The 229,308-nt window shown below is 71.1% G+C and carries 192 protein-coding genes, 3 tRNA genes, 6 pseudogenes and 1 riboswitch (1 of these 202 only partly in view); of the genes and pseudogenes, 120 read left to right on the top strand and 81 right to left on the bottom strand.

All coding sequences use genetic code 11. The features are described from left to right. Both ACFY5B_RS09615 and ACFY5B_RS09610 read left to right on the top strand, forming a co-directional pair. Positions 1–277: the 3' portion of a GlxA family transcriptional regulator gene (locus tag ACFY5B_RS09615; protein ID WP_389967005.1), read on the top strand. Its footprint begins 683 nt before the window's first position; 277 of the gene's 960 nt are visible here — the last part of the coding sequence; the start codon falls outside the window, past its left edge; the stop codon is at positions 275–277. Between the two features lie 33 nt (positions 278–310). Beyond that, positions 311–946, top strand: coding sequence for a DJ-1/PfpI family protein (locus tag ACFY5B_RS09610; protein ID WP_389967002.1), 636 nt, complete (start codon positions 311–313; stop codon positions 944–946). Here ACFY5B_RS09610 and ACFY5B_RS09605 read toward each other — a convergent pair. Continuing rightward, complete coding sequence (locus ACFY5B_RS09605; protein WP_389966999.1) at positions 933–1,688, bottom strand: enoyl-CoA hydratase/isomerase family protein; 756 nt, start codon at positions 1,686–1,688, stop codon at positions 933–935. The genes ACFY5B_RS09610 and ACFY5B_RS09605 overlap by 14 nt on opposite strands. A 218-nt stretch (positions 1,689–1,906) precedes the next feature. Between ACFY5B_RS09605 and ACFY5B_RS09600 the strand changes: the two genes are divergently transcribed. Beyond that, entirely contained in the window at positions 1,907–2,413 is a 507-nt protein-coding gene (locus ACFY5B_RS09600; protein ID WP_107453994.1) for an ATP-binding protein, read from the top strand. Positions 2,414–2,497: 84 nt separating this feature from the next. Here the strand turns inward: ACFY5B_RS09600 and idi are convergent, their stop codons facing one another. The 3 genes from idi to galE form a co-directional block, all read right to left on the bottom strand. Then, positions 2,498–3,091 carry an isopentenyl-diphosphate Delta-isomerase gene (gene idi / locus ACFY5B_RS09595; protein WP_388315525.1) on the bottom strand — a complete coding sequence of 198 codons (594 nt, stop codon included), beginning with the start codon at positions 3,089–3,091 and terminating at the stop codon, positions 2,498–2,500. Positions 3,092–3,413: 322 nt separating this feature from the next. Next, a complete protein-coding gene (locus ACFY5B_RS09590) occupies positions 3,414–4,352 on the bottom strand; it encodes a cation diffusion facilitator family transporter (protein ID WP_389966995.1) in 939 nt (312 codons plus the stop codon). Positions 4,353–4,498: 146 nt separating this feature from the next. Then, positions 4,499–5,470 carry a UDP-glucose 4-epimerase GalE gene (gene galE, locus ACFY5B_RS09585; RefSeq protein WP_389966992.1) on the bottom strand — a complete coding sequence of 324 codons (972 nt, stop codon included), beginning with the start codon at positions 5,468–5,470 and terminating at the stop codon, positions 4,499–4,501. A gap of 278 nt (positions 5,471–5,748) precedes the next feature. Here galE and ACFY5B_RS09580 point away from each other — a divergent pair, with 278 nt between their 5' ends. The 20 genes from ACFY5B_RS09580 (at position 5,749) to ACFY5B_RS09485 (ending at position 26,903) form a co-directional block, all read left to right on the top strand. After that, the gene (locus ACFY5B_RS09580) at positions 5,749–7,563 is read left to right on the top strand and encodes a DUF5941 domain-containing protein (protein ID WP_389966989.1); all 1,815 of its coding nucleotides are present in this window, start codon (positions 5,749–5,751) and stop codon (positions 7,561–7,563) included. After that, a complete protein-coding gene (locus ACFY5B_RS09575; RefSeq protein WP_030840917.1) occupies positions 7,560–8,312 on the top strand; it encodes a sugar phosphate nucleotidyltransferase in 753 nt (250 codons plus the stop codon). Before ACFY5B_RS09580 ends, ACFY5B_RS09575 begins: the two co-directional genes overlap by 4 nt. Continuing rightward, on the top strand, positions 8,300–9,361 hold the full coding sequence (locus ACFY5B_RS09570) for an iron-containing alcohol dehydrogenase family protein (RefSeq protein WP_389966985.1): 1,062 nt from the start codon (positions 8,300–8,302) through the stop codon (positions 9,359–9,361). Before ACFY5B_RS09575 ends, ACFY5B_RS09570 begins: the two co-directional genes overlap by 13 nt. Next, a complete protein-coding gene (locus tag ACFY5B_RS09565) occupies positions 9,339–10,118 on the top strand; it encodes a CDP-alcohol phosphatidyltransferase family protein (protein WP_107454448.1) in 780 nt (259 codons plus the stop codon). The genes ACFY5B_RS09570 and ACFY5B_RS09565 overlap by 23 nt, the downstream gene beginning before the upstream one ends. 5 nt (positions 10,119–10,123) lie before the next feature. Then, positions 10,124–10,996: a glycosyltransferase family 2 protein gene (locus tag ACFY5B_RS09560; RefSeq protein ID WP_389967711.1), complete on the top strand. Its 873-nt coding sequence runs from the start codon at positions 10,124–10,126 to the stop codon at positions 10,994–10,996. A gap of 106 nt (positions 10,997–11,102) precedes the next feature. Further along, positions 11,103–12,032: an ABC transporter permease gene (locus ACFY5B_RS09555; protein WP_389966981.1), complete on the top strand. Its 930-nt coding sequence runs from the start codon at positions 11,103–11,105 to the stop codon at positions 12,030–12,032. Next, positions 12,025–12,804, top strand: coding sequence for an ABC transporter ATP-binding protein (locus tag ACFY5B_RS09550; protein WP_389966978.1), 780 nt, complete (start codon positions 12,025–12,027; stop codon positions 12,802–12,804). The genes ACFY5B_RS09555 and ACFY5B_RS09550 overlap by 8 nt, the downstream gene beginning before the upstream one ends. A 360-nt stretch (positions 12,805–13,164) precedes the next feature. Then, entirely contained in the window at positions 13,165–14,067 is a 903-nt protein-coding gene (hpnC, locus tag ACFY5B_RS09545; protein WP_389966975.1) for a squalene synthase HpnC, read from the top strand. Beyond that, positions 14,064–15,014: a presqualene diphosphate synthase HpnD gene (gene hpnD / locus ACFY5B_RS09540; RefSeq protein ID WP_389966972.1), complete on the top strand. Its 951-nt coding sequence runs from the start codon at positions 14,064–14,066 to the stop codon at positions 15,012–15,014. The genes hpnC and hpnD overlap by 4 nt, the downstream gene beginning before the upstream one ends. Next, on the top strand, positions 15,011–15,145 hold the full coding sequence (locus ACFY5B_RS09535) for a DUF6380 family protein (RefSeq protein WP_389966969.1): 135 nt from the start codon (positions 15,011–15,013) through the stop codon (positions 15,143–15,145). The genes hpnD and ACFY5B_RS09535 overlap by 4 nt, the downstream gene beginning before the upstream one ends. Then, a complete protein-coding gene (hpnE, locus tag ACFY5B_RS09530) occupies positions 15,142–16,554 on the top strand; it encodes a hydroxysqualene dehydroxylase HpnE (protein ID WP_389966966.1) in 1,413 nt (470 codons plus the stop codon). Before ACFY5B_RS09535 ends, hpnE begins: the two co-directional genes overlap by 4 nt. Further along, positions 16,554–17,687, top strand: a complete 1,134-nt coding sequence (locus ACFY5B_RS09525; protein ID WP_389966964.1) for a polyprenyl synthetase family protein — start codon at positions 16,554–16,556, stop codon at positions 17,685–17,687. The genes hpnE and ACFY5B_RS09525 overlap by 1 nt, the downstream gene beginning before the upstream one ends. Positions 17,688–17,808: 121 nt before the next feature. Beyond that, entirely contained in the window at positions 17,809–19,905 is a 2,097-nt protein-coding gene (gene shc, locus ACFY5B_RS09520) for a squalene--hopene cyclase (RefSeq protein WP_389966961.1), read from the top strand. Then, complete coding sequence (locus ACFY5B_RS09515) at positions 19,905–20,546, top strand: 1-hydroxy-2-methyl-2-butenyl 4-diphosphate reductase (RefSeq protein ID WP_389966959.1); 642 nt, start codon at positions 19,905–19,907, stop codon at positions 20,544–20,546. The genes shc and ACFY5B_RS09515 overlap by 1 nt, the downstream gene beginning before the upstream one ends. 5 nt (positions 20,547–20,551) lie before the next feature. Beyond that, complete coding sequence (gene hpnH, locus ACFY5B_RS09510; RefSeq protein WP_389966956.1) at positions 20,552–21,574, top strand: adenosyl-hopene transferase HpnH; 1,023 nt, start codon at positions 20,552–20,554, stop codon at positions 21,572–21,574. A 4-nt stretch (positions 21,575–21,578) separates the two neighbouring features. Beyond that, a complete protein-coding gene (gene ispG, locus ACFY5B_RS09505; protein WP_389966953.1) occupies positions 21,579–22,736 on the top strand; it encodes a flavodoxin-dependent (E)-4-hydroxy-3-methylbut-2-enyl-diphosphate synthase in 1,158 nt (385 codons plus the stop codon). Between the two features lie 29 nt (positions 22,737–22,765). Continuing rightward, the gene (dxs, locus tag ACFY5B_RS09500) at positions 22,766–24,661 is read left to right on the top strand and encodes a 1-deoxy-D-xylulose-5-phosphate synthase (RefSeq protein ID WP_389966950.1); all 1,896 of its coding nucleotides are present in this window, start codon (positions 22,766–22,768) and stop codon (positions 24,659–24,661) included. Continuing rightward, a complete protein-coding gene (locus ACFY5B_RS09495; RefSeq protein WP_389966947.1) occupies positions 24,658–26,073 on the top strand; it encodes an aspartate aminotransferase family protein in 1,416 nt (471 codons plus the stop codon). The genes dxs and ACFY5B_RS09495 overlap by 4 nt, the downstream gene beginning before the upstream one ends. 66 nt (positions 26,074–26,139) lie before the next feature. Next, entirely contained in the window at positions 26,140–26,787 is a 648-nt protein-coding gene (locus ACFY5B_RS09490) for a helix-turn-helix domain-containing protein (RefSeq protein ID WP_389966944.1), read from the top strand. After that, positions 26,784–26,903 carry a DUF6126 family protein gene (locus tag ACFY5B_RS09485; RefSeq protein ID WP_389966941.1) on the top strand — a complete coding sequence of 40 codons (120 nt, stop codon included), beginning with the start codon at positions 26,784–26,786 and terminating at the stop codon, positions 26,901–26,903. The genes ACFY5B_RS09490 and ACFY5B_RS09485 overlap by 4 nt, the downstream gene beginning before the upstream one ends. Positions 26,904–26,919: 16 nt before the next feature. Here the strand turns inward: ACFY5B_RS09485 and ACFY5B_RS09480 are convergent, their stop codons facing one another. Next, positions 26,920–27,717, bottom strand: coding sequence for a tyrosine-protein phosphatase (locus tag ACFY5B_RS09480; RefSeq protein WP_389966938.1), 798 nt, complete (start codon positions 27,715–27,717; stop codon positions 26,920–26,922). A gap of 179 nt (positions 27,718–27,896) precedes the next feature. On the opposite strand from ACFY5B_RS09480, the gene ACFY5B_RS09475 reads away from it, so the two are divergent. From ACFY5B_RS09475 to ACFY5B_RS09460, 4 genes are all read left to right on the top strand, one after another. Next, entirely contained in the window at positions 27,897–29,972 is a 2,076-nt protein-coding gene (locus tag ACFY5B_RS09475; protein ID WP_389966935.1) for an alpha-galactosidase, read from the top strand. Between the two features lie 314 nt (positions 29,973–30,286). Beyond that, positions 30,287–30,443, top strand: a riboswitch (cyclic di-AMP (ydaO/yuaA leader). Between the two features lie 4 nt (positions 30,444–30,447). Beyond that, complete coding sequence (locus ACFY5B_RS09470) at positions 30,448–31,362, top strand: peptidoglycan DD-metalloendopeptidase family protein (RefSeq protein ID WP_389966933.1); 915 nt, start codon at positions 30,448–30,450, stop codon at positions 31,360–31,362. Between the two features lie 218 nt (positions 31,363–31,580). Beyond that, complete coding sequence (locus tag ACFY5B_RS09465) at positions 31,581–32,297, top strand: DUF6250 domain-containing protein (RefSeq protein WP_389967710.1); 717 nt, start codon at positions 31,581–31,583, stop codon at positions 32,295–32,297. Between the two features lie 145 nt (positions 32,298–32,442). Then, on the top strand, positions 32,443–33,228 hold the full coding sequence (locus ACFY5B_RS09460; protein ID WP_389967708.1) for an SGNH/GDSL hydrolase family protein: 786 nt from the start codon (positions 32,443–32,445) through the stop codon (positions 33,226–33,228). A gap of 257 nt (positions 33,229–33,485) precedes the next feature. Here the strand turns inward: ACFY5B_RS09460 and ACFY5B_RS09455 are convergent, their stop codons facing one another. Together ACFY5B_RS09455 and ACFY5B_RS09450 are read right to left on the bottom strand one after the other, a co-directional pair. Beyond that, positions 33,486–34,097 (bottom strand): TetR/AcrR family transcriptional regulator, encoded by a 612-nt coding sequence (locus ACFY5B_RS09455; RefSeq protein WP_389966930.1) that lies wholly within the window; start codon positions 34,095–34,097, stop codon positions 33,486–33,488. Between the two features lie 98 nt (positions 34,098–34,195). Further along, on the bottom strand, positions 34,196–35,374 hold the full coding sequence (locus ACFY5B_RS09450; RefSeq protein WP_389966928.1) for a Glu/Leu/Phe/Val dehydrogenase dimerization domain-containing protein: 1,179 nt from the start codon (positions 35,372–35,374) through the stop codon (positions 34,196–34,198). A gap of 140 nt (positions 35,375–35,514) precedes the next feature. Between ACFY5B_RS09450 and ACFY5B_RS09445 the strand changes: the two genes are divergently transcribed. From ACFY5B_RS09445 to ACFY5B_RS09385, 13 genes are all read left to right on the top strand, one after another. Continuing rightward, positions 35,515–36,780: an MBL fold metallo-hydrolase gene (locus ACFY5B_RS09445; protein ID WP_389966925.1), complete on the top strand. Its 1,266-nt coding sequence runs from the start codon at positions 35,515–35,517 to the stop codon at positions 36,778–36,780. Between the two features lie 636 nt (positions 36,781–37,416). Further along, positions 37,417–39,711, top strand: a complete 2,295-nt coding sequence (locus tag ACFY5B_RS09440) for an ATP-binding protein (protein ID WP_389966923.1) — start codon at positions 37,417–37,419, stop codon at positions 39,709–39,711. A 68-nt stretch (positions 39,712–39,779) separates the two neighbouring features. After that, a complete protein-coding gene (locus ACFY5B_RS09435; protein ID WP_053671618.1) occupies positions 39,780–40,211 on the top strand; it encodes a roadblock/LC7 domain-containing protein in 432 nt (143 codons plus the stop codon). A 2-nt stretch (positions 40,212–40,213) separates the two neighbouring features. Then, the gene (locus tag ACFY5B_RS09430; protein WP_389966920.1) at positions 40,214–40,585 is read left to right on the top strand and encodes a DUF742 domain-containing protein; all 372 of its coding nucleotides are present in this window, start codon (positions 40,214–40,216) and stop codon (positions 40,583–40,585) included. Then, a complete protein-coding gene (locus ACFY5B_RS09425) occupies positions 40,563–41,192 on the top strand; it encodes an ATP/GTP-binding protein (RefSeq protein WP_389966917.1) in 630 nt (209 codons plus the stop codon). The genes ACFY5B_RS09430 and ACFY5B_RS09425 overlap by 23 nt, the downstream gene beginning before the upstream one ends. Positions 41,193–41,253: 61 nt before the next feature. Next, on the top strand, positions 41,254–41,826 hold the full coding sequence (locus tag ACFY5B_RS09420) for a GAF domain-containing protein (protein ID WP_389966914.1): 573 nt from the start codon (positions 41,254–41,256) through the stop codon (positions 41,824–41,826). Between the two features lie 173 nt (positions 41,827–41,999). Continuing rightward, on the top strand, positions 42,000–43,028 hold the full coding sequence (tdh, locus tag ACFY5B_RS09415) for an L-threonine 3-dehydrogenase (RefSeq protein ID WP_389966911.1): 1,029 nt from the start codon (positions 42,000–42,002) through the stop codon (positions 43,026–43,028). Between the two features lie 35 nt (positions 43,029–43,063). After that, complete coding sequence (locus ACFY5B_RS09410) at positions 43,064–44,266, top strand: glycine C-acetyltransferase (RefSeq protein WP_389966908.1); 1,203 nt, start codon at positions 43,064–43,066, stop codon at positions 44,264–44,266. A gap of 26 nt (positions 44,267–44,292) precedes the next feature. Then, positions 44,293–45,195 (top strand): LysR family transcriptional regulator, encoded by a 903-nt coding sequence (locus ACFY5B_RS09405; RefSeq protein ID WP_389966905.1) that lies wholly within the window; start codon positions 44,293–44,295, stop codon positions 45,193–45,195. 46 nt (positions 45,196–45,241) lie between these two features. Then, complete coding sequence (locus ACFY5B_RS09400; RefSeq protein ID WP_389966902.1) at positions 45,242–45,814, top strand: helix-turn-helix domain-containing protein; 573 nt, start codon at positions 45,242–45,244, stop codon at positions 45,812–45,814. Then, complete coding sequence (locus ACFY5B_RS09395; RefSeq protein ID WP_389966899.1) at positions 45,811–46,338, top strand: GNAT family N-acetyltransferase; 528 nt, start codon at positions 45,811–45,813, stop codon at positions 46,336–46,338. Before ACFY5B_RS09400 ends, ACFY5B_RS09395 begins: the two co-directional genes overlap by 4 nt. A gap of 30 nt (positions 46,339–46,368) precedes the next feature. Beyond that, on the top strand, positions 46,369–46,725 hold the full coding sequence (locus tag ACFY5B_RS09390; RefSeq protein WP_389966896.1) for an MmcQ/YjbR family DNA-binding protein: 357 nt from the start codon (positions 46,369–46,371) through the stop codon (positions 46,723–46,725). Between the two features lie 303 nt (positions 46,726–47,028). Continuing rightward, positions 47,029–47,102, top strand: a tRNA-Pro gene (locus ACFY5B_RS09385). Positions 47,103–47,204: 102 nt separating this feature from the next. Here the strand turns inward: ACFY5B_RS09385 and ACFY5B_RS09380 are convergent. From ACFY5B_RS09380 to ACFY5B_RS09355, 6 genes and pseudogenes are all read right to left on the bottom strand, one after another. Continuing rightward, positions 47,205–47,368, bottom strand: a pseudogene (locus tag ACFY5B_RS09380) (glycoside hydrolase); the annotation flags it as partial. Positions 47,369–47,481: 113 nt separating this feature from the next. Further along, positions 47,482–48,009, bottom strand: a complete 528-nt coding sequence (locus tag ACFY5B_RS09375; protein WP_389967706.1) for an NUDIX hydrolase family protein — start codon at positions 48,007–48,009, stop codon at positions 47,482–47,484. A gap of 85 nt (positions 48,010–48,094) precedes the next feature. After that, the gene (locus ACFY5B_RS09370) at positions 48,095–49,237 is read right to left on the bottom strand and encodes an amidohydrolase family protein (protein WP_389966893.1); all 1,143 of its coding nucleotides are present in this window, start codon (positions 49,235–49,237) and stop codon (positions 48,095–48,097) included. Position 49,238: 1 nt separating this feature from the next. Further along, entirely contained in the window at positions 49,239–50,642 is a 1,404-nt protein-coding gene (locus ACFY5B_RS09365) for a glutamine synthetase (protein WP_389966890.1), read from the bottom strand. Positions 50,643–50,688: 46 nt separating this feature from the next. Then, positions 50,689–51,501 (bottom strand): SAM-dependent methyltransferase, encoded by an 813-nt coding sequence (locus ACFY5B_RS09360; protein ID WP_389966887.1) that lies wholly within the window; start codon positions 51,499–51,501, stop codon positions 50,689–50,691. Positions 51,502–51,665: 164 nt separating this feature from the next. Next, entirely contained in the window at positions 51,666–52,481 is an 816-nt protein-coding gene (locus ACFY5B_RS09355; RefSeq protein WP_389966885.1) for a hypothetical protein, read from the bottom strand. Positions 52,482–52,678: 197 nt separating this feature from the next. Between ACFY5B_RS09355 and ACFY5B_RS09350 the strand changes: the two genes are divergently transcribed. Genes ACFY5B_RS09350 through ACFY5B_RS09320 form a run of 7 tightly spaced genes read left to right on the top strand, consistent with a single transcriptional unit; the run spans position 52,679 to position 59,804 of the window. Beyond that, positions 52,679–53,347 (top strand): helix-turn-helix domain-containing protein, encoded by a 669-nt coding sequence (locus ACFY5B_RS09350; RefSeq protein ID WP_389966882.1) that lies wholly within the window; start codon positions 52,679–52,681, stop codon positions 53,345–53,347. 52 nt (positions 53,348–53,399) lie between these two features. Beyond that, positions 53,400–54,893 carry a M24 family metallopeptidase gene (locus tag ACFY5B_RS09345; protein ID WP_389966880.1) on the top strand — a complete coding sequence of 498 codons (1,494 nt, stop codon included), beginning with the start codon at positions 53,400–53,402 and terminating at the stop codon, positions 54,891–54,893. Further along, positions 54,893–55,870: a thiamine pyrophosphate-dependent dehydrogenase E1 component subunit alpha gene (locus ACFY5B_RS09340; protein ID WP_389966878.1), complete on the top strand. Its 978-nt coding sequence runs from the start codon at positions 54,893–54,895 to the stop codon at positions 55,868–55,870. The genes ACFY5B_RS09345 and ACFY5B_RS09340 overlap by 1 nt, the downstream gene beginning before the upstream one ends. After that, positions 55,858–56,838, top strand: a complete 981-nt coding sequence (locus tag ACFY5B_RS09335; RefSeq protein ID WP_389966875.1) for an alpha-ketoacid dehydrogenase subunit beta — start codon at positions 55,858–55,860, stop codon at positions 56,836–56,838. The genes ACFY5B_RS09340 and ACFY5B_RS09335 overlap by 13 nt, the downstream gene beginning before the upstream one ends. A gap of 40 nt (positions 56,839–56,878) precedes the next feature. Beyond that, the gene (locus tag ACFY5B_RS09330) at positions 56,879–58,240 is read left to right on the top strand and encodes an amidohydrolase family protein (RefSeq protein WP_389966872.1); all 1,362 of its coding nucleotides are present in this window, start codon (positions 56,879–56,881) and stop codon (positions 58,238–58,240) included. Then, a complete protein-coding gene (locus tag ACFY5B_RS09325) occupies positions 58,237–59,118 on the top strand; it encodes a cupin domain-containing protein (protein ID WP_389966869.1) in 882 nt (293 codons plus the stop codon). Before ACFY5B_RS09330 ends, ACFY5B_RS09325 begins: the two co-directional genes overlap by 4 nt. After that, entirely contained in the window at positions 59,115–59,804 is a 690-nt protein-coding gene (locus tag ACFY5B_RS09320; protein WP_389966866.1) for an SDR family oxidoreductase, read from the top strand. The genes ACFY5B_RS09325 and ACFY5B_RS09320 overlap by 4 nt, the downstream gene beginning before the upstream one ends. Positions 59,805–59,887: 83 nt before the next feature. Here ACFY5B_RS09320 and ACFY5B_RS09315 read toward each other — a convergent pair whose 3' ends face one another. The 4 genes from ACFY5B_RS09315 to ACFY5B_RS09300 are packed head-to-tail and all read right to left on the bottom strand — an operon-like array spanning position 59,888 to position 61,666. After that, positions 59,888–60,538 carry an endonuclease gene (locus ACFY5B_RS09315; protein WP_389966863.1) on the bottom strand — a complete coding sequence of 217 codons (651 nt, stop codon included), beginning with the start codon at positions 60,536–60,538 and terminating at the stop codon, positions 59,888–59,890. Between the two features lie 3 nt (positions 60,539–60,541). Next, positions 60,542–60,886, bottom strand: a complete 345-nt coding sequence (locus ACFY5B_RS09310; protein ID WP_344465331.1) for a DUF3140 domain-containing protein — start codon at positions 60,884–60,886, stop codon at positions 60,542–60,544. 49 nt (positions 60,887–60,935) lie between these two features. Then, positions 60,936–61,412 (bottom strand): Dps family protein, encoded by a 477-nt coding sequence (locus ACFY5B_RS09305; protein WP_389966860.1) that lies wholly within the window; start codon positions 61,410–61,412, stop codon positions 60,936–60,938. Then, a complete protein-coding gene (locus ACFY5B_RS09300; protein ID WP_389966857.1) occupies positions 61,409–61,666 on the bottom strand; it encodes a WhiB family transcriptional regulator in 258 nt (85 codons plus the stop codon). The genes ACFY5B_RS09305 and ACFY5B_RS09300 overlap by 4 nt, the downstream gene beginning before the upstream one ends. Before the next feature lie 183 nt (positions 61,667–61,849). Between ACFY5B_RS09300 and ACFY5B_RS09295 the strand changes: the two genes are divergently transcribed. Both ACFY5B_RS09295 and ACFY5B_RS09290 read left to right on the top strand, forming a co-directional pair. Next, the gene (locus ACFY5B_RS09295) at positions 61,850–63,037 is read left to right on the top strand and encodes a thiolase family protein (protein WP_389966854.1); all 1,188 of its coding nucleotides are present in this window, start codon (positions 61,850–61,852) and stop codon (positions 63,035–63,037) included. A gap of 254 nt (positions 63,038–63,291) precedes the next feature. Continuing rightward, a complete protein-coding gene (locus ACFY5B_RS09290) occupies positions 63,292–64,065 on the top strand; it encodes a sulfite exporter TauE/SafE family protein (protein ID WP_389966851.1) in 774 nt (257 codons plus the stop codon). Here the strand turns inward: ACFY5B_RS09290 and ACFY5B_RS09285 are convergent. Then, positions 64,051–64,851: an HAD-IIA family hydrolase gene (locus ACFY5B_RS09285; protein ID WP_389966848.1), complete on the bottom strand. Its 801-nt coding sequence runs from the start codon at positions 64,849–64,851 to the stop codon at positions 64,051–64,053. The genes ACFY5B_RS09290 and ACFY5B_RS09285 overlap by 15 nt on opposite strands. Before the next feature lie 276 nt (positions 64,852–65,127). Here ACFY5B_RS09285 and ACFY5B_RS09280 point away from each other — a divergent pair, with 276 nt between their 5' ends. Continuing rightward, positions 65,128–65,868, top strand: coding sequence for a cobalt-precorrin-6A reductase (locus ACFY5B_RS09280; RefSeq protein WP_389966845.1), 741 nt, complete (start codon positions 65,128–65,130; stop codon positions 65,866–65,868). Positions 65,869–65,873: 5 nt separating this feature from the next. Here the strand turns inward: ACFY5B_RS09280 and ACFY5B_RS09275 are convergent, their stop codons facing one another. The 3 genes from ACFY5B_RS09275 to ACFY5B_RS09265 all read right to left on the bottom strand — a co-directional run bounded on the left by ACFY5B_RS09275 (position 65,874) and on the right by ACFY5B_RS09265 (position 69,472). After that, complete coding sequence (locus tag ACFY5B_RS09275; protein WP_389966842.1) at positions 65,874–67,949, bottom strand: MDR family MFS transporter; 2,076 nt, start codon at positions 67,947–67,949, stop codon at positions 65,874–65,876. A gap of 72 nt (positions 67,950–68,021) precedes the next feature. Continuing rightward, on the bottom strand, positions 68,022–68,810 hold the full coding sequence (gene cobF, locus ACFY5B_RS09270) for a precorrin-6A synthase (deacetylating) (RefSeq protein ID WP_389966839.1): 789 nt from the start codon (positions 68,808–68,810) through the stop codon (positions 68,022–68,024). Positions 68,811–68,932: 122 nt separating this feature from the next. Beyond that, positions 68,933–69,472: a DUF309 domain-containing protein gene (locus ACFY5B_RS09265; RefSeq protein ID WP_389966837.1), complete on the bottom strand. Its 540-nt coding sequence runs from the start codon at positions 69,470–69,472 to the stop codon at positions 68,933–68,935. Between the two features lie 98 nt (positions 69,473–69,570). Between ACFY5B_RS09265 and ACFY5B_RS09260 the strand changes: the two genes are divergently transcribed. The 3 genes from ACFY5B_RS09260 to ACFY5B_RS09250 all read left to right on the top strand — a co-directional run bounded on the left by ACFY5B_RS09260 (position 69,571) and on the right by ACFY5B_RS09250 (position 71,653). Next, positions 69,571–69,644 (top strand) — tRNA-Pro (locus ACFY5B_RS09260). Between the two features lie 146 nt (positions 69,645–69,790). Next, positions 69,791–70,774 (top strand): aldo/keto reductase, encoded by a 984-nt coding sequence (locus ACFY5B_RS09255; protein ID WP_389966834.1) that lies wholly within the window; start codon positions 69,791–69,793, stop codon positions 70,772–70,774. 54 nt (positions 70,775–70,828) lie between these two features. After that, positions 70,829–71,653: a DUF427 domain-containing protein gene (locus ACFY5B_RS09250; RefSeq protein ID WP_389966831.1), complete on the top strand. Its 825-nt coding sequence runs from the start codon at positions 70,829–70,831 to the stop codon at positions 71,651–71,653. A gap of 71 nt (positions 71,654–71,724) precedes the next feature. On the opposite strand, the gene ACFY5B_RS09245 is transcribed toward ACFY5B_RS09250, so the two are convergent. From ACFY5B_RS09245 to iolC, 6 genes are read right to left on the bottom strand one after another with little or no spacing between them, the layout of a single operon-like run. Further along, positions 71,725–72,510 carry a GntR family transcriptional regulator gene (locus tag ACFY5B_RS09245; protein WP_389966828.1) on the bottom strand — a complete coding sequence of 262 codons (786 nt, stop codon included), beginning with the start codon at positions 72,508–72,510 and terminating at the stop codon, positions 71,725–71,727. Between the two features lie 21 nt (positions 72,511–72,531). Next, on the bottom strand, positions 72,532–74,025 hold the full coding sequence (locus tag ACFY5B_RS09240) for a CoA-acylating methylmalonate-semialdehyde dehydrogenase (RefSeq protein WP_389967704.1): 1,494 nt from the start codon (positions 74,023–74,025) through the stop codon (positions 72,532–72,534). 42 nt (positions 74,026–74,067) lie between these two features. After that, a complete protein-coding gene (iolD, locus tag ACFY5B_RS09235; protein ID WP_389966825.1) occupies positions 74,068–75,939 on the bottom strand; it encodes a 3D-(3,5/4)-trihydroxycyclohexane-1,2-dione acylhydrolase (decyclizing) in 1,872 nt (623 codons plus the stop codon). After that, the gene (gene iolB, locus ACFY5B_RS09230; protein WP_389966823.1) at positions 75,936–76,829 is read right to left on the bottom strand and encodes a 5-deoxy-glucuronate isomerase; all 894 of its coding nucleotides are present in this window, start codon (positions 76,827–76,829) and stop codon (positions 75,936–75,938) included. Before iolB ends, iolD begins: the two co-directional genes overlap by 4 nt. A 42-nt stretch (positions 76,830–76,871) precedes the next feature. Then, the gene (locus tag ACFY5B_RS09225) at positions 76,872–77,750 is read right to left on the bottom strand and encodes a deoxyribose-phosphate aldolase (protein WP_389966821.1); all 879 of its coding nucleotides are present in this window, start codon (positions 77,748–77,750) and stop codon (positions 76,872–76,874) included. Between the two features lie 13 nt (positions 77,751–77,763). After that, a complete protein-coding gene (iolC, locus tag ACFY5B_RS09220; RefSeq protein WP_389966818.1) occupies positions 77,764–78,741 on the bottom strand; it encodes a 5-dehydro-2-deoxygluconokinase in 978 nt (325 codons plus the stop codon). Between the two features lie 321 nt (positions 78,742–79,062). Here iolC and ACFY5B_RS09215 point away from each other — a divergent pair, with 321 nt between their 5' ends. The 5 genes from ACFY5B_RS09215 to ACFY5B_RS09195 are packed head-to-tail and all read left to right on the top strand — an operon-like array spanning position 79,063 to position 84,017. Beyond that, positions 79,063–80,082: a sugar ABC transporter substrate-binding protein gene (locus ACFY5B_RS09215; protein ID WP_389966814.1), complete on the top strand. Its 1,020-nt coding sequence runs from the start codon at positions 79,063–79,065 to the stop codon at positions 80,080–80,082. Further along, on the top strand, positions 80,082–81,158 hold the full coding sequence (locus ACFY5B_RS09210; RefSeq protein WP_389966811.1) for an ABC transporter permease: 1,077 nt from the start codon (positions 80,082–80,084) through the stop codon (positions 81,156–81,158). The genes ACFY5B_RS09215 and ACFY5B_RS09210 overlap by 1 nt, the downstream gene beginning before the upstream one ends. Positions 81,159–81,163: 5 nt before the next feature. Beyond that, positions 81,164–82,075, top strand: coding sequence for an ATP-binding cassette domain-containing protein (locus tag ACFY5B_RS09205; protein WP_389966808.1), 912 nt, complete (start codon positions 81,164–81,166; stop codon positions 82,073–82,075). Between the two features lies 1 nt (position 82,076). After that, positions 82,077–82,979, top strand: coding sequence for a sugar phosphate isomerase/epimerase family protein (locus ACFY5B_RS09200; protein WP_389966806.1), 903 nt, complete (start codon positions 82,077–82,079; stop codon positions 82,977–82,979). A gap of 18 nt (positions 82,980–82,997) precedes the next feature. After that, positions 82,998–84,017 carry a Gfo/Idh/MocA family protein gene (locus ACFY5B_RS09195; protein ID WP_389966803.1) on the top strand — a complete coding sequence of 340 codons (1,020 nt, stop codon included), beginning with the start codon at positions 82,998–83,000 and terminating at the stop codon, positions 84,015–84,017. A gap of 42 nt (positions 84,018–84,059) precedes the next feature. Here ACFY5B_RS09195 and ACFY5B_RS09190 read toward each other — a convergent pair whose 3' ends face one another. The 4 genes from ACFY5B_RS09190 to ACFY5B_RS09175 all read right to left on the bottom strand — a co-directional run bounded on the left by ACFY5B_RS09190 (position 84,060) and on the right by ACFY5B_RS09175 (position 88,140). Further along, entirely contained in the window at positions 84,060–85,076 is a 1,017-nt protein-coding gene (locus tag ACFY5B_RS09190) for a Gfo/Idh/MocA family protein (RefSeq protein ID WP_389966800.1), read from the bottom strand. Continuing rightward, positions 85,073–86,077, bottom strand: coding sequence for a Gfo/Idh/MocA family oxidoreductase (locus tag ACFY5B_RS09185; RefSeq protein ID WP_389966797.1), 1,005 nt, complete (start codon positions 86,075–86,077; stop codon positions 85,073–85,075). The genes ACFY5B_RS09190 and ACFY5B_RS09185 overlap by 4 nt, the downstream gene beginning before the upstream one ends. Positions 86,078–86,197: 120 nt before the next feature. Then, positions 86,198–86,974 (bottom strand): SDR family oxidoreductase, encoded by a 777-nt coding sequence (locus tag ACFY5B_RS09180; protein WP_389966794.1) that lies wholly within the window; start codon positions 86,972–86,974, stop codon positions 86,198–86,200. 8 nt (positions 86,975–86,982) lie between these two features. Then, positions 86,983–88,140, bottom strand: coding sequence for a phytanoyl-CoA dioxygenase family protein (locus tag ACFY5B_RS09175; RefSeq protein WP_389966791.1), 1,158 nt, complete (start codon positions 88,138–88,140; stop codon positions 86,983–86,985). Positions 88,141–88,248: 108 nt separating this feature from the next. On the opposite strand from ACFY5B_RS09175, the gene ACFY5B_RS09170 reads away from it, so the two are divergent. Together ACFY5B_RS09170 and ACFY5B_RS09165 are read left to right on the top strand one after the other, a co-directional pair. Then, the gene (locus ACFY5B_RS09170; protein ID WP_389966788.1) at positions 88,249–89,280 is read left to right on the top strand and encodes a LacI family DNA-binding transcriptional regulator; all 1,032 of its coding nucleotides are present in this window, start codon (positions 88,249–88,251) and stop codon (positions 89,278–89,280) included. 64 nt (positions 89,281–89,344) lie between these two features. Then, positions 89,345–89,956, top strand: coding sequence for a TMEM175 family protein (locus tag ACFY5B_RS09165; RefSeq protein WP_389966785.1), 612 nt, complete (start codon positions 89,345–89,347; stop codon positions 89,954–89,956). A gap of 10 nt (positions 89,957–89,966) precedes the next feature. On the opposite strand, the gene ACFY5B_RS09160 is transcribed toward ACFY5B_RS09165, so the two are convergent. Continuing rightward, positions 89,967–91,130 carry a Gfo/Idh/MocA family protein gene (locus tag ACFY5B_RS09160; protein ID WP_389966782.1) on the bottom strand — a complete coding sequence of 388 codons (1,164 nt, stop codon included), beginning with the start codon at positions 91,128–91,130 and terminating at the stop codon, positions 89,967–89,969. A gap of 111 nt (positions 91,131–91,241) precedes the next feature. Between ACFY5B_RS09160 and ACFY5B_RS09155 the strand changes: the two genes are divergently transcribed. Next, positions 91,242–92,240, top strand: a complete 999-nt coding sequence (locus tag ACFY5B_RS09155) for a LacI family DNA-binding transcriptional regulator (RefSeq protein WP_389966779.1) — start codon at positions 91,242–91,244, stop codon at positions 92,238–92,240. A gap of 13 nt (positions 92,241–92,253) precedes the next feature. Here the strand turns inward: ACFY5B_RS09155 and ACFY5B_RS09150 are convergent, their stop codons facing one another. Continuing rightward, positions 92,254–92,598 carry a cupin domain-containing protein gene (locus tag ACFY5B_RS09150; RefSeq protein WP_389966776.1) on the bottom strand — a complete coding sequence of 115 codons (345 nt, stop codon included), beginning with the start codon at positions 92,596–92,598 and terminating at the stop codon, positions 92,254–92,256. A 267-nt stretch (positions 92,599–92,865) separates the two neighbouring features. On the opposite strand from ACFY5B_RS09150, the gene ACFY5B_RS09145 reads away from it, so the two are divergent. From ACFY5B_RS09145 to ACFY5B_RS09135, 3 genes are all read left to right on the top strand, one after another. Then, entirely contained in the window at positions 92,866–93,147 is a 282-nt protein-coding gene (locus ACFY5B_RS09145) for a hypothetical protein (protein WP_389966773.1), read from the top strand. A 44-nt stretch (positions 93,148–93,191) separates the two neighbouring features. Continuing rightward, a tRNA-Pro gene (locus ACFY5B_RS09140) sits at positions 93,192–93,265 on the top strand. Positions 93,266–93,495: 230 nt separating this feature from the next. Beyond that, a complete protein-coding gene (locus tag ACFY5B_RS09135; protein WP_370443954.1) occupies positions 93,496–93,573 on the top strand; it encodes a 50S ribosomal protein bL37 in 78 nt (25 codons plus the stop codon). A 97-nt stretch (positions 93,574–93,670) separates the two neighbouring features. Here the strand turns inward: ACFY5B_RS09135 and ACFY5B_RS09130 are convergent, their stop codons facing one another. Further along, positions 93,671–95,026, bottom strand: a complete 1,356-nt coding sequence (locus ACFY5B_RS09130) for an HEXXH motif domain-containing protein (protein WP_389966771.1) — start codon at positions 95,024–95,026, stop codon at positions 93,671–93,673. An 8-nt stretch (positions 95,027–95,034) separates the two neighbouring features. After that, positions 95,035–96,258: an FxsB family cyclophane-forming radical SAM/SPASM peptide maturase gene (locus ACFY5B_RS09125; RefSeq protein WP_389966768.1), complete on the bottom strand. Its 1,224-nt coding sequence runs from the start codon at positions 96,256–96,258 to the stop codon at positions 95,035–95,037. Between the two features lie 257 nt (positions 96,259–96,515). Here ACFY5B_RS09125 and fxsA point away from each other — a divergent pair, with 257 nt between their 5' ends. The 3 genes from fxsA (at position 96,516) to ACFY5B_RS09110 (ending at position 101,557) form a co-directional block, all read left to right on the top strand. Beyond that, a complete protein-coding gene (fxsA, locus tag ACFY5B_RS09120; RefSeq protein WP_104780466.1) occupies positions 96,516–96,710 on the top strand; it encodes an FxSxx-COOH cyclophane-containing RiPP peptide in 195 nt (64 codons plus the stop codon). A 125-nt stretch (positions 96,711–96,835) separates the two neighbouring features. Continuing rightward, the gene (gene fxsT, locus ACFY5B_RS09115; protein WP_389966765.1) at positions 96,836–100,462 is read left to right on the top strand and encodes an FxSxx-COOH system tetratricopeptide repeat protein; all 3,627 of its coding nucleotides are present in this window, start codon (positions 96,836–96,838) and stop codon (positions 100,460–100,462) included. Positions 100,463–100,684: 222 nt separating this feature from the next. Continuing rightward, positions 100,685–101,557, top strand: a complete 873-nt coding sequence (locus ACFY5B_RS09110) for a hypothetical protein (protein ID WP_389966762.1) — start codon at positions 100,685–100,687, stop codon at positions 101,555–101,557. Here the strand turns inward: ACFY5B_RS09110 and ACFY5B_RS09105 are convergent. From ACFY5B_RS09105 to ACFY5B_RS09085, 5 genes and pseudogenes are all read right to left on the bottom strand, one after another. Continuing rightward, entirely contained in the window at positions 101,535–103,811 is a 2,277-nt protein-coding gene (locus ACFY5B_RS09105; protein WP_389966759.1) for a hypothetical protein, read from the bottom strand. The two genes, ACFY5B_RS09110 and ACFY5B_RS09105, sit on opposite strands and share 23 nt — an antisense overlap. Positions 103,812–103,858: 47 nt before the next feature. Continuing rightward, positions 103,859–104,950, bottom strand: coding sequence for an ATP-binding protein (locus tag ACFY5B_RS09100; protein WP_389966756.1), 1,092 nt, complete (start codon positions 104,948–104,950; stop codon positions 103,859–103,861). Continuing rightward, entirely contained in the window at positions 104,947–106,038 is a 1,092-nt protein-coding gene (locus tag ACFY5B_RS09095; RefSeq protein ID WP_389966753.1) for a hypothetical protein, read from the bottom strand. The genes ACFY5B_RS09100 and ACFY5B_RS09095 overlap by 4 nt, the downstream gene beginning before the upstream one ends. A 56-nt stretch (positions 106,039–106,094) precedes the next feature. Further along, positions 106,095–107,348 (bottom strand): hypothetical protein, encoded by a 1,254-nt coding sequence (locus ACFY5B_RS09090; RefSeq protein WP_389966750.1) that lies wholly within the window; start codon positions 107,346–107,348, stop codon positions 106,095–106,097. Positions 107,349–107,836: 488 nt separating this feature from the next. Beyond that, positions 107,837–108,106: pseudogene (locus ACFY5B_RS09085) on the bottom strand (hypothetical protein); the annotation flags it as partial. Between the two features lie 152 nt (positions 108,107–108,258). Between ACFY5B_RS09085 and ACFY5B_RS09080 the strand changes: the two are divergent. After that, on the top strand, positions 108,259–109,995 hold the full coding sequence (locus ACFY5B_RS09080; RefSeq protein WP_389966747.1) for a LuxR C-terminal-related transcriptional regulator: 1,737 nt from the start codon (positions 108,259–108,261) through the stop codon (positions 109,993–109,995). A gap of 235 nt (positions 109,996–110,230) precedes the next feature. Here the strand turns inward: ACFY5B_RS09080 and ACFY5B_RS09075 are convergent, their stop codons facing one another. After that, positions 110,231–112,798, bottom strand: a complete 2,568-nt coding sequence (locus ACFY5B_RS09075) for a CHAT domain-containing protein (protein WP_389967702.1) — start codon at positions 112,796–112,798, stop codon at positions 110,231–110,233. 167 nt (positions 112,799–112,965) lie between these two features. Here ACFY5B_RS09075 and ACFY5B_RS09070 point away from each other — a divergent pair, with 167 nt between their 5' ends. From ACFY5B_RS09070 to ACFY5B_RS09060, 3 genes are all read left to right on the top strand, one after another. After that, the gene (locus ACFY5B_RS09070; RefSeq protein WP_389966744.1) at positions 112,966–114,396 is read left to right on the top strand and encodes a S8/S53 family peptidase; all 1,431 of its coding nucleotides are present in this window, start codon (positions 112,966–112,968) and stop codon (positions 114,394–114,396) included. A gap of 62 nt (positions 114,397–114,458) precedes the next feature. Further along, complete coding sequence (locus tag ACFY5B_RS09065; protein ID WP_389966741.1) at positions 114,459–115,034, top strand: RNA polymerase sigma factor; 576 nt, start codon at positions 114,459–114,461, stop codon at positions 115,032–115,034. Beyond that, complete coding sequence (locus ACFY5B_RS09060; protein WP_389966738.1) at positions 115,031–115,519, top strand: hypothetical protein; 489 nt, start codon at positions 115,031–115,033, stop codon at positions 115,517–115,519. The genes ACFY5B_RS09065 and ACFY5B_RS09060 overlap by 4 nt, the downstream gene beginning before the upstream one ends. 547 nt (positions 115,520–116,066) lie before the next feature. On the opposite strand, the gene ACFY5B_RS09055 is transcribed toward ACFY5B_RS09060, so the two are convergent. Then, on the bottom strand, positions 116,067–116,855 hold the full coding sequence (locus ACFY5B_RS09055) for an N-formylglutamate amidohydrolase (RefSeq protein ID WP_389966735.1): 789 nt from the start codon (positions 116,853–116,855) through the stop codon (positions 116,067–116,069). A 209-nt stretch (positions 116,856–117,064) separates the two neighbouring features. Between ACFY5B_RS09055 and ACFY5B_RS09050 the strand changes: the two genes are divergently transcribed. From ACFY5B_RS09050 to ACFY5B_RS09040, 3 genes are all read left to right on the top strand, one after another. After that, positions 117,065–117,274 (top strand): hypothetical protein, encoded by a 210-nt coding sequence (locus ACFY5B_RS09050; protein ID WP_389966732.1) that lies wholly within the window; start codon positions 117,065–117,067, stop codon positions 117,272–117,274. A 175-nt stretch (positions 117,275–117,449) separates the two neighbouring features. Further along, a complete protein-coding gene (locus ACFY5B_RS09045; RefSeq protein WP_389966729.1) occupies positions 117,450–119,615 on the top strand; it encodes a hypothetical protein in 2,166 nt (721 codons plus the stop codon). A gap of 41 nt (positions 119,616–119,656) precedes the next feature. Continuing rightward, positions 119,657–121,276, top strand: a complete 1,620-nt coding sequence (locus tag ACFY5B_RS09040) for an ABC transporter substrate-binding protein (protein ID WP_389966725.1) — start codon at positions 119,657–119,659, stop codon at positions 121,274–121,276. Between the two features lie 65 nt (positions 121,277–121,341). On the opposite strand, the gene ACFY5B_RS09035 is transcribed toward ACFY5B_RS09040, so the two are convergent. Continuing rightward, on the bottom strand, positions 121,342–121,476 hold the full coding sequence (locus tag ACFY5B_RS09035; protein WP_389966722.1) for a hypothetical protein: 135 nt from the start codon (positions 121,474–121,476) through the stop codon (positions 121,342–121,344). 48 nt (positions 121,477–121,524) lie between these two features. Here ACFY5B_RS09035 and ACFY5B_RS09030 point away from each other — a divergent pair. After that, positions 121,525–121,653: pseudogene (locus ACFY5B_RS09030) on the top strand (DUF5713 family protein); the annotation flags it as partial. Between the two features lie 87 nt (positions 121,654–121,740). Here ACFY5B_RS09030 and ACFY5B_RS09025 read toward each other — a convergent pair. Beyond that, positions 121,741–123,960: an NADP-dependent isocitrate dehydrogenase gene (locus ACFY5B_RS09025; protein ID WP_389966719.1), complete on the bottom strand. Its 2,220-nt coding sequence runs from the start codon at positions 123,958–123,960 to the stop codon at positions 121,741–121,743. A 187-nt stretch (positions 123,961–124,147) separates the two neighbouring features. On the opposite strand from ACFY5B_RS09025, the gene ACFY5B_RS09020 reads away from it, so the two are divergent. Further along, positions 124,148–125,692 (top strand): M1 family metallopeptidase, encoded by a 1,545-nt coding sequence (locus ACFY5B_RS09020; protein WP_389966716.1) that lies wholly within the window; start codon positions 124,148–124,150, stop codon positions 125,690–125,692. Positions 125,693–125,704: 12 nt separating this feature from the next. Here ACFY5B_RS09020 and ACFY5B_RS09015 read toward each other — a convergent pair whose 3' ends face one another. Both ACFY5B_RS09015 and ACFY5B_RS09010 read right to left on the bottom strand, forming a co-directional pair. Beyond that, complete coding sequence (locus ACFY5B_RS09015; protein ID WP_389966713.1) at positions 125,705–126,802, bottom strand: mechanosensitive ion channel family protein; 1,098 nt, start codon at positions 126,800–126,802, stop codon at positions 125,705–125,707. Between the two features lie 267 nt (positions 126,803–127,069). After that, positions 127,070–128,053, bottom strand: coding sequence for a YbhN family protein (locus ACFY5B_RS09010; RefSeq protein ID WP_389966710.1), 984 nt, complete (start codon positions 128,051–128,053; stop codon positions 127,070–127,072). A gap of 215 nt (positions 128,054–128,268) precedes the next feature. Here ACFY5B_RS09010 and ACFY5B_RS09005 point away from each other — a divergent pair, with 215 nt between their 5' ends. The 4 genes from ACFY5B_RS09005 (at position 128,269) to ACFY5B_RS08990 (ending at position 133,215) form a co-directional block, all read left to right on the top strand. Next, entirely contained in the window at positions 128,269–130,215 is a 1,947-nt protein-coding gene (locus tag ACFY5B_RS09005) for an ABC transporter ATP-binding protein (protein ID WP_389967700.1), read from the top strand. A gap of 54 nt (positions 130,216–130,269) precedes the next feature. Further along, positions 130,270–130,773: a hypothetical protein gene (locus ACFY5B_RS09000; protein WP_389966708.1), complete on the top strand. Its 504-nt coding sequence runs from the start codon at positions 130,270–130,272 to the stop codon at positions 130,771–130,773. Between the two features lie 115 nt (positions 130,774–130,888). After that, on the top strand, positions 130,889–132,517 hold the full coding sequence (locus ACFY5B_RS08995) for an ATP-binding protein (RefSeq protein ID WP_389966705.1): 1,629 nt from the start codon (positions 130,889–130,891) through the stop codon (positions 132,515–132,517). After that, the gene (locus ACFY5B_RS08990; protein WP_389966702.1) at positions 132,514–133,215 is read left to right on the top strand and encodes a response regulator; all 702 of its coding nucleotides are present in this window, start codon (positions 132,514–132,516) and stop codon (positions 133,213–133,215) included. The genes ACFY5B_RS08995 and ACFY5B_RS08990 overlap by 4 nt, the downstream gene beginning before the upstream one ends. Here the strand turns inward: ACFY5B_RS08990 and ACFY5B_RS08985 are convergent. Continuing rightward, complete coding sequence (locus ACFY5B_RS08985) at positions 133,197–133,676, bottom strand: MarR family winged helix-turn-helix transcriptional regulator (protein ID WP_389966700.1); 480 nt, start codon at positions 133,674–133,676, stop codon at positions 133,197–133,199. The genes ACFY5B_RS08990 and ACFY5B_RS08985 overlap by 19 nt on opposite strands. A 160-nt stretch (positions 133,677–133,836) precedes the next feature. Continuing rightward, on the bottom strand, positions 133,837–134,784 hold the full coding sequence (locus ACFY5B_RS08980) for a methionyl-tRNA formyltransferase (protein WP_389966697.1): 948 nt from the start codon (positions 134,782–134,784) through the stop codon (positions 133,837–133,839). Positions 134,785–135,034: 250 nt separating this feature from the next. Between ACFY5B_RS08980 and ACFY5B_RS08975 the strand changes: the two genes are divergently transcribed. From ACFY5B_RS08975 to ACFY5B_RS08940, 8 genes are all read left to right on the top strand, one after another. Continuing rightward, on the top strand, positions 135,035–136,393 hold the full coding sequence (locus ACFY5B_RS08975; protein ID WP_389966694.1) for a lysine N(6)-hydroxylase/L-ornithine N(5)-oxygenase family protein: 1,359 nt from the start codon (positions 135,035–135,037) through the stop codon (positions 136,391–136,393). Between the two features lie 51 nt (positions 136,394–136,444). Continuing rightward, positions 136,445–137,509, top strand: a complete 1,065-nt coding sequence (locus ACFY5B_RS08970) for a FecCD family ABC transporter permease (RefSeq protein ID WP_389966691.1) — start codon at positions 136,445–136,447, stop codon at positions 137,507–137,509. After that, positions 137,506–138,567 (top strand): FecCD family ABC transporter permease, encoded by a 1,062-nt coding sequence (locus ACFY5B_RS08965; RefSeq protein ID WP_389966688.1) that lies wholly within the window; start codon positions 137,506–137,508, stop codon positions 138,565–138,567. The genes ACFY5B_RS08970 and ACFY5B_RS08965 overlap by 4 nt, the downstream gene beginning before the upstream one ends. A gap of 39 nt (positions 138,568–138,606) precedes the next feature. Beyond that, positions 138,607–139,464, top strand: a complete 858-nt coding sequence (locus ACFY5B_RS08960; protein WP_389966686.1) for an ABC transporter ATP-binding protein — start codon at positions 138,607–138,609, stop codon at positions 139,462–139,464. Positions 139,465–139,553: 89 nt separating this feature from the next. Continuing rightward, positions 139,554–140,612, top strand: a complete 1,059-nt coding sequence (locus tag ACFY5B_RS08955) for an ABC transporter substrate-binding protein (protein ID WP_389966683.1) — start codon at positions 139,554–139,556, stop codon at positions 140,610–140,612. A 4-nt stretch (positions 140,613–140,616) separates the two neighbouring features. Continuing rightward, a complete protein-coding gene (locus ACFY5B_RS08950) occupies positions 140,617–142,407 on the top strand; it encodes an ABC transporter ATP-binding protein (RefSeq protein ID WP_389966680.1) in 1,791 nt (596 codons plus the stop codon). Between the two features lie 57 nt (positions 142,408–142,464). Then, a complete protein-coding gene (locus ACFY5B_RS08945; RefSeq protein WP_389966677.1) occupies positions 142,465–153,369 on the top strand; it encodes an amino acid adenylation domain-containing protein in 10,905 nt (3,634 codons plus the stop codon). After that, the gene (locus ACFY5B_RS08940) at positions 153,359–155,059 is read left to right on the top strand and encodes an ABC transporter ATP-binding protein (protein WP_389966674.1); all 1,701 of its coding nucleotides are present in this window, start codon (positions 153,359–153,361) and stop codon (positions 155,057–155,059) included. The genes ACFY5B_RS08945 and ACFY5B_RS08940 overlap by 11 nt, the downstream gene beginning before the upstream one ends. 430 nt (positions 155,060–155,489) lie before the next feature. Here ACFY5B_RS08940 and ACFY5B_RS08935 read toward each other — a convergent pair whose 3' ends face one another. Then, entirely contained in the window at positions 155,490–156,596 is a 1,107-nt protein-coding gene (locus ACFY5B_RS08935; protein ID WP_389966671.1) for an alpha/beta hydrolase-fold protein, read from the bottom strand. 93 nt (positions 156,597–156,689) lie between these two features. Between ACFY5B_RS08935 and ACFY5B_RS08930 the strand changes: the two genes are divergently transcribed. From ACFY5B_RS08930 to ACFY5B_RS08920, 3 genes are read left to right on the top strand one after another with little or no spacing between them, the layout of a single operon-like run. Next, positions 156,690–156,902 (top strand): MbtH family protein, encoded by a 213-nt coding sequence (locus ACFY5B_RS08930; protein WP_389966668.1) that lies wholly within the window; start codon positions 156,690–156,692, stop codon positions 156,900–156,902. 8 nt (positions 156,903–156,910) lie between these two features. Next, positions 156,911–158,485 (top strand): amidohydrolase, encoded by a 1,575-nt coding sequence (locus tag ACFY5B_RS08925; RefSeq protein WP_389966665.1) that lies wholly within the window; start codon positions 156,911–156,913, stop codon positions 158,483–158,485. Positions 158,486–158,517: 32 nt separating this feature from the next. Then, positions 158,518–159,120 carry a GNAT family N-acetyltransferase gene (locus ACFY5B_RS08920; protein ID WP_389966662.1) on the top strand — a complete coding sequence of 201 codons (603 nt, stop codon included), beginning with the start codon at positions 158,518–158,520 and terminating at the stop codon, positions 159,118–159,120. On the opposite strand, the gene argB is transcribed toward ACFY5B_RS08920, so the two are convergent. Next, on the bottom strand, positions 159,107–159,988 hold the full coding sequence (gene argB, locus ACFY5B_RS08915) for an acetylglutamate kinase (RefSeq protein WP_389967698.1): 882 nt from the start codon (positions 159,986–159,988) through the stop codon (positions 159,107–159,109). The genes ACFY5B_RS08920 and argB overlap by 14 nt on opposite strands. 271 nt (positions 159,989–160,259) lie before the next feature. Between argB and ACFY5B_RS08910 the strand changes: the two are divergent. Further along, positions 160,260–160,451 (top strand): annotated as a pseudogene (locus ACFY5B_RS08910) (enolase C-terminal domain-like protein); the annotation flags it as partial. Positions 160,452–160,638: 187 nt separating this feature from the next. Here the strand turns inward: ACFY5B_RS08910 and ACFY5B_RS08905 are convergent. Continuing rightward, on the bottom strand, positions 160,639–161,517 hold the full coding sequence (locus ACFY5B_RS08905; RefSeq protein WP_389966659.1) for an alpha/beta fold hydrolase: 879 nt from the start codon (positions 161,515–161,517) through the stop codon (positions 160,639–160,641). A 23-nt stretch (positions 161,518–161,540) separates the two neighbouring features. Beyond that, the gene (locus ACFY5B_RS08900; protein ID WP_389966656.1) at positions 161,541–162,242 is read right to left on the bottom strand and encodes an SDR family oxidoreductase; all 702 of its coding nucleotides are present in this window, start codon (positions 162,240–162,242) and stop codon (positions 161,541–161,543) included. A gap of 520 nt (positions 162,243–162,762) precedes the next feature. Here ACFY5B_RS08900 and ACFY5B_RS08895 point away from each other — a divergent pair. Continuing rightward, positions 162,763–163,026 (top strand): annotated as a pseudogene (locus tag ACFY5B_RS08895) (DUF3533 domain-containing protein); the annotation flags it as partial. Between the two features lie 162 nt (positions 163,027–163,188). Continuing rightward, entirely contained in the window at positions 163,189–163,758 is a 570-nt protein-coding gene (locus ACFY5B_RS08890) for a TetR/AcrR family transcriptional regulator (protein ID WP_389966653.1), read from the top strand. A 118-nt stretch (positions 163,759–163,876) separates the two neighbouring features. Here the strand turns inward: ACFY5B_RS08890 and ACFY5B_RS08885 are convergent. Continuing rightward, a pseudogene (locus ACFY5B_RS08885) lies at positions 163,877–163,993 on the bottom strand (helix-turn-helix domain-containing protein); the annotation flags it as partial. Between ACFY5B_RS08885 and ACFY5B_RS08880 the strand changes: the two are divergent. Next, a complete protein-coding gene (locus tag ACFY5B_RS08880) occupies positions 163,962–164,144 on the top strand; it encodes a hypothetical protein (protein WP_389966650.1) in 183 nt (60 codons plus the stop codon). The pseudogene ACFY5B_RS08885 and the gene ACFY5B_RS08880 sit on opposite strands and share 32 nt — an antisense overlap. A 243-nt stretch (positions 164,145–164,387) precedes the next feature. On the opposite strand, the gene ACFY5B_RS08875 is transcribed toward ACFY5B_RS08880, so the two are convergent. Both ACFY5B_RS08875 and ACFY5B_RS08870 read right to left on the bottom strand, forming a co-directional pair. Next, positions 164,388–165,587, bottom strand: a complete 1,200-nt coding sequence (locus ACFY5B_RS08875; RefSeq protein WP_389967696.1) for a threonine aldolase family protein — start codon at positions 165,585–165,587, stop codon at positions 164,388–164,390. A 675-nt stretch (positions 165,588–166,262) separates the two neighbouring features. Further along, positions 166,263–167,066 (bottom strand): BTAD domain-containing putative transcriptional regulator, encoded by an 804-nt coding sequence (locus tag ACFY5B_RS08870; RefSeq protein ID WP_389966648.1) that lies wholly within the window; start codon positions 167,064–167,066, stop codon positions 166,263–166,265. A 364-nt stretch (positions 167,067–167,430) separates the two neighbouring features. On the opposite strand from ACFY5B_RS08870, the gene ACFY5B_RS08865 reads away from it, so the two are divergent. The 4 genes from ACFY5B_RS08865 (at position 167,431) to ACFY5B_RS08850 (ending at position 172,050) form a co-directional block, all read left to right on the top strand. After that, positions 167,431–169,707, top strand: coding sequence for a glycoside hydrolase domain-containing protein (locus tag ACFY5B_RS08865; RefSeq protein ID WP_389966645.1), 2,277 nt, complete (start codon positions 167,431–167,433; stop codon positions 169,705–169,707). A 17-nt stretch (positions 169,708–169,724) separates the two neighbouring features. Further along, the gene (locus tag ACFY5B_RS08860) at positions 169,725–170,759 is read left to right on the top strand and encodes a hypothetical protein (protein ID WP_389966642.1); all 1,035 of its coding nucleotides are present in this window, start codon (positions 169,725–169,727) and stop codon (positions 170,757–170,759) included. After that, positions 170,750–171,085 (top strand): hypothetical protein, encoded by a 336-nt coding sequence (locus tag ACFY5B_RS08855; protein WP_389966639.1) that lies wholly within the window; start codon positions 170,750–170,752, stop codon positions 171,083–171,085. The genes ACFY5B_RS08860 and ACFY5B_RS08855 overlap by 10 nt, the downstream gene beginning before the upstream one ends. A gap of 338 nt (positions 171,086–171,423) precedes the next feature. Continuing rightward, positions 171,424–172,050, top strand: a complete 627-nt coding sequence (locus ACFY5B_RS08850; protein ID WP_389966636.1) for a TetR/AcrR family transcriptional regulator — start codon at positions 171,424–171,426, stop codon at positions 172,048–172,050. Positions 172,051–172,063: 13 nt separating this feature from the next. Here the strand turns inward: ACFY5B_RS08850 and ACFY5B_RS08845 are convergent, their stop codons facing one another. The 3 genes from ACFY5B_RS08845 to ACFY5B_RS08835 form a co-directional block, all read right to left on the bottom strand. Beyond that, the gene (locus ACFY5B_RS08845) at positions 172,064–172,984 is read right to left on the bottom strand and encodes a LysR substrate-binding domain-containing protein (protein ID WP_389966633.1); all 921 of its coding nucleotides are present in this window, start codon (positions 172,982–172,984) and stop codon (positions 172,064–172,066) included. Between the two features lie 89 nt (positions 172,985–173,073). After that, positions 173,074–174,009, bottom strand: coding sequence for a dihydrodipicolinate synthase family protein (locus ACFY5B_RS08840; RefSeq protein WP_389966630.1), 936 nt, complete (start codon positions 174,007–174,009; stop codon positions 173,074–173,076). Positions 174,010–174,039: 30 nt separating this feature from the next. After that, the gene (locus tag ACFY5B_RS08835; protein ID WP_389966628.1) at positions 174,040–174,825 is read right to left on the bottom strand and encodes an SDR family oxidoreductase; all 786 of its coding nucleotides are present in this window, start codon (positions 174,823–174,825) and stop codon (positions 174,040–174,042) included. Positions 174,826–175,072: 247 nt separating this feature from the next. On the opposite strand from ACFY5B_RS08835, the gene ACFY5B_RS08830 reads away from it, so the two are divergent. Together ACFY5B_RS08830 and ACFY5B_RS08825 are read left to right on the top strand one after the other, a co-directional pair. After that, the gene (locus tag ACFY5B_RS08830) at positions 175,073–176,176 is read left to right on the top strand and encodes a zinc-binding dehydrogenase (RefSeq protein WP_389966625.1); all 1,104 of its coding nucleotides are present in this window, start codon (positions 175,073–175,075) and stop codon (positions 176,174–176,176) included. Then, positions 176,166–177,344, top strand: a complete 1,179-nt coding sequence (locus ACFY5B_RS08825) for a DUF3500 domain-containing protein (RefSeq protein WP_389966622.1) — start codon at positions 176,166–176,168, stop codon at positions 177,342–177,344. Before ACFY5B_RS08830 ends, ACFY5B_RS08825 begins: the two co-directional genes overlap by 11 nt. A gap of 306 nt (positions 177,345–177,650) precedes the next feature. Here ACFY5B_RS08825 and ACFY5B_RS08820 read toward each other — a convergent pair whose 3' ends face one another. The 3 genes from ACFY5B_RS08820 to ACFY5B_RS08810 form a co-directional block, all read right to left on the bottom strand. Next, positions 177,651–178,673, bottom strand: a complete 1,023-nt coding sequence (locus ACFY5B_RS08820) for a LacI family DNA-binding transcriptional regulator (RefSeq protein ID WP_389966619.1) — start codon at positions 178,671–178,673, stop codon at positions 177,651–177,653. A gap of 283 nt (positions 178,674–178,956) precedes the next feature. Continuing rightward, positions 178,957–180,096, bottom strand: coding sequence for a cellulose binding domain-containing protein (locus ACFY5B_RS08815; RefSeq protein WP_389966616.1), 1,140 nt, complete (start codon positions 180,094–180,096; stop codon positions 178,957–178,959). A gap of 449 nt (positions 180,097–180,545) precedes the next feature. Next, positions 180,546–183,461 (bottom strand): glycoside hydrolase family 48 protein, encoded by a 2,916-nt coding sequence (locus tag ACFY5B_RS08810; RefSeq protein ID WP_389966613.1) that lies wholly within the window; start codon positions 183,459–183,461, stop codon positions 180,546–180,548. Between the two features lie 1,251 nt (positions 183,462–184,712). Between ACFY5B_RS08810 and ACFY5B_RS08805 the strand changes: the two genes are divergently transcribed. Next, the gene (locus ACFY5B_RS08805; RefSeq protein ID WP_389966610.1) at positions 184,713–186,455 is read left to right on the top strand and encodes a glycoside hydrolase family 6 protein; all 1,743 of its coding nucleotides are present in this window, start codon (positions 184,713–184,715) and stop codon (positions 186,453–186,455) included. 328 nt (positions 186,456–186,783) lie between these two features. On the opposite strand, the gene ACFY5B_RS08800 is transcribed toward ACFY5B_RS08805, so the two are convergent. From ACFY5B_RS08800 to ACFY5B_RS08770, 7 genes are all read right to left on the bottom strand, one after another. Then, complete coding sequence (locus tag ACFY5B_RS08800; protein ID WP_389966607.1) at positions 186,784–188,112, bottom strand: amidohydrolase family protein; 1,329 nt, start codon at positions 188,110–188,112, stop codon at positions 186,784–186,786. A gap of 59 nt (positions 188,113–188,171) precedes the next feature. After that, positions 188,172–189,701, bottom strand: a complete 1,530-nt coding sequence (locus ACFY5B_RS08795; RefSeq protein ID WP_389966604.1) for an FAD-dependent oxidoreductase — start codon at positions 189,699–189,701, stop codon at positions 188,172–188,174. Continuing rightward, positions 189,698–190,603: an alpha/beta fold hydrolase gene (locus tag ACFY5B_RS08790; RefSeq protein ID WP_389966601.1), complete on the bottom strand. Its 906-nt coding sequence runs from the start codon at positions 190,601–190,603 to the stop codon at positions 189,698–189,700. The genes ACFY5B_RS08795 and ACFY5B_RS08790 overlap by 4 nt, the downstream gene beginning before the upstream one ends. A 19-nt stretch (positions 190,604–190,622) precedes the next feature. Continuing rightward, a complete protein-coding gene (locus ACFY5B_RS08785) occupies positions 190,623–191,456 on the bottom strand; it encodes an alpha/beta fold hydrolase (RefSeq protein WP_389966599.1) in 834 nt (277 codons plus the stop codon). A gap of 59 nt (positions 191,457–191,515) precedes the next feature. Then, complete coding sequence (locus tag ACFY5B_RS08780) at positions 191,516–192,310, bottom strand: cytochrome P450 (RefSeq protein ID WP_389966596.1); 795 nt, start codon at positions 192,308–192,310, stop codon at positions 191,516–191,518. Positions 192,311–192,450: 140 nt separating this feature from the next. Further along, entirely contained in the window at positions 192,451–192,579 is a 129-nt protein-coding gene (locus ACFY5B_RS08775; RefSeq protein ID WP_389966593.1) for a hypothetical protein, read from the bottom strand. A gap of 78 nt (positions 192,580–192,657) precedes the next feature. Continuing rightward, the gene (locus ACFY5B_RS08770; RefSeq protein ID WP_389966590.1) at positions 192,658–193,338 is read right to left on the bottom strand and encodes a TetR/AcrR family transcriptional regulator; all 681 of its coding nucleotides are present in this window, start codon (positions 193,336–193,338) and stop codon (positions 192,658–192,660) included. A gap of 135 nt (positions 193,339–193,473) precedes the next feature. Between ACFY5B_RS08770 and ACFY5B_RS08765 the strand changes: the two genes are divergently transcribed. From ACFY5B_RS08765 to ACFY5B_RS08710, 12 genes are all read left to right on the top strand, one after another. Continuing rightward, positions 193,474–194,619, top strand: coding sequence for a VOC family protein (locus ACFY5B_RS08765; RefSeq protein WP_389966587.1), 1,146 nt, complete (start codon positions 193,474–193,476; stop codon positions 194,617–194,619). A gap of 31 nt (positions 194,620–194,650) precedes the next feature. After that, positions 194,651–195,589, top strand: coding sequence for a fumarylacetoacetate hydrolase family protein (locus ACFY5B_RS08760; RefSeq protein ID WP_389966584.1), 939 nt, complete (start codon positions 194,651–194,653; stop codon positions 195,587–195,589). Positions 195,590–195,608: 19 nt separating this feature from the next. After that, positions 195,609–197,195, top strand: coding sequence for a bifunctional 3-(3-hydroxy-phenyl)propionate/3-hydroxycinnamic acid hydroxylase (locus ACFY5B_RS08755; RefSeq protein ID WP_389966581.1), 1,587 nt, complete (start codon positions 195,609–195,611; stop codon positions 197,193–197,195). Further along, positions 197,192–199,159 (top strand): acetoacetate--CoA ligase, encoded by a 1,968-nt coding sequence (locus ACFY5B_RS08750; RefSeq protein WP_389966579.1) that lies wholly within the window; start codon positions 197,192–197,194, stop codon positions 199,157–199,159. The genes ACFY5B_RS08755 and ACFY5B_RS08750 overlap by 4 nt, the downstream gene beginning before the upstream one ends. Continuing rightward, positions 199,156–199,497: a DoxX family protein gene (locus tag ACFY5B_RS08745; RefSeq protein WP_389966576.1), complete on the top strand. Its 342-nt coding sequence runs from the start codon at positions 199,156–199,158 to the stop codon at positions 199,495–199,497. The genes ACFY5B_RS08750 and ACFY5B_RS08745 overlap by 4 nt, the downstream gene beginning before the upstream one ends. 83 nt (positions 199,498–199,580) lie before the next feature. After that, entirely contained in the window at positions 199,581–201,740 is a 2,160-nt protein-coding gene (locus tag ACFY5B_RS08740) for a SpoIIE family protein phosphatase (protein ID WP_389966573.1), read from the top strand. Positions 201,741–201,784: 44 nt separating this feature from the next. Next, positions 201,785–201,925, top strand: a complete 141-nt coding sequence (locus ACFY5B_RS08735) for a hypothetical protein (RefSeq protein ID WP_389966570.1) — start codon at positions 201,785–201,787, stop codon at positions 201,923–201,925. 164 nt (positions 201,926–202,089) lie between these two features. Continuing rightward, positions 202,090–203,274: a cytochrome P450 gene (locus ACFY5B_RS08730; protein WP_389966567.1), complete on the top strand. Its 1,185-nt coding sequence runs from the start codon at positions 202,090–202,092 to the stop codon at positions 203,272–203,274. Between the two features lie 42 nt (positions 203,275–203,316). Beyond that, positions 203,317–203,514 carry a ferredoxin gene (locus ACFY5B_RS08725; RefSeq protein ID WP_389966564.1) on the top strand — a complete coding sequence of 66 codons (198 nt, stop codon included), beginning with the start codon at positions 203,317–203,319 and terminating at the stop codon, positions 203,512–203,514. Beyond that, positions 203,511–204,668 carry an NAD(P)/FAD-dependent oxidoreductase gene (locus ACFY5B_RS08720; RefSeq protein WP_389966561.1) on the top strand — a complete coding sequence of 386 codons (1,158 nt, stop codon included), beginning with the start codon at positions 203,511–203,513 and terminating at the stop codon, positions 204,666–204,668. The genes ACFY5B_RS08725 and ACFY5B_RS08720 overlap by 4 nt, the downstream gene beginning before the upstream one ends. Positions 204,669–205,653: 985 nt before the next feature. Next, positions 205,654–205,956 carry a hypothetical protein gene (locus tag ACFY5B_RS08715; RefSeq protein WP_389966558.1) on the top strand — a complete coding sequence of 101 codons (303 nt, stop codon included), beginning with the start codon at positions 205,654–205,656 and terminating at the stop codon, positions 205,954–205,956. A gap of 892 nt (positions 205,957–206,848) precedes the next feature. After that, positions 206,849–207,418 carry a hypothetical protein gene (locus tag ACFY5B_RS08710; protein ID WP_389966555.1) on the top strand — a complete coding sequence of 190 codons (570 nt, stop codon included), beginning with the start codon at positions 206,849–206,851 and terminating at the stop codon, positions 207,416–207,418. Positions 207,419–207,505: 87 nt separating this feature from the next. On the opposite strand, the gene ACFY5B_RS08705 is transcribed toward ACFY5B_RS08710, so the two are convergent. From ACFY5B_RS08705 to ACFY5B_RS08650, 12 genes are all read right to left on the bottom strand, one after another. Further along, positions 207,506–208,453, bottom strand: coding sequence for an aldo/keto reductase (locus ACFY5B_RS08705; RefSeq protein ID WP_389966553.1), 948 nt, complete (start codon positions 208,451–208,453; stop codon positions 207,506–207,508). A 132-nt stretch (positions 208,454–208,585) separates the two neighbouring features. Continuing rightward, positions 208,586–209,797, bottom strand: a complete 1,212-nt coding sequence (locus ACFY5B_RS08700; RefSeq protein ID WP_389966550.1) for a dTDP-4-dehydro-6-deoxyglucose aminotransferase — start codon at positions 209,795–209,797, stop codon at positions 208,586–208,588. A gap of 138 nt (positions 209,798–209,935) precedes the next feature. Then, positions 209,936–210,724 carry a TylF/MycF family methyltransferase gene (locus ACFY5B_RS08695; protein WP_389967694.1) on the bottom strand — a complete coding sequence of 263 codons (789 nt, stop codon included), beginning with the start codon at positions 210,722–210,724 and terminating at the stop codon, positions 209,936–209,938. 315 nt (positions 210,725–211,039) lie between these two features. Then, on the bottom strand, positions 211,040–212,497 hold the full coding sequence (gene desII, locus ACFY5B_RS08690; protein ID WP_389966548.1) for a dTDP-4-amino-4,6-dideoxy-D-glucose ammonia-lyase: 1,458 nt from the start codon (positions 212,495–212,497) through the stop codon (positions 211,040–211,042). Between the two features lie 171 nt (positions 212,498–212,668). Further along, positions 212,669–215,140, bottom strand: coding sequence for a beta-glucosidase (locus ACFY5B_RS08685; protein ID WP_389966545.1), 2,472 nt, complete (start codon positions 215,138–215,140; stop codon positions 212,669–212,671). A 164-nt stretch (positions 215,141–215,304) separates the two neighbouring features. Next, a complete protein-coding gene (locus ACFY5B_RS08680; protein ID WP_389966542.1) occupies positions 215,305–216,498 on the bottom strand; it encodes a cytochrome P450 in 1,194 nt (397 codons plus the stop codon). 78 nt (positions 216,499–216,576) lie between these two features. Further along, positions 216,577–217,800, bottom strand: a complete 1,224-nt coding sequence (locus ACFY5B_RS08675) for a cytochrome P450 (RefSeq protein ID WP_389966539.1) — start codon at positions 217,798–217,800, stop codon at positions 216,577–216,579. Then, complete coding sequence (locus ACFY5B_RS08670; protein WP_389966536.1) at positions 217,797–218,615, bottom strand: thioesterase II family protein; 819 nt, start codon at positions 218,613–218,615, stop codon at positions 217,797–217,799. Before ACFY5B_RS08670 ends, ACFY5B_RS08675 begins: the two co-directional genes overlap by 4 nt. A 44-nt stretch (positions 218,616–218,659) precedes the next feature. Next, positions 218,660–218,902 carry a hypothetical protein gene (locus tag ACFY5B_RS08665; RefSeq protein WP_389966533.1) on the bottom strand — a complete coding sequence of 81 codons (243 nt, stop codon included), beginning with the start codon at positions 218,900–218,902 and terminating at the stop codon, positions 218,660–218,662. A gap of 40 nt (positions 218,903–218,942) precedes the next feature. Further along, positions 218,943–219,830, bottom strand: a complete 888-nt coding sequence (gene rfbA / locus ACFY5B_RS08660) for a glucose-1-phosphate thymidylyltransferase RfbA (protein WP_389967692.1) — start codon at positions 219,828–219,830, stop codon at positions 218,943–218,945. Between the two features lie 266 nt (positions 219,831–220,096). After that, a complete protein-coding gene (locus tag ACFY5B_RS08655; RefSeq protein WP_389966530.1) occupies positions 220,097–220,687 on the bottom strand; it encodes a dTDP-4-dehydrorhamnose 3,5-epimerase family protein in 591 nt (196 codons plus the stop codon). Positions 220,688–220,741: 54 nt separating this feature from the next. Continuing rightward, complete coding sequence (locus tag ACFY5B_RS08650; protein WP_389966527.1) at positions 220,742–221,509, bottom strand: TylF/MycF family methyltransferase; 768 nt, start codon at positions 221,507–221,509, stop codon at positions 220,742–220,744. 485 nt (positions 221,510–221,994) lie between these two features. Between ACFY5B_RS08650 and ACFY5B_RS08645 the strand changes: the two genes are divergently transcribed. From ACFY5B_RS08645 to ACFY5B_RS08625, 5 genes are read left to right on the top strand one after another with little or no spacing between them, the layout of a single operon-like run. Next, positions 221,995–223,026, top strand: a complete 1,032-nt coding sequence (locus tag ACFY5B_RS08645; protein WP_389966524.1) for a cytochrome P450 — start codon at positions 221,995–221,997, stop codon at positions 223,024–223,026. 23 nt (positions 223,027–223,049) lie between these two features. Then, on the top strand, positions 223,050–223,265 hold the full coding sequence (locus ACFY5B_RS08640) for a ferredoxin (protein WP_389966521.1): 216 nt from the start codon (positions 223,050–223,052) through the stop codon (positions 223,263–223,265). Further along, positions 223,262–224,242 (top strand): NAD-dependent epimerase/dehydratase family protein, encoded by a 981-nt coding sequence (locus ACFY5B_RS08635; protein WP_389966519.1) that lies wholly within the window; start codon positions 223,262–223,264, stop codon positions 224,240–224,242. The genes ACFY5B_RS08640 and ACFY5B_RS08635 overlap by 4 nt, the downstream gene beginning before the upstream one ends. A gap of 29 nt (positions 224,243–224,271) precedes the next feature. Then, positions 224,272–225,483 (top strand): hypothetical protein, encoded by a 1,212-nt coding sequence (locus ACFY5B_RS08630; protein ID WP_389966517.1) that lies wholly within the window; start codon positions 224,272–224,274, stop codon positions 225,481–225,483. Positions 225,484–225,538: 55 nt separating this feature from the next. Further along, positions 225,539–226,795 (top strand): glycosyltransferase, encoded by a 1,257-nt coding sequence (locus ACFY5B_RS08625; protein WP_389966514.1) that lies wholly within the window; start codon positions 225,539–225,541, stop codon positions 226,793–226,795. 70 nt (positions 226,796–226,865) lie between these two features. Here the strand turns inward: ACFY5B_RS08625 and ACFY5B_RS08620 are convergent, their stop codons facing one another. Beyond that, positions 226,866–227,708, bottom strand: coding sequence for a putative RNA methyltransferase (locus tag ACFY5B_RS08620; RefSeq protein ID WP_389966511.1), 843 nt, complete (start codon positions 227,706–227,708; stop codon positions 226,866–226,868). A gap of 269 nt (positions 227,709–227,977) precedes the next feature. Here ACFY5B_RS08620 and ACFY5B_RS08615 point away from each other — a divergent pair. Continuing rightward, on the top strand, positions 227,978–229,308 hold a 1,331-nt coding region (locus ACFY5B_RS08615; RefSeq protein ID WP_389966508.1), incomplete at its 3' end, for a polyketide synthase.

Below are 229,308 nucleotides of genomic sequence, written 5' to 3'. Positions count from 1 at the left end.
CTGCGTCGACGCCCTCGCCGCCCGCGCCCGCCTCTCACCCCGCCACTTCGCCCGCGCCTTCCGTGCCGAGACCGGCATGACACCGGGCCGCTACGTGGACCGCGTCCGCCTCGAACACGCCCGGCGCCTCCTGGAGGACACCGCCGACGGCATCGAGGGGATCGCCCGCACCAGCGGCTACGGCACGCCCGAGGCCATGCGCCGGGCCTTCGTCAGGACGCTCGGAACGCCCCCGGCCGAATACCGCCGCCGCTTCCGCCCCGCGACCACGCCCTGAACGCCCACCCCATCTGCCGACGGAAGGACCTCCATGCAGATCGCCATCGTCCTCTACGACCGCTTCACCGCCCTCGACGCCGTCGGCCCCTACGAGACCCTCGGCCGGCTCCCGGACGCGGAGACCGTCTTCGTCGCCGAGGAGGCCGGCCCCGTGCGGAACGACTCGGGGAACCTCGCGATCACCGCAGACCGCGCCCTGGCCGACGTACCCCACCCCGACATCATCGTGGTCCCCGGCGGCCCGGGCCCGCTCCCCCTCGCGGCGGACGGCCCCCTGCTCACCTGGCTGCGCACCGCCGACGCCACCAGCACCTGGACGACGTCCGTGTGCACCGGTTCCCTGCTGCTCGCCGCCGCCGGACTCCTGCGGGGCCGCCGCGCCACGTCCCACTGGCTGGCCCTGGAGGAGCTGAAGCGCCACGGCGCCGAACCCACGGGGGAGCGGGTCGTCACCGACGGCAAGTACGTCACCGCGGCCGGCGTCTCCTCCGGCATCGACATGGGTCTGACCCTGCTCGGCCGGATCGCCGGCGACGACCACGCGCAGCTCGTCCAGCTCGCGGCCGAGTACGACCCGCAGCCGCCCTACGACGCCGGATCACCCGAGAAGGCCCCCGCGCACCTCGTCGAACTGTTCCGCACGCACTCCGGCGTCATCCTGACGTAGGCACGCTCCAGCCGAACCGCGGCTGCCGGCGCTCCAGGAAGGCGGCGACACCCTCCGCGGTGTCGCCACTCGCCCGCGCCTGACCGGCCCAGTGCGCGTCCCGGTCCGTACGCCCGTCCGCGAACTCCTTGGCCGCCGCCTGCGTCAGCTGTGAACGGGACACCAGGATCCGGGTGAACTCGGCGATCCGCTTGCCGAGTTCGCCCCCGGGCAGCACCTCGTCCACCAGCCCGGTGCGCAGCGCCCGCCGCGCGTCGATCAACTCACCGGAGAACAGCAGGTACTTGGCGGTGGCCGGACCGACCAGGGACACCAGCCGCCGGGTCGAGGACGCCGGGTACACGATGCCGAGCTTCGCGGGTGTCACACCGAACAGGGCCCCCTCCTCGGCGAACCGCAGATCACAGGCCGCCGCCAGTTGCGACCCGCCTCCCACGCAGTGCCCCCGGATCGCGGCCAGCGTCGGCTTCGGGAACGCGGCCAGCGCCTCCTCGGCCCGCACGGCCAGCCCCTGAGCCTCCTCGGGCGAGCCTCGCAGCGTCGAGATGTCGGCCCCGGCGCAGAACGTGCCGCCCTCACCGGTCAGCACCAGCGCCCGTACGGCGGGGTCCTCCCCGAGCTCCTCCAGCAGGGCGGGAAGGGAGCGCCACATCGCGGCCGTCATGGCGTTGCGCTTCTCGGGATGACGTATGACGACCGTCGCGACCGAGTCGGTCACGCGGTGCTGCAGCTGCGGCTCCATGCGCCGGATGCTATCCGGAGGCCAAACCCGTACAACCCGAATAGTTCGCCAAGACGGCACAACAGGGACAGGACCAGTCCCACAACTGACCGTGTCATACGCCAACGGTCAGAAGCGCTCGATACTTGCTGACTTCTGTTCAGTCCCGGGGTATGAGGCGCATCGTTACCAACACTCGGTGTGTGGCGACAATCGAGCGCGAGGGTGGCGACCGGACTATGGACGACGACGGGCGTGGGTTCGGTCCGCGCCCAGAGGGCGGCGCGGCGCCTCTCGGTCCGGGGCCCGCGGATCCGCTGCCTTACGAAGGGGTCTGGAGGTTCACCGCACCGGCGGTCGACGCCTCGGTCCCCCAGGCACGGCACGCCGTGCGGGACCTGCTGCTGCGTCAGGGAGTGCCGGTCTCGGACGACCTGGCGCAGGGGCTGCTGCTGATCGTCTCGGAGCTGGTGACGAACGCCGTGAAGCACGCGGCCGTGCTGTCCCCGACGATCGCCGTCGAGCTGGCCGTCGGTGCCGAGTGGCTCCGGGTGTCCGTGGAGGACAACCATCCGTACCGGCCCACGGCCCTGGAGACGGACCACGGCCGCACCGGGGGGCGGGGACTGCTCCTGGTGCGCGAGGTCACCCGCGAGGCGGGCGGCGTGTGCGAGGTCGAGTACACCGCGAGCGGCGGCAAGGTGATCTGGGCCGCCCTGCCGCTCAAACCCGCGCGCTTCGCGTGAGGGGTCCTTTCGCTGCGGTGCCGGGCCGCGCCACCCGGGCGGGCATGGGGAGAAGGCGCCTGTCGCCCCGTCGCCGGGCCCCGGTCACCAGCCGGCCGACGGGCCCGTCAGCTCCCTGATCGCCGGCCGGGCCGCGTCCAGGACGGTCATGAACCAGGCCGAGAAGGTGTCCTTGGCGTGCCGCTCCGCCAGCTCCGGCGGGGTCACGAACACCGTCGACGCCACCTCCTGCGGGTCCGGCCGCACCACGGCCTGCACCATGCCGACGAAGAGGTGGTTGTACTCCTGCTCCACCAGACCGGACTCCGGGTCCGGGTGGTTGTAGCGGACCGTGCCCGCCTCGGCCAGCAGGGACGGGGAGGCGCCGAGCTCCTCGAACGTGCGCCGCGCCGCCGCCGCGAAGGGCGCCTCACCCGGGTAGGGGTGGCCGCAGCAGGTGTTGGACCACACACCGGGGGAGTGGTACTTGCCCAGCGCGCGCTGCTGGAGGAGCAGCCGGCCGTACTCGTCGAAGAGGAACACGGAGAACGCGCGGTGCAGTTGTCCGGGCGGCTGGTGGGCGGCGAGCTTCTCCGCGGTGCCGATCGTCACGCCGTCCTCGTCGACCAGTTCCAGCAAAATCGCGTCTGCGGTGCCGTTCGACGGGTTGTGCGTCGCGGTGGCAGGTGTGATCGGCATACCCATCCTTCACATCGGTCTTCGCGCCCCAAGTCTGCCGTACGAATCCGGCACTCCCGGCACTTCGCGGCACGCCCGCATGTCCCGCGCGGCGGCGCGGACCGCGGCCGGCACCGGTCGGACGCCGGGAAAAGGGACCCGGTAGATGATCGTGCCCGGCCGGGCAGGCGGAAATTCGTCCCTGCCGTGGCTATGGGGCTCAGCGCGCGTGCTTGTGGCGGAGGGTTGCGTTCTGCGGCGCACGCGCAGCGAAGTGCGCCCCACCTGCTTCCGTCTGCTCCCACTCCGCCCCGCCTGACTCACAGGCCCCTGGGCCACCGTGTCAGTGGCAGAGCCGCGCCTCGTGCTCCGCGTGCCCGCTCGGTTCCAGCTGGAAGGTGCAGTGCTCCACGTCGAAGTGGTCACCGAGGCACCCCTGGAGCTCGTGGAGCATCTTCTCGTGGCCTATCGCGTTCAGTGCCTCCGAGCTGACGACGACGTGCGCCGACAGCACCGGCATACCGGAGGTGATCGTCCATGCGTGCAGGTCGTGGACGTCCTCCACACCGTCCGTGGCGAGGATGTGCGACCGCACCTCCGCCATGTCGACGCCCTTGGGAGCGGCCTCCAGCAGCACGGAGAGCGTCTCGCTGAGCAGTTTCCACGTCCGCGGGGCGATCATCAGCGCGATGACGAGCGAGGCGATCGGGTCGGCGGGCTGCCAGCCCGTGAGCATGATCACCACGGACGAGACGATCACCGTGACCGAGCCCAGGGCGTCGGCCGCCACCTCCAGGAACGCGCCGCGCACGTTCAGGCTCTCCTTCTGCCCGCGCATCAGCAGCGACAGCGAGACGAGGTTCGCCACCAGGCCGATCGCACCGAACAGCAGCGCGAGCCGGCCCTCGGTCTCCGCCGGCGTGATGAAGCGCTGGACCGACTCGTACACGACGTAGCCGCCGGCCCCGAGCAGCAGCAGACAGTTGGCCAGGGCGGCGAGGATCTCGGCCCGGGCGTAGCCGAAGGTGGCCCGCTCGCTGGGCGGCCGGTTCGCGAAGTGGATCGCGAGCAGCGCCATGCCGAGGCCCAGGGCGTCCGTCGCCATGTGCGCGGAGTCCGCGACGAGCGCCAGGGAGTCGGCCAGGGCACCGCCGACGATCTGCACGACCACGATGCCGAGCGTGATCGCCAGCGCGACGCGCAGCCTGCCGCGGTACGCAGAGGTCGCCGTACCGCCGGCCCCCGCCCCGTGCGCATGACCGTGATCGTGCCCAGCCCCCATGAGAAGTCAGCTCCCTGTGTTCGCCTGATCGTGCTCGGGGGCCCAGTGAACTACGGGGAGGGGGTATGTGCAACGCGGCACTGAACACCGTTGTCATGTGCCCTGACCTGCGGAAACGATATGCAGGTCAGGGCACCCTCAGCGGATCAGGAGCCGTGGTGCAGCTGCCAGCCCCGCCAGGCCGACTCGGTCATCTCGCGCACCCCGCGCCGGGCGGTCCAGCCGAGCTCCGCGGCAGCCCGGGCGGCCGAGGCCACCGCTCGGGGGGCGTCTCCGGGGCGGCGCTCCTCGACGAGCGGAGGCCGGCGGTCGCCGGTGACCTCGCCGATGACCGAGACGAGTTCGCGGACCGAGACGCCCTCACCGCGGCCGATGTTGACCGTCAGGTCGCCCTTGCCGCCGCCCCCGGCCAGCCGCCGGGCCGCCGCCAGATGGGCCTCGGCCAGATCGGCCACGTGGATGTAGTCACGGACGCAGGTGCCGTCCGGGGTCGGGTAGTCGTCGCCGAAGATCCGGGGCGCCTCGTCGCGCGTCAGCCGGTCGAAGACCATCGGGACGATGTTGAAGACACCGGTGTCCGCCAGCTCCGGCGCGGCGGCGCCCGCCACGTTGAAGTAGCGCAGACATACCGTGGAGATCCCGTGCGCCTTTCCCGCCGCCCGCACCAGCCACTCCCCGGCCAGCTTGGTCTCGCCGTACGGGTTCACCGGCGCGCAGGGGGTGTCCTCCGTGATGAGGTCCACACCCGGGTCGCCGTACACGGCGGCCGACGAGGAGAACACGAAGCGCTCGATCCCGGCCTCGGCGACCGCGTCCAGCAGGGTCACCAGGCCGCCGACGTTCTCCCGGTAGTAGCGCGTCGGCTGCGCGACGGACTCGGCGACCTGCTTGCGCGCCGCGAGATGCACCACGCCCGTCACGCCGTGCTCGGCGAAGACCCGCTTCAGCAGCTCACCGTCCAGCGAGGAGCCCCGCACGAGCGGGACCTCGGCAGGGAGCCGCGCGGGCACCCCGGCCGACAGATCGTCCAGGGCGAGAACGCGTTCCCCGGCCTCGCTCATGGCCCTGGCCACATGTGCTCCGATATAGCCGGCACCGCCGGTGATCAGCCACGTCATGGTCGCCCACCCTATGCGGCCGGGGACACCGCCCGCGCAATGTCCTCGATGTCCGTTTAAAGGGGCACGGTTTGTGGGGCGGGCCCCGGATCCCCGATGATGATCGCGGCAAAGGCTCGTGCGAACCGCGTCGATCCAGCCGCCGAACAGGCGGTGAACGTGGCACTCCCGGCATCCGATAGCCTCTGCCGACACGCCGCCGGGAGCCACCGGAGAAGGCGCCCCCATCATGTACGTCACCGGCGCGGACGCGTTCGGTACCCAGGGAGTGAATTCGGTTGTCGACCGCCATCCTCACCGGCCAGCCGGTCCCCGGATCGTCGATCGAGGCCGACCTGCGATCCCTCGGGTTCGACCTCCGGACCGCGACCGACGCCGCCGAGGCCGAGACCCTCCTCGCCGAGGTACCCGGCGACCAGAGGGTCGCCCTGGTCGACGCCCGCTTCGTGGGCCACGTGCACGCGCTGCGCCTCGGCCTCACCGACCCCCGCTTCCCGCTCGCCGCGATCCCCGGCGCCGTCACCGCCCAGCCCGCCGGCCGCCAGGCGCTGACCCGGGCGATGGCCCGCGAGAACTCCGCCGGCGGCGGCACCACCCTCGTCGACAGCCTCGCCGACCGCATCCTCACCGCGCTCGACGCCGACGGCACCGCCGTGCACCGCCCCGAGCTGGGCAGCCTGGTCGCCGCCGTCCCCGCGGACCCGCAGGCCCGCAACGAGGCCCGGCAGGCGGTAACGGACGTCGACGACGAGGCCGTACGCCTGAAGTCCGCCGTGAAGGCCCGCGACGGCTTCTTCACCACCTACTGCATCAGCCCCTACTCCCGCTACATCGCCCGCTGGTGCGCCCGCCGCGGCCTGACCCCTAACCAGGTCACCACCGCCTCGCTGATCACCGCCCTCATAGCGGCGGCCTGCGCGGCCACCGGCACCCGCGGCGGCTTCGTCGCGGCCGGCGTCCTGCTGATCGCGTCCTTCGTGCTGGACTGCACCGACGGCCAGCTCGCCCGCTACTCCCTGCAGTACTCCACGCTCGGCGCCTGGCTCGACGCCACCTTCGACCGGGCCAAGGAGTACGCCTACTACGCCGGCCTCGCGCTCGGGGCCGCCCGCGGCGGCGACGACGTATGGGCCCTGGCCCTCGGTGCCATGGTCCTGCAGACCTGCCGGCACGTCGTGGACTTCTCCTTCAACGAGGCCAACCACGACGCCACCGCCAACACCAGCCCCACCGCCGCCCTCTCCGACAAGCTCGACAGCGTCGGCTGGACGGTCTGGGTCCGCCGGATGATCGTCCTGCCCATCGGCGAGCGCTGGGCGATGATCGCCGTGCTCACGGCGGTCACCACCCCCCGCATCACCTTCTACGCGCTGCTCATCGGCTGCGCCTTCGCGGCGACGTACACCACGGCGGGGCGGGTGCTGCGGTCGCTGACGCGGAAGGCCCGGCGGACCGATCGGGCGGCCGCGGCCCTGGCCGACCTCGCGGACAGCGGTCCGCTCGCCCAGGGCTTCGCCGAGGCGCTCAAGAAGCCCGCCCGCAGGCTGCCGGGCTTCACCGCACCCGCCGTCGCCCTCCTGGGCGGACTCGGCGTCGTCCTCACCGCCGCACTGACCGGCTTCGGCGGCCCCTGGCCGATCGTCGCGGCCGTCGCCTACGCCCTCACCTCCGGTCTCGCCGTCGCCCGCCCCCTCAAGGGCGCCCTCGACTGGCTGGTCCCCCCGTTCCTGCGCGCCGCCGAGTACGGCACCGTCCTCGTCCTGGCCGTCAAGGCCGACGTGGAGGGAGCCCTTCCGGCGGCCTTCGGGCTGGTGGCCGCGGTCGCCTACCATCACTACGACACGGTCTACCGCATCCGCGGCGACGCCGGAGCGCCCCCGGCCTGGCTGGTGCGCTCCATCGGGGGGCACGAAGGGCGGACGCTGCTCGTAGCCGTCCTCGCCGCGCTGCTCACCGCCTCGCAGTTCAAGGTCGCGCTCACGGCACTGGCCGTGGCCGTGGCCCTGGTGGTGCTCGTCGAGAGCATCCGCTTCTGGGTCGGCGCCCACCAGGGCGGCGCACCCGCCGTACACGATGAAGGAGAAACCGCATGATCGGCCTCGTGCTCGCGGCCGGCGCCGGACGGCGTCTGCGCCCCTACACCGACAGCCTCCCCAAGGCACTGGTGCCGGTGGGCCCCGCGGGCATAGAAGGCGAACCCACGGTCCTCGACCTGACCCTCGGCAACTTCGCCGAGATCGGTCTCACCGAGGTCGCGATCATCGTCGGCTACCGCAAGGAGGCCGTGTACGCGCGCAAGGAAGCCCTTGAGCAGAAGTACGGCCTCAAGCTCACCCTCATCGACAACGACAAGGCCGAGGAGTGGAACAACGCCTACTCCCTGTGGTGCGGGCGTGACGCCCTCAAGGACGGGGTGATCCTCGCCAACGGCGACACCGTCCACCCGGTCTCCGTCGAGAAGACGCTGCTCGCCGCCCGCGGCGACGGCAAGAAGATCATCCTCGCCCTCGACACGGTCAAGGACCTCGCGGACGAGGAGATGAAGGTCGTCGTCGACCCCGAGAAGGGCATGACGAAGATCACCAAGCTGATGGACCCCGCCGAGGCCACCGGCGAGTACATCGGTGTCACCCTCATCGAGGGCGACGCCGCCCCCGAGCTGGCCGACGCCCTCAAGGCCGTCTGGGAGACCGACCCGCAGCAGTTCTACGAGCACGGCTACCAGGAGCTCGTCAACCGCGGCTTCCGCATCGACGTGGCGCCGATCGGCGACGTCAAGTGGGTGGAGATCGACAACCACGACGATCTCGCCCGCGGACGGGAGATCGCGTGCCAGTACTGACCCGGCTCATCCCCTCCCCGCTCGTCGTCGACATCCGCCCGGGTGCTCTCGACGACCTGGCGTGCGTCCTCGCCGACGAGCGCATCTCGCATTCCGGCCGCCTCGCCGTCGCCGTCAGCGGCGGCTCCGGCGCCAAGCTGCGCGAGCGCATCTCGCCGAGCATGCCCGGCGCCACCTGGTACGAGGTCGGCGGCGGTACGCTCGACGACGCTGTCCGGCTGGCGAGCGACATAAAGGCCGGCCACTTCGACGCGGTCGTCGGCCTCGGCGGCGGCAAGATCATCGACTGCGCCAAGTTCGCCGCGGCACGCGTCGGCCTGCCCCTGGTCGCCGTGCCCACGAACCTCGCGCACGACGGCCTGTGCTCGCCGGTCGCCACCCTCGACAACGACGCGGGCCGCGGCTCCTACGGTGTGCCGAACCCGATCGCCGTCGTCATCGACCTGGACGTCATCCGTGAGGCCCCGGTGCGTTTCGTGCGCGCGGGCATCGGCGACGCGATCTCCAACATCAACTCGATCGCCGACTGGGAACTGGCCAACCGGGTCAAGGGCGAGAAGATCGACGGACTCGCCGCCGCCATGGCCCGCCAGGCGGGCGAAGCGGTGCTCCGGCACCCGGCCGGGGTCGGCGACAACGGCTTCCTCCAGGTACTCGCCGAGGCGCTCGTCCTCACCGGCGTCGCGATGTCGATCTCCGGCGACTCGCGGCCAGCCTCGGGATCGTGCCACGAGATCAACCACGCCTTCGACCTGCTGTACCCCAAGCGCGCCGCTTCCCACGGCGAGCAGTGCGGCCTCGGCGCGGCCTTCGCGATGTGGCTGCGCGGGGCGCAGGAGGAGTCGGCGTACATGGCCGAGGTCCTGCGCCGCCACGGCCTGCCCGTGCTGCCGGACGAGATCGGCTTCACGACGGACGAGTTCGTCAAGGCCGTCGAGTTCGCCCCGGAGACCCGGCCCGGCCGCTACACCATCCTCGAACACCTCGACCTGAACACCGAACAGATCAAGGACATCTACGCCGACTATGTCAAGGCCATCGGTAGCTGAACTACGCCCCGTCGTTCACCCCGCAGGGGTGAAGGACCGGCGCAGCGGTGAGCACTGGATGGGACGCCTCTACATGCGTGAGGTGTCCCTGCGGGTCGACCGCTACCTGGTGAACACCAGGGTCACACCCAACCAGCTCACGTACCTGATGACCGTCTTCGGTGTGCTCGCGGCCCCGGCACTGCTCGTGCCGGGGATCGCGGGCGCCGTGCTCGGTGTGGTGTGCGTCCAGATGTATCTGCTGCTGGACTGCGTCGACGGCGAGATCGCGCGCTGGAAGAAGCAGTACTCGCTCAACGGGGTCTACCTGGACCGCGTTGGCGCCTACCTGACCGACGCCGCCGTGCTCACCGGCTTCGGCCTGCGCGCCGCCGACCTGTGGGGCAGCGGCCGCATCGACTGGCTGTGGGCCTTCCTCGGCACGCTGGCCGCCCTCGGCGCCATCCTGATCAAGGCGGAGACCGACCTCGTCGGCGTCGCCCGGCACCAGGCCGGCAAGCCCCCCGTCAAGGAGGCCGCATCCGAGATGCGCTCCTCCGGCATGGCGCTGGCCCGCAAGGCCGCCGCCGCCCTGAACTTCCACCGCCTCATCCTCGGCATCGAGGCGTCCCTGGTGATCCTGGTGCTGGCGATCGTCGACCAGGCCCGCGGGGACCTCTTCTTCTCGCGGCTCGGCGTGGCGGTCATGGCCGGCATCGCCCTGGTGCAGACCCTGCTGCACCTGGTGTCCATCCTCGCCTCCAGCAGGCTGAAGTGAGCGGCATGAAGGTCGGCGCCGTCATCATCACCATGGGCAACCGGCCCGAGGAGCTGCGCGCCCTGCTCGACTCCGTCGCCAAGCAGGACGGCGACCCGGTCGAGGTGGTCGTCGTCGGCAACGGCTCGCCCGTCCCGGACGTCCCCGAAGGCGTCCGCACCATCGAGCTGCCCGAGAACCTCGGCATCCCCGGCGGCCGCAACGTCGGCATCGAGGCCTTCGGCCCCTCCGGCCGGGACGTCGACATCCTGCTCTTCCTCGACGACGACGGACTGCTCGCGAGCCACGACACCGCCGAGCTGTGCCGCAAGGCGTTCGAAGCCGACCCGGGGCTCGGCATCGTGAGCTTCCGCATAGCCGACCCGGAGACCGGTGTCACCCAGCGCCGCCACGTCCCCCGGCTGCGCGCCGCCGACCCGATGCGCTCCTCGCGTGTGACCACCTTCCTCGGCGGCGCCAACGCCGTGCGCACCCGCGTCTTCGCCGACGTCGGCGGACTCCCGGACGAGTTCTTCTACGCCCACGAGGAAACCGACCTGGCCTGGCGGGCCCTGGACGCGGGCTGGATGATCGACTACCGGTCCGACATGGTGCTGTACCACCCGACGACCGCCCCCTCGCGGCACGCGGTCTACCACCGCATGGTCGCCCGCAACCGCGTCTGGCTGGCCCGCCGCAACCTCCCCGCGCCGCTCGTCCCGGTCTACCTCGGCGTGTGGCTGCTGCTCACCCTGCTGCGCCGCCCCTCCCGCAGCGCGCTGCGAGCCTGGTTCGGCGGATTCCGCGAAGGCTGGACCACCTCGTGCGGTCCCCGCCGGCCCATGAAGTGGCGTACGGTGTGGCGGCTGACCCGGCTGGGCCGGCCCCCCGTCATCTGACAAGCTCGTATCCGGGAGACACCCGGGAGCCCCCGGGCCGTACCCTGGCCCCGGCTCGTGCCGGACCGGCACAGGCCGAGCATCTCGAAGACGAAAGTTTCCACTAGTGAGTGAGACAACGCACGACGCCACGGTCGCGGTGACCCCGCCCGCGGCGCCCGACGAGGGCCTCACGGCGAGGGAACTCGCCGCCAAGCACGGGCTGACCGTGAGCGGCGCCCGTCCGTCCCTCATCGAGTACGTCCGTCAGCTCTGGGACCGGCGGCACTTCATCCTCGCCTTCTCCCGGGCGAAGCTGACCGCCCAGTACAGCCAGGCCAAACTGGGCCAGCTGTGGCAGGTGGCCACGCCGCTGCTGAACGCGGCCGTGTACTTCTTCATCTTCGGCCTGCTCCTGGAGGCCGACCGGGGCATGTCCCGTGAGGTGTACATCCCGTTCCTGGTCACGGGCGTGTTCGTGTTCACCTTCACGCAGAGCTCGGTCATGGCGGGGGTGCGCGCGATCTCCGGCAACCTCGGCCTGGTCCGCGCCCTGCACTTCCCGCGCGCCTCGCTGCCGATCTCCTTCGCGCTGCAGCAGCTCCAGCAACTGCTGTTCTCGATGATCGTGCTGTTCGCCGTCACGATCGGCTTCGGCCACTACCCGGACCTGTCCTGGCTGCTGATCGTGCCGGTGCTCGTGCTGCAGTTCTGCTTCAACACCGGCCTCGCGCTGATCATGGCCCGGGCGGGCGCCAAGACCCCCGACCTCGCGCAGCTGATGCCGTTCGTGATGCGGACGTGGATGTACGCCTCCGGTGTGATGTTCTCCATCCCGATCTTCCTGGCGGACAAGCCGGCCTGGATCGCGAACATCCTGCAGTGGAACCCGGCCGCGATCTACATGGACCTGATGCGTTTCGCCCTCATCGACGACTACAGCGGCAAGTTCCTCCCCGACCACGTCTGGGCGGCCGCGGGCGCCTGGGCCGTGCTCTTCGCCCTGGGTGGCTTCGTGTACTTCTGGAAGGCGGAGGAGAGGTACGGCCGTGGCTGAGCAGCAGCAGGACGCGCGCATCCCCACCGTCGTCGCGGACGACCTGCACATCGTCTACCGCGTCAACGGCGCCAAGACCGGCAAGGGCAGCGCCACCGCCGCCCTCAGCCGCATCGTCAAGCGCGGCGAGGAGCGGGGCGTGCGCAAGGTGCACGCCGTGCGCGGCGTCTCCTTCGTGGCGTACCGCGGCGAGGCCATCGGCCTGATCGGCTCCAACGGCTCCGGCAAGTCGACCCTGCTGCGCGCCATCGCCGGTCTGCTCCCGGCCGAGCAGGGCAAGGTCTACACCGACGGCCAGCCCTCGCTGCTGGGCGTCAACGCGGCCCTGATGAACGACCTCACCGGCGAGCGGAACGTCATCCTGGGCGGTCTCGCCATGGGCATGTCCCGTGAGGAGATCAAGGAGCGCTACCAGGACATCGTCGACTTCTCCGGCATCAACGAGAAGGGCGACTTCATCACCCTGCCCATGCGCACCTACTCATCGGGCATGGCGGCCCGGCTCCGCTTCTCCATCGCGGCGGCCAAGGACCACGACGTCCTGATGATCGACGAGGCCCTGGCGACCGGCGACCGGAAGTTCCAGAAGCGTTCCGAGGACCGCATCCGGGAGCTGCGCAAGGAAGCCGGCACGGTGTTTCTGGTCAGCCACAACAACAAGTCCATCCGCGACACGTGCAACCGCGTCCTGTGGCTGGAGCGCGGCGAGCTGCGCATGGACGGCCCCACGGACGAGGTGCTCAAGGAGTACGAGAAGTTCACGGGCAAGTAGTCCGCTTTCGGACAGGGCCCCGACGGAACTGTTCCGGCGGGGCCCCGCGTCTGCAAAGGAAACGTCAACTCCGGCCCATCTCAGGAATCTTGGGGCCAATCGGTGTGTTCTCGTGATGTGCGGGACACCCTGACGAACCGTGTCGCGTTGTACAACGTAAGCTGTACCGGTCCCGAAACACGGCAATCAGGGCGATAATGCGCGACACCGCCCGTCGGACCACCGTGCGGACGGCGGGGCGGCGTGTCCGAAATAGTGTGTATTGGGTCGGCAGTGTAGAACGGGAGATGTGACGGCGATGGCTACGGAAACTCCCCAGCTCCACGCAGCACGTGCCGTCCCCGCGCCGGGCAGCCGGCGGTGACGGGAACCGGCACGACGCGCTCCCTCGATCCGGAGCGCGGCACGCTCGACAAGGCCGCCGGCGAGAACTTCCCGGTGGCCCCCTTCTTCCTGCCCCGGGCCTGGCGCACCGACCTCATGGCCGTCTACGGCTTCGCCCGCCTGGTCGACGACATCGGCGACGGCGACCTCGCGCCCGGCGGCGCCGACGCCCGGCTGCTGGGCGTCTCCCCGCAGGAGGCAGAGGACCGGCTGGTGCTGCTCGACGCCTTCGAGGCCGACCTGCGCAGGGTCTTCGACGCGACGCCGCGTCACCCTCTGCTGCGCCGCCTCCAGCCGACCGTGCGCCGCTGCTCCATGACCCCCGGGCCGTTCCTCGGCCTGATCGCCGCCAACCGCCAGGACCAGCTGGTCAGCCGCTACGAGACCTACGACGACCTGCTCGCCTACTGCGAGCTGTCCGCCAACCCCATCGGCCGTCTCGTCCTCGCCGTCACCGGCACCTCGACTCCCGAGCGGATCCGCCGCTCCGACATGATCTGCACGGCTCTCCAGATCGTCGAGCACCTCCAGGACGTCGCCGAGGACCTCGCCCGCGACCGGGTCTACCTGCCCGCGGACGACATGAAACGCCTCCACGTCCAGGAAGCGGATCTCGCCACGAAATCCGCCGGTGCGTCGGTCCGTGCGTTGATTGCGTACGAAGCGCAAAGGGCACGGGACCTCCTGAATGAAGGCGCCCCCCTGGTGGGTAGCGTCCACGGCAGGCTGAAGCTGCTGCTCGCAGGGTTCGTGGCGGGGGGAAGGGCGGCCCTCCACGCGATCGCCGCCGCCGAATACGACGTACTTCCCGGCCCGCCCAAGCCCGGCAAGGTCCGGTTGCTGCGTGAGGTGGGCGTGACTCTGCGAGGAGAGGGGTGATCCGGACCGTGGAGTCGGAACCACACGCGTCCCCGCCGGTACTCGCCGCCTACAGCTACTGCGAGGCAGTCACCGGGCGGCAGGCCCGCAACTTCGCCTACGGCATCCGGCTGCTGCCGACACCTCAGCGCCGGGCGATGTCGGCGCTGTACGCGTTCTCGCGGCGGGTCGACGACATCGGCGACGGCGCGCTCGACGAGGACGTCAAGGTGGCCAGGCTGGAGGAGACCCGGGCGCTGCTCACCCGGATCCGCGAGGACCGGGTCGGCGAGGACGACATCGACCCGGTCGCGGTCGCCCTCTCGCACGCCGCCGGGGCCTTCCCGATCCCGCTCGGCGGCCTGGACGAGCTCATCGACGGCGTCCTGATGGACGTCCGCGGCGAGACCTACGAGACCTGGGACGACCTGAAGGTCTACTGCCGCTGTGTGGCGGGCGCCATCGGGCGGCTCTCGCTCGGCGTGTTCGGCACGGAACCGGGGGCGCGCGGAGTGGACCGCGCGCCGGAGTATGCCGATACGCTCGGGCTCGCGCTCCAGCTCACCAACATCCTCAGAGACGTCCGCGAGGACGCCGTGGGCGGGCGGACCTACCTGCCCGCCGACGATCTCGCCAAGTTCGGCTGTTCGGCCGGCTTCGGCGGGCCGCGGCCACCGGAGGGCTCCGACTTCGCGGGCCTCGTGCACTTCGAAGTGCGACGGGCCCGCGCTCTGTTCGCCGAGGGCTACCGGCTGCTCCCCATGCTCGACCGGCGCAGCGGCGCCTGCGTCGCCGCCATGGCCGGCATCTACCGCCGCCTCCTCGACCGCATCGAGCGCGACCCGCAGGCCGTGCTGCGCGGCCGGGTCTCCCTGCCCGGCCGGGAGAAGGCGTACGTCGCCGTGCGCGGACTGTCCGGTCTCGACGCCCGGCACGTGACCCGGCGGACCGTCAGGAGGCGTGCGTGACGGACACAGACGCCGCCGTCGGCGAGATGCGGCGGGCAACCCTCCGGCCCGGGGCCGCGTCCCTGACGGAGACGGCCGGTCGTGCACCGCTCGAGCAGCACGCCCGGGCCGCGGGGGAGGGTGTGCGATGACCCAGGGCACACGGTCCGGGGGACCGGCCGCACAAGGGCGGCACGCCGTCGTGGTGGGCGGCGGGCTCGCCGGTGTCACCTCGGCGCTCGCACTCGCCGACGCCGGGGTGCGCGTCACGCTGCTGGAGGGCAGGCCGCGGCTCGGCGGGCTCGCCTTCTCCTTCCGGCGCGGCGATCTCACCGTCGACAACGGCCAGCACGTCTACCTGCGTTGCTGCACCGCCTACCGCTGGTTCCTCGACCGCATCGAGGGTGCGGCGCTGGCCCCGCTGCAGGAGCGGCTCGACGTTCCCGTCCTGGACCTCGCCCGGCCCGAGGGGCGACGGCTCGGCCGGCTGCGGCGGGACGCCCTGCCCGTGCCGCTGCACCTGGGGCGCAGCCTCGCCGCCTATCCGCACCTGTCGCTCGCCGACCGCGCCAAGGTGGGCAGGGCCGCGCTCGCGCTCAAGGGACTCGACCTCACCGACCCGGCGCTGGACACGCAGGACTTCGGCAGCTGGCTCGCGGCGCACGGCCAGTCGGAGCGCTCCGTGGCGGCCCTGTGGGACCTGGTCGGGGTCGCCACCCTCAACGCGGTCGCTTCCGACGCCTCGCTGGCGCTGGCCGCGATGGTGTTCAAGACCGGTCTGCTGTCCGACCCGGGCGCCGCCGACATCGGCTGGGCGCGGGTCCCGCTGGGCGACCTGCACGACCGGCTGGCCCGCAAGGCGCTCGACTCCGCGGGCGTGCGCACCGAGGTCCGCACCCGCGTCACCTCCCTCTCCTCCGACGGGGACGGGCAGTGGAGCGTCGAGGTCCCGGGCGAGACGCTGGAGGCCGACGCCGTGGTCCTCGCCGTACCACAGCGCGAGGCGCACGACCTGCTGCCCACGGGCGCCCTGGACGCGCCCGAACGGCTCCTGGAGATCGGCACCGCGCCCATCCTCAACGTCCATGTGGTCTACGACCGCAAGGTCCTCGGCCGGCCCTTCTTCACCGCCCTCGGCAGCCCCGTGCAGTGGGTCTTCGACCGGACCGAGGCGTCCGGGCTGCGCCAGGGCCAGTACCTGGCCCTGTCCCAGTCGGCCGCCCAGGACGAGATCGACGAGCCCGTGGCCGTGCTGCGGGAGCGGTACCTGCCCGAGCTGGAGCGGCTGCTGCCGCTGACCCGCGGCGCCCACGTGAAGGACTTCTTCGTCACCCGGGAGCGCACCGCGACGTTCGCTCCCACCCCCGGCGTCGGGCGTCTCAGGCCCGGCGCCCGCACCAAGGCATCCGGCCTCTACCTGGCCGGAGCGTGGACCGCCACCGGGTGGCCCGCGACCATGGAGAGTGCGGTCCGCAGTGGTGTGAGCGCGGCGGACGCCGTGCTGGGCGCCCTGGGCCGGCCCCGCCCTCGCCACCTCTTCGACTTCGAGGAGGCGGCGTGATGCCGGCCCAGGCCGGCGCGGCGGGCGGCCCCCGCACCCCCGGTACCGCAACAAGAGGAGAGACTGTGCCCACTGTGCCCCCGGCTTCGAAGACTGCCGAGGCGGTGGACGTGACCGCGCTGCTGGAGCGCGGCCGGACCCTGGCCACACCGGTACTGCGGGCGGCCGTCGACCGCCTGGCACCTCCCATGGACACTGTTGCCGCCTACCACTTCGGCTGGATCGACGCCCAGGGCAGGCCCGCGGAGGGGGACGGCGGCAAGGCCGTGCGCCCCGCCCTCGCGGTGCTGTCCGCCGAGGTCATGTCGGCCGCCCCCGAGACCGGCATCCCCGGCGCCGTCGCCGTGGAACTGGTCCACAACTTCTCCCTCCTCCACGACGACCTCATGGACGGCGACGAGCAGCGCCGTCACCGCGACACGGTGTGGAAGGTGCACGGGCCCGCCCAGGCCATCCTGGTCGGCGACGCCCTGTTCGCCCTCGCCAACGAGGTGCTCCTCGAACTCGGCACCGTCGAGGCCGGCCGCGCCACCCGCCGCCTGACCACCGCCAGCCGCGCCCTGATCGACGGTCAGGCCCAGGACATCTCCTACGAGCACCGCGACCGCGTCAGCGTCGAGGAGTGCCTGGAGATGGAGGGCAACAAGACCGGCGCCCTGCTCGCCTGCGCCAGCTCCATCGGCGCGGTCCTCGGCGGCGCGGACGACCACACCGCCGACACCCTCGAGAAGTACGGCTACCACCTGGGCCTCGCCTTCCAGGCCGTCGACGACCTGCTCGGCATCTGGGGTGACCCGGTCTCCACCGGCAAGCAGACCTGGAGCGACCTGCGCCAGCGCAAGAAGTCCCTGCCGGTCGTGGCCGCCCTCGCCGCGGGCGGCTCCGCCTCCGAGCGGCTCGGCGAGATCCTCGCCGCCGACGCCAAGAGCAACGACGTCGAGAACTTCTCCGAGGAGGAGTTCGCGGCCCGCGCCGCCCTCATCGAGGAGGCAGGCGGCCGCGAGTGGACCGCCGACGAGGCACGCCGTCAGCACACCATCGCCATCGAAGCCCTCGACGCCGTCGACATGCCCGAGCGGGTGCGGGCACAGTTCACGGCCCTCGCGGACTTCGTCGTCGTACGAAAGAGATGATCACTATCGGCCGAATAGCCCTCGCGTAGTCGCCGGCCGGTGCCGTGAGTGATCACGGACACCGGCCGACGGCGGACCCACAGCAGCTGCACACCTTGCACCACTGCACGAAGGGGAAGCCATGACAGCGACGACCGACGGAAGCACCGGGGCCCTGCCACCCCGCGCCGCCGCGGCCAGCGACACCGACACGAACACCCCCGGGGCGGCCGGGGTACCGGAAGCCGCCGCACGCGCCGCCCGGCGTGCCACCGACTTCCTGCTCTCCCGTCAGGACCCGGAGGGCTGGTGGAAGGGCGACCTCGAGACCAACGTCACGATGGACGCCGAGGACCTGCTGCTCCGTCAGTTCCTGGGCATCCGCGACGAGAAGACCACACGGGCCGCCGCCCTCTTCATCCGCGGCGAGCAGGGCGAGGACGGCACCTGGGCCACCTTCTACGGCGGGCCGGCCGAACTGTCCGCCACCATCGAGGCGTACGTCGCCCTCCGCCTGGCCGGTGACGCGCCCGACGCCCCGCACATGGCGAAGGCCTCCGCGTGGATCCGCGCGCAGGGCGGCATCGCCGCCGCCCGGGTCTTCACCCGGATCTGGCTGGCCCTGTTCGGCTGGTGGAAGTGGGAGGACCTGCCCGAACTCCCGCCGGAGCTCGTCTTCTTCCCGAAGTGGGTGCCGCTCAACATCTACGACTTCGGCTGCTGGGCGCGGCAGACCATCGTCCCGCTGACGATCGTCTCAGCGAAGCGGCCGGTACGCCCCGCACCCTTCGCGCTCGACGAGCTGCACACCGAACCGGACCGGCCCAACCCGTCCAAGCCCCTGGCGTCGCCGTTCAGTTGGGACGGGGCGTTCCAGCGGATGGACAAGGGCCTGCACGCCCTGCGGAAGGTCGCCCCGCGCAGACTGCGCCGAGCCGCCATGAACAGCGCCGCCCGCTGGATCATCGAGCGGCAGGAGAACGACGGCTGCTGGGGCGGCATCCAGCCCCCGGCCGTGTACTCGATCATCGCCCTGCACCTGCTCGGCTACGACCTCGAACACCCCGTGATGCGCGAGGGCCTGGCGTCCCTGGACCGGTTCGCCGTGTGGCGCGAGGACGGTGCCCGGATGATCGAGGCCTGCCAGTCACCGGTGTGGGACACCTGCCTGGCCGCCATCGCCCTCGTCGACGCCGGACTGCCCGCCGACCACCCGCAGTTGGTGAAGGCGGCCGACTGGATGCTGGGCGAGGAGATCGTCCGGCCCGGCGACTGGTCCGTGAAGCGGCCCGGACTGCGGCCCGGGGGCTGGGCGTTCGAGTTCCACAACGACAACTACCCCGACATCGACGACACCGCCGAGGTGATCCTCGCGCTGCGCCGGATCGCCCACCACGACCCGGAGCGCCTCGACAGGGCCATCGTCCGCGGCACGCGCTGGACGCTCGGCATGCAGTCGAAGAACGGCGCGTGGGCCGCGTTCGACGTCGACAACACCAGCCCTTTCCCCAACCGGCTGCCGTTCTGCGACTTCGGCGAGGTCATCGACCCGCCCTCCGCTGACGTCACCGCGCACGTCGTCGAGATGCTCGCGGTGGAGGGCCTCGCCCACGACCCGCGCACCCGGCGCGGCATCGAGTGGCTGCTGGCGGAGCAGGAACCGGACGGCTCGTGGTTCGGGCGCTGGGGCGTCAACTACGTCTACGGCACCGGATCCGTCGTCCCCGCTCTGATCGCCGCCGGTTTCCCCGCCGCGCACCCGGCGATCCGGCGGGCCGTGACCTGGCTGGAGTCCGTCCAGAACGACGACGGCGGCTGGGGCGAGGACCTGCGCTCCTACAAGTACGTCAGGGAGTGGAGCGGCAGGGGCGCCTCGACCGCCTCGCAGACGGCGTGGGCGCTGATGGCCCTGCTCGCGGCGGGGGAGCGCGACTCCAAGGCCGTCGAACGCGGCGTCGAGTGGCTCGCCGCCACGCAACGGGAGGACGGCTCCTGGGACGAGCCGTACTTCACGGGGACGGGCTTCCCGTGGGACTTCTCCATCAACTACCACCTCTATCGGCAGGTCTTCCCGCTCACCGCGCTCGGTCGTTATCTGCACGGGGAGCCCTTCGCCCAAAGGCTCCGGGGGAGCGGTCAGGTCGGGGAGCGCCGCGGGTTCGGCGCGCCGCTCGCCGAGGCCGGGGAGCACCGCAGAAACGGCGCCGGCACGCCGCTCGCCGAGGCCGAGGGGAGTTGATGAGCGCACAGCCCGCCCCCATGCCGCTGCTGATCGCCTGCGCGCTCGGCATCGAGCAGTTCGCCCTGCGCGCGGGCGGCAGGGGCGGGGCAGGCGGGCCGGTCACCGTGCTGCGGACGGGCATGGGGCCGGCGGCCGCCGAGCGGGCCGTCACCCGCGTGCTGGCCGACCCGGCCCTGCGCGACGCCGCCGTCCTGGCCACCGGCTTCTGCGCGGGTCTGGCGCCGGGCATGCACCCCGGTGATCTGGTCGTCGCCGAGGAGACCCGCGACCCGCGCGGCACGACGCCCTGCGTCGCGACCGAGCTGCTCGTGAAGGAACTGGCGCGCGCGCTGCCCGGCCGGAGGGTGCACACCGGGCCGCTGACCGGCTCCGACCACGTCGTACGAGGCCCCGAACGGTCCGCGCTGCGGGCGACCGGCGCGATCGCGGTCGACATGGAGAGCGCCGTCACGCTTCTGAGCGCCGTGCGCGCGGGCGAGCGCCCGGTTGCGGCCGTCCGGGTGGTCGTGGACGCTCCTGAACATGAACTCGTCCGGATCGGCACGGTACGCGGTGGAATATCAGCTTTCCGTGTTCTTCGTTCCGTCCTTCCCGCTTTCTTCGAATGGCACCGTTCCTTGCTGCTCCCCAGGAGGTGAGCCAGATGGCCATGCCGCTCCGACAGTCCATCAAGGTCGCTACGTACTTGGCTGAACAGAAGATCCGCCGACGGGACAAGTTTCCGCTGATCGTCGAGCTGGAGCCGCTGTTCGCCTGCAATCTCAAGTGCGAGGGATGCGGCAAGATCCAGCACCCGGCCGGGGTGCTCAAGCAGCGGATGCCGGTCGCCCAGGCCGTGGGGGCGGTCATCGAGTCCGGTGCCCCGATGGTGTCCATCGCCGGCGGCGAGCCGCTGATGCACCCGCAGATCGATGAGATCGTGCGGCAGCTGGTGGCCAAGCGGAAGTACGTCTTCCTCTGCACCAACGCGATGCTGCTGCGCAAGAAGATGGACGCGTTCACGCCGTCGCCCTACTTCGCCTTCGCGGTGCACATCGACGGCCTGCGCGAGCGGCACGACGAGTCGGTCGCCAAGGAGGGCGTGTTCGACGAGGCCGTGGAGGCGATCAAGGAGGCCAAGCGTCGCGGCTTCCGGGTCACCACCAACTCCACCTTCTTCAACACCGACACCCCGCAGACCATCATCGAGGTGCTGAACTTCCTCAACGACGACCTCCAGGTCGACGAGATGATGATCTCGCCCGCCTATGCCTACGAGAAGGCCCCCGATCAGGAGCACTTCCTCGGCGTGGAGCAGACCCGCGAGCTGTTCAAGAAGGCCTTCTCCGGCGGCAACCGGCGGCGCTGGCGGCTCAACCACTCACCGCTCTTCCTGGACTTCCTGGAGGGCAAGGTCGACTTCCCGTGCACCGCGTGGGCCATCCCGAACTACTCGCTCTTCGGCTGGCAGCGCCCCTGCTACCTGATGAGCGACGGCTACGTGCCGACGTACCGGGAGCTCGTCGAGGACACCGACTGGGACAAGTACGGCCGCGGCAAGGACCCGCGCTGCGCCAACTGCATGGCGCACTGCGGCTACGAGCCCACCGCCGTCCTCGCCACCATGGGATCGCTGAAGGAGTCGCTGCGCGCCATGCGCGAGACGGTCTCCGGGAACCGGGAGTGACGTCATGACCGCTGTCCCGCTGGGTGTCCCCGAGGTGCCGGTCCGGCCGGTCGCGCAGCGGCGCGTCTCGCGCCGCATCCAGGTCGGTGCCGTGGCGGTCGGGGGCGGGGCCCCGGTGTCGGTGCAGTCGATGACGACGACCCGCACGTCGGACGTCGGTGCCACGTTGCAGCAGATCGCGGAGCTGACCGCGTCCGGCTGCCAGATCGTCCGGGTGGCCTGCCCCACGCAGGACGACGCGGACGCCCTGGCGACCATCGCCCGCAAGTCGCAGATCCCCGTGATCGCGGACATCCACTTCCAGCCGAAGTACGTGTTCGCCGCGATCGAGGCGGGTTGCGCGGCCGTCCGCGTCAACCCCGGCAACATCAAGCAGTTCGACGACCGGGTCAAGGAGATCGCCCAGGCGGCGAAGGACCACGGCACGCCGATCCGGATCGGCGTCAACGCCGGGTCGCTGGACCGGCGGCTGCTCCAGAAGTACGGCAGGGCGACCCCGGAGGCGCTCGTGGAGAGCGCGCTGTGGGAGGCGTCCCTGTTCGAGGAGCACGGCTTCCGGGACATCAAGATCTCCGTCAAGCACAACGACCCGGTCGTGATGATCGAGGCGTACCGGCAGCTGGCCGAGCAGTGCGACTATCCGCTGCACCTGGGCGTGACGGAGGCGGGCCCGGCCTTCCAGGGCACGATCAAGTCGGCGGTGGCGTTCGGCGCGCTGCTGTCGCGGGGCATCGGCGACACGATCCGGGTGTCGCTGTCCGCGCCGCCGGCCGAGGAGGTCAAGGTCGGTATCCAGATTCTCCAGTCCCTCGGGCTCAAGGAGCGGCGGCTGGAGATCGTGTCGTGCCCGTCCTGCGGGCGCGCCCAGGTCGACGTCTACAAGCTCGCCGAGGAGGTCACGGCCGGGCTGGACGGCATGGAGGTGCCGCTGCGCGTCGCCGTCATGGGGTGTGTGGTCAACGGCCCCGGCGAGGCGCGGGAGGCCGATCTCGGAGTGGCCTCAGGCAACGGCAAGGGGCAGATCTTCGTCAAGGGCGAGGTTATCAAGACCGTCCCCGAGTCCAAGATCGTCGAGACGCTGATCGAAGAGGCGATGAAGATCGCCGAGCAGATGGAGCAGGACGGCGTGGGTTCGGGGGAGCCGGCCGTCACCGTGAGCTGAGCAGCACGGAATTCGAAGGGGGCCCGAGCGTGACGATTCTGGAGAGCATCCGGGGACCACGCGACCTGAAGGCGCTGTCCGAGGCGGAACTGGGGGAACTGGCCGAAGAGATCCGGGAGTTCCTGGTGCACGCGGTCGCCAGGACCGGTGGCCATCTGGGACCGAACCTGGGCGTGGTCGAGCTGACCATCGCCCTGCACCGGGTCTTCGAGTCGCCGGTCGACCGCATCCTGTGGGACACCGGCCACCAGAGCTACGTCCACAAACTGCTGACCGGCCGCCAGGACTTCTCCAAGCTGCGCGGCAAGGGCGGCCTGTCCGGCTACCCCTCGCGCGAGGAGTCCGAGCACGACGTCATCGAGAACAGTCACGCCTCCACCGCCCTCGGCTGGGCCGACGGGCTCGCCAAGGCCCGCCAGGTGCAGGGCGAGACGGGCCATGTCGTCGCGGTCATCGGCGACGGGGCCCTCACCGGCGGCATGGCCTGGGAGGCCCTGAACAACATCGCGGCCGCCAAGAACCGCCCGCTGATCATCGTCGTCAACGACAACGAGCGCTCCTACGCGCCCACCATCGGCGGCCTCGCCAACCACCTCGCGACCCTGCGCACGACCGACAGCTATGAGCGGGTCCTCGCCTGGGGCAAGGACGTCCTCCAGGGCACGCCCCTGGTCGGCACCACCCTCTACGAGGCCCTGCACGGCGCGAAGAAGGGCTTCAAGGACGCGTTCGCCCCGCAGGGCCTCTTCGAGGACCTGGGGCTGAAGTACCTCGGCCCGATCGACGGGCACGACACCGGGGCCGTGGAGTCCGCGCTGCGGCGCGCGAAACGCTTCCACGGGCCCGTGCTGGTCCACTGCCTCACGGAGAAGGGCCGCGGCTACGAGCCCGCCCTCGCCCACGAGGAGGACCACTTCCACACCGTCGGCGTCATGGACCCGCTGACCTGCGCACCGCTCTCCCCATCGGGCGGCCCCTCCTGGACCTCGGTGTTCGGCGAGGAGATCGTCCGGATCGGGGAGGAGCGCGAGGACGTGGTGGCGATCACCGCCGCCATGCTGCACCCCGTGGGCCTGGGCGCCTTCGCCGAGCGGTTCCCGGACCGGGTGTGGGACGTCGGCATCGCCGAGCAGCACGCGGCCGTGTCCGCGGCGGGCCTGGCGACGGGCGGACTGCATCCGGTCGTCGCCGTCTACGCCACCTTCCTCAACCGCGCCTTCGACCAGCTCCTGATGGATGTGGCCCTGCACCGCTGCGGGGTGACCTTCGTCCTGGACCGGGCCGGGGTCACCGGCGTCGACGGTGCCTCCCACAACGGCATGTGGGACATGTCCGTCCTCCAGGTCGTCCCCGGCCTGCGCATCGCCGCGCCGCGCGACGCCGACCAGCTGCGTGCGCAGTTGCGCGAGGCCGTCGCAGTGGACGACGCGCCGACCCTCGTGCGCTTCCCGAAGGAGTCCGTCGGCCCGTCGATCCCGGCCGTGGACCGGGTGGGCGGATTGGACGTACTGCACCGTTCCGCCGAGCCGCAGGCCCTCCTGGTGGCCGTCGGCGTGATGGCACCGGTCTGCCTCCGGGCCGCCGAGCTGCTCGAAGCGCGCGGCATCGGCTGCACCGTCGTCGACCCCCGCTGGGTCAAGCCCGTCGACCCGGCCCTCCCGGGCCTCGCCGCCGAGCACCGCCTGGTCGCCGTCGTCGAGGACAACAGCCGCGCCGCCGGGGTCGGTTCGGCCGTGGCGCTGGCCCTGGGCGACGCCGGCGTCGACGTGCCGGTACGGCGGTTCGGCATCCCCGAGCAGTTCCTCGCGCACGCCAAGCGCGGCGAGGTGCTCGCCGACATCGGCCTGACACCCGTCGAGGTCGCCGGACGGATCAGCGCGAGCCTGGCCGTCAAGGAAGAGCAGTCCAAGGAGCCACAGGAATGACAACCGCCGAGTCCGCGTCGGAGTCGTCGCAGGCCGGGGAGTTCGACCTCGGCAAGCTGCTGGCCGAGCGCGGGGCCGAGCGCTACGAGCTGCACACCCGCCATCTCAACCACCAGCTCCCGCGCATGCTGCACACCATCGGCTTCGACAAGGTCTACGAGCGCGCCGAGGGCGCCTACTTCTGGGACGCGGACGGCAACGACTACCTGGACATGCTCGCCGGGTTCGGGGTGATGGGGCTGGGCCGCCACCACCCCGTGGTGCGCAAGGCGCTGCACGACGTCCTGGACGCCGGCCTGGCCGACCTCACCCGGTTCGACTGCCAGCCGCTGCCAGGCCTGCTGGCCGAGAAGCTGCTCGCGCACAGCCCCCACCTGGACCGGGTGTTCTTCGGCAACAGCGGCACCGAGGCCGTCGAGGGCGCCCTGAAGTTCGCCCGGTTCGTCACCGGCAGGCCCAGGATCCTCTACTGCGCGCACGCCTTCCACGGCTTGACCACCGGCTCCCTCTCCGTGAACGGCGAGTCCGGCTTCCGTGACGGCTTCGCCCCGCTGCTGCCCGACACGGCCGTCCCGCTCGGCGACCTCGACGCGCTGGAGAGGGAGCTGAAGAAGGGGGACGTCGCCGCCCTGATCGTCGAGCCGATCCAGGGCAAGGGCGTGCTCCAGGGCCCGCCCGGCTGGCTGCGGGCCGCCCAGGAGCTGCTGCACCGCCACAAGGCGCTGCTCATCGCCGACGAGGTGCAGACCGGCCTCGGCCGCACCGGCGACTTCTACGCCTACCAGCACGAGGACGGAGTGGAGCCCGACCTGGTCTGCGTGGCCAAGGCACTCTCCGGTGGCTATGTGCCCGTCGGCGCCACGATCGGCAAGGACTGGATCTTCAAGAAGGTCTACTCCTCGATGGACCGGGTGCTCGTCCACTCGGCGAGCTTCGGGTCCAACGCCCAGGCCATGGCGGCCGGCCTCGCGGTGCTGTCGGTGATGGAGAACGAGCAGATCGTCGCGAACGTCCGGGCCACCGGTGAGCAGCTCAGGTCCCGGCTCGCGGCGCTGACGGACCGGTACGAGATGCTCGCCGAGGTGCGCGGCCGGGGGCTGATGATCGGCATCGAGTTCGGCCGGCCGCAGTCGCTGAAGCTGCGCAGCCGCTGGACCATGCTCCAGGCGGCGCGCAAGGGGCTCTTCGCACAGATGGTCGTCGTGCCGCTGCTGCGGAAGCACCGGATCCTCACCCAGGTGTCCGGCGACCACATGGAGGTGATCAAGCTGATCCCACCCCTGATCATCGGCGAGCGCGAGGTGGACCGGTTCGTCGACGCCTTCACGGCCGTGATGGACGACGCGCACAACGGCGGGCTGGTCTGGGACTTCGGCAAGACACTCGTCAAGCAGGCGGTGGCCAACCGCTGAAGTGAGCTCTTTTGCCTGTGAGGCAAGAAATTTGCCGCTGAGGCAAGCCTCCGGCTCAATGGAGGCATGAGCTCCTCCGACACCGAGCGGCCCCCCGGGGCCGACTCGCCGGCCGACCAGGCGGCCGGTGCGCTGCCCGCCGTGGTGGCGCCCCAGCTGCGGGCACTGCGGCGCCAGGCCTCCCTGACACTGGAGGCCGCGGCCCGCGCCGCCGGGCTGTCCCCCGCCCACCTCTCCCGTCTGGAGACCGGGCAGCGCCAGCCTTCGCTGCCGATGCTGCTCGCACTGGCCCGTATCTACGGTACGACCGTCTCCGAGCTGCTCGGTGAGACGGTCGCCGACCGGGACGCCGTCATCCGCGCGGCCGACATGGAACCCACCGCCGCGGGCGGCTGGACCTACCGGCAGGCCGGCGCACCCGGCCGCGGGATGCAGGCCCTTCGCGTCCACGTCCCCCACGGCTCCCAGGGGGACATCGTGCGCGTCCACCCCGGCGAGGAGTGGCTCCACGTGCTGCGCGGCCGGCTGCGACTGCGCCTCGGGGACACCACGCACCGCCTGGCGGCCGGTGACAGTGCCCACTTCGACTCGCTCACCCCGCACCGCATCGCCGCCGAGGACCACGACGGAGTCGACCTGCTCTTCGTCCACACCCTGTTGCAGAGCCCCACGGCCGCCCTGTGCCTGGGCCCCACTCCCCAAGACGTGTCATGAGCGACATGGAGGAGAAGTTCCCCCGTGCCCTGTGGGTGAGGTTGTTCGTCTACCTCATCGCCGGCCACGTCTTCGCCGCCTTCGTGTACCTGCTGTTCGAGGTCGGGGCGAAGTAGCCTCCGCCCGCGCACCTCAGTCGAGGAGCCGCTCGCGCAGCCGCTCCCGGGTCTCCGCGGACAGCCCCAGCCCCTTCTCCAGGTAGGTGTCGACGCCGCCCCACGTCTCCTCGATGGTGTCGAAGGCCGCCGACAGGTATTCGGCGCGCGCGTCGAAGAGGGGGCTGAGCAGCTCCATGACCTCGGGGGAATAGGCCGAGGCGGCGGAGCTGGAGCGGTGCACCTTGTAGCGGCGGTGCTTGGCGTTCGACTTCAGGTAGTCCTCGACGATCGCCTCGCGCTCGACGCCCACCGCCAGCAGCGTCACCGCGACGGACAGACCCGCGCGGTCCTTGCCCGCCGCGCAGTGCATCAACGCGGGGACGCTGTCCTCGGCGAGCGCGTGCAGCACCCGGGAGTGCTCGTCCGTGCGGTGCTTGATGATCGTGCGGTACGAGGCGATCATGCGGCCCGCGCCCTTGCCGTCCGAAAGGATCTCGCGCAGCTGGTCCAGGTCGCCGTCGCGGACCATCTTCCAGAACTCGGCGCCGTCGGCCGGGTCGCTCAGCGGCAGGTTCACATTGCGCACGCCGGGCAGCTCGACGTCCGGCCCCTCGAGCTTCTGGTCCGCCGCGTTGCGGAAGTCGAAGATGGTGTGCAGGCCCAGACCGGTCAGGAAGGCGGCGTCCTCCCCGGTCGCGTGGGCCAGGTGGCCACTGCGGAACAGCACGCCCTGGCGCACCCGGCGCCCGTCCACCGTCGGAAGTCCGCCCACATCACGGAAGTTGCGCACTCCGGCCAGCTCGGGCTCGGTCGACGGGACCTGCTGCGTCACGAGGGCTCCTCCCCTTCGGCGCCGCCGACGCGGCTCGTCGACGGGCGTCTCTCGACGATACGACATGCCTGCCTGGGGCAATGAGTTGTCCACAGGCGTTGCCCGGAAGCCCCACGGCCCCCGATGATGTTGCCGCCTGGTCGCACCTGGTCGGGCTTGTTCGAATATGTGAGGGCAAGATGCTGGACATCTCCGAAGACGGTCGTACATGGGTGCTCTCCGGGCCGGCCAGCAGCTACGCCGTCCACGTCACCGACCGGGACGAGCTGCTGCACCTGCACTGGGGCCCCCGTATCGGCCTGGCCGACGCCGAGGCCCTCGCCGTCCGGCCGCTGCCGGACTACTGGCCCTTCGAGTCCCCGCTCGACGGACGCGAGGAGTACCCGGTCGAAGGCGGCCCCCGCTTCGTCCGCCCCGCCCTGTCCGTCCGCACGGCCGAGCGACGCGGCACCGAGTGGGCCTTCGAGGGGCACGACGCCGAGGACGGCGAGCTGCGTCTCCGGTTCCGCGACGGCGACCTGGCCGTCACGCTGCATTACCGGATGCGCCCCGCCGCGGAGGTCGTCGAGCGCTGGGTGACCCTGGACAACCGGGGGCCGGCCATCGAGCTGCTGCGTGCCGACTCCGCCACCTGGACCCTGCCCGACCGCGACACCTGGCGTCTGTCCCAACTGCACGGCCGCTGGGGCGCCGAGTCCCGGCTGACTCGCTCCGGGCTCACCCACGGCGAGAAGGTCATCGGCAGCCGTCGCGGCCACACCTCCCACCAGCACCTGCCCTGGGTAGCCCTCGACACCGACGCCACCGAGGAGCGCGGCGAGGTCTACAGCTGCGCTCTGGGCTGGTCCGGGTCCTGGCGCATCGCCGTGGCCCAGCTCCCTGACGCGCGCGTCCAGATCACCGGCGGCGCCGGCCACGACGACTCCGGCCTGCTGATGCTCGGCACCGGGGAGTCGTACACGACCCCCGTCTTCGCCGGGCTCTGGTGCGACGGCGGGTTCGGCGGGGCGAGCCGTGCCTGGCACGCCTACCAGCGGGCGTATGTGATCCCGGACGCCGACCGGGACCGGCCGGTGCTGTTCAACTCGTGGGAGGCGACCGAGTTCGACATCTCCGAGGAGCAGCAGCGGGAGCTCGCCGGGCGGGCCGCCGCGATGGGTGTCGAGCTGTTCGTGGTCGACGACGGCTGGTTCGGGGCGCGTACCAGCGACCGGGCCGGGCTCGGCGACTGGACCCCGAACCTCGACCGCTTCCCGGGCGGGCTGAAGCCGCTCGCCGACCATGTGCACGGCCTCGGGATGCAGTTCGGCATCTGGGTAGAGCCCGAGATGGTCAACCCGGACAGCGACCTGTACCGCGCGCACCCGGACTGGGTGCAGTACCAATCGGGACGAAAGCGGACGGAGTTCCGTAACCAGCTGGTACTCAACCTCGCCCGCGAGGACGTCCGGGAGTACCTGTGGGAGCAGCTCGACGGTCTCCTCTCCAGTGCGCCGATCGACTACGTGAAGTGGGACTTCAACCGCTGCTTCACCGACGCCGGCTGGCCGGACGACGCCTACCCGCAGCGGTTGTGGGTCGACCACGTGCACGGCCTGTACGCCCTGCTGGACCGGCTGCGGGCCGCCCACCCGGGGGTGGCCTTCGAGTCCTGCTCGGGTGGCGGCGGGCGGATCGACCTCGGTGTGCTGAGCCGCACGGACCAGGTGTGGACCTCCGACAACACCGACCCCCTCGACCGGCTCGCCATCCAGCACGGCTTCAGTCAGATCCATCCGGCCCGGGTCATGGCCGCCTGGGTCACCGACAGTCCGAACGCCATGCTCAACCACCGGGCCAGCTCGCTGCGGTTCCGGTTCGTCAGCGCCATGGCCGGGGTGCTCGGGGTCGGTGGCGACCTCGCGAAGTGGACGCCGGAGGAGCTGGCCGAGGCGGCGGAGTGGGTGGGGCTCTACAAGGAGATCCGGCCCGTGGTGCAGCGCGGCGACCAGTACCGGCTGCGGCCTCCGGAGGGCGGGCTGAGCGCCGTGCAGTACGTCCTCGGCGACGAGACCGTCGTCTTCGCATGGCTCCAGGCCCAGCGCTACGGCGAGCCCGTTCCGACGCTCCGGCTGCGCGGCCTCGACTCGACAGAGTCGTATGAATGCCTCGAAACGGGCGAAGTTCACCGAGGGGCCGTACTGCTTCACCACGGACTGCGGGTCAGTGTGCGCGGGGATCTGGACGCCGCTATCGTCCGGCTTAAGCGGAAGTAGTCATTCTGTCCGAATAGGGAATTTTAGCCGCTTAGGGATAACGTGCCCCGATCGTAAAGGAGATGAGGTCGGGGTGCGTGACCATCGTCATATTCGTGACGATGTGCTGTCGCCATGTTCACGTAATCCCCGCAATATTCAGGGTCATTGAGCAAAGCGAGAGATCGGTAATCCACGCTCGGTGACGGCACATGTGGCGACGCGTCAAGAAAAACACCCCGTCGCGCAACCGCAAGCTTGTCCTATTGCGTCGTGGTCGCTTACGTTCCACACCAATCCGGACGGACGCCTAATCCTGCCGCCGCCCGGAGCCCGCACACACTGACCCGAACCACGGCAGGAGCGGGGGACCCACAGGTAAGACGCCTGTTCCGGTTCCCGGAACGGCTTGGGGTTCAGCCGCGCCCCGGCGCGGCCGGGCATCTCCAGCCCGCACCCGACAGCTCACCTCGCAGGCGACGGAGAGGAATTCGCCATGCCCGCGAAGGGTAAGCACCGCCGCCCCAAGACCCAGCGTTTCACCCGCTCCATCGCCGTCGCCGGAACCGGCGGGGCCGCTCTCGCCCTGCCGCTCATGGGAGCCGCCGGCGCCCACGCCGCCACCCCGCAGTCGGCTCCGGAAAAGGCCGTCCAGTCCGCTCCGGCCGCCGGGAAAAAGGCCGCCGAAAAGGCCAACGGCGTCCGCACGTACACCGTGAAGGCCGGCGACTACCTCGCCAAGATCGCCGACGAGCAGCACGTCAGCGGGGGCTGGAAAAAGCTCTACGCCGACAACCGTGACGCCGTCGGCTCCGACCCGTCGCTGATCCACCCGGGCCTGAAGCTGTCGATCGGCAAGAAGGCGGCGAGCGCCCCGAAGGCCTCGGCCCCGTCCGCGCCGAAGGCCTCGGCCCCGAAGCCCTCCGCCGCCGATTCGGCCCCGAAGGCCGAGACCGCAGCGAAGCCGGCCGCCGCCGAGCCCGCCGCCGAGAGCAACTCCAGCGGCTTCACCCTCCCGGTGGCCGGTGCCACCGTCGGCACCCCGTACCACATGTCCGGCAGCATGTGGTCCAGCGGTTACCACACCGGTGTCGACTTCGTCGTCCCGACCGGCACCTCCCTCAAGGCCGTCGGCGCGGGTACGGTCGTCTCCGCCGGCTGGGGCGGCGCGTACGGCAACCAGGTCGTCATCAAGCTCGACGACGGCTACTACGCCCAGTACGCCCACCTGTCCCAGCTCTCCGTCTCGGCCGGCCAGACCGTTACCGCGGGGCAGCAGGTCGGCCTGTCGGGCGCCACCGGCAACGTGACCGGACCGCACCTGCACTTCGAGATCCGCACCACGCCGGACTACGGCTCGGACGTGGACCCGGTCGCCTTCCTGCGCTCGCACGGCGTCTCCGTCGGCTGACCCACCGCACGACCACCTGCCTGACACGCGACCGAAGGCCGGGCCCCGATCCCCGGGTCCGGCCTTCGGTGTGCGGGCGTGCCGCCGCTCGCCCAAGGGATCGACAGACGGCGGCAGTTGGGACAGAGTGATCACGGCCGGAGTGCAAGCGCTTTCCAGAGCCTTCCCGGCGGATCCCGAGGAGTGGTGTCACCGTGCCGACCACCCGCAGAGCGTTCGTGCCGACCACCCGCAGAGGCTTCGGAGCCCTGGCCGCCGGAGCCGCCCTGGCGGCCCTCGCCCCAACGGCCACCGCGCACGCCGCGTCCCCGCAGCGCCGTCTCCTCGCGCACGACGACTTCTGCCACGGTCTCGGCCAGTGGGCGACCGAACTTCAGGACGGCGGCACCGTGACCGCCTCGCGCGGCGCGCTGGAGATCGACGTGCCGAGCGGCGCGACCGTGTGGTTCAGGCAGCGGCTCGAAGGGCCGTACCTGCTCGAATACACCGCGATCCCCGTCTCCGAGGGCGGCGTCAACGACCGGGTCTCGGACCTCAACAACTTCTGGAACGCGACCGACGTCCGCTCCCCGGACGACCTCTTCGCCACACCGCGTGGCGGAGCCCTCGACGAGTACGACCACCTCACGACGTACTACGCGGGCTACGGCGCCAACTACAACACCACGACCCGGCTGCGTCGCTACGTCGGCGAACCGGGCGTCCGCCCCCTGGTCTTCGACTACACGGAGCCGCTGCTGGTGCCGAACGAGCCCAACCGGGTGCGGATCGTGTCCGACGGCTCCAGGGTCCGCTGGTGGAACAACGGACGCCTCGTCTTCGACTACACCGATCCCCAGCCCTACACCGGCGGCCATTTCGCCTTCCGGACCGTCTGGAGCCATTTCCGGATCAGTGGGTTCCGGATCTGGCGGTTCACCCCGAAACATCCCTGACCAGTGGGGTATTCCGGAGTTGGCGAACACTTTAGGAGTGGCTTATCTCACCGCCCGTCAACCCTTTCCTACGGTCGCGTAGGTCACATTGGAAGGTGAATCATGGGCTGCTGTGGCAGACGATTCGAAGAGTGACAGCAAAGCAGTGATCGGGTCGTACGTGGCGGTGGGGGACAGCTTCACCGAGGGCGTCGGCGACCCCGGCCCCGACGGGGCGTTCGTCGGCTGGGCCGACCGGTTCGCCGTCCTGCTCGCCGACCGCAGGCCCGAGGGCGACTTCCGATACACCAATCTCGCCGTACGCGGAAAGCTCCTCGACCAGATCGTGGCGGACCAGGTTCCGCGGGCCGTCGGCATGGCCCCGGACCTCGTCTCGTTCTGCGCCGGGGGCAACGACATCATCCGGCCCGGCACCGACCCGGACGAGGTGGCCGAGCGCTTCGAGCGGGCCTTGGCCCAACTCACCGCCGTATCCGGCACGGTGATGGTGACGACCGGTTTCGACACCCGCGGCGTGCCCGTGCTCAAGCATCTGCGCGGCAAGATCGCCACGTACAACGGGCACGTCCGGGCCATCGCCGACCGGTACGGCTGTCCGGTGCTCGACCTGTGGTCCCTGCGCAGCGTGCAGGACCGCCGGGCCTGGGACGCCGACCGGTTGCACCTGTCGCCCGAGGGGCACACACGCGTGGCGCTCCGCGCGGGCCAGGTGCTTGGCCTCGACGTGCCGGCCGACCCCGAGCAGGCGTGGCCTCCGGTGCCCCCGCGCGGCGCTCTCGACATGCGGCGTGACAACGTCGCCTGGGCACGCGAGTTCCTCGTGCCGTGGATCGGGCGCCGGCTGCGCGGGGAGTCCTCGGGCGACCACGTGACGGCCAAAGGGGCGCTGTCGCCGGACGACATCAGGATGCGGATCGCCGCGGTGGCGTGAGCGGCTCCTGGGCGTGGGGGGCGGGGCGGGGGGGGGGGCGGGGGGGGCCCCCCCCCCCCGCGGGGGGGGGGGGGGGGGGGGGGGGGGGCGGCCGCGCGGGGGGGGGGGGGCGGGGGGGGGGGGCCCCCGGGCCCCCCCCCCCCCACGCCCAGGAGTCCTGGCTTCCGGGGGTCTTCGGGCTCGGCCCGGCTCGGAGTGGCGGTGCCGGACCGGTGCCGGTGAGCCCCGTGGCCCCGGCATGATCCGAAAGGCACCGTCTAAGGCGTCAGCCGCTCCGCCGTCAGGCCCAACTCGCGGGTCAGGGCCTCCTCCACCCACTCCTGGGCTCGTGCGCGCGGCACCGCACCGGCGTAGGACGTCAGCTGGACGGCGAGACCGTCGAGGAGGGCGGTCAGACGCAGCGCCGTGCCGGCCGGGTCGGGGCAGCGGAACTCACCGGCGGCCACGCCCTCCGCGATGACCTCGACGAGGGCCGCCTTCCACTGCCGGTCGAGATCCTGGGCCACCTCGCGCAGCGCCGGGTCGCGCAGCGCCGCCGCCCAGCCCTCGATCCACAGCCGCCAGCCCTTGGCCTGCCCGGTCGGGGCGTACCACCGTACGGCCGACCGCAGCCGGCGCAGCGCCGGGGAACGTCGTCCGAGCAGCTTGCGCAGATGCGCCAGGTCGCCCTCCGCCGCGTGCCGGAACGCGGCGGCGACCAGCTGCTCCTTCGAAGAGAAGTGGTAGAGGACCAGCGCGTTGCTCACGCCGAGCGCCGAGGCCACGTCGGCGATCCTGACCGCCGCCACACCCCTCGCCTCGATCTGCTCGATGGCGGCCCGCAACAGATCTCCGCGCCGCTGGGCCACACTCAACCGGACTCTCGTCACGCCGTCACCCTACCCACGGCCGCGCGGCCCCTCGACGGGGCGTTTCGGCCTGCCCTGCAGGGCTCGCGGCGGTAGCCGTGGGGGAGACGTCGGGCACCTCACCGGAACCAGCCGAACCGCTCCGCGATCAGCGGCAGCCGGTCCGCCGCGATCGCGTGGGCGGCGGCCCTCGGCGTCGTCCCGTCGGCCTGCGCGCGGGCCAGCATCCGTTCCACCAGCGCCCGCATCGAGCGACGTGTGCAGGCGAACGCCTCCTCGGCGTCGGCGCCGATGTCCCCGAACAACGTCCACCACCACCAGGCGTTCGTGCCCGAGTTGACCACGACATCCGGCAGCACGGCCACCCCGCGCGCGGTCAGCAGCAGCTCCGCCTCCGGGCGTACGGGCATGTTGGCCGCCTCCACGACCCAGCGGGCGGTGATCCGCTCCTGATTCGCTGTGTCGATCGCGTACGAGACGGCGGCCGGAACCAGTACGTCCGCGTCGGCCGACAGCCAGGCGTCGCCCGGCAGTTCGCGGTCGCCGGGGCGCAGTGCGGAACGGTCCACCGTGCCGTGGGCGTCCCGGGCCGCGAGCAGCACCTCGACGTCGAGGCCCGCCGGGTTGGCGATCGTGCCCTTGAGGTCGGCGACGGCCACGACCGTGAGCCCCGCGCGCGTGAGGAAGCGCGCGGTGGCCCCGCCCATGGTGCCGAAGCCCTGGAGGGCGACCCGGGTGCCGGTGGACGGCACACCGGCACGGTCCAGGGCGGCCAGGGTCGCCTCGGCCACACCGCAGCCCCCGACCAGCTCGTCCAGACCGATGCCGTCGACCTCGACCGTGAACGCGTCCCGGAGCCGCCGCCGGGCCTCGGCCTCGTCGTCGAGCAGGGGATACACGGCCTGGATCGAGGAGACCAGCCCCGCCTCGGCGGCCGCCCGGTCGACCAGGTCCTGGGAGAGTCCCAGGTCCTCACCCGTCGTCCAGCAGCTCTCTATGTACGGCCGCATCGCACGCAGGTACCGCACCAGCAGCGGGTACGCCCCGGGATCGCGGGGGTCGCAGTCGATGCCGCCCTTGGCGCCGCCGAGCGGGACGTAGCGGCTCGCCGGGTCGTAGTGCAGGGCCTCTTTGACGGTCATGCCGCGGGCGAGGCCGGTGACCTCGTCCAGGGTGCAGCCGGCGCGCATCCGCAGACCGCCGCTGGCGACCCCGCGGACCAGCCGGTCGACGACCAGGAAGCCCTGCCGTCCCGTGAGGTGATCGGTCCAGGTCAGGGACAACAGGGGGGTGGCCATCCGGGCTCCTTCGCGAGGCGGGTTACTGAATCATCGGTCAGTATCGCCCCGGGATCGCTTCGGGTGGGGCCCCTGTGATCCGGTGGTGTCGGAGGGGCCGACCATAATGGAAAGCCTGACCGACTCCACCTGGAGGTACCGTGGCCGGTTTCCGTACCCTGAGCTCCGGGCTCCGCGCGCTGCAGCCCGGGGCGTTCGGCGCCGACCCGAGCGGTGAGCGCATGGCGCGTATCCGCAGATCGCCCCACTTCGAGGACGGCGTCTTCCAGAACCCCGGCGGACCCGCGCGGACCCGGCCCTCGGGCTCGACCCTGGACTTCGCGAAGGTCTTCTTCGACAAGGACACCCGGCCCCGCCGCGCCCCGAAGGGCACCGTCCCGGTGCACTCGACCACCCTCGCCGATATCGCGCGGCCCCCGGCCACCGGGCTCCGGCTGACCTGGATGGGACACTCCAGCGTGCTCGCGGAGGTGGACGGCCGGCGCGTCCTGTTCGACCCGGTGTGGGGCGAGCGCTGCTCCCCCTTCGCCTTCGCGGGCCCCAAGCGGCTGCACCCCGTGCCCCTGCCGCTCGCCGCCCTCGGCCCGGTCGACGTCGTGGTCATCTCGCACGACCACTACGACCACCTGGACATGCCCACCATCAAGGCACTCGCGGGCACGGACACGCTGTTCGCCGTGCCCCTCGGCGTCGGCGCGCACCTGGAGCACTGGGGCGTGTCCGCCGACCGGCTGCGCGAGCTGGACTGGCACGAGTCCACCGAGATCGGTGGCCTCACCCTGACCGCCACCCCGGCCCGGCACTTCTGCGGACGCGGGCTGCGCAACACCCAGCACACCCTGTGGGCCTCGTGGGTCGTCACCGGCCAGGAGCACCGGATCTACCACAGCGGCGACACCGGCTACTTCGACGGCTTCAAGGAGATCGGCGCCGAGCACGGGCCGTTCGACGCCACGATGATCCAGATCGGCGCGTACTCCGACTTCTGGCCCGACATCCACATGACCCCCGAGGAAGGCATGCGCGCCCATCTGGACCTGCAGGGCGGCCCGCAGCACGGCCCGATGCTGCCGATCCACTGGGCCACCTTCAACCTGGCGACGCACCCGTGGGCGGATCCCGGAGAGGGGACGCTCGCGGCCGCCCGTGCGGTGGGCGCCGGGATCGCCCTGCCCCGCCCCGGCGAGCCCTTCGAGCCCGCCGCCGAGAACGTCCCGTCCGAGCCGTGGTGGCGTGGGGTGGCGCTCGCCCCGGCGGGTGGCTTCCCGGCCGGGGAGGCCCTCGCCGACGCCACGATCAAGACCGTGTCGGACACGGCAGCCATGGCCCAGGCCGACACGGTGAGTGACGGTGCCCGTGGGGCGGGCAAGGGCACCGAGGACCCCGAGACGCTCCCGGCGGGCTGACCCGGGACGTACGGCAGACCGACGGCGAGGGCCGGGGAGCGAGAGGCTCCCCGGCCCTCGCCGTCTCCGTGTGACTGCTTCTGACCAGGTCGGATCGATTTCTTGCCGCTCATGCTCGGATGCGGCGGGGCGCTATCGGTCTGTCGTACGAAACCTCATACCAGAGCGGGACGCTCACCGTATGAGTTTGTCAACTGCCCACCGCACATGATGCGCTGGCGACTACTGTCAGTGGCCGTCGGGAAACAGGGCGGATCAGGAAGCGGGGGCCGGCACGTGCAGGCGCAGGGTGGACGAGGGAGTCGACGCGACGGGGATCCCCGCTGCCCGCGCGCCACCGACGCCGGCCCGGGCACGGTCGATGACCCGGGTGCCCGAACCGGTGACGCACCTGCCGCCGGTGGCGCGGGCTCGGCCGAGGTCGGCGCTCGTGGCGCCGTGGCCAATGGTCCGGGCCGTGGCGCCGCGGCCCACGGTCCGGGCCGGCACGCGGGCCCCGGTGGCCCCGGGGCCGGGCGGAAGCGAGGGGAGTCCGGGCGAGCGGCCCGGGGCGTGCGCAAGCGGCCGCGCGAACCGGGTCGCAACCCGGCGAGCCCCCCTGGCACCCAGGCCCGACGTACCAGTACGAGGACACCGATGTCTCACCTCCGCGCACCGGCCGCGCGCGCAGACCGCCGTGAGGGCGGGCGGCACGGGCGGCCCGCCGTCCGCACCGCAACCGCGCTGCCCGAGACCCACATACGGCCGCAGCTGCTGCGGCTCGCGGTCCTGCCGCCCGTCGCCGTCGCACTCAGCGGCTGCGCCGCTGTTCTCTTCACCGTCCGGTCCACCGGAACACGGCCGGGTCCCACCCTGTGGGCGGTGCTCGGCGGCGCGGTCTTCGTGGCCCTCGTCGGCATCGCCGTCGCCGCGGTCGCAGCGAACCGGGCCGCCCGCTCTGTGCACGAGCGCATCGGCCTGCTGCGTCGCGGCACCGCTCGGCGCGAGGCCGATCTGCGCACGCTGGTCGAGACGTTGCGCCGCGGCGACGGCCCGCCGCAGCTCGCACCGCAGGGCCGGACCGGCGCTCCCGCGGAGGACGCCGACGACTTCGACCTCCTCGCCGCCGACCTGTCCCGCGCGCACGACGGCGCCGTCACCGCCGTCGTGCAGGCCTCCCAGCTCTCCAGCCAGACCGGAAGCGAACAGAAGCTCGAGGTGTTCGTCAATCTCGCCCGGCGCCTGCAGTCCCTGGTGCACCGCGAGATCTCCATCCTCGACGAGCTGGAGAACGAGATGGAGGACCCCGACCTGCTCAAGGGGCTCTTCCACGTCGACCACCTCGCCACCCGCATCCGCCGCCACGCCGAGAACCTCGCCGTGCTCGGCGGGGCCGTCTCACGCCGCCAGTGGAGCAACCCGGTCTCCATGACCGAGGTGCTGCGCTCGGCCATCGCAGAGGTCGAGCAGTACTCGCGGGTCAAGCTCGTGCCGCCGATCGACGGGCAGTTGCGTGGCCACGCCGTCGCCGACGTCATCCACCTGCTGGCCGAACTCGTCGAGAACGCCACGGTGTTCTCCGCCCCGCACACCCACGTCCTGCTGCGCGCCAACCTCGTCACCTCCGGGCTCGCCGTCGAGGTCGAGGACCGCGGCCTCGGCATGCCCCTGGAGGAGCAGGCGCGGATGAACGCGCTGCTCGCCGACCCCGACCAGGTGAACGTCGCCCGGCTGCTGGCGGACGGCCGCATCGGCCTGTTCGTCGTCTCCCAGCTCGCCCGTCGGCACGGCATCACCGTCCGGCTCCAGACCAACATCTACGGCGGAGTGCAGGCGGTGCTCGTGGTACCGCAGGCGCTGCTCGGAGCGGAGACGGGAGCGGAGGCCGGTGCAGGGGCGGCCGGGGGAGCGGGGCCGCTCGAGGGCGAAACCGCCGGTGCGGAGCGTCCGGCCGTGGCGGGCCCACCAGCCGGGCAAGCCGGGCAGGGAGGCCAGACCGGGCAGCGTGGGCAGGCCGTGCAGGGAGGCCAGACCGGGCAGCGCGGGCAGGCCGTGCGGCAGGGCCGGACCGGGCAGGCCGCGGCCGGTGCCGGAACCGAGCCGAGTGCCGTTGCCGGTGCCACGGCTTTGGGGCCGTCCTCGGTCGAGGGGACCGGATTCGGGACCTCCTCCCTCCAGCCGCCCGCGTCCGGACCCGGAGCGCCGATGCCGCTCGCGGCACCCGGGACCGCGCGCGGGCCGGAACGGGAAGCCGAACCGGCTCCGGGCGGGAACGCCCCGGACGGCAGGCCCGCGCCCCTGCCGATGCGCGGTGCCCGTCGGGAGCGTCCGACCCCGGCCGAGGCACGGCCCGGCATCAGTCCCGACGACCGGCGCGTGCTTGCCGAGAACGTCACCGAGCTGCCCACCCCCCGCAACGGCACCGTGCGCGGCACCATGGGCAAACCCCGACTGCCCCGGCGACGCGCCCAGGAGCACATCGCACCCCAGCTGCGCGACGGCCCGACGCCACGCCAGGACCCCGACCACCTCGTGGGCCACGACCCCGGTCTGATGGCGGCCTTCCAGCGCGGCATCAGCCTCGCCGAAGCCCAGCAGAACATGGAGGCCGGGCACACGGACTGGGACGACAAGGAGCCCTCCCACACGGGCCCGGCGCACACCGGCCCCTCCCACAGGGGTCCGGCCCACACGGATCCCCCGCACATGAGTTCGGCCCCCACGGACCCCTCCCGCACGGGCTCCGCACACATGGACTCCGCCTACACAGGCCAGGCCCAGGAGGACCCCGCACCCAGCGGGCCCGCCTCCAGGGAGCCGATGCCCGTCCGGCCGGTTCACCTCGAGGCGCTCCCCTCGGAGCTGTCCCCCTCGAGCAGGCCGACGCCCGGATCCCGTACCGACCACCGCACGACCACCACCCGGCAGGACGGCAGCGCACCCGCCGGATGACCACCCCCCTTCCCACCCCCACCCCCAGCGCTCCCCCAGACCTTCGTACCCCAAGGAGTCGATCCACCATGGCGAGCGATGCGCCGACCGCCCATGTTTCCGATCTCGACTGGCTGATGAGCGGCCTCGTGCAGCGCGTACCGCACACGACCGCCGCGGTGCTCCTGTCCTGCGACGGGCTCGTGAAGTCCGTGCACGGCCTCGACCCGGACAGCGCCGACCACATGGCAGCCCTGGCCTCCGGCCTGTACTCCCTCGGCCGTAGCGCCGGTGTCCGTTTCGGCGACGGCGGCGACGTGCGGCAGGTCGTCGTCGAACTCGCCTCGACCCTGCTGTTCGTCACCACCGCGGGCTCCGGCACCTGCCTGGCCGTGCTCGCCGGCCGCGAGGCCGACGCTGCCGTGCTGGGCTACGAGATGGCGATGCTGGTCAAGAGCGTCCGCCCCTACCTGGTGACCGCTCCCCGGCAGTCCGTCGATTCCCCGGCGATGAGGCCTTGAGCGTGACGGCGGCCGGTGACGGGCCCTGGCTCGACGATGCGGCCGGGCGGCTGGTGCGGCCGTTCACGGTCAGCAACGGCCGCACCCGTCCGACCGTCGCGCTCGACCTCGTGTCGCAGGTGATGGCCACCGGGGCGACCCCCCTCGGCTATCTCGGCCCGGAGCACGAGCAGGCGATCGAGCGGTGCCGGGTGCCCGTCGCCGTCGCCGAGGTCGCCGCCCATCTCAAACTGCCGGTGGCCGTCACCAAGGTGCTGCTGGCGGACCTCGTCGACTGCGGGGCGCTGACGACCAAACCCCCCGCGTTCCACCACAACCCGACGGACCGGGCCCTTCTGGAGGCAGTGCTCGATGGACTACGACGACAGCTCTGACGACACCTACGGACCGGGCCACGGCGCCGACCCGTTCCCCACCGCGCTGAAGATCCTGGTGGCGGGCGGGTTCGGCGTGGGCAAGACGACCTTCGTCGGCGCGGTCAGCGAGATCGCGCCGCTCAGCACGGAGGAACTGCTCACCACCGTCAGCGCCGCGACCGACAACCTCGACGGCATCGAGAACAAGCTCGAGACGACCGTGGCCATGGACTTCGGCCGCATCACGCTCGACCCGCGGCACGTGCTCTACCTGTTCGGCACGCCCGGGCAGGAGCGGTTCTGGTTCATGTGGGACGAGTTGTGCGAGGGCGCGCTCGGCGCGGTCATCCTCGCCGACACCCGCCGGCTCCAGGAGTGCTTCGCGGCCGTCGACTTCTTCGAGCAGCGCGGCCTCGGCTTCATCGTCGCCGTCAACGAGTTCGACGGCGCCTACCGCTACGACCCCGAGGAGGTGCGCGGAGCCCTGGATCTGTCCGCGGACGTCCCCGTCGTGTGCTGCGACGCGCGGATCTCCAGCTCCGGGGTCCAGACCCTGCTGACCCTGGTACGCCACCTCATCGCCCATACGCCGGCCCCCGCCACGGAGTATGGCGCCCACACGTGACCCCCTCACACCCGCCAGGGAGCCCCTGTATGACGCAAGCCCACAGCCCAGGAGCATGCCCATGACCTACGACCCGCCGCGCCCGGCCGGTCGTCTGCTGCTCACACCCGAGGACAAGGAGGCCCCCGCCCGCACCGGCCGACTGCGCCGACTGGGCCTGGGGGAGCGCCCCGAACCCGCACTCGACGCCTTCGCGCACCGCCTCGCCGAGCTCACCGGGGCGCCGTACGCCATGGTCAACTTCCCCGGCGAACAGGGGCAGTTCTACGCGGGCCTGTACGTGCCGGCCGTCGCCCCGGTCGTGCGCAGCGACGGCACCAGCCCGCGCCTCGGCCGTGCCCTGCCCCGCGACCACGGCTTCTGCCCCCATGTGGTGGCGCGCCGCAAGGCCCTGGCCCTGGAGGACGTCGGCGACTATCCGCGGTTCGCGGGCAACCCGGTGGTCGACGAGTTCGGCATCCGCTCCTATCTGGGGGCACCGCTCATCGACGGCACAGGCCTGGTGCTGGGCACGGTCAGCGTCGCGGACGTCGCGCCGCGCCCGTGGGGGAAGCCCGGCCTGACGGTGATCAAGGAGCATGCCGCGCTGCTCGTCGTGGAGTTGGAGAGCCGGGACGGCCTGCCGCCCTACTGAGGCCCGGCGCGGGACCCCGAGGGCGTGAAGGAAAGCTGAGGCGGCGCTTAAGAAAACCTCGATGGACCGGCAGGCCGCCTTACGGCAGATTGCAGTGCGATCCCACTCCTCTCCCGGTCCAGGGGTTGTTTCGGCATGCCCGGAGCCGGGACTCACCCACAGGAGCCGTAGCGGTGAAGGCGCTGGTCAAGCAGAAGGCGGAACCCGGGCTGTGGCTCGCGGACGTCCCCGAGCCCACCGTCGGGCCCGGCGACGTCCTCATCAAGGTGCTGCGCACCGGAATCTGCGGCACGGACCTGCACATCCGCGCCTGGGACGGCTGGGCCCAGCAGGCGATCAGCACCCCGCTCGTGCTCGGGCACGAGTTCGTCGGGGAGGTCGTCGAGACCGGGCGGGACGTCACCGACATCGGCATCGGCGACCGGGTCAGCGGCGAGGGCCACCTGGTGTGCGGCAAGTGCCGCAACTGCCTGGCCGGGCGCCGGCACCTGTGCCGGGCCACCGTGGGGCTGGGCGTGGGCCGGGACGGGGCGTTCGCCGAGTACGTCGCCCTGCCCGCCGCCAACGTCTGGGTGCACCGGGTGCCCGTCGACCTCGACGTGGCCGCGATCTTCGACCCGTTCGGCAACGCCGTGCACACCGCCCTGTCGTTCCCGCTCGTCGGCGAGGACGTCCTGATCACCGGCGCCGGCCCCATCGGCCTGATGGCGGCCGCCGTGGCCAAGCACGCCGGCGCCCGCAACGTCGTGATCACCGACGTCAGCGAGGAGCGGCTGGAGCTGGCCCGCAAGATCGGGGTGAGCCTCGCGCTCGACGTCTCCGGCTCCACCATCGCCGACGGGCAGCGCACCCTCGGACTGCGCGAGGGCTTCGACATCGGCCTGGAGATGTCCGGCCGCCCCGAGGCCCTGCGCGACATGATCGCCAACATGACGCACGGCGGCCGCATCGCCATGCTCGGCCTGCCCGCGCAGGAGTTCCCCGTCGACTGGGCCCGCATCGTCACCTCGATGATCACCATCAAGGGCATCTACGGCCGAGAGATGTTCGAGACCTGGTACGCCATGTCGGTCCTGCTCGAAGCCGGCCTCGACCTCGCACCCGTGATCACCGGCCGCTACGGCCACCGCGACTTCGAGGCGGCGTTCGAGGACGCGGCGAGCGGCCGCGGCGGCAAGGTCATCCTCGACTGGACCGCGTGACTCCCCCTTACCGCAAGCACGTTAGGAGCTCCCTCATGTTCGACTCCGTGCGCGACGACCTGCGCGCCACCCTCGACGAGATCCGCGCCGCCGGACTGCACAAGCCCGAGCGCGTGATCGGCACCCCGCAGTCCGCCACCGTGAACGTCACCGCGGGCGGCCGCCCCGGCGAGGTCCTCAACTTCTGCGCCAACAACTACCTCGGCCTCGCCGACCACCCCGAGGTCGTCGCCGCCGCCCACGAGGCCCTGGACCGCTGGGGCTACGGCATGGCCTCCGTCCGCTTCATCTGCGGCACCCAGGAGGTGCACAAGGAACTCGAGGCCAGGCTCTCGGCGTTCCTCGGCCAGGAGGACACCATCCTCTACTCCTCCTGCTTCGACGCGAACGGCGGCGTGTTCGAGACGCTGCTCGGCGCGGAGGACGCGGTCATCTCCGACGCCCTCAACCACGCCTCCATCATCGACGGCATCCGCCTGTCCAAGGCCCGCCGCCTGCGTTACGCCAACCGCGACCTCGCCGAGCTGGAAGCCCGTCTCAAGGAGGCGTCCGACGCACGCCGCCGCCTGATCGTCACCGACGGCGTCTTCTCCATGGACGGCTACGTGGCCCCGCTGCGCGAGATCTGCGACCTCGCCGACCGCTACGACGCGATGGTCATGGTCGACGACTCGCACGCGGTCGGTTTCGTCGGCCCCGGCGGCCGGGGCACGCCCGAGCTGCACGGCGTCATGGACCGCGTCGACATCATCACCGGCACCCTCGGCAAGGCCCTCGGCGGCGCCTCCGGTGGCTACGTCGCGGCCCGCGCCGAGATCGTCGCCCTGCTGCGCCAGCGCTCCCGGCCGTACCTGTTCTCCAACACGCTCGCCCCGGTCATCGCGGCGGCATCCCTCAAGGTCCTCGACCTGCTGGAGTCGGCGGACGACCTGCGCGTCCGGCTGGCCGAGAACACGGCTCTGTTCCGCGGCCGCATGACCGAGGAGGGCTTCGACGTGCTCCCCGGCGACCACGCCATCGCCCCGGTGATGATCGGGGACGCGGCGGTCGCCGGACGCATGGCGGAGCTCCTGCTGGAGCGCGGCGTCTACGTCATCGGCTTCTCGTACCCGGTGGTGCCGCAGGGCCAGGCCAGGATCCGCGTCCAGCTGTCGGCCGCGCACTCCACGGACGACGTCGACCGCGCCGTCGACGCCTTCGTGGCGGCCCGGGCCCAGCTGGACTCCGAGCAGGCCTGAGGGACGCGTTTGAGACAATCGATCGCATGATCGAAGCGCGGCGGCTCCACATCCTCCGGGCGGTGGCCGACCACCGTACGGTGACGGCGGCTGCCGCCGCGCTGTATCTCACCCCCTCGGCCGTCTCCCAGCAGCTCGCCGCCCTGGAGCAGGAGACCGGTCACCGGCTCGTCGAGCGCGGCGCCAAGGGCGTACGCCTCACCCCCGCCGGGGAGATCCTGCTCAACCACACCAACGCGGTCCTCGCCCAGCTGGAGCGGGCCGAGGCCGAGCTCGCCGCGTACAGCTCGGGCGCGGCCGGCACCGTCACGGTCGCCTCCTTCGCCACCGGCATCGCCCTGGTCGTCGCGCCCGCCGTGGCCGGTCTCGCCCGGTCGGCACCCGGGATCCGCATCCGCGTCCAGGACGCCGAGGGCGACGCCAGCCTGCCGATGGTGCTGGACCGGCAGGTCGATGTCGCGGTCGCCGTCGAATACCGCGGGGCCCCCGCCGCCGACGACCCGCGACTGGCTCACGTACCGCTGTACGCCGAGCCCTTCGACGCGGTCCTGCCGGTCGACCACCGCCTGGCCGACGCGGCCGAGGTGCCGCTCGCCGAACTGGCCAAGGACGCGTGGATCGGCCCCTACCCGGGCAACCCCTGTCATGACGTGGTGGTCCTGGCCTGCGAGAACGCCGGGTTCCAGCCCCGCATGGAGCACCTTTCGGACGACTTCCGCGCGGTCGTCGCCATTGCCTCGGCCGACGCGGGCGTCGCCCTGGTGCCGCGCTCTGCACTGCGCGGCATGGACCTCACCGGAGTGGTCGTCCGCCCCGTCGACGGGACGCCCCCCACCCGCCGGGTCTTCGCCGCCGTACGCAGGGGAGCCGAGGAGCACCCCCTCATCCGCCCCGTGCTGGAAGCGCTCGGCGCGGCAGCCCAGGTGTGAGGGTCCCGTAACATCGTCGTCTCGCATCCGGGATAACGTCCCGCATATGAGAAGTGACGGAGTGGACCCGGTCGACGCCCGGCTGGGCGCACGCCTGGCCGAGCTGAGGGCCGAACACCGCTGGTCCCTGGGTGAGCTGGCGGAGCGCAGCGGGGTGAGCCGGTCCACCCTGTCCCGGGCCGAGCGGGCGGAGATCAGCCCGACGGCCGCACTGCTGAACCGCCTCTGCGCCGTCTACGGGCGCACGATGTCCCAGCTGCTCAGCGAGGTCGAGGCGGAACCGGAGACCGTGGTCCGCTCCGCAGGGCAGCCCGTGTGGCAGGACCGGGGCTCCGGCTTCGTGCGGCGGTCCGTGTCGCCCCCGCACACCGCCCTGCGCGGCGAACTGATCGAGGCCCGCCTCTCGCCCGGCGCCGACATCGCCTACGACCGACCGCCCCTGGCCGGGTTGGAGCAGCACATCTGGATCCTGGAGGGGGCCCTGGAGGTGATAGCGCAGGACGCCGAACACCACCTCGCCACCGGCGACTGCCTGAGGATGCGCGTGTGGGGCCCGACCCGGTTCCGGTGCGCCGCTCCCGAAGGCGTGCGGTACCTGCTGGCGGTGGTGCGGCCGTGATCCGGCTGGACGGGACCCGGCTCCTGGAACACGCGGGGACGTTGGCGGAGCTGCTGACCGACACCGTGAACGGTGGCGCGTCGGTCGGATTCCTCGCCCCACTCACCCGGGCGGAGGCCCTGGCCTGGTGGGAGCAGCGGGCCGCGGACGTCTCCGCGGGCCGGCTCGCCGTCTGGGCCACGTGCGAGGGGGAGCGGGCGCTCGGCACCGTGAGCCTGGCCTTCCCCGGCAAGACCAACAGCCGGCACCGCGCCGAACTCGTGAAGCTGATGGTGCACCGGGAAGCCCGTGGCCGCGGTCTCGGCCGCCGGCTGCTGGCCACGGCGGAGGCCGCGGCAGCGGCGGCCGGTGTCAGCCTCCTGCACCTGGACACCGAGACCGGCAGCCCCGCCGAGCGCCTGTACCGGTCTGCCGGGTGGACCCCGATCGGCGCGATCCCCGACTACGCGGCCGATCCCGGCGGCGTGCTGCGGCCGACGACGATCTACTACAAGCGTCTCCCGGCGGCCGCTCTCACCAGGTGATTGTCAGTGGGAGCCGATACGGTGCCTGCCATGCCGGATGCCGAAGACGTACGACGGATCGCCCTGTCCCTGCCGGACACGACGGAGAAGATCGCCTGGAGCATGCCCACGTTCCGGGTCGCGGGGAAGATGTTCGCCACGCTGCCGGAGGACGAGACCTCCATCGCCGTGCGCTGCCCGAAGGAGGAGCGGAACGAGCTGGTGCTCGCCGAGCCGGGGAAGTTCTGGATCGCCGACCACGAGTCCCAGTTCGCCTGGGTGCGGGCCAGGCTCGACGCCATCGAGGACGAGGCCGAACTGCGGGACATCCTGGCCGACTCCTGGCGTCAGGCGGCCCCGACCCGGCTCCTGGAGGCCCACCCCCGGCTCGGCCTCCCGGCGCAGTGAGGTCCGCCCCGTCTCACACCCCGACGCCCGCCCCGCCGTAGCCCCCGATGCGCTCCGCAGCGACCGGGCGTCGAGACCATGGGCGGCGACATGCTCCTCCACCGGCGGACGGTGGTCGCGTACAGGACGGTGACGTCCAGCCCTCGGTGGCGGCGAGAGCGGCGTCCAGCATCGGCCCGACGGCGACCACTCAACCTTGAGGTCAAGCGGTGTCCCCCGGAAACGGATGCGCGATCAGCGGTGCGAGTGCGGTATTGTTTCCCTGCGCGTTCGGCCGGGGGAACCCCCAGGTCAGACGGGCAACGGGACGTGGCGCAGCTTGGTAGCGCACTTGACTGGGGGTCAAGGGGTCGCAGGTTCAAATCCTGTCGTCCCGACAGAATCGATGAGCGGGTCCGCCGGAATCGGCGGACCCGCTCATCGCGTAGGGGGCCCGGCCGGCGTCAGCCGCCACCGTCCAGGTCTTCGCGCCGGCGCACGTGCGCGTACACCATCCAGGGCTGCCCGGACGGGTCGACGTACAGCGTGCCGTCCAGGGTCATGAGGTGTGCTCGGGCGGGACCGGACGCGACGGGTCGAGCACCGTGAAGGGGCCGAGCAGGGAGTCGGAGACCGCCGTGATCGTGCCGCGCATGTGGGTCGGGTTCCCGACCTGCCGCCGCACGACCCGTTCGTCGTCGCCGACGACGCGACACGCACCTACCACCTGTACACGAGCCGCATCGGCGGAGGTCCTTTCCTGACCGCCCGGGACGGTCAGCTCACGCAGCCCGCATGCGCCAGCGCCTGCTTCAGCAGCACCCCGTGCCCGCCCGGCATCTCGCTCTGCACCGCCTCCGAGACGGCCTCCTGCGGGCTGAACCACACCAGGTCGAGGGCGTCCTGCCGAGGCCGGCAGTCGCCCGTCACCGGCACGATGTAGGCGAGGGACACCGCGTGCTGGCGCGGGTCGTGGTACGGCGTGATGCCCTGCGTCGGGAAGTACTCCGCGACCGTGAACGGCTGGAGCGACGCCGGGACGCGGGGCAGCGCGACCGGGCCGAGGTCCTTCTCCAGGTGGCGCAGGAGGGCGTCACGGACGCGCTCGTGGTGCAGCACGCGGCCGGAGACCAGCGTCCGGCTGACCGTACCGTCGGGCCCGATGCGAAGCAGCAGGCCGACACTGGTCACTTCGCCGCTGTCGTCGACCCGTACCGGGACGGCCTCGACGTACAGGATCGGCATACGGGCACGTGTCATCTCCAGTTCGTCGGAGGACAGCCAGCCGGGCGTGGTTTCGGTCATGTCAGACATTGCTTGATCATACTTTCAGCCGTTCGGACTTCCTGGATAGCCGCTTCAGGGGAACTGTGACCGGCCCCACGCCTGTTCAATCGTCCTCAGGCCGCTCGTCCTGCAGCCGGTAGACCCGCAGGGCGTTGTCCCGACCTGCCCAGCGGGCGATCCGCAGTGCGTCCGGCAGGGCCAACTCGTCGGCGTCCACCCGTTCCTGGAGCAGCTCCGCGAGCCCCTGCCGGAAGGCGAGCGCCCCGAGGTGGTGGAACTCGGGCACACCGTAGGCGTCGGAGCTGTACAGCAGCTTGCGGAACGGTGTGATCTCCAGGGCCTCCGCGAGGACCGCACCGGCCCGGGCGGGGCCGACGTGGTGGAGGGTGAGACCGACGTCGAGGTACACCTGCTCGAAGACCGCAGCCAGATAGGCGGCCTGCCGCTGGTAGGGCCAGCAGTGCAGCAGCAGGACGGGGATCCTCCCGGCGGTGAGGTGCAGCCAGTCCGTGAGGTGCGTGGGGTCGACGCGGTGCAGCCGGATGTCGTTGTCGCCGAAACCGGTGTGCAGCTGGAGCGGCAGGCCGAGGTCGACGGCGGTCCACAGCAGGTGCCGCACGAGGACCGGGTGGTCGAGACGCCGCCCGCCTCTGCCGAGCCAGGACCGGGCAGCCTCCGTGACCTCCGCGTCCGACGGGCGGGCCGGGTCCAGGTCGAAGCCGGTGCGGTAGGCCGCCACCGACTTCACGGCCACCACGCCGGGCCGCCGCACGGCGTCCAGCGCGGCCGTGCGGAAGGCGTCCGCGTACGCCCCGGGCTCGACCCCCGCCGTCCCCACCGACTCCGCGACGCCCTCCAGCCGTACCACCTCGTACGACGTCCCGCCCGCCGCGTCGGCGATGTCCCGGGGCGTGGTGATGCGGTCGGGGACGTAGCCGGTGTCGACGCAGAAGACGTCCGTGCCGGTCGCGCGCAGGAAACGGCGCTGCACCTCGCGCCAGCCCAGTTCCGAGCGGCGGGCGAGGTAGTCCCCCGGGGGAGCGTGCCGGGGCAGGTCGAGCAAGGGAGCGCAGTGCCGGCGCACGGCCAGACCCACGGGGCTGTCGAAGGGCGAGACGCCCGGCCAGGCCTCGCCCTCCGTGAGGAGGGACTCGAAGGCGTCCCGTCCGAGGTCGGCCGTGACGGTGCCGTGGCAGTGGTGGTCGACCAGCCGTACGGAGTCGAGCGCCTCGCGGACCGGGGTCATGTCAGTACGTCCAGCGGTACGCCGCCGCCACCCGGTCGTCGTCCAGACCGGCGACGGACGCCACTTCCCCGAGGCGCACGGCGATCACCGCGTCGGCAAGGACCGGCCCGAGGGCCGCGCGCAGGGCTTCGTCCGCGCGGAACTCCCCGACGGCTTGCTCCAGCGACACCGGCAGCCGCCGCACGCCCCGGCGCGCCGCCTCTGTCTCGCCCAGGCGGACCGGGTCGCCGGTGGTCTCGTCGGGGAGGGCGGCGGACGAGGCCAGGCCGTCCAGCCCGGCGACGATCAGGGAGCCGATCGCGAGGTAGGGGTTGGCGGCCAGGTCGACGGGCTTGATCTCCAGGTTGGCGGCCCGGTCGCGCAGTCCCGCGGTGCCGGTGACGACACGAAGCGCCGTCTCCCGGGTCTCACGGCCCCAGGCGGTGAACACCCCGGCCCACTGGGAGGGCCTGAGCCGCAGGTAGCTGGCGGGGCTCGGGGCGGTGACGGCCGTGAGGGCGGGCAGGTGGGCGAGGATGCCCGCCGTGAACGACTCCGCCTCGGCCGTCATGCCGTACCGGCCCGCGCCGCCGGAGTGCAGGTTGACCGTGTCGCGCCAGGCGGACAGGTGGACGTGCCCGCCGTTCCCGACGCCCTGGCCCACGACGGCCGGGGCGAACGACACCCTCAGCCCGTGTCGCCCTGCCACCGCCCGGACGGTCTGCCGGACCAGCACGCTGCTGTCGGCCGCCGCCACCGGATCGAGGGCACCCACCGAGATCTCGAACTGCCCGGCCGCGTACTCGGGATGGACCTGTTCGACCTCGATCCCCTGGGCCGCGCACGCCGCCAGCACGTCGGCGATGTAGTCCCCGAGTTCGACCTGCCGGGTCGCCCCGTACGCCGGTCCGGTCGTCGCGGGCACGAACGCGTCGCCGGGGGCGTCACCCCGGGCCACCGTCCACTCGACCTCGATGGCCGCCTTGAAGGTGAGGCCGTGCCCCTCGGCCGCCTCGGTGACGATCCGGCGCAGGAGCGTACGGGTGCAGCCGGGATGCCGATCGCCGTCCTGGGTGATCCGGTCGACCGGCGCCCAGGCCCAGCCGGACTGCCCGGCCAGGACGACGAGCCGCTCCAGATCCGGGTACAGGCGCAGATCGCCGTCGGGGGAGCCCAGGACGTCGGTGGTGACGATCGAGTCGTTCGCCAGAAACGTGTCGAACACCGGCGACATGCCGACGCCCCAGGCCGCGGCGGAGGAGAGCCGGGCCGTCGGGACGGTCTTCACCCGGCCGATGCCCGCGGTGTCGACGTAGGCCAGCACCACGCCGTGCACACCCCGGCCGGCGAGCTCGCCGCTCAGCGCGGTGGCCCGCTCGACGTCACCGGGACGGCCGCCGGGCACGGGATCGGCCAGGGTGGTCATGCGTCCTCCCGCGGTTCTCCGGACCACTGCGACGAGGGCGGCACGGTCAGGGCTTCACGGCCACCGCGCCGTACTGCGGTACCAGAACGGCCGATCCGGGCTCGGCGCGCCACTGCCCGCACGACACCATGCCGGGTTCGAGCAGCTCCAGACCCTCGAAGAACGCGGCGATGTCGGCGCCGCCGCGAGCCGTGATCGGGGGAGTGGCGTTCTCGTTCCAGAACTTCATGGCCGGGATCTGGCCCGCGCCGCCCAGCTCGTCGTCGAAGGTCGGGTGGGTGAGGACCAGGAAGCTGCCGGAGGGCACCGCGGCCATCACCCGCCGCACGATGTCCCGGGCCTTGTCGGCGTCCAGGACGAAGTTGAGGATGCCCAGCATCATCACGGCGACGGGCTCGGTGAGGTCGAGGGTGTGCCCGGCCCGTTCGACGATGGCGTCCGGGTCGTGCACATCGGCGTCGATGTACGCGGTGACGCCGTCGGGGGTGCCGGTCAGCAGCGTGCGGGCGTGCACCAGCACGATCGGGTCGTTGTCGACGTAGACGACGCGCGAGTCGGGCGCGAGCCGCTGGGCGATCTCGTGGGTGTTGTCCGCCGTCGGAAGTCCGGTGCCGATGTCCAGGAACTGCCGCACTCCGCGCTCCCCGGCGAGGAACGACACGGCCCGGCCGAGGAAGTCCCGGTCCGCCCGGGCGATGTCCCGGATGATCGGGAACATGCCGGCGACGTGCTCGCCGACCCGCTGGTCGACCTCGTAGTTGTCCTTGCCGCCGATCCAGTAGTTCCACACGCGCGCGTTGTGCGCCACACCGGTGTTCAGCCTCGCCGACCCTCCCGAAGGGGTGTGGACATCACTCACGACTCGTCCTCTCCTCGCACACACGACCCAAGCCGGTCATCGCCGTCATTGTGCCGCTCCGATGATCAGCTGTCCCGGGAAACGGCGGAGCGGCTGTCCCGGGAATCGGCGGAGCGGGAACGGCGGTCGGCGCTGGAAAGGAACTTCCCGGCCTGCCGAACGGCCTAGGTGGGGCTCGCGGCGGGCGACTTCCCGGCCAGGACGTCCTCCAGCCGCCGGGTGCCCTGCTGCACGGCCTGCTGGGCGGAGTCGTTCTCGTCCCCGTCGAGCCCGCCCGCGGTGACGGTGATCGCGTCGTCGCCGACCCGTACGGCGGCGACGTCCAGGGTCAGTGTGGCGTCGTCGCCGCCGGTCGAGCCCTGCACCGTCACGCGCAGGCCCTGCCGGGCGTCGCCCACCTCGGGCAGCGAGATCTCGATGACCTGGACCGTGCGCTTCTCCTTGCCGTCGGTCACGGTGAACTGGTCGCACTTCTCCGGCAGGGTCGCCATCCAGTTCAGTGAGTCCTGCGGATCGGTCCGGTCGTAGGAGGCGACCTGGTACAGCAGGCGGGAGTCGCCCTGTGCGAAGCCGCGCAACACGGACGCGCCCGACGGCCTGCCCAGCAGATCGTCGTCGAACAGGGAGTCCATGAGCCGCCGGCAGTCGGAGGCCTGCGCCTTGGCGGTGAGGAAATCGGAGACGTCGACGGTGCCGATGAGGAGGCTGTCGTGCCAGTTCTCCGCCTCCGTGTCCTTGACCTGCGTCCAGTCGTCCTCGATGTCCGCCTCGGTGATCAGCGCGGTGCGCGCGGCGTCGGTGGAGAGGGTGGCGGTGGGGGAGGGGGTCTGCCGCACCTCGGCGACCTGGGACGCGGTGACGCCGGAGACGCGCGAGCCGTCGGTGCCGCCGTCGTCCGAGCAGGCGGCGGTGGAGAGCAGCGTGCCCGCCGCCAGGGAAGAGGAGAGAACACGGACGAGCCTGGACGGACGACGGGTCATCGGGAGTGCCTCCTGAGAACGTGACGCGTGCCCCCAGCGCACCACCGCGGCCGGGGGCCCACCACCGGCGTCGGACCGATCGGGTGAGCATCGGCCGACGCTCGGGCCCGCCCGCGGGGCCCTGGCGTCAGGGCTCGGGCGCGCTGTTCAATGAAGCTGCACAGCGTGCACCGTCTTCCCGAGCGAAGGAGCCACCCGTGTCTCCCGCCGTCGTGCCACCCGTCGGCGCGCGCATCCGGCAGGCGCGCCTGGAGCGCGGGACGAGCCTGCGCGCGCTGGCCCGGGAGATCGGGGTGTCGGCGAGTCTCGTGTCGCAGATCGAGACCGGCAAGAGCCAGCCGTCCGTCAGCACGCTGTATGCGATCACCACGGCGCTGGGGATCTCCGTGGAGTCGCTCTTCGACGCCCGGGAGGAGGCCGCGTCGATCCCGCCCGCCGCGATCCCGCCCGCGGTCCCGCACGCCACGTCCCCCGCCACCGTGCCGCTCGCCCTCGCGGCTCTCGCCGCCGAGCCGGGGCGGCGGATCGGACCGCTGGTCGCCGCGGGCGGGCGCGAGACGCTGGAACTGGACTCGGGGGTGGTGTGGGAGCGGCTCGGGCGGGTCCCGGGCGCGGAGACCGACTTCCTGCTGGTGACGTACCGGCCCGGGGGTTCGTCCTCCGGCTCGGGAGCGCTGATGCGGCACCCCGGCACCGAGTACGGCTATCTGACCTCCGGCGAGCTGATCCTCACCCTCGCCTTCGAGGAGTACACGCTGCGGCCGGGGGATTCCGTCTGCTTCGAGTCGACGACCCCCCACCGTTACCGCAACGATGGAGAGGTACCGGCGGTGGGCGTCTGGTTCGTGTCCGGCGATGTTCAGTGACACTTGACACCCATCGCACACGGGCGTTCACTCCGAAGTGGGGGTGGTCGCCATGGCGATCCGCACATACGGCCCCAACGCCGTCGACTGGGAAGAGCGCATCGACCTGGACCGGCTGCGTGGACAGCGGCTGGCCCGGCTGCACGAGTCGCTGAACCGTTCCGAACTCGGCGCGGTGCTCAGCTTCGACTTCGCCAACATCCGCTACATGACGGCCACCCACATCGGCACCTGGGCGATGGACAAGCTGATCCGCTTCGCCCTGCTGGTGCGCGACGGCGAACCGGTCGTCTGGGACTTCGGCTCCGCCGCCCGCCACCACCAGCTGTACAACCCCTGGCTCGACTACGGCGACGGCGAGGGCGGACCGCCCACCGGAGCCCGGGCCGGCATCTCCACCCTGCGCGGCGCCTTCCACCCGGACGCCGGGATCGCCGAGGACGTGGCCGCCAAGATCGCCACCGAACTGCGCGACCACGGGCTCGCGGGCGAACCGCTCGGCATCGACGTCGCCGAGATGCCGGTCCTCGCCGCGCTGCGCGCCGAGGGCATCGACGTCGTCGACGGGCAGCAGGTCTTCCTCGAGGCCCGCCGCATCAAGACCGGCGACGAGATCGCCCTGCTCACGCAGGCCTGCGCCATGGTCGACGCGGCCTACGAGGAGCTGTACGGGTACCTGCGCCCGGGGGTGCGCGAGAACGAGTGCGTCGGCGTGGTCAGCAAGGTGCTGTACGACCTCGGCAGCGAGTACGTCGAGGGCGTCAACGCCATCTCGGGCGAGCGCTGTTCGCCGCATCCGCACGTCTACAGCGACCGGTTGATCCGTCCCGGCGACCCGGCCTTCTTCGACATCCTGCACAGCCATCTCGGCTACCGCACCTGCTACTACCGCACGTTCGCCGTGGGCAGCGCCTCGCGGGCGCAGCGGGACGCGTACGTGCGCTGCCGGGCGTACATGGACGAGGCGATCGCCCTGGTCCGGCCGGGCGCCACCACCGCCGGCATCGTGCGGGTCTGGCCGCGTGCCGAGGAGTTCGGCTTCGCCGACGAGACCGCCGCCTTCGCCCTCCAGTACGGCCACGGCGTCGGCCTGTCGATCTGGGAGAAGCCGATCTTCAGCCGTCTGGTCTCCCTCGACCACCCCGAAGTCCTCGAAGAGGGCATGGTGTTCGCCCTGGAGACGTACTGGCCGGCCGCCGACGGCTGGTCCGCCGCCCGGATCGAGGAGGAACTGGTCGTCACCGCCGACGGCTGTGAGGTCATCACCAAGTTCCCCGCCGAGGAACTGCTGGTGGCCGGGCGCAAGTACTGGACGGTGGGCGGCGAGCTGAACACCCGCCGCGAGGCGCAGTCCCACCTCAACACGGGGGACCGCGCCCGGGCGGACGCCGGGGACCGTTCACACGCGGACACCGAAGAGCGTTCATACGCGGACGCCGGGGACCGCTCGCACGCCGACACCGGGGACCGCTCACGCGCGGTGACAGGGGAGCGCTCACACGCGCACACCGAGGACCGTCGGCGGACGAGCCACCGGGACCGCTGATGGACGCCACCGCGCTCCTCGACCGGTACGAGCGGATGAACATCATCCGCCGGACGGAGAAGGCCGCGCACGACCTGTTCCTCCAGGGCCTGGTGAAGGGCACCACGCACCTGGCCGCCGGACAGGAGGCGATCGCCGTGGGCGCGAGCGCCGCCCTGCGCCCGGACGACTATGTGTTCGCCACCTACAGGGGCCACCACCACGCCCTCGCCCGGGGCGCCACCCCCGAGGAGTGCCTCGCCGAGCTCATGAGCCGGGCGACCGGGCTGTGCCGGGCCAAGGGCGGCTCCATGCACCTGACCAAGGCGGCCACCGGCATGCTCGGTTCGTACGCCATCGTCGGCGCCCATCTCCCGATGGCGGTGGGCGCTGCCTGGTCGGCCCGGCTGCGCGGCACCGAGCAGCTCGCGGTCGCCTTCTTCGGCGACGGCGCGACGAACATCGGCGCCTTCCACGAGTCCCTCAACCTGGCCGCCGTGTGGAAGCTGCCGGTGCTGTTCGTGTGCGAGAACAACCTGTACATGGAGTACACGCCGATCGCCGATGTCACGGCCGTGCCCCGCCCCGCCGCCGACCGGGCCCCCGCCCACGGCATCCCGGGCGAGGTCGTCGACGGCAACGACGTCGTGGCGGTCGAGGAGGCCGTGGGGCGGCTCGCGCGGCGGGCCCGGGCCGGAGACGGTCCTGCCGTGCTGGAGGCCGAGACCTACCGCCACTTCGGGCACAGTCGTACCGACCCGGCGGCCTACCGCCCGGCGGAAGAGGTCGAACGCTGGCTGAAGCACGACCCGCTGGACCTCGCGCGGGGGCGCCTGGCCGAGCTCGGAGTGCACGAGGAGACGGTCGCCGGGGCCGACGAGCGGGCCCGGGCCGTCGTGGAGCGGGCCGTGGCGGCGGCGAAGGCCGCGCCGCCGCCCGATCCGCGTGAGGCACTGACCGACGTGTGGGCGGACGGAGGTGCCGCATGGCGGACGTGATCACCTACCGGGACGCGGTCGCCGAGGGCATCGCCCGTGAGATGCGGCGGGACGCGTCGGTGGTGTGCCTCGGGGAGGACATCGCCGCGGCCGGAGGCGTGTTCAAGACGACCACGGGGCTGCTGGAGGAGTTCGGACCCGAGCGCGTGTGGGACACGCCCATCTCCGAACAGGCCATCGTGGGCGCGGCGATGGGCGCCGCCATGACGGGGATGCGGCCCGTCGCGGAGATCATGTTCTCCGACTTCCTGGCCTGCTGCTGGGACTACCTCGCCAACGAGATCCCCAAGGTCCGCTACATGACCGGCGGCCAGGTGACCGTGCCCCTCGTCGTGCGCACCGCCAACGGCGGCGGGCTCGGCTTCGGCGCGCAGCACTCCCAGGCCACCGAGAACTGGGCCCTGGCCGTCCCCGGGCTCAAGGTCGCGGCGCCGGCGACACCCGCCGACGTCGTCGGCATGCTGGCGGCCGCGATCCGCAGCGACGACCCGGTGGTCTTCTTCGAGCACAAGGGACTGCTCGCGACAAAGGGCCCGCCGCCCCCGCCCGATCACGTCGTCGAGCTGGGCCGGGCCGCGGTCGTCCGCGAGGGCGTCGACATCACGCTCGTCGCGCTCGCCTCCATGGTCCCCCTGGCACTGAAGGCCGCCGAAATCCTGGCAGGGGAGGGCATCGAGGCCGAAGTGGTCGACCTGCGCTGCCTCGTCCCGCTCGACGCCGCGACCGTCCTCGCCTCGCTGCGCAAGACCTCCCGGCTCGTCACCGTCGAGGAGAACCCGTACCAGGGCGGCTGGGGCGCCACCGTCGTCTCGGTCGTCGCCGACGAGGGATTCGGCCTGCTGGACGCGCCGGTGCGGCGGGTGGCGGGGGAGTGCGTCCCGTTGCCGTTCGCGGACGCGCTGGAGGAACAGGTCATTCCCACCGTCGACAAGATCGTCACTGAGGTGCGCCGGCTCGCCGCGTACTGAGCCGCGCACCCGCACCGAGCACCCCAAGGGAGGAAGCGCGATGACCACCAGGACACTGCTGCGCTCCGGTCACGTGATCTCGATGGACCCGGGCATCGGGGACCTGCCCCAGGGGGACGTCCTCGTCGAGGACGGCAGGATCACGGCCGTCGAGCCCGAGATCAGCGCCGACGCCGAAGTCCTCGACATGAGCGGCCACATCGTGATCCCCGGCTTCGTCGACACCCACCGCCACACCTGGGAGGCTCCCATCCGGGGCGTCGCCCCGGACGCCACCCTCGACGACTACTTCGTCGACATCCTCGACACCTTCGCCCCCCTGTACACCCCGGAGGACGTGTACGCCGGCAACCTCGCGGGCGCGCTGGAGTGCCTCAACGCCGGCATCACCACCCTCGTCGACTGGTCGCACATCAACAACACCCCCGAGCACCCGGACGCGGCGATCCAGGGCCTGGTGGAGTCCGGCATCCGGGCGCAGTACGCGTACGGCAGTGCCAACACCTCCCTCGCCGAGTACTGGTTCGAGAGCAGGATCGCGATCCCCGCGGACGACGTACGGCGGATCCGGTCGACGCACTTCGCGTCCGACGACGGCCTGCTGACCATGGGCCTCGCCACCCGCGGCCCCGGATTCTGCCTCGACGAGGTCGTCACCGCCGAGTGGGCCATGGCGCGCGAGCTGGGCCTCCCGATCACCGTGCACGTGGCCATGGGGCGGCTGGCCGGCCGCTTCGGCATGGTGAAGCAGCTCCACGGCCTGGGGCTGCTCGGCCCGGACACCACCTACGTCCACAGCTGTCACCTCAGCGGGGAGGAGTGGCAGATGGTCGCCGACAGCGGCGGCACCGTGTCGGTCGCGCCGCAGGTGGAGCTCCAGATGGGGCACGGCTGGCCGCCCGTCATGCAGGCCATCGAGTACGGCCTGCGGCCCGCGCTCAGCATCGACGTCGTCACCACCGTGCCCGGCGACATGTTCACCCAGATCCGCGCGGCCTTCGCCGCCGAACGCGCCCGCGTCAACGCCGACTGCTGGCAGGCCAACATGCCTGTCCCCAGCAACATGCTGACAGCACGTCAGATGCTGGAGACCGCCACCGTGAACGGCGCCCATGTCGCCGGTCTCGAGGACCGTACCGGCTCCCTGACGCCCGGCAAGCGCGCCGACATCGTCGCGATCGACGCCACCGCTCCCAACGTCGCGCCGGTGCACGACGCGGTGGCCGCGGTGACGCTGTGCGCCGACGTCTCCAACGTGGACACGGTCCTCGTCGACGGCGTGATCCGCAAGCGCGACGGCCGACTCGTGGGTGACACCGCCCGCGCCCTGCGGCTCGTCGGCGAGTCCCGCGACCGGCTCCTCGCGGCGAAGGAGACCAAGGGGGCGAAGGCGCCGGCATGACGAATCACCTGGTGCGCCACGCCGCCGACCTGCCCGACCCGCCCTTCGACGGCCACGGGCACCGGCGCCGCGCACTGGTCGGCGAGGACGACGGCAGCGTCCACACCGGCTTCGGGCTGTGCGAACTGCGCCCCGACGGCCGGGTGCCCGCTCATGTGCACTCGTACGAGGAGAGCTTCCACCTCCTCGACGGGGCCGTGATCCTCGACCTGCCCGAGGGGTCGTACCTGCTGGAGAGGGGCGACTACGGCCTGCTGCCGACCGGCGTCCCGCACGCCTGGCGCGGGGCCGGGGGCACCGGCGGCCGCTGGGCGGACATGCTGGCCCCCGTGCCGCGCGCCCGCTACGGGCACGACACCCTGGCCGTGCCGGACCTGCCCGCGCGCGAGCCGGTCCGGGTGGACGTGCGCGACCCGCGCATCCGCGGCTTCGGCCGGTTCGAGTCCGGCCAGATGGATCCCGGCAGGCAGTCCCAGGAGCTGCTGGCCGTCACGGCGAGCATGCGAACAGCGCTGCTCGTCTACAGCGGGATCACGGTGAAGATGATGATCGACGGCGATCTGGGCGCGGTCGCCTCGACCATGTTCATGGTGCAGTACGCGTCCGACGGGGTCATCGGCACCCACGACCACCCCTTCGAGGAGACGTATCTGATCCTGGAGGGCGTCGCGGAGACCACCCTCGACGGCGAGCGGTACCGGCTGGAGCCGGGCGATGTGGCCTGGGCGGGCGCCGGGTGCGTGCACGGGTTCGTCAACGCCGGGCACGGCCCGCTGCGCTGGCTGGAGACACAGGCGCCGCAACCGCCGTCGCGGCACTCGTACCGGTTCACGCGGGACTGGGAGTACCTGCGCGCGGCACTGGAGGAGAAGTCATGAGCAGTGTGCTGGTCGTCGGCGGCACGTCCGGGATCGGGCTCGAGTTCGCCCGGTCACGCGCCGAGAACGGAGACGACGTGGTTCTCACCGGCCGCGACACCCAGCGGGCCGAAGCGGTCGCGAAGGAGGTCGGCGCCCGCGGACTCGCCCTCGACCTGGCACGGCCGCTGGAGATCGCGGCGGCCCTGGCCGGTATGGGGCGCGTCGACCATCTGGTGATCGCGGGCGTCTCCCGCGACGACAACAAGGTGACCGACTACGACATCGACGCCGCCCTGAGCCTGGTCACCCTCAAACTCGTCGGGTACACGGAGGTCGTGCACACCCTGCGCGGCCGCCTGCACGACGACAGCGCCATCGTGCTGTTCGGCGGCCAGGCCAAGGAACGCCCCTACCCGGGCGCGACGACGGTGGCGACGGTCAACGCGGGGGTGCGGGGCCTGATGAACTCCCTCGCCGTCGAGCTCGCTCCCGTCCGGGTCAACGCCGTGCATCCCGGTGTCGTGGGCGACAGCCCGTACTGGCAGGCCAAACCGGAGAAGGTGCTGGCGACGCTGCGCACCGAGACACCCACCGGGCGGCTCACCGCGATGGCGGACGTGGTCGACGCGGTGGACTTCCTGCTGCGTAACCGGTCCGTCAACGCCGTCGAGCTGACGGTGGACGGGGGTTGGTTGCTGGGGTGAGCCAGTGGCCAGCCGCCGGGGGGGCGAGCGAGGGCCGGCGAGCGGCCGGTCGGAAGGAGGGTGGCTGCTCCGGAGGTGGCCGGTCAGCCGGCTCGGCGCAGGGTGTCCTGCGCCACCTCCTTGTCCACCGCCGCCCGCACCAGTGCGGCGGCGAGGACGGCCGGGTCGGTGTCCCCGGCCAGTTCGGTGAGGCGTTCCGGATCCCCGGGCAGGTTCAGCCGCTCGGCGCCCTGGAGAGCCTTGGCGTCCAGGTAGGGCGCCGCCTCCGGCCAGACGCCCTGCGCCTCGCGCAGAAAGATGTCGGCACCGGCAGGGCCGATTCCCGGAAACTCCTGGAGGAGCCGACGCAGTTCGGGGACCTTGCCGTCCGCCTCCCGGCGCAGCCGCCGCAGGTCACCGCCCCACCGCTCGGTCAACAGCTCGGCGGCGTCACCGAGTTGGGTGGCCGTGCGTTCGTCGTAACGCCGGTAACCGCCCCGGCCCAGCGCGTCGACCCGTTCCTGCCAGGAGGCCCGCGCCATACGCCGTGGATCGCGCAGCCCCGCCTCGTGCAGCGCACGGGCGGCGGCCAGCGCGATCGAACCGCGAATGCGGGCACTGAGCAGATGGGACAGCACCAGCAGCCGGTACAGCGGCTGGGGTGTGTCCCTCAGCCCGATGCCCGCCTCCTCGGCGTACGTCCGGCCGTGCGCGCCGACGAGTTCCCGCACGACGCGCCGCTCCGGGCGGTCCACGGACTAGCCCTTCAGCGGGTCGTGCCCGACGGTCATCAGCCGTCGCCGGCGACGGGTGTCCTCGGCCGTCACCTCGGGCTCGGGCTCGTTCTCGAGGTCCACCTCGTCGGTGACCTTGTCCACGACCTTCCGCATCACGCGCAGGTCGTCCTCGGTCAGGTCGGTGCGCCGCTTCTGGAGGATGGCCAGGACGTGCTGCCCGGTGGCCGAACCCGCCTGGTCCGGCAGCGGCTCGGTGGCCTCGTCGGCGTCGCGGACCCGCAGCCACGCCGCGAGTTCCTGCGAGGTCATGTTCACCACGCGGTGGAAGTCCTCCCACAGCGCGTCGAGTTCGAGGGCGTCGGTCATCGCCTGTCCCTTTCCGTACGTGGGTGTTTCGCGCCGGTCCGCCCGCGTGTCAGCGGGGGAAGTTCTCGGCGTCGAACATCCACCGCTGCTTCTCCAGCTCCGCGGTGATGCTGATCAGCAGGTCCTGGGTGACCGGGTCCGCCTTCTCGGTCGCGTCGATGCGCTCGCGCAGCCGGGCGACCGCGTCCTGCAGCGCGTCCACCATCACCTGCACGGCGTCCGAGTCGCGCACCCAGCCCTCCTGCGGGGCGGGCAGCGTGAACGCCTTGGCGACGGTCTCCGGCCGGCCGTCCGGCGGGACGCCCAGCGCCGCGGACCGCTCAGCGACCGTGTCGGCGAAGTCCCGGGCCGCCGTGACCACCTCGTCGAGCTGGAGGTGGATGGACCGGAAACGCGGCCCGACGATGTTCCAGTGCGCCTGCTTCCCGACCAGCGAGAGCCCGAGCAGATCCACCAAGGTGTCCTGGAGTGCCTCGCAGGCGACCTTTCGGGCGTCGTCGGGCAGGGTGCTCCGCACAGTCGTCATAGGGCGCTTCTCCTCTTCGCGTCGTTCCTGGTCGTCCGGAGCAGTGCGTCGCGCTCCTCCTCAACGGTGCCGCCCCATACGCCCGCGGCCTGGCCGCTGCTCAGCGCGAAGTGCAGGCACTGGTTCGTCACCGGGCAGCGTGCGCAGACCCGCTTCGCGGCGCTCACGTCGCGCAGGGCGGGACCGGCGGTGCCGACGGGAAAGAACAGCTCGGGGTCCTCGTCCACGCAGGCGGCGCTCCGCAACCACTCCATGAACGCGCGGGTGCCCCGGGCGCTCTGGTGCAAACGCGACGCATGGGCATCGCCTGACCTGCGATACGACTGCGGGTAGCCCGGGGATGTGCAGAACCTTCACAGGTGGTGGGGCCAAGGTCTATAGTTCGAAACTAGCAGTGCTAATTAATGCGCGTTGATGCGCGGTGTGAGGAGCCTTACGTGCGTCCCGTCCATTTCGCGGCCGCCCGCCGCACCCCCATCGGCAAGCTGCGAGGATCCCTCTCCTCGGTCCGCCCCGACGACCTCGCCGCGACCGTGGTCCGCGCCCTGGCCACCGGCGTGCCCGCGCTGGATCCGGCCCGGATCGACGACGTCTACTGGGGCGCCGCCAACCAGGCGGGCGAGGACAACCGCAACGTCGCCCGCATGGCCGCGCTGCTGGCGGGCCTCCCCGACTCCGTGCCCGGCGCCACCGTCAACCGCCTCTGCGCGTCGGGTCTGGAGGCCGTGACCACGGCCGCCCGCACCATCGCCGCCGGTGAGGCCGACATCGTGATCGCGGGCGGCTCCGAGTCGATGAGCCGCGCCCCCTTCGTCCTGCCCCGCCCCGACGAGGCCCTGCCGCACCGCATGGAGACCGCCGACACCCGTCTCGGCTGGCGCCTGGTCAACCCGGCGATGCGCGAGCTGCACGGCCTGCTGGCCATGGGCGAGACCGCCGAGGAGGTCGCCGCGCGCTACGGCATCCCGCGCGAACGCCAGGACGACTTCGCCCTGCGCAGCCACCAGCGCGCCGCCCTGGCCCGCAAGAACGGCCACTTCGACGACGAACTCCTCCCCGTGGAACGCCCCGACGGCGTGGTCGTCGACACCGACGAGTGCGTCCGCGAGGACACCTCCCACGAGAAGCTGGCCCGGCTGAAGCCGGTCTTCCGCGGCGGGGGCACGGTCACCGCGGGCAACGCCTCGCCGATGAACGACGGGGCCGCCGGTCTGCTCCTGGTCAGCGAGGACGCCCTGAACGAGCTGGGCCTCGAGTCCCTGGGCCGCTACGTCGCCGGCGCCTCCGCCGGGGTCCACCCCGACGTCATGGGCATCGGCCCGGTCCCCGCCACCCGCAAGGTGCTGGCCCGCACCGGGTGGAGCGTCGGTGACCTGGACGAGGCCGAGTTCAACGAGGCCTTCGCCGCACAGGCACTCGCCTGCGTCGACCAGCTCGGCATCGACCCGGAGCTGGTCAACCCGAGCGGCGGCGCCATCGCGCTGGGCCACCCCCTGGGCTGCTCCGGAGCCCGCATCCTGACGACGTTGCTGCACCGGATGCGGCGTACGGGGGCCGGGCGGGGGCTGGCCACGATGTGCGTAGGGGTGGGCCAGGGGAGCGCGGTCCTCGTCGAGCGGCCCTAGCGGCAGACGGACGCTCCCTGCGGCGATCGCACCTTCCTCGCGGCAGACGGACGCTCCCTGCGGCGATCGCACCTTCCTCGCGGCAGACGGACGCTCCCCGCGGCGGTCGCACCTTCCTCGCGGCAGACGAACGCTCCCTGCGGCGGTGGCATCTTCCTTACGGCGGTCGAACGTCCTTGGCGGCAGCGACGGCGCCCACCAGGCGAGACAGCGCTTACGGGCACCGGTTCGTTGCACATAGCATCAGTGTTCGCATGAACACCATGACGCTCTGGCACATCACCGGCTGGGAGTTCGCCGCCCTCGCCTTCGCGGCTCTGCTCGTCGGCTTCTCGAAGACCGCCGTGAGCGGAGCCAACACGGTCAGCCTGGCCGTCTTCGCGGCGGTGCTGCCCGCCCGCGCCTCCACCGGCGTGCTGCTGCCCATCCTGATCGCCGGCGATCTCCTGGCCGTCGCCACCTACCGGCGGCACGCCCACTGGCCCACGCTGTGGCGGCTGTTCCCCGCGGTCGCCGCGGGCGTGGTCGTCGGCACGGTGTTCCTCCTCTGGGCCGACGACGCGATCGTACGGACCTCGATCGGCGCGATCCTGCTGCTGATGGCGGCGGTGACGGTCTGGCGCCGGCGCACGGCCGACAGGGACGAGGTACCGGAGGCGGTCACCACCCGGTCGGGCCGGCTCAAGGCCCGCTCCTACGGTGTCCTCGGCGGCTTCACCACCATGGTGGCCAACGCGGGCGGGCCCGTGATGTCGATGTACCTGCTCTCCGCGGGCTTCCGCAAGCTCGGCTTCCTCGGCACCTCGGCCTTCTTCTTCCTGATCGTCAACGTCTCCAAGCTGCCCTTCAGCGCGGGCCTCGGCCTGATCGACGGCAACTCGCTCCTTCTGGACGCGGCGCTCGTGGCGTTCGTCGTGCCCGGCGCGCTGTTCGGCAAGTGGGCCGTGCACCGGATCAATCAGCGACTGTTCGAGCAGCTCGTCATCGCGGCGACGATCGTGGGCGGTCTGCAGCTACTGCTGCGCTGACTCCCGCAGCAGCGCCGGAAGGTCCGCGAAGGAGTCGATCACGTGGTCGGGCGTGCCGTCGGCGGCCCGCAGCGTCTCCTCCTGGAACTTCCCGGTCCGCACGAGCACCCCGGTGACCCCGGCCCGCTGCGCCGCGATCACGTCGGACTCGACGTCGTCGCCGACCATCAGCGTCTCGTCCGCGCCCGCGCCCAGCCGGGCGAGCGCCGAAGCGAAGAACGCCCGCGCCGGTTTACCGGTGATCTCGGCCTCCACCCGCGCGGCCCGCTCCAGCCCGGCCAGGAACGCCCCGGAGTCCAGCCGCAGTCCCTCGGCCGTACGCCAGTACAGGTTGCGGTGCATCGCCACCAGCCGGGCCCCGCGCTGCAGATGCCCGAAGGCCCGGTCGAGCGCCGTGTAGCCGAACTCGGGACCGGCACCGCCGACCAGCACGACATCCGGCACGCTGCCGGTGTCGTCGGCCTCCACGACGGTGACACCTTCCAGGTCCTCCGCGATGTCGCCGCTGTTCAGCAGCGCGCAGCGGGCGCCGGGGCAGTGCTCGGCGAGGTACCCGGCGGTGGCGGCGGGCGCCGTCAGGATGTCCTCGGCGGACACCGGGAACCCCGCGTCCGCCAGCGTCCCGGCGATCGACGCCCTGGTACGGGAGGTGGTGTTGGTGACCAACAGGACGCCGAGCCCGGCCTCCCGGATCTCCCGCAACGCCCCGACGGCCCCGGGCAGCGGCCGCCACGAGACGGTGAGCACCCCGTCGATGTCCACGAGCACGGCACGCACGGACTCCATGCCAGGACGATAACGACGGGGAGCCGCGCGCGCCGCTCGAACGGCCGCGCCGCCGGTGGCGAGAGCCGCGCGGGCCGGCCGATCGACGATCCCCTGCCGGTGACGGGAACGGTACCTGCCGGCCCATCCCGGTCCACTGCCGCCGGTAGCCGGGCGCGTCCGCAGGTCGACATCTGCCCGCTCCCGGGCGCCTGGAGCTGTGCTCGCCGCTCGGCCGCCGTCCCCCGCCGGTACCCGTCCCGCGCCCGCCGCGCCGTACCTCGTACGCTCGACGCCGTGTCTCCCCACGTCCTGATCCTCGGCGGCACGACCGAGGCCCGCGCCCTGGCCGCGGCGCTGTCCACCCGCCCCGGCGTCCGCGTCACGACCTCACTCGCGGGGCGCGTCGCCACGCCGGGGGCGCTCGACGGAGAGGTGCGCGTCGGGGGCTTCGGCGGGGCCGGGGGACTGGCCCGGTGGCTGCGGGAGCAGGGCGTGGACGCGCTCGTCGACGCCACGCACCCCTTCGCGGAGTCGATCACGGCCAACGCCGCCCGCGCCGCCACCGAGACCGGCGTTGCCGCCGTGGTGCTCCGCCGCCCCGGATGGCGGCCCGGCCCCGGGGACCACTGGCACCCGGTCCCCTCACTCGACGCAGCCGCGGACCTGCTCCCGGCCCTCGGCCGCCAGGTGTTCCTCACCACCGGGCGCCTCGGCCTGGCCTCCTTCGCCCACCTGACGCGACTCCACTTCGTCGTGCGATCGGTGGATCCCCCCGAGCCGCCGCTGCCGCCCGACACCCACGTGCTGCTCGCCCGCGGCCCGTTCACCGTCCCCGGGGAGACGGCGCTGCTGCGCGAGCACCGCATCGACGTCCTGGTGACCAAGGACAGCGGGGGAGCGGCCACAGCGGCCAAACTGACGGCGGCCCGGGACCTCGGGCTGCCGGTCGTGGTCGTAGGGCGGCCGCCGCTGCCGGACGGCGTGACGGCCGTACCCGATGTGGAGGGCGTGCTGGAACGGCTGGGGCTCGGGTAGGGCCCTCACACCGAGCCGGCCGTGAGGGACTTCTCCGCACCGCGCGGCAGCCCATGGCTCAGATCCTCCACCAGCAGCCGTTTCGCGATCGCGTCGACCGCCACGCGCAGGTCGCTGTCCGAGGGGCGGCCGATGTCCCGCCCCAGCCGGTCCTCCAGCCAGTCGGCCCAGGCCCGCGTGAGGACCGCCGCCTCGCGAGCGCCCGCCTCCGTGTGGGACAGCAGAGAGCCGGCGCGGGTCAGGAACCCCTCCTCGACCATCCGCTCGAAGACCGGCAGCAGCACCTCAGGGGGCAGTCGGCGCCGTGCGGCGATCAGCCCGAGGCTCGCGTGGCCGACCATGCGGGTGAACAGCTCGACCTGCATCACCGCCCATGCCCCGGCCACGTCGAGCCGGGTGTCGGACTCCAGGACGATCCGCCGCGCGGTGTCCAGATCCGTACCACCGATGATCTTGCCGACGGCGGCCTCCAGCACCCGCCGGGAGTCCGGGCCGCTCGGTGAGCCGAAACCCTCGCCCATGTCGGTCGAGCCCGTCCGCGCGGTGTCGCGCAGCCGGACCTGCTTGAGGAACAGGGCGACCAGGAAACCCAGTGCGGCGACCGGCACGGTCCACAGGAACACGGTCTGGAGCGTGTCGGCGTAGGCGTCGACGACGGGAGCGGCCGCGGCGGTCGGCAGCTCGTGGACGCCCTCCGGGCTGGTCGCCGCCCGGCTGAGGGTGGCCGGGTCCAGCTCACCGGTCCGCGCCGCCTGCGCCACCCCGTCGCGGAGGTTGGGCGCCAGCGCGTTGGTGTAGATCGTGCCGAACACGGCCGTGCCGAACGAGCTGCCCAGCGTACGGAAGAAGGTCACGCCGGAGGTCGCGGTGCCCAGGTCGGCGTAGTCGACGGTGTTCTGCACCGCGATCGTCAGCACCTGCATGCACAGGCCGATGCCGCTGCCCAGCACGAACATGTACAGGGACTCCAGCCACGAGCCGGTGTCCGGCCCCATGCGCGACATCAGGAACAGGCCGACGCCCATCACCAGCGCGCCGACGATCGGGAAGATCTTGTACCGCCCGGTCCTGCTGACCACGGTGCCGCTGAAGACCGACGCGATGAGCAGCCCCGCCACCATCGGCAGCGTCCGCACACCGGAGATCGTGGCAGAGTCGCCGTCGACGTACTGGAGGTACGTCGGCAGGTACGTCAGCGCGCCGAGCATCGCGAAGCCGACGATGAAGCTCAGCACCGAGCAGACGGTGAACACCGGGTTGGCGAACAGCCGCATGGGCAGCATCGGTTCGCGCGCCCGGGTCTCCACCCGGCAGAACAGCGCGAGGGCGAGGATGCCGCCCACGAACAGCCCGATGATCACCCCGGAGCCCCAGGCGTACTCGTTGCCGCCCCAACTCGTCGCCAGGATCAGGGCGCTGGCCCCGACCGCGACGAGCGCGATGCCCAGGTAGTCGATGACCGGCCGGGAGACCGACTTCACCACCGGGATGGTCCTGGCCGCCGCCACGACGACCACGATCGCGATGGGCACGTTGACGTAGAACGCCCAACGCCACGTCAGATGGTCGGTGAACAGCCCGCCCAGCAGCGGCCCGATGACGGTGGCCACCCCGAACACCGCGCCGATCGCGCCCTGGTACTTGCCGCGCTCGCGCAGCGGGATCACGTCGGCGATCAGCGCCATCGAGGTGACCATCAGGCCGCCCGCGCCGATGCCCTGCATGGCCCGCCAGGCGATCAGCAGCGACATGTTCGTCGCAAGACCGCACAGGAACGAGCCCGTGATGAACACGACCGCCGAGACCTGGAAGACCGCCTTGCGGCCGAACAGGTCGCCGAACTTGCCGACCAGCACGGTCGCGACGGTCTCCGCGAGGAGGTACGAGGTGACCACCCACGACATGTGGTCCGCCCCGCCCAGGTCCGACACGATGGTCGGCAGGGCGGTGCCGACGATGGTCTGGTCGAGGGCCGCGAGCAGCATCCCCAGCATGATCGTCACGAAGACGACGTTGCGGCGACGGGCGTCCAGCACCGGTGGCTGGGAGGCGGGCAGGGCGGTTTCCTCCACGACGGTCACGTCGTCACCTTCACACCTGTGGGCTACGTGCGCATGCCAGAACGTCCGCACGGGTGCCCGGTGATGGGCTCGTCAGTCCCGTCGGTCCCGTCGGTCGCGGGGGTGCCGGCGGAGCAGATACGTGTCCATGATCCATCCCTTGCGCTCACGGGCCTCGGCCCGCAACCGCTCGATGCGGGGCGCCGCCTCGGCGATCGGGCCGGAGACGAGGATCTCGTCCGGGGTGCCGATGTAGGCGCCCCAGTAGATGTCGACGTCCTCCTGCGCGTACTGCCGGAAGGTCTGGTGGGCGTCGAGCATGACCACCACGTCGTCCACGTCCTCCGGGAAACCTTCCGCCAGCCGCCGGCCGGTGGTGATCTGCACGGGCCGTGCGACGCGGTTGAGGCCCGTGCGGTGCCGGGCGACGAGCGCCGAGACGCTGCTGATGCCGGGCACGACGTCGTACTCGAACGCCACGGCGCCCCGCTCCAGCACCTCCTCCAGGATCCCCAGCGTGCTGTCGTACAGCGACGGGTCGCCCCACACCAGGAACGCCCCGGTCTGCTCCTCGCCGAGCTCCTCGGCGATCAGCCGCTGGTAGATGTCGGCACGGGCGCTGCGCCAGTCCCCGACGGCGGGGGAGTAGGCGGCGCCGCCGGCGCTCCGGTCCCGCTCCGGGTCGCGCGCCTCGACGACGCGGTACGTCCCCTCGGGCACGTGCGCGTCGAGCATGTCCCGGCGGAGCCCGGTGAGGTCCGCCTTCACCTCGCCCTTCTCCAGGATGAAGAACACGTCCGTGCTCCGCAGCGCCCTGACCGCCTGGAGGGTGAGCTGGTCGGGGTCGCCCGCGCCGATACCGATGACATGAATCTTTCGCACGCCCCGAGTCTGCCGCACGGGGTCGACGGCCCTTTCACCGCGGTCGCCCCGCCGGGTGCCCCCGGGCCGGGGGCACCCGGCACGTGCCCGTCGCCTCAGTCCCGGACCAGCCCGCGTGCGGGTCAGCTCCCGGCCGCCCCACCCCGCAGTCGGGGCGCCCGCGCCCCCGCGTCCACCGCCCTGCCGTCCCGCTCCACCTCCCCGGCCAGCTCCCGCGCCCACACCGCCACGCTCGCCACGTCGATCCCGTGCGGCAGGGCCTGCCCGGCCTCGGACGCCCAGGATTCGGCCGCTCCCGCCCCGCGCCTCAGCAGCCGGGCCCCGCCCGTCAGATTGCCCCGGGCTGCGTGCGTGAGCCCCACGGCGAGCTGGGCGAGCCCGCGCCACAGCTCGCGCTCCTGGTCGGGCCCCGACTTCCACGCGTCCTCGAAGACCTCGTGCGCGTGGAACGGCTTGCCCTCGTCCAGCAGCCGCTGCGCCTCGGCGACGGTTTCCCCGGGGGTGCGGACGACGCCCTCGGGCTGCCGGGGCACACCGTCCGTGCCGTACGGCAGAGGCCGTCCGAGTCCGTCCCGGGGCCGGGCGTTGCGCGCCCGCCCCTCACCGTCGCGGTCTCGTGTGTCGCCCGGCCGGCCCGAGCCGGTCTCTCCTGTGCTGCCCATAGGCCGATTGTCCCGCCCGGCCCGTTTTCGGCGCGGCCAGGGGTGTGGGGTAAGGTGCTGTTCGCGCGATCACGCGGCTCACCGCGGGTGGCGCGCACCGGGACGTGGCGCAGCTTGGTAGCGCACTTGACTGGGGGTCAAGGGGTCGCAGGTTCAAATCCTGTCGTCCCGACGGTGCGAAGGGTCCCGCAGGCCGATGCCTGCGGGACCCTTTGTCGTGTGCCTGTGCGGTGCGCAAGCCCTTGACCTCGAGAGCACTCCAAGCTGAAGACTCCCCCGCGTGCCCGAAACCCGGAGCACCCGGAGGGAGCGACACCCATGAGGTACCGCACGATCGGCACGGATCCCACGACCCGCCGCGAGGTGAGCGTCCTCGCGCTCGGCGCGATGCTGTTCGGCTCGGTGACGGACGAGGCGACGTCCTTCGCCCTGCTCGACCGCTACGTCGAAGCCGGCGGCAACTTCATCGACACGTCCGACAACTACGCCTTCTGGGCCGACGGCGGTCAGGGCGGCCAGAGCGAGGAACTCCTCGGCCGCTGGCGGCGCAGCCGCGGCACAGGCGACGAGATCGTCATCGCGACCAAGCTCGGCGCCCGCCCCCTGGCCCCCGGCACCGGCTACGTCGACAACCCCGAGGGCCTGTCCGCGAAGGTGATCCGCGAGTCCGCCGAACGCAGCCGAGAGCGGCTCGGCGTCGCCGAGATCGATCTGCTGTACGCGCACATCGAGGACCACACCGTCGAGCCGCAGGAGACCGTCGAGGGCTTCGGCGCCCTGGTCGCCGAGGGCACCGTCGGACTGCTCGGCGTGAGCAACCACGCCGTGTGGCGCGTGGAGCGGGCCCGGGCCCTCGCCGCCGCGGCCGGACTCCCCGGCTACGAGGTCCTCCAGTACGCCCACACCCACCTGCGCCCCCGCGCCGACGTCCCCAACGGCCTCTTCCCGGACGGCAGCCTCGGCTACGCCGGCCCCGACCTGCTCGGCTACCTGAGGGCCGAGCCCGCCCTGACCCTGGTCGCGTACTCGCCGCTGCTCAGGGGCGCCTACACCCGCCCCGAACGCATGCCCGCCGAGTTCGACCACCCCGGCACCCCGGCCCGGCTCGCGGTGCTGCGGGACGTGGCCCGGGAGACGGGCGCGACCGTCAACCAGGTCGTGCTGGCCTGGCAGATCGGCGGCGAACTGCCCGTCGTGCCGCTGGCCGGGGTCTCCTCGGTCGCCCAGCTCGACGAGAATCTGGCCGCGGTGGACCTGGAGCTGACCCCGGAACAGCGCGCCCGGCTGGACGCGGCGCACTGAGACCGTGGACCGTGGAGGGGAACGGCATCCGGAGTCCAAGAAGGAGCACCGGCCATGACCACCCACCCGGCCCACCCCGCCGCCCGCTCGATCAGGACCACCCCGGAAGGCCTCATGTGGGAGCCCAGCGAGCGCTGGGTGCGCGGCCGCAAGGGCGACGTCACCGTCGTCGACAGCCGGCACCCGGTGCTCGTCTGGGAGCCCCACCTGCCCGTGCCGCAGTACGCCTTCCCGAAGGAGGACGTCCGCACCGACCTGCTCCGCCCGGCCGGGAGCCCGCCCACGGGCGCCCACACCGGCTCCCGGGTCTTCTACGACCTCGACGCCGACGGCGAGGTGCGCGAGAACGCGGCCTGGACCTTCCCCGCCGACGACCTGGCCGACCACATCGCCTTCGAATGGTTCCTGCGCAAGGACACGGGCCTCGACCACTGGTACGAGGAGGACGAGGAGATCTTCATCCACCCTCGTGACCCGCACAAACGCGTCGACGCGCTGCCGAGCAGCCGGCACGTGCGGGTCGAGATCGAGGGGGAGGTCGTCGCCGACAGCCACGCCCCCGTCCTGCTCTTCGAGACGTCCCTGCCCACCCGGTACTACCTCCCCCGCGAGGACGTCCGCCTCGACCTGTTCGACGCCACCGACCACCACACCGGATGTCCCTACAAGGGCACCGCCTCCTACTGGTCCTGGCGCGGCGGGGCCGACGTGCCGCCCAACCTCGTGTGGACCTATCCCGAGCCGTTGCCCGCCGTGGCGGCGATCCAGGGGCGCGTCGCCTTCTTCAACGAGGTCGTCGACATCACGCTGGACGGCGAGCGCCTGGAGCGGCCGGACACGCCGTTCAGCCGGATGCTGCGGAGGGGGCGCCGCTCATGAAGCCGCCGAGCGGGGCCACCGGCCGGCCTTGAGGCCCCGCGGGCCGCACCGCACCCGGCTCCGGGGCGTGGTCAGGGCCGTACCAGCAGCTGGAAGTCGAACGAATAGTGCGAGGCCCGGTAGATGTGGGTGCCGTACTCGACCGGGCGCCCGGTGTCGTCGTACGCCGTGCGCTGCATCGTGAGCAGCGCCGCCCCCTCCCCCTCGTCCAGGCGGGACGCCTCGTCCGCCGAGGCCGCGCGGGCCCCGACGGTCTGGCGGGCGCTGTGCAGGGTGATGCCCGCCGAGCGCATCACGCGGTACAGGCCGGTCGACTCCAGGCGGGCGCTGTCGAGGTCCAGCAGGGACGCCGGAAGGTAGTTGCGCAACAGCGCCACCGGCCGGCCGTGGGTGCGGCGCAGCCGGTCCAGGACGGTCACCTCGCCGCCCTCCGGCACACCGAGGGCGGCGGCCACGTCACACGTGGCCGGGACGGTCTCGTTGCGCACGACCTCGGTGGTCGGCCCCTGCCCGGCTGCCTCCAGGTCGTCGTAGAGGCTGCTCAGTTCCAGCGGGCGCTTCACCTGGCTGTGCACCACCTGCGTGCCCACGCCGCGCCGCCGGACCAGCAACCCCTTGTCGACGAGGGACTGGATGGCCTGGCGGACGGTGGGGCGGGAGAGGCCGAGACGGGCCGACAGGTCCACTTCGTTGCCCAGGAGGTTCCCGGGGGCGAGGACCCCGCGCGCGATCGCCGCCTCCAGCTGCTGCGCGAGCTGGTGGTAGAGCGGTACGGGGCTGCTCCGGTCCAGGGCGAAGTCCAGCGCGCCGAGCGCCGGAGCGGCCGTGGTGCGGGACCGGTCACCGGACTTCGCCATGCATGAACCCCCTTACGGGTGTCAGGAGTTGCTCGGGAAGCCGAGGTTGATGCCGCCGTCGGACGGGTCGGGCCAGCGGGTGGTGATGACCTTGCCCTGGGTGTAGAAGGCGATGCCGTCGTTGCCGTAGATGTGCAGGTCGCCGAAGAGGGAGTCCTTCCAGCCGCCGAAGGAGTGGTAGCCGACGGGGACCGGGATCGGCACGTTGACGCCGACCATGCCCGCCTTGACCTCCAGCTGGAAGCGGCGGGCCGCGCCGCCGTCCCGGGTGAAGATCGCGGTGCCGTTGCCCCAGCGGGAGGAGTTGATCAGCTGGATGGCCTCCTCGTACGTCTCCGCACGGACGACCGCCAGCACCGGGCCGAAGATCTCGTCCCGGTAGGCGTCCGCCGTCAGCGGCACCCGGTCCAGCAGGGAGACGCCGAGGAAGAAGCCGTTCTCGTGGCCGTCGACCGAGAAGCCCGTGCCGTCGACCACGACCTCGGCACCCTGCTCGGCGGCCGACGCCACGTACGACGCCACCTTGTCGCGGTGCTCGCGCGTGATCAGCGGGCCCATCTCCGAGGTCGGGTCGTTGCCGGGGCCGATCTTCAGGGCCTTCGCCCGCTCGGCGATCTTGCCGACCAGCTCGTCGCCGATGTCACCGACGGCCACGACCACCGACACGGCCATGCAGCGCTCGCCCGCCGAGCCGTACGCGGCGTTGATCGCCTGGTCCGCGGCGAGTTCCAGGTCGGCGTCGGGCAGCACCAGCATGTGGTTCTTGGCGCCGCCCAGGGCCTGCACCCGCTTGCCGTGCTCGACAGCCTTGAGCTGGATGTACTTGGCGATCGGCGTCGAGCCGACGAAGGACACCGCCTCGATGTCCGGGTGCTCCAGGAGGCGGTCCACAGCCGTCTTGTCGCCCTGCACGATGTTCAGGACGCCCTCCGGCAGCCCCGCCTCGGTGGCCAGTTCGGCGAGCCTGAGGGACGCCGACGGGTCCTTCTCCGACGGCTTCAGTACGAACGTGTTGCCGCAGGCGATCGCCAGCGGGAACATCCACATCGGCACCATCGCCGGGAAGTTGAACGGCGTGATGCCCGCGACCACGCCCAGCGGCTGGCGGATCGAGGCCACGTCGACCCGGGTCGAGACCTGGGTGGACAGCTCGCCCTTGAGCTGGACGGAGATCCCGCAGGCCAGCTCCACGATCTCCATGCCGCGGGCGACCTCGCCGAGCGCGTCCGAGTGCACCTTGCCGTGCTCGGCGGTGATCAGCTCGGCGATCTCGTCGCGGTGGGCGTCGAGCAGCTCGCGGTACTTGAACAGGATCGCCGTGCGCTTGGCCAGGGAGGACTCGCCCCAGCTCTCGAAGGCGGCCCGGGCGGAGGCGACCGCGGCGTCGACCTCGTCGACGGACGCGAACGCGACCTGCTTCTCCTGGGCGCCGGTCGCCGGGTTGTAGACGGGGCCGAACCGGCCGGAGGTGCCCTCGACGGGCTTGCCGTCGATCCAGTGGGTGATGGTCTTCATGGTGCGCAAGGGCCTTTCGTGGAGCCTGGGTTCAGGGGGAGTTCAGAGGTGGCGGCGGCGGTCCGCGACCTGGCGGTCGTAGCGCTCACGGGCCTCGACGGCCGCCGCGCGGGAGGCCGTCTCGGCCACCGGCACGTCCCACCAGGCCTCGGCCGGGGGAGCGGTGGGCGCCGGGTCCGTCTCGACGTACACGCAGGTCGCCCGGTCGGAGGCGCGGGCCGCGGCGAGCGCCTCGCGCAGCTCGCGCACGGTCTTGGCGCGCAGTACGTCCATACCGAGGCTGGCGGCGTTGGCCGCGAGGTCGACGGGGAGCGGGGCGCCGGTGAAGGTGCCGTCGGCGGCCCGGAAGCGGTACGCGGTGCCGAACCGCTCGCCGCCGGTCTCCTCCGACAGACCGCCGATGGAGGCATAGCCGTGGTTCTGGATCAGGACGATGTTGACCGGCAGGCCCTCCTGGACGGCGGTGACGATCTCCGTCGGCATCATCAGGTAGGTGCCGTCGCCGACCAGCGCCCAGACCGGGGTGCCCGGGGCGGCCTGCTGGACGCCGATGCCGGCCGGGATCTCGTAGCCCATGCAGGAGTAGCCGTACTCCAGGTGGTACTGGCGCGGACTGCGGGAGCGCCACAGCTTGTGCAGGTCGCCGGGGAGCGAACCGGCCGCGTTGATCACCACGTCGTCGTCGCCGACGGCCGCGTCCAGGGCGCCGAGCACCTGCGTCTGGGTCGGGACCGCGTTCTCGTCGGCGGCGCGGTAGGCGGCCTCGACGACCTCGTCCCAACGCTCCTTGCCCGCGCGGTACTCGGCCTCGTAGGCCTCCGGCACCCGGTGCCCGGCCAGCCCCTCGGCCAGCCTCTCCAGGCCGGACCGCGCGTCGCACACCAGCGTCCGCGCGGCCAGCTTGTGCGCGTCGAAGCCGGTGATGTTGAGGTTGAGGAACCGCACGTCCGGGTTCTGGAACAGGGTGCCCGAGGCGGTGGTGAAGTCGGTGTAGCGGGTGCCGACACCGATCACGAGGTCGGCGGTGCGGGCGAGCGCGTCGCTGACGGCGGTGCCGGTGTGGCCGATGCCGCCCAGGTCGGCGGGGTGGTCGTGGCGGAGCGAGCCCTTGCCGGCCTGGGTGGAGGCGACGGGGATGCCGGTGGCCTCCACGAACGCCTTCAGGGCCGCCTCGGCCTCGCTGTGGTGGACGCCGCCGCCCGCCACGATCAGCGGCCGCCCGGCCGACCGGATCGCCTCGACCGCGGCGCCCAGCTCGACCGGGTCCGGCGCGGGGCGCCGTACGTACCAGACGCGCTCGGCGAAGAACTCCTCCGGCCAGTCGTACGCCTCGGCCTGCACGTCCTGGGGCAGGGCGAGGGTGACGGCGCCGGTCTCGGCCGGGTCGGCGAGCACCCGCATCGCCTGGAGCGCCGAGGGGATCAGCGCCTCGGGGCGGGTGATCCGGTCGAAGTACCTCGACACCGGGCGCAGCGTGTCGTTGACGGACACGTCGGCCTCGACGGGGTGCTCCAGCTGCTGCAGCAGCGGGTCGGGGGCGTGCGAGGCGAAGTAGTCGCCGGGCAGGAGCAGCACCGGCAGCCGGTTGATCGTCGCCAGGGCGGCGCCGGTGACCAGGTTGGTGGCGCCCGGGCCGATCGAGGTCGTCACCGCCTGCGCGGACAGGCGGTTCAGCTGCCGGGCGTAGCCGACCGCCGCGTGCACCATGGACTGCTCGTTGCGGCCCTGGTGGTAGGGCATCACATCGGCGTACTCGACCAGCGCCTGGCCGACCCCGGCAACGTTGCCATGGCCGAAGATGCCCCAGGTCCCGGCGATCAGCCGGCGGCGCACGCCGTCCCGCTCGGTGTACTGGGCGGAAAGGAACCGCACCAGCGCCTGGGCGGTCGTCAGTCGGCGGGTGGGGGCGCTCATACGGAGGTCTCCGGGGCGGTGTAGAGGGGGAGCCGGGGGTCGACCGGCTGGTCCGGCCAGGTGTCGCGGACCCAGGCGTGGTCGGGGTGGTCGCAGATCAGCCAGGCGCGCTCGGCCTCCGGACCCGCCATGACGTTGAGGTAGTACATGTGGTGGCCGGGAGTGGCCATGGAGGGTCCGTGCCAGCCGTCCGGGATGAGGACCACGTCGCCGTCGCGCACCTCCGCCAGCACGTCGGTGTCCCGGCCGGGTCCGGACGGGGAGACGCGCTGGTAGCCGAGGCCGGGGATGCCGTCGTGACCGGCGAACTCGAAGTAGTAGATCTCCTCCAGCACGGACTCCTCGCCGGGCCGGTGCTCGTCGTGCTTGTGCGGCGGGAACGACGACCAGTTGCCGCCCGGGGTGATCACCTCGACCGCGATGAGCTTGTCGCACTCGAAGACCCCGGCCGCGCCGAAGTTGTTCACCTGCCGGGAGCAGTTCCCGGTGCCCCGCAGCTCCACGGGCACCTCGGACGCCGGGCCGTAGCGGGCGGGCAGCCGGCGGGTGCAGCGCGCGCCGGTCAGCGCGAAGCGGCCACCGTCGGCGGACGTCACGGTCGCGCGGGCGTCGCGCGGCACGTACGCGAAGTCACTGACGCCGCTGAACACATCGGCGCGGCCCCGGAGTTCGAAGGTCTCCTGGCCGAAGTCGTCCGCCGCGGCGACCGTGCAGCCGCCGCTCAGCGGGACGACGATCCACTCGCTGTCGCCGGTTTCGAAGGAGTGCGCGCCGCCCGGCGGCAGCTCCAGGACGCGCAGGCTGGAGTGGCCCCAGCCGGCCTTCTCGGGAGTGATGTCGACGGTGTAGGGGCCGCCGAGGGCCTTACCCGCGGGGAGGTGATGCGTCATCGTGCGCCTTTCGGATCACAGCGGAGCGACTCACGGACCGGTTCACAACAGGCCGACGGCGGTGTCCACCGCCTCTTGAACGCTGCCCCCGGCCGGGTAGAGCAGCGACCGTCCGACCACCATGCCCTGGACGGTGGGCAGCCGCAGGGCCTTGCGCCAGCGTTCGTAGGCGCCCTCCTGGTCGTCGCCGACCTCGCCGCCGAGCAGGACGACGGGCAGGGTGGAGGTCTGAAGGACCTCGGCCATGTCGTCCGGGTCGTCGGTGACGGGCAGCTTCAGCCAGGTGTAGGCGGAGGTGCCGCCCAGGCCCGAGGCGATGGCCATCGACCTGGTGACGGCTTCGGCGGACAGGTCGTTGCGCACCCTGCCGTCGACCCGCCGGGAGATGAACGGCTCGACGAACAGGGGCAGTTGCCGCTCGGCCATGGCGTCGATCGCCCGCGCGGTGGACTCCAGAGTGGTCAGCGAGCCCGGGTCGTCGTAGTCGATGCGGACCAGGAGCTTGCCCGCGTCGAAGCGGAGCCGGGCGATGTCCTCGGCGCGGTGGCCGGTGAAGCGGTCGTCCATCTCGAAGGCGGCGCCGGCCAGGCCCCCGCGGTTCATCGAGCCCATGACGATCTTGTTCTCCAGCACCCCGAGCAGGAGCAGGTCCTCCAGGATGTCGGCGGTGGCGAGCACCCCGTCGACGCCGGGCCGCGACAGCGCGGTGCACAGCCGCTCCAGCAGGTCGGCGCGGTTGGCCATGGCCAGGCGCCGGTCGCCGACCCCGAGGGCGCCGCGCGCCGGGTGGTCGGCGGCCACGATCATCAGGCGACCGCTGTCGCCGAGCAGTGGGCGCCGCGTCCGCCGGGCCGCCGCCTCGGCGACGGCCTCGGGATTGCGGGCCCGGACCGTGGTGAGGTCGGGGATGCCGATGTTCAAGGAAGGCTCCGTTTCAGTGGCTCGTGCTCGGCGACGGCACCCCGGCGAGGACATCCGCGACCTCGGACTCGGTGGGCATCGCGGAGGAGCAGGCGAGGCGGGAGGCGACGATGGCGCCGGCGGCGTTGGCGTGGCGCATGGTCCGCTCCAGGTCCCAGCCGGCCAGCAGACCGTGGCAGAGCGAGCCGCCGAAGGCGTCGCCCGCGCCGAGGCCGTTGACCACCTCGACGGGCACCGGCGGCACCTCGGCCCGGGTGCCGTCACGGTGTACGGCGAGCACGCCCTTGGGGCCCTGCTTGACGACGGCCAGCTCCACGCCCGCCTCCAGCAGCGCGTCCGCGCAGGCCTGCGGCTCGCGCACGCCGGTGGCGATCTCGCACTCGTCCAGGTTGCCGACGGCGACCGTGGCGTGCCGCAGGGCCTCGCGGTAGTACGGGCGGGCCTCCTCGGGGTCGCGCCAGAACATCGGGCGCCAGTCGAGGTCGAAGACGGTGATGCCCGCCTTGTCGCGGGCCTTGAGGGCGGCGAGCGTGGCGGAGCGGCTCGGCTCCTCGCTCAGGCCGGTGCCGGTGATCCAGAAGATCCGGGCGTCGCGGACGGCGAAGAAGTCCAGCTCGTCGGTGTGGATCTCCAGATCCGGCGCCTTGGGGCGGCGGTAGAAGTACAGCGGGAAGTCGTCCGGCGGGAAGATCTCGCAGAACGTGACCGGCGTCGGGTACGCCCCGACCGGGGTGACCCAGCGGTCGTCGACGCCGAAGCCCTTCAGCGCCTCGTGCAGATACGTGCCGAACGGGTCGTCGCCGGTGCGCGTGATCACCGCCGTACGGCGTCCGAGGCGTGCGGCGGCGACCGCCACATTGGCCGCGGAACCTCCCAGGAACTTCCCGAACGTCTCCACTTTCTCCAGGGGGACGCCGGTCTGCAGGGGATAGAGGTCGACCCCGATGCGGCCCATCGTGATCACATCGAAATACTGGGCTGGCTCGGCCATGCGCGACCTCCTCGGGAAGCTGGGGATGCGGGTCCTGGGGCGCCCTGACACGGTGGGGCGTGGATCCACGGGACCTGCCGCCCCCCAGGTGTAGGTCCCGGAGGGCGGCGCTGTCAATACTTTGTACTTACATTCGGACCTGCTCGTGAAATGATGTCTTAACAAAGTATTGACAGCGGGCGCGGCAGGGACTTGTATCCCGTGGCATCACGCCAGTCCGTTTGCGGCATCATGATCCGGACTCCGTAAGGCTCCGGGACCACGGATCCCTTCGTGATCCCTTCCTTTCCCCCGCAGTAGCACAGTGAGGTGCCAGGAAAGATGGACCGCTCTTCCCACTCCCGCTCTCGCAGGTTCGCGCCCGTCGTCGCCGTGGCCGCGGCAGCGGCCCTGACCCTCGCCGGCTGCTCCAGCAGTTCCGGAGGCAAGAAGTCCGAGGAAGGCGCCGCGAACGCCTCGGCCGGCAAGGCGACCACGCCGCGCATGACCGTCGCCCTCGTCACCCACCAGGCGCCCGGCGACACCTTCTGGGACACCGTCCGCAAGGGCGCCGAGGCGGCCGCGGCCAAGGACAACATCAAGCTCATCTACTCCGCCGACCCGAACGCCGGCAACCAGGCCAACCTCGTCCAGAACGCGATCGACCAGAAGGTCGACGGCATCGCCGTCACCCTCGCCAAGCCGGACGCCCTCAAGGGCGTCATAGGCAAGGCCGAGAAGTCCGGCATACCCGTGGTCGGACTCAACTCCGGCCTGAGCGACTGGAAAAACCTCAACCTGCTGGAGTTCTTCGGTCAGGACGAGTCCGTCGCGGGCGAGGCCTTCGGCAAGAAGCTCAACGAGGTCGGCGCCAAGAAGGTCCTCTGCGTCATGCAGGAGCAGGGCAACGTCGGTCTCACCCAGCGCTGCGACGGCGTCGCGAAGACCTTCGAGGGCAAGGTCGACCCGCAGAACGTCAACGGCACCGACATGCCGTCCGTGAAGTCGACGATCACGGCCAAGCTGAAGCAGGACCCGTCCATCGACTACGTCGTCACGCTCGGCGCCCCCTTCGCGCTGACCGCGGTGCAGTCGGTCTCGGACGCCGGCAGCAAGGCGAAGGTCGCCACCTTCGACCTCAACAAGGACCTCATCAAGGCCATCAAGGGCGGCGACATCCAGTTCGCCGTCGACCAGCAGCCCTACCTGCAGGGCTACCTGGCCGTCGACGGCCTGTGGCTCTACAAGAACAACGGCAACTACAGCGGTGGCGGTGAGCAGCCCGTGCTGACCGGCCCGGCCTTCGTCGACAAGTCCAACGTCGACAAGATCGGGGAGTTCGCCGCGAAGGGCACCCGGTGATGAGCATGACCCAGCAGGCTGAGCCGGCGGTGGACACACCGCCGGCCCCCGGCCCGAAGCAGACGGACGGCCGGACCCGGCGGCGCCCGCCGGCGCTGCGGCTGCTCGCCCGTCCCGAGGTCGGTGTGTTCCTCGGCGCCGTGGCCGTGCTCGTGTTCTTCCTGTTCGCGGCACCGCCGGTGCGCGACGGCAGTTCGATGGCCAACATCCTGTACCAGTCGTCGACCATCGGGATCATGGCGCTGCCCGTGGCCCTGCTGATGATCGGCGGCGAGTTCGACCTGTCGGCCGGTGTCGCCGTGGTCACCTCGGCACTGACCGCGTCGATGCTCAGCTACCAGCTGACGCTGAACGTCTGGGTCGGCGTGATCGTCGCCCTGCTCGTGTCCCTCGCGATCGGCGCCTTCAACGGCTGGCTGCTGGTCAAGACGGGCCTGCCGAGCTTCCTGGTCACCCTCGGCACGTTCCTGATCCTCCAGGGCGTGAACCTCGCGGTCACCAAGCTGGTCACGGGCAACGTCGCCACCGACGACATCAGCGACATGGACGGCTTCGCCCAGGCGCAGAAGCTGTTCGCCTCGACGTTCGAGGTCGGCGGGGTCAACGTCAAGATCACCGTGGTGTGGTGGCTGGTCTTCGCGGCCCTGGCCACCTGGGTGCTGCTGCGCACCAAGTACGGCAACTGGATCTTCGCCGTCGGCGGCAACAAGCACTCCGCCCGGGCCGTCGGCGTCCCCGTGACCTTCACCAAGATCTCACTGTTCATGCTGGTCGGCTTCGGCGCCTGGTTCGTCGGCATGCACCAGCTGTTCTCCTTCAACACCGTGCAGTCCGGCGAGGGTGTGGGCCAGGAGCTCATCTACATCGCCGCGGCCGTCATCGGCGGCTGTCTGCTCACCGGTGGCTACGGCTCCGCGATCGGCCCGGTCTTCGGCGCCTTCATGTTCGGCATGGTGCAGCAGGGCATCGTCTACGCCGGCTGGAACCCCGACTGGTTCAAGGCATTCCTCGGCGTGATGCTCCTCGGCGCCGTCCTCATCAATCTGTGGGTCCAGCGCACGGCGACCCGGAGGTGACCGCGATGACCAGCGAAGAAACGGGCACCCACGGTGCCGTCCTCAAGGACACCCCGCCCTCCGGCGAGCGCCCTCTCGTCGAACTCCGTGGCGCGGGCAAGTCGTACGGCAACATCCGGGCCCTGCACGGCGTGAGCCTGGAGGTCCACCCGGGCAACGTGACCTGCGTCCTCGGCGACAACGGCGCCGGCAAGTCCACCCTCATCAAGATCATCTCGGGGCTGCACCAGCACACCGAGGGCGAGTTCCTCGTCGACGGCGAACCGGTGCGCTTCTCCACCCCGCGTGAGGCCCTCGACAAGGGCATCGCCACGGTCTACCAGGACCTGGCCGTCGTCCCGCTGATGCCGGTGTGGCGCAACTTCTTCCTCGGCTCCGAGATGACCAAGGGCCCCTGGCCCGTCCGCCGTCTCGACATCGACAAGATGAAGAAGACCGCGGACGAGGAACTGCGCGCCATGGGCATCGTCCTGGACGACATGGAGCAGCCCATCGGCACGCTCTCCGGCGGCCAGCGCCAGTGCGTCGCCATCGCCCGCGCCGTCTACTTCGGCGCCCGCGTCCTCATCCTGGACGAGCCGACAGCCGCCCTCGGCGTCAAGCAGTCCGGTGTGGTGCTGAAGTACATCGCCGCCGCCCGCGAGAAGGGCCTCGGCGTCATCTTCATCACCCACAACCCGCACCACGCCTACATGGTGGGCGACCACTTCAGTGTGCTGCGCCTCGGGACCATGGAACTGTCCGCCTCCCGTAGCGACGTCTCCCTCGAGGAACTGACCAACCACATGGCCGGCGGCGCCGAACTGGCGTCCCTCAAGCATGAGTTGTCGCAGGTCCGCGGCGTCGACGTCGAAGAGCTCCCCGAAGAGGGAGACCTCACCGCACCCGTAGCCACCTCTTCGGAAGGAAAGTCCTGACATGGCCCTCGCGCTCGACCGCATCCGGGTCGGTTCCGCCCCAGACTCCTGGGGAGTCTGGTTTCCCGACGACCCCCAGCAGGTGCCCTGGGAACGCTTCCTCGACGAGGTCGCCGAGGCCGGCTACTCCTGGATCGAACTCGGTCCGTACGGCTACCTGCCCACCGACCCGGCCCGGCTCACCGACGAGGTGACCAAGCGGAACCTCAAGGTCTCCGCCGGAACCATCTTCTGCGGCCTGCACCGCGGCCCTTCCGAGTGGGACTCCACCTGGGAGCAGGTCAGCCGGGTCGCCGCCCTCACCCAGGCCATGGACGCCAAGCATCTGGTCGTCATCCCGTCGTTCTGGCGCGACGACAAGACCGCCGAGATCCTGGAAGCGCCGGAACTCACCGTCGAGCAGTGGCGCCACCTCACCACGGGCATGGAGCGCCTCGGCCGCGAGGTCAAGGACACCTACGGCCTGGACATCGTCGTCCACCCGCACGCGGACACCCACATCGACACCGAGGAGCACGTCGAGCGATTCCTCGACTCGACCGACTCCGACCACGTCAACCTGTGCCTGGACACCGGGCACTACGCCTACTGCGGCGGTGACAGCGTCAAGCTGATCGAGACGTACGGCGAGCGCATCGGCTACCTGCACCTCAAGCAGGTCGACCCGGAGATCCTGGCCGACGTGGTGAAGAACGAGGTGCCGTTCGGCCCCGCGGTGGCGCGCGGTGTGATGTGCGAACCGCCCGCGGGCGTCCCCGAGTTGGGACCGGTCCTCACGGCCGCCCAGAAGCTGGGCGTGGACCTGTTCGCCATCGTCGAGCAGGACATGTACCCCTGCGAGCCGGACAAGCCGCTGCCGATCGCGGTGCGCACCCGCAAGTTCCTGCGGTCCTGCGGCGCCTGACGACCCGAAAGGACGGCCATGACGGAGCGTGCCCCGCTGGGAATCGCAGTCATCGGTACCGGAAGGATGGGCGCCGACCACGTGCGCCGCATCCGCGACGTCACCAGCGGAGCACGGGTGACCGCCGTCGTGGACGTCGACGCGGAGCGTGCGAAGGCCGTCGCCGCCCGTGTCGACGGCTGCACCGCCCACACCGACCCGGCGGCCGCGATGACGTCGGCCGACGTGGACGCCGTCCTGATCGCCTCCCCGGGCCCGGCCCACGAGGCCACCCTCCTCGCCGCCTTCGAGCACGATCTGCCCGTCCTGTGCGAGAAGCCGCTCACCCCCGACGCGGCATCCGCCCTGCGCGTCCTCGAAGCCGAACTGCGCCTCGGCCACCGCCGGGTCCAGGTCGGTTTCATGCGCCGCTACGACCCCGAGTACGCGAAACTGAAAGCCCTGCTGGCGACCGGTCAGCTCGGCCGCCCCCTCATGCTGCACAACCGGCACCGCAACGCGGCCAGCCCACCCTTCTTCACCAGCTCCATGCTCATCAGCGACTCCGTCGCCCACGAGGCCGACGCGACCCGCTGGCTGCTGGGCCACGAGATCACCGCCGTCACGGTGCTGCGCCCCACCCCCTCGGCCAACGCCCCGGACGCCCTGCAGGACCCCCAGTTCGTCGTCTTCGAGACCGACGGCGGCGCCCTCAGCGACGTCGAGATCTTCGTCAACTGCGGCTTCGGCTACCAGGTCCAGGCCGAGATCGTCTGCGAACGCGGCACCGCCCGCATCGGCGACGGCCACGCCCTGGTCACCAACATGGCCGGCCGCTGGGGCGGCACCATCGCCCAGGATTTCACCGAACGCTTCGAGACGGCCTACGACCAGGAGATCCAGGCCTGGGTCGACGCCACCCGGCGGGGCGAGGTGACCGGCCCGAGCGTGTGGGACGGCTATGCCGCGGCGGCGGTGTGCGAGGCCGGGGTACGGGCGCTGGAAGACGGCGGCCGGGTCGAGATCGAACTCACGGAGAAACCCGCGTTGTACACCTGAGAAGGGCCCGGGGTCACGCCCCGGGCCCTTCTTCGTGTTGGGTCAGATACTGGTCCGCGGCCGGGGCTCGAACCCGGCCTTCCGGTAGCAGGCGTCGATGAGCTCCATCGTCGTCACCGCGTCGTCCGCGTCCAGCGGAAGCGGCGTGCCCTCCCGCACCCGGGCCGCGAACGCCTCCAGCTGGTACGTGTACGACGAGCGCGTGCCGAGGTGCTCCGTGCGCTCGCCCTCGGGTGTGCGGATCACGACCCGGTCGTCCATCTGGGGCAGGACGAAGTTCGGGGCCGTCGCCTCGCCCCGGGAGCCGACGATCCGGATGCTCATGTCCAGACCGTCGTACGCCATGTGACAGCGGGCCGAGCCGGTGGCGCCGCCGGGGAACTCCAGCTCCGCGTCCAGCCACTCGTCGACCCCGGGCGCGCCCGCGCGCTCCCCGGCCCGGGCCGCGGCCAGGCGCGGGACGCCGCCCGCCCACGGGGCGAGCATCCGCAGCGCGTGCAGGCTGTAGCAGCCGAGGTCCATCAGGGCGCCGCCGGCCAGCGGCAGAGACCAGCGCGGGTCGGTGTCCGGCGGTGCGGCGATGGCGACCATGGCCTCGACGCGCCGCAGCTCGCCGAGCTCCCCCGAGGCCAGCAACTCGTGGAGGCGCCGGGTGACGGGGTGGAAGAGGTAGTGGAAGGCCTCCATGAAGACCGTCCCGGCTCTCCCGGCGGCCTGCCGCACCTCCCTCGCCTCCTCGGCGTTGCTCGCCGACGGCTTCTCCGACAGCACATGCTTGCCGGCCGCGAGGGCCGCCAGGTTCCACGGCCCGTGCAGGCCGTTGGCGAGCGGGTTGTAGACGACGTCGATCCCGGGGTCGGCGATCAGCTCGGCGTACGAGGTGGCGACCCGCTCCACGCCGTGCCCGGCGGCGAACGCCTCGGCTCGGGCGCGGTCGCGGGCGGCCACCGCGACGAGGCGGTGGCCGCTCGCCCGGGCCGGGTCGATCAGGGAGCGTTCGGTGATCCGCGCGGCCCCCAGCACACCTATGCGCAGGGGTTCCCGGCCCTTCTCGCTCATGCCCGGCGTACCTCCTCGATGGTCACCGGACGGTGCTCGTGCAGCGACAGCGTGCACGCGTCCGCGATCCAGCCCGCCTCCAGGGCGTCCTCGATCGTGCAGGGCGACGGGCGCGTGCCGGCCACGACCTCGGTGAACGCGGTCAGTTCGGCGCGGTAGGCCTCGGTGAAGCGGTCCATGAAGAAGTCGTGCGGGGTGCCCGCCGGGAAGGTCACCCCGGGCTCGACCGAGCGCAGCGGCAGCTTGTCCTCCAGGCCGACCGCGATGGAGTCCTGGAAGCCGTGGATCTCCATGCGGACGTCGTAACCCCGGGCGTTGTGACGGGAGTTGGACACGACCGCGATGGTGCCGTCGTCGAGGGTGAGGATCGCGCCGGTGGTGTCGGCGTCACCGGCCTCCTCGATGTACTCGGCGCCCCGGTTGCCGCCGACGGCGTACACCTCCCGCACCTCGCGGCCCGTCACCCAGCGGATGATGTCGAAGTCGTGCACCGAGCAGTCGCGGAAGATGCCACCGGACGCGGCGATGTAGGCGGCCGGCGGGGGCGCCGGGTCCAGCGTCGTCGAGCGGACCGTGTGCAGCTTGCCCAGCTCACCGCTCTGCACGGCCGCGCGGGCGTTGACGAACCCGGCGTCGAAACGGCGGTTGTAGCCGATCTGGATCGGCACGTCCCGGCCGGCCACGGCCTTGAGCACCTCGACCCCCTCGGCCATGGTCCTGGCGACGGGCTTCTCGCAGAAGACGGGGACACCCGCCTCGACCCCGGCCAGGATCAGCGCCGGGTGGGCGTCCGTCGCGGCGGCGACGACGATGCCGTCCACACCGGCGGCCAGCAGCGCCTCCGGCGAGTCCACGACATCGGCCCCGAACCGCTCGGCGGCGGCCTTGGCTGCGTCCGCGAACGGGTCGGTCACGACGAGGGAGTCGACGGCGTCGAGTCCGGAGAGGGTCTCGGCGTGGAAGGCGCCGATACGGCCGAGGCCGAGGATTCCGATACGCATGGGTGTTGCTCCTAGATATCCTTGGGAGTGGTGCTACGCCCCTTCTCCTGGGGGCGGGGGGAACTGCGCGATGAGCCACTACGGCGCCGCACACGACCGACGACGATCCGCGGCAAATCCCTAGTCGAGTCCCCCCAACACGTTCTGATCCCAGTCGATGACCGACCCGGTGACCACCCCGGACCGCTCCGACAGCAGGAACACGACGAAGTCGGCGATCTCGTCCGGCTGCCCCAACTTGCCCATCGGCAGCCTCGCGGCGGCCTCCTCGCGCCAGTCGTCCCCCGCCCCGTGGAAGGCCTTCTGCGTGGCGTCCTCCCCTTCCGTCGCCGTCCAGCCGATGTTCAGGCCGTTGATCCGGACCCGGTCCCAGCGGTGGGCGTGTGCGGCGTTGCGGGTCAGTCCGATCAGCCCGGCCTTGGCGGCGACGTACGGTGCGAGGAACGGCTGCCCGCCGTGCGCCGACGACGTGATGATGTTGACGATCGTGCCGGGTGCCTCACGCCCCACCATGTCCGCCACCGCCGCCTGCATCGCGAAGAACGGGCCCTTGAGGTTGATCCCGATGTGCTGGTCGAACAGCTCGGGCGTGGTGTCCAGCAACGTCCCCCGGGATGTCAGACCGGCGGAGTTGACGAGACAGTCGACCCGGCCGTACGTCTGAACGACCCGGGCCACGGATGCCTTCGCCTGCTCGGCGTCCGACAGGTCGGCCCGGACGTACAGGGCCTTGCCGCCCGCGGCGGTCAGTTCCGCCACCAGGGCCTCGCCCGGTTCGGGGCGCCGGCCGGTGACGGCCACGACCGCCCCCTCGCGGACCGCGGCCCGGGCGATGGCCGCCCCGACCCCCTGGCTTCCGCCGTTGACCAGGACGACCTTGTCGTCGAGAAGTCCCATCGAGTTCCTCAGCTCTCTCGCCGTTCGGCACCGGCCCGCAGCTCCGCCCGGAGCGCCTCCGGCGTCCATGTCTCGCGCAGCGCCCGCCGCACCAGGTCCGCCTGCGAGGGCGGGGCCAGGCCGTCGACCGGCGGGTCGCTGTCGAGGTTGGTGGGGAAGGGGTAGCCCTCGGCGCTCGCCGCGATCACCTGGTCCAGCCACGCCTGGTCGGCGCCCTCGGCCTTGCGCGCGAGAAGCACCGGGTACACCGCGTTGGCCACCGCCTCCCGGTCCACCGTCTCCATCGCACGCCCGAACGCGGACGACACCTGCAGCAGGTTGGCCATGCGCCGGATGTCGGCCGAGAGGTTGGTGCCGGCCGCGTGGAAGAGGGCCGGGTTGAAGAACACGGCGTCGCCCTTGGCGAGCGGCAGCTGCACCTGGTGCGCCTCGAAGTACGCCCGGAACTCCGGAAGCCGCCAGGCGAGATAGCCCGGCTCGTACTTCTGCGAATGCGGCAGGTACATCGTCGGCCCCGACTCCACCGGCATGTCGCAGTGCGCGACCGCGCCCTGCAGCGTCAGCGCGGGGGCGAGTCGGTGCACGTGCGCCGGATAGGCGGCGGCGACGTCGTTCGACAGGAAGCCCAGGTGGTAGTCGCGGTGCGCCGTCTGCGCCGTACCGCCCGGGTTGACCACGTTGAGCTGGGAGGTGACCTGGTAGCCGGGGCCCAGCCAGGCGCCGGCCACCAGGGCCAGGGTGTCGTTCGCGTAGTAGTCGGCGAACGCCTCCGGGTCGTACAGGGCCGCCTTCTCCAGCGCGTTCCACACCCGGTCGTTGGCGCCCGGCGCGGCGAAGTGGTCACCGGCCACCGCGCCCGACGCGCGCTGCTCGGCGATCAGCGCCTCGAAGACGTCGGTGGCCCGGTCCACGATCCGCGGGTCGGGAAAGGCGCCGCGGAAGACCACGATGCCGGGCCCGTCGGCGAGCGCCCGCACCAGCTCGGCCTGGACCACCCGGTCACCTTCCAGCAGCCCGCAGTCGTAGACGGGCACGTTGCTCTCCATTGCGGAGGCGTGCGGATAGTCGGCGGGGTCGGTGGCCTGCTCGACCAGCGCGCGGAACGCGTCGAGATCGCACTCCTGCTCGGACAGCCAGGCACGGTGGTGGAGGGAAGTGAAGGACATCGTCGTCCCTTCGGGGTCACGGAGCGACGCAGCCCTGTCATTCTTGTCAGTACAAACCCCTCGAACAACCAGCAGTGAGCCATCAAAAACCCCTCAAGGAGCCGACGCATGGGGCATCCGTTCCCGATCAGGGAGATCGCCCGTCAGGCAGGCCTGAGCGAGGCGACCGTCGACCGGGTGCTGAACGGCAGGGGCGGGGTGCGCGAGAGCACCGCACGGGAGGTCCGCCAGGCCATCGCCGATCTCGACCGGCAGCGCACCCAGGTGCGGCTCGTCGGACGGACGTTCATGGTCGACATCGTGATGCAGGCGCCCGAGCGCTTCACCACGGCGATCCGCGCCGCCCTGGAGGCCGAGCTGCCGTCCCTGCGTCCGGCGGTGCTGCGCTCCCGCTTCCACTTCCGCGAGACCGGTCCGGCCGCGGAGCTGGTGCGGACCCTGGACCGGATCGCCCGGCGCGGCTCGCAGGGAGTGATCCTCAAGGCCCCGGACGTCCCCGAGGTCACCGCCGCGGTCGGCCGGCTCGAAGCCGTCGGCGTCCCGGTCGTGACCCTGGTGACCGACCTGCCCGCAAGCGCCCGCCTCGCCTACGTCGGCATAGACGACCGGGCTGCGGGAGCTACGGCCGCGTACCTGATGGGCCAGTGGCTGGGGGAGCGCCCGGGCAACATCCTCACCAGCCTCAGCAGCGGCTTCTTCCGCAACGAGGAAGAGCGCGAGATGGGCTTCCGCAGCGCGATGCGCGCCCGGCACCCCGAGCGCACACTGGTCGAGATCGCCGAGGGCCAGGGCCTGGACACCACCCAGTACGACCTCGTCCGGGCCGCACTGGAGCGCGACCCGGACATCCGCGCGGTGTACTCGATCGGCGGCGGCAACATCGCCACGCTGCGGGCCTTCGACGACCTCGGCCGCGACTGCGCGGTGTTCGTCGCGCACGATCTCGACCACGACAACACGCGCCTGCTGCGCGAGCACCGCCTGTCCGCCGTGCTCCACCACGACCTCCGCCAGGACGTACGCGAGGCGTGCCACACCGTCATGCGCGCCCACGACGCGCTGCCCCCGGCGGGGCCGACCCTGCCGTCGGCGATCCAGGTGGTGACGCCGTACAACATGCCACCGCAGGCGGCCGTGTGATCCGGACGGCGCGGCCGGGCGTGGATCCGGAAGCGGGGCCCGCGCCGCGCCTACCGTCGGGCCCATGTGGACATCACGCCCGGACGGCGGGCCGGACCGGTTGCTGACGCTCGCCGACGGCGTGTTCGCCATCGCCATCACCCTGCTCGTCCTGGATCTCTCCGTGCCCCGGGAGCTGGAGCCCGACGAGTACCGGGAGGCCCTGCGCCAGGTACTGCCCGACCTCGGGGCCTACGCGATCAGCGTCGCGGTGCTCGGCAGCTACTGGCGCGACCACCGCAGGATCTTCCGCGGGGTGCGGGAGGTCGACGGACAGGTGATCAGCCTGTCCGTCGTCGGCTTCGGCGTCGCGGCCCTCGTGCCCTTCCCCACCCGGCTGCTCGCCGAGTACGGCGACCAGTCCGTGTCGGTCGCCGTCTACGCCGGGGCCGTCGCCGCGCTGGGCGCCTGCCACCTGGCGGTGGCCGCCGTCCTTGCCAGGCGCCCCTGGCTGCGCCACAGCACGCCCACCGAGGCGGCGGCCCCGCTCAACCTGCTCGACAGCGCCACGATCGTGGTGGTCTTCCTCGTCACCGTGCCGCTCGTCTTCGTGACAGGCCCCGCCGTCATGTGGCTGTGGCTCGTCCTCGTCCCGGTGAAGGTCTACCTGGGCCGACGGGGCCAGACCCGGGGGTGACGGGACCGCTTCAGGCCCGCCCGGCGACCTCCGCCCACGCACCGCTGCGCGCCGATTTCGCCATGGCGTCCAGCGCGGCCGCACTGTGCACGGCATCCGTGAGCGTCGCCCCGAACGGGATGCCCTCGGCGACCGACCGCAGGAAGCGGTACGCCTCGATGACCTTCAGGTCGTCGTACCCCATCGCGTTCGCAGCGCCCGGCTGGAACGCGGCGAACTCCCCGTGGCCCGGGCCGACGTGGACCGTGGTCACGGACTGGTCCTGGTACGTCGTGCCGCGGCTGACGCCCAGCTCGTTCATGCGGCGGAAGTCCCAGAACACCGCCCCCTTGGTGCCGTGCACCTCGAAGCCGTAGTTGTTCTGCTCGCCGACCGACACCCGGCAGGCCTCCAGGACACCGCGCGCCCCGGAGGCGAAGCGCAGCAGGCAGCTGACGTAGTCCTCGTTCTCGACCGGGCCGACTTCACCGCCCGAGGCGCGGCTGTGGCCGGCCGTGGCGCCGGACGGGCGGGCCCGCTCCGGGAGGAAGATCGCCGTGTCGGCCGTCAGTGACGTGATGTCGCCGAGCAGATGACGGGCCAGGTCCACGCCGTGCGAGGCCAGGTCGCCCAGCACCCCGCTGCCGCCCCGCTCCCGCTCGTAGCGCCACGTCAGCGCGCCCTCGGGGTGTGCCGCGTAGTCGCTGAACAGCCGGATGCGCACGTGCGTGACCGCGCCGATCTCCCCAGCGGCGATCAGCTCGCGGGCCGTTTCGACGGCGGGCGCGTTGCGGTAGTTGAAGCCCACCGTGCCCTGCACACCGGCCTCGGCGACCGCGTCCGCCACCGCGCCGGCGTCCTCGGCGGTCAGACCCACCGGCTTCTCGATCCAGATGTGCTTGCCCGCCTCGGCCATGGCGATGCCGATCTCACGGTGCAGGAAGTTCGGCGCGGTGATGCTGACCGCCTTCACCCGCGGGTCGGCGGCCACCTCGCGCCAGTCGCGGGTCGTGGAGGCGAACCCGAACTGCGCGGCGGCCTCCTCCGCCCGGCCCGGCACCTCCTCCGCCACCGTGACCAGCTGCGGGACGAGGGGCAACTGCGGATAGTGGTGCCGCACGCGCGCGTACGCCTGGGTGTGAACCCGGCCCATCCAGCCGAATCCGACGACGGCGACGCCGAGCGTGTCCACCATGAGAGCCCCTCTTTGGACCGTTCCATAACCTGTCCAGGCCACCCTGGGCGGGGTTCGCCGACGTTGTCAACCCTTTGACAAGCCGTGGCGCCTCATGGAACGGTCCATCTCATGAGACCGCCGACGATCCGGGACGTGGCCGAGCGGGCCGGTGTCTCCAAGTCGCTGGTCTCCCTCGTGCTGCGCGGCTCCGACCAGGTACGCCCCGAGAAGCGGGACGCCGTGCTCCGGGCCGCCCGGGAGCTCGGCTACCGGCCCAACGCCGCCGCCCGCAGCCTCAGCGAACAGCGCACCCGCACCGTCGGCGTCCTCCTCAACGACCTGCGCAACCCCTGGTTCGTCGACCTCCTTGACGGCCTGAACTCCCTGCTGCACGCCAACGGCCTGCACATGCTGCTGGCCGACGCCCGTCTCAACCGCCGCACCGGCCAGGACCCCGCCGATCCGCTGCTGGACCTGCGCGTCGACGGCCTGGTCGTGGTCGGCACGCTGCCCGACCCGGCGGCCCTCGGTGCGGTGGCCGAGCGGATCCCGGTCGTACTGGCCGGCTCCCGCGAACCGGCCCCGCCGGGCGTGGACGTGGTGGCGGGCGACGACGAGCGGGGCGCCCGGCTGGTCGCCGAGCACCTGATCGGCCTCGGGCACCGCCGCATCGCGCACATCGCGGGCTACGGCGCGGTGGGCGAGCTGCGGCGGGGCAGCTTCGAGGCGACCATGCGCCGGCACGGCCTCGCGGAGCGGGCGGTGGTCGAACCGAGCGACATGACCGAGGAGGGCGGCTACCGCACGACCGTCCGGCTGCTCAGCGGCCCCGAACGGCCCACGGCCGTCTTCGCCGTCAACGACATGGCCGCCATCGGCGTGCTCTCGGCGGCCGAGGAGCTGGGGCTGCGGGTCCCGCGCGACCTGTCCGTCGTCGGCTACGACAACACGAGCATCGCCCGGCTGCGGCACGTGTGGCTCACGACGGTCGACAACACGAGCCACGAGGTCGGCCGCCGCGCGGCCCGCTGTCTCCTGGAGCGCTTCGAGGGCCGCGGCGGAGCGGGCCGGGTCCAACTGGCCACGCCGACCCTGGAGATCCGGGGTTCGACGGCGCCGGCGCCCTGACCACTCACTTCGCTCAGAGGTTGATCGCGTAGGCCTTGCGCAGCGTCTCGTGCACCGTCCATGTCGTACGGTCGCCCTCGCGCAGGACGGCCAGATCGCCGGGTCCGACCGTGAGGGTCGGCCCGCCCTCCACCTCGATCGTCGCCGAGCCGCTGATCACGACGAACAGTTCGTCGGCCTCGGTGTCGGTGACCACGCCGGGCGTGATCTGCCAGACACCCCGGACCTGACGGCCGTCCTCCGACTCCCACACGACCTTGCCGGAGACCTCGGGCGTTCCGGAGACGATCTGCTCCGGCGCGAGGGGCTCGGGTTCGAGCTCGGCGTCGGGGATGTGCAGTACGAAGCTGTGCGTCATGCGGCGACCCTAGCCCTGATCGGCGGGGGAACGGCCTCGACAGAGTGTGGGGTCCCGGCCGGGTCGGGCGGACACTTCGTCGCTCGGGTTCGCGCAGGGGCGTGCCGCTGACACCGGGCGCTACCGCACCGGCCCCGTCCCCGTTGTCCGTCTCAACCCCTATGCCCTGGTCGGGAGTTCCCGCCGACTCGCGTATTGTTTGCGGCATATGCCCTGCGGCTGCGATGGCCGGGGCGTGCGAGCGTGCGGGCGAAGGGGGAGCAGGACGTGGACGAGACGCGGGGACAATCCGCCCGGCGAGCCGAACTGACCGGAGGTGTGGTCACGGCCCTCCTGGCCTTCGCGGCCTTCGCGGGCTTCGCCACCACGGCGGGACTCCCCTGGTGGGCCGTTCTCGCCGTGGCCGTCTCGACGGTGGGGCTCTCGGGGTGGACCCGGCGACCGGACCGGCCGGCGGCGCGGGGCGGAGAACGAATCGGTGAGCGAGACGGTGAGCGAGCCGGGGGACGAGCCGGGGAGCGGGTCGGGGAACGGGTCCCCATGCGGTAGGGTTGACCTGCGTGATCACGCGGATCCACCCGCGCGAGACGCATCGGGACGTGGCGCAGCTTGGTAGCGCACTTGACTGGGGGTCAAGGGGTCGCAGGTTCAAATCCTGTCGTCCCGACTCGTATGAGTCGCAAGGCAGGGCTGTTTTCGGAGGTACCCGAAAACAGCCCTTGCGTATGTCCGTGTTCAGGGGTGGAGAGCGCTGCTGCTCCGACCGCCGTGACATAGGCCACCCGCGTACATCCGCATCGTGTGTGTTTGCGTTCGCGTCGGCTGGAAAGTGGCTCTGTAATCACCGGACGCGGCAGTCCGGTGGATGGTGACCGAAAGCCGGAAAGAGGAGGTTCGATGTCCTCGAAGCGACGTCGCAAGAAGAAGGCCCGCCGCAAGAACGGCGCGAACCACGGCAGCCGTCCGCAGTCCTGAAAGGTCCTGCGGGTGCGTCGACGCAAACGGGTGGGTGGCGGATGCCACCCACCCGTTTGCGTTCGCAGGCGCCTCAAGAGGACGGGTCCCGAGCAGGTCAGATCAGCTGCGCCTCCGGCACCCCGTTCCTGCGGACCCACGCCGCGCGGTGCTCGGCGGCCAGAGCCATGCCGCGGCGGCGGGCCTCGGCCGGGACCGGGAGCCGGCACAGGGCGTCGAGCGCGCCCAGCATCGTCCGCGCGAAGTGCTGCCCGAGGGCGGTGAGGCGGCCGGAGGCCAGCAGGACCTCCGTGGCCTCCCGGGCGCCCGTCCGCCAGCGGGCGAACTGGGCCTCCGCCAGGGTGACTTCCGCGGTGTCCTGCTCCACGTCCCGGCGCCGGTTCCAGAACTCCGCCACGCCCAGGTGTGCGTACGCTCCGTGGAAGAGGCCGAGCAGGGGGCGCGGATCGGGGCGCCAGGGCGCGTAGTAGAGCTCCTGGCCGTCCGGCTCGAAGAGGTCGAACAGGTGCAAGACCGCGGCGAACTTGCCGTGCTGCATCTCATGGGCCATGGACAGCGCCAGACCCCGCGCGGAGCGCGGCCGGGACAGCGCCATGGCGCCGAACGCCTCAGCGCTGCTGCCGCTGAAGCTGCCCGGGCGGTCGACCGGGACCAACGTGCGCGGACCGGCGACGAGTTCGGCGTACGTCCGCGGGTGGTGGTCCCGCAGCAGACGGCCGGCCTCCCGCGCCGTGGCCTCCCACCAGCGCAGGTCGCCCGGGGTCAGCCCCAGCGGCCGTTCCGGGACACCGGGGAAGCGCAGCGGATCGGCGTCGTCCAGGAGCAGCGGCGCGCCGGTGTCCGGCACCACGAGCCGGTGCGCCGCCCGCCACCGGCCGGACGGCCCGGACGGGACCTGCGGAACCTCGACCGGACCGGACGGGGAACCGAGCCCCGCCACTCCGATCCGGGCCGCGCCCCCGGCGTCCACCACCACCTCGGCGAGGTCACCGGGCCGGGCGCCCGGGAAGCGTGCCCCGCCGAGCGAGGGCAGGAACACCTGGTCCGTCGTCATCGGCCACCGCACCCGTCCCGGCACACCCGCGCGAACCGCGGCGGCCGCGGCCAGGGCACTGAACCAGTGGACCGGGGGCGCGCACGCCACGCCGCTCCCGCCCTCGGCGAACCGGTCCAGCCGGGCCAGCAGGCCTGTCAGCGCGGTGCCCGCCGAGGGATGGGACAGGGCCGCGGCCACGGCCTCGGGATCGGTCCGCTGGGCGGCCGTGAGCAGTTCCCATGCCCGCGCGGCCGCGTCGGCCATTTCCCCGCCGGCCTCACCGGCGGCCCGCGTCACCGCCAGTGCGCAGGCCAGTCGGCGGCTGTACTCGGCGCGGGCCAGCAGACGCAGGGCGTCGGCCCCGCCGCCGCCCGTCGCGAGCGCGGTGAAGAGCCTGCCGGGCACACGGAGCGGCACGGGCCCCCTCATGCCGCTTCCGTCGCGGCGGTGCGCAGCCGGTCCAGGTCCGCGGCCAGCCGTCCCCTGACCCGCGTGATCAGGGCGGCCAGGTCCGCACAGTAGACACTGGGGTTGGCGAACCCGGTGGCCGCACGGTAGCGGTGGGCGTAGTGACCGCCTCCGCACACCCGCCGCAGCCGGCAGTCACGGCACTGCGTGGACAAGCCGTCGAGGCCCCACTGCCGGGCCGCGACGCCCGGATGCCGCAGCAGCGCGTCGAGGGAGTCGCGCCGTACGTGCAGGCCCGTCCGGGCGGCGCCGTGGTAGGCGGTGCGCAGCGTGTCGTCCTGGGCGAGCGAACCGTCCGTCTCCACGACCGCGTACCGCACCGGGGCCACGCCCAGCGCCTCCGTCTCCGGGGATCCGCCGAGCAGCAGCGCCATCATGTCCTCGAGCAGCCGCACCCGGGTCTCCCGCCGCCCGGCCCCGTACCACCGCTCGAACACCCGCCACAGCCAGTCCGCGTACGGCGTGCCCGGGCGCAGCCCGGGTGGGGGAGTGTGCCAATTGCCCTGCGGCAGCAGGAAGTCCACGGCGGGCGGGCGGTACGTCAGCAGGTGCTCGTAGCAGCGCACCGGATCGTTGCGGAGGTCGATGGTGCACAACAGGCCCGCGAACAGCCCGCGATGGGGCCCGTCGGCCAGTCGGCGCACCGCGTCGGCGACCCGGGCGTGGCTGCCGCGCCCGTCGGCGCCACGGCGGTGCCGGTCGTGCGCCGCCCGGTCCCCGTCGAGGCTGACCGAGACGCGGATGCCGTGCTCGGCACACAGGTCGAGCCAGCGCTCGGTCAGCCGCACACCGTTGGTCTGCAGCGCGAGGTGCAGTCGTACGCCGGGACCGGCCGCGGCACGCAGGACCGAGGCGGCGCGCCCGAGAGCGGCCTCACCCGCCAGCAGCGGCTCACCCCCGTGCAGCACCACACCGGCCTCGCGCAACCCGTGCGCCGCGAGATGCTCGGCGATGCGCCCGGCCGTACGGTCCACCGTGTCCGGCGTCATGGTGCGTGGCTGCTCGCGCCAACTACGGTCCCTCGCGCGGTACATGTAGCAGTACTGGCAGGCCAGGTCGCAGCGGCTGTGCACCTTCAGGACGAAGGAGTGGAACGGCGCGGGCACCCAGCCGGCCGCTTCCCTGGCCACGACGTCGGCCGCGACCGGCCACGGCGGCTCCGCATGGCGCAGCCGATTCATACGCACCCCCCGGTTCGCATGCCGACCGGCCCGTGCCCGCCCGGCCGGCCCACGCCATTGGGCCCAGTATTCGGGGCCGGTGACAGACCGTCAACATCGAGAATTGTCGCCCGGGGCCGCCACCGCCCGAAAGTCGCCGTTTTCCCGCGTCGCCCCGTGGGGACGTCAACACTGGACACCGAGTCCCGGGACACGCATGCGCCGGGCGTGGAGAGCCGCCACGACGGCGGTCCGTCGGGCACCGCGGAGGATGGGCCATGGCAGAGCTCGAGGAAGCGGGTGCCGAGCGCGACGAGGGCGCACTGGAGTCCGTCGTGCTGGACCTCACCGGCGTGCCGCTCGACGACCTCGCCGCGCTGCCGCCCTCCGCGCTGGGCGAGACTTTGCGCCGGCTGCGCACCGGCGGCGACCCGGACGAGCCCTTCGTCACCGGCCACAACGAGAGCCAATGACCGGCCCCCCACGCCGACGCGGCCCGCACGCGAAACCGTCTGATCAGGGGCAACCCGTCCTATACTGACCGTCCCTGACTGTCGTGCCCCACCGTCCAGCACCTGCCGTCCGAAGCGGAGTGGCCATGCCCGACATCCACGCAGCCGACCGCTCGGGACGGTTCGCCCTCTTCTGCTCCACCGCTGAGAACCTCGGCGTCAGCACGACGGTGCGCAACGTCGCGGACCTGCTGGCCGCCGGCAACCGCAGCGTCCTGATCGTGGACGGCCGGGCGACCGGCACACCGGGCGGTGCCCCGCTGCCCGACCCCGAACCCGGGCGCATCCACTCCGCCGCCCGCCCGGACGCCGCGTCCCTCCTCGCCCTCACCTCGGACCCCCGGGCCCTCGCCTACGACCACGTCCTCGTCGAAGCCCCGCTGCCCGACGCGATCGGCGCACCGGCCGAGGGCAGACTCGGCCTCCTGGCCGACTCCCTCGTGCTCTGCTTCGCCATGACCGCCTGGTCCATCGACGGCGCCGCCGCCCTGGCCGAGCAGATGAGCGGCGGCCGGTCCGACCGGCCCGTGCGGCTGCTCGCCCTGGGCCTGAAGAGCAACGTCGAGTCGCACGACCGGCTGCGCGGCGCGCGTGAACGGGTACGCCGCAAGTTCGGCCCCCTCTCGCGGGCCTCCCGCACCTCCGAGGTCGCCTTCCTGGAGATCCCGTACCACCCGCTCTACCTCGACACCCGGCAACTGGCCGTCGAGAGCGAGCCGGAGGGCTCCGTGACCGGGCTGCGCCCCTACTACGAGCGGCTCGCCGACTGGCTCCGCAACCGGCGCCCGCTGCCGCTGAGCCGGGTCACCCTCGTCCACTCCCAGCGCCACGCGCCCTGGGCGGCCTGGCTGGAGGACCAGTTCCGGCGCGGCGGCATCCGCACCGAACTGCGCGCCCTGGACGCCTACGCCGGTGACCGGCCGGCCCCCGGCACCGCACTGCTCTTCCTCTCCCCGGCGGACATGGACCACGCCGCCCTCGCCCAGCTCGCCGCCCTGTCCCACCCCGACGTCCGGATCGTCCTGGCCGACGAGCCCTTCCCCGACCCGGGCGCCGCCCACCACGAGCGCATCGACCTGCGCGGCACCGACGAGGACGAGGCCGTGCGGCGGCTGTACGCCGGGCTGGGCCTCGGCGCGCCGCCCCCGACCGACGGCACGCCCGGCGCCCGCTTCCCCCGGCTGCCCGCCGTCACCAACGTCGCCCCCCGCTACAGCGGCTTCGTCGGCCGGGACGACGTCCTCGGCGGCCTGCTGGAGGAACTGCACGCGGCGGGCCGGGACCACACCCCGCTGGTCGTGCACGCCGCGAGCGGCTGGGGCAAGAGCGAGATCGTCCGGGAACTGTGCCACCGCTTCGGCTCCGCCTACGACGTCGTGTGGTGGGTGCGCTCCTGGGAGATCCCACGCGCCCGCCGCGGCCTGACCCGGCTCGCCGGCCGGCTCGACCTGGTCACGACCGGCGACGGCGCCTCCCCGGCCCTGTTCGAGCACCTCTCCCGCACCGACACACAGAGCTGGCTGCTCGTCTACGACGGGGCCGACTCACCCGACGGACTGCAGGAGTTGCTCCCCACCCCGCACTCCCGCGGGCACGTGCTGATCACCAGCCGCAGCGCCCCGGCCTCGCCCGGCATGGCGGCCTTCTCCCTGCCGCCCATGTCACCGGCCGAATGCCGGGCCGTCCTCGGCGAACGGCTCGCCGAGATCGACGAGGACCAGGCCCAGCGGGTCGGCCAGGTCCTGGGCTTCGTCCCGCTCGCCCTGCGCATCGCCGCCCTCTGCCTCGCCGAACGCGCCGCGGCCCACCGGCGCGACGACAGCATGGGCGACCAGGCCGCGGCCAGGGCAGCCGTCGCGTACCTCCTCGCCGAGTACCGCACCGCCCAGCAGGCACTGCTCGAACAGGAGGGCACCGCCCCGCCGGTGCCGGTCATGGTGCGGGTCGCGCGGCAGACCGTGCTGCACACCCCGGGCGCCGCCGCCTGGCGCGCCGAGAGCCGCACGAGCGACGCCCTGGGCTGGCTGCTGAACGCCGCCTCCCTGCTCACCGGCCGGGGCATGGGCCTGGAGCTGCTGCGCTCGCGGCGCATCCTCTCCGAACTCGCCCGCGACGACAGCGCGGACGGTGCGCCGGTCCGCCGCATCCCCGCGGACGCGCGGATGCCCGACGAACACATGGTCAGCGTCGCCCTGTGGGCCCTGTCCCGGGTCGGGCTCCTGGAGGTCGACTTCGACCGGCCCGACCAGCCCCTCGGCCAGCACCACGCCGTACGGGACGCCCTGCGCGCCGGCATGGAACCGGCCGAGCGCGCCCACATCGAGCAGGTGCTGCGCGGCACCCTCGCCGAGTACACCCCGGACGAGAACCGCGGCCTGAGCGCCGACTGGGCCCGCGAGGTGTACTCCCTGCGCCTGTGGGAGGACCACCGCCCCCGTGTCCGGCGCTCCCTGCTGCGCCACCTCAACGCCCTCAGCCAACGCGGCGAGACCGCCGACCTCGCCCGCCTGCTCGACATCTCCGAGCGCGCGCAGGCCTCCTGGGCCCCGGCGGACGACGACGACCCGTCACCGGAGTACCTGCGCCTGCTCAACCTCACCGCCCGCGCCCACCGCCTCACCGGCGCCTACGAACCGGCCCGCCGGCTGTCCGAGCAGGCCCTGCGCGGCCACCGCCGGCTGCTCGGCCCGCTGCACCCGAGAACGCTCCTGTCCGCCGACTCCTACGGCGCCAACCTGCGCTCCCTCGGCAGGTTCTCCGACGCGCTGTTCCAGGCCCGGCCGGTCCTGGAAGGCCTGACGCTGCTGCTCGGGCCGCAGCACGCCGCGACCGTGCAGGCCGAGCACAACCTGGCCTTCACGGAGGCCCTGAGCGGACGGGCCCCCGACGCCCTGGCCCGGCTCCTCGCACGGTTCCGCTACCGCCAGTCCGTCGGCGGCGAGGACGACCCGGCCGTCTGGCGGTCCGCCGACCTGCTCGCCTGGGTCTACCGGACCCTGGGCCGCGACGCCGAGTCCCAGGACCTCCTGCGGCAGTGGCTGCACCGGCACGGCGACATCGGCACCGGCACCCGGCTGAACATCGAACTCGGCCTGGCCGTCAGCGAACGGCGCATCACCTACAACTCCGCCCGACCCCACGAGCGGGTCTACGGCTACGAGAAGGCCCTCGAACGGGACCGGCGGGTGCTCGCCGAGTCCACCGGCCGGTTCGGCGCCGGCCATCTGGACACCCTGCGCTGCCGCTTCAGCCTAGCCGCCGACCTGCACGCACTCGGCAAGCACGACGAGGCCGAACACGAGGCCCGCCTGTGCGGCCGGGCCCTGGAGAGCACTCTCGGCGCCTGGCACCCTTACGCCGCCCTTGCCGGGGTCCGGCACGCGGTGTACCTGCGGGCCTCCGGTGCCGTCGACGACGCGGAGACCATCGGCCGGGCCGCGCTGAACCTCCTGGCCGACCGGCTCGGCGACAGCCACGCCTGGGTGTCCGCCGCGGAGAACTCCCTCGCGGCCACCCTCGCGGCGGCCGGGCGGCCCGGGGAGGCGACCCGGCTCGTCGAGAGCGCCCTGCGCCGTTTGCGGGACCTGGACATGGGGCATCGCCCCGACGGGCGGCGCGTGGGGGCGCACCACGCCTGGCTCACCTCCCGGGCCACCGGTTCCACCGCACCGGCCCGGGACTTCGACATCGATCTGGAACTGCCCGGCATCTAGGAGGCTTCTGATGGATCTCCGCGGCGTCACGACGCCCGGCAGGAGCCCCAAGACCCGGCGCCCTCGCCCGGGCGGTTCCCCGACGGAAGGTGAGCGCAGGTGGCGTCAGCTCCGCACCCGGAGACCGAGCTCTTCACGGAGTCCCACTGGTCCCCGGAGGGCCACGGCCGAATAACAGCGCTGTGCCAAGGGGCCTTCGCGGGTGTCCCCGCCCTCAGGTCGGTGTCCCACTACAGCAACGGAATCATCGACTTCGTGGTCCGCCGGGGTGACTGCCCGCCGCTGAGCAGCCTGGTCACCGTGGGCGGCGAGGACATCGCCAACGAGGCGCTGCCCGGCAGCCGGCTGCTGCTGTGCACCCAGGACCTGGGCGCGCTGATGCGGCCGCTGGGCACGGGTGAGCTGATGCGCGTCGTGGTGGCCAACGCGCACGGCGGACTGTGGGGCGGCCGCGTCAAGGCGGGGGAATACGTGTCCGCGCACACCGACACGCCCGGCGGGATGCCCGCCGTCGACGAGGCCATGAACACCCTCGTCTCCGCCATCCGCACTCAGGTGCACCACCTGCCCGACGAGCTGCCCGGCGGCCTCACGGACACTATGGAACCCCTGCCGGAGGACAAGGGACGGCTGCGGATCGACTTCGGAACGGCGGCGGCCGAGCACGACGGCCCCTCCGAGATGCGGCTGCGCGCCCTGTGGGGCGCCCACGTCAACACCCTGGACCTGCAGTACGCCGCCTACTACCGGGACTGGAAACTCGTCTGCGCGGGCGACGTCTTCGAGAGCCCCGAGCTCGGCCCGCGCTTCCTGGAGACCAGCGTGCGCTCCCGCCGCACCTCCTACCGCGACCTCGCCCAGAGCCTGCGCGGCCATCTCGCCCGGCTGACCGACGCGTTGCGGCTGGTGGTGCCGCCCCCCGCCGACCGCCTCGTCCTGGACGTCCAGGAAGGCGCCGTGTACGTGATCTGGCTGTCGCCGCGGGACTACGTCCTCGGGGTGACGCTGGACCAGCGGCAGGTCACCCACGCCGAGAGCCGGCTGCGCCGACTCGCGGACGCCGTGGGCGGGGTCATGCGGACCGCACGGCACTGACCAGGGCGCCCCACACCTCGTCGGCGAGGGCCTCCACCGCCCGCGCGACGGTCGGCCGGTGCACCGGGCCCGCCCCGCCGAGGGCCTGCACGGGCAGCACCTCCACCGCCGTCTCGTACTCCCGGCAGACCTCGCGCAGCCGCGCCCACTGCTCCTCACTCGGCTCGCCGGCCGACACGGCACGGAACCAGGTGTCGGCCCCCGTACGGAACGTCTCCGTCAACTGCCGCACCAACGTGGCGCAGCCCAGCGCCGCCAGATCGGACGGCCCCGCCCGCAGGGCCGGACCACCGGCCGCGGCACCGCCCGACGGGCGCCCGGCCAGCCGCTCCACGGACGCGTCCAGCAGCGCGAACACCTCCTCGAACCGCCCCTCGACGGGCTCCGGCAGCGCCGAACGCGCCGGACCGGGCGCCGCCGCGACCAGATCGCGCCGGGCCAGATCGCCCACCGTCCGCCGCAGCTGCCCCAGTTGGGCACCGTGCTCGCCGAGGGCACTGCGCAACTCTGTGGTCAGCTCGGCGAGATCGGCCTCCCGGCGCAACTGAGTGAGACGGGCACGCAGCCGGTCCAGGGCCTGGTTCACGGCCTGCGCGAAGTCGCCCGGACGGTACACCAGGGGCTGTGAGCCCAGCGAGCGCGCCAGCCGGTCCCGCATGGTCCGCGACACCAGGCCGTTCACCACGAGCAGCACCTCGGCCTGCGCCGGGTGCAGGGCGCCGCGCAGGGCCCGGACCCGCGTGGTGATGCGTTCCTCGTCGTCGGCGACGAGCACCGACGGGGTGACCACGATCGCGATGTAGGCGTTCGGGACCGGCTCCAGCCAGTACGCCACCGCCAACGGCCCGTCGGCGTCGGAGCCCCGCGCCGGGACCGGGTCGTGCGACGCGATGCGCCACTGGCCCTGTGCCAGCGCGTCGTGGACCGTGGACACCACCTGGTCCTCGGAGACGTTGCCGTGCAGCTCACGCACGGCCCGCAGCACGGTCGCGGCACTCACCTCCCGGACCGCGCCACCGCCGTCCTCGCTCAACTGCCAGGCGTGGTGGCAGGTCTTGAGGATCTCCCGGGGCACCCCGCCGGTGAGCTCCTGGAGGATCCCGACCGACTCGGAGCCGAACGGCGCGGGCCACCGCGAGATCGGGTCCGATCCCTCGGCCACCTCCGGCCGGGCACCCGAACCGACGTACTCGGCGACCAGCCGCCCGGTGAGCTCCGCGCCGAACCGCGTCGGCCACAGCTGCACCACCCGCTCGTGCAGACTCGGCCGGAACGCGTTGAGCCCGCGCGGCGAGGTGCAGAACACCAGCAGACCGCCCCGGCTCACATACACGTTGACCAGCCGCTCGAAGGCGTCCACGAACGTGCGCCGGGAATCCTCCGGCCAGTCCAGGACCTTCTCCAGCGAGTCGATCAGCAGGACGTACGGTTTGCCCACCCGGCCGTGCAGGAAGCCCTGGACGGCCAGCGCGTCGAAGACCGGGTCGATGCCCGAGACCGCGTCCTTGATGCCGCGTTCCCGCAACTGCTGCGCGGGCTCGTCGCCGCTCAGCCACGCCCACACCATCGACGTGAACCGGGGGTCCTGGAGCAGGGCGAGCGCGGTGGCGAACCGCCGGTGCTCCGTCACTTCGCCGAGGGTGACGCGCAGATCGGCGTGCATCACCTCGGGGTCGTAGCGCAGCGCGGAGACCACCTTGTCCGGGTCGAGGACCCGGTCGCGCAGCCCGGTGGCGATGTCGTCGAGGGCGATGTCGCCCAGCGGGATGTCGTCCGGCCGGCCCGGGCGCCGGTCGGAGCTCTGCTCGCCGACCCGCACCGCCGTCACATAGGCGTAGTAGTCACGGACGAGTTCCTCGAACGCGGCACGCCCCTCCGGGCTGTCCGCGGGGCCCCGCAGCCGGTCGCGGTACATCCGGCCGAAGTCCTGCGCCGGCTCGTCGACGATCCACAGGGCCGGGCCGTCCGGGCGGGCCAGCGCGTTGCAGACCTCCCGGGCCGCATGGGACTTGCCGAGACCGAACTCGCCCACCACGGCGATCGCCCGGCCGCGCCGCCCGCCCCGGGGCCGGTCCCGGAGGTAGTCGCGCACCAGGCCCTGCAGCTCTTCGAGGATCTGCGTCGGGACATGGGCGTTGCCCGAGTCCGCGGCCTCGACCGGGGCCTCGCCGAGGTCCGCCGACGGGCCGAGCCGCACGACCGGCACCAGGGGAAAGGGGTTGCTGTACCAGGTGTCTGCACTGCTTGCGGCCACGATGGCACTCCTTGCGGGTCCTGTGAGGGCGCGGTCGGGGGTGGGCGTCAGCCGCCGGGGCGGGGCGGGATCGGGTCACGGAGCAGGGAGGCACGGCTGGCCCGGCGCCGCTCCCAGTGGGGTCTGAGCGCGTCGGCGTCGAGCGGCCAGGGGTGTGGCGCGCTGCGCAGCGCGTCCGCCGCCGAGTGGAACACCGCCCGCAGTTCGCGTACGTCGGACGGTCTCCATTCGGAGTGTGCCGCCATCAGGGAGCTCCTGTCCGGCTCGACCAGGCCGTTCGGGCCGCCGTCCGACGCCCGGGCGCTGCGGCTGAACCGCCAGATGTCCTCGGAGTCGAGCTCGCGCAGCGCGAGATGGGTGACCGCTGCCGATCCACTGAGGGCGGCGGCCACTTCCCTCCCCGTCTCCGCCGAACCGTGACTCACTTCGACGAACAGTACGATTCTGGGCGGCGCGGCGCTCAGGCAGGTCTGCAGGAACTTGGTCCGTAGTTCGGCGTCGTTCCACCGTATGTGCGGGATCACGGCGAAGAGCAGCGCGTTGTGCTGAGTCAGCAGGTCCTTCATGTCCTCGTAGGCCTGGAACGGATCCTGCTCCGCGACGATCGACCGGACGCGGGCTTCGGGGAAGTCGTGGCGCAACAGCCCCTTCGCGATCTCCCTGCGTATGCGGATGTTGATCAGTTCGATCGGCGCGAACGACCCGTCCGGTCCGACGCTGATGCGGCGGCCGTCGTTCACCAGGCCCGCGGTCGGCACGAACACGGTGCGCAGGTCGCTCACCCCGGCCGCCGCCTCCGCCACCCGTTGTTGCGCCTCGTGGATGCACCGGTGGATGAGGCTGGTCTTGCCCATGCCGGGGGGCCCGCTGACGAGCACCACACGGCCGTCCCCCGAGTCCACGTGGTCGAGGAGGTCGTGGAGGTCGTGCCAGCCCGCGACGAAGCGCTTCAGCTCCTCGCCCGAGTGATCCACATTCACCCACTGGTGAAGGTGGTCCGGCTCCTTCCACGGCACGAGGGGATGGTCGGCGCTGAGCGCCGCGCGGTCCTTGCCCCCGTGGCCACCGTAGTGGGTGCCGTTCGATCCGTACGGTTTGCGCACTCCGTAGGGGTTGGCCCAGTCGGAGCCGGTAATCATGCGTGAGGTCCTCCGGCGCTGGTGGGACGGTCGCTGCCGCGTGCTCCGGGCAGCCACCACAGGGGCGCCGGGCGCCGCAGATCCGTCAGCTCGCCCAACTTCCGGTCCAGCTCGGTGCGCACGGCGTCCGCCTCGCTCTTTCTCTGGCGCGGCAGCAGGAGTTGACCCTCCCGGCTGCTCGGCAGTCTGTCCGTCAGGGGAAGGGAATCGGCCAGCCGCCGGGCCGCCTCGCGGCGCGGGGCCGGGCCGGGCACCTGGGAGAGGAGACCGGAGAGCTCCTCCCGGGCCCGTAAGGCCTCGGCGTGGTCCGTCTCGGGATCCTGCTCGTACGCCGTGAGATACAGCCATGCGATCCTCCGGAATTCCCGCACGGCCGCCGCCAGTTGCCGGTCGCGCGTGCGCCGCTCGGCCGAGATCCGTTCCGTCATCTGTCCGACCAGCGTCAGGGCCGCGCCGGCCGCCAGCAGGTACACCCCGTCGAGGAAACCGCCCAGGCCGCCGGAGCCGCCCTTGTCCGCGGACGCCCCCGGCGGATCACCCGCCGCGGCCAGGACCGCGTCGCAGACCCGCTCGAAGTCGCCCTGGTGCTTGTCGGCCCAGTCGTCGAGCGACATCATGCCGCCCTCGGGGCCGGGCACCCGGACGCCGTCCACGCCACCGGCCGGTCCTGAGGGCCGCCGCACCACATCCAGTTGTAGCGCGGCGTCCCGCAGCTCGTCCCGGTGCTCGTCGGCCAGGCAGTACACCAGACGGACATCGCTCCTGCCGGTGTCGGCCGCGGCCTGCCCGGCGGTGGCGGACAGGAGCAGCACGGCGCAGAGAAGGAGGGGCGTCCAGCGTGGAGCGGCCTTCCGGCGCGGGGCGGGGGAGGGGTGCGGGCGGCCCTGGGGGGTGTGGCCGCGGAGCGGGCGCAGAACGCCGTGGCGCCTCAGGAAGCCGTAGAGTTCCGGGAAGCCGTAGCGGATCGGGAAGCCGGAGCGGCCAGGGAAGGGGCGGAGGGGGCGCAGGACGCCGTAGCGGCTCGGGACGCCGCGGAGGCGTCCGCCGCGGCGGGGACGTCCCCTGCCGCTCACTGCCCGCTCACTCATCCGGCCTCCCCCGTTCCCCCGGCCGCGACCCGTTCGGGACGCCGCACACCCTTCGGCTATGCGGAGGACCGCAGTCCGTCGGCCGTGGCCGGTGCCCCGCCCGGCGTGCCGTCGCCGGGCGCCGGATGCCGGGGGAGACGCTTCTGCCCGGCCGCGGGTTGCCGGCTCTTCCCGGCCCGATGACGCGACCAGCAACCGAACGCGATCTGCGCCCCGTAGTGCAGCAGATTCACCGTCACCACGGCCGGGGCGACGATGCCCACCGTCTTGGGGAAGTCGCGTTCCAGGGTGAGGGCGAGCAGCACGGCCGTCAGCCCGTTCTGCTGGCCGATTCCCAGCAGGACCCGGTCCCTTCCGGACAGACCGCGGACGAAGAGCGGCATCAGCAGCGCGGCCACCACCGCCTGCGCCAGGAATGCCGAACCCCCCAGCAGCAGCCCCGGCTTGATCGACACCCCTTGGGCGACGAACAGGCCCAGCAGGACGGTGGCGAGCAGGAAGGCACTGGTCACCGCCCGCGCGAGAGGGCGGGCGAACGCCGGCGTCCGCAGAAACAGCCCGGCCACCGCCACGGCCAGCATGAGCATGTTCGCGGCGGCGAGCACCAGCATGACCACGACGAGGAGGACGGCGGGCGGAGTCGCCGGGCGCCGGGGGCGCGCGAGCTGCTGCTCGGCCTCCCGGGCCGGCCATACCCTGCCGCCCGCCCACCACGCCAGCAGGGCACCGCCCAGCAACAGCGCGTTCAGCGTCAGCCCGAGGGCGTAACCCTGGGCCCCGCCGCCCACCACCGAGGGGGCGCCCGTGTGCCCGGCGGCCGTGTAGGCGTACCCGGCGACGTACAGCGTCAGCAGCACCGTCATCGGGTCGTCGAAGGAGGCCCACGCCGTGAGCAGGGAGCGGGCGCGCTGCGACATGTGCCCGTCCTTGCTGAGCGCGGTCACCGACAGCGGGTCGATCTGCGCGACGACGATGCCCAGGACCAGGTACTCGGGGCGGTCGAAGGCCCAGACCATCACGCCCGAGATCATCGCCGCCTTGAGGACGACCCCCAGCGTGACGGCCGCCACCACACCCCGCAGATCACGACGCAGATCCCCGAGATCGATGCCGTACGTGCTGCCGTACAGTCCCACGGCCAGCAGCAGCCCGGTGGCGACGACGTACCCGGTGGTGCCGACGAGGCGTGTCGGGTCCGCCGCCAGACCGATGGACGTCCCCAGGATCAGCGCGCCCAGCGCTCCGAGCAGAACGGCCGGAACCGCCGGCAGCTTCCGCCGCCGGCCACGCTCGCGTCGGGACCTCTCCACGTGCTCCCCCCATCCCCCGGTGTCACGCCGCGAGCGTAGTCGGGCCGTAGGCACCTCGTGCGCATATCGATACGGACGTGCAACCGCGAGAGCAATCAAGCGTAGATGTGAGCACTCGGACGGCGTAACACCATTGCCGGCCGTTCCTCTGCACGATGCCCGGTGACGACCGCCGCTGAACGCTCTTCACCCCTGGGGTGGATCCACGGCGCTTCGGCCGGTGCGCCCCGCGTCCGCCCCGCCGCCCTCGACGGGACCCGGAACGGCGTCACTTACATGGAATGTGCGCCCCTGGCTCCGGCCGGACATCGGCGTGAACGAGCGGATGGCGGCGCACGCGCTGGTCGTCCGCACCCGGCACGCACGAGCCGGTGGCCCCGCGGCACATGGCGTGGTCGAGGACGTCACCCACCCCCATGGGCGACGTCCTCGACCGCTCCCCCGGTGCCGGACTGTGGCTCAGCTGTCCGCGCGGCGGATCCGTGCCGTCACCAGCACATCACCGCCGTCCCGCCGCGACCCCGGGCGGAGTGGAGGCGTACGCGGACGACATGGCGGCGGCCCTTGACGAGCCGGGCGCCGAGCGTGGCGTTGTGCGGCGTTCCCCCGTCGGCCTGTCCGGCGAGGTAGCGGGGTTCCCCGTCGCGCCCTTCGAAGACCACGACGACGGCGTCGCAGTCGCCGAAGGTGCCCAGCGTGCAGGTGAGGGTCTCCGGCGGGTCGATCACGAAGTCCGCCTGCTCGCCTGGGCCGGCCCCGGTACGAAGACGGGTGACGGCGCCTGAGCCGGCGAGCAGTAGCGTGCGGTCATGGGCCACAGCCTGCCCCGCGGCCCCTCCCCGGCGCCTGAGTCGGGGGCTACTCAAGTCGCCCTGTATCAAAGGTGAGTAGCCGCGCTCATGTCTGTGTGATGACTTACGAGAGGGACGCGACGACGCTGGAGCTGCCCTGGCCTTTCACCGGGCGTGAGGACGAACTGGAGCTGGTCCGCCGGTCCCTGACCGGCGCCCGACGCGGCATGGTGGTGAGCGGCCCGGCGGGCGTCGGCAAGACCCGCCTTGCCCATGAGGCGATCCGCGGCACCGACTGCGCCCGGGCGGCCGGTACGCCCGAGGGCCGGACCATCCCCTTCGCGGCGTTCGCCCACCTGCTGCCCGACTCGGTCACGCTGCACCGCGCGGTCAAGGTGCTCTCCGGTGTCCGCACACTGCTCGTGGACGACGCACACCTTCTCGACGACGCCTCCGCCGCCCTGGTCCATCAGCTCGCCGTGCACGGGCGCACCCGGCTGCTGGTCGTCGCCACGGACGGCTCCCCGGTACCCGGCGCGATCTCCCGGCTGTGGACCGGGGAACTCCTGCCGCGCCTCGTGCTGGAGCCGCTGCCGGAGGAGGAGACCGCCGCCCTGGTCACGGCCGGTGCCGGTCCTCTCGACGCGCTCACCGCGAACCGGCTGCGCCGCCTGTGCCGGGGTGACCTGCGGCTGCTGCGTGACCTGCTGGGGTCGGTGCGCGGGCTGCTGACGCCCCTCCCGGACACCGGCGAACGGGCGTGGCGGGGTCCGGTTCCGCTGATCCCGGCCGTCCGCGAACGCACCGCCCCCGTCCTCGGCCGGACCAGCCTTCTCGAACGCGAGACCCTGGACCGTCTCGCCTTCGCCGAGCCCTTGCCGTCCGGCGTGGACGAGCTGGAGGAGCTGGACCTCGGGGCCCTCGAAGTGCTGGAGTCCGACGGCCTGATCGAGGTCGACGACCGAGGTGCCGTCCGTCTCGCCCACCCCCTGTACGGGCCGGTGCTCCGGGCCGCGGCGGGCCGGCTGCGGGCACGCCGGCTGGCCCCGGCACCGGACGCGTATGCCGCCGCCCTAGACGCCGAGTCGGCCGCCCTGGCCCACCGGATCGAGCAGGCCGACGTACGGGCGACGGCCACCCCGGTGGGGGAGTGGCTGGTCGCCGAGGGCGGCCGGCTGCCGGGCGGGTACGCCGCGGTGCGTGCCCGGTTCGCACGCCTGCGCGGGGAGGTGAGGGAGGCGGCGGCCTGGGCCCGGGAAGGCCTGCGAGGTCATCCGGGAGACGCGTCCTGCCGGACGGAACTCGACCGAGCCGAGGCGACGATGGACAGCTCCGTCGGCCCGGACCTGGACCCACAGGCCCTCACCGACCCCTACGACGCCGTCCGCCTCGGCGCCCCGGGGGAGGTCATCGACCGGCTCGGCGGCGTTTTCGCCCGGCACGCCGACGCGCTCACCCGCGCCGACGGCCCGGACCTGGACGAGGTGGCCGCGGAACTGGAGCGGCGAGGCTTCCTGCTGTTCGCCGCCGAGGCGTACGCCCAGGCCGTACGCGCCCACCGCGATCCGGGCGCCGCCCGCCACTCCCGCACCCGGGCCGTCGCGCTGGCCCGGCGCTGCCAGGGCGCCCGCACCCCCGCACTGTCCGGGCTGGTCCTCGGCGAACTCACCGCCCGGCAGCGGCAGATCGTCGCCCTCGCCGCGGCCGGTCTGACCAACCGGCAGATCGCCGAACGCCTCACCCTGTCCGTCCGCACCGTCGGCAACCACCTGTACAGCGCCTACGCCCGGCTCGGCGCGAGCGACCGCGGCGACCTGCCGTGTCCGGCCCGGACGCCGGAGGCCCAACCGGCTTAGGGCCGCAGCAGGCACCAAGACCGGCGGCCTGACCCGAACAGGGGACGGGCCAGGCCGCCTCGGAGAGCGGGACCGGGTCAGGCCGCCCGGGCGGTGGACCGTGCCAGGCCGCCCGGGCGGTGGACCGTGCCAGGCTGCCCGGGCGGTGGACCGGGTCGGCCCGCCCGGAACGGTGGACCGGGTCAGGCTGCCCGGGCGGTGGACCGGGTCGGCCCGCCCGGAACGGTGGACCGGGTCAGGCCGCCCCGAACGCCGAGAACGCCCACCCCGTGGCCTGGTGCAGCGCGTCACCCGGCAGGGCGGCCCGGGCGTCGCGCAGCGCCTCCGCCAGGGACAGGCCGTCGTCGAGGCCCTTGTGCAGCGCGAGCATCAGCGGCACCACCGCGGCGTCGTTCACGGGCGCGCTGCACGCCACCACCCCGGCCGTGCCGAGCGGCAGCAATGCCGTGACCAGGCCCAGCAGTTCGTCTGCGCCGACCGAGGCGAGGCGCGCGGTGTCGCAGCAGGACAGGATGATCCGGTAGGGGCTGCGGTCCAGCCGCTCGAAGTCGTGCACGACGATCGGCCCGTCGGCCATCCGCAGGGACGAGAACAGCGGACTGTCCGCACGGAACGTGCCGTGCGCCGCGATGTGCGCCAGCGCCGCCCCGTCCAGCTCCTCCAGCACCCGCGGCACCCGCGCCCGGTCCTCCTCCAGGACCGTCGCGCAGCCGTACCGGCCGGCCAGCTCGGGCACCTCCGCACCGCCCGTGGCCAGGCCCGGGCCGCGCACCAGCACATGACGGCCGTCCGGCGGCGGCGCGGTCCCCCGGGCCCGCAGCCAACTGCCCGCCGACGGCGACACACTGAGCACCCGCTCCCGCAGCGACGGCAGCAGCGCCCACGGCACCCGGTGCAGCCGCCCCGGCGGCACGATCACCACCGGGCCGCCGCCCAGCTGTGCCACGGCCGGACCCAGCAGCAGTTCCTCCAGCCGTCGGCCCGCCGCCTCCACCACGGGGAGCCGGGCCTCCGCCCCGGGGTGGGCCAGCCGCCGCAGCCCGGCCTGCACATGCTCGGCCTCGGTCTCCGCCTCGGTGAGCAGACCGGCCCCGAACCGGCGCACCCGCCCGCGTCCGCACAGCAGCACCTGCACCCGCCCGTCGAGCACGGCGAGTTCCACCATCAGGGCCTCGTCACCCAGCTCCTCCAGCAGCCGGCCGACGTCGAACCGGTCCCCGCCGCCGGGGGCCTCGCCCCGCATGTGCAGGGTCCGGGAGCGGATCCGCCGCTCCAGGCGACGTTGTTCGCGCTCCAGCGCCACGACGGGCCGGCCCTCCATCCGGGCGGCCTCCGCACGCGAGGCGATCTCGCGGAAGGCGGTCATGCCGCTGAGCAGCTCCGGGTCCGCGGGCGGCCTGGTCGGCGGGGTGGACAGCACGGTGGCCCGCCAGCGCTCGCTCCACAGCAGCAGCCGCCTTGGCCCGCCGGAGACCAGACTCGCCCGCTGCGCCAACGCCGCCAGTTCCGCGCCCTGTTCGGTGGCCCGGGCCCGCAGCTCCGAGGCGCCCAGCGTCATCCGGTGGTCGTCGAGCACGTCCAGGCCCCGACGGCAGGCCTGCAGCACGCCCCGGGCCGACCCGGCGGCCTGCGCCCGCAGCGCCTGCGCCGCCCAGCCCGTCATCCGCGCCAGCGGCGGACCGCCGCGGCGGCTGCGCGCGGCCACGGCCAAGTGCCGCTCCGCGTCCCCGGTCCAGCCCAGGTCCAGCGCGATCCGGCCTGCGAGCAGCGAGGCCTCCGGCGCGGCCGGGGCGCCGAAGGACGCCAGCGTCCCGGCCACCGCGGCGGCGTCGGCGACCAGCCGCCCGGAGCCGCGCCCGGCCGCGTACCTGGCCTCGATCAGCACCAGCCGGGCGTGCGCCTCCCACCAGGAGCGCCGCTGCCCGGCGAACAGCCGCACCGCGAGGGCGGCACGGGCGATCGCCGTGTGCTGATCGCCCGCCGACCGGGCGGCTCGCGCGGCGGCCAGCAGCAGCTCCGCCTTGCGGGTGGACTGCCCGCCGATCCCGTCCAGCCTCCCGGTCGCCGCGTCCGCCTCGGCCAGTGCCTCCGGTGCGAGACCTGCCGCCATCAGCACCTCGCAGCGCCGGATGTTCAGCATGAACGTCGGCGTGCCCAGCCGCGCGTAGCGCTCCTCAGCCTCGTCCAGCAGCCGCAGCGCCGCCGGCACGTCCCCCGACCGGAACGCGGCCAGGCCCCGGCTCTCCACCGCGTCCGCCTTGTCGTGCTCCTGGCCGGTGGTGTCCCACAGCGCCTCGGCCGCGGTGAAGTCCGCCTCGGCCCGCTCCACCGACCCCAGCGCCAGATGCACGGTGGCCCGCAGGGTCAGCGCCCGTGCCGTCCAGATCACGTCGTCCGCCTGCCGCAGCACGGGCACCGCCCGGCGCACGTCCTCCAGCGCCTCACGATGGTGACCGAGCACCCACCACACGTACGCCCGCCGGTACAGCACCCGCGCCCTGGTGTGCCCGCCGCCCCGCGCCACACCCCGCTCGAACGCCGCCAGGCCGTCCCGGGTGCGGCCCGCGTGCACCAGCGCCACGCCCAGCGTGGCCAGCACGTCCGCCTCCCGGTCGGCCGAGTCGGCGCGCGCCGCGCACGCCCGGGCCCGCCGCAGATGGTGCAGCGCGAGCCGCAGGTCGCCGAAGTCCCGCTGCCAGATGCCGATCACCTGATGGGCCACGGAGGCGTCCAGCGGGGAGGTGTCTGCGTCGAGCAGGGCCCGGGCCCTCGCGAGAGCCTCGCCCGGGTCGGCGAACACCATCGGCAGCAGATCGGTCACCGCGTCGCTTCCCGCTGTCACTCCTCGGATGGTAGTGCTCCCGTACCGCCCCCCACAGGTGTGGTGCTGTATCAAGGAGCGGTCCGTCGGCTCCTGTTGACGACCGCTCAGCGGCACCGGCCGACGCCGCACCAACGGGAGGACCCGCCATGGCACCTCAGCGATTCCACGAGCAGTTCGACCATATCCAGCGCTCGATGCCGGACGTCCCCCTGGCGATGGGCCCGGACGACTCGGCGGAATTCATGTACGAGAAGGGCGTGGTCCTCGTCCGCGACGGCGAGGAGGCCCGGATCGTCGAGGACACGGTGCGGGCGCATTTCACGGCGGCACCCGACCTCGACCAGGAGCAGGTCCGCCGCGCGGGCCCGCGGACCAACCGCAGCGGCATCACCCGTATCCGCGTCGGCGACCCCGGCGAGGGCGGCCGGGACGCCGACCGCACCGTCGCCCACGCCCTGCGCTCGGTCCGGGAGCACGAGTCCCGCGCCGGGCACCGGATGGTCGCCCGCAACCACGTCGTGCACATCGCGGTCAACGCCTGCCCCGGCGACGAACCGGTCCCCGTGCCGCTCAGCGAGCCGCCCAACCCGGCCGCCGCCGGCACGCCCCACGACCCGGACACCGCCATCGGCGTCCTCGTCGTCGACACCGGCCTCATGCACGACTACCGTTCCTGCGGCCTGCTCGCCCACACCGGCGGCGACGCGCAGGTCCAGGAGTGCGACGACCAGGGCGTCCTCCAGCAGTACGTCGGCCACGGCACGTTCATCGCAGGGCTCGTCGCCGCCGTCGCGCCCAACACCGACATCACCGTGCGCGGCAGCCTCAACGACGCGGGCGCCGTCCTGGAGTCCGAGTTCGGCGAAAAGCTCTTCGAGGCCGTCGACGCGGGCGGCTGGCCCGACGTGCTCAGCCTCTCCGCCGGCACCTCCAACGGCCGCACCGACGGCCTGCTCGGCGTCGAGAACTTCATGCGCGAACTGCGCGAGCAGCGCACCCTGCTGGTCGCCGCCGCCGGCAACAACGGCAGCGCCGCGCCCTTCTGGCCCGCCGCCTACGCCGATCTGCCCGGCTGGGAGGACTCCGTGCTGTCGGTCGGCGCCCTGCGCAGCGACGGCGAGTCCGGTGCCTGCTTCACCAACCACGGGCCCTGGGTGAAGGTGTACGCCCCCGGAGAGCGCCTCACCAGCGCCCTCACCGGCTTCGACGCGCCCGTCCCGTACGTGTACCAGCACTCCACGTACGACGCCTGCCGCTACGGCTTCTCCTACGGCTGCACGTGCAGCCACCCCCGCCACAGCGGTGTGCTGAGCGAAGAGGGCGACGCCGCCAAGCCGGACCAGGTGATGTTCGAGGGGTACGCGCAGTGGAGCGGCACCTCCTTCGCCACCCCCGTGACCGCGGGTCTGGTGGCCGCGCACATGACGGCGCACAAGGAGACCGACCCACGCGCGGCCCGGCGGCAACTCCTGTCTGTGAACGTGGAGTTCGCTGAAGTGCGGGGCGCTCACGTCCCTGCGCTCCGTCCCCCCACCTGGCGTCCGGTCCCGGTCGTGCGCCTCGGCCCCGGGCTGTGACGGCCGGAGCCGCCCCCTCCACGGCGTACGATGACCTGCCGTACTCGAGGGGTGGGGCTGCCGTGGACCGTACTGATGTCGGCGCGCTCGTCCAGGCGGCCGCCGACGGCGACTCGGCGGCCTGGAAGGCGCTCGTGGAGGGGCTGAGCCCCCTGGTGTGGTCCGTCGTCCGGGCCCACCGGCTCTCCGACGCCGACGCCCACGAGGTGTACCAGACGGCCTGGTTCCGCTTCGCCCAGCATCTGGGGCGGATCCGTGAGCCCGGCAAGGCGGGCGCCTGGCTGGCGAGCACCGCGCGCCACGAGTGCCTCAAGGTCATTCGCAGTGCGCAGCGACTGACCTTGACGGACGATCCGCGGCTGCTGGACCGGGCCAGCGAGGACGGCACGCCGGAACAATCGCTGCTCGACTCCGAGGAGGCCGCCGCGCAGAGCGAACGCGTGCGGCGGCTGTGGCAGGAGTTCGAGGAACTGGGCGAGCGGTGCAGGCAGTTGCTGCGCGTGCTGATGGCCACGCCGCCGCCCAGCTACCACGACGTGTCCGCCGCGCTGGGGATCGCGGTGGGCAGCATCGGGCCGCTGCGCCAGCGCTGTCTGCGGCGTCTGCGGGCCCGGCTCGAGGCACGGGGGGCCATGTGAGCGACCTGAACGACGACGACCTCTTCGGCGAAGCCGACTTCGACGACCGGGAGTTCGACGACGAACTCCTGGAGGAGGAGCTGCGGCAGGCCGCCTCGGTCCTCGACCCGGTACCGGCGGAGCTCCAGCAGATCGCCCTCGACGCCTACGCGCTGCACGACCTGGAGGCGCGCGTGGCCGAGCTGACCTTCGACTCGCTCGTCGACGCCCTGCCGGTCCGGGGTATCGCCGACGTGCCCCGGATGCTGACCTTCCGGGCGGGTGAGGTGACCGTCGACGTCGAGGTGAGCGCACAGGGAATCATGGGGCAGGTGCTGCCGCCGCAGCCGGCCCGGATCGAGGTCCTCGGCGGGCCACGGCCCGGCTCCCCACTCACCTCCGACGACCTGGGCCGCTTCACCGCCGACGTGCCGCTGTCCGGCCCGTTCGCCCTGCGGCTGCGGACCGGCGGGGACGTGGTGGTGACGGAGTGGCTGCGGGCGTAGGGGGGCGTCCGCACGCCTTCGGCGGAGCCGCCACGCCGTGGGGACTATCCGGTCGGGTCACGCCCGGCTCGACCTGGGCTGGAGGTGGAGACCCGGAAGCCTTCGGGTGACCTGCCGTCCGTCAAGCACCCGACCGTAGGGTTGATCGACATGGGCAACCACATCACCCAGCGGCAGACCGGCCTGACCTCGATGGCGCGGAGCGATTCACAGTGGACATAGTGCCCGGTTACGTGTTCATCCTGCCTGCGGTGATCGTCGCGGGATGGATCCTGTCGTGGTGGGGAGCCCGGCGGGTCCGGTGGGGCCTGCTGTCCGCCGCGGCCGTCGTCTCCGTGTTCTGCGTCGTCATCGGCTGGCACGCGATGGGGCCGCCGGCGGACCCGCGGACCGTCGACTGCTCGTCCAGCTGGGCGTGCACGGACCCGGGTTCGCTCTACGTGGTCGGGGCCGGGCTGCTCGGTTTCGCATGCTGCCTCGTGCTGTTGCTCCTCACGCTCGTGGGGGAGGCGCTTCTGATCCGCAGGGGACGCCGCTCCGGACCCGTTCAGCCGGACACGGCGTCGACGAGGCCGGCCAGCGCGGCGGCGAGTCGCCGCACACCGGGTCCGGGGCGACCGCCCGGCTCGGTCATGTAGGTGTCCCGGCGAATCTCCACCATGAGCGCGCTCACCTCGGACCGCTTCCCGTAGAACTCCAACGGGACGTAGGTCCCACCGAACGGCGTGTCGACTTCCGTCTCCCCGAACGCCTCCCGGGCCGCGGCGAGCAGCGCTGGAGGCGTGTGGAAGGGGTCGGTACCGAGGCAGACCGGCGGGCGCGGCCCCTCCCCGTGCAGTTCGTACGGCAGCCTCCGGCTCGGGTAGGAGTGCACGTCGATGATCACGGCCCGTCCGGTGGCCTCCAGCCGGTCCGCCACGGCCCGTGTCATCGCCCGCGCGTACGGCTCGAAGTACTGCTCGACGAGGGGCGTGGTATCGACGCCGTCGGGCCGTAGCACCCCGCCGTGCGTGGTCCGCGTGTAGACCGCTCCCATCCCGACGGCCAGCATCTCCTCCCGCTCGTCCGGAAACCGCTCCGGATCGACGACCAGCCGCGACAGCCGGTTGACGAACCGCCACGGTGTGACGCCGGCCGGACCGGCCGCCGCCTCGGCGATCTCCGCCGTGTGCGCGTCCGTGATGTGGTCCAGCTCCCGCGCCAGCTCCTCGTCGTCCAGCACGATGCCCGCCCGTACGCCGTCCGGTATCTCCCGCGCGGAGTGCGGAACATGGAGGATCACAGGCGACCGCCGGTCGCCGGGCAGCAGCTCGAAGGAGGGCGGGACGTCGGTCACGAAGGCTCCGGGGTGTTGTGGGTTGGTGGATGACGTGCAGGTTCCTTGAGGGCCCTGGAGAGCGTTGAAGGTGCTCGTAAGCAGGTCAGCGGTGTGCGTGGCCCCCCGTTTCGTGATCTCGGGAAATGTGCGGGTAACTCGGAGAAGCCAGCTGAGACTGCAGTATCTCTTCGCTTGTGTCGGATTCCGAAGGTCGCACCCTCACTCTCGTGCTGCTGCCCGTGCCGCGGAGGAAGGCTCAGGTCCGATCGAGACCGGTTTGGCGGATGTCGTCACCCTCCAACGGCGCCGCCAGGCCCGCATGGGGTGTGATCGCCGGAACGATCGGCAGCCTCAGCGCGGGTATCAGCAAACCCATGCGGCGCAAGCTGCACGAGATGCCGCGCCTCGTGACCGATCCGCAGTCCCACCGGCGCTGACGTCCGAGCCCAACCGGAACCACTCCTTCGGGCAGTCCCTGCGCCTGGGCGCGCTTCATCACCAACGTCCCTTCACAGCAAGGACGTTGTCCCAGCGGGGGTTTCGTGTTCCACTGATCTCCCTCCGTAACATCGATCACCCGCTCCGGGGCGGGAGAGTCTCCATGGGGGATTCGTGGGTGAGGATCTGGGGTTCGAGAGACTTCTCGAGGAGGAAGGTTTCTTCGCGCGCCTGCTCGGGCGGTCGCCGTCGGGCGGTGGCAGCAAGCTGTTGTACGGCCCCGACCTTCCCGTTGTGCTGCTCACCGGCGGCCCGGGGATGGGCAAGGGGCGGCTGCTGCGGTTGGTGCGCGACCGCTTCGCCTCCAAAGTGCCGGTGATCTATCTGGACTGCGCGTCACGGACGTACGAGGACGACGCGGGGCCGGAACCGGGCGCCCGCTCGGACCTCACCGAGGCCCTGGTCGACGTCGCCGGGCGGCTGCGCGCGTGGCAGGGAACGGGCGGCCCGTTCGTCTTCCCACGGTTCTTCGCAGGCCTCACGATGATCGCGACCGGCGCCGCGGATCGCAGCCCCGAAGCGGTCAGGACGGAAGTCGAACGCTACGAGAACCTGCCCCAGCAGCAGGGCCTGCGCGGACTGGGAACCGGTGGATTCTGGCGGAACGTGCTCACCGGAGTCATCCGCAACCTGCTCAACACCCTCGCCGGACAGTTGCTCGGCGCATACGGCGCCTCGGTGGCCGGCGCCCTGCTGGAGGCCCTCTTCGCGAACGCGGCACCCAAGGGCAGGAGGGAGCTGACGCGGATCTACGGCGCCTATCCCACCGCGGGCCACCAGCCGGAGCACGGGCTGCTCGATCTCGCCACGGACTTCAAGGCCGGCGGCGAGGCACGGGAGGTGGCGGAGCGCTTCCTCTTCCGGGCGCTGCGTGAGGACATCGAGGCGGCCTACGAGGGCACGGTCGGCTGGCTGAGCCGCGTCGGCCGCCCGGCGCTGCTCCTGGACCACGCCGACTCACCGCTGGGACAGCGGCTGTTGCGGGCCGTGCTCACCGACCGGCGCGACGGACAGCGCGACCGCGTGGTGATCGTGGGCACGGCACGCCAGGAGGACGGCGGCGCCTTCCTTTACGGAGGGCTGTCGCCCGAGGACGCGGGGTATCCGGCGGAGTACCGGCCCGCCGACGGAATACCGGCCACATGGTCCCGGAACACGGGCCCGCAGCCGGACGGGGCGCCGTTGTCCGACGGGGTGCTCCTGCTGCGGATGCCCTTTCTCACCGGTGACCAGCTCCGCGACGAGACCCTGCGAAGACAGCGGCGCACGGAGCCGGAGAGCGGTGCGAACCGCCGCCGTGTCGTCGCCGCCGTGGCACGGCTGAGCGGCGGGCGTCCGCACACGGTGATCCGGCTGGCCGCAGCGGCCGCCACCTTCCGGATGCCGGCGGACGCCAACGACCGGGACCTCCTCGACGCCCCACTGCGCCACCCGGACGGCGCCGCCGAACGGCCGGTGACAGACGTACTGCTGGAGGAGCTGATCCTGGACCAGCTGCCGGTAGGGCTGCCGGACGAGCACCGCGACCAGTGGCTCGATCTTCTCACCCATCTGTCGGTGGCCCACGACACGGAATGCGCAGACGTCCTACTGGTCCACCATCAGGCACACCGTGTCTCCGTCCTGACCGCACATCAGATTGCCAAGCTGCTCACCGAAACCGGGTGGCCCGGCTGTGAAAGGCACTTCATCGGGGACTTCGGGCTGCGTCAGCTGCTCGTGCACCGGCTCTACGGGCTGTGCCCCGACGGCGCCGCCTGGCACGCCGACCACCATCTGCTGCGCGACCACTACGCCCTGCGCGCGGCGGACGACGGGGCGCCGGGCGGCGAGGCGTTCCGCTCCCTCACAGCGCACCGGATGAACCACCACTTGGTCTCGGGCGGCGCGGACGACGTGGTCCGCCACCTCGCCGCCACGCTGCCCGGCCGCCCCCGGGAGTGGTGCGCGGAGCTGCTGGAGATCGCGCAGGCTCCGTATCCGGGCGGCGCGGACGCCCGCCGTGTGCGCGCCCAGGGTCTGGTGTCCATGGAGGGACCCGCGCTGCGCCGCACCGTCGACCAGCTGCTGCACGCGGTGTGGCTGTGCGAGGAGCGGACCAGGCCCACCGGGAGCGAGATGGCCCGCACGCTGGCCGGCCTGCTGGAGCGCCTGTCGATCATGGAGTTCGACGGCGCCGGGGATCTCGGCCCGACGGCCGGCGAGTGGAGCGGCCTGGCGGCGAACCAGCGGCCGCTGCTTCGCTGTTCCTGCACCGATCAGCTCGGGCGACGGAGGTAACGGGGATGCCCAGTCGGCTGTCGAGACCCAGATGGACGGGGATGCCCAGGTGGCGGCAGATCCTCTACGCGCTGCTCGGCCTGACGGTGCTCGTGGCCGCCGTCGTGTACGGCAGATCCGCCGCGCAGAGACCCGACACCTGCGCCGACGGTGTCGAGTGGATCGACGACGAGTGCATCGGTGTCAGCGGCGAGGGGTACGACTTCGGCACACGCGAGATCAGGGCCGTGGCCCAGGCCATCAAGAAGGAGAACGATCGGATCGCCCAGCAGCCTCATGTCACCGTGGCGATGATGCTGCCGCTCCAGTCGGACCAGCCGACACTGCGCCGGCAGATGCGCAGCGACCTCCAGGGCGCGTACCTGGGGCAGCGGCAGGCCAATGCGGGTGAGGGCGAACTGCCCAGGATCCGGTTGGTTCTGGCCAATCCAGGACGGAACTACGGGCGGCAGAACGAGGTCGTGGACACCCTGATCGGCATGGCCGGCTCGTCGAAGGACCGGCTGCGCGCCGTCACGGGCTTCAACCTCAGCCTCGACGCCACGGAGAAGGCCGTCGAACGCCTGACGAAGCACGGGATCCCGGTGCTCGCCTCCCGGATCAGCGGCGACCGGATCGCGAACGAGGACGGCACGGACGGCGCGGCGAAGCAGCGATTCCCCGGTCTGGCCCGGATCATCCCCACCAACAACGGCGCGGCCAAGGCTTTGGCCGACTTCAACGGTGAACGCGGGCGGCAGGACGCCCGAACGGTCATGGTCTTCGACACCCGCCAGGACGCCTACGACGAGTCGCTGGCGGACGCGTTCCGGGGCATCGAGGAGGCCGGCCCGGCCGGGCCCGCCGCGATGCCCTTCGAGTCCCCGGGGATCTACGAGGCGGGGTCGACCGGCAATCAGTTCACCCAGATCGCCAACAACATCTGTGACTCGCCGGCCGACACCGTCTACTTCGCGGGCCGCACACTGCACTTGCGGATATTCGCGCTCAAACTCGCCCGACAACCCTGCGGGGACCGGCACTACACGATCATCAGCGGATCCGACGCCGCCTCGCTGCGGCAGGGCATGTCGGCGAAGGACTGGGCGCAGCTGCGCGGCACGGGCGGCGAACCGAAGGTGACGGTGCAGTACGCCGCCCCGGCGCACCCGGCCGCCTGGAGCACCGAGTTGAAGGCATGGAGGAAGAGATGGGACGCGAGCCGCGACCGCGAGCCCACCGCCGACGAGCTCCCTCAGTACCTCACCGAACCCAAAGCGGCCCTGGACAGCCTGAACAAGCTGATCGAGGCCACCCTCCACGAGGGGACCGATCTCGGCTCCGTCCCTAACCTCGAGGACTCCCGGACGATGCTCGTCTACGACGGTCTCCTCACCATCGGCACCGCCCTGCACGAGGTACAGGGCGACGATGCCGAGCAGGTACCCGGCCTGAAGGACGTCGGCACGGAGTGGTCCAAGCTCCAGTCCCGGCACCGGGTGAAGGGAACGAGCGGTCTGATCTGCCTCACCAGCGGCGGAAATCCGTACGACAAGCCGGTCGCCGTGGTCGAACTGGACCCAGGGCAGGAGGGCCGCGGCACGCTGAAGTTCGTCGGCATCGGCTGGCCCACCGGCCGGGAACAGCCGAAGAACTGCGTGATTCCGAGCAGGACACCCTGAAGGCCGAGGACCGTCAGATCGCCGGGCACTGAGAGGGCGACCTCATCGTCGGCCAGGGCGACCGATCAGTCGCCCCGGTCCACGACGTCGTCCGGGCAGTAGCCGTCTACGTGGAGCGCCCGCAGAAACGGATGGGTGCTCACCTGCTGGTTGCTGATCGGCTTGGCGCCCTCGGCATCGTCGGTCGGGTGATGTGGCACCTTGATCGTGCCGCAGGCCAAGGCGCGCGGATTTCTGGATTCCCGATCGAGGCGGCGGGCAGTGAGATCGAGACGGTGGCCCGGGAGGAGATGGCCGAGGACTTCGACTTCGTCGCGCGTGCGTACGGCTTCCCCGACGCGTACGTGGAGGAGCTGATCGCCACGAGGGAGTGGTGAGGGCCGGGGGAGGGCCGCACATGGCTCCGCCCCGGCCGGGCGCCGTGCCGGCCGGGGCGGAGGGGGTGGGCCGTGGGGCCCGGGGCGTCAGCTCAGGGACGCCAGGGCCTCGTTCCACGTGGCGGACGGGCGCATGGCCTCCGCGGCCTTCGCCGGGTCGGGCTGGTAGTAGCCGCCGATGTCGACCGGCTTGCCCTGGGCGCCGATCAGCTCGTCGACGATCTTCTGCTCGTTCGCGGCGAGCGTCTCGGCGAGCGGGGCGAAGGCCTTCGCCAGGTCCGCGTCGTCGCTCTGCCGGGCCAGCTCCTGCGCCCAGTACAGGGACAGGTAGAAGTGGCTGCCGCGGTTGTCGATGCCGCCGACGCGGCGGGTCGGGGACTTGTCCTCCTCGAGGAAGGTCGCCGTGGCGCGGTCCAGGGTGTCGGCCAGGATCTGGGCGCGGGCGTTGCCCGCCACCTTCGCGAGCTGCTCGAAGGACGGCACCAGGGCGAAGAACTCACCCAGCGAGTCCCAGCGCAGGTAGTTCTCCTTGACCAGCTGCTGCACGTGCTTCGGCGCCGAGCCGCCCGCACCCGTCTCGAACAGGCCGCCGCCCGCCATCAGCGGGACGACCGACAGCATCTTGGCGCTGGTGCCCAGCTCCAGGATCGGGAACAGGTCGGTCAGGTAGTCACGCAGGACGTTGCCGGTGACCGAGATGGTGTTCTCGCCGCGGCGGATGCGCTCCACCGACAGCTTCGTCGCCTCGACCGGGTTCAGGATCCGGATGTCCAGGCCCTCGGTGTCGTGCTCGGCGAGGTAGGTGTTGACCTTCGCGATGAGGTTGGCGTCGTGCGCGCGGGTCTCGTCCAGCCAGAACACCGCCGGGTCGCCGGTGGCGCGGGCGCGGGTGACGGCCAGCTTCACCCAGTCCTTGATCGGCGCGTCCTTGGTCTGGCAGGCACGGAAGATGTCACCGGCCGAGACGGCCTGCTCGATGAGCGCGGTGCCGTTGCCGTCGACCAGGCGGACCGTGCCCGTGGTGGCGATCTCGAAGGTCTTGTCGTGGCTGCCGTACTCCTCGGCCTTCTGCGCCATGAGGCCGACGTTCGGCACCGTGCCCATCGTGGACGGGTCGAAGGCGCCGTTGGCCCGGCAGTCCTCGATCACGGCCTGGTAGACGCCCGCGTAGGAGGAGTCCGGGATGACCGCGAGGGCGTCGTGCTCCTGCCCGTCCGGGCCCCACATGTGGCCGGAGGTGCGGATCATGGCCGGCATGGAGGCGTCGATGATGACGTCCGAGGGGACGTGCAGGTTGGTGATGCCCTTGTCGGAGTCGACCATCGCCAGCTCCGGGCCCTCGGCGAGCTCGGCGTCGAAGGACGCCTTGATCTCGGCGCCCTCCGGCAGGGCGTCCAGGCCCTTCCAGATGCCGCCGAGGCCGTCGTTCGGGGTGAGGCCGGCCGCGGCGAGCTTGTCGCCGAACTGCGCGAACGTCTTCGGGAAGAAGGCGCGCACCACGTGGCCGAAGACGATCGGGTCGGAGACCTTCATCATCGTCGCCTTCAGGTGCACCGAGAACAGCACGCCCTCGGCCTTGGCCTTGGCGACCTGCGCGGTCAGGAACTCGCGCAGCGCGGCGACGCGCATCACGGAGGCGTCGACGACCTCACCGGCGAGGACGGGTACGGACTCGCGCAGCACCGTGGTGGTGCCGTCGTCGCCGACGAGCTCGATGCGCAGCGCGCCGTCCTCGGCGATCACGACGGACTTCTCGGTGGAGCGGAAGTCGTTCTGGCCCATGGTCGCCACGTTCGTCTTGGACTCGGCGGTCCAGGCGCCCATGCGGTGCGGGTGGGACTTGGCGTAGTTCTTGACCGAGGCGGGGGCGCGCCGGTCGGAGTTGCCCTCACGCAGGACCGGGTTCACCGCCGAGCCCTTGACCTTGTCGTAACGGGCGCGGATCTCGCGCTCCTCGTCGGTCTTCGGGTCGTCCGGGTAGTCCGGCAGCGCGTAGCCCTGGCCCTGCAGCTCGGCCACGGCGGCCTTGAGCTGCGGGATGGACGCCGAGATGTTCGGCAGCTTGATGATGTTGGCGGCGGGCGTCTTGGCCAGCTCGCCGAGCTCCGCGAGGGCGTCCGGGATGCGCTGGTCCTCGGTGAGGTACTCCGGGAACACGGCGATGATGCGCCCGGCCAGCGAGATGTCGCGGGTCTCCACAGCGACACCCGCCTGCGAGGCGTACGCCCGGACCACCGGCAGGAAGGAATACGTCGCCAGTGCGGGGGCCTCGTCAGTGTGCGTATAGATGATGGTCGAGTCAGTCACCGGGTGCTCCGCTCCACGTCTGCAACATTGCTCGACATCAAGATATCTCGTGACCGGCCTCGGCTCGACAGGGGTCCACGACCAGTTTCGTGCAACCGATCGCCTCGTTGCCGTGTCTGGGAGAGAGATCACTCACTCCAAGCCACGGCCGGATCCGACCACCCGGCCGCCCGAGCGAAAGCGGACCATGAGATATCGCACCAGAGTGACGGCCCCGGCGGTTGCCCTTCTCGGCACGGCGGCGGCACTGACCACGGGGATCCCGGCCCAGGCGGCCCCAGGCGACGGCGCCACCCCGGGCGCCGAGACCCTCGGTGACTCCGTCTACCCCGCCCTCGGCAACGACGGATACCGCGTCTCGGCCTACCACCTCGACTTCGCCTACGACGCCACGACCAAGCTCGTCGAGGCCACCGCGACCCTGACCATCCGCACCACCCAGGCCCTGAGCCGCTTCTCCCTGGACGCGCGCGGCCTGGACATACGCTCGGTCCGCGTCGGCGGCCGCGCCGCCGCCTTCGAGCAGGTGGCCGAGAAGCTGCGGATCACCCCCGCACGCAAGCTCGCGGCGAAGTGCCGGGTCACCGTGTGCGTGGCCTACGGCGCCGACCCGCGCCGGACCCCGCCGCCCGCCGGCGGCTGGGTGGCCACCCCGGACGGGTTCGCGGTGTGCTGCCAGCCGGACCTGGCGCACACCGTCTTCCCGTGCAACGACCACCCCTCGGACAAGGCCGACTTCACCTTCCGGCTCACCGTGCCCGCCGGGCTGCGGGGCGTCGCCAGCGGCCGGCTGGTGCGCACCGAACAGCTGTCCGGCGATCGGACGGCGTACACGTACCGTTCCCGTTCGCCGATCGCCACCGAGGTGGTGCAGATCACCGTCGGCGACTATGTGATCAAGGACCGGCAGGGTCCGCACGGCCTGCCGCTGCGGGACGTCGTCCCCGTCGCCCGGGCCACCGCCCTGGAGCCCGCCCTGGCGCTCACCCCGGCGCTGGTGTCCTGGGTCGAGCAGCGGCTCGGCGCGTACCCCTTCGAGACGTACGGCCTGCTGCCCTGCAACAACGACGCTCCGGACGCCTTCGACTTCACCGGCCTGGAGACCCAGACCCTCACGATCTACAAGCCGAACTACCTCCTCCAGGAGGAGAGCAAGATCGGCTCGCACATGATGCACGAGTTGGTCCACTCCTACTTCGGCAACAGCGTCAGCCCCGCCACCTGGGCCGACCTGTGGCTGAACGAGGGCCACGCCGACTTCTACGGCCTGCTGTACCGCTACGAGCGCGGCTGGCCCGACTCCAAGGGCATGACCACCATGGAAGCCCGGATGAAGGACACCTACGCCCTCGGCGACCAGTGGCGCCAGACCTCCGGGCCGGTCGCCGCACCCAACGCGGCCAACCTGTTCGACAGCCAGCGCTACCTCGGCGGCGTCCTCGTGCTCTACGCGCTGCGGCAGCAGGTCGGCGAGGCGGCCTTCACGGCCCTCGAGCGCACGTTCCTGGAGCGGTACCGCGACTCCTCGGCCTCCACGGAGGACTACATCGCCGTCGCCTCGGAAGTCTCGGGCCAGGACCTGACCGGCTTCCTGCGGGACTGGCTGTACGGCACGAAGACGCCCAGGATGCCCGGCCACCCGGACTGGACCGTGACGCCGGCGAAGGCGTCCCTCGCGGCACCGCGCGACCGGAGGGACAGCCACCACCACGAGAACTCCGCGACGCTGTAAGGGCGGAGCGCCTCAGTCGAACCGGGCGGGGCTCAGCCCGCCCGGTTCGATCTCGCCGGTCCGCTGCTGCGGGATGCCGACCGAACCCTGCTGCAGCGTCACCGTCCGGGCCGGGGCGGGGATGCGGATGCCCTCCGCGCGGTAGCGCTTGTGCAGGCGCTTGATGAACTCGTGCTTGATCCGGTACTGGTCGCTGAACTCGCCGACGCCCAGGATGACGGTGAAGCCGATCCGGGAGTCGCCGAAGGTGTGGAACCGGATGATCGGCTCGTGGTCCGGCACCGCGCCCTCGACCTCGGTCATCGTCTCGGCGATGACCTCGTTGGTCACCCGCTCCACGTGCTCCAGATCGCTGTCGTAGGCCACCCCGACCTGGACCAGGATGGTCAGCTGCTCCTCGGGGCGCATGAAGTTGGTCATGTTCGCCTGCGCGAGCTGGCCGTTGGGGAGCACGATGAGGTTGTTGGACAGGTTGCGGATGGTCGTCTGCCGCCAGTTGATGTCCTCGACGTAGCCTTCCTCGCCGCTGCTGAGCTTGATGTAGTCACCGGGCTGGACGGTCTTGGAGGCGAGGATGTGGATGCCCGCGAAGAGGTTGGCGAGGGTGTCCTGGAGCGCCAGCGCGACGGCCAGACCGCCGACACCCAGGGCGGTGAGCAGCGGGGCTATGGAGATGCCCAGGGTCTGGAGCACCACCAGGAAACCGATGGCCAGAACCAGGATCCGGGTGATGTTGACGAAGATGGTGGCCGATCCGGCGACCCCGGAGCGTGACTGGGTGACCGTGCGCACCAGTCCGGTCACCACCCGGGCCACCGACACCGTCGCCACGAAGATCAGCAGCACGGTGAGCACCTGGTTGGTGGTGTGCTGCACGGTGCGGGTCAGCGGCAGCACGGCCGCCGCGCCCGCCACGCCGCCCACGACCGCGGCCCAGGGCACCACGGCCCGCAGCGCGTGCACGATGACGTCGTCCCCGCTCCAGCGGGTCCGGTCGGCGTGCCCGCCCAGCCAGCGCAGCAGGATCCGCAGTGCGAAGGCCGCCAGCAGGCCCGAGCCGAGGGCGATACCGGCGAAGAGCAGATCGTCCACGGTGAGGTCCCGGTTCACCGGTCACCTCCGGGGCGGACAACCACGGCCAACGCCGTCGTCAACGGCCGGATGTGCATTCTCGTCACGTCGTCACCTGCTCGTTCTCCGGGATGCTGCTCGAAGGTGCCCGACCGCCCTGACCCGCGGTCGGCACGATCGTTCATCCTGCCGCATCCCGCACGGGGTTCCGAACCGCGGACGGGGATCGGGGGAGGGTGAGTTGGTGCACATGACGCACGGTCACGCGCGCCCCTGCCGCGTGACCGAGCCGGCGCGCCATCCGGGTCAGATCACCTTCAGCCGCACCAGCGCCGCCAGCGTCAGCGCGCCCGGCACCAGCGGCAGCCAGACGGTGATGACCCGGAAGGCAAGGACCACGGCGGTGGCCACCGCGGCCGGGCCGCCCGCCGCGACCAGCGCCACGACCAGCGCCGCCTCCACCGAGCCGATCCCGCCCGGCGTGGGCACCAGCGCGACGGCGACCGTCGCCGCCAGGTAGGCCACCGCCATGTGCGCGGGGGGGATGTCCAGCCCCAGCGCCCGCCCCACCAGCACGAGAACCGACGCCTGCAGCGCCGGGAAGGCGAACGACCCGCCCCACAGCGCCAGCGCCCGGGCGGGCCGGGTGTGCACCGAGCGCGCCTCGCCCAGCGCCGTCCGCAGGAAGGAGACCAGGGCCGAGCGCAGCCGCCGTACGAGGACGAGCACGGTCGCGGCGATCACCAGCACCACCCCGACGCCGGCCAGCAGCGGACCGAACGCCGTCTCCGGCACCAGCGTGCCCAGCCGCAGCGCGTCGGGGAACGCGACGAGCAGGGCGCCCAGCAGCAGGACCCGGCCGGCGCTCTCGGCGAGCAGGTACAGGCCGAGGGCGGCCGAGGAGCGGGCGAGGGGCAGTCCGCAGACCGTCATGAACCGCAGGTTGACGGCGCTCGCGCCCAGCCCGGTCGGCAGTAGGTGGTTGGCCGCGCCGGCCGCGAACTGCGTAGCCAGCAGCCGTCGTCGGGGCAGCCGTTCGACGACCGCGCCCTGCCGGGTGCAGGAGGCGGCGACCCAGGTCAGACAAGTCGCGCCGACGGCGGCCAGCAGCCAGGGCCACTCGGCGGTGCCCAGATGCGCGAAACCGGCCGCCAGCACCGACCGGTGCTGCACCGCGACCACGGTGACGAGCAGGAGAGGGAGCAGACACAGGATCTGCCGCAGACGGCGGACCGGGACGCGACGGGGGAGTCGTCCCGGTCGGAGTTCGGGGAGTTGTACCGCTGTCACGTCTGTAGAGGCTGTCCAGGCCGTGCCAACTGCGGGTTGCGGGAGCGGGGACTGGGGATTGCGCGCGGGAAGCGGCTGCGTGGGGAGCGTCATAGGGGCCTTTGCGCGAAGCGACGGGGAAGAGGGGGATCGGGCTGATTGTGCGGGATATCGGAGAAATGTGCGAGCTCCTTGACCTCAAGATTGCTTGAGGTTCTACGGTCTCCGTCATGAGTATGGAGACCACAGCGTGGACACAGCTGCACAGCGTCATGAACGCCGAACAGGAGCGCCGCCCCTTCGCCTTGACCACCCTGCGTCGCATCGGCGCGTTCGCCCGCCCGCACCGGCGCCGAATTGTCTTCTTTGTCCTGCTCGGTGTGGGTACCGCCCTGCTGGCCGTGGCGACGCCCGTCCTGGCCGGGTGGGTCGTGGACACGATCGTGTCCCAGGGGGACGAGGACAGGGTCGTACGCCTCGCCCTGCTCATCGCGCTGATCGCGGTGGCGGAGGCGGCCCTGGGCATCCTCGGCCGGAGACTGTCCGCGACGCTCGGGGAGCATCTCATCCTCGATCTGCGGACCGCCGTCTTCGACCATGTGCAGCGCATGCCGGTCGCGTTCTTCACACGCACACGTACGGGCGCCCTCGTCTCCCGGCTCAACAACGACGTCATCGGCGCGCAGCGCGCGTTCAGCAACACCCTGTCCGGAGTGGTCAGCAACCTCGTCACGCTGCTCCTCACGCTCGCGGTGATGCTCACGCTGTCCTGGCAGATCACCCTGCTGGCCCTGGTGCTGCTGCCGGTGTTCGTGATCCCGGCCCGGCGCATGGGCAGCCGCATGGCCCGGATGCAGCGGGAGGCGGCGACGCTGAACGCCGCGATGGGAACCCGCATGACCGAGCGGTTCTCCGCCCCCGGCGCCACCCTGGTCAAGCTCTTCGGCCGTCCCGAGGAGGAGTCGCGGGAGTTCGCCGAACGGGCCCGCCGGGTCGCGGACATCGGGATCCGGACCGCGACCGCCCAGGCGGCCTTCATCACCGCGCTCACCCTGGTCTCGGCGCTCGCCCTGGCCCTGGTCTACGGCCTCGGCGGCTGGTTCGCCCTGCGCGGCGCCCTGGAGCCCGGCGCGGTCGTGTCGCTCGCCCTGCTCCTGACCCGGCTGTACGCGCCGCTGACGGCGCTCGCGGGGGCTCGCGTCGAGGTGATGAGCGCCCTGGTCAGCTTCGAGCGGGTCTTCGAGGTGCTCGACCTCCGGCCCCTCATCGAGGAGAAGCCGGACGCGCGCCCGGTCCCCGACGGGCCCGTGTCGGTCGAGTTCGACCAGGTCCGCTTCGGCTACCCGGCCGCCGACAAGGTCTCCCTGGCCTCCCTGGAGGAGGTCGCGTCCCTGGACGGCCGAGGCGGCGACGAGGTGCTGCACGGCCTGTCCTTCCGCGCCGAGCCCGGCCAGACCGTGGCACTCGTCGGCTCCTCCGGCGCGGGCAAGTCGACCATCGCGCAGCTCATGCCGCGCCTGTACGACACCGACGAGGGTGCCGTGCGCGTCGGCGGCGTCGACGTCCGCGACCTCACGGCGCACTCGCTGCGGCAGACCCTGGGCATGGTCACCCAGGACGGTCACCTCTTCCACGACACCGTCCGCGCCAACCTGCTGCTCGCCCGGCCCGAGGCCACCGAGAGCGACCTGTGGGACGCCCTGCGCCGGGCCCGCCTCGACGAGCTCGTACGGTCCCTGCCCGACGGACTCGACACCGTCGTCGGCGAGCGCGGCTACCGCCTGTCCGGCGGCGAACGCCAGCGCATGACCATCGCCCGGCTGCTGCTGGCCCGCCAGCGCGTCGTCATCCTCGACGAGGCCACGGCCCACCTCGACAACACCTCCGAGGCCGCCGTCCAGGAAGCCCTCGCCGAAGCCCTCGAAGGCCGCACGGCCGTCGTGATCGCCCACCGTCTCTCCACCGTGCGCGCGGCCGACCAGATCCTGGTCGTCGAGGCCGGCCGGATCGTGGAACGGGGCACGCACGAGGAACTCCTGGCGGCGGGGCAGCGGTACGCGGAGCTGTACCGCACCCAGTTCGGCGGACCGGCCAACGGGGCGCGGAGCGAGGCGGTGGGGGAGGCGGCGCAGGGCGTGAACGCCCGCCCGGACCTGTGCGTACTCCTCCCCGAGCACTCCTGAGGACAGCGAGTGCTCCTGAAAGACAGGCCGACAGTCCGCACCCGGAGAGGCGACGTGTCCCAGCAGCAAGCGCCCGTACGATCCACCCGCCGAAGCCCCTCGCGCGCCCTCCGGCTGCGTGCCGTCACGGCGGCCGGTGTCCTGGTCGTCCTTCCCCTCGTCACCGCCTGCGGCGGCGGTGACGACACCGGGGGCGCGGGCGGCGGCAAGGCTGCGCCGAGTGTGACCGCCGCTCCCGCCGCCGGGGTCGTCGCACCGGCCAAGGTGGAGGTGATCGCCGGGCTGACCGGCTGCAAGGCGAAGATCCGCATCGACGCCGACGAACTGCGCCAGGGCCTGTGCCACACCGAGAAGGCCGACTACCTCATCACCACCTTCCCCGAGGAGAAGTTCAAGGAGACCTGGCTGGAGGAGGCGCGCGTCTACGGAGGCAAGTACCTCGTCGGCACGCGCTGGGTGGTCAGCGTGAAGCCGGCGCTGCTGGAGTCCTTCCGCGCGAAGCTCGGCGGCACGATCAGGGAGCTGCGGGGTATCGGCCCCGAACCCGGCCGGAAGTGACCGCAGGGGGGTCGGCCACGCCTGCTTCTTGTCGTCGATGCTGGTGGGCGTCATGATGGTGCGGCTCGGCACATGAGCCGCCCCGCTCGCGGCGGCATCGCAGATTGAGTTCGTCGTGGTCGCCACCTTTCGTCGCCACTCGCTCGCGGGCGAGATGCTGGTGCTCCAGCTCGCCATCGTCGTGGTGGTGCTGCTGGCCGTCGCCGCGGTCTCCCTCGCCCAGTCCCAGGCCACGTTCAACCGCGTCGAAGGGCGCCGGGTGGGCGCGCTCGCCGAGCAGCTGGCCGCCAACCCCCTGGTGCGCAGCCAGCTGGTGCGTCCCGCGCCGGGGGAGGCGCTCGCCCCGCTGGTGCTCGCCACTCAGGCGCAGTCGGGGGTGACCTCGGTGACGGTCGCGGATGCGGCCGGGCGGATCGTCAGCTCCACGAACCCCACCGTCGTCGGGGAGCGGATGCGGCTGGGGCAGGGCACCGCCCGGGGGCGCGGCTGGTCCGGGCAGCTGACCCTGGACGGCAACCGCGAGCTGGCCGCCCAGGTGCCCGTCCTCGGTGCGAGTGAGGAGAACCTGGGCCGGATCCTCGGCACGGTGATGATCGGTGAGGCCGACCCGACGGTGTGGCAGCGGCTCAGCGGTGCCTCCTCCTATCTGCTCGCCTACCTGGGCATCGCCAGCGGACTGGGCGTGGCCGGTTCCTGGCTGCTCGCCCGGCGGGTGAAACGGCAGACCCTCGGGCTGGAGCCGCGCGAGATCGCCGGGCTCGCCGAGCACCGGGAGGCGATGCTGTACGGGATCGCCGAGGGCGTGCTCGCCCTGGACCCGCAGCACCGGCTCACCCTCGTCAACGACATGGGCCGCCGCCTGCTCGACCTGCCCGAGGACTGCGTCGGCCAGAGCCTCACGGGCCTCGGCATCGACGGGCGGCTGCGCGACGTGCTGTCCGGCACCGCCGCCGGCGAGCGCGACGAGGTCGTCGTCCGGCACGGCCGGGTCCTGGTGATGAACCGGATGACCGTCACCAAGGACGGACGGCCGCTCGGCTCGGTCACCACCCTGCGCGACCGCACCGAACTGGCCCGGCTGGAACGGGAGATCGGATCCTTCCGCAGCTCCTCCGAGCTGCTGCGCGCGCAGGCGCACGAGTTCGCCAACCAGCTGCACACCATCTCCGGGCTGATCCAGATCGGTGAACAGGACGAAGTCGTGGCCTACATCCGCGCCTTGAGCCGGCACCGCCAGTCCCTGGACGTCACCCTCAGCCGCCGCGTGAGGGACACCGCGGTCGCCGCACTGCTGATGGCGAAGGCCTCCCTCGCGGCGGAACGGAAGGTCAGCCTGCGGATCTCGGACGACACCGCGCTGGAGCGGCTGACCCCTGAGGACGCCGCCGATGTGGCGACCGTGGTCGGCAACCTCGTGGACAACGCCGTCGACGCCGCCACCGCCCGGGACGACGCCTGGGTGGCAGTGGCGCTGCGGCAGGACGCCTCCAGCGTGGAGATCGTGGTCCGCGACTCGGGGCCGGGCGTGGCTCCGGAACTGGCCCGCGAGGTCTTCTCCCACGGTTTCACCACCAAGGCCGCCCGGGAGGGCGAGCGCGGCATCGGACTGGCCCTGACCAAGCTGGTCTGTGAACGGCACGGGGGAGAGATCTCGGTGTCCAACACCCCTGATGGGGCCGTTTTCACCGCACGCATGACCGTCGGCCACCTCACCGGCGCGGTGGCGGAAGGAGCGGCCCCATGACCGAGGCGAGCGACAAGGCGGACGCCATCGACGTCCTCGTGGTCGACGACGACTTCATGGTGGCCAGAGTCCACCGCGCGTTCGTCGAACGCGTCGAGCCGTTCCGCGTCGTCGGCACGGCCCACACCGGCGGACAGGCCATCGAGGCGGTCGAGAGCCTGCGCCCCGACCTCATTCTGCTCGACCTGTACCTCCCCGACCTGTTCGGGCTGGACGTCATCCCCCGGCTGCGGACCGCCGGGCACGACTGCGACGTCATGGTCATCAGCGCGGCGACGGAGGCCGAGACGGTACGCGGCGCCGTCCGCCGCGGCGTGGTCGACTACCTCCTCAAACCCTTCGACTTCCAGGATCTGCGCCTGCGCCTGGAGCGCTACGCCGCTCAGCGGGGCAGGCTGCTCACGACGGTGGTCCGCGGCCAGGCGGACGTGGACCGTGTCCTGGCCGGGGCGTTCGGCCCGGCACCGGCCCACACCCTGCCCAAGGGCATGAGTGTGGAGACCGCCGAACTCGTCGAGCGGGCCCTGCGTGAGGCGGACGGCACCCTGTCCGCAACCGAGTGCGCCGCGGTCACCGGCGTGTCCCGGGTGAGCGCCCGCCGCTACCTGGAGTACTTCCACGGCACAGGCAGTGCGGAGGTGTCCCTGCGCTACGGTGCCGCCGGCCGGCCCGAACGCCGCTACGGCTGGCGGGCCTGAGCCGTCACCCGGAACCCGGCGGCGGGGCCCTGTTCCTCGTGGTGGGCGTGCACGCGCCGCAGCAGGGAGGCCAGTTGCTCCCGTTCGGCATCGCTCAGCGGGGTCAGGAGGTCGTCGTCCGCGGAGGCGATGTCGGCGTTGAGGTGGTCGAGGGCCGTTCTGCCCCGCGGGGTGATGCGGACGTCGACGCGGCGGCGGTCGGCGAGGCTGCGGACGCACTCGACCTGCCCCGCGTCGGCCAGGTCCTTCACGATCCTCGCGAGGTCGCTGGCGTTCATGTCCAGCCGGGCGGCCAGGACGCCCTTGGGCTGCGGTCCGAGATCGGCGACCAGGGTCAGGACGGTCAGATGCCACAACCGCAACCCTCTGGCCGTGAGTTTCTCGGACAGGGTGCGGCGGGCTGCCTTTCCGGTCGCGTACATCAGGTACGCGCTGAGGTTCAGCACGCTGGGCGGCGTCATGCGTGAACGGTAGCCCGGCTGTGCCTTCTCTGTGAACACGCTCCAGAAATACGGCACTTGACATCTGGGCGCAGCACTCCCAGCGCGATCGCCGTCGTGCGGACCGGGTCCGCACGACGGCGCTGCCGGCCGGCCCCGGGACCGTACCGGGGCCGGCGGGTCAGGGGCGGCCGGTGAGGTAGCCGCCCATGGAGGTGAAGTACTCGGCCGCGGGCAACTCCCGGCCGTCCTCGGTGCGTACGCGGGTGATGGCCAGGCCGTGGTTGCGTCCCGTGCGGGCGTCGGCGCCGGCGACGATCACCACGCCGTCGCCCTCGCGGTAGAAGATCCGTCCGGGGGTGCCGCCGTAGCGGCCCTCGGACACGAACGAGGCCAGGACGTCCAGCCGCTTGCCCCGGTGGAAGGTGTAGGCGCTGGGGTACGGCTCCGACTGGGCGCGCACCAGGCGCTCCAGGTCCTCCGCCGGCCAGTTCCAGTCGATGCGGCTGTCCTCGTCGGCCCGCTTGTGGAAGAAGGACGCCTGGGAGCGGTCCTGCTTGGTGAACTCGGTCTGCCCGGAGGCGATCAGGCCGAGCGCGCCGATGGTGACCGGGGCGATGAGGTCGACGGTCTTGTGGAAGAGGTCGGTCGCGGTGTCCGCCGGACCGACCGGTACCGCCTCCTGCCGGACGATGTCGCCGGCGTCGAGTTCGTCGTTCATCATGTGCGCCGTGACGCCCACTTCCGGCTCGCCGTTGATGAGCGCCCAGATCAGCGGGGAGAAGCCGGCGTACTTCGGCAGCAGCGAGTCGTGCACGTTCAGCGTGCCGTGTCGGGGCAGGCCGAAGATGCGGGGCGGGATCCAGGTACGCCAGTTGTTGGCCACGATGATGTCCGGGTCGGCCTCCTTGAGGCGCTCGAACAGCTCGTCGTCGTCCGGGCGGTTGCGGATCAGGACCGGGACGCCGTGCTCCTCGGCGAGGTCCGCGACGGAGTCGCTCCAGATCTTCTCGTAGGCGTGCTCGCTCTTGGGGTGGGTCACGACCAGCACCACGTCGTGCTCGGAATCCAGGAGGGCTTGCAGGGTGCGGTGCCCCCAGGTCTGGTAACCGAACATGACGACCCGCATGGGGTTCCTCCTCAGAGCAAGGTATTGGCCGACGCAAGTAAAGCAAGGCTTACCTTAGTGTGCAACGGGTCGGCGGATTCGGTGAGTTGACCGGGATCACCTTCAGGTGGTGTCCGTTTTGCCCTGTCGACACCTCAACGGGTTTAGCTTAGGCTCACCTAAGTTCGTTGGCGTGCCGCGTCGTTGGCATGCCCGTCTCCCGTTCCCTCCACACCTGACACGCGCGGCTGCCCCGCACGATGGGAGTGACATGTCGCAGGTTCTTCCCGGTGACGCATCGCCGGTCCACGACCTGATCGGTATCGGCTTCGGGCCGTCCAACGTGGCCATGGCGATCGCGCTCCGCGAGCACAACACCCGCGTCGGCGGGCAGGAGGCGATCACCGCTCACTTCTTCGAGCAGCAGCCCCGCTTCGGCTGGCACCGCGGCATGCTCATCGACGACGCCACCATGCAGGTCTCCTTCCTCAAGGACCTGGTGACGCTGCGGAACCCGGCCAGCGATTACAGCTTCCTCTGCTACCTGCAGAGCAAGGGCCGGCTGATCGACTTCATCAACCACAAGAACCTGTTCCCGCTGCGCGTGGAGTTCCACGACTACTTCGAGTGGGCCGCGTCCCAGGTCGACGACATGGTCTCCTACGGACACGAGGTCGTCGGGGTCGCGCCCGTGACCCGGGACGGCGTCGTGGAGCACCTGGAGGTGACCGTCCGCTCGGGCGGCGGCCTGGAGGTCCACCGGGCCCGCAACCTCGTCATCGGCACCGGCCTGCGCCCCCTCATGCCCGAGGGCGTGGAGCGCGGCGAACGCGTCTGGCACAACTCCGAACTTCTGGCCCGAGTCGACGAGTTGGAGGGCACCTCGCCGTCCCGCTTCGTCGTCGTGGGCGCCGGTCAGAGCGCCGCCGAGAACGTCGCCTACCTGCACCGCCGCTTCCCCGGGGCCGAGGTCTGCGCCGTCTTCTCCCGCTACGGCTACAGCCCCGCCGACGACAGCAGCTTCGCCAACCGGATCTTCGACCCGCAGGCCGTCGACGAGTACTTCGCCGCGCCCGAGGACGTCAAGCGCCGCCTGATGGACTACCACGGCAACACCAACTACTCCGTGGTGGACATCGACCTGATCGACGACCTCTACCGGCAGTCGTACCAGGAGAAGGTCCTCGGCACCGAGCGCCTGCGCTTCCTCAACGTCTCCCGCCTCACCGCCGTCAAGGAGACCCCGACCAGCGCCCTGGCCACCGTGAAGTCCCTCGTCACCGGCGAGGAGACCGACCTCGACGCCGATGTCGTCGTCTTCGCCACCGGCTACAGCCCCGCCGACCCCACCGGTCTGCTCGGTGAGGTCGCCGACCGCTGCGTCCGCGACGAGGAGGGCCGCGTCCGCGTCGAGCGTGACTGGCGCATCGCGACCGACCCAGCCCTGCGCTGCGGCATCTACCTCCAGGGCGGCACCGAGCACACGCACGGCATCACCTCGTCCCTGCTGTCCAACACGGCCATCAGGGTGGGCGAGATCCTGGACTCGCTCCTCGGACGCGGCTCCGCTCCCGCCGCCGACGAGGCCCGCACGCTCGCCGACGGCACGGGCAGCACGGCCCGTCCGTAAGCACCGCGCTCGATCAACTCACCGCCGGCGCAAGGGATAACGTACGTCCACATGGGCACGACTGCTGTGATGGAGCGCCCCGCGCCGCCCGGGGGCCTCTCGAAGACCCGTCGGCGACGGGTCATGGGTCTGGGCATCCTGCTGGCGGTCCTCGTGGTCGCCGCGGCGCTGTCGCTCGCCGTCGGCGCCCGGGCGCTGAGCCCCACCGAGGTCTGGCACGGGCTCTTCGGGGCCCCGACGTCCGACCAGCGGCTCACGGAGATCCGGCTCATCGTGGAGACCGTACGGGTGCCCCGTACGGTTCTCGCGATCGTGGCGGGCATCGCCCTGGGGATCGGCGGGGCGCTCATCCAGGGGTTCACCCGCAACCCGATCGCCGACACCGGCCTGCTCGGCGTGAACACCGGCGCCTCGTTCGCCGTGGTGTCGGTGATCGCCGTGTTCGGGTTCTCCGACCCCTTCCAGTACGTCTGGTTCGCCTTCCTCGGTGCGGCGGTCGCCGGTGTCGTGGTGTTCGGTCTCGCGAGCATCGGCCGGGGCGCCGGCAACCCGCTGACCCTGGCCCTGGCCGGGCAGGGGATCACGGTCTTCCTGATGGCGATGACCACGGCCGTCGCGCTGTCGAACCAGGCCTCGCTGAACGCGCTGCGGTTCTGGAACGCGGGCTCCGTGGCCGGCGTCGGCTTCGACGTCATCTGGCCGGTGACCGCGTTCGTCGCCGTCGGCCTGGTGCTGGGGCTGACCACGCTGCCCTCGCTCAACCTGCTCAATCTCGGTGACGACGTGGCGCGGGGGCTCGGCGTGAACATCGCGCTGAGCCGTACCGTCGGCATCACCGCCGTCACGCTGCTGGCGGGGGCGGCGACGGCCGCGTGCGGCCCCATCGCCTTCCTCGGCCTCATGGTGGCCCACGTGGCCCGCTACCTGACCGGCCCGGACTACCGCTGGCTGGTGCCCTGTGCCGGACTCCTCGGCGCCGTCGTCCTGCTGGTCTGCGACATCATCGGCCGACTGGTGGTCAGGCCGGGCGAGCTGGACGCGGGGGTCGTCGTGGCGCTCCTCGGCGCCCCCTTCTTCGCGGTGCTCGTCTGGCGCGGAAAGTTCAGGAGCGCATGAACGTGACCGAAGTGAAGCCGGCGCTGCCGCCGGGCGTGCGGCTGGGCCGGGTGTCGTTCTTCTGGCGGCCCTGGCTGGTGGGCGTCTCGCTGCTGCTGGCGGCGGCGGCCTTCCTGGTCTTCTGCGTGTCCATCGGCGTCGGGGACTTCCCCATCGGCCTGCCGCAGGTGATCCGCACGCTCCTCGGGCGGGGCGAGCAGGTCGACGAGTTCGTCATCATGGACCTGCGGATGCCGCGCGCACTGGCCGGGCTCGTCGTCGGGATCGCGCTCGGGGTGTCCGGGGCGATCACCCAGTCCGTCGCCCGGAACCCCCTGGCCAGCCCGGACGTTCTGGGCATCACCACGGGCGCGAGCGCGGTCGCGGTGTTCCTCGTGACGGTGTCGGGCGGGGCCGCCGCGGCCGTGACCGACACCGTGGGCCTGTCGGCGGCGGCGCTCGCCGGCGGTCTCGGCACGGGGCTGCTGGTGTACTTCCTGGCCTGGCGGCGCGGGATCGACGGCTTCCGGCTCATCCTCATCGGCATCTCGGTGAGCGCCGTGATGGAGGCCATCACCACCTGGCTGCTCGTCACGGCCGACATCAGGGACGTGGCCCAGGCGCAGGCCTGGCTGGTCGGCTCGCTCGACGACCGTTCGTGGGGCGAGGTCGAGGTGGCCCTGTGGGGCACGCTCGTGCTGCTGGTCGTCGTGGCCGCCGTGGCGTTCCAGTTCAAGCCGATGCACTTCGGCGACGAGGTCGCCGCCGGGCTCGGGGTGCGGTACGCGGCCGTGCGGGCGGTCCTGCTGCTGTGCGCGGTGCTGCTGGCCGGTGTGGCGGTGAGCGCGGCGGGCCCGGTCCCGTTCGTCGCGCTGGTCGCCCCGCAGGTGGCGATGCGGCTGGCGCGCTGCCCGACACCGCCGATGCTCGCCTCGGGTCTGGTGGGGGCGCTGCTGCTGATCGGCTCGGACCTGGTCGCGCGGGCTGTCCTGCCGGTCTCGCTCCCGGTCGGTGTGGTCACCGCCGCGATCGGCGGGCCCTTCCTCGTCTACCTGCTGGTGCGGGCCAACCTCCGGTAGATGTACAAGAGTCAGGTGAATCTGAGCAAGGGGGGACCCGTGGTCGCACAGTCCGTCACCGAGGCCGCGGTCGGCGACGCCGCGCGGCTGGCAGCCCGAGACGTCACGGTCGGCTACGGCGGCCGGGTCGTCATCGACGGCCTCGACGTGGCGATACCGCCCGGGGTCGTCACCACGATCATCGGCCCCAACGGCTGCGGGAAGTCCACCCTGTTGCGGACCCTGTCACGGCTGCTCAAGCCCACCCGGGGGACGGTCGTCCTGGACGGCGAGGACATCGGCAGGCTGCGGACCCGGGACGTGGCGAAGAAGCTCGGCCTGCTCCCGCAGGCGCCGGTCGCGCCGGAAGGGCTGACGGTGGCCGACCTGGTCGCCCGGGGCCGGCACCCGCACCAGAGCTGGCTGCGGCAGTGGTCCTCGGACGACGCCGAGGTCGTGGAGCGCGCGCTCGCCATGACCGGCGTGGCCGACCTGGCCGACCGCCCGGTCGACTCGCTCTCCGGCGGGCAACGGCAGCGCGTGTGGATCTCCATGACGCTGGCTCAGGGCACCGATCTGCTCCTCCTGGACGAGCCGACGACCTATCTGGACCTGGCGCACGCGGTCGACGTCCTGGACCTGGTCGACGATCTGCACGAGTCGGGCTGCACCGTCGTCATGGTGCTCCACGACCTCAACCTCGCCGTGCGCTACAGCGACCACCTCGTCGTGATGCGGGAGGGGTCGATCCTGGCGCAGGGCCATCCGCACGACGTCGTCACCGCCGAACTGCTCCATGAGGCCTTCGGGTTGCGCGCCCAGGTGATCGACGACCCGGTGGGCGACCGGCCGTTGATCGTGCCCATCGGGCGTACGCACGTGCGCCCGGGACACATCCCGATAAAGGGACAGGGGTAAGGCTAGGCTAACCTCACTCCGCCACGGTAAGGTTTGCCTGCCCTTTAGGCGAGGGTGCAGCGAACTAGCGCGAAAGCAAGGGGTTTTGGATGCTCCTCCATCGAACGACGTCCCGGAAGCCATGGCGGCGGCTGGCGGCGGTCGTGTCCGCGGCCACCCTCGGCGTCGGTCTCCTCGCGGGATGCGGCTCCGACTCGGCGGACACGGCGGACAACAACAACGAGGGCACCCAGTCCGCGGCAGCCGGCGCGTTCCCGGTCACCGTGGAGCACGCGTTCGGATCCACGAAGGTCGAGAAGGCGCCCCAGCGGGTCGTCTCCGTCGGCTACACCGACGACCAGACCATCCTGGCCTTCGGCATCAAGCCCGTCGGCATGGTCGACCAGTACCCCAACCCGCCCGGCAAGTCCCCCGACATCAACACCCAGTGGCCCTGGGTGAAGGACAAGTGGGGGGACACCAAGCCCGAGGTCATCATGAAGAACGGTGACTCCGGCCCCAACTACGAGAAGATCGCGGCCCTGCGGCCCGACCTGATCGTCGCGGTCTACTCCGAGATCGACCAGGCGGCCTACGACAAGCTCTCCAAGATCGCTCCCACGGTGGCCCGCACCAAGGCCGAGAAGGAGCCGTTCAGCGCCCCCTGGCAGGACAACGCCCTGCACATCGCCAAGGCCCTCGGCAAGGCCGAAGAGGGCCAGAAGATGGTCGACGACATCGAGGGCAAGCTGGACACGGCCAAGAAGGAGCACCCGGAACTCGGCAAGCAGACCGCCGTCGCGCTGTCCTGGTACGAGAACTCCGTGGCGCCGTTCACCTCCACCGACGTGCGCGGCCGGCTCGTCTCGGGCATCGGCTTCAAGTACCAGACCGGCATCGACAAGGTCGCCGGGGGCAGCTTCTACACCAAGCTCTCGCCCGAGCGCATCGACCTCGTCGACGTCGACCACATCTTCGTCATCAACGACAAGGCCGACACCGAGGCCCTGAAGAAGTTCAAGCTGTTCGCCAACCTCGATGCCGTGAAGAAGGGCAACGTGTCCTACCTGCTCGACAGTGAGGGACCGGCCGTCGGCGCGGCCATCTCCCAGGGCACCCTGTTGTCCATGCCGTACGCGATCGACGAGCTCGTCAAGTCGGTCGAGTAGGGAAGTGAGCACCACCGACACGCGCGTCGCCCCGGCGGCCCTGCGCACGACGACCGGACGCGAGGCCGCCCGCTGGGTCGCGGAGCACTGCCGTGCGATGCCCGGGCTGACGATCGCGACCGTGCTCACCACGGTCGCGGGGGCGGCGCTCCAGGTGCTCCCCGTGCTCCTGCTCGGCCGGGTGGTCGACGGGGTCGTCGGGGGCGAGGACCGTTCGGTCCTGGTCACGATCGGGGTGCTCATCGGTGCCGCCGCGCTGCTCGGCGCGGCGGCCACCGCGGTCTCCACGTACCTGATCGGACGGCTGGGCGCGGATCTGCTCGCGCGGCTGCGCGAAGGCGCCGTCCGCGCGGTGCTCGGCATGCCGAGCGCACGGATCGAGCAGGTCGGCCGGGGGGACGTGCTCTCCCGGGTCGGAGACGACGTCGCCGTCATCTCCAAAGGCATCCGCACGGCCGTCCCCACGGTGTTCTCCGCGGGCGTGCTGGTCGTCATCGCGACCCTCGGCATGTTCGGGCTCGACTGGCGGCTCGGCCTGGCCGGTGCGGGCGCGCTGCCCGCGTACGCGCTGGCGCTGCGCTGGTACCTGCCCCGGTCCGCCCCGCTCTACCGCAAGCAGCGCGTCGCCCAGGCCGACCGGGCCCAGGCCTTCATCAGCGGCCTGAACGGCATCGACACGGTCCGGGCCTACCGCCTGGAGGGCGCCTTCCGCGAGAAGGTGACCACCGAGTCCTGGCGGGTGCGCGAGCTCGGTATCGAGGTGTTCCGGTTCTTCGGCCGGTTCGTCGGCCGGGAGAACCGCGCCGAGTTCATCGGTCTGGTCCTGATCCTCGTGGTGGGGTACGCCCTGCTGGAGGCCGACGCGGCCACGTTGGGTGAGGTGTCGGCGGCGCCGCTGCTGTTCCACCGGCTGTTCACCCCGCTGGGCGCCATCATGTTCACGTTCGACGAGGCACAGAAGTCGGGCGCGAGCCTGACCCGCCTGGTCGGGGTGCTGGGGGAGTCCGCCGAGGAGCGGCTGGTCGGCGACGAGTCCGTCACGGCCGCGGCCCGGACGGGGGCGTATCCGGTGACGGTCGAGGGGCTGACGTTCCGTTACCCGGGCTCCGAGCAGCCGGTGTTGCGGGACGTCGATCTGACGATCCCGGCCGGGGGGTCGCTCGCCCTGGTGGGTGCCACGGGTGCGGGCAAGACGACGCTGGCCGCGCTGATCGCCGGTATCGGCACACCGGAGGCCGGTTCGGTGCGCGTCGGGACGACCGATCTGGCCGACCTGGACGAGGCCGGGGCGCGGGCCCTGGTCAGCATCCTGACGCAGGAGACGCACGTCTTCTCCGGACCGCTCGCCGACGACCTGCGGCTGTCCGCGCCGGGGGCGAGCGACGAGGAGCTGACGGACGCGTTGCGCACGGTCGGCGCCGAGGGCTGGGTCGCCGCGCTGCCCGACGGGCTGAACACCCCGGTCGGTGAAGGCGGTGAGCGCCTGGACGTCACCAAGGTCGCTCAGATCGCCTTGGCCCGGCTGGTGCTGGGGAGGGCGCCGGTGGTGGTGCTCGACGAGTCGACCGCCGAGGCCGGCAGCGAGGGCGCCGCCGAGCTGGAGCGGGCCGTGCTGGCCGCCTGCGCGGGCCGGACCACGCTGTTCGTGGCGCACCGGCTGACCCAGGCGATGGCCGCGGACCGGATCGCCGTGCTCGACGCGGGACGGGTCGTGGAGCAGGGGACGCACGAGGAACTGGTGGCTCTGGGCGGCCGGTACGCACGACTGTGGCGGGCCTGGCGAGAGGGTAGTTAGGTAACCCTTATTTAGGTTAGCCTAACTCCACATTCTGGAAGGGACGCTGAGTCTTCGATGATGGAACCGCGCGCTCGTCTCGTACTGCTTTCTCCCACGCGCCTTGCCGATGTGCGCCGCCGGATCGGCGACTACCCGGACCGGACCATCACCGAGGCCTGCGCCATCGGCCTGTCGTACTGGGCGACGGGCCACAGCCCCGAGGGCATCGACCTCACCCCCGGCACGCTCTTCGCGGACGTCCTCGGCTGGGTCGACAACGGCGGTGCGGCACCCGCCGGTTGGGAGATCTCCCCGAACGGCCGCGGCATCACCGTCCCCGACGGCGTCACACCCGAGGACGCGCAGCTCGCGCTGGACGACCTGGCCGACTTCCCGGACCGGCCGCTGGGCACCATCGGCCCCTCCAGCGTGGCGGCCAGACTCCGGGTTCTGGCCGAGTGGAACGACAACCGGGCCGACCGGGACCGCCCCACCATCGTGGAGATGTTCCGCGCGCAGGCGAACGCCCGGCCGGACGCCGTGGCCGTCGTCGACGAGCACCGGTCGCTGACCTACGGTCAAGTATCCGAGCTGTCCAGCCAGTTGGCCCATCACCTGCTCGGGCGCGGACTCGGCTCCGAACAGGTCGTCGGCATCTCCCTGAGCCGCTCCGCCGACATGGTCGTCGGGCTGCTCGCCGTGCTCCAGGCCGGGTGCGCCTTCGTACCGCTCGACCCGCAGTGGCCCGCCGCGCGCCGGGCCGTCGTCATCGAGGACGCCAGGGTCGTCCTCCAGCTCAACGCCTCGGGCGAGCACGACCCGGCCGAACCGGACGCCGTGGCCGTCGACCTCGGCGACTGGCGGTACGGCTCGTACCCGGCGGAGGGACCCGACGTCCCGGTCCTCGGTGACGCGCTGGCCTACGTGATCTTCACGTCCGGTTCCACCGGGCGGCCCAAGGGCGCGATGATCCGGCACGAGGCGATCAGCGAGCGCCTGCTGTGGCAGGTGAACGAGATCCTCGGCTTCGGACACGACGACGCCTCACTGTTCAAGGCGCCGCTGTCCTTCGACATCTCCATCAACGAGATCTTCCTGCCGCTGGTCTGCGGCGGCCGGCTCGTCGTCCTGCGGCCCGGCGGCGAACGCGACCCGCACCATCTGCTGAGCGTCATCGCCGAACACCGCGTCACCTTCACGTATCTGGTGTCGTCCATGCTCGACGTGCTGCTGGAGATGGCCGGCGACTCCGGCCGCCTGGACAGCCTGCGGCACGTGTGGTGCGGCGGCGAAGTGCTCACCCCCGAGCTGTACGAGCGGTTCCGCACCAAGCTCGGCGACGTCCCCATGTACCACGGCTACGGCCCCGCCGAGACGACCATCGGCGTCTCCCACGTCATCTACCGGGGGGCAGCGGAACGCCTGTCGACGTCCATCGGCAAGGCCAACCCCAACACCCAGCTCTACGTCCTCGACGACGAACTGCGCCCCGTCCCGGTCGGCGTCGGCGGCGAACTCTACGTCGGCGGCTTCCTCCTGGGCCGCGGCTACGTGGGCGCACCGGGCCTGACCGCCTCCCGCTTCGTCGCCAACCCCTTCGCCGGCGACGGCTCCCGCCTCTACCGCACCGGCGACCTCGCCCGCTTCGCCCCCGACGGATCGCTGGACTTCCTCGGCCGCGCCGACAACCAGATCAAGATCCGCGGCATGCGGCTGGAGATCGAGGACGTCGAGGCCGGCCTCGCCGAACACCCCCGCGTACGGCACACCTGCGTCGTCGCGAAGAAGAACACGGCCGGCGGCACCTACCTCGTCGGCTACGTCATACCCGCCGCCGGCGGCGCGGAGGAACTGCGGGCGGACGAGGTCAAGGCGTGGGCCGCGGCACACATGGTCGAGTACATGGTGCCCGCCCACATCGTCGTACTGGAGGAGTTCCCGCTCACCGCCAACGGCAAGCTCGACCGCAACGCCCTGCCCGAGCCGGTGATCGAGACGGGCTCCCTCGTCCGACCCGCCACCGACGACGAGCGGACGGTGTGCGCCGCGGTCGCGGAGGTGCTGCGCCTCGAAGAGGTCGGCGTCGACCAGGACTTCTTCCAGCTCGGCGGCGACAGCATCCTGGCGATCTCCCTGCTGAGCGCACTGCGCGAGCGGGGCCTGCACGTCACGGCACGGCAGATCTTCACCCACAGCACCGTGGGCGCGCTGGCAGCGGTCGCGAGCCGCGAGGACGTCTCCACCGTCGACCACGCCGACGTCGCCACCGGCACCGTCGTGGGCTCGCCCATCGTGCAGTGGCTCGGTGAGACCACGGACGCCGTCGACGGCTTCGTCCAGTCGGTCGTCCTGAACACCCCGGCGGACCTGACCGCCGACGCCCTCGACGCCCTCCTCACCGCCATCCTCGCCCGGCACGACATGCTCCGCGCCCGGCTGGTGCGCGGCGAGCGCTGGAGCTTCGACATCCCCGAGGCCGACCGGGCCGTGCCCGCCCCGCAGCAGAGCGACCTGCCGCTGGACGAGTGCGTCGCCCTCGCCACCGCCGGCCTGGACCCCGCGAACGGCGTGATGCTGCGGGCCGTCTGGCGCCCTTCGGCCCGCCAACTCGTCCTCGTCGCCCACCACGTGGTCGTCGACGGCATCTCCTGGCGCGTCCTGATGGAGGACCTGGCCACCGCCTGGCGGCAGTTCAGCTCGGGCGAGCCCATCGAACTCCCCCCGGTGGGCACGTCGTTCCGGCGCTGGACCCAACTGCTGGAACGCGCCGCGTTCGACGCCGACAGCTCCTACTACCGGCGCCCCCTGCCCGGTGAGGACCAGCCGCTGGCCCGCCGAGCCCTGTCCGGGACCGACACCGTCGCGAACGAGCGCCTGCGGACCGTCTCGGTCGGCCCCGAGCTCACGGCCGCGCTGCTGAACGAGATCCCCGCGAAGTTCCACGCCGGCGTCAACGACGTGCTGCTCACCGCGCTCGCCGTCGCCCTCGCCCGACGGCGCCGCGACCTCGGGCAGGACCAGACCTTCGCCCACATCGAACTCGAAGGCCACGGCCGCGAGGGGCAGTTCGTCGCCGGTCCGGCCGGCTTCGAGCCGGAACTGTCGCGCACGGTCGGCTGGTTCACCACCCTCTTCCCGGTGACCGTGGACCCCGGCACGGCGCCCGACTTCACCACGCCCCAGTACCTGACCGCCGCGCTCAAGGCGGTCAAAGAGGACCTCGCCCGGGTACCGGACAACGGCGTCTCCTACGGCGCCCTGCGCTACCTCACCCACACCGAGTTCGACGCGCCCGCACCCCAGGTGCTCTTCAACTACCTCGGCCGCTTCGCCGCCGGCGCCCCCGGTGACTGGCAGCTCGCCGGCACCACCGGCCAGCTGGGCGAGAAGCGCGACCCCCGGATGCGCCTGCCGCGCGCCCTGGAGTTCAACGCGATCGCCGAACCCGACGCCTCCGGCGCGTACGAGCTGGTCACCACCATCTCCTGGCCCGACGGCCTGTTCACCGACGCCGACATCACGGCCCTGGGCGACTACTTCCGCACGGCCCTGGCCGGACTCGCCGCACTCGACCAGGGCGGCCACTCGCCCAGCGACTTCCCCCTGGTCCCCCTCACCCAGGCCGACGTCGACGCCCTGGACGGCCCGTCGCTGCGGGACGTCCTGCCGCTGACCCCGCTCCAGGAAGGCCTCTACTTCCACTCGGTCTTCGACGACGACTCCGCAGGCGCCTACGTCGAACAGCAACTGCTCACGCTGGACGGCGAGGTGGACGCCGACCGGCTCGCCGCGGCGGCCACCCGGCTGCTCACCCTGTTCCCGAACCTGGCCGCCCGCTTCACGGCCTTGGCCGACGGCCGCGTGGTCTCCGTCCTCCAGAACGGCGCCGAGGCCCCCTTCACCACCCTGGACCGCCCCGGCATCACCGACGAGGAGATACGCGACCTCGCCGAACGGGATCGCCGCAGCGGCTTCGACCTGGCCACCGGCCCCCTCATGCGGTACACGCTCGTCCGCACCGGCTCCGGACGCAGCGTCCTGGTGCAGACCGTGCACCACATCATCGCCGACGGCTGGTCCGTGCCGCCCATGCTCCGCGCGCTGCTCGCCGAGTACCACGCCCCGGGCACCGTCTACCCGACCGGCGGTTTCGCCGACTACGTCCACTGGCTCGCCGGACGCGACGCCGACGAGAGCGACCGCGTCTGGCGCGAGGAACTCGCCGGACTGCCGGGCCCCTCGCTCGTCGCCGAGGGGCACACCCCCTCCGACCGGTTCGCCGACACCGCCGTGGAGCCCGAAGGCGACATCGACGCGGCCGCCCGCGAGGCCGGTGTGCCGCTGAGCGTCGCCGTGCACAGCGCCTGGGCCGTCACCCTCGGCGGCATCCTCCACGGCCGGGACGTGGTGTTCGGCTCGACCGTCTCCGGCCGCGACGCCGACGTGCCCGGTATCGGGGACATGGTGGGCCTGTTCATCAACACCGTCCCGGTACGCGCCCGCTGGGCCCCCGGCACCACGGCGGGCGACCTGCTCTCGGCGGTGCGGGACCACCAGAGCGCCGTCCTGCCGCACCAGCACGTCTCCCTGGCGCGCATCGGCCGCCTGGCCGGCGCCGGCTCCCTCTTCGACACGCTCGTGGTGTTCGACGTGGCCACCGACCTGGCCGCACTCCGGCGCCCCGGCGACACCCTGACCATCACGGACCTCGTCAACGAGGGCGCCCCGCACTACCCGCTGACCCTGGTGGTCGAGCGCGCGCTCGACGGCCGCCCGCGCTTCAACCTCATCTACGACGGCGAACTGCTGGGCGAGACGACCGCCCGGGCCGTCCTGCACACGTTCACCCGCACCCTGACCGGTCTGCTCACCCACCCGGACACCCCGGTCGAGGACCTGACGCCCGAGAACGAGCGGCGTCCCGCACCGATCACCCCGGCCACTCTGGGCGCACTGTTCGACACCGCCGCCCGCCGCGACCCGGCGGCCACCGCCGTCACCCAGTGCGGCCTCGACGGCGACACCCGCTCCCTGACCTACGGCGAACTGTCCGACCGCAAGGACGACCTGGCCGCCGCCGTGCGCGCGGCCGGGGTCGGCCCGGGCAAGCGGGTCGCCGTGGCCGTCCCGCGCTCCGTGGAGCAGGTCGTCGCCCTGGTCGCGATCGTCAGCGCGGGCGGCGCGTACGTCCCGCTGGACCTGGCCTACCCGGACGAACGGCTGGAGTACGTCCTCGCCGACGCCGCCCCGCAGGTCGTCCTCGTGGACCGGGGCCAGCGCGACCGCTGCACGGAACTCCTGACCCGGGCCGGTGTGCCCGCCCGCGTCCTGGTGCAGGGCGAAGAACCCCCCGCCGCCCCGGAGCCCGCTCCCGAGCCCGACTGGCACACCCCCGCCTATGTGATCTACACGTCCGGGTCGACCGGCCGCCCCAAGGGCGTCGTCGTCCCGCACTCCAGCGTGGTGTCCCTGCTCGCGAACACCCGGCAGGACATGGACTTCGGCCCGGACGACGTCTGGGTCCAGTTCCACTCCTTCTCCTTCGACTTCGCCGTCTGGGAGCTGTGGGGCGCGCTGGTGCACGGCGGTGAGCTGCTGGTGCCCGAGTACGGACTGACGCGCTCCCCGGTGGACTTCCACCGGCTGGTCCGGGAGCGGGGCGTGACCGTGCTCAACCAGACCCCCTCGGCCTTCTACCAGTTCATCGAGGCCGACCGGCTCGCCGGCGAACCGTTGCCCGCACTGCGCCGGATCATCTTCGGCGGCGAGGCACTGGACCTCGGGCGGCTGCGCGGCTGGATCGAGCGGCACGGCACGGCCGCCCCCGAGCTGGTCAACATGTACGGCATCACCGAGACCACCGTCCACGTCACCCACCGGGTGCTGAGCGACGACGACTTCGGCCCCGGCGACGACGTCAGCCCCATCGGCGGCCCGATCCCCGGCCTGGTCACCTACCTGCTCGACGACCGGCTCCGCCCGGTGCCGCCGGGCCGGGAAGGCGCCATCTACGTCGCCGGCGACCAGGTCTCCCTCGGCTACCTGGGCAGGCCCGGACTCACGGCGGGCCGCTTCGTGGCCAACCCGTTCAGGGCCGACGGCTCCCGCATGTACCACACGGGCGACCTCGCGATCCGCACCCTCGACGGCGAACTCCGCTTCACCGGCCGCGCCGACGACCAGGTCCAGCTCAAGGGTTTCCGCATCGAGCTGGGCGAGGTGGAGACCGTGATCAGGGGCCTGGACGGCGTGACCGACGTGGCCGTGACGGTGGCGGACACCGGCGACCACCTGGTCGCACACGTGGTGGGCAGCGTGCCAGATGATTTCGAGGGCAGGCTGTCGGAGAAGCTGCCTGTCCACATGCTCCCGGGCCGAGTGCTCCCGATCGACGCCCTACCGTTGACGATCAATGGCAAGCTCGATCGAAAGGCTCTGGTGGAGCGCCCCTCTGGGGGCGCGGGGAACTGCGCGACAAGCCACAACGCCCCCGCAGACGAAACCACCGCGACAGCCGCACTCACCAAGATCTTCACCGAGACGCTGCCCGACACGGAAGTAACCGCCGACACCGACTTCTTCCGCGCCGGAGGCGACAGCATCATCGCCATCACGGTCGTGAACAGGGCCCGGGCGCTGGGCCTGCCCGTAGCCCCCCGGGACGTCTTCCTGCTCAAGACGCCCCGAGCCCTGGCTGAACACCTGGGAACAAGCACAGTTCGGGCCACCCCGGAGACCACCCATCGGGAAGACGGCCCGCTGCCCCCCACCCCGATCGTCCTCCGCCAACGCGAACTCGGCGGCTCCCTCACCCGTTTCGCCCAGGCCAGGACACTCCAGGCCCCCGAAGGCACCGGTTACACCGACGCCGTACGCGCCGCGAACGCCGTGGTCGCCGCCCACCCGGCCCTGCGGCTGAGGCTCCGCACAGAGCACGGCGTGTGGACCCTCCGCACCGAACCCGCCCGCGACATCACCGTCGTACGCCCGGACACCACCGACGCGACAGCCGTCGCGAACGAGGCCGCCGGACAACTCGACCCCGAGTCGGGCGAAGTGATCGCGTTCGCGTGGCTGGAGCCGAGCAGGACCCTCGTCGTCACCGTCCACCACCTCGCCGTCGACGCGGTCTCCTGGCTGATCCTGCTCGACGACCTGGCCACGGCCCTGCGCGGCGAGCCCCTCGCCCCGCCGACCACTTCGTACGCCGAGTACGCCGAAGCCATGACGCTCCGGGCGACCCAGGATCACGACGACCTCGGCCGCTGGGTCACCACCCTCCAGGCTCCCGAACTGCTGCCGCTCACAGGGGCGTTGCGCAAGACGACGGTGGTAATCGCCCCGGACGTGAGCGACAGCGTCACCCGCACCGCGCCCGCCGCACTCGGCCTCGGCCTCACCGAGCTGCTGTGCGGGGCCCTGCGCACCGCGCTGACCCGGATCCAGCCGTCGCCCACCGACCTCGCGATCGACCTGGAGCGCCACGGCCGGGTCCCGGCCCTCCAACAGCACGACTACACCCGTACGGTCGGCTGGTTCACCTCCATCGCACCCGTACGGCTCACCCCGCACACCGACCCCGTCGCGGCCGCGCGCGAGGTCGTGGAGCGTCAGCCGGACGAGGACGGGCACGTCGCCTACGGCCGGCTGAGGTACCTCAACCCGCAGACGGCCCCGCTGCTGACCGCCCGCCCGCAGGTGCTGTTCAACTACCTCGGCCGGGGAAGCGAGTCCCAGGCGCTGCACCTCACCGGCGGCGACCAGGGCAGCCCGTACGCCGTCGAGGTCAACGCGTGGACCGACGAGGCCACCGGCAGCCTGCTCGCGGAGTTCGTCCTCGCCGAGGGCGTCCCCGACGAGATCACCGAGCACTGGCGCAGCGCGCTGAAACACCTCGCGGACGCCGCGACGACGGCCGAGCGCACCGCTCCGGTCACCCCGCTCCAGCGCGGCCTGTTCTTCCAGGCCCAGATGGCGGGTTCGGCCGGACACTACGTCGCACAGAACTGGTTCACCTTCGACCGGCGCCTGGACACCGATGCGCTGGCCGAGGCCATGGCCCACGTGATCGCACGGCACCCGGTCGTCGGCGCCGGCTTCGGCACCGACGACGACGGAAACCCGGTGCAGCTCCTCAAGGCGGGCCGCACGGTCGACGTCCGTACGATCACCCTGGCGACGGACGCGGAGGTCGACGCCCTGCGCGCCCGGGACCGCGACACCGGCTTCGACCCGGCGGAGCCGCCGCTGATCCGGCTGACCGTCGTGCACCTGCCCGGCGACCGGGACGGCCTGCTGCTCAGCTACCACCTGCTCCTGTGGGACGGCTGGTCCCGGGAGATCGTGCTGCGGGACCTCTTCGACACCTACCGTGCCGTCCTGGCGGGTGAGTCCCTCGATCCGGCACCGGCGGTCCCGAGCTTCGAGGAGCACGCCCGCGCGCTCGCAGCCAAGGACCCCGCGGTGTCGGAGCGCTTCTGGGCGGACCACCTGGCCGGTCTCCCCGGACCCACCCTGCTCGCCGGACCGGCTCCGTCGTTCTCGGACGACCTGCCGAAGGCCCTCGTGCACACCCTGTCCGCCGAGCAGTCCGCGCTCGTCCGGGAGGCGGCCCGGACGCACGGCGTCACCCTGAACTCGGTGCTGACCGGCGCGTTCGGCCTGCTGCTCGGCGCACACACCGGCCGGAGCGACGCCGTGTTCGGCGTGACCGTCTCCGGCCGCGACGGCGAGGGGCTGGACGGCATCGTCGGCGTGCTGCTCAACACCGTGCCGATGTGGACCCGGGCCCGCCCGGACGACACGGTCCGCGCCTACCTGTCAGCCGTCCAGGCGGCCCGGGTCGAGGCGATGGAGCACGAGCACCTCGGACTCGGCGAGATCCAGCGGGCCAGCGGGCACGACACCCTGTTCGACAACCTCTTCGTGCTCCAGAACTTCCTGGACATGGACGCCTTCGCCGAGATGAACGCCCGCCACGGCATCACCTCGGTCAAGGCCGACGACTCCACCCACTATCCGTTCACCTGGGTGGTCACCCCCGGGGACCGGCTTACCGTCAAGCTGGAGTACCGCGACGGGGACACCGGCAACGCCCGCCGTCTCCTCGACGACTACCTGAGCGTGCTGGAGGACGTGGCCCGGGCGACCGGGCCGGTCGGCGCGCTGAGGGGGCTTGGCGCGGTGCCCGAGCCGGCCGTGCGCACGGACGTCGGCACGGACACCGTCGTCGACCGGTTCGACCAGGCGGCGGACCGCGACCCGCAGCAGGTGGCGCTCGTCGCCGGCGGCTCGACGATGACGTTCGCCGAACTCCGCGACCGGAGCAGGGCCGTGGCGGGCGTGCTCGCCGCACGCGGCATCGGCCCGGAGACGACCGTCGGGCTGGCGATCCCGCGCTCCCTCGACTGGATCGCGGCGCTGTTCGCGGTCCTGCGGGTCGGCGCCGCGTACGTGCCGCTGGAGCTGGACCATCCGGACGAGCGGATCGCGGCCATCGTCGATGACGCCCGCCCGGACGTGATCCTCACCGTGAGCACGGTCTCACCTCGGCTGACCGGCGACCTGATCGAACTCGACCAGCCGCTTCCCGAAGCCGAGCCGTATCTGACGTTCGCGCCGGACGACCCCGACCGGCTGCGGCACCCCGCGTACACGATCTACACCTCCGGCTCCACCGGCAAGCCCAAGGGCGTGGTGACCGAGTACGCGGGTCTCACCAATATGCTGATCAACCATCAGCGCCGGATCTTCGAACCGGTGCTGGCCGAGCACGGCCACCGGATCTTCAAGATCGCCCACACCGTGTCGTTCGCGTTCGACATGTCGTGGGAGGAGCTGCTGTGGCTCGCCGACGGCCACGAAGTCCACATCTGTGACGAGGAGTTGCGCCGGGACGCGCCCCGGCTGGTCGAGTACTGCCTGGAGCACGGGATCGACGTCGTCAACGTGACACCGACCTACGCCCAGCAGCTGGTGGCCGAGGGCCTGCTCGACAACCCGGAGCGGCGGCCCGCGCTGGTGCTGCTGGGCGGCGAGGCCGTCACACCGACGCTGTGGCAGCGGCTCGCCGACACCGAGGGCACGGTCGGCTACAACCTGTACGGGCCCACCGAGTACACCATCAACACCCTCGGCGTCGGCACCTTCGAGTGCGAGGACCCGGTGGTGGGCGTCGCCATCGACAACACGGACGTGTACGTCCTGGACCCGTGGCTGCGGCCCCTGCCGGACGGTGTCCCCGGTGAGCTGTACGTGTCGGGCATCGGCATCGCGCGCGGCTACCTCGGGCAGCCCGCCCAGAGCGCGCACCGCTTCGTCGCCTGCCCGTTCGGCGCGCCCGGCGAGCGCATGTACCGCACCGGCGACCTCGTGGTCCGCCGGCCGGACGGCAACCTCATGTACCTCGGCCGCACCGACCAGCAGGTCAAGATCCGCGGCCACCGGGTGGAACTCGGCGAGGTCGAGGCCGTGTTCGCCGCGCACCCGGCGGTACGGTTCGCCGCCGCGGTCGCCCAGCCCGACCCCCAGGTCGACGGCGCCCACCGGCTGGCCGCCTACCTGGTCCTGGACGGGGCGGATCTGGCGACCGTCGCCGCCGAAGTGGGCGCCGGACTGCCGGACTTCCTGCGGCCCACGCACTACGCCCAGGTCGACGGCATCCCGCTCACGGTGAACGGGAAGGCTGACACCAAGGCGCTGCCCGAGCCCAAGCCGCTGGGCGCGCTGACCACGGTGGGGGAGCGGGGGCCCGAGACCGAGACCGAGACCGTGGTGTGCGAGTACTTCGCCGAGGCACTGGACCTGGACGACGACGAGGTGAGCGCGGTGAGCGACTTCGTGTCCCTCGGAGGACACTCCATGCTGGCGGTACGGCTCGTCGGGCTGCTCCGCCGCGAGTACGGTCCCGTGATCACGATCCGCGATCTGTTCACCCTGCGAACCCCGGAAGCGATTGCCCGCCACCTCGATGACAACTGACACGCAGCGGCCCCGTGAAGGGGCCGCCATCCTCCGCACCGCCCTGCGCCGCAACATCGGCGCCATGGCCTGGGGCACCCTCCTCATGGGTCTCTACCAGGCCGGGGAGACGGCCTTCCCCATCGCGCTCGGCCTGATCGTCGAGCACACGATGCGGGACGGCCGCAGCCTCCAGGCGCTCACCCTGTCGATCGGCGCGCTGGCCGTGATCATCACGACGGTGTCGCTGTCGTGGCGGTTCGGCATGCGGATCCTGCAGAAGGCCAACACGACCGAGGCGCACCGCTGGCGGGTGAAGGTCGCGGCCTGCGGTCTGCAGCCCGTGGCCCGGGACGTCGACCTCAAGTCCGGCGAGGTGCTGACCATCGCCACCGAGGACGCGGACCAGACCGCCGACATCATCGAGGTGGTGCCGCTGCTGATCAGCTCGCTCGTCGCGGTGCTGGTCGCGGCGGTCGCGCTGGGTCTGGCCGACATCCGGCTCGGACTGCTGGTGATCGTGGGCACCGTCGCGATCCTGTCGGTCCTCAGCGTGATGTCGAAGCGGATCGGGAGCAGCACCCAGGAGCAGCAGGCCCGGGTGGCGCGGGCGGGCGCGAAGGTCGCCGACCTGATCACCGGCCTGCGTCCGCTGCACGGCTTCGGCGGCAACCACGCGGCGTTCCGGTCCTACCGGAAGGTCAGCACGGAGGCGAAGCACCAGGCGATCACCGTGGCCAAGGTGAACGGCGCCTACGCCGGGACCGCGCTGGCCCTCAACGCCGTCCTCGCCGGCGCCGTGACCCTGACGGCGGGCTGGCTGGCGTTCGAGGGCCGGATCACCATCGGGGAACTGGTCATGGCCGTGGGCCTGGCGCAGTTCATCATGGAGCCGCTCAAGCTGTTCTCGGAGATGCCCAAGTACGTGATGATCGCGCGTGCCTCGGCCGAGCGGATGGCGCTGGTGCTGTCGGCCCCGCCGGTCATGACCCCGGGCACCGGACACCCCTCACCCGGCGGCGACCTGGAGATCGACTGCGTCCGCCACGGCACCCTGACCGACCTGACGTTCCGGGTGAAGGCGGGGGAGTTCGTCGCCATCGCCCCCTACCAGCCCCGCGCGGCGGCCGAGCTCGCCGCCGTCCTGGCCGTGCGCGTCCCGCCCGCCACGTACGGGGGGACGGTGCGGATCGGCGGCCGGGAGCTGGCGGACCTCGCGGTGGAGGCGGTCCGTGAGCACCTGCTGGTCAACCCGTACGACGGGGAGATCTTCGCGGGCACGCTCCGCACCAACATCGACCCGTCGGGCACCAGCCGGACGGTCCCCGAGGCGGTCGAGGCGTCCATGCTGACGGACGTCGTGGCCCTGCACCGCGAGGGCCTCGACTACGGCGTCCGCGACCGGGGCGCCAACCTCTCCGGGGGACAGCGCCAGCGCCTGTCCCTGGCCCGCGCCCTGGCCGCCGACACCGACGTCCTCGTCCTGCACGATCCGACGACGGCGGTGGACGCGGTCACCGAACAGCTCATCGCCCGCAACGTGGCGAAACTGCGCCGGGGCCGCACGACGATCGTCATCACCAGCAGCCCGGCGTTCCTGGACGCGGCGGACCGGGTCCTGATCCTGGACGACGGAGCCATCACAGCGGAGGACACCCACCGCAACCTGCTGACGAACGACGAGGCCTACTGCCAGGCGGTCGCACGGTAACGCTTCAAGGGGGCCAGGCCACATGCCCTCAGGGGCGCGGGGAATTGCGCGACCAGCCCCCAAGCACCCGCACCCGACAACGGCGCTACGCGCGAAGCACCGAGGCCACGTCTGACTCCTCAAGGAGCCCGGGGGGAACGCCCTCAGGGGCGCGGGGAACTGCGCGATCAGCCCCCAAGCACCCGCACCCGACAACGGCGCTACGCGCGAAGCACCGAGGTCACGTCTGACTCCTCAAGGAGCCCGGGGGGAACGCCCTCAGGGGCGCGGGGAACTGCGCGATCAGCCCCCAAGCACCCGCACCCGGCAACGGCGCTACGCGCGAAGCACCGAGGTCACGTCTGACTCCTCAAGGAGCCCGGGGGGAACGCCCTCAGGGGCGCGGGGAACTGCGCGATCACCCCCCAAGCACCCGCACCCGACAACGGCGCTACGCGCGAAGCGCCCAGCCGACATCCCTGAGCAGCGCATGACGCCACCCGGCCCGGTCATGCCCCGACGCGGACCGGGACACCCGCACGGTCGCCCCGGCCCGCTCCACCAAACCCTCGGTCACCTCGCAGTGGGGCAGCATCCGGTCCTCGTGCTCCCCGACATCGAACGCGACCCGCAGCCCCGACAGATCCGCACCCTCCCGCAACCGCTCGGCGATGACACCCCCGACCGGCCCTCCCAACGGATCAGCCGCCCGCAGGGCATCCGGCGTCCACCAGAACGACCCCGACTGACACGCCACCCGCGACACCAACTCGGGATACTCCAGCGCCGCGTACACCGCACTCAACCCCCCGAGACTCTGCCCGGCGACCACCAGCCGCTCCAGGTCGGCGGGCACGCCCGACTCCGCCACCAACGGCAGCAGTTCGTCCCGCACCGCCTCCCACAACTCGGGCCGGCAGGCGAACTCGGCCACCCGGTCCTTGGCCGGCAGGAAGACGAGGGTGACCGGCGGCACCTCACCCGCCGCCACCGCCGAGTCGAACGCGGTCACGGCCGGATGCAGATACAGCCAGTCGTCCCCGTCGAGCAGCAGCACCACCGGCCCACCGCCCCCCGCCGGATGGACCCGCACCGTACGCCGCCCGCCCAGCCGTTCACTCGCCCAGCGGATCCGCGCCCGCGGCACAGGCAGCACCGCGTCGGCCCCGCCGACGGGCCAGTGCGGCTGCTCCGGTGCGTCCGGCGTCGCGACGATGGACCGGTCCCCGCCCGCCCCGGCCGGGTTGAACGGATCGGCGTGGAACGCGTCCGACGCCGCGAACCGATACGTCACCCGCAGCCGCGCGGGCATGCGCACCTCCGCATACCAGCAGTCCGAGTCGGCCCAGCGCCGCAAGGGCACAGGATCCGACCAGCTCTCGAACTCGATCGCGACCGGCGACGACCCGCGCCACAGGAACAGCGCCGTCCATCCGCCGTCACCGTCCGGTACGACCGCCGGTGCTCCCACCCCGGCCCAGAACCCGTCCGTGCCGGGCGTCCCGGGCCACCCGTACCCGGCGAACGCGTCCTCCGTGCCGGCGGCGGCCAAGCGCATGAACATCTCCTTGTGAGGGGGAAGGGCCTGAGGCTAAGCTCCGTGAATTAGGCGAGCCTAACCTAATCTTGACCCTCTGAGGAGGCAGCGCGCATGAGCACCAACCCCTTCGACGACAACGAAGGCCGTTTCCTGGTCCTGGTGAACGGCGAGGGGCAGCACTCCCTCTGGCCGTCCTTCGCCGAGGTGCCCGGGGGATGGACGATCGCCTTCGCCGAGAACACCCGCGAGGCATGCCTGGAGTACGTGGAGGCCCACTGGACGGACCTGCGTCCCACGTCCCTCGCCGCCTCCCAGGACGCCTGACACCGCCGATGCTGTGCACCAGGCTGACCAACGCCCGTTTCCTCACCATGGATCCGGACCATCCGGTCGCGCACGACCTGGGCATCTGGCAGGGCCGGATCGTGGGCCTCGACGAGGCGGTGACCTCCCTGCCCGCCCGCGAGGTCGTCGACCTGCAGGGCGCCACCGTGCTGCCGGGGTTCATCGACGCCCATGTCCACCTCGCCTGGACCGGGTTCAAGCAGAACACCCCGAGCATCGCGGGCCGCACCCGCGTCGACGACGTGCTCGCGGCCGTGGCCGAGGCGGTCGCCCGCACCCGGGTGCCGGGCGACTGGGTGAGCATCGCCGGCTACGACCAGCGGGCCCTCGGCCGTCATCTGACCGCCGCCGACCTCGACAAGGTCAGCGACGGACGCAAGCTCTACCTGCTGCACGACTCCGGACACGGCTGCGTCGTCAACACCGCCGTCCTGGACCTGCTCCCCGCCGGCATCCCGCACGAGAACGGCTTCCTCGCCGAACAGGCCATGGGCGCCGCCCGCGCCCTGCGCCTGCCGTACTCCCAGGAAGACCTGGCCGAGGCGATCGGCCGCGCGGCCCGCACCTGCCTGGCCGAAGGCGTCACCGCCTGCGCCGAAGCGGGCATCGGCGGGACCCTCTTCGGTCACAGCCCCGTCGAACTGGGCGCGTACCAACTCGCCCGCGACAAAGACCTGTTGCCGCTACGCGTACAGCTCATGGTGTCGGCGGACCGACTGCGCCCGGTCACCGCGCACGAGGCCGACGGCATCCCGCGCGCTCTCGACCTCGGGCTGCGCACCGGGTTCGGCGACGACCGGCTCCGTGTGGGCGCGCTGAAGATCTGGACCGACGGCGGCATGATGGCCCGCACGGCCGCACTGACCAGCCCGTACGAAGGGCTCGACCACGCCGGGCAGTTGCAGGACGACCCGGAGGCCCTCACGAACCTGATCGTGGACGGCCACCTCGCCGGATGGCAGCTCGCCGTGCACGCGATCGGCGACCGCGCGGCCGACGTGGCCTTGGACGCCCTCGAACGCGCCCAGCGTCTGCGACCCCGCCCCGAGGCCCGCCACCGCATCGAACACGCCGGTCTGATCCGGCCCGACCAGATCCCGCGCTTCGCGCGACTGGGCGTCAGCGCGGTCGTCCAGCCCAACTTCCTGCGCTGTTTCGGCGACGACTACGCCTCGATCATGGGCGAGGAACGGGCACCCTGGATGTACCGGGGGAAGGCTTTCCTCGACCACGGCATCCCGCTCGTGGGCAGCTCCGACCGACCGGTCGCCGACGGATCGCCCCTGCGCGCCGTCCAGTTCATGGTCGAACGGGCCTCAGCCTCCGGCCGGCTCATCGGCCCGGACGAGGCGGTCACCGTCGGCCAGGCCCTGCACGCGTACACCGTCGCCGGCGCCCGCGCCTGCCACTGGGACGACCGCCTGGGCAGCCTCACCCCGGGCAAACACGCCGACCTGGTCGTCCTCGCCGACGATCCGCGGCGCGTCGACACCTCACGCATCGGTGACATCGAGGTGGTGGAGACGTACGTGGAAGGCCGACCGGCCCGTCCGCGTGACTGATCTCCGGTCCGACACCTGAGGGAAGGAACCCCTTGACCACGGCTACGCCGCGCCCCACCGCGCTGCCGCACGCGCTTCTCGCACCGCAGCCCTGCCAGTGGCTGCCGCACGCACCTCTCGCACCGCAGCCCTCCGAGCAGCTGCCGCACGCACGCCTCGTGCCGAAGCCCTCCGTGCGCACCGCCCGACCGGACGAGGCCGCCGCCCTGGCCGCCCTGTCCCGCCCCTTCGTACGCTCGGGCGCGCTGCGCGAGCGCCCCGTCTCCCTCTACGCCACCCGGGCGGCCGACTTCCTGCTGCTGGAAGCCCCCGACGGCACACTCGACGGCTGTGTGGGTCTGCGCACGTACCCCGCGGACGCGGGCCGGAGCACTTGCGAACGCCCAGGCGTCGTCTACAACTTCTGCGTGGCCGCGCACCGGCAGGGGAGCGGAGCGGGAGCGGGTCTCTTACGCGCCGTGCTCGCCATGGCACGAGCCCGGTCGCTGGACGCCGTGTTCACGGCGACCACCGGGGGCGCCGGACTGTTCCTCCGCTACGGGTTCACGCGGACGACGCCCTGTCAGGCGCCCCGCTCCTGGGCGGACTCCCTGGACCCGCGGCGCAACGCGCAGGTCCTGGTCAGCAGGGGGTGACCGCGTCGGGCACCACCGTCGTGCCCGGGCCCGACTCGCTGAGCACACTGCGCAGCACCGCGTGCGGCACGCGCCCGTCCACCACGTGCGCCGCGCGCACTCCACCGCGGACGGCCCGCAGGCAGCCCTCCATCTTCGGCAGCATCCCACTGGCCAGTCCGGGCAGCAGCTCGTCCAGGGCACGGGCCGTCAGACGGCCGATCACCTCGGTGCTGTGCGGCCAGTCCGCGTACAGCCCCTCCACATCGGTGAGCATCACCAGCCGCTCGGCATCGAGGGCCACGGCGAGGGCCGCGGCCGCGAGATCGGCGTTCACGTTGTAGACCTGTCCGTCCGCGCCGCGTGCGACGGGGGAGACGACCGGGATGTGGTCCTGCTCCAACAGGGCGCGCACCATGGCGGGGTTGACGTCCACCACGTCGCCGACGAGACCGATGTCCACCGCCCGGCCGTCCACCCGGGCCGGACGCCGCTCGGCGGTCATCGTGTGCGCGTCCTCCCCGGTCAGACCCACGGCGAAGGGACCGTGGGCGTTGATGTGACCGACCAGCTCCCGCTGCACGCGACCCGTCAGCACCATGCGCACCACGTCCATGGTCTCGGGTGTGGTCACCCGCAGCCCTGCCTCGAAGCGGCTCTCCAGACCGAGCCGGTCCAGCATCGCGCTGATCTGCGGCCCGCCACCGTGCACGACGACCGGCCGCAGCCCCGTATGCCACAGCTCCACGACGTCCCGGGCGAAGGTCAGTTGAAGACTCGGGTCCACCATGGCGTTGCCGCCGAACTTGACGACGACGACAGCGCCCCGCAGTTCCTCGGGCCGGAGAAGTGCCGGGACGGACGGGTCCTCTTCGCGGGAGGCTGTCACGGTCACGCGGTCACTCCGTTTCACGGCGGGGCCGGGTAGACCCGGGCCAGGGGAGCACGCTTCACGCTTTAGCTTAGCCTAACCTAAGTAATGATCCGCCCGCCTCGTCAGTCCGTGGAGCCCCGCAACCTCGGTGTAGCGCATGATCTCGCCGCCCGCTCCCCACGTCCCGTCCGGCTGCTGTTGTATGAAGGCAAGCACGGCACGACGCTCCCAGTCGGCTCGGGCACGCGTGACAGCGCCTGGACCGGGGCGTGCCCTGAACGGGGATCTCGGCGCCGTGGTGCGCTCCACCTCCATCCCCATCGCCACCGGCGAACGGCTCCACTCCCGCAGGGACTTCCGCTCGGTGCTCTCCGACGGCATCGCCGTGGCCCAGCCCGGCATCAGCCACGCCGGCGGCATCTCCGAGACCCGTCGCATCGCCACGATGGCCGAGGCCTACGACGTCCTGGCGGCACCGCCCGCCTGCATCCATGGGGGGAGAACCCCTGCGCGGCTCTCCCTCACCGGCCCCGCCTCTGGGCGAAGGCGTGATACCGCCCGGCGGGCAGCTCTCCGTAACCGCCGCTCGCCAGGCCGTCGAGATCCGGGATGCCGATCTCCGTCATGTACCGCTGCTCAGGTGTGGCCGCAGTGGTCCGGGGAGGTCATGCCACCGCGTTCAGCAAGTCGGCCAGTACGTCGGGCCGTTCCAGGGCGATGAAGTGGCCGGCCTTCGGCACCTGCGTGAAGTCGGCGGCCGGCAGCAGCCGCTTGTCGGCCTCCCGGTCCGAGGGCCGGGACCAGTCCTTCTCCCCGTAGACGAGGTGGACGGGGGCCTTGACCTCGGGATAGCGGGAGCGGGCCGCGATGAGGCTGGGCAGGTTCCGGTAGACGGCCCGGGCGACGGCCGGGTAGCCGGGACGGCCGCCCACCTTGAGCAGCTCGTCCACGTAGTCCTCGCGCAACGCGCTCTTGTCGCCGAGGCCGCCCTGAAGGATCTTGCGGAGAGCGGGCTTGGGCTCCACACCGGCGATCACCGGGCCCAGTCCGGGCGCGAGGACACCGCTGACCACCACCCGGGCGAGGAGGCCGGACCGGGCGATCCCGCCGCGGAAGTCGTAGGTGTTCACAGCGACGACGCGTCGGACCCGCTCCGGCAGATCGGCCGCGGTGGTCAGGGCGAGCACCGCTCCCATGGACTCCCCGACCAACGTCACGTCGTGGAGGTCGAGTTCGGTCAGGAGCCGCTCGACGCCCGCGCGCATCGCCGGCTCGTCGTACGACGCGCCGGGCACGATCTCGGAGTAGCCCATCCCCGGCAGATCGAGGGCGTACACGGTGTACTGCTCCGCGATCGACGGGATGAGGAGACGGAAGTGCTCGGCCTGGGTACGCACGGTGTGCAGCAGGACCAGCGGGGCACCGCTGCCCGCCTTGAGGTAGCGCAGTGTTCCCTGGCGGCTGTGTCGTCCTGCGCGCGGGGCGATGGTGTGGCTGGTGGTCCCCGAGATGTGAATCGTGGGACGTGACTCGTGGCTGGGCATCTCGCCGTCTCCCCGTCCTCTTCCTACTTCGCCAGTTGGGCGTACAACCCGGCCGGATCGCCGGCCAGGCCCGCCTTGACCTGGCGCGTGATGTCGTCGGCGAGCACTTCGTACGCGCCCGTCTCGACGCCGTCGAGGGCGAGGGCGGCGACGTCCCGAGGGGCGGACTTGGGCGCGTCGACGTCCGCCGCCAGGTCCGTGTCGACGTATCCGACGTGCAGTCCGGTGACGGAGATGCCGCGCGGCTGCAGTTCCAGGCGCAGGGAGTTCGTCTGCGACCACAGGGCGGCCTTGGAGGCGCTGTAGGAGCCGCCGAGGGCCAGCCAGGACAGCACGGAGTGCACATTGAGGATGTGGCCGCCGCCGTTGCGCTCGATGACCGGTACGAAGGCCCGGGCGACCAGCAGCGGGCCGTAGAAGTTGGTCTCGAACTCCCGGCGCACGTCGTCGACCGGGGAGTCGAGGAAGGAGGCACCGACCGCGGCACCGGCGTTGTTGATCAGTACGGTGACGTCGTCCGCCCGGGCGGCGGCCGCCGCCACGGAGGCCGGGTCGGTGACCTCCAGCTTCACCGGGACCGCGTCGGGGTGCGTCACGCTGCGCGGGTCGCGGGCCGTGGCGTAGACCTTGGCGGCTCCGCGCGCGTACAGCTCCTCCACCAGCGCCTTGCCGATGCCCCGGCTGCCGCCGGTGACGAAGACGTTCGCGCCCTTCAAAGCGGTCATGACTACCTCCACTGCAGAGTGAGAAACCGATTGGTTTCCACCACAGTAAACCGATCGGTTTCCGGGTGCAAGCTCATGCGGGGGAAGCAGCGCGTGGGCCGACCTCGGCGTGGCGTTCCGTATCCGTGGACCCCCGGGACGGTGAGCTCTCCACCTGTCTGTCCGGCCCGGTCGATGTCGGCTACTCCGGAACGGTGCCGGGGGTGACAGGGAGGCGGAGGGCGGGGGCAGGGGGGTCCTCGACGCCGGAGAGGGTGCCCGTCAGGCTTTCGACGTACAGGGTGATGTGCTCGCCTCGCAGCGTGGACGTCGAGCCCGGCGCCCCGTCGATGTGCTGAATCCGCGGGCCGACGGATCCGGCGGAGTGAGTCCCGGAGCATCGGGCGGAGTGAGTCCCCGGAACAGCCGGCGCAGTGAGTCCCCGGCGGGGTGCCCGTGGTCACCGGCACCCCGCACGCACGGGTCAGCCCACGATGAGGGGGACCGGCTTGTCGGCGGTGTCGCCGGCCGGTGCGTCGGTCTGCCGCTGCTGTGGCTGTAGTCGGTGTGCGCCGTCGCGGTCTCCGGGATCGGCGCGCTCACCCTCCTCGCGGTCTTCGGCGCGCCCGCCATGCTGGTGGTCACGCTGGTCTTCATCGGGATGGCGGTGCCGACGGCCGGGGCCACCACCCCCATCGAGGCCCTGCCCGGCTTCTACCGCTTCCTCGCGGAGTTCGAGCCGCTGCGGCGGATCGCCGGTGGTGTCCGCTCGATCCTCTCCTGCGACGCCCGAGTAGACCGCGGTTCCGGCGTAGCGGCAGGCGCTCCCCGAATCACCCGAGGACGGGCCCACCGATCGGGGGCTCCTCGGCGATGGTCTGTCCCCAGGCCGTCGCCGAGCGTCCGCGCGGAACTCCTTGGAAACCGATCAGTTTTCATTCTGTCGGAATCGAGTTAACCTCACAGCATGACCACCGAAGTGAAACGTAGCCCCAGGGAGCGGCTGCTGGAGGCGGCGGCGACGCTCACCTACCGGGACGGTGTCGGCATCGGCGTCGAGGCGCTGTGCAAGGCGGCGGGAGTGTCGAAGCGCTCCATGTACCAGCTGTTCGAGAGCAAGGACGAACTGCTCGCGGCGAGCCTGGAGAGACGTACTTCCGCCTACGTGGCAGCACTCCTGCCCGCGGCGGGCGACGGCCGTTCACCCCGGGAGCGGATCCTGCATGTCTTCGAGCGGGTGGAATCGCTGTCCGCCGCGCCCGAGTTCTACGGCTGCCCCTTCTTGGCTGCGCAGATCGAGCTCAAGGACCAGAGCCACCCGGCGAGCCGGGTGGCCCATGGGGTCAAGGAGAACCTGACCGCCTTCTTCCGCGCCGAGGCCGAGCAGGGCGGCGCGAGCGATCCCGGGCTGCTGGGCCGGCAGCTCAGCCTGGTCTTCGACGGCGCCAGCGCCCGCGCGGGCATCGGGGCGGACAAGCTGACGGGTCTCATCGCCCCTACGGTGATCACTCTGCTCGATGCGGCAGGCGTGCGCTGACCTGTCGCCCTCCCGAACGCTTCCGCACCGCCCGTCGTTCGGGGCAAGTCCCACAGCCGCAAGAGCGTTGCCGAGCATGCCGCAGGCAAAAAAGCTCGCGGTCCGGTCGGCATCGGCCCTTGTCCGGGAAGAGCCGGAAGAGACACGGCCGCGTGACGCCGACCAGCCTGGCGATCGTCGCGGTGGTGGTGCCGTGGTAGCCGGTGATCGCGAACTCGGCGATCGCCGCGCGGATGACGCTCTCAAAAGACCCTGACCCGGATCATCGGCCGCGGAGGATACGGCGCATCACCGTCGAGCTGGAAACCCTGTTCGGCCGCCCGGCGAAGACCGTGCGGTGGGCTCTGGAGAACCAGCCGCGCATCCGAGAACTGGCGGCTGCCTGAGTCGCTGACGGTCCGGAGCGGAACAGGTCGCCACGCCGGAGTGCTCGTCCTGAGGACTCCGGCGCGTGCGGACGGGCGTGGTCGCCCAGTGGCCGGGACGGGCGTCATCAGGCCCAGCCGCCGGGGTTCGTTCTGAATGGCCCTCACCACGCTGCGCGGCCGAGCGAGCCGGGAGGACCTCTTCACGCTTCTCCTGCCCGGGGGTCAGGGCGCTCGCCTGACCTCCCAGGCTTCCGCCGCCGGCTACTTCGTCTTGCGGTTCGCGGAGAAGTCGGGCTCTTTCCCCAGCGCTGCGATCGTCTCTTCCATGTCGCGGACCTTGCGGCGCAGTCGCACCAGTTCCTCGCGCTCGTCCACGGTCAGCGCGCCCGCCGGGCCTTGGCCTCGCTCCGCCGCCAGCTCCTCCGCGATCGCCGCCGCGAACGCGTCCACGTCTTCCTCGGTGGTGTCGAAGGAGGTCATCCAGCGGACCTCGCCGGCCTGCTCGTCCCAGGTGTAGAAGCGGAAGCGCTTCTGGAGACGCTCGGTGACGGCCGGCGGCAGGACGGCGAAGATCTGGTTGGCCTCCACCGGGCGGGCGATCTCCAGGCCCGGCAGGTCGCGCACCGCCTCGTACAGCCGCTGGGTCATCGCGTTGGAGTGGGCCGCCGAGCGCAGCCAGAGGTCGCCGCCGAGCAGCGCCTCGAACTGCACCGATATGAACCGCATCTTGGAGCCCAGCTGCATGCTCGTCTTGCGCAGGTGGGCCATGCCGCGCACCGCGCCCTCGTTGAGCACGATCACCGCCTCGCCGAAGAGCAGCCCGTTCTTGGTGCCGCCGAGCGAGAGGACGTCCACACCGGCGTCGGTGGTCATCTCGCTGAGGGACACGCCGAGGGTGGCGGCGGCATTGGCGAGCCGGGCGCCGTCCAGGTAGACGAGCATGCCGAGGCCGTGCGCGTGGTCGCAGATCGCACGGATCTCGTCCGGCGTGTAGCAGGTGCCGAGTTCGGTGGACTGGGCGATCGAGACGACCTTGGGCCGGGCCCGGTGCTCGTCCTCGAAGCCCCATGCCTGACGGTCGATCAGTTCAGGGGTGAGCTTGCCGTCCCATGCGGGCACTGTCAGGAGTTTGATCCCGGCGACCTTCTCGGGCGCCCCGCCCTCGTCGACGTTGACGTGGGCCGACTCGGCGCAGACCACGGCGTCCCAGCGGTCGAGCATGGTCTGCAGCGCGACAACGTTCGCGCCGGTGCCGTTGAAGACCGGATACGCGTGCGCGGTGGGGCCGAAGTGGCCGCGCACCACTTCCTGGAGGCGCTCGGTGTAGACGTCGGCGCCGTAGCTGACCTGGTGGCCGCCGTTGGCCAGGGCGATCGCCGCGAGGATCTCGGGGTGCACGCCCGCGTAGTTGTCGCTGGCGAAGCCGCGCTCGTCCGGGTCGTGTCGTCGCTGTACGGTCATGGTGCGCTCGCTTACTTGTCTCGGTCGGACGGGTGTGACACATGGGATCCGGACGGGGTGCGGGCCGGTCCGCTCAGGCCGCCGGCTGCGTTCACTGCGGGCCTTCTCCAGACCGCGCACCAACGGCGGCGCGGCGAGCCCGAGCAGGGCGAAGAGCGCGGCGAGAACCGGCCAGCCGGTCCCCGCCGCGCCGACGACCAGGGAGGCCATCAGCCACGGCCCGGCGAACTTCTGGAGTCCGCGCCCCAGGGAGAACACCGACTGGTGCTCCCCCCGCCGGTCCGCCGGGGCGAGCCCGAAGGACAGGCCCCAGCTCGCCGACCAGCAGGGCCGCGCTGTCCGGGAGCGACGACCCGCAGTCCCATCTCGGCCGCGACGCCGATGAGGGCGGCGCCTCCGGAGGAGGCGGGCTCGACCACGAGGACGCGCGCAGGACGAAGTGCGTCTGTGTGCGGCAAAGCGAAATCCCCCGGGGCAGAGCTGTCAGGACCGCACTCACGATCGCATTCCTGGTCGGTATCTTTCTATCCGGGCGCCTTGGCCCTGGTCAATGGATCACCGCAAAATATGCTGCGAGAGCGAGCCTGGACCGCACATTTTCCGGAATGAGAGGCTCATCCGTGCCTGTTCGCCTCCCGGAAGGGCCGCACTGGAACTCCCCCTCGCGCCGCCGGCTCAGGACCGCGCGCCCGTCCCGGTGTCCGAGGACGCGTCGACCCTGGTCCTGGGAGCCGGACTCGCGCCGTCGAGGATCGCGTCCAGCGTTCGGCGGACCTCGCGGCCCGGGCCGACCGCGAGTCCCTCGCCGAGCCGGCGGACGAGACACGCGTACACCGCGTGAGCGTCATGGGTGCGCCCGTCGTCGTGCAGCGCCGACATCAGAAGGGCGACTCCGCGCTCCCGGAGCGGATGCTCCCCGACGTGCCGGAACAGACGCGGGATCACTGCGCTGCCGTTGCCCGCCGCGATCGACAGGGCGAAGTACTCCTCGGCCGCGACCGTCCGCTGCTCCTCCAGTGCCGCCGCGTACGAGGCGAAGCTCGGCACGTCGAGCCCGTCGTAGACGCCGCCGCGCCACAACGCCAGCGCGCGTTCGTACAGTCCGAGGCTCGCCTCCGTCCGGCCGAGCGCCTTCGCCGACTCCGCCTCGGCGCAGAGCCGGGAGAACACGACGTGGTCGATCCGGTCGACCTCGATGGCGAACACGTATCCGTCCCGAACCCGGTCGAGGGACACCTCTTCGGTGCACGAGGACGCGATCGCGCGCCGAATGGAGCCGAGGCAGTTCATCACCTGCTCGCGTGCCGTCCGCGGGGGATCGTCGTCCCACAGCGCGTCGATGAGCTTATGCGTGGAAATGAATGCGTTCGGTCGCGTCATCAGAGCGGAAAGAATGACCCACTCGCGCCTGCGGTTCACGCCGATGCTGGACCGGAGAGGCTCGGCACGGGGCTGCCCGAGAATCCCGAAGTCGGGCATCGGCCATCCTTTCGACAGCAGGAACGGGACCAAAGGCGCGCCAAATGCCGAAAAATCCCACGCCCGCGCCTTCGAGAGTATATGCGGCGCAGGATTCTCTTTTGCGGCCGAGTGCGACCTTCTTGGGGACTCTTTGGGACTGTCTTGACACCCGCCCCCTTCTGGCAAAGTCAGTACATTCAGGCACCCCCCGGCGATGGTCCGGCGATGGGGCGGCGATGGGACGAGCTGCCATCTTCATGCGCCTCGGCTCACCGGCATGGAGAAGGACCACCCTATGGATCAGATGGTTCTCAAGGCGCAGCAATGGGTCAATGCAACATATAGAGGCGTATCCGGGTACAACCCGTGCACAGAGAATGGGATGACGGGCTGGGAGACGATCTACTGCCTCACGCGGGCTCTCCAGCACGAGCTCGGCATCACCACCCTGTCCGACAACTTCGGGCCGACGACATGGGCCGATCTGAAGGCCTACGGCCCGGTCGGGCGGGACTCCGGCAACATCAACATGCGGACCATCGCGGAGGCCGCCCTCTACTGCAAGGGCTACAGCGGCGGCGACATCGACGGCGGCTTCAACGTGTCCACCGGCGCCGGCCTGACCGCGCTGGTGGCGGACATGGGTCTGCCAGGTCCGGAGGTGCCCGGCTCCCAGATCTACGACGTGGAGCCGAAGGTCTTCAAGGCACTGCTGACCATGGACGCGTACGTGCTCACGTCCGGCGGCTCCAGCATGATCCAGACCTGCCAGCGCTGGCTCAACGACGCCTACTACGGGAAGGGCCAGTTCTTCATCGGACCGTGCGACGGCCACTTCTCCCGCAATGTGCAGCAGGCCCTGGTCCTGGCGATCCAGTACCAGATGGGCCTGACGGACAGCCAGGTCACAGGCTCGCTCGGCCCGACCACCGAAGGTGCGCTCAAGACGACCGCGTACGTGGCCGACGGCTCGCAGGACTCCGGGGACGCCGGATGGGTCCGGTTGTTCCAGTGCGCGGTCGCGTTCAACAACTACGACAACCACTGGGGGGACGGCGGCGGGACGTTCACCTCCGATCTGGCGGCCACGGTGACGGCTTTCCAGAAGTTCTGTTCGCTCGACGCCACCGGCGCCGCCGATTACGAGACCTGGATGTCCCTGCTGGTCTCGACCGGGGACCCGGACCGCAAGGGCACCGCGTTCGACTGCATGTATCCGCTGAACGCGACGACGATCCAGACGGTGAAGAGCAACGGGTACTCGACGGTCGGCCGCTACCTCATAGGCGGCACGAACAAGGTCCTGACCAACTCCGAGATCGCGCTCATCTTCGACAACGGCCTCTCGCTCTTCCCCATCTATCAGGACGAGGGAAACGCGCTCATCGACTTCAGTTACCCGCAAGGTGTCGCAGCCGGAAACGGTGCGGCCGAAGCGGCGACCTCGTTCGGCATCCCGTACGGCACCGTCATCTATTTCTCGGTCGATTTCGACGCGACCGACGACGACATCACCAGCGCGATCATCCCGCACTTCCAGGGCGTCAACAACGGCATGGCCGCGATGGGCAGCCAGTACGCGATCGGTGTGTACGGGTGCCGCAACACCTGCATCCGCCTCGCAGCCGAGGGCCTCACCACCAGAAGCTTCGTCAGCGGCATGTCGACCGGCTACAGCGGCAACCTCGGCTATCCGCTCCCGGACAACTGGGCCTTCGACCAGATCAAGGACTTCACGCTGGCCGCCGGCACCAGCGGCGCGGTGGAGATCGACAACGACATCGCCTCCGGCATGGATCCGGGCATCGACAGCGTGACCCGGCCACGCGATCCCAACGACGCCTTCTACACGTACCTGATCTGGGTGGAGGCCAGGGCCGGCCAGTGGATCGACCAGGGGCACACCGACCGGTCCGCGCAGGAGCTGGTCGCGCAGTACCTCCGGGCCCGGACGTCGCAGTACGTGTTCACGGGCTCCGACACGGTCTTCGGCGAGCTGGACCAGGGCTTCATCGATTTCGTGAACAGCTATCCCGACGAGCCGTACGCGGGCCCGCTGCGCGACCCCGACCTGCTGTGGGACTCCGACGTGGACCACTTCGGCGCGTCCTGCGGCGCCGTCATCACCAGCGGGATACCGGGCGACCTCACGTCGTCCAACCTGACGGACTTCGGGAGCTGGGGCGGCGATGTCGTCAGCGTGCTGGCGCAGTTCTACCTGAGCGGGCTCTCCGACGACCAGGCATACACCTACGCCGCGGGTCAGATCGGCGGCAAGGGTGACAACACGTACTTCTCGCTCGACGACCTCCTCGCCGACGCGGACGCCTATGTTCTGGGCTATCCCGTCAGGCAGGGCTCCAGTCAGCCACTGTCGACGGGGTTCAAGGCCGGCTACGCGTCGTCCGGCGCGGCCGTGGCCCGGCGGGCGACGTTCTACTCGATCCGCTTCGGCAGCTCGCCCGCGACGGTGGCGGCCGCCGCCATGAGCGCCATGACCAGCGACGCCGCAGACCCGGAGATGGCCGCCATCCGGGACGCCTTCTGGGTCAGGACGACCAAATCGGTGTCCTGCCCGACTCCCGGGTCCATGTCCGACGCCGCCCTGTCCGGTGTGGCGAACGCCTTCAAAGACGCCGTCATCCAGTACTGCTCGTGACGAATCGAGGATGTGACATGTTCGACCCGAAGGTCAGCCGTCGGCAGGTCCTGGTACTCGGAGGTCTGACGCTGGGCGTCGGCGCGGTCACCGTTGCCGGTATGGGCCCGGCGTGGGCCGACACCGCGGCCGCCGCCGGCGTGGAGCTGGTCCCGGTCGGCGCGAGCCCGGTCGCGGTCCTGCCGGGTGTCGGCGTCCAGCCTGCCGCGTTCCCCAGACAGCTGGCCGTGCAGGTCAGGCACGCGGGCACGGATCTGCCGGCCGGGACCCAGGTGACCATCAGCTACGACCCCCGGCTGTACTCCCCGCTGCCCGCGGCCGTCGCCACCGTGGGCGACCGCCGGCTGCGCTCCACGAGCACCATCACAACCGACTCCAAGACCTCGGTGACCGCCTGCACGGTCACCTTGACCGAGGACCTCCCCGCGGGCAGCGACCCGGTGGTCGTCGTGGGAACCGCGTTCCCCGTGCTCTACCCGTACGACCTGGTCGCCGGGCCCACCGGTGCCAGCGCGGCCGTGCACCACAAGAACGTGCGGCCGGCCGGCCGGCGGAGCCTCCAGCCCGGGCGTCCGCACGCCTTCGGCGCAGTCGCCACGCCGTGGGGCCTGGAGGTCAGCGGCGTGTGGAACCGTTACGAGTGGGCGAACGGCAAACGGTGGTACTACTACCCGGCGCGGATCACGTTGAGCGGCGTCGGACCGGGCACCGCACCCGTGGCCGCGTCCTTCTCCGTCGCGCTGGACCCCCAGGTCGTCTCCGACGTCAGGATCGTCGGCGCACGGCTCAACGGCAAGGCGCACGACGCGGGGGTGCGGCTCCTCTCGGACACCCGGACCGCGTCGCTGTTCGAGACCCGTTGGACCACGCGCGTGAAGCTCAGGTCCGGCGACCGGCTCGACCTCGGGCTGGAGGTGAAGACCCGGAAGCCTTCGGGTGACCTGCCGTCCGTCAAACACCCGACCGTAGGGTTGATCGACATGGGCAACCACATCACCCAGCGGCAGACCGGCCTGACCTCGATGTCGCGGAGCGATTCACAGTGGACATAGTCCCCGGTTACGTGTTCATCCTGCCTGCAGTGATCGTCGCGGGATGGATCCTGTCGTGGTGGGGAGCCCGGCGGGTCCGGTGGGTCCTGCTGTCCGCCGCGGCCGTCGTCTCCGTGCTCTGCGTCGTCATCGGCTGGCACGCGATGGGGCCGCCGGCGGACCCGCGGACCGTCGACTGCTCGTCCAGCTGGGCGTGCACGGACCCGGGTTCGCTCTACGTGGTCGGGGCCGGGCTGCTCGGTTTCGCATGCTGCCTCGTGCTGTTGCTCCTCACGCTCGTGGGCGAGGCGATTCTGATCCGGCGGGGACGTCGGACCTCCGCCTGACGGTTCGCCGGCCGGGTCAGGTGCGGAGCCCTGCCAGACACCGAAGGGTGTCTGCCGCGATGCCTTGGCCGACCCGAATCCGTCTCGTCGCAGCAGCTCACGGACACAGCTCAGGCGCTGGCGACGCTCGTGGTCAACGGACTCCTCGCGCCTTCAAGGAGGCCATGTCGGCCCGCTCGTGCTGCCGTCGGAGCGCAGGTGACGTAGCCGGTGATGCTCATATCGGTCACGGTGTTGCTGTTATGGTGCTGTCCGAGGAGGTGGGACGTTCCGTGGCAGCATCTGGGCGTGCGCGAGCAGGCGCGACACCGACTCGGCGTTCTCCGGGGCGGCCGCCGGTGCCGTTGGAGCGCATCGTCGCTACAGCACAGCTGATCGTGGACGAGGAGGGCTCCGACGCTCTCTCGATGCGGACGCTGGCCCAGCGCCTGGGCTCGGGGACGGCGACGCTGTACCGGCACTTCGACAACCGTGCGGCTCTGGTCGCTCATGTCGTGGACCGCATGTTCGGCGCCGTGGAGCTGAACGGCGACGAGCTCCTCGCGATGGGCTGGGAGCGGGCGCTGCGGACGGTGGCGCACACCATGTTCGACGCCTTGGCCCGGCACCGGAACGCGGCGCGTCTGCTGGTCGAGCAGATTCCCGTCGGGCCGAACGCCATGGCGCTGCGGGAGCGCTGTGTCGCGGTGCTGCTCGGCAGTGGTTTCCCGCCACGAGTGGCCGCGTACGCGTATGCGACGCTGTCCCGCTACGTCCTCGGGTTCGCGGTACAGGCCAGCGGGCACGGTGGCGCCGGACAACCCGACGATGCACAGCCGACGGCCGTGTTTCAGAGTGTGGATCCGCACCTGTTCCCGGCTACCGCGGCCGTCGCCGGGTCGATGCCGGTTCCGATCGAGGACGAGTTCTCCTTCGGCCTCGAACTTCTTCTCAGCGGGCTTGCCCGCCTGCGCGACGAGGTCTGACCGGGCGACGTGGTCATGCGGACACGTTCCGGAGATGGACCGCTCCTTCGGGCAGATCCCGTTCCGCGGCCAGTGGCAGCTCCAGGGAGGTGAGCATGTCCCGGTAGCGTTCCGCCAGTTGGGAAGGGGTTTTCCTGCTGAACACCACCAGCTCCCGGAAGCAGCCGGAGCCGATCCGCCGTGCGTGGCGGGACCAGTGCAGAGGTACCGCGTTCTCCGGTGCCACCGTCACACCGATCCCCTCGACCGCGAACAGGAGCGCCGCCGACACCTGGCCGGTGCGCGCCACGGCACGGGGAGTGAACCCGAAGTGGCCCGCGAGGCGGTCCACCACTTCGCTCATGCCCTGTTCCGGCTCGTAGAGCACCCAGTCGGCAGCGGCCAGCTCGGCCGGGCTCGCGGATGTGTCCGGCGGGTGCTCGGCAGGGCCGATCACCACCATCTCCTCGTACCCGAGGGAATGGACCGGCCCTTCCCAAGGGTGGGGTCGTGGACCGACCGCGATGTCGCCCTGCCCGCCGCGCAGGGCCTCTTCGAGGTCCCGGCGGTGTGAGTAGTCGTGCAGCCGCAGCACGGTCGAGGGGTACGTCGAGTGCCAGCGTGCCGCGGAGGGAGGCAGGATGCCCGAGGCGACGGACCGTACGGTCAGAACATGGACGTCGCCTTGACGGCCCTCGACCACCTCGCGCACCGAGTCCCGGGCGTCCTGGACGACGCGGAGGACGTCCTGCGCCCGTGGGAGGAAGACACGGCCGGCGGGAGTGAGCGTCACCCCCTGTCTGCCACGCTCCAGCAGAACCGCGCCCAGCTCCTTCTCCAGAGCCCCGATCTGCTGGGAGAGCGAGGGCTGCGTGACATAGAGCCGTGCGGCCGCTCCGCTGAAGGAGCCGGACTCCCACACCGCCAGGAAGTACTCCAGCTGACGAAGCTGCATTCGATCAAGCTACCGGAGCGGACGTCGCGCGTCGCACCCGCGGTGTGCCGACAGCGGTCGGCGCCCCCGGTATGCGGGGTCACTGCGGATCATGCCGTGACCACGACCCTGCTGTCCTTGCGGGCCAGCCGGGTCAGCAGGTAGTCGACCTCGCCGCGGGCGCGCGCGGACAGCGCCGCCCCGGGCTTGCGCTGGGCGTCGGAGGACAGGATTCCGCGCCGCTTCATCACGTACTTGCGCACCGCCAGACCGACGCCCGGTTGCTGTTCGTAGCGCAGCAGGGGCAGGTGGGCGTCGAAGATGTCATGGGCAGCGTCACGGTCGCCGGCCGCGGTGTGGCTCACCACGTCGACGAGGAGCTCGGGTACGCAGTAGCCCGTCATGGCACCGTCGGCTCCGCGCTCCGTCTCGAAGTCCAGGAAGAGGCCGCCGTTTCCGCACAGGATCGACAGCCGGGGCATCGCTCCGTCGGCCTGCAGTTGCCGCAGTGCGCTGATCTTTTCCAGGCCCGGCCAGTCCTCGTGTTTCAGCATCACGCATCCGGGTGCGACGCCGGCGATGCGGGCGATGACGGCGGGGGACATGACGACGGAGAAGGAGAGCGGGTAGTCCTGGATCACGAACGGCACGTCCTCGCCGATGGCGGCCGACGCCCCCTCGTAGTAGCCCACGATCTGGTCGTCGGTCCGCAACGTGTTCGGTGGAGCGATCATGACACCGTCGGCACCGGCTGACATGACGTCAGCCGTCAGGGCCCGCATCGCGGCGTAGCCGGGTGCGGACACTCCCACGACGATCGGCAGGGCGGTGCGCTTGATGACGTACTGGACGATGCGCACGCTCTCTTCGTGGGACAGCTTGGGAGCTTCACCCAGCTGGCCCAGCAGGGTCAGTCCGGTGACACCGGCGCATCCGTAGAAATCGATCAGTCGGCCGAGTGAATCGAAGTCGATCGCACCCGATTCATCGAAAGGCGTCGGTGCGATGGCGTAGACGCCGGTGGTGTCGCGGGACAGCGGTGCCACTTCTGCCTCCTTGAATTCTGGTTTCTGTTTTCAGAGACTCGCGATGAGGCCGCCGTCGACACGAATGACCGAACCCGTGATGTAAGAGGCCTGACTGCTTGCGAGAAAAGCGACGGTGGCGGCGTATTCGCGCGGTTCGCCATAGCGGCCCGCAGGGATCGAAGCGACGCTCTCGGCGGAGGTCTCCTCAACGGACTTGCCCTCCCGCTCGGCCTTGGCCCGATCCAGGAATCTCGTCCGCTGGGTGCCGATCCGGCCGGGAACGACCACGTTGCAGGTGACGCCGTCGGCCGCCACTTCCCGGGCCAGCGTCTTGGACCAGCCGAGCAGGCTGCCACGCAAGGCGTTCGACAGCCCCAGGTTGGGGATAGGGGCGATCACGCCGGAACTGGCGCTGGTGATGATCCTGCCCCAGCCGCGGCTCCTCATCAGCGGCGCAACCCTGTCGGTGATCGCGATCACCGGCATCACCATGGACCGGAAGTGCTTCAGCCAGGTCTCCGGATCCTGCCCGCCGGCCGGCGAGGGCGGCGGCCCGCCCGTGTTGTTGACCAGGATGTCGACAGGACCGAGAACCCCCTCGACCGTCGTGATGTGCCGGTCGATCGCGCTCAGATCCTCGAGGTCCCATTCCAGGGTCACGGCCCTTCCGCCCAGGCCGGCCACCGCCTCGACGGTGCGCTCGGCAGCCTCGGGACTGATGTCCGCCACGGCGACGCCGGCGCCCTCCCCGGCGAGGGCCTGCGCAATGGCGCCGCCCAGACCCCCACCTCCGCCCAGCACCAGTGCGGTCTTGCCTGAGATTCCCAGATCCACAGCTTCACTCCTCGGGCGGGGCCCGTTCCTCGGCCGTACGGCCAGTGGCGATGTCCGTCGCTACCGGACGACCCTTCCACGGAGCTGCGGTGATTCTCCAATAGGATTTCCTCGCAAGACGTATAAGGGATGCCTATGCGCCGGGGATGGGAAATCAGTGGTGCCGACCTGCACGATGGTGCGGGGAAAGGACCGTTTCCATTCGCCGATTCCCGACGCATGCCCATGGCCGTGACTGGAGGCCCCTATGTCCTTGCCGAAAACCATGCAGGCCGCAGTGCTGGGTGAACCCGGCGCCCTTGCCGTCACGGAACTGCCCGTGCCGCAGGTGGGGCCCGAAGATGTCCTGGTGCAGGTCCGCAGGGCGTCCCTGTGCGGAACGGACCTGAAGATCCGGAGCCGGCACTTCTTCAAGGACGGCGGCCCCGCGGCGGGGGAGTTCGTGCCAGGCCACGAATACGCCGGCGTCGTGACCGCGGTGGGCAGCGACGTGCACGAACTCCGCGTCGGCGACAGGGTCGTGACGGAGGCTCACCGCGGCTGCATGCGCTGCCCCAACTGCCTGGCCGGCGCCTACACGGACTGCCTGAACTACGGCCTACGGCAGACCGGGCATCGAGCGCAGGGGATGACCGTCAACGGCGGATTCGCTCAGTACGCGCTCAATCATGTGTCGACCCTCCACCGGCTGCCGGACAGCGTCGACTACGACGCGGCGGTCGTCCTCAGCACCGTGGGTACGGTGATGCACGCTTTCGACGTGCTCGGCACCCTTCTCGCGGGATCCACCGTCGCAGTGCTGGGCCCCGGCCCGATAGGCCTCCTCGCGACGCAGGTCGCGCGTGAACTCGGCGCGAGGACCGTCGCCCTGGTCGGCACCAGGGAAGCGAGGCTGGCCATCGGCAAGTCCTTCGGCGCGGACCTGGTCGTCAACTCCCGGGCACATGACGCCGTCGTCGCGGTCCGCGAGGCGACCGACGGGACCGGCGCCGACATCGTGCTGGAATGCTCGGGCGCCCCGAGTGCGGTGGACGACGCCCTGCGCATGGCCAAGCGGTCCGGGAAGGTCGTCCTCGTCGGGTTCTTCGAGCAGCCCGTGCAAGCCGACCTGAACCACGCCGTGATGAACGGCATCTCGATCCAGACGGTCCGTGGGGAGGGTGCCGGCTCGCTGGCCCGCGCCGTGGCCCTCGCGGCCCGCGGTCGGCTCCGCACCGCGGAACTGGTCACCCACCACTTCGCGTTGACCGACGTCTCAGAGGCCTACGACACCTACGCAGAGCGCCGGGGCAACGCCATCAAGGTCATGCTGGACATCTCCGAGGACCCGGAGTCGACTCGTGCCCGGTGACGGAGCAGCCCCTGCGCCCCACGTCCCGGCAGCCGGGCGGGAGAAGGCGGCGACCGCCATGGCCGAGGCCGCCGCCGCCTGGCTGGGCAGTCTGAGCGAGGACCAACTCCCGCTCGCCGCCTACGACTCCCCGCTCAACCCGGCTGCGGAGGCCGAGCGGCTGCGCTGGTTCTACACGCCCACGGAACACGGCGGGCTCGCCATCCGGGACCAGAGCCCCCGCCAACAGAGCCTGGCCATGCAACTGGTGGCCACCGGACTGTCCACCGCGGGCTACGCCACGGTCACCACCGTGATGGGCCTGGAGAACGTACTGGACCAACTGGAAGGATGGACCGTCCACTGGGGCCGGCAGCGCGGACGCGACCCCGGCCTGTACTGGCTCAGGACTTTCGGCAGCCCCGGCGATCACATCTGGGCATGGCGACTCGGCGGCCATCACATCTCTCTGAACAACCTCGTCGTCGCCGGCCGGCTCGTCTCCACAACCCCCTGCTTCATCGGCGCCGACCCCGCCACGACCGAGCTGCTCGGAGGCAGTCTGCGCCCCCTCCAGGGCCCCGAGGACACCGCGCGCAGACTGGCTCGCAGCCTCGACGCGGACCAGTTCCGGCGTGCTCTGCTCCACCCCTCTGCCGTGTCCGACATCGTGTCCGGCAACCGGCCCCACGTCCGACACGGCGACACGATGATGCACATGCAGGACCTGTGGCGGGGGCGCTTCGCGGATCCCGCCCTGGACCGCCTCGTCGACGACATCGACCGCTGGGCGGAGGAGGGCAGCGGATACACCGACCGCGACCATGCGCGCGTGGCCATCACGCTTCCCCCCAACGGCATCAGCGGCCGCGACCTGCACGAAGAGCAGCGACATCTGCTGCGCCGACTTGTCGCGCTCTACACCGGACGGGCACCCGAGTTCCTCGCCGACGCCTACGACACCCACTACGCCTCCGACACCGTCCTCGACCTGGTCCACTTCGGCTGGGCAGGCAGTACGGACGCCGGGGAGCCGCACTACTACCGGGTGCAGGACGTCCGCATCCTGATCGAGTACGACAACACCCAACGCCACGCGAACCACGCCCACTCGGTGTGGCGTGACCTGACCTCCGACTTCGGACTGGACGTGCTGGCCGAGCACCGGGCACACATCGCACACGAGTGAGGCGCGTACGGCGGGCGTCGTAGGTCCGTTGCTGTCGTACCGTCCAACGCGGCCCGGAGACCGGACAGGGCTCAGCAACCGGTCCGGGGTGTCGGTCGGGAGCCGGGCCGCGTCAAGCACCCTTCCATCAGTACCGTTACCGAAAGCCTCCCGGGAACCGCAGCAACCTCATGGAACTCGCCTTCCGGGAACTGGGGAGCGGGTGGGCCGTGAAGACCGTCCGCGCACGACCCAGCGATCGGGAGCGCTCCCAACATCCTTGGCGGCTGTCTTCGATCCGGGTCGCCAGTCGGGCGCTGACGCTCTTCACGCCGACTCACGGACCTGCAGCTCCGTACGGAGGATGACGTGGCGGTAGGCCACCGACGGCTCTTCCATGTCCTCCAGCAGCAGCCGGATCATGGCCCGCCCCATCTCCTCCAGCGGCTGACGCACCGTGGTCAGGCGTGGCTCGGTGCGCTGAGCCAGCGGAAAGTCGTCGAAACCGATCACTGCGACGTCCTGCGGTACCCGCCGCCCTGCCGCACGCAGTGCATGCAGGGCGCCCACCGCCGTGGTGTCCGACGCGGCGAGTACGCCGTCGATCTCCGGGTGCCGCTCGAGCAGTTCCGCCATGGCGCGGCGCCCGCTCTCCTCCGTGAAGTCGCCCTCGACGACCAAGGACTCCTCGTACGTCAAGCCGGCCAGCGCCAGAGCATCCTGATAGCCCCGCAGCCGGCACTGGGCGACGTACATGTCCAACGGCCCCGCGATGGTGGCGATCGCTCTGCGGCCCCGTGCCAGCAGATGGGAGACGGCGCTGCGGGCACCGCCCACGTTGTCGGCGTCCACGTAGCTGACGTATTCGTCGCCCGAGCGGCGCCCCAGCATCACGGTCGGCAACCGGGCCTCGGCCAGCATGTCCGGCAGCCGGTCTCCGGCGTGCACGGACAACAGCAGGACTCCGTCGACCCGGCCGCCGCGGGCGTACTCCAGGAAACGCGTGCGCTCGGTGTCCGAGCGGACCAGGGTCAGCATCAGCTGCATCCCGGTGTCCGTCAGCGCGTCCCCGAGCGAGCGGACGATCTCCGAGAAGAACGGCTCGGCGAACACTCTCCAGTCGGGCTCCGTCAGAACGAGAGCGACGGCGTCAGTGCGCCGTCCGGCCAGGGAGCGGGCCGCGAGATTGGGCACGTACCCCAGTTCCTGGATGGCTCGCTGCACGGCTTCGCGCGTCGACTCCTTCACGCCGGCCGCGTTGTTGATGACACGGGAGACTGTGCCCCGCCCCACCCCGGCGCGAGCGGCCACCTCTTCCAGCGTCGGCGCACCGGGGCGTCGCCTGCCCATGACCACCTCCCCCACGAGATCATCCGATCTTACGGGGCGAAGGAACGGGGCACACGGCTTCGAGGCGTGACCTGGGCTCTGTGGGTCGAAAGACGTCTGGTTCGCCTCATTCATGAGCGATTGCGCTCTGCACGCCGTCGCGTTCAGGCGAAAGGAGGACCCGCCCCTCCGGCAGCAGTCCGGCGGGCGGGTCCGGGTGGGCGGATGCGACCCGGGTCCGGTGTGTGCTCGGCGGCGGGGCGGCCGACCGGCGCCTCGGGTCGGGTGAATCATCCTGAATACGTCATGCGGTGGCGCAGGCGGTGCCGTTCAGGCTGAAGGCGGACGGCTTGGCGAAACCGCCGCTGTAGGAGGCCTGGAAACCGAAGGAGACCTGACCGCCGGGTGCGAGGGACGCGTTGTGCGCCAGGTTGCCGGCCTTGACCGCTCCCGACGACGGAGAGATCCCGGCGTTCCACGCGCCGGTGATCGCCTGCCCTGCGGGCAGCGTGAACGCGAGGCTCCAGCCGTTGACCGGCGAGGAGCCGGTGTTGGTCAAGGTGACATCGGCGGTGTAGCCGCCCTGCCACACGTTGGTGCTGTAGGCCACCTTGCATGCCGAGGGTTCGCTGGGAGTGCCGGGGCCGCCAGGGGTGCCGCCCCCGAGGTTGACGGTTGAGGAGAAGGAGTTCACCGCCAGTCCAGCACCGTTCCGCCACGGCTCGAAGCCTGCCTGAACGCTCGTCAGGTACCAGTCGTTCCGCGCGAGTCCGCGGGAGACGGCCTGCCGGACGAAGTCCATCGCGTTGAAGCTCCAGCTGTCGATCGCCGACGGCGCGACGAAGGACAGCACGTCGTTGGAGCCGTTGCTGCCCGACCACACCTGCCAGGTGCGTCCGCCCACGCTCGCCGTGCCGACCTGAGAGCCTATGGGCTGGATCGGGCCCACCTTGTTGAACCAGATCATGATCTCGGTGCGGTTCACGCCGTCGGTGCGGGGTGTCGGGTCCAGCCAGATGTCGTACGAGGCGTTGTACGCGGCGTCGCCGCCCACGTAGCTGTAGGAGATGCTCGTGGGCGCGTCGGCGATGGAGCTCAGCCGGGCCGGGAGGTTCGTGCCGGGGGAGCAGTTGGTGTAATGGCAGCCGTTGTACACGGACGGGTAGGACTTCGGAGCGCCGTTCGTAGGGACCGAGCCGTCGGCCTGGGTAACTCTGAAGCCCGAGTCCGTGACGGTGATGCACTGGGGCTGGCTGATCCCCCAGCGGTTGTTCTGCACGACGTAACGGCCCTGGATGGTCGTGGAGCCGAACTGCTCGCAGATCGTTGTGTCGGCGTGTGATGTCGAAGCGCCGGTGAGCAGCGCTGCCAGCGCGGCGAGTGAGGTGAAAAGCGCACCGAACAGGGCGCGCACCCGGAGGGCTTGGTCACGTAGTGGTTGCATGCGGCTCCTCCGCAATGGATGTGTGTGGGGGGAGAGAGGCGAGCGCTCATGAAATGGGAGCGCTCCCAATTCATTCTCCGGGGACTGTAGGAGAGGATCATGGACCTGACAAGACGTTGTTTCGCAGACCCTTCAAGCGACTCCCGTTACCGCAGGTCATCAAGGCGAAGGGCGAATCGATGCACCCGGTGCTCGGCCCTGCGCCGTGACGCGTCGTTCTGGCCGGGTCTCATCCATGCCGCCCCCTCCGATGCTGCCTGCCGGTGCGGAGTCGCGGCCGGCAGGCCGGCGATGCTCCTGGGTGCCTCACCGCGCTCACGGTCGACAGCTCAGCGAGCGGCGGGAGAAATGGGTGGTCACCGGGCGGCCCCCGTGTAGGTGGGGGCCGCCCGGCGGGTGACCCCGTCTCCTGGTGACGGGGTCGCGTACGCGGAGCCTCAGCGGGGGGTCTACTCGAGGAGTTCCGCGTACGAGCCCATGGCCAGGGCGATGTCCGCCTGGGCCCAGAACCGGTGGTAGGTGAATGACGGCACCGCGCCGCCCGCGAGATAGCTCTCGATCTTCGACCAGGCGGGGTCGTCTTCGTAGAAGGAGCGGATCGAGTCGAAGGTGGATGACGAGTTGATCGCGTCGCCGTTCGGCATCGTGCCCGTCCAGCCGCTCGGGATGTGCACCGGGTCGTCGAAGCGGTTGTAGTCGGCCCGGTTTTCCGGAACGGCGATGCCGAGCGCGTCCTGGTGGTTGGCCCACATGCCGTCCAGCAGTTTCTTCGCCGCCGTGGCGGCCTCGGTGTCACCGGAGCGGTCCGCGTAGTACGTCAGGGTCTTGGCGTAGGCGGCCGCCACACCGACGTCGTTGGTGTAGTCGGCGACGGTGACGCGCAGGCCGTTGTTGGCGCCGGGGCTGGAGGCGTTCCAGGTGTCGGGCTGGCCCGACCACTGCAGCGTCGACGGGATGCGGAAGGTGCCGTCGGGGTTGAAGGTGGTCTTGGACAGCGCCCAGTCGACCCACTTGTCCAGGACCGTCTTGGCCTTCGCGTTCCCGGTCTGCTGGTACAGCTCGGCGACCCGCTCCATGGACCACGCCTGGAAGCCGAACCACTGGTTGGACGGCGGGTCGTGGTACACGGGCTTCTCGTCGTAGTACATGCCGTAGAACGTGGACTTGCCCGAGGGCGGGGTCGCGTACCGGCCCGCCCAGCTGTTGGTCGCACCGCCCGCGATGGCGCCCTCGTTCGACTGCAGCCAGCGGTAGAACTCCAGCTGCCGGTCCATGGACTTGGCCCAGTCCGCCGCGCCCGTAGCCGACTTCGGCTTCAGTGGCGCGTAGTTGGCGAGCGCGTAGGCCGCCAGGGGGTTCTGGTAGCCGCCGTGGGCGTGGCTGGAGCCGATGCGCCAGGCCCAGCCGGCGCTGGTGTCGGTGGCGCCGCCCCAGGCGTAGTACCAGGACATCAGGTACATCGAGGCGTCCTTGCCGGTGCCCGCCGGGCAGGTGGAGGGCCCGACGCAGTTGCCGACCTTCTTGAAGTACTTGTCGTACATGGAGTAGCGCAGGTAGTCGCCCATCTTGGCGGCCTTGCCCACCGTCGCGGAGACGGCGGAGCCCTTGCCCTGCTCCTTGGCCCACAGGTCCGCCCAGTAGGCGGCCTGCACGGCCCGGGCGTCGGCGTCCGGCGCGTTGGTGAACTTCCACTGCTTGGCGTAGGAGGCGTCACCGGTGAACAGGTCCAGGTAGCCGTTCTTGCCGCCGTACTTGAAGGCGTCGCATGTGGGCTGCGGGACGGTCTCCCACACCGACTCCTGCGGCCCGCGCTGGAAGGTGTTGATGTACGACGGGCCGGTGTCCGACGGACCGGCCTCGCACTTGCCGGGCGAGTTACCGAAGCCGTAGACGTTGTCCACGTCCTGCAGCCAGTGCATGCCGTAGACGTCGTCCGTGCCGTAGGCGCTCTTCAACTCGCCCGCGATCGGGTCGGAACCGGCCGCGACGGACGGGTCGAGCTTGGCCGGGTACTCGTTCGGCGTGTCCAGCTCGGGGGCGTAGGTGGCCGGCTTGGAGGGGTTGTAGAAGGAGTTGGTCGGCTGGTCGGCCTTGGTGGGGATCATGTACTTCTCCATGAGCTCCCACGCGCCGTTGAACTTCGACCAGTCACCCGTCACCTTGCCGTACATGGCCTGCAGCCACAGCAGGTAGCTGTACGCCTCCGACGTGGTCTCGTGGCCGTGGTCAGGCGCCTCGACGATCAGCGTCTCCACCGAGTGGTAGGGAATGCCCTCGGGGGAGAAGTAGCCGTTCGCCGGGTTGGTGATCTTCCCGTACAGCTCCAGGAAGCGGGCGTCGTACACCTTCGACGCCGCCAGCTGCGTGACGGTGACCGAGGCCTTGGCGTGGCCCGCGGCCGTCGACTCGAAGACGGCCGATCCGGTGCCGGAGCTGTCGGCGGTGATGGTCACCTTCTGGGCCGTGTTCCAGTTCTGCGGCGTGAAGGTGAGCGAGGCGCCACCCGTCACCGACAGGCCTGAGTTGCCGCTCGCACGGGCGGTCGCCACCGTCACGTTCGCGCTCGGCTGCTTGGACAACTTCACCTCGTACGTGCCCGACTTGCCCTGCTGGATGCCCAGTTGCGTGGGCGTGGCGACCACCGTGGGCCCTGAGGCGACCCTGATGCCGACCGGCGTGGACGATGCCGACGCGCCCAGGCTGTCGTAGGCCTTCGCGACGAGCGAATGACTGCCCACGGTCAAGCTGGAGACCGAGAGCGAGTACGGCGCCGTCGTGTCCGTGCCCAGCAGTGTGGTGTCGTCGTAGAACTCGACCTTGCTGATGGTGGCGCTGTCCGCGGCGGCGGCGGTGGCAGCGAGCGGGACGGCGTCGCCCTGCGAGTAGACCGCGCCGGCCGCCGGGCTGGTCAGTACGGTGATGGGGGGCTGGTGGGCGCCGGTACAACTGGTGCCGTTGATCGCGAAGTTCGTGGGGGCGGCATTGGAGCCGCTGTAGCTGAACTGCGCACCGGTGCTGACCGCGGCTCCGGCGGTGATCCGCCCGTTGTAGCCCGCGTCCTTCACGGTGACGGACTGGCCCGACTGGGACCAGGTGCCGTTCCAGCCGTTGCTCAGTTTCTGGTTGCCCGCGTAGCTGTATGTCAGGGTCCAGCCGTCGATGACGTCCGTACCGCGGTTGGTGATCGTCAGGTCCGCCGTGAAGCCGGAGCCCCAGTCGTTCGTCTTGTAGTCGACACTGCACTGAACCGGGGCCGCCTGGGCGGGAGTCGAACCCGTGGCCAGTAACGACAGGGGCAGGGCTAAAGCGGTCGCCACGGCGGTCCACACCCGCCGAACGGCGCTGCGTTTGCGTCCGGGATCCATGAACTGGTTCCTCCTAGCGGCTTGCGGCTCGGGGAAGGACAAGTCTTGGCCAGTGGGAGCGCTCCCATAATGGGGACGTGGGTGACAGCGGTCAAGACGCTTGAAGACTCGAAGGCTCGGAACGGTTTAGTTCAACGAAGTTTCGACAACCCCCTGGGCAACCGCGCCACTCGGCGCTACCGTCCTTCGCACCAGTGGGAGCGCTTCCAATCAGGCGACGCGTCGGTCACGGCGCGCTCAACTGCAAGGAGTCGCTCATGCGACACCCCCCACCCTCGTTACTCTCAGCCGCTGCAGGCGCCGACGCGCTCGTCGCCACCATGGTCGTCCCGATGGTCTTGGCCCAGGAGGCAACGCGTCCTGGGCCGAGGGAGCACACCGTCGACGACCAGCGGGCCAACGGCTTCCACGGATCACCGAGAAGTGCCGACGAGTCTGCCGCGCCGAGCAGTCAGACATCGCCGTTCGGTCTTCCTCGAAGGCCGGAAGCTCACCTGAGACCGGAACGCCGCCTGGTCCCGGTCCGGCATGAAGGTGATTGCCACGACCGTCCGGTTCGAGCCGACCGGCAGCGAGGAGCGCCGACTCCGCCTGTCCGACGCAAGACCGGATCACATGAGCGAAGACTCGCCGCGGCCGACAACAGGCCGGTGGCTCCCATCGAGCCGCAGGCCATGACCCGGATCATCGATCAGCACCGTACCCGCGGCAGGTACACCGGCATTTCGGCAGGCTGCTCCGACGCGCACTCCACCTGCCGGCAGCCGATTCCGGGCGCGCAGTCCGCGCTGCCGGTCCGGGCAGCTGTCGAAGAGCGCAGAACGTGATCCTTGCGGGTGGACCGCCATGCTCCGCTGATCTCGGTCAGTGGCTGTCGCACGAGGCCACCGGTCCTGAGAGCAATCCGATCGCCCGCAAGGTGCCCACAACTTCATTACCTGCCCCGACACCTGCACGGACGAGAGCCGGCGGACGTCCATGCTCGCTCCTGCCGCCGCGCAAGTTCCTCTGGTCACAGGGGAGATCGGTGCGAGCGCCTCCGCGCGCAGGGGCACCGACCAGGTCACGCAGTGGTTCGGCGATCCCGCTCCGTCCCACCTGGGCTGGAGCGGGATGCCGGGCACTGCTCCTGCTGCCCGTCCTCGCTCTCGCACCACGACGGTAAGCCCACCCCGTACGGCATCGGACCGCGCGAGCGCCGGCGCGGCCGTAATCGGTAGAAGGATCTCGAAGGAGAAGGAACCCACACTCATGAGTCGCACCAGGACCTCACTGCTCGCCGCCCTCGCGCTGCTCACCGGAGGCTCAGGGGCCGCGCTTCTCACGGCGCCGGCAGGTGCCGCCACCGCCTCCGTCCCCTGCACGGTGGACTACAAGGTGCAGAACCAGTGGGACAGCGGCTTCACCGCCGCCGTCACCATCACCAACAACGCTGCTGCCAAGTCGAATTGGTCGGTGAAGTGGTCGTACCCCGGTAACCAGAGGATCACCAGAGGCTGGAACGCGAAGATCGGTCAGAGCGGGAGCGCTGTCACCGCCACCAACGAGAGCTACAACGGCACGCTCGCCACGGGGGGTTCGGTCAGCTTCGGCTTCCAGGGCACCTACAACGGCACCAACGCCGTCCCGGCCACGTTCACCCTCGACGGCGTGGCCTGCAACGTCGATGACGGGAGCGGCTCGGGCGGCGGAGGCGACAACGGCGGGGGCGACAACGGCGGGGACGGCGGTGGCAACGGCAGTCGGGTCGCCAACCCCTACGTCGGAGCCAGGGCTTACGTGAACCCCGAGTGGTCGGCCAAGGCCGCGGCCGAGCCGGGCGGCAGCCGCATCTCCAACCAGCCCACGGCCGTCTGGCTCGATCGAATCGCCGCGATCAACGGCGTGAACGGCGGAATGGGGCTGCGCGCCCACCTCGACGAGGCCCTGAAGCAGAAGGGCTCCGGCGAGCTCGTCATCCAGGTGGTCGTCTACGACCTCCCGGGCCGTGACTGCGCCGCCCTCGCTTCCAACGGTGAACTCAAGCCCGACGAGATCGACAAGTACAAGACCCAGTACGTCGATCCCATCGCCTCGATTCTCTCCGACTCGAAGTACGCGTCCCTGAGGATCGCCACCATCATCGAACCCGACTCGCTGCCCAACCTGGTCACCAACGCCGGCGGCACCCCCACCACGACCGACGCCTGCGTGACCATGAAGGCCAACGGCAACTACGAGAAGGGCGTCTCCTACGCCCTCGACAAGCTCGGTGCCATCCCGAACGTCTACAACTACATCGACGCCGCGCACCACGGCTGGCTCGGCTGGGACAGCAACCTCGGCCCCGCCGTGCAGCAGTTCCACAAGGTCGCCACCACCAACGGCGCGAGCGTGAACGACGTGGCCGGGTTCATCGTCAACACCGCCAACTACAGCCCCACCAAGGAGCCGTACCTGAAGATCACCGACACGGTCAACGGGCAGACCGTGCGTCAGTCGAAGTGGTTGGACTGGAACCAGTACGCGGACGAGCAGTCCTTCGCCCAGGCGCTGCGGGACAAGCTCGTAGCGGCCGGATTCCCATCCGGCATCGGCATGCTGGTCGACACCTCCCGCAACGGCTGGGGCGGCGCCGCCCGGCCCACCGGCCCGGGACCGATGACCTCCGTGGACGACTACGTCAACGGCGGCCGCATCGACCGGCGCATCCACGCCGGCAACTGGTGCAACCAGAGTGGTGCGGGCATCGGCGAACGGCCCACCGCGGCTCCGGCCGCCGGTATCGACGCCTACGTGTGGGTCAAGCCGCCGGGGGAGTCGGACGGCTCCAGCGCCGCCGTCCCGAACGACGAGGGCAAGGGCTTCGACCGTATGTGCGACCCGACCTACGGCGGCAACCCCCGCAACGGCAACAATCCCAGCGGGTCCCTGCCGAACGCGCCCGTGGCGGGACACTGGTTCTCCGCCCAGTTCCGGCAGCTGATGCAGAATGCCTACCCGCCGCTTCCGTAACCCCTTGACGCGGTGAGCGTCCCGCCGGGGTCGGTCCGCCTTCTCGAACAGGCCCCGGCGGATGGCGCTTTGTACCGGCGGCGGAGCTTGCCTGGACCCGCCTTGCCCCCCATGCCGCCGGTGGCATCGGCCGGCAGGTCGGTGACCGCGCCGGTGCACATGACTACAACGGTGGCGCCGCACCCATGGCCCACGCGAACAACCGGGACTACATCGACGGCAGGATGAACGCGACCATCGACTCCGCCCGACCGGGTCAGCAACACCGGTGGATGGTCCAGTCTGCGCGACGAAACCCCGGTACCTGCCGGGAGGCCGCTGCAAGGTGTCAGCCCTGGGGGCCGCCTGCGGGACCGATGCTGCGCAGCAGCCGCTCTCCGGACTCGCGGAGCCGGTCCTTGACATCGTCGAGCCGGGACGTGAGGAGGGCGTGATCGCGTTTGCGCCAGGTTCCGGCGACCATCACCGCTTCGATGTTGGCGATGTCGGCGTGCAGAGCCGTAGCGACCGGGTCGTGTGCCGGCCACAGGTTGAACGCCCGGGCGTCGACGGCGACCAGGTCGGCCTGCATGCCCACCTCGATCCGGCCCACCCGGTCGGCCAGGCCCAGCGCCTTCGCCCCTTCGACCGTTGCCCAGGCCAGTGCCTGTTTGGCGGTGACCGAGGGGCTGTCGGCATACGTCCCGGTCGTCTGCCGGTGCTGCGCGTGGTCCAGGCTGCGCTGGTGGGCCAGGGCGATGCGGGCGGCGGTGAGGAGATGGCCGGGTACGGCGGTGTCGATATCGGTACCCAGGGAGGGCGCCGCGCCCGAGCGCAGCAGCGACCCGGTGATGGGCGTGCCGTGTCCCTGGCCCAGTTCGTTCTCCGGGGTGGTGGTGAAGGTGACACCCGCCTCGACGAGCGTCTTGATCCAGTCGTCGGGCAGGCCGGATCCATGGACGATGTTCGCCCTGGGACCGAACAGTCCGGCGACGCGCAGAGCTTCCCAGCCGGGTGAGGGTTCTCCGCCGCTCTGGTGCATCGAGACGACCAGGCCGCGCTCCGCGCCGGCCCGGAAATCTGCCACCGCGGTCTCGACGGAGGAGTACTGCGGCCCCTGGAGCGCCATGCCCAGGGTGAGGAGAGCATGGCCGCGGACGGGGCCGTCGAGCAGCCGGTCGATCTCGGCGAGCGGGTGGGGGGTGTCCGGCGACCGGTAGGGGGTGCCGTGCAGGAAGACGGCGCGGATCCCGGCTTGGGCCAGGCCCTCGACCGCGGCGTCGGCGTGCTCGGGCGACAGGACGTTGTGGCAGAAGTCGCCCAGGGTGGTAGTCCCGCAGTTGAGCTGGTTCAGCGCGCCGGCGAGATTGCTGATGTGCATGTCGCCCGGGGTGTAGTGCCCGACGCACTCACCGTGGAGGTGGGTGAGGTACTGCATCAGCGTCCAGTCGGCGCCGACCGAGCGCAGCGCCGTCTGCCAGGTGTGCAGGTGGGCGTTGACCAGGCCGGGCATGAGGATGCGACCGGAGAAGTCGACGACTTCGGCGTGGGGTGCCTCGATGTTTTCGTCGAGGGCGGCGATGCGGTCGCCGTCGACGAGGACCTCGAGGTGTTCGGCGTCGGGCCGGTCCGGGGCCATCGTGATGACCTGCGCTCCGCGCAGCAGGACGCGGCTCATGCGGTGGCTCCCCGGCCGGGGCGGATGTGGCCGTGTTGGCACATGGTGCGGCTCCTTGCCTACGGCGTCATGGCGCGTACGGCGGTGTGTGTGGTGGTGAGGAAGTCCAGGGTGGCGATGTGCCCGATGTAGCCGTCGGGACGGATCAGCAGCAGCGTGTCGCCGGTCAGTCCGTAGGCACGCCGCAATGTCTTCCCGGGGTCGGAGAAGGCGAGGCCGTCGGCGGCGGACGGCCCGACGACGAGCCGCTTCAGCCGGGCGCCCGCCGTCGGCCAGGCGAACTCTTCGAGCTCCCGGGCGGCACCGGGCCCGTAGGCGATGGCGGTGAAATGCGGCCCGCGCAGGACGTCGAACAGTCGGGTCTCGGCGCCCTGGGCGTTGAGCAGTCGGGCGTCCGGGGCGCGGTCACCCACACGCAGGGTCTCGGTACGCATGCCGTCGGCGGGGGCGAGGGGGCCGCCGTAATAGGTCAGGCTGAGCTGCTGTTCGTCCTTGCCCCGCTTCATGCTCGACGGGTCGAGCTTGGCGATGCCGCCCCACTTGTCCGTGGACAGGCCCAGGACTCCGGCGGCGATCGGCTGCCGCTCGGCCTCGTAGGTGTCCAGCAGTGCCGGGTCCGCACCGGCGAGGACCTGACTGATTTTCCAGCCGAGGTTGTAGCCGTCCTGTATGCCGGTGTTCAGACCCTGGGCGCCGGCCGGAGTGTGGACGTGCGCGGCGTCACCGACGAGGAAGACACGTCCTCGGCCGTAGTTCTCCGCCAGGCGGATGTTGGGCCGGAACACCGACGTCCAGTGGATGTCGTGCAGCTGAATGCGCCGGTCATGGGTGTGGGAGTGGATCCGCTGGATGATGTCGTCCCTCTTCGCGGGCGGCTCCTCGTCCGGTGTGAGTCGGATCATCCACTGGAACATGTCGCTGTCGGGCAGCGGGCAGGCGCCGATGAACCTGCCGCCGCGGCCGGGCCACATGTGCCACCGGTTGCGGGCCAGACCTGTCACCGAGGCGTCGACGATGAGCATCCGGTCGCTCTCGTCCGTCGTCCCGACGAACCCGACTCCGATCTGCTTGCGCACCGCACTGGAACCGCCGTCGGCGCCCACGACGTAGCGGGCCACGATCTCCTGCGCGCCGTCCGCGCCCGACAGCTTGGCGACCACCGCGTCCTCGTCCTGCGTCAGCTCGGTCAGTTCCCTGCCGAACTCGATCTCCTGGCCGAGCTCGCCGAGCCGGGCATGCAGGGCGCGGTCCGTGCGGAACTGAGGGATCAGCCAGGTGTTCGGGTACGGGACGGCGGGGGTGACGCCCTTGTGGGTGAACATCTTCCACGGCACGGCGAGAGGGCCCGCATGGAGCCCGGCCTTGGGGTAGACGCTGCCGCCGGCCAGCACCTCGTCGAGGGCACCCAGGTCTTCGAGGACTTCGAGGCTGCGAGGCTGGACGCCCTTGGCGCGGGAGCCGTCGAAGGCGTGGGGAGATCTGTCGACGATGCGTATGTCGAGTCCCCGGCGTACGAGGTCGATCGCCAGCGCTGAGCCCGAAGGGCCCGCACCGACGACCAGTACGTCGATGACCGGCGGGTTGCTCATGAGTCGAGCCTTTCGGCGCGTGCGGCCACGAAGGGGACGATCTGATCGGCGACGTGGCGCGGACGCTCGAACGGGGCCATGTGGCCACACCTGGGAATGACGTGATGATGCTGGGGCTTCAGCAGCGCGAGGGCCGCGTCGAGGTCGGTCAGTGGCGTGACGTTGTCCTCGTCGCCCCACAGGAGCAGCGTGGGAATGCCCAGTGCGCCCGTTTGCCGGAAGAGGTCGTCACGCCCCGAGACCGGCAAGTGCTGAAGCGTGTCGAACACCGCGTACAGCGAGCCCTCGAAGCGGAAGGCGTCGAGGACCATCTCCGTCAGTCTCGCGCCGAGCCCGGGGTCACGGACGTTGTGCCCGAGGTGCTCCTGGAGGATCCGGTGGCCGCGCCGCCGGGCGACGACACCGGCCAGCAGATCGCTGCGCAGCAGCCGGTGCGGGGAGGTCGGCCGCGGTTTCGCCAGACCGGCGGGGCCGACGATGGTCAGGGTGGACACCAGCGAGCGGTACCGGGCGGCGTAGGTCATGGCGACGAGCGCGCCCATGGAGGTGCCGACGAGGTGCAGTGGGCGCGTGGTCAGGCCGAGCCGTTCGGTCAGCTCGGCCAGCTGTCGCACGAAGAGGTTTTCGTCGTATCGCGCCCGCACCCGGTCCGAGTAGCCGCGGCCGTACGCGCTGCAGGTGAGAGTCCGCAGCCCGCGGGCGTTGAGCTCGGCGACGAGGCCGTCCCAGTAGAAGAGCGGGATGGTCAGGCCACCAGCCAGCACGACCAGCTCCCCGTCCTCGGGGCCCTCGAGCTCGTAGTGCGTGACGCCGTCCGAGAGTGCGACGAAACTGCCGCGAAGGGCTTGCCGCGATTCGGCGGTGAGCCGTCGGTCCTCGCCCTGTGCGACGAAGTACTTCATGGAACGGGCCTCCTTGGCCTCAGTGCGTGGGGGTGTCGGTGGAGGAAGGGAGGAACTTCGCGATCGCGTCCGAGACCCACCGGGGCTCCTCTTCGGGCAGCAGGTGACCGCCGTGGGGGTGCACCAGTTCCTCGGCGCCGGGGATGTCGCGGGTGAAGTGCTGGCCGTCGACGCCCGCGCTGCGCAGTACGAGCGTGGGTGCCGTGATGCGGGGGATCTGCGCGCTGCGGTCGGGCTGGTCGGTGTTGCAGAAGTCGACGAAGGCCGAGCGGTTCCCGGGTCGGCTCATGAGCTGATAGGCCCGGTCCACCATGGCGTCGTCCACGATCGTGGAGTGCGGGCCGACGTTCGAGCGGAGGCTGCGCTCGATGGCGCCGCGCGGCATCACCCGCCGCAACACCGGGCGCAGCAGAGGGTGGCGGGTCAGGCGCATGCCTGCCGGCATCTCCTTCTCCGGGTACCCGGTGGCATTGACCAGCACCAGGCCGGTCAGCCGCTCGGGGTGATCCAGCGCGAGGTTCCAGGCGATGTTGCCGCCCAGCGAATTGCCGGCCACCGCGTAGCGCGGCACGCCCAGTGCCTCCAGGAAGCCCGCCACCGTCGCGGCGTAGGCCGGGATGCGGTAGTCGCGGTCCTTGCGAGGGCCGGTCAGGCCGAAGCCCGGCAGGTCGGGGCGGATGACGTCGAACGAATCCGACAGCAGGTCCGCAGCACGGTCGAAGTGCTGGAGCGACGAAGCGCTGCCGTGCAGGAGGACGAGTGCCGGGCCGCGGCCGGCGCGTTTGTAGTGGATCCGCAGACTGTCCACCGCGACGAACCGGGAATCGGGCTGCGGCTCAGACCAGGTGCTCATATTGGATACACTGTTACCGATAAGGGGATCGTGTCAAGTGGAAGTCCCCGGACCTGTGGTCATGCGTGATCGCGCGCTGCGGCATCCTCAAGGCCGGCGCGGTGGCGGTGCCGTTTCAAAGGGGTGCGTAGAGCGGCGTCCGGAGCCGCACGGGATGCCGGATCCGGGACGAGTCCAACCTGCTGCAGGCACGTTCGGAACGAAGGAAGAGTTGTTCCCGGGCGTCGTCGAGCAGCTCGACCAGGAATCAGCCCCGGTCGAGCAGGCAGCGCCCGCCGGGGCGGCCTTCGAGGAGTCGATACCGTCCTCGCCGAAGCGCTTCGGCGAGGACGGGTTCGTTCCCGCGGCTCGCTCAGGTGACGATCCGGCAGGGAAGCTTGCTCAGCCCGTGCAGGGTGTTGTTCACGACGAACTCGGGCTTGCCGATCTCGAACCGGCGCACCCTTGCCAGCAGTGCGGTCAGGAGGGCCTGGGCCTCCAGCCTCGGCCAGGTTCTGGCCGACGCAGGCGTGGATGCCGACGCCGAAGGTCAGGTGATCGGCGGGGTTCCGGGTGATGTCGAACCGTTCGGGATCGGCCCACTTGCGCTCGTCGCGGTTGGCGGAGGCGAACATGACGGCGACACGATCGCCCGCGGGGATGGTGACGTCCTCGCACTCCCAAGCCCTGGTGGTGACCCTACTGAAGACGGTGACCGGAGACGCGATGCGCAGAACCTCGAGGTAGGCGGCAGGCACCAGGGACGGGTCGGCCCGCAGCGCGTCCCATTGTTCGGGGTGTTCGGCGAACAGCCGGACGGCGGCGGCCAACGAGAGGATCGTGGTGTCCATGCCGGTGACGAGGAAGGCCATCATCAGGGTGACCGCGGCGGCCCACACCCCGGTGGGGTCATCGGCTGCCGGAGTCGGCGGGATGCGCCCCACCACATCGCCGGACAGATCATGGCGACGCAGAGGATGCCAACGCCCGCCGTCCCGCCCTACAGGTGTAATCGTCAGGTGGGCGGCCCGGCGCGGTGAACGCCCTCGGGGAACGTCCGGCTGACGACGACGGCGAGGAGGGAGAAGCCGCCGACGAGCGCGGTACCGGCGACCGCAGTGCCGCGCCGTCTCGGCGGTGACATTCCCGAGTGGCCGCACCTGCGAGCCTCACACGCCACCCGCGCGGGGCGCGATCGGCAGCGGCTCCACCGACCGCTCGGTCAGCCTCCGGCCGAGTTCGTCGCTCCCCGCGTGAGGGTGGTCGGTGAGGCGGCGTCAGGGAGAGGGCGCCGGGCGACCTCGTGGGCGTCGTCCGGTGGGACGCCCAGCATGAGCAGGACCATCTCGGCCAGGTTGACCGCGGCCTGGTCACCGTCCAGGTCGGGGCGGGCGAATCTCAGTTCCACCAGGGAGAGCAGGGTTCCGCCGAGTGCGGACAGGGCGACCGCCGGGTCGGCGGGGGTGAAGCGGCCGGAGGCGAGGCCGGCCTCGAGGTCGCGCAGCGCCCGCCGGGCCAGGCCGTTGTCCGAATGGATGTGACCGAGACCGCGGCGGCGCAGGACCTGCATGAGCTCGGGGTGGGAGTCGGCCATGCGGGCGCTCAGCCGGAAGCCCGCCGCGACGAGTTCCGCCGGGTCGTCGATCCCCGTGAGGCGCTCGTCGAAGTTCTGGCCGAACTCCTCCAGGGCGTCCACCACGGCTGCCTCGAACAGCTCCGTCTTCGACTCGAAGTGGTTGTAGAAGGAGCCGAAACCGACGTCCGCGCGCTCCGCGATCGCCTGGATGCTGGCGCTGGTGTCCCCGGTCTCGGCGAGGATCTGCCGGGCGGCGTGGATGAGTGCGCGACGGGTCTCGGCGCGGCGCCGCTCGAACCGGTTGCTGGGTGGGGCTGACCTAGGCATGCACAGAGTGTAACCGCAGGGTCGATGACGACAGCAGCTCTGATGAATTCATCATTTCTCCTGGCCCAACCTCTTGACGACGAGACTGTCAAAGCTGATGCTTTCCTCATTATGGTGATGTCGCTCGGAGGGCCCATGTCTGAAACCCGCATCCACGGGGCCGATGTCAAGACCGCCCACCAGGACTTGCACAGCGAGCAGGGCGCCCTGCGCGGCGAGCATCCGGGCCGCTCCCGGAACCCCGTGATCAAGGTGGCGGATCTGGCCTGGCTGGAGTTCGAGAAGCCGGACCTGGACCGGGCGGAGGTCTTCGCCCGGGACTTCGGCTTCGGTGTCGCCGCTCGCACGGAGAGTGAGCTGTGGCTGCGCGGCACCTTCGCGGGTTCGCCGTGCATGGTGATCCGCCGCGGTCGTACGTCCCGTTTCATCGGTTCCGCGTTCCGTGCGGCGGAGCGGGCCGACCTGGACCGGCTAGCGCGGGCGACCGGGGCGGCCGTACGGGACGCGGACGTGCCCGGCGGTGGCCGGGTGGTCGATCTGCTCGACCCGTCCGGCTTCCCGGTGCGGGTGGTGCACTGCGGTGAGCAGTTGTCGGCCCTGCCCGAGCAGCAGCCGCTGCTCCTCAACTTCGGCACCGCTCACCGTCGTACGAACATCACGCAGCGCCCGCCGCGCGAACCGTCCCGAATCCAACGGCTGGGACATCTGGTGCTGGAGACAAGGGTGTTCGCGCGGGCCCTGGACTGGTATCTGGACACCCTCGGGATGATCGTGTCCGACTTCCTGTTCCTGGACGGGCAGCGCGGCCGCGGCCCGACCATGGCGTTCATCCGCTGCGATCTGGGCAGCGTGCCGTCCGACCACCACACACTGGCCATGCACCTCGGCCCCGGCACCGGGTACGTCCACTCCGCCTACCAGGTGACCGACCTGGACTCGATCGCCGCGGGCGGCGAGTATCTCAAGGAGCGTGGCTACCAACGCAGTTGGGGTATCGGCCGGCACATCCAGGGCAGCCAGCTGTTCGACTACTGGCGCGACCCGGACCGCTTCATGCTGGAGCACTTCGCCGACGGCGACCTGTTCTCCTGCGACGTCGAGCCCGGCTGGGCGCCCATGTCGACCAGCGGCCTGGCCCAGTGGGGCCCGCCGGCCACTCGCGACTTCCTCGGTGCGAGTCCCTCCCCGCAAAGGGTCCGCGATGTCATCGAGGCCCTGCGCGGCGCCAGCGAGATGGACCCGGCGCGCCTGCGGGGCCTGCTCAAGGCCGCCAGGTCCTGAACCCCCCAATCCCCCTCACGAAAGCACTGTCATGAGCACCAATGTCCTGCGGACCGCCGACGGCTGGTGGGTCGTCCTCGGCGAGCGCGCCGTCCCCGTCGACACCAAGGCCGTCACCACCGCCGAACTGATCGCCGACCGTGACGCCGTACGCGAGGCCGCGCTCTCCGGCCAGACGGGCACGCCCGTTTCCGACCTGGCGGCGGTCTCGCCGGTCACCACGCCGTGCCGGGTGGTCGCCCAGATGGTCAACTACCGCAGTCACGCCCGTGATTCGGGCTTCACCGGCGACATCCCGCCCGCCTTCTTCCGCAAGGCGTCCGGCTCGGTCAGCGGCCCCGGCGAGGCCGTCGTCCGGCCCTCCCACGTCAAGTTCCTCGACTACGAGATCGAGCTCGGCCTGGTCATGGGGGCGCCGCTGCCCATCGGCACCGTGGTCGGGGAGCGGGACCTGCCGTCGTACGTCGCCGGGCTGGTGATCACCAACGACGTCAGCGCCCGCGATGTCCAGCTGACCAAGACGCAGTTCTACGAGAGCAAGTCGTACCCCACCTTCACACCGACCGGGCCGTACCTCGCCCTGCTGGAGCCGGAGGACTTCGCCCACCTCCTCGATCTGCGGCTGAAGCTGTCCGTCAACGGCGAGCTGCGTCAGGACCGCACCCTCGCCGACATGATCGTCCGCCCGGCGCAGGCACTGACCCTGCTGGCCCGCTTCCAGACCCTCGACCCCGGCGACCTGCTGCTCACCGGCACACCGGGCGGTACGGCACTCAAGGCTCCGCCGAAGCCGGTCGAGAAGATCGGCGCCCTGTTGCCGCCCGCCGTGAAGTGGAAGGCGTTCTTCAAGTCCCAGGCGAAGAACCCGCACTACCTCCACACGGGAGACGTGATCACGGCGACCATCGCGACCCCGGACGGCCGGATCGACCTCGGCGAGCAGCACACCCCCGTCACAGACGCGAGCTAAGACCCGGAGAGAGCCGCACATGACCCTCGAACACAACGAGGCAGACGTACCGGTGGTGATCATCGGCGCCGGACCGGTGGGCGTGACCGCCGCCCTGCTCCTGGCCCGGCGCGGAGTCCGCAGCGTCGTCCTCGAACGCCACCAGGACGTCTACCCCCTCCCGCGCGCCGCCGCCACCGACGACGAGGTGCGCAGGATCCTCCAGGCCGCGGGCGTGGGGGAGGAGTTCGCCGCGATGGCCCGCCCGGCGAACGGGCTGCGGCTGCTGGACGCCCGGCACCGGGTGATGGCCGAGTTCCGGCGCACCGAGCACGGCCTGCACGGCTACCCGCAGACCAGCATGTTCGACCAGCCCGAGCTGGAGCGGGTGCTGCGCGACGCCCTGGCCCGGCACCCGGAATGCGAACTGCGGAGCGGAGTGGAGGTCACCGGCATCGGCCCGGACACCGAGGGCCCCGTGCGCGTGACGTACCGGGACGACGACGGTGAGCATCACCTGTGGGCCGACGCGGTGCTCGGCTGCGACGGCGCGAACAGCCTCACCCGCGAGGCGATCGGCGCCGTATGGGAGGACCTGCGTTTCGAGGAACGCTGGACCGTCATCGACGTCCGCACGACGGCCGACGTGCGCTCCTGGGAGGGCGTCGACCAGGTCTGTGACCCGGACCGGCCGGCGACCTTCGCGCGCATCGGCGAGGACCGTTACCGCTGGGAGTTCCGGCTGTGCGAGGGGGCGGAGCAGCCGGTCCGCGAGTTGGTCGCTCCGTGGCTGCCGCCTTCGCACGAGGGGGACTTCGAGATCATCCGCGAGGCGCAGTACACCTTCCTGGCCTGCGTCGCCGACCGTTGGCGCAGCGGACGGGTCTTCCTGCTCGGCGATGCCGCCCACCTCACCCCGCCGTTCATCGGGCAGGGGCTGTGCGCGGGCCTGCGGGACGCCTACAACCTCACCTGGAAGCTCGCCCGCGTCCTCCAACAGGGCGGCTCCGAGCGGATGTTGAACACCTACGAGAGTGAACGCAAGCCGCATGCCCGGCATATGATCCGGCTCGCGGTCGCCATGGGCTGGGCCATGACCGGCGGCCAGGACAGTGCCGCCGCGATCCGCCGCAGGGCCCTGGCCGCGGCCTGCCGCATACCAGGCCTGACCGAACTGGCCGGCCGTGACCTCAGCCCGCCCCTGACCACGGGACCCCTCGTACGCCGCCGCCTCCGCAAGGGCCTTGCGGGAATGCACTGCCCACAACCATGGATCACCGCCGACGGACGGCGCACCCGCCTCGACGAGGTGCTCGGCGACTCCTTCACCATCCTGACCACCACCGATCCCTCGCCCTCGCTGAACGCCCTCGCCCACGCACTCGGCATCCGGGCGATCCCCGTCACCGGCCTCTGCGATGACGGCACCCTCGCCGCCTGGCTGCGCGCCGGCCGCGCGGACGCCGTCCTGCTGCGCCCCGACCGCGTCGTCATGGACGTCGTCCCGACCGGCGGCCGCGACTTCACCGGAATCCGCGACTGGGCGTCCCTCCTGCACACCACCCGCAGTCCCCACCCGCCCCGACGGACCGTCGACGACAGCCTGCTGAGGAGCGTCACCCGATGAGCGTGCCCGACCCTTTCATGACGCCGGATCCGCGAGCCGTCGCGGACAGCAACCTCATGGACTTCGCCCGCCACGCCGGGATGGCCGGCTCCGACTATGCCGCCTTGTACCGCTGGTCGGTCACCGACCTGGAAGGCTTCTGGGCCACCGTGTGGGAGTACTTCGACATCGACGCGGACACGCCCTACGAGCAGGTGCTGGCGGACGAGCGGATGCCCGGCGCCCGCTGGTTCCCCGGTGCCACCCTCAACTACGCCCACCATGCCCTGCGCAACCTTGCCGACGACGCCGTGGCGGTCATCGCCCTGGACGAGACCGGATCCTGCTACGAGGTGACCGCGAGCCGCCTGCGTGCCCAGGTGGCCTCCGTCGCCGCGACCCTGTGCGAGCTCGGCGTCGGCAGGGGCGACCGGGTCGTCGGCTACCTGCCCAACACCCCGCATGCGATCGTCGCGTTCCTGGCCGCCGCGAGCCTGGGCGCGGTGTGGTCGGTGTGCGGGCAGGACTACGCCCCCAAGGCCGCCGCCGACCGCTTCGCCCAGCTCGAACCGACCGTCCTGATCGCCGCCGACGGCTACCTCTTCAACGGCACCACCCACGACCGCCGCGCCGCCACCCTGGAACTCGCCCACGCCCTGCCGACGTTGAAGGCGACGCTGCTGGTCGGACATGTGGGCCTGCCGTGGCCCGCGCAGCCGTACCCGTCGCTGGTCGTCCCGTGGGAGGACGCGGCCACCCGCACCGAGGAACTCACCTGCGCCCCCGTGCCGTTCGACCACCCCCTGTGGGTCGTGTTCTCCTCCGGCACCACCGGCCTGCCCAAGGGCATCGTGCACGGCCACGGCGGTGTCCTGCTGGAGCACCTCAAGACCCTCGGCCTGCACTCCGACCTCGGCCCCGGCCAACGGCTCCTGTGGTACACCACCACCCACTGGATGATGTGGAACCTCGTCGTCTCCACCCTCCTGACCGGTGCCACGACCTGCACGTACGACGGCAGCCCGGCGCCCCTCGCCCGGCCCGACACCCTGTGGAAGCTGGCGGCGCGCCACCGGGTGACCGTCTTCGGCACCAGCCCCCAGTACCTGCTGGGCATGGCCAAGTTCGGCATCGACCCGTCCGTGCACGACCTGTCGTCGATCCGGGTGGTCGGCTGCACCGGCTCCACCCTCCCGGCCTCCGCCTACCCCTGGGTCCGCGACCACGTGGGGGAGCGGGTGCTGCTTGCCTCGATCAGCGGCGGCACGGACGTCGTCTCCGGCTTCGCGGGCAGTGCCCCCAACACCCCGGTCTGGGCGGGCGAGTTGTCCGCACCCCACCTCGGCGTGGCACTGGCCGCCTATGACGCCGAGGGCTTTCCGGTCGTGGACCGGGTCGGAGAGCTGGTCGTCACCCGCCCCATGCCGTCGATGCCGCTGTCCTTCTGGAACGACCCCGACGGCAGGCGCTACCGCGAGGCATACTTCTCTGTCTACCCCGGCGTCTGGCGGCACGGCGACTGGATCACCGTCACCGGCCACGGCTCCGTGATCGTCCACGGCCGCTCCGACTCGACGTTGAACCGCAACGGCGTACGGCTCGGCAGTGCCGACATCCACGATGTCGTCGAACGTCTCCCCGAGATCGCGGAGGCCCTGGTCATCGGAGCGGAGGAACCCGACGGCGGCTACTGGATGCCCCTGTTCGTGGTCCTCGCCGCCGGAGCCGAACTGGACGACACGCTGCGTGACCGCATCCGTGAGGCGATCCGCAGCGGCGCCTCACCCCGGCACGTCCCCGACGACATCCTCGAAGTGCCCGGGATCCCGCACACCCGCACCGGCAAGAAACTCGAAGTCCCCGTCAAACGCCTCCTCCAGGGCGCCCCGGTCGGGCAGGTCGTCGATCCGGCCACCGTGGACGCCCCAGACCTCATCGACCACTACGCCCGCCTGGGCGCTGAACGCAGGGGCCGATCGGCATGAGAACCGCACATATCGCTCTCGCCGTCGCACTGGCCCTGGTCTTCCTCCCACTGGGACTGGCGAAGATCGCCACCGTGCCGTTCATGCGCCAGGCAGCCGCGCATCTCGACATGTCGCCAGAGCTCTACCGCATCATCGGCACCCTGGAAGTGGCGGCGGCCGCCGGACTGCTGCTGGGCCTGGCTGCGGCCCCGCTCGGGGTGGCCGCCGCTGCCGGGCTGGCTGTGCTCATGGGGGCTGCCGCGGTGGTGCACCTGCGCCATGGCGACCCGCCCGTGCGGGCCCTGCCCGCCGCGGTACTGGCCCTGATGGCGGTGGCGTACGCCGTCACCGGCTGACTCCCGAGTGTGCGCCGGGTCGAGCGGGAGGCTGTCGATGCCCGACGGCTCACGGGCCCTGTTTGCGGCGTACCGTCGATTGTGTGGAGTACACGGCCGCCAGCCTTGTGTCCCGTGTCGCCGGCGACCTCGGGCCCATGGCGGACGAGGTGATCGCCGACGTGGTGCGGTGCCTGCGGCGTGAGGTTCCCGAACTGTGGAGCAACCCGGATCTCGTCCGTATGACGTCCGAGAACATCGCCGCGCACGTCGTCGGCGTGCGGGTCGGCCTGGAACACGGCATCGACCCGAGCGAGATAGATCCGCCGGCCGCCGAGCTGGAACGAGCACGTCGGCTGGCCCGGCACGGCGCGCCGGTCACAGCGCTGTTGCGGGCCTTCCGGCTCGGTCAGGGCGTCGTCCTGGACAGACTGCTTGCTGAGATGCCGCGGCTGACGAAGGACGCGGAGTTGGTCAGCGCGGCATCGCGCCTGCTCATCGCGATGGCCAACGGATACGTGGACGACGCGTCCGAGCAGGGTGTCATGGCGTTCCAGGAGGAGCGGGACCGTCGCCTGCAGTGGCGGCTGTCCCTGGTGAACGAGGCCGGTCTGCGCATCGGGACCACCCTGGACATCGCTCGCACCACCCAGGAGCTGGCGGACCTCGCCCTCGATCATTTCGCCGACATGGTCACCGTCGACCTGCTCGACTCCGTGATCCACGGGCACGACACCCCTGCGCCGGGTCTCCTCGTACTGCACCGGGTCGCCCAGGCGTCCTCGGCGCAAGGCGTCGGCCCGGAGCCGACGGCGGGGCTGGGGGCGGTTCACGCCTGCCCGGACGGCTCGGTCACGGCACACGCACTGGCCACCGGCAAGCCCTCCCGGCACACGGCGACGCCGACGGACCCGGCCGATGTCGCCGGCCCCCACCCTGCCCGCTCGACGCTGGTGGTGCCGCTGAGTGCGCGCGGCGCCACTCTCGGCGTCGCGCGGTTCTGCCGTCACCGCAACCCGGTTCCCTTCGACGACGAGGATCTGTTCCTCGCCCAAGAGGTCGCGGCCAGGGCGGCCGTGGCCATCGACAACGCCCGCCGTTACACACACGCCCGGACCACGGCCCTCACCCTGCAGCGCAGTCTGCTGCCACGGCGTACGGCGGAGCAGTCGGCTGTCGATGTCGCCTGCCGTTATCTGCCGGCCGGTGGCCAGGCCGGTGTGGGCGGCGACTGGTACGACGTCATCCCGCTGTCCGGTGCCCGGGTCGCCCTGGTCGTGGGCGACGTGGTCGGCCACGGCATTCACGCCGCCGCCACCATGGGGCGCCTGCGCACCGCGGTGCGCACCCTCGCCGACATCGATCTGCCTCCGGAGGAGTTGCTGACGCACCTGGACGACGTCGTCATCCGGCTGTCCGCCGAGGCGTCGGACGACCCGGAGACGGAAACGGCCGGGGAAATCGGTGCCACGTGCCTGTACGCCGTCTACGACCCTGTCGACGGCCGCTGCTCCCTGGCCCGCGCAGGGCACCTCCTGCCCGCCGTGGTGAGCGGCGACGGCACCGTCGACCTTCTGGATCTGCCGCCCGGCCCACCGCTGGGCCTGGGCGGACTGCCGTTCGAAGCGGCGGAGGTCGACCTGCCCGAAGGCAGCCTGCTCGCCCTGTACACCGACGGCCTGGTCGAAGATCGTGATCGAGATGTCGACGCAGGCCTCACCCTCCTGCGCCACGCCCTTGCACAGCCTTCCGCGTCTCTGGAAGCCGCCTGCGACACAGTGCTCCAGGCCCTGGTACCAACGGACCGGCCCTACGACGATGTCGCTCTGCTGCTGGCCCGTCCCCGTGCCCTCGGGGACCACCGGGTGGCCGCCTGGGACGTGGACGCCGATCCGGCTGCCGTCGCCCGGGCCCGTTCGAACGCCTCCGAGCGGTTGGCCGCCTGGGGACTGGAGGAACTCGCCTTCATGACCGAGCTGGTGGTCAGCGAACTGGTCACCAACGCCATCCGCTACGGCCGGCCCCCCATCCGTCTGCGTCTCATCCGTGACCGCTGCCTGCTGTGCGAGGTTGCCGACGCCGGCAGTACCACCCCCCATCTGCGCCGGGCCCGCACTTTCGACGAGGGCGGACGCGGCCTGTTCCTCGTCGCCCAGCTCGCCGCGCGTTGGGGAACGCGCCATGCCCGGCAGGGCAAGACGGTCTGGGCCGAGCTGGACGGGGAGAAGCCCGACGGTCCCTCGGGCCTCGACTTCGTCCTTTAGCCGGAGCCGGGTGGGTGGACTCGAGGACGAGCAGGCACGTCGGCATGACGGCCGACGGACAGCAGGGCGATCACCTGTCCGGCGTGGCCGGCTGCGACGGCGGCGTGCAAGAGAACATCAGCAGTTCTGATGAGTTCATCGTTTTCCTGGCCGTAACTCTTGACGCGGCATTCCATCAAGCTTGAGTATTTCGTCATTACGGCGTTGTTGCGCTGACGGCACCGGTCCGTGCAACGCAATGGGGAGCGGGACCTCGCCGAGGTCCCGCTCTGGTCAGCCGTCCGCGGACCGCCTGCCCCCCCACGCACCCCGCCCCCGCTCTCTCGCGGCTCCTTCAGGAGGGCCTTTCATGCCCATGCTTACGGAGATCCCCGTCTACCGTCCCGATCTGTACTCGGCGTCGGCCATCCGCGACACTCATCCGCACTACGCCGCACTGCGTGAGCTGGGCGCCGTGGTCCGGCTGAGCAAGCACAAGGTCTACGCCCTGCCGCGCTACGCCGAGTGCAAGCAAGTGCTGCTGGACGACGACACCTTCGTCTCCTCGGGCGGCGTCGCCCTCAACCCCGTCGCCAACCGTGCGGGCCAGGGCACCACGCTGTGCAGTGACGGCGAGGAGCACGCCCGCCGCCGTTCCCTCCTCGCACACCGCCTGACCCCCAGGGCGCTGCGCACGATGAAGGAGACGGTCGAGCAGCAGGCGGCCGCCGTGGTCGAGGCAGCCGTGGCCCGGCGGACGGTCGACGCGGTGGAGGTCGCCACGGCGTTGCCGATGGCAGTCGTCCCCGACCTGGTCGGCTGGCCCCAGCGGGGCCGCGAGCATCTGCTGCGCTGGGCCGGTGCCACCTTCGACGCCATGGGCCCCATCAACCGCCAGGCGGTGCGCACACTACCCGCGTCCCTCGGCATGCTGCGCTACGCGCGCGGTGTCGTCCGTGACCGGTCCGTGCTGGACGGCAGCATGGGCCACGACCTGCTGCGCGCCGCCGACGAGGGCCGGATCATGCCCGCCGAGTGCGCCACCATGATGATCGACTACCTGGCGCCCTCTCTGGACACCACCATCAGCGCCATCTCCAGCGCGCTGTACCTGTTCGCCCTCCACCCCGAACAGTGGCGCCTGCTGAAGGCGGACCCGGACCTCGTCCCGAAAGCGGTCAACGAGGTCGTCCGCTACGAATCCCCGATCCGCGCCTTCTCCCGCACCGCCGCCCGCGACACGGAACTGGCGGGCGTCGCCCTGCCCAAGGGTTCCCGGGTGCTGGTCCTCTACGGCTCCGCCAACCGTGACCCGCTGGAGTGGGACGACCCGGACACGTTCGACATCCGCCGTGACGCCGCCCGCCAACTCGGTTTCGGCCAGGGCACCCACGGCTGCGCGGGCCAGGGACTGGCCCGCATGGAGACCTCCGCGATCCTGCACGCCCTGGTCGAACGCGTCGACCGCATCGAGGTCACCGGCCGACCCGAGTGGGCCCTGAACAACGTCATCCACCGCCTCGAGCGCCTGCCGCTCGAGCTCATCCCGGCCTGAACCCCCGCGCTCGCCCTTCTGAGGACTGCAGAGGACAGCACCATGAAGATCTCCGTCGACCATCCACGCTGCGAAGGCCACGGCCTCTGCGCCGACCAGGCTCCCGAGGTCTTCAGCCTGGACGAGGACGCCGAACTCATCTACCACTTCGAGGGCGAACAAGTCCCCGACGAGCATCGACTTGCCGCCCGCGCGGCCGTCAACGCCTGCCCGGTCGCCGCCCTGCGAGTCCTGTCGTGACCCCACGGCGCTCGGTGCTCATCGTCGGCGAGTCGCTCGCCGGCATCACCGCGGCCCGCCACCTGCGCGCCCTCGGTCACACCGGCCCCCTCACGATCATCGGCGCAGAAGAACACGGCGCCTACTCCCGCCCGCCCCTGTCCAAGGCCGTCCTGAAGGACCCGGCTGCCGACCACACCCTCGGTCTGGCCCTCGACGGACTCGACGCCGAGGTCGTCCGCTCGCCCGCGGTCACCGCCGACACCCGGCGCCGCACCGTCACCACCGCCGACGACCGACAGGTCGACTACGACGCGCTGATCGTCGCCACCGGCGCGGACGCCCGTCGGCTCGCCGCCCCCCGGCAGCGGGGCGAACTCGTCCTGCGCACCCTGGACGACGCCCGCCTGCTCCGCGCCCGCCTGGCGGACGCCGGCTCGGCGATCGTGATCGGCGCAGGATTCCTCGGCATGGAGGTGGCCGGCGCCTGCGCCGCCCGCGGCATCCCGGTCACCGTCGTGGACGCCGACCAGCCGCTGGAGCGCATCCTCGGCGGATGGCTGTCCGCCGCGATCACGGCACGCGCCGCGGCGCACGGCATCCGCTTCATCCAGACCACCGGCTTCGCCACCCTGACCGGCGACCCCGTGGGCGGCGTGGCGCTCCCCGACGGCACCGAACTCACCGCGGACCTGGTGGTCACCTGCGCGGGAGAAGTACCCGGCGTCGGCTGGCTGGCAGGGACGGGCCTCGCCGACCGCCTCGGCGTCGGCATCGACGATGCCTGCGCCACCACCATCCCCGGCGTGTTCGCCGCCGGCGACGTCACCTACCTCCGCGGCGACGGCACACGGCCCGACCGGCGTGCGCCCTTCTGGTCCAACGCCGTCGCCCAGGGCAGGGCCGCGGCGGCCTCCGCCCTCGGTCTCCCTGCGCCGGGACCGCCGCAGGACGACTACTTCTGGACCGAGATCGCCGGTCTCGCCGTCAAGGTCGTCGGGCCTGTGCCGCTGATCGGCGAACCCACCTCGGTGCAGGGCAGCGTGGCCGACGGACACGCGCTGCTGACCTGGAGCCATGCCGACGGTACGTCGACGGTGGTCGCCTATGGCCAGCGCAAACCCGTCGCCGCGCTGCGGGCCTTGGCCGCCACGCCATCGCCGCCGTCACCCTGACGGCGGCAGACGAGCGTCACCGAGTAGGAGTGCCACTGGGTGCGGGCATCGCCGGAGTGCTCTTACCTGCGAAGGACCTCGGGGCGATTCAAGGTCCGCCTGCTCGCCCTCCACCTTGCCGCTTCCGGAGTTCCCCTGTCCCATGGCGGCGCGTGGTCCGACTTCCGGTCGAGCGCCTTCGCTCCTGACTACCGTCCAGACCGACTGCGTGACGGTGATCACGGGCGTCCTTCGGGGGGTGCTGCGTAGCATTGGGCCGTCGCCACGGTGGGGTCCGCGAGAGTGGGCGAAGCCTTCCCCTGTTACCTGGCGGAGCGTCAGGGAAGTCGGCAAGCGGTCAGCATGATTCCCGAAAAACCTGGGGACAGCTGCCCGGACATACGACTCGCTGTAAAGGTGTGGAAACAGCCCTTGACCTGCAAAAACGCAGGCAGGGAGCCAACTTTTGGGAGTACCCCGATGCTGCGCACCATGTTCAAGTCCAAGATCTAGCGTTTGGGTGTTTTTGCAGGTCAGAGCCCTGATTGCCGCCTCCAGGTCAGCAAAAGGTCAGTCGGATGTCCCGAAGAGGAACACCTCTTCCGAGGAACCACAAAGGGATTTGAAGCCAGTGCGGGTACACAAACGTCAGGCTTCACTCCCACATCAACGGACCCAGGGGTGGCAACGGCCTTTGCCAGACACTCAGAACAATTCGGGGAATCCGTAGTGCAGGTAATTCCTCGGAGTGCACTCGAAGGGGTTGACACCGCGAGAGGTTACATCCGGGCAGAGGCAGAAGTCGGCGTGAACCTATCTGCTTCTGAGCTGACTCGCCGAGCTACTGTAGAGCTTCCGGTTGGCACCGCTCATAGTATTCTTCAAGGTATGGGGATCCACGTTCCTCGAATCAATACTTACGAAGGAATCAGCGATGCCCTGGAATGGGACATACCGAAACTTGCACCTGAACAGATCAAACAATTTGTGGCGGAGGCCTACAGGCATGGCTGACAGTACTGCGGGGAAGTTGCAGATCTACGAGGTTGAGGAGAGGACTGCCACCGCAGTGACTTGCATCGTTCGCTGCGTGGCGGGCGTGGTGCGCACTGGCCAGCATTTCAGCATCGATTCAGATACCGGCTCCAACATGATTGCAGCACCCTTGATCCTGGACTGGATCAACCGCTATGAGCGGCTAGTGGATTTTATTGATCCGCCCCATATCGCCAAGGTCCACATGTCGGGCGAGGTGGTGGGAACGCTAGAAAGAGGGGCGACCCTCACCGCAATCACAGTCGGTGAGTAAGGGTAAAATTTTCGGACAAAGTCAGGGGGTTCCCGGGTCAAGGCAATGGGCGGGGCAGTCGATGATCTCGGACCGCCGGGAATTACAGCGCCCGGTACCTTACCCCCGATCTGCTCGGGCTCGTCCCAGCGCCCAACCCAACCACCTATGTTCGTAATCCACACGGACGATCTGATTCACTCGGACTTGCTCCCGAATGTCCTCGTGGCAAGAATGGGCGTGGGACTTACGGCTTCAGGGAGCCGAGCCCGGACTATCCGCCCGACGAAGGAGCGGCCGCAGCCATGAGGTCTGCTCCGATTTGTGGGAATATCGACTGTTCGGATATTGTAGAGTATATGGTGATTGTGTCCAGTCGTGGCGAGCGGGCGGTGCAGGCGCTGAGCAGGTTTGGGGAACTCGCATGGTTCAAATTGCCCACGGAATTCAATGCTGCATATGGCTATGCTCAGGTTCCTTACATGGGGTGGCGCTACGCGTTCCCAGAAGAAGGAGTGGCGCAGCTCATTGAAGCAGCCGTGAGGGCTCTGCCGACGTAAGTTGACTGGGAAATCGACAGAACGCGCAGAAACTGGGTGCTGGTCCCAACGCGGGTCCTGCGTGAGGCGCACGGGCTCGCCGACCCCGGCTTCAGAGACGTTGTTCACTCTATCAACGTTCAAGATCAAGAATTTTGCCTCAAAGTGCTGTCGGATTTCGAACTCATCATCCAGCATCTGCTGCAGGTGCACATCTCGGAAGACCGAGGCAGTAAGCTTTCCCGACCTCATTTTGGGTGGTCAGTTGCAGGGGCAGCACCGGCCGACGACCTACACCGGCGGTGAGGCGACCGGCCCTCGCGAGTACGTGGGCACGTGCATCGCTCAAGCCGGCAACGTCCGCTGCGAAAACGATGAGCTGGGCCACATCACCTTGCGTCAGAAGACGCACTGTCGGCACAGACCCGGACACCAGGCGCTACGAGTGGGATGCGGAAAACCGCCTCATTGGGATGACGACACCGGACGGCACGCGCTGGCGCTACAGGTACGGCCCCCTTGCTGCCGCACGGCGAGACTTCGCCTGGCGGAAGACGGCGAAACGGCTCACGGCGCCTCATCCCGCTCCGCGTCCACGGTCAGACGGACCCTGCCCTCGGCGAGTGACGGTGTCGGTGACGCACAGATTTCCGGACGTCAAGAGGTCGTCCATGGTGAGCAGCCCGACAGGAAGGAAGCGAGCGGGTCGGCGGGCGGCTGTCGGCCTCCGGCTCGACGGTGTTGCACTCGGCGATGCGCATGAACGCCGTGCCTACCTCGGCGGCGGAGAGTTCGCCGCCGAGAGGCATGAAGCCGTACGACTGTCCGGGCTCGGTGATCGGCCAGAGCGTGTAACCGGTGGGCGCGTAGACCTCGAGGACGGGCTGCAACACGATCATCCGCGAATGGTGCGGCATGCCCTCCCTACACCGCGCCCCGCATGACGCAACGGCAGCCCGCGCATCCGCTGCGGACGTGAGGCCATCTGCGGAACTGGAACGAGCCGAGGCTGAACCTGAGGGTGCCTCGGGCTACGCCCGCCCGCCAGCGCCGACCTCCCAGGGGCCGCGCTGCGTCATTGCCGTCGTGGTGCCGGAGCCAGGCTCCTCTTCATTGGCGTGTCGCGTTCGCCCGAGCGCGTTGAGCCGGGCCAACTGGCCGTCGGTGAACACGAGGTCCGACGCCGCGACGTTCTCCGCGAGATGCGTGGGCGAGCTGGTGCCGGGAATAGGAATGATCGTCGGGGAGCGGTGCAGGAGCCACGCGAGCGCCACCTGACTCGGAGTCGCTTCCAGCTCGGTGGCGATGTCGGTCACAGGGCTTCCCACGGCTGCGAGTTCACCGCGGGCGATCGGCAGCCATGCGATGAATGCGATCGAGTGCTTCTCGCAATACTCGAGCACCTCGTCATTGTGCCGGTCGGCCAGGTTGTACACGTTCTGCACGCTGGCCACGGTGATGTGCTCACGGGCCTCCACCAGTTCGGCGACGGTGACCTTCGACAGCCCGATGTGCCGGACCTTTCCTTCGTCCTGCAGTTCCTTGAGCGCGCCGAACTGCTCGGCCGCCGGCACCTTCGGGTCGATCCGGTGCAGCTGAAAGAGGTCGATGCGGTCGAGTCCCAGCCGACGCAGGCTCAGCTCGGCCTGTTGCCTGAGGTATTCCGGTCGGCCCAACGGCACCCACTGATCGGGACGGGGCCGGCACTGTCCGGCCTTCGTCGCGATCACCAGGCTGTCGGGGTACGGGCGCAGCGCTTCGGCCAGGACTTCCTCGCTGCTCCCCAGCCCGTAGGAATCGGCCGTGTCGATGAAGGACACACCGAGGTCCACGGCCAGCCGGGCCGTGCTGATCGCCGCTTCACGGTCTTCCGGCGGACCCCAGTGTCCCGGGCCGGTCAGCCGCAGGGCGCCGAATCCCATCCGGTGAACCGGAAGGTCGCCACCCAGGGAGAGGGTGGTCCTGTCGGGCTGCGCCATGCGTTCCTCCTGAACGACGTCCGTGAACTCGGGTGGGCATGTGGTGGCCTCGGTGCGGGCGCGGCGGTGACGGCGGCTGCCGACCGAGCCGAGGGGACGGCCTCTGCCATCCGGACATGGTGGATCCCTGGATCAGGGGGCCACCGTGGACGGCACCCGCTCGTCGGCTCTGCGGGTCACCTCGTGTCCCCGCGCCAGGGTGAGCCGTACGATGTCGCAGACCCGGCGAATGTCCTCGCGGGAGACGGTGGGACCGGTGGGCAGGGCGAGTACCTTCTGCGCGAGCCGTTCGGTGTGCGGCAGGGTGACCGGCTGCTCCGAGCGGTAGGGCTCCATCTCGTGGCATCCAGGGGAGAAGTACCGCTGGCACACCACGTTCTCCGCTCTGAGCACCTCGTCCAGCAGGTCACGGTGGACACCGGTCACCGCGGCGTCGACTTCCACGATCAGGTAGTGGTAGTTGTTGCGCTCGGCACGGTTGAATTCCAAGACCTTCAGCCCGGAGAGCCCAGCCAGTTCCGACTGGTAGTCGTCGTAGTTGGCCTCGTTCCGGCGAACCGTTTCCTCGAAGGCGTCGAGTGAGGTCAGGCCCATTGCGGCGGCGGCTTCGGTCATCTTCCCGTTGGTGCCCGTCTCCGTGGACACGCGTCTCTGGGCGAATCCGAAGTTGTGCATCGCGCGGACCCGCTGGGCCAGTTTCTCGTCATCGGTCACCACGGCGCCGCCCTCGAAGGCGTTGACCACCTTGGTGGCATGGAAGCTGAACACCTCGGCTTGCCCGAAACCACCGATCGGCTGTCCTTCCGACGTGCAGCCGAGCCCGTGTGCGGCATCGTAGAACAGCTTGACGCCGTGATCGGCCGCGACCTTCGCGAGCTGGTCGACCGCGCAGGGTCGACCCCACAGATGGACCGGAACGATCGCACTCGTGCGAGGGGTGATCGCCGCCTCGACCAATGCGGGATCCAGGCAATTGGTGGCCGGGTCGATGTCAACGAAAACCGGGGTCAGACCCAGCCAGCGGAACGCTTGGGCGGTCGCCGGGAAGGTCAGCGACGGCATGATGACCTCCCCGGACAGATCGGCGGCGCGAGCCAGCAGCTGGAGGGCGATGGTCGCGTTGCAGGTCGACACGCAATAGCGCACGCCGGCCAGCTCCGCCACTCGCTGCTCGAACTCCCGGGCCAGCGGTCCGCCGTTGGTCAGCCACTGGTGGTCCAGCGCCCAGTTCACACGATCGAAGAACCGGGCTCGGTCACCGACGTTGGGCCGCCCCACGAGAAGCGGTTGCAGGAATGCCGAAGAACCGCCGAACATGGCGAGATCACCGAGATTGCGTTTCATGGTCATACCTCCCCGGTGCATGGAAAGGTGCACCCGGCAGCGGCCGGCACAAAGGAATTGGACGTGCCGAAGAGACGGGGACCGCAGTGCACGACGATTGCCCCGTCGTGCACGTGCGAGAGGAGCGTACGGACTCGATCAGTGCTTGCGGCGCCAGTAGATGCCCGTCACGTCCACCGTCTCGATCGGTTCGTCGATGCCGTGTTCACTCCGGTAGTCATGGACGGCCTGCTTGCACGCCGGGATCAGGTAGTCGTCCACGATCACGAACCCACCCACGGAGACCTTGGGGTAGAGGTTGACCAGCGCGTCCATCGTCGACTCGTACAGGTCGCCGTCCACCCGCAGGACCGCGAGCCGATCGATCGGCGCAGTCGGCAGCGTGTCGGCGAACATGCCGGGTAGGAACTTGACCTGGTCGTCGAGCAGGCCGTAGCGAGCGAAGTTCTCCCGCACCTGCTCCTCGGAGCAGCTCAGTACCCAGTTCAGGTTGTGGAACTCCATGGCCTGGTCGAGCGGGTGGCTGTCCTCGGACGTCACGGGGACACCGGCGAACGAGTCGGCCAGCCATACGTTCCGGTCTTCCGCGCCGTGCGCCTTGAGGAGTGCGCGCATCAGGATGCAGGCGCCACCGCGCCACACGCCGGTCTCGATGAGATCGCCGGGAACACCGTCCCGGAGCACCTGCTCCACACACATCTGGATGTTGTCCAGGCGGTGCAGGCCGATCATGGTGTGCGCGACCGTCGGCACGTCCAGACCTTCGGCCCGGTGGTCGGCGTCGAACATCCCGCGGTCGATGGCCGAGCCTTCCGCGTCCGGACGCATGCTGTCCGCCAGGTCCTTGTCCAGGACGTTCATCCCGACAGGGAAAGTCGGGTGATCCCCATAGATAGTGTTTGAAACAACACGTTTCATGAGGTCCACGTAAAGCTCGCGCGTCTGCACAGTCAAAGTGCCCCCAGATGGAGAATCAAGCAGAGAGTGAATTCTTTCGACCGACCCTAACGGCTATCCGAAAGGGGGGCAAGGATTCATTTCGGCGGTATCGGTGGATACGCTCGACGGGTCATGCGATTTCAGAATTGCTTCTGTTTCTCGTCGGTTCTCCGTCTACTGGCCATTGTCCCACTGCTGCGCATCTCATTGCAATCCTCGTCAGGTCGAATTCCCGGAAATGGGGCGGGCCGTAGGTGAAATTTGGTCGATGTCCCTGGGCCGGCGCGGGCCGCCGCGGTCACGTCACCGCAAGAAGCCGCGTGCGTCCTCCCAGCCTGCTGCGACATCCGCCTCCAGCTGGTTGAGTCGTGCCGTGACCACTTGGTCGAACCCGTCCATGAAGTACTCGTCACCGGCGTGCGGAGCTATCCGGTGGTCGTCGTTCACGAACCGCTCGACGACCTCCGCCAGGGAGGTTCCCGGCCCGACCCGGCCTGCGATGTAGCGGTCCGCTCCGTCGAGATTCGGGAACCCTGCCTCCCGGTACAGGTACACGTCACCCAGTAGGTCCACCTGTACGGACACCTGGGGATGCACGGACGGGCGCATGGTCTGGGGCCTGATCCGCAGCAGCTCGGCGTCAGCGCCGGTCTTCAGGCTGTGCAACGCGTAGCCGTAGTCGATGTTCAACGTGGGGGTCCGCCGGCTCACCTGCTCCTCGAACGCGAGGAGCCCTTCCTGGAGTTCAGTGCGTTCGGCCTCGGACAACCTGCCGTCTCCTCGGCCGCTGTAGTCCTCACGTACGTTCAGGAAGTCCACCGGTCGGTCCGGCGCTGCCTCGTTCAGCTCGGCGATGAAGTCGACGAGGTCGAGCAGGCGGTGGATGCGCCCGGGCAGCACGATGTAGCTGAGCCCGACCCGAATCGGGCTCTCCCGCTCGGAACGCAGCTGCTGGAAGCGTCGCAGATTGGCGCGGACCCTTCCGAAGGAGGCCCGCTTACCCGTGGTCTCCTCGTACTCCTCGTCATTGAGCCCGTACAACGAGGTGCGCACCGCGTGCAGGTCCCACACCCCGGGCTGTCTGGCCAGCGTCCGCTCGGTGAGCGCGAACGAGTTCGTGTAGACGGTCGGCCGCAGGCCGCGGGCCGCCGCACGACTGCTGAGCGCGCCCAGCTCCGGGTTGGTCAGGGGCTCCAGGCCGCCGGAGAAGTACATGGCGTACGGGTTGTCGGCCGGTATCTCGTCGATGACGGACTCGAACATCGCATTACCGGACTCCAGCGCCGAGGGATCGTAGCGAGCACCGGTCACCCGGACGCAGAAGTGGCAACGGAACATACAGCTCGGCCCCGGGTACAGGCCCACGATGTAAGGGAAGACCGGCTTGTGCGCCAGGGCCGAGTCGAAGACTCCCCGCCGCTCCAGCGGCAGCAGGGTGTTCTGCCAGTACTTGCCCGCCGGCCCGGTCTCCACGGCGTGACGCAGCTCCGGGACGAGGCCGAAGAGACCGAGGAGACGGCTGAAGGAAGCCCGGTCGACGTCCAGCAGCCGACGTGCGTCTTCGAGGGGGGTGAAGGGGTGGTTCCCGAAATGCTGGGCCAGCTGTACGAGCCGGCGGGCGACCGTCAGGTCCTCGTCAGCTCCGACGTGGCCGTCGGCGGTCAGGGCGCGATGCACCGTGTGGACCGCTGCCGGGAGGTCGGCGCCAGGGCGAGCGCACATCGCGACCGGATCGGCCGGGGTGGAGGCTTGAGACATCATCCTTCATGTCCAATCGTCTGCGTCCGGATGCTCGGTTCGGTCGCCGGGGAACAGGGGCAGGACGGCGCCACGCCCCCCTGTCGTCGGGTCACCTCCGCCCTCAAGGCGCGCAGCGGCACGTGCCCGGGCGTTCCTGACGGGGGTGGGTGCCGCCCTGTCGCGGCGGGGCGGTCACCGGGGCAGCACCGTGAGGGAGGCGGTCAGGGACGTCTTGGCGGCGGAGGGCCCCACGTACACGGACCTCTTGCCGGTGCCCAGCTTCCAGGTGCCTACGGACGTGTCCCAGTAACGCAGTTGCTGCTCGTCGACGGGGACGGTGACGCGCCGCTGCTCTCCCGGCTGGAGGGTGATCTTGGTGAATCCGGCGAGTTTGCGCAGCGCCTGGGGGGCCTGGGTGTCCGGGCTGGCGCCGAGGTAGACCTGGACGGTCTCCCTGCCTGCCCGGTCACCGGTGTTGCGGACGGTGACCGTGGCGTCGAGTCCTTGGGCGGTGCGCGCCACGGACAGGTCGCTGTAGGCGAAGGTGGTGTACGACAGGCCGTACCCGAACGGGAAGAGCGGTGCTACGCCGGTCCGGTCGTACCAGCGGTAGCCGACATCCAGTCCCTCGGAGTAGGTCTCCTTCCCGTCGACGCCCGGGTAGCGGTGCGGGTCACCGGCCATGGGGTGGCCGGTCTCGGTGGCGGGGAAGGTCTGTGTCAGCCGACCGCTGGGGTTGGCGTCGCCGAACAGCAGCGAGGCGGTGGCCTCCGCGCCCTCTTGTCCCGGGTACCACATCTCCAGCACGGCGGCGGTCTCGCGCAGCCATGGCATGAGCACCGAGGAACCGGTGTTGAGGACGACGATCGTGCGGGGGTTGACCTTGGTGACCGCCGCGATCAGCTCGTCCTGCCGGCCGGGCAGGGACAGCGAGGTCCGGTCGACGCCTTCGGCGCTGTCGTCCTGGGCGAAGACGATGGCGGTGCGGGCCTTGGCCGCCGCCGCGACGGCACGGCTGAAGTCGTCCCGGGCCGCCTCGGGAGTGACCCAGCTCAGTTCCACCGACAGCGGGGTCTGTTCGAAGGCCCAGCCGTTCATGGTGACTTCGTGCGTGCCGCGGGTCAGATGCATCGTGGTGGTGACGGTGCCGAACGCCTCGGTGCCGAGGACAGCGGACTGCCCCGCGATCTGCAGGTTGGCGACCCCGCCGACGGCGCTGAAGGCGATCTTGTAGTCACCGTCGGCGGGGACGGTGAGTCGACCCTTGTAGAAGACGCCCTGGCCGCTGGGCTCCAACTGCTTCCCGCCCTTGAAAGCGGGAACGAGGGAGCTGTCGGGCACGGGCACCCCGACGAGGTCCTCGCCGGGCTCGTAGACGACCCGGGCCTTGTCGCCGGCGCGTCGTGCGAGGGCGTCGACGGGGGCGGTCGCCTGGTCGGGTATGACGTGCGCGCTGCCGTTGCCGGTGACCTTGGGGTGCTTGGCGCTGTTGCCGATGACGGCGATGTCCGTGGCGTCCTCGCCGGCCAAGGGCAGCATCCGGTGCTCGTTGCGCAGCAGCACACCGCCGTTCTCGGCGATGGCGCGGGCCGCCCTGCGGCCGGCCTCGGGGTCACGCTGCGGGCGCTCGGTCGCCTTGCCGTCGAGCAGGCCGAAACGCTCCATCTGGCCGACGATGCGGATGACGGACCGATCGAGCGTCGCCTCGGGGATGCTGCCGTCCTGGATGGCCGTCTTGAGCGCGGAGGAGAAGTACTTTGAGTCCGGCACCGGCTGGCCCAGGGTCAGCTCGACGCCGAGTTCCTGGTCGAGGCCCTTGTCGATGTCGCTGGTGGCATGGGTGGCCAGCCAGTCGGACATCACCCAGCCGCGGAAGTCCCACTGTTCGCGCAGCACGTCCTGCAGCAGATGCGCGTTGCCGCAGGCGTGCGCGCCGTTGACGCGGTTGTACGAGCACATCACCGAGGCGGCTCCCGCCTTCACGGCGCTGCGGAAGGCCGGCAGCTCCACCTCCTGCAGCGTCTGCTCGTCGACGGTGGCGTCGATGGTCTCCCGCTGGTACTCCTGATTGTTCGCGGCGAAGTGTTTGACCGTGGCCATCAGGCCCTGGTCCTGGATGCCGCGGATCTCGTCGGCGGCCATCCGGGACGACAGCAGGGGATCCTCGCTGTACGTCTCGAAGTTCCGCCCGGCGTTCGGCACCCGAATGATGTTGGTCATGGGGCCGAGGACGATGTCCTGCCCGAGGGCCCGTCCCTCCCGGCCCAGGACGGTGCCGTACTCCTCCGCGAGGTGTCCGTCGAAGGTGGAGGCCAGCGCCACGGGGGTGGGCATGGCGGTGGCGGTACCGCCGAGCAGCCGGATGCCGACCGGGCCGTCGGCGGTGCGCAGCTCGGGTATGCCGAGTCGTGGAACACCCGGCAGGTAGCCGATGCCGGTCATGGTCGGCCCGCCCTCAGGCCCGGTCGTCCAGTGGACGAACGAGATCTTCTCGTCGAGGGTCATCCTCGCCACCAGGGCGCGCACCCTCGGGGTCCCCGGACCGGCGTCCGGGGCGCCGGCGGCGGAAGGGGCGGTGAGGAGACCGCCGACGCACAAGGCCGCGAGAGCTGAGCCGACGGTGCGCCGGGTGCGGCGGCCGGTTCTCCTTTTGCCGAACAGCATGCTGACGGGCGTCCTTTCTGCTGAGGCTGCCGTCCTCACAGGGGCAATGGCATTCGTCTTCTGCGTGGGCACGGCCCGGTCGCTGTCCCTACGGCCTCGCCACCAGCCCCGGGCAGCCCCACGTCTGCGGCCGGGGCCGCTCACCTCGCGCCATGTCACGACGCTCACCAGGCCACGAGCATCTTGCGCGGCCCCCGCACCACCATCTCCGTCTTCCACTCGACGCCCTGAGCGAGGTGCAGCCCGGGGAGTCCGTCGAGCAGGGTCCGCAGTGCCTCCTGGAGTTCCAGTCGCGCGAGGGACGCACCGAGGCAGTGATGCGGACCATGCCCGTAACCCAGATGCTGGCGGGCGTGGTCGCGGGTGATGTCGAGCACGCCGGGTGAGGGGAAGCGCAGGGCGTCCCGGTTGGCCGCGTTCATCTGGATCAGAACCGGCTCGCCCGCCCGCACCAGAGTCCCACCCACCTCGACGTCCTCGGTGGCGTAGCGCGGGAACCCCGCTTGGCTGCCCAGCGGAACGAATCGCGTCAGCTCCTCCACCGCGTTGTCCAGCAGATCCGGTCGGTCGCGGAGGAGGGCCAACTGGTCCGGCTGTTCGAGCAGGACCAGGACGAAGTTGCTGATCTGGCTGGCCGTGGTCTCGTGTCCGGCGAACAGCAGGAAGACGATCAGGTTGACCAACTCGTCCTGCGAGAGCCGGCCCTCGGCGTCGCGGGCCTCCACGAGTGCCGATACGAGGTCGTCCTGCGGGGCGGCGCGACGGTCTGCGACCAGGTCTGCCAGATAGCCGGTCAACTCGCCGGCCAGCCGCACATGGTCCTCGGCGGTGAGCGAACTGGTGGACATCGCTATGTCGCACCAGCCGCGGAAGAGCGCACGGTCCTCCTCGGGCACGCCCAACAGGCCGCAGATGACCGCCACAGGGATCGGGACGGCGTAGTGCTCCACGAGGTCGACAGGCGAACCGATCGCCGTCATGTCCCGGAGCAGCGACGCGGTCATCTCCCTGACACGCGGTCGCATGGCCTCCACGCGGCGCGGAGTGAATGCTTTGGTCACCAGCCCACGCAGCCTGGTGTGGTCAGGTGCGTCCATGCCGAGGATGCCGTTGGGGGTCCGCAGTTCCCGCATGCGCGGCGCGTCGTTCTCCGCCTCCGCGGCGTGGCTGAACCGCCGGTCGCCGAGGACGAAACGCGCGTCGTCGTAACGGGAGACGAGCCAGCCAGGCTCCCCGTACGGCATGCGGACCCATAGGAGTCCTTCGCTCTTCTGGGCATGCTCGTACGTCTCGTCCAGTTCCAGTCCCTCCGAACGGCTGAAGGGATAGGAGACGGGTGCGGACTTCGTCCTGCTCAATTCGGGCCCCACATCGAGTCGGTCGGGTTCTTTCTCGTCCGCCGCCGGCCGCTTGCCCAGGGCGGAGCTTGTGGCGGATCACTCAGCCGGGTCGTCCCACGTGACGGGGACCGCCTCCGGGGTGCGCAGCAGGGAGCCGGTCCGCCAGCGGAGTTCGCCGGCAGGGACGGACAGTCGTAGTCCCGGCAGGCGTTCGACCAGTGTGCTCAGCACGACCTGCAGTTCGAGCCGTGCCAGGGGGGCGCCCATGCAGTAGTGGACGCCGTGACCGAAGCCGAGGTGCGGGTTCTGGGGGCGTGTGAAGTCGAGGGAATCGGCACCGGGAAATACGGTGGCGTCGAAGTTCGCGGAGGCGATCGAGGTGATGACCGCCTCGCCCGCGCGGATGAGCGTGCCGCCGATCTCGATGTCCTCGAGGGCGATGCGAGCGAATCCGTCCATGGTGCTCAGCGGGGTGAAGCGCAGCAGTTCCTCGACGGCGGCGGGAACCAGGCCCGGGTCGGCGACCAGGCTGTCGTAGAGTCGGCGGTCGCTGAGGAGGATGTGGACGAAGTTGCCGATCTGGGTGGCCGTGGTCTCGTAGCCGCTGATCAGCAGGCCGGAGCCGATCATGAGAAGCTCGGCTTCGGAGAGCCGGTCACCTTCGTCGCGGGCCTGGACCAAGGTGCTGAGGAAATCGTCGGTGGGCCGGGCGCGGCGGTCGGCTACCAGCACCGCCATGTAAGCGGTGAAATCCTCGGTCGCCTGCTGTACCTCCGCGGGACTCAGGGAGGACGAGACCAGCGCCTCGGAGAAGTCACGGAAACGATGGCGGTCGCCGTACGAGACGCCCAAAAGTTTGCAGATCACGGAGATCGACACGGGTAGGGCCAGATCTTCCATGATCTCCGCGGACGGATCGTCGCGGGCGACCATGTCGTCGAGCAGCTCGTGGGTGAACCGCGAGACCTGCGGGCGCAGTTCCTCCACTCGGCGGGCGGTGAACGCCTGCCCGGTCAGCCGCCGAAGCCTGCTGTGCTCGGGCGGGTCCATGGAGATGAGGCCGCCCGCGGGCAGCGGGTATTCGGTGGGCCGGGGCACGTCGCGTCCGGCCCCGGCCTCCATGCTGAACCGCTGGTCGCCCAGGACCGCCTTCACATCGGCGTGCCGGGTCAGGAACCAGGCCTCGCCCCCGTACGGCATACGGACCCGGGAGACGGGTTCGTGCTCCCGCAGATGGCTGTAGAGAGGATCCAGCGCGACGCCGTCGAAGGTGGAGAAAGGGTAGGGGTGAGCCTCGGAGACCGGGCAGCTGAACGTCATGAGAACTCTCTCGGTCGTACGGGGACGGCGGGAGGGGCTGGGTGCTGTGAACGCTGTGCGGCGAGCCCGGTCCCCGTCTGGATCGTCCGGCATACCGCTTCGGCGTGCTCGGCGAGGTAGAAGTGGCCCCCGGGGAAGGAATGGAATGCCGTCGTCCCGGTGGTCAGTCGGTGCCAGGCCCGGGCTCCGTCGGCGGGGACGTGGGGGTCCTCGCTTCCCGTCAGCACGGTGATCGGGCAGGCGAGGGGCGCCCCCGGGCGCCAGGTGTAGGTGTCGGCGGCTCGGTAGTCGTTGCGGATGGCGGGCAGGGCCAGGCGCAGGACCTCCTGGTCGGCCAGCACACGGGGGTCGGTACCTTGCAGTTCGGCGAGCCTGGCGATCAGCTTGTCGTCGCTCAGGAGATGCGTGGCGGTCCGAAGGGCGACGGTCGGGGCGACGCGGCCGGAGACGAACAGGTGCGCCACCCCGGCTCCCGGCGCCTGTCGCTCGAGGTGGCGGGCGGTCTCGAAGGCCACCAACGACCCCAGGCTGTGGCCGAAGAGCGCCACCGGCCGGTCCAGCCAGGGCTGGAGAGCCGCGACGATGTGCGCCACCAAGCCGTCGACGGTGTCCACGAACGGCTCCAGGCGCCGGTCCTGCCGCCCGGGGTACTGGACGGCGAGCACCTCGAGCGAGTCCGGAAGCAGCCGGGTGAAAGGGAGAAAGGCACTGGCGCTGCCGCCGGCATGGGGAAGGCAGACCAGCCGGAGCGCGGGGTCGGCGACGGGCCGGAAGCGGCGCAGCCAGAGGTCGTCCGCGCCGGTGGAGCCGGGCACGGTCCCGGCAGGCCTCTCCCTCCGGGGTGGTCCGCTTGCGGGCGTCACGGTTTCAGCGCCTTCCACCACGTCCCGTTGGCCCGGGACCAGTCGAGGGTCTTCGCGAGGCCGGTCTCGAAGGCGACGCGGGGAGCCCAGCCCAGCTCCTCGGCGATCTTTCCGGCGTGGGGGGGCTTGTCCAGCGCGAGGACGTGGGCGTCGGCCGGCTCCGGATAGGAGCCGGACAGGCCCTGTCTTACGAAGTGCGAGCCAATGAAGCCCGCCGCCCCGGTCACCAGGACGCGCATGATCGATCCGCCTTTCTGCCGTGCTGTGGGGGAGGGGTGATCAACCGGTGCGCGTCGCCCCGAGTCCCGAAGCGACCTCCATGAGGTAGCTCCCGTAGCTGGAGGCGCTCAGCTCTTCGCCCAGCCGGTAGCAGGTGTCCGCATCGATAAATCCCATACGCAATGCGATCTCCTCTATGCAGGCGATGCGTACGCCTTGGCGCTGCTCCAGCAGTTGGACGTACTGACCCGCCTGGAGCAGAGAGTCGTGCGTCCCCATGTCCAGCCACGCGAATCCGCGACCGAGCTGGGTCAGTCGCGCCCGGTTCTGCGCCAGATAGGAGAGGTTGACATCGGTGATCTCCAATTCGTTGCGGGCGGAAGGCTTGAGTCCCTTCGCCAGCTCGACCACGTCGTTGTCGTAGAAGTACAGCCCGGTGACCGCGAGGTTGGAGCGGGGACGCTTCGGTTTCTCCTCCAGCGACAACAAGCGCCCCTGCGCGTCGATTTCGGCGATTCCGTAGCGCTCGGGGGACTTGGACGGATAGCCGAACAGCTCGCAGCCGTCGAGGCGTTGGAGGCAGTTCTTCAGCACGCTGGAGAATCCAGGGCCGTGGAAGACATTGTCGCCCAGAATGAGCGCAACCCGATCGTTTCCGATGTGTTTGTCGCCGACCAGGAACGCGTCGGCGATACCACGCGGCTCGTCCTGAACCGCGTAATCGAGGTGTATGCCGATGCGAGAGCCGTCACCGAGCATGACCTGGAACGTTTCCACGTGCTGGTGCGAGGAGATGATGAGGATGTCCTGGATGCCGGCCAGCATCAGCACCGACAGTGGATAGTAGATCATGGGCTTGTCATAGACGGGTAACTGCTGCTTGGAAATCGCACCGGTCAGCGGCTGCAGCCGAGTGGCACTGCCCCCGGCAAGGACTATCCCCCTCACCTTGGGGCGTTTCCGCGGTGTCTCGAACAACGTGGTCCTCCGAGGCATTCATTGCCGATTGGGGGATGGAGACGCTCTCTGAAGGCCGGCAGACGTGGTGCCGTCTCGTGGATGTCGAAGACGAGGGGGGATTTCCGGCCTGCCGTGAGGCGGTGCAGCGGTTTCCGAACCGCCGGGGATTGTCAGGCGGCGGCGAGGGAAGGAATCCTGGTCGCGCATACCTGTGCCGGGATGGCCTCCGGCACGGCGGGGCGCTTTCGGACGCACTATGCCTCCGCCCGTTGCTGCTCCTGCCAAGCCTGATAGGTCGGCAGCAGTCCGAGTCGTTCGGCTGTCGCGATGGTCGGGGCGTTCCTGTCCCTGTCGGAGAGCAGCGGTTCGATGTCTGCCGGCCACGCGATGCCGAGGTCCGGGTCGAGTGGATCGATGGAGTGCTCGCGCTCGGGGGCGTACCCGGAGGAGCACAGGTAGACGAGAGTGGAGTCGTCGGTGAGGGAGAGGAAGGCGCGGCCCAGTCCCGCGGTCAGGTAGACGGCGGTGTTGCGTTCCGCGTCCATGGGTACGATCTCCCAGCGCCCGAAGGTCGGTGAACCGGTGCGGACGTCCACGACGACGTCGAGGCCCGCTCCGCGCACGCACACGCTGTATTTGGCCTGACCGGGCGGGACCTCGGTGTAGTGGATGCCGCGCAGCGCGCCGCGCTGGGACACCGCGACGTTGATCTGGGCCACCGGGAAATCATGACCGAACGCCTGACGGAACTTCTCGCCCTGGAACCACTCGTGAAATCTCCCGCGGTGGTCGGAGTGGATGACGGGTTCCTGCGACCAGGCCCCCTCGATGCTGAGTGGGTGCATCGCGTTGCACGTCCTTCGCACTGGCAGAGGTGAGCAGCTTCGGCCGAGGGGGGATCAGCCGGAGCGTCTCCAGTAGGAACCCTGGCGGTCGATCTGGTGGATCTCATCTGTGATGCCGTGCTCGTCCCGGAATTCATGCACGGCCTGCCGACACGCCGGAATGCAGTAGTCGTCGACGATGATGTATCCGCCGGCCGACACCTTGGGGTAAAGGTTCGTGAGCACATCCTTGGTGGCTGCATACGAGTCCCCGTCGAGCCTCAGCACTGCGAGCTTCTCGATGGGTGCGGTAGGCATCGTGTCCTTGAACCAGCCGGGGAGGAAACGGACCTGGTCGTCCAAGAGCCCGTAACGTTCGAAGTTCCTCTTCACCGTCTCCACATCGACCGGGATGCTGAGGATCTCGTTGTACTGGCCGAGATCGATGTCGACGTCCAGTTGATGGTCGTCCTCGGCGGTCTTGGGGAAGCCCTGGAAGGAGTCCGCGACCCACACCTTCCGGTCGCGCACCCCGTACGCCTCGAAGAGACCACGGGCGAAGATGCAGGCCCCGCCGCGCCAGACCCCGGTCTCCGCGAAGTCTCCCGGTATGCCGTCGCGCAGCACGTCTTCGAGGCACTTCTGCAGATTGTCGAGCCGCTTGAGGCCGATCATCGTGTGCGCGACGCGCGGATAGTCCTCACCCGCTGCGCGTAGCTCAGGAGAATACGAGCTGTTCGTAATGAAGCCCGCGACGTTGGTCTGGTCCTCGTAAATCATGTTCGTCACGACCTTCTTCAGAAGGTCGAGGTACAGGTTTGCGCCGGCAGGTGTGACTGTCAATTTTCCTCGCCTACGGGTAGCAGCGCGCCCAGCGGGCGTCTCATTCCGGGCAGGGCCATTGCGGCTGAAGTCCCTGGATTCAAGGGGATGAGCTGGATGGAGTGACCATCTAACAACAGTGATCACGCCCGGGCAAGGGTGGAGATTCAGCCACGACAGGTGTCGCAACTGTCTGAAAATTAGGGGGGATATGGTGCGTTAACCATCGTGGCCGCTCGAGTCGAGCCTTGCTGGGCCGCCGACCGTGTGATTGCATATTCGAGGAAGATGCAGCTCCTCCGATTGTGTTTAGTGCGAGGAAATCCTTGGAATCTTCGAAAGTTGTTCACAACAGCCCTCCGGAGCCAGGTGTCGCATGGCCCTTTGCGCGTACCTGCCCCTTAAGCCTCCCCGATGAGTACGCCGAGAAGCGGAAGAACGAGCCCATATGTCGGGCTCAGGTGTGGGACGGCTCCAGGACCTGGCTCATCACCAAACACGAGCATGTGCGAGCCCTTCTCGCCGACCCCCGGGTCACCGTCGATCCGGCCAAACTGCCCAAGCTCTCCGCCTCCGACGGCGACGGCGAAGGCTTCCGGTCACTGCTGACGATCGATCCGCCGGACCACAACGTTCTGCGCCGCATGCTCATATCCGAGTTCAGCGTGCGCCGGGTCCGGGGGATGCGGCCGGGAATCGAGCGCACGGTGCACGGGCTGCTGGACGGGATCCTGGAACAGCGCGGACCGGTGGACCTGGTGGCCGAACTGGCCCTGCCCATGTCCACCTTGGTGATCTGCCAGCTCCTCGGGGTGCCGTACGAGGACCATGAGTTCTTCCAGGAGCGCAGCGAACAAGCCACACAGGTGGGCGGCAACGAGGAGTCACTGGCCGCCCTCTTGGAACTGCGTGACTACCTGGACCGGTTGGTCACCGCCAAGATCGAGGCTCCGGGTGACGACCTACTGTGCCGGCTCATCGCCGATCGGCTGCACACCGGTGAGATGCGGCACGCCGAGATCGTGGACAACGCCGTGCTGTTGCTCGCCGCCGGTCACGAGACCAGCGCCAACATGGTGGCCCTCAGTGTCCTGACACTGCTGCAGCACCCCCGTGTGCTGGCGGAGTTGCGTGAGGACAGGACCCTGCTGCCCCAGGCGGTCGACGAGCTTCTGCGCGTGCACTCCATCGCGGACGGCCTTCGGCGGGCGGTCACTGCGGACATCGAGCTGGGCGGCATCACGCTGCGTGCCGGGGACGGTCTCATCGTCTCGCTGGCTTCCGCCAACCGTGACGAGGACGCCTTCGCCTCTGCGGACGACTTCGACCTGCACCGCCCGGTGCGCCAGCACGTCGCGTTCGGCTACGGCCCACACCAGTGCCTGGGGCAGAACCTGGCCCGGCTGGAACTGGAAGTCACGCTGGGAGCGGTGGTGGAGCGCATTCCCACGCTCAGGCTGGCCGGTGGCGTCGACGCACTGCGGGTCAAGCACGACTCGACGATCTTCGGGCTGCATGAGTTGCCGGTCGAGTGGTGACGGAAGGGGGACACAGGGTGCAGGTGGCAGTACAGCAGAGCCGGTGCCTGGGAGCCGGCCAGTGCGAGCAGTTGGTGCCGGAGGTTTTCCGCCAGGACGAGGAAGGGCTGAGTCAGGTCCTGGTCACCGAACCCGAGCCGGCGCTGTGGCCGCGGGTGCTCCAGACGGTTCAGCTCTGCCCCGTGCAGGCCGTGGTCGTCGACGAGGGTTCCGGTCACCCGCCGCGGGACACCGAGTGACGGCTGACCGCTGGGCCGGCCGCACGGTGCTCGTCACGGGTGCGCTGGGGTTCATCGGCTCACACTTCGTCCGGCAGCTGGATGCGCGCGGAGCTGAGGTGGTGGCCCTGTACCGCACCGAACGGCCCGAGTTACAAGCCGAGTTGTCGGCGCAGGGCCGGGTCCGCTTCGTGAGGACGGAACTGCGGGACGAGTCGGACGTGCGCGGAGCCTTCAAGTACGTGGCGCCGTCCATCGACACCGTCGTCCACTGCGCGGCCATGGACGGCAACGCCCAGTTCAAGCTCGAGCGCTCCGCCGAGATCCTGGACAGCAACCAGCGGACCATCTCCAACCTGCTCAATTGCGCACGGGACTTCGATGTGGGCGAGGTTGTCGTCATGAGCTCCTCCGAGCTGTACTGCGCGACACCCACCGCGGTGGCGCGTGAGGAGGACGACTTCCGCAGGTCCATGCGGTACACGGACAACGGTTACGTTCTGTCCAAGATCTACGGTGAGATCCTGGCCAAGCTCCACCGCGAGCAGTTCGGCACCAATGTCTTCCTGGTGCGACCGGGCAACGTCTACGGGCCGGGGGACGGCTTCGACCCGTCCCGCGGGCGGGTGATCCCGAGCATGCTGGTCAAGGCTGACGCGGGTGAAGAGATCGAAATCTGGGGAGACGGCAGTCAGACCCGGTCCTTCGTGCACGTCGCCGACCTGGTGCGGGCCTCGCTGCGCCTGCTGGAGACCGGTAAGTACCCAGAGATGAACGTGGCCGGCGGGGAGCAGATCTCCATCCTGGAACTGGCCCGGACGGTGATGACCGTCCTCGGACGGCCCGAGCGCATCCGCCTCGACCCCAGCCGCCCGGTCGGCGCCCCGAGCAGACTTCTGGACCTGTCCAGAATGTCGGAAGTGATCGATTTTGAGCCCCGGTCGCTGCGGACCGGGCTGGAAGAGACCGCTCGCTGGTTCCGCCGTCACAAGCGCTGAACCCTCCTCGTACTCCTGGAAGGTAACTCGTGGCCAAGCACGTCCCGAACTCGTTGATCCGCGAAATAATCCGAGCCGCCGGCGGACATGACGCCGACCTCAAGGACCTCGCTGCCCGGCACCCTCCGGCCGACATCGTCCGTGCGCTCCTGGAAGAGATCACCACGCGCTGCCCCGCTCCCGTGAACGATGTCCCCGTCCTCGTGGAGCTGACAGTCCGGGCGGGCGACCAACTGTTCCCCTCCTACCTGTACGTCCTCAAGGACGGCCCGGTGCGCCTCGCCGCCGAGGACGAGGCGTTCGTCGCCATGCGTATCGAGTACGACCTGGGGGAACTGGCGCGGGAGCTGTTCGGACCGGTGCGGGAGAACGTCACCGGGGTGCGCCGGACCACTCTCTTCCCGTACGTCGCGGCCGCGCAGTCGGAAGGCGACGAGGGCTCGGGAGCCGAGCACATCGGCACGCACTTCCTGGCCGCGCAGCAGGGCTCCCAAACCGTGCTGGCCGGCTGCCACTCCCGCAAGCCGGACCTCAGCGAACTCTCCTCGCGCTACCTGACCCCGAAGTGGGGCTCGCTGCACTGGTTCACCCCCCACTACGACCGCCACTTCAGCAGTTACCGTGACCAGCAGGTGCGCGTACTGGAGATCGGTATCGGCGGTTACAAGCACCCCGAGTGGGGCGGCGGTTCACTGCGCATGTGGAAGCACTTCTTCCACCGCGGTGAGATCTACGGGCTGGACATCGTCGACAAGTCACACTTCGACGCGCCGCGCATCACGACCCTGTGCGGCGACCAGAGCGACCCCGACTACCTGCGGTCGGTCGCCGAGGAGTACGGCCCCTTCGACATCGTCATCGATGACGGAAGCCACATCAACGACCACATCCGTACGTCGTTCCAAGCGCTGTTCCCGCACGTGCGGGCCGGTGGCCTTTATGTGATCGAGGACCTGTGGACCGCCTACTGGTCCGGCTTCGGCGGCAACGAGGACCCGAAGCAGTACAGCGGCACGAGCCTGGGCCTGCTCAAGTCCCTCGTGGACTCGATCCAGCACGAGGAACTGCCGGAGGCCGGCGGCCACCGCCCCGGGTACGTCGACCAGCACGTGGTCGGCATGCACCTGTACCACAATCTCGCCTTCATCGAGAAGGGCACCAACGCCGAGGGCGGCATCCCCCCGTGGATCCCGCGCGACTTCGAGACGCTGGTCGCCGTCTCCTCCGGGGGGCACGAATGAGCAGCCGTCGGCACCAGGCACCGGGACACACCCGACCGAGCAGCGGGGGGCCGGCATGCGTGTGACCCTGCTGAGCGTGGGATCCCGAGGCGACGTACAGCCGTTCGTCGCTCTGGGGATCGGCCTGAAGGCCCGCGGCCACGACGTCACCCTGGCCGCTCCCGCCGCGCTGCGGCCGCTGGTCGAGCGCGCGGGGCTGACGTACAAGCTCTCGCCCGGGGACCCCGACGGATTCTTCAGCATGCCCGAGGTCATCGAAGCGCTGCGGCGCAGTCCCTCGTTCAAGAACATGCTCGCGGCGATGCCCGAGGCACCGGAGAGCTACACGCAGCAGGTCGTCGACGCGATCCACGACGCTGCCGAGGGCGCCGACCTCATCGTGAACGCGCCCCTCACCCTGGCCGCCGCGTACGGGCACCCGCCCGCTCCATGGGCCTCGGTGTCCTGGTGGCCCAACAGCATGACCGCGGCCTTCCCGGCCGTCGAGTCCGGGCAGCGCAGACTCGGGCCGCTGACGCCTCTGTACAACCGATACACCCACCGCAGGGCGGCCCGCGACGAGTGGGAGTGGCGGCGTCCCGAGATCGACGGCTACCGTCAGCGACTCGGTCTTCGGCCCTTCGGCGACAAGTCCCCGTTCCTCCGACTGGGCCACGACCGCCCGTACCTGTTCCCCTTCAGCCCCAGTGTGCTGCCCAAGCCACGGGACTGGCCGCGCCAGAGCCATGTCACCGGCTACTGGTTCTGGGACCAGCACTGGGAGCCGCCCGCCGAGCTGGAGGCGTTCCTGGAGGACGGGGAACCCCCGGTGGCGCTCACCTTCGGCAGCACCTGGTCACTCCATCGGCAGGAAGAAGCCCTCCAGGCCGCCCTCGATGCCGTCCGCGGCGTCGGACGCCGACTGGTCATGGTCGACGGCCCGGACGGTGACCTGCCCGACGACGTGCTCCGCCTGCACCAGGTGGACTACGCCGCCCTGTTCCCCAGGATGGCCGCGGTGATCCATCACGGCGGCGCCGGCACGACCGCCGAAGTCGTGCGGGCCGGAGTGCCACAGGTCATCGTGCCGGTCTTCGCCGATCACCCTTTCTGGGCGGCGCGGCTGTCCAGAGCAGGCGTCGCCGCACGGCCGGTGCCCTTCGCCCGGTTCAGCCGAGCGGCACTGGCACAGGGTGTTCGTCAGGCGGTCACCGATCCCGCGGTGGCGGCCCGGGCCAGGCGGCTGGGCGAACTGGTCTCCAAGGAACGGGGAGTGGACACCGCCTGCGACATCCTCGAGAAGTGGGCGGAGACATCACGGGTCGCGTCCTGAGACGGCCACCGGCGAGCGGGCGGGCCGGAACCCGCTCGCCTGCCGGCCGACGGGCCCGGGGCCCGCGACGCTACGCCGACAGCCGGTAGGCGGAGAGCCGCACGGAGAGCGTGACCTGGGACGGCACCGGCAGCCGCTGGATCGTCTCGTCGTCCTGCTGCGCGTCACGGTGCCAGGCATTGGGCCCCATGCCGACCAGGTGGGCCAGAGCCTGGTGGTCGAGTGCCATGGTCCGGGTCAGCCGCTCCGTGGCGACGGCCGAGAAATGCGGGGCGAACTGCTCCGCGAGACGCGACTCCTTGCCTTCGTCCACCTGCAGCAGGCCGAGGGTGCCGATGAGTTCCTGCAGGTGATCGGGCAGGGGAGTGACGACCAGGAGGACGCCACGGGGATGGAGGATGCGATGCAGTTCAGAACCATTGCGGGGAGCGAACGTGTTGATCACCACGGCGGCGGCGGCGTCCTGCATCGGAAGCGTCTGCCAGGCATCGGTGACGGCGGCCGCGATCCGCGGATGAGCCTTGGCGGCACGTCGCACGGCGTATTTGGAGATGTCCAGCAGCAGGCCCTCGACGTCGGGGAACGCGTCCATGACCTTGGCGTGGTAGTGGCCCGTTCCACCACCGATGTCGACGATGCAACCGGGCACGGCCGGATCAGCCGTCCGCCGCGCCAGATCGACCAGCGCATCCATGACAGGGTCGTAGTGCCCCGCCGACAGGAATGCGTCCCGGGCCTCCACCATTTCCTTTGTGTCCGCTCGCAGCTTCGTCGCCCTCGGAAGCAAATTCACATAACCCTGCTTCGCGATGTCGAAGGAGTGTCCGGCGGGGCAGGAAAGTGCACGGTCGCCCAGCGCCAGCGAAGCACCGCAGTGCGGGCAGGCGAGGTATCGCACGATCCTGTTGAGCATGAGGCACCGTTCCTTCGGGCGAGTCGGCGGACCGGCCAACCTTAACGCAGGCATCCGGGCCGCCGGCCGCCCGGTGCAGTGCCGAAGAATTCCCGTGACGCACACCCACAGCGGATCAACCCCAATTGCGCGCACGACACGACAACCGGCCAATTCCCCGGCGATTCCTTACGGAACGCTGCGCATGTGGCCTCACCGATTTCAGCAAGTGCTGACAGTGGCCCTGCTCTGTCAGCGTGACAGCCCATATCGATCGACCAGGAGTTCCGATGGCCCCGAAGAGTGGTGCGCAGCGTTCGAGCGACATAGCCGTCGTCGGCATGTCCTGCCGCCTTCCGGGGGCACCTGGCATCGAAGAGTTCTGGGAACTGCTGACCTCCGGAGGCAGCGCGATCGAGCGTCGCGCCGACGGCACCTGGCGAGGCTCCCTGGAGGGGGCCGCCGACTTCGACGCCGCCTTCTTCGGCATGTCCCCTCGCCAGGCCGCCGCAGCGGACCCGCAGCAGCGGCTCATGCTGGAACTCGGCTGGACCGCCCTGGAGAACGCCAGGATCGTCCCGGGCAGCCTCGCCGGCACGGACACCGGCGTCTTCGTCGGCATCGCGGCCGACGACTACGCGGCGCTCCTGCACCGGTCCGAGACCTCCGTCAGCGGCCACACCGCGACGGGCCTGAGCCGGGGTTTGGCCGCCAACCGCCTCTCCTACCTCCTGGGCCTGCGCGGTCCCAGCCTCGCGGTGGACAGCGCGCAGTCCTCCTCGCTGGTCGCGGTCCACCTGGCCTGCGAGAGCCTGCGCCGTGGCGAGTCCGACCTCGCGATCGTCGGCGGCGTCAGCCTGATCCTCGCCGAGAACAGCACGGCAGGCATGGAGCTCATGGGCGCGCTCTCGCCGGACGGCCGCTGCTACACCTTCGACGCACGCGCCAACGGCTACGTACGGGGCGAGGGCGGAGCCTGCGTCGTCCTCAAGCCTCTGGACCGGGCACTGGCCGACGGGGACCGCGTCCACTGCGTCATCCGAGGCAGCGCGGTCAACAACGACGGCGGCGGCTCCACCCTGACCACACCCCACCGCGAAGCCCAGGAAGCCGTGCTGCGCACGGCGTACGAACGGGCCGGGGTCGGCCCGGACCAGGTGTCCTACGTCGAACTGCACGGCACGGGAACGCCTGCCGGCGACCCCATCGAGGCGGCGGCTCTCGGCGCGGTGCTCGGCACGGCCCGGGGCCGGAGCACACCGCTGTCCGTGGGGTCGGCCAAGACGAACGTCGGCCACCTGGAAGCGGCTGCGGGCATCGTGGGATTCGTGAAGGCCGCGCTGTGCGTCCGTGAGGGCGCGGTACCTCCGAGCCTGAACCACGCGACGCCCAACCCTGCCATCCCCATGGACCGGCTCAACCTGCGTGTGTCCACGCGACTGGAGACCTGGCCGCAGCCGGACCAGCAGGGAACCGGCCGGTTGCGGCTGGCCGGCGTCTCGTCCTTCGGCATGGGCGGGACGAATGCGCATGTGGTGTTGGAGGAGGCGCCGGTCTCGGAGGACGGGGAGCTGGGGGCTGGTGAGCCGTTGGCTGTGACGCCGGTGGTGGTGTCGGGGCG

This window comes from Streptomyces sp. NPDC013187, from assembly GCF_042899705.1.
Taxonomy (GTDB): domain Bacteria; phylum Actinomycetota; class Actinomycetes; order Streptomycetales; family Streptomycetaceae; genus Streptomyces; species Streptomyces hawaiiensis_A.
This window is presented reverse-complemented; position numbering and strand designations above follow the sequence as displayed.

What these genes read in the sequence shown, in the direction of transcription:
- ACFY5B_RS09610 (WP_389967002.1), top strand. Translation starts at nt 311, where the DNA reads ATGCAGATCGCCATCGTCCTCTACGACCGCTTCACCGCCCTCGACGCC.
- ACFY5B_RS09605 (WP_389966999.1), bottom strand. Translation starts at nt 1,688, where the DNA reads ATGGAGCCGCAGCTGCAGCACCGCGTGACCGACTCGGTCGCGACGGTC.
- ACFY5B_RS09600 (WP_107453994.1), top strand. Translation starts at nt 1,907, where the DNA reads ATGGACGACGACGGGCGTGGGTTCGGTCCGCGCCCAGAGGGCGGCGCG.
- idi (WP_388315525.1), bottom strand. Translation starts at nt 3,091, where the DNA reads ATGCCGATCACACCTGCCACCGCGACGCACAACCCGTCGAACGGCACC.
- ACFY5B_RS09590 (WP_389966995.1), bottom strand. Translation starts at nt 4,352, where the DNA reads ATGGGGGCTGGGCACGATCACGGTCATGCGCACGGGGCGGGGGCCGGC.
- galE (WP_389966992.1), bottom strand. Translation starts at nt 5,470, where the DNA reads ATGACGTGGCTGATCACCGGCGGTGCCGGCTATATCGGAGCACATGTG.
- ACFY5B_RS09575 (WP_030840917.1), top strand. Translation starts at nt 7,560, where the DNA reads ATGATCGGCCTCGTGCTCGCGGCCGGCGCCGGACGGCGTCTGCGCCCC.
- ACFY5B_RS09565 (WP_107454448.1), top strand. Translation starts at nt 9,339, where the DNA reads ATGTCAAGGCCATCGGTAGCTGAACTACGCCCCGTCGTTCACCCCGCA.
- ACFY5B_RS09560 (WP_389967711.1), top strand. Translation starts at nt 10,124, where the DNA reads ATGAAGGTCGGCGCCGTCATCATCACCATGGGCAACCGGCCCGAGGAG.
- hpnE (WP_389966966.1), top strand. Translation starts at nt 15,142, where the DNA reads ATGACCCAGGGCACACGGTCCGGGGGACCGGCCGCACAAGGGCGGCAC.
- ACFY5B_RS09525 (WP_389966964.1), top strand. Translation starts at nt 16,554, where the DNA reads ATGCCGGCCCAGGCCGGCGCGGCGGGCGGCCCCCGCACCCCCGGTACC.
- shc (WP_389966961.1), top strand. Translation starts at nt 17,809, where the DNA reads ATGACAGCGACGACCGACGGAAGCACCGGGGCCCTGCCACCCCGCGCC.
- ACFY5B_RS09515 (WP_389966959.1), top strand. Translation starts at nt 19,905, where the DNA reads ATGAGCGCACAGCCCGCCCCCATGCCGCTGCTGATCGCCTGCGCGCTC.
- hpnH (WP_389966956.1), top strand. Translation starts at nt 20,552, where the DNA reads ATGGCCATGCCGCTCCGACAGTCCATCAAGGTCGCTACGTACTTGGCT.
- ispG (WP_389966953.1), top strand. Translation starts at nt 21,579, where the DNA reads ATGACCGCTGTCCCGCTGGGTGTCCCCGAGGTGCCGGTCCGGCCGGTC.
- ACFY5B_RS09495 (WP_389966947.1), top strand. Translation starts at nt 24,658, where the DNA reads ATGACAACCGCCGAGTCCGCGTCGGAGTCGTCGCAGGCCGGGGAGTTC.
- ACFY5B_RS09490 (WP_389966944.1), top strand. Translation starts at nt 26,140, where the DNA reads ATGAGCTCCTCCGACACCGAGCGGCCCCCCGGGGCCGACTCGCCGGCC.
- ACFY5B_RS09485 (WP_389966941.1), top strand. Translation starts at nt 26,784, where the DNA reads ATGAGCGACATGGAGGAGAAGTTCCCCCGTGCCCTGTGGGTGAGGTTG.
- ACFY5B_RS09475 (WP_389966935.1), top strand. Translation starts at nt 27,897, where the DNA reads ATGCTGGACATCTCCGAAGACGGTCGTACATGGGTGCTCTCCGGGCCG.
- ACFY5B_RS09470 (WP_389966933.1), top strand. Translation starts at nt 30,448, where the DNA reads ATGCCCGCGAAGGGTAAGCACCGCCGCCCCAAGACCCAGCGTTTCACC.
- ACFY5B_RS09450 (WP_389966928.1), bottom strand. Translation starts at nt 35,374, where the DNA reads ATGGCCACCCCCCTGTTGTCCCTGACCTGGACCGATCACCTCACGGGA.
- ACFY5B_RS09440 (WP_389966923.1), top strand. Translation starts at nt 37,417, where the DNA reads ATGTCTCACCTCCGCGCACCGGCCGCGCGCGCAGACCGCCGTGAGGGC.
- ACFY5B_RS09435 (WP_053671618.1), top strand. Translation starts at nt 39,780, where the DNA reads ATGGCGAGCGATGCGCCGACCGCCCATGTTTCCGATCTCGACTGGCTG.
- ACFY5B_RS09425 (WP_389966917.1), top strand. Translation starts at nt 40,563, where the DNA reads ATGGACTACGACGACAGCTCTGACGACACCTACGGACCGGGCCACGGC.
- ACFY5B_RS09420 (WP_389966914.1), top strand. Translation starts at nt 41,254, where the DNA reads ATGACCTACGACCCGCCGCGCCCGGCCGGTCGTCTGCTGCTCACACCC.
- ACFY5B_RS09410 (WP_389966908.1), top strand. Translation starts at nt 43,064, where the DNA reads ATGTTCGACTCCGTGCGCGACGACCTGCGCGCCACCCTCGACGAGATC.
- ACFY5B_RS09405 (WP_389966905.1), top strand. Translation starts at nt 44,293, where the DNA reads ATGATCGAAGCGCGGCGGCTCCACATCCTCCGGGCGGTGGCCGACCAC.
- ACFY5B_RS09400 (WP_389966902.1), top strand. Translation starts at nt 45,242, where the DNA reads ATGAGAAGTGACGGAGTGGACCCGGTCGACGCCCGGCTGGGCGCACGC.
- ACFY5B_RS09390 (WP_389966896.1), top strand. Translation starts at nt 46,369, where the DNA reads ATGCCGGATGCCGAAGACGTACGACGGATCGCCCTGTCCCTGCCGGAC.
- ACFY5B_RS09375 (WP_389967706.1), bottom strand. Translation starts at nt 48,009, where the DNA reads ATGACCGAAACCACGCCCGGCTGGCTGTCCTCCGACGAACTGGAGATG.
- ACFY5B_RS09370 (WP_389966893.1), bottom strand. Translation starts at nt 49,237, where the DNA reads ATGACCCCGGTCCGCGAGGCGCTCGACTCCGTACGGCTGGTCGACCAC.
- ACFY5B_RS09365 (WP_389966890.1), bottom strand. Translation starts at nt 50,642, where the DNA reads ATGACCACCCTGGCCGATCCCGTGCCCGGCGGCCGTCCCGGTGACGTC.
- ACFY5B_RS09355 (WP_389966885.1), bottom strand. Translation starts at nt 52,481, where the DNA reads ATGACCCGTCGTCCGTCCAGGCTCGTCCGTGTTCTCTCCTCTTCCCTG.
- ACFY5B_RS09345 (WP_389966880.1), top strand. Translation starts at nt 53,400, where the DNA reads ATGGCGATCCGCACATACGGCCCCAACGCCGTCGACTGGGAAGAGCGC.
- ACFY5B_RS09340 (WP_389966878.1), top strand. Translation starts at nt 54,893, where the DNA reads ATGGACGCCACCGCGCTCCTCGACCGGTACGAGCGGATGAACATCATC.
- ACFY5B_RS09335 (WP_389966875.1), top strand. Translation starts at nt 55,858, where the DNA reads ATGGCGGACGTGATCACCTACCGGGACGCGGTCGCCGAGGGCATCGCC.
- ACFY5B_RS09330 (WP_389966872.1), top strand. Translation starts at nt 56,879, where the DNA reads ATGACCACCAGGACACTGCTGCGCTCCGGTCACGTGATCTCGATGGAC.
- ACFY5B_RS09325 (WP_389966869.1), top strand. Translation starts at nt 58,237, where the DNA reads ATGACGAATCACCTGGTGCGCCACGCCGCCGACCTGCCCGACCCGCCC.
- ACFY5B_RS09320 (WP_389966866.1), top strand. Translation starts at nt 59,115, where the DNA reads ATGAGCAGTGTGCTGGTCGTCGGCGGCACGTCCGGGATCGGGCTCGAG.
- ACFY5B_RS09310 (WP_344465331.1), bottom strand. Translation starts at nt 60,886, where the DNA reads ATGACCGACGCCCTCGAACTCGACGCGCTGTGGGAGGACTTCCACCGC.
- ACFY5B_RS09305 (WP_389966860.1), bottom strand. Translation starts at nt 61,412, where the DNA reads ATGACGACTGTGCGGAGCACCCTGCCCGACGACGCCCGAAAGGTCGCC.
- ACFY5B_RS09300 (WP_389966857.1), bottom strand. Translation starts at nt 61,666, where the DNA reads ATGGAGTGGTTGCGGAGCGCCGCCTGCGTGGACGAGGACCCCGAGCTG.
- ACFY5B_RS09290 (WP_389966851.1), top strand. Translation starts at nt 63,292, where the DNA reads ATGAACACCATGACGCTCTGGCACATCACCGGCTGGGAGTTCGCCGCC.
- ACFY5B_RS09285 (WP_389966848.1), bottom strand. Translation starts at nt 64,851, where the DNA reads ATGGAGTCCGTGCGTGCCGTGCTCGTGGACATCGACGGGGTGCTCACC.
- ACFY5B_RS09265 (WP_389966837.1), bottom strand. Translation starts at nt 69,472, where the DNA reads ATGGGCAGCACAGGAGAGACCGGCTCGGGCCGGCCGGGCGACACACGA.
- ACFY5B_RS09255 (WP_389966834.1), top strand. Translation starts at nt 69,791, where the DNA reads ATGAGGTACCGCACGATCGGCACGGATCCCACGACCCGCCGCGAGGTG.
- ACFY5B_RS09250 (WP_389966831.1), top strand. Translation starts at nt 70,829, where the DNA reads ATGACCACCCACCCGGCCCACCCCGCCGCCCGCTCGATCAGGACCACC.
- ACFY5B_RS09245 (WP_389966828.1), bottom strand. Translation starts at nt 72,510, where the DNA reads ATGGCGAAGTCCGGTGACCGGTCCCGCACCACGGCCGCTCCGGCGCTC.
- ACFY5B_RS09240 (WP_389967704.1), bottom strand. Translation starts at nt 74,025, where the DNA reads ATGAAGACCATCACCCACTGGATCGACGGCAAGCCCGTCGAGGGCACC.
- iolD (WP_389966825.1), bottom strand. Translation starts at nt 75,939, where the DNA reads ATGAGCGCCCCCACCCGCCGACTGACGACCGCCCAGGCGCTGGTGCGG.
- iolB (WP_389966823.1), bottom strand. Translation starts at nt 76,829, where the DNA reads ATGACGCATCACCTCCCCGCGGGTAAGGCCCTCGGCGGCCCCTACACC.
- iolC (WP_389966818.1), bottom strand. Translation starts at nt 78,741, where the DNA reads ATGGCCGAGCCAGCCCAGTATTTCGATGTGATCACGATGGGCCGCATC.
- ACFY5B_RS09215 (WP_389966814.1), top strand. Translation starts at nt 79,063, where the DNA reads ATGGACCGCTCTTCCCACTCCCGCTCTCGCAGGTTCGCGCCCGTCGTC.
- ACFY5B_RS09210 (WP_389966811.1), top strand. Translation starts at nt 80,082, where the DNA reads ATGAGCATGACCCAGCAGGCTGAGCCGGCGGTGGACACACCGCCGGCC.
- ACFY5B_RS09205 (WP_389966808.1), top strand. Translation starts at nt 81,164, where the DNA reads ATGACCAGCGAAGAAACGGGCACCCACGGTGCCGTCCTCAAGGACACC.
- ACFY5B_RS09200 (WP_389966806.1), top strand. Translation starts at nt 82,077, where the DNA reads ATGGCCCTCGCGCTCGACCGCATCCGGGTCGGTTCCGCCCCAGACTCC.
- ACFY5B_RS09195 (WP_389966803.1), top strand. Translation starts at nt 82,998, where the DNA reads ATGACGGAGCGTGCCCCGCTGGGAATCGCAGTCATCGGTACCGGAAGG.
- ACFY5B_RS09190 (WP_389966800.1), bottom strand. Translation starts at nt 85,076, where the DNA reads ATGAGCGAGAAGGGCCGGGAACCCCTGCGCATAGGTGTGCTGGGGGCC.
- ACFY5B_RS09185 (WP_389966797.1), bottom strand. Translation starts at nt 86,077, where the DNA reads ATGCGTATCGGAATCCTCGGCCTCGGCCGTATCGGCGCCTTCCACGCC.
- ACFY5B_RS09180 (WP_389966794.1), bottom strand. Translation starts at nt 86,974, where the DNA reads ATGGGACTTCTCGACGACAAGGTCGTCCTGGTCAACGGCGGAAGCCAG.
- ACFY5B_RS09175 (WP_389966791.1), bottom strand. Translation starts at nt 88,140, where the DNA reads ATGTCCTTCACTTCCCTCCACCACCGTGCCTGGCTGTCCGAGCAGGAG.
- ACFY5B_RS09170 (WP_389966788.1), top strand. Translation starts at nt 88,249, where the DNA reads ATGGGGCATCCGTTCCCGATCAGGGAGATCGCCCGTCAGGCAGGCCTG.
- ACFY5B_RS09165 (WP_389966785.1), top strand. Translation starts at nt 89,345, where the DNA reads ATGTGGACATCACGCCCGGACGGCGGGCCGGACCGGTTGCTGACGCTC.
- ACFY5B_RS09160 (WP_389966782.1), bottom strand. Translation starts at nt 91,130, where the DNA reads ATGGTGGACACGCTCGGCGTCGCCGTCGTCGGATTCGGCTGGATGGGC.
- ACFY5B_RS09155 (WP_389966779.1), top strand. Translation starts at nt 91,242, where the DNA reads ATGAGACCGCCGACGATCCGGGACGTGGCCGAGCGGGCCGGTGTCTCC.
- ACFY5B_RS09150 (WP_389966776.1), bottom strand. Translation starts at nt 92,598, where the DNA reads ATGACGCACAGCTTCGTACTGCACATCCCCGACGCCGAGCTCGAACCC.
- ACFY5B_RS09135 (WP_370443954.1), top strand. Translation starts at nt 93,496, where the DNA reads ATGTCCTCGAAGCGACGTCGCAAGAAGAAGGCCCGCCGCAAGAACGGC.
- ACFY5B_RS09125 (WP_389966768.1), bottom strand. Translation starts at nt 96,258, where the DNA reads ATGAATCGGCTGCGCCATGCGGAGCCGCCGTGGCCGGTCGCGGCCGAC.
- fxsA (WP_104780466.1), top strand. Translation starts at nt 96,516, where the DNA reads ATGGCAGAGCTCGAGGAAGCGGGTGCCGAGCGCGACGAGGGCGCACTG.
- fxsT (WP_389966765.1), top strand. Translation starts at nt 96,836, where the DNA reads ATGCCCGACATCCACGCAGCCGACCGCTCGGGACGGTTCGCCCTCTTC.
- ACFY5B_RS09100 (WP_389966756.1), bottom strand. Translation starts at nt 104,950, where the DNA reads ATGATTACCGGCTCCGACTGGGCCAACCCCTACGGAGTGCGCAAACCG.
- ACFY5B_RS09095 (WP_389966753.1), bottom strand. Translation starts at nt 106,038, where the DNA reads ATGAGTGAGCGGGCAGTGAGCGGCAGGGGACGTCCCCGCCGCGGCGGA.
- ACFY5B_RS09080 (WP_389966747.1), top strand. Translation starts at nt 108,259, where the DNA reads ATGACTTACGAGAGGGACGCGACGACGCTGGAGCTGCCCTGGCCTTTC.
- ACFY5B_RS09075 (WP_389967702.1), bottom strand. Translation starts at nt 112,798, where the DNA reads ATGGTGTTCGCCGACCCGGGCGAGGCTCTCGCGAGGGCCCGGGCCCTG.
- ACFY5B_RS09070 (WP_389966744.1), top strand. Translation starts at nt 112,966, where the DNA reads ATGGCACCTCAGCGATTCCACGAGCAGTTCGACCATATCCAGCGCTCG.
- ACFY5B_RS09040 (WP_389966725.1), top strand. Translation starts at nt 119,657, where the DNA reads ATGCCCAGGTGGCGGCAGATCCTCTACGCGCTGCTCGGCCTGACGGTG.
- ACFY5B_RS09020 (WP_389966716.1), top strand. Translation starts at nt 124,148, where the DNA reads ATGAGATATCGCACCAGAGTGACGGCCCCGGCGGTTGCCCTTCTCGGC.
- ACFY5B_RS09005 (WP_389967700.1), top strand. Translation starts at nt 128,269, where the DNA reads ATGGAGACCACAGCGTGGACACAGCTGCACAGCGTCATGAACGCCGAA.
- ACFY5B_RS08990 (WP_389966702.1), top strand. Translation starts at nt 132,514, where the DNA reads ATGACCGAGGCGAGCGACAAGGCGGACGCCATCGACGTCCTCGTGGTC.
- ACFY5B_RS08985 (WP_389966700.1), bottom strand. Translation starts at nt 133,676, where the DNA reads ATGACGCCGCCCAGCGTGCTGAACCTCAGCGCGTACCTGATGTACGCG.
- ACFY5B_RS08980 (WP_389966697.1), bottom strand. Translation starts at nt 134,784, where the DNA reads ATGCGGGTCGTCATGTTCGGTTACCAGACCTGGGGGCACCGCACCCTG.
- ACFY5B_RS08975 (WP_389966694.1), top strand. Translation starts at nt 135,035, where the DNA reads ATGTCGCAGGTTCTTCCCGGTGACGCATCGCCGGTCCACGACCTGATC.
- ACFY5B_RS08970 (WP_389966691.1), top strand. Translation starts at nt 136,445, where the DNA reads ATGGGCACGACTGCTGTGATGGAGCGCCCCGCGCCGCCCGGGGGCCTC.
- ACFY5B_RS08965 (WP_389966688.1), top strand. Translation starts at nt 137,506, where the DNA reads ATGAACGTGACCGAAGTGAAGCCGGCGCTGCCGCCGGGCGTGCGGCTG.
- ACFY5B_RS08955 (WP_389966683.1), top strand. Translation starts at nt 139,554, where the DNA reads ATGCTCCTCCATCGAACGACGTCCCGGAAGCCATGGCGGCGGCTGGCG.
- ACFY5B_RS08945 (WP_389966677.1), top strand. Translation starts at nt 142,465, where the DNA reads ATGATGGAACCGCGCGCTCGTCTCGTACTGCTTTCTCCCACGCGCCTT.
- ACFY5B_RS08940 (WP_389966674.1), top strand. Translation starts at nt 153,359, where the DNA reads ATGACAACTGACACGCAGCGGCCCCGTGAAGGGGCCGCCATCCTCCGC.
- ACFY5B_RS08935 (WP_389966671.1), bottom strand. Translation starts at nt 156,596, where the DNA reads ATGCGCTTGGCCGCCGCCGGCACGGAGGACGCGTTCGCCGGGTACGGG.
- ACFY5B_RS08930 (WP_389966668.1), top strand. Translation starts at nt 156,690, where the DNA reads ATGAGCACCAACCCCTTCGACGACAACGAAGGCCGTTTCCTGGTCCTG.
- ACFY5B_RS08925 (WP_389966665.1), top strand. Translation starts at nt 156,911, where the DNA reads ATGCTGTGCACCAGGCTGACCAACGCCCGTTTCCTCACCATGGATCCG.
- ACFY5B_RS08905 (WP_389966659.1), bottom strand. Translation starts at nt 161,517, where the DNA reads ATGCCCAGCCACGAGTCACGTCCCACGATTCACATCTCGGGGACCACC.
- ACFY5B_RS08900 (WP_389966656.1), bottom strand. Translation starts at nt 162,242, where the DNA reads ATGACCGCTTTGAAGGGCGCGAACGTCTTCGTCACCGGCGGCAGCCGG.
- ACFY5B_RS08890 (WP_389966653.1), top strand. Translation starts at nt 163,189, where the DNA reads ATGACCACCGAAGTGAAACGTAGCCCCAGGGAGCGGCTGCTGGAGGCG.
- ACFY5B_RS08875 (WP_389967696.1), bottom strand. Translation starts at nt 165,587, where the DNA reads ATGACCGTACAGCGACGACACGACCCGGACGAGCGCGGCTTCGCCAGC.
- ACFY5B_RS08870 (WP_389966648.1), bottom strand. Translation starts at nt 167,066, where the DNA reads ATGCCCGACTTCGGGATTCTCGGGCAGCCCCGTGCCGAGCCTCTCCGG.
- ACFY5B_RS08865 (WP_389966645.1), top strand. Translation starts at nt 167,431, where the DNA reads ATGACGGGCTGGGAGACGATCTACTGCCTCACGCGGGCTCTCCAGCAC.
- ACFY5B_RS08860 (WP_389966642.1), top strand. Translation starts at nt 169,725, where the DNA reads ATGTTCGACCCGAAGGTCAGCCGTCGGCAGGTCCTGGTACTCGGAGGT.
- ACFY5B_RS08845 (WP_389966633.1), bottom strand. Translation starts at nt 172,984, where the DNA reads ATGCAGCTTCGTCAGCTGGAGTACTTCCTGGCGGTGTGGGAGTCCGGC.
- ACFY5B_RS08830 (WP_389966625.1), top strand. Translation starts at nt 175,073, where the DNA reads ATGTCCTTGCCGAAAACCATGCAGGCCGCAGTGCTGGGTGAACCCGGC.
- ACFY5B_RS08820 (WP_389966619.1), bottom strand. Translation starts at nt 178,673, where the DNA reads ATGGGCAGGCGACGCCCCGGTGCGCCGACGCTGGAAGAGGTGGCCGCT.
- ACFY5B_RS08815 (WP_389966616.1), bottom strand. Translation starts at nt 180,096, where the DNA reads ATGCAACCACTACGTGACCAAGCCCTCCGGGTGCGCGCCCTGTTCGGT.
- ACFY5B_RS08810 (WP_389966613.1), bottom strand. Translation starts at nt 183,461, where the DNA reads ATGGATCCCGGACGCAAACGCAGCGCCGTTCGGCGGGTGTGGACCGCC.
- ACFY5B_RS08805 (WP_389966610.1), top strand. Translation starts at nt 184,713, where the DNA reads ATGAGTCGCACCAGGACCTCACTGCTCGCCGCCCTCGCGCTGCTCACC.
- ACFY5B_RS08800 (WP_389966607.1), bottom strand. Translation starts at nt 188,112, where the DNA reads ATGAGCCGCGTCCTGCTGCGCGGAGCGCAGGTCATCACGATGGCCCCG.
- ACFY5B_RS08795 (WP_389966604.1), bottom strand. Translation starts at nt 189,701, where the DNA reads ATGAGCAACCCGCCGGTCATCGACGTACTGGTCGTCGGTGCGGGCCCT.
- ACFY5B_RS08790 (WP_389966601.1), bottom strand. Translation starts at nt 190,603, where the DNA reads ATGAAGTACTTCGTCGCACAGGGCGAGGACCGACGGCTCACCGCCGAA.
- ACFY5B_RS08785 (WP_389966599.1), bottom strand. Translation starts at nt 191,456, where the DNA reads ATGAGCACCTGGTCTGAGCCGCAGCCCGATTCCCGGTTCGTCGCGGTG.
- ACFY5B_RS08780 (WP_389966596.1), bottom strand. Translation starts at nt 192,310, where the DNA reads ATGATGGCCTTCCTCGTCACCGGCATGGACACCACGATCCTCTCGTTG.
- ACFY5B_RS08775 (WP_389966593.1), bottom strand. Translation starts at nt 192,579, where the DNA reads ATGTCACCGCCGAGACGGCGCGGCACTGCGGTCGCCGGTACCGCGCTC.
- ACFY5B_RS08770 (WP_389966590.1), bottom strand. Translation starts at nt 193,338, where the DNA reads ATGCCTAGGTCAGCCCCACCCAGCAACCGGTTCGAGCGGCGCCGCGCC.
- ACFY5B_RS08765 (WP_389966587.1), top strand. Translation starts at nt 193,474, where the DNA reads ATGTCTGAAACCCGCATCCACGGGGCCGATGTCAAGACCGCCCACCAG.
- ACFY5B_RS08760 (WP_389966584.1), top strand. Translation starts at nt 194,651, where the DNA reads ATGAGCACCAATGTCCTGCGGACCGCCGACGGCTGGTGGGTCGTCCTC.
- ACFY5B_RS08755 (WP_389966581.1), top strand. Translation starts at nt 195,609, where the DNA reads ATGACCCTCGAACACAACGAGGCAGACGTACCGGTGGTGATCATCGGC.
- ACFY5B_RS08750 (WP_389966579.1), top strand. Translation starts at nt 197,192, where the DNA reads ATGAGCGTGCCCGACCCTTTCATGACGCCGGATCCGCGAGCCGTCGCG.
- ACFY5B_RS08745 (WP_389966576.1), top strand. Translation starts at nt 199,156, where the DNA reads ATGAGAACCGCACATATCGCTCTCGCCGTCGCACTGGCCCTGGTCTTC.
- ACFY5B_RS08735 (WP_389966570.1), top strand. Translation starts at nt 201,785, where the DNA reads ATGACGGCCGACGGACAGCAGGGCGATCACCTGTCCGGCGTGGCCGGC.
- ACFY5B_RS08730 (WP_389966567.1), top strand. Translation starts at nt 202,090, where the DNA reads ATGCCCATGCTTACGGAGATCCCCGTCTACCGTCCCGATCTGTACTCG.
- ACFY5B_RS08725 (WP_389966564.1), top strand. Translation starts at nt 203,317, where the DNA reads ATGAAGATCTCCGTCGACCATCCACGCTGCGAAGGCCACGGCCTCTGC.
- ACFY5B_RS08715 (WP_389966558.1), top strand. Translation starts at nt 205,654, where the DNA reads ATGGCTGACAGTACTGCGGGGAAGTTGCAGATCTACGAGGTTGAGGAG.
- ACFY5B_RS08710 (WP_389966555.1), top strand. Translation starts at nt 206,849, where the DNA reads ATGAGCTGGGCCACATCACCTTGCGTCAGAAGACGCACTGTCGGCACA.
- ACFY5B_RS08705 (WP_389966553.1), bottom strand. Translation starts at nt 208,453, where the DNA reads ATGGCGCAGCCCGACAGGACCACCCTCTCCCTGGGTGGCGACCTTCCG.
- ACFY5B_RS08700 (WP_389966550.1), bottom strand. Translation starts at nt 209,797, where the DNA reads ATGAAACGCAATCTCGGTGATCTCGCCATGTTCGGCGGTTCTTCGGCA.
- desII (WP_389966548.1), bottom strand. Translation starts at nt 212,497, where the DNA reads ATGATGTCTCAAGCCTCCACCCCGGCCGATCCGGTCGCGATGTGCGCT.
- ACFY5B_RS08685 (WP_389966545.1), bottom strand. Translation starts at nt 215,140, where the DNA reads ATGCTGTTCGGCAAAAGGAGAACCGGCCGCCGCACCCGGCGCACCGTC.
- ACFY5B_RS08675 (WP_389966539.1), bottom strand. Translation starts at nt 217,800, where the DNA reads ATGACGTTCAGCTGCCCGGTCTCCGAGGCTCACCCCTACCCTTTCTCC.
- ACFY5B_RS08665 (WP_389966533.1), bottom strand. Translation starts at nt 218,902, where the DNA reads ATGCGCGTCCTGGTGACCGGGGCGGCGGGCTTCATTGGCTCGCACTTC.
- ACFY5B_RS08655 (WP_389966530.1), bottom strand. Translation starts at nt 220,687, where the DNA reads ATGCACCCACTCAGCATCGAGGGGGCCTGGTCGCAGGAACCCGTCATC.
- ACFY5B_RS08625 (WP_389966514.1), top strand. Translation starts at nt 225,539, where the DNA reads ATGCGTGTGACCCTGCTGAGCGTGGGATCCCGAGGCGACGTACAGCCG.
- ACFY5B_RS08620 (WP_389966511.1), bottom strand. Translation starts at nt 227,708, where the DNA reads ATGCTCAACAGGATCGTGCGATACCTCGCCTGCCCGCACTGCGGTGCT.